This is a genomic window from Aeromonas intestinalis, from assembly GCF_054052485.1.
Window position 1 is genome coordinate 1 of record NZ_JBSTYK010000005.1, and the last position, 230,686, is coordinate 230,686.

At 62.1% G+C, this 230,686-nt stretch carries 204 protein-coding genes, 6 tRNA genes, 1 pseudogene and 1 riboswitch (1 of these 212 cut by a window edge); of the genes and pseudogenes, 98 read left to right on the plus strand and 113 right to left on the minus strand.

The genetic code is table 11. The features are described 5' to 3' along the window. Positions 1-102 precede the first annotated feature (102 nt). Positions 103-1,449, minus strand: a complete 1,347-nt coding sequence (locus tag ACW5W7_RS07530) for an MATE family efflux transporter (RefSeq protein WP_456501310.1) — start codon at positions 1,447-1,449, stop codon at positions 103-105. Positions 1,450-1,606: 157 nt separating this feature from the next. Between ACW5W7_RS07530 and mscM the strand changes: the two genes are divergently transcribed. The 9 genes from mscM to ACW5W7_RS07575 all read left to right on the plus strand — a co-directional run bounded on the left by mscM (position 1,607) and on the right by ACW5W7_RS07575 (position 12,863). Then, a complete protein-coding gene (gene mscM / locus ACW5W7_RS07535; protein WP_456501311.1) occupies positions 1,607-4,873 on the plus strand; it encodes a miniconductance mechanosensitive channel MscM in 3,267 nt (1,088 codons plus the stop codon). 34 nt (positions 4,874-4,907) lie between these two features. Continuing rightward, the gene (locus ACW5W7_RS07540; protein WP_456501312.1) at positions 4,908-5,585 is read left to right on the plus strand and encodes a glycerophosphodiester phosphodiesterase; all 678 of its coding nucleotides are present in this window, start codon (positions 4,908-4,910) and stop codon (positions 5,583-5,585) included. A 155-nt stretch (positions 5,586-5,740) separates the two neighbouring features. Further along, positions 5,741-7,618, plus strand: a complete 1,878-nt coding sequence (locus tag ACW5W7_RS07545; protein ID WP_456501313.1) for a methyl-accepting chemotaxis protein — start codon at positions 5,741-5,743, stop codon at positions 7,616-7,618. A 522-nt stretch (positions 7,619-8,140) separates the two neighbouring features. Then, positions 8,141-9,925 carry a fumarate reductase (quinol) flavoprotein subunit gene (gene frdA / locus ACW5W7_RS07550; RefSeq protein ID WP_456501314.1) on the plus strand — a complete coding sequence of 595 codons (1,785 nt, stop codon included), beginning with the start codon at positions 8,141-8,143 and terminating at the stop codon, positions 9,923-9,925. Then, positions 9,918-10,652, plus strand: a complete 735-nt coding sequence (locus tag ACW5W7_RS07555) for a succinate dehydrogenase/fumarate reductase iron-sulfur subunit (RefSeq protein ID WP_349919062.1) — start codon at positions 9,918-9,920, stop codon at positions 10,650-10,652. Before frdA ends, ACW5W7_RS07555 begins: the two co-directional genes overlap by 8 nt. An 11-nt stretch (positions 10,653-10,663) precedes the next feature. Further along, on the plus strand, positions 10,664-11,062 hold the full coding sequence (locus ACW5W7_RS07560; protein ID WP_456501315.1) for a fumarate reductase subunit C: 399 nt from the start codon (positions 10,664-10,666) through the stop codon (positions 11,060-11,062). Between the two features lie 10 nt (positions 11,063-11,072). After that, on the plus strand, positions 11,073-11,429 hold the full coding sequence (frdD, locus tag ACW5W7_RS07565; RefSeq protein WP_100861283.1) for a fumarate reductase subunit FrdD: 357 nt from the start codon (positions 11,073-11,075) through the stop codon (positions 11,427-11,429). A gap of 250 nt (positions 11,430-11,679) precedes the next feature. Next, entirely contained in the window at positions 11,680-12,399 is a 720-nt protein-coding gene (locus ACW5W7_RS07570; protein ID WP_456501316.1) for a nucleoside recognition domain-containing protein, read from the plus strand. Then, a complete protein-coding gene (locus tag ACW5W7_RS07575) occupies positions 12,396-12,863 on the plus strand; it encodes a YjiG family protein (protein WP_456501317.1) in 468 nt (155 codons plus the stop codon). The genes ACW5W7_RS07570 and ACW5W7_RS07575 overlap by 4 nt, the downstream gene beginning before the upstream one ends. Before the next feature lie 74 nt (positions 12,864-12,937). Here the strand turns inward: ACW5W7_RS07575 and ACW5W7_RS07580 are convergent, their stop codons facing one another. Both ACW5W7_RS07580 and ACW5W7_RS07585 read right to left on the minus strand, forming a co-directional pair. Further along, positions 12,938-14,149, minus strand: coding sequence for a winged helix-turn-helix domain-containing protein (locus ACW5W7_RS07580; RefSeq protein ID WP_456501318.1), 1,212 nt, complete (start codon positions 14,147-14,149; stop codon positions 12,938-12,940). A 68-nt stretch (positions 14,150-14,217) separates the two neighbouring features. Beyond that, a complete protein-coding gene (locus ACW5W7_RS07585) occupies positions 14,218-14,859 on the minus strand; it encodes a class I SAM-dependent methyltransferase (protein ID WP_456501319.1) in 642 nt (213 codons plus the stop codon). A gap of 244 nt (positions 14,860-15,103) precedes the next feature. Between ACW5W7_RS07585 and ACW5W7_RS07590 the strand changes: the two genes are divergently transcribed. The 3 genes from ACW5W7_RS07590 (at position 15,104) to ACW5W7_RS07600 (ending at position 18,147) form a co-directional block, all read left to right on the plus strand. Next, positions 15,104-15,922 carry an SDR family oxidoreductase gene (locus tag ACW5W7_RS07590; RefSeq protein ID WP_456501320.1) on the plus strand — a complete coding sequence of 273 codons (819 nt, stop codon included), beginning with the start codon at positions 15,104-15,106 and terminating at the stop codon, positions 15,920-15,922. Between the two features lie 81 nt (positions 15,923-16,003). After that, positions 16,004-16,690 carry a response regulator gene (locus ACW5W7_RS07595; protein WP_456501321.1) on the plus strand — a complete coding sequence of 229 codons (687 nt, stop codon included), beginning with the start codon at positions 16,004-16,006 and terminating at the stop codon, positions 16,688-16,690. Beyond that, the gene (locus ACW5W7_RS07600; protein WP_456501322.1) at positions 16,687-18,147 is read left to right on the plus strand and encodes an ATP-binding protein; all 1,461 of its coding nucleotides are present in this window, start codon (positions 16,687-16,689) and stop codon (positions 18,145-18,147) included. Before ACW5W7_RS07595 ends, ACW5W7_RS07600 begins: the two co-directional genes overlap by 4 nt. A gap of 45 nt (positions 18,148-18,192) precedes the next feature. Here ACW5W7_RS07600 and rloA3 read toward each other — a convergent pair whose 3' ends face one another. Continuing rightward, entirely contained in the window at positions 18,193-18,708 is a 516-nt protein-coding gene (gene rloA3, locus ACW5W7_RS07605) for a retropepsin-like aspartic peptidase RloA3 (RefSeq protein ID WP_456501323.1), read from the minus strand. A gap of 401 nt (positions 18,709-19,109) precedes the next feature. On the opposite strand from rloA3, the gene ACW5W7_RS07610 reads away from it, so the two are divergent. From ACW5W7_RS07610 to ACW5W7_RS07635, 6 genes are all read left to right on the plus strand, one after another. After that, positions 19,110-20,153, plus strand: coding sequence for a GMP reductase (locus tag ACW5W7_RS07610; protein WP_456501324.1), 1,044 nt, complete (start codon positions 19,110-19,112; stop codon positions 20,151-20,153). 90 nt (positions 20,154-20,243) lie between these two features. Further along, positions 20,244-21,419, plus strand: coding sequence for an elongation factor P maturation arginine rhamnosyltransferase EarP (gene earP / locus ACW5W7_RS07615; RefSeq protein ID WP_456501325.1), 1,176 nt, complete (start codon positions 20,244-20,246; stop codon positions 21,417-21,419). Between the two features lie 43 nt (positions 21,420-21,462). Next, entirely contained in the window at positions 21,463-22,029 is a 567-nt protein-coding gene (gene efp / locus ACW5W7_RS07620) for an elongation factor P (RefSeq protein ID WP_349919081.1), read from the plus strand. Between the two features lie 196 nt (positions 22,030-22,225). After that, the gene (locus tag ACW5W7_RS07625; RefSeq protein ID WP_349919083.1) at positions 22,226-22,834 is read left to right on the plus strand and encodes a DUF2238 domain-containing protein; all 609 of its coding nucleotides are present in this window, start codon (positions 22,226-22,228) and stop codon (positions 22,832-22,834) included. Positions 22,835-22,949: 115 nt separating this feature from the next. After that, on the plus strand, positions 22,950-23,699 hold the full coding sequence (locus ACW5W7_RS07630) for a DUF3530 family protein (protein WP_349919085.1): 750 nt from the start codon (positions 22,950-22,952) through the stop codon (positions 23,697-23,699). Between the two features lie 89 nt (positions 23,700-23,788). Then, positions 23,789-24,745 (plus strand): D-2-hydroxyacid dehydrogenase, encoded by a 957-nt coding sequence (locus ACW5W7_RS07635; protein ID WP_456501326.1) that lies wholly within the window; start codon positions 23,789-23,791, stop codon positions 24,743-24,745. Positions 24,746-24,798: 53 nt separating this feature from the next. Here ACW5W7_RS07635 and ACW5W7_RS07640 read toward each other — a convergent pair whose 3' ends face one another. Then, on the minus strand, positions 24,799-25,275 hold the full coding sequence (locus ACW5W7_RS07640) for a hypothetical protein (RefSeq protein ID WP_456501327.1): 477 nt from the start codon (positions 25,273-25,275) through the stop codon (positions 24,799-24,801). A gap of 229 nt (positions 25,276-25,504) precedes the next feature. Next, a complete protein-coding gene (locus ACW5W7_RS07645) occupies positions 25,505-27,064 on the minus strand; it encodes a diguanylate cyclase domain-containing protein (RefSeq protein WP_456501328.1) in 1,560 nt (519 codons plus the stop codon). Between the two features lie 289 nt (positions 27,065-27,353). On the opposite strand from ACW5W7_RS07645, the gene ACW5W7_RS07650 reads away from it, so the two are divergent. Together ACW5W7_RS07650 and ACW5W7_RS07655 are read left to right on the plus strand one after the other, a co-directional pair. After that, positions 27,354-27,956 (plus strand): nitroreductase family protein, encoded by a 603-nt coding sequence (locus ACW5W7_RS07650; RefSeq protein ID WP_349919091.1) that lies wholly within the window; start codon positions 27,354-27,356, stop codon positions 27,954-27,956. A 103-nt stretch (positions 27,957-28,059) separates the two neighbouring features. Beyond that, complete coding sequence (locus tag ACW5W7_RS07655; protein ID WP_456501329.1) at positions 28,060-29,523, plus strand: diguanylate cyclase; 1,464 nt, start codon at positions 28,060-28,062, stop codon at positions 29,521-29,523. A 47-nt stretch (positions 29,524-29,570) separates the two neighbouring features. Here ACW5W7_RS07655 and ACW5W7_RS07660 read toward each other — a convergent pair whose 3' ends face one another. Beyond that, positions 29,571-30,242: an HAD-IA family hydrolase gene (locus ACW5W7_RS07660; protein ID WP_456501330.1), complete on the minus strand. Its 672-nt coding sequence runs from the start codon at positions 30,240-30,242 to the stop codon at positions 29,571-29,573. Continuing rightward, the gene (locus ACW5W7_RS07665; protein ID WP_456501331.1) at positions 30,239-30,484 is read right to left on the minus strand and encodes a hypothetical protein; all 246 of its coding nucleotides are present in this window, start codon (positions 30,482-30,484) and stop codon (positions 30,239-30,241) included. Before ACW5W7_RS07665 ends, ACW5W7_RS07660 begins: the two co-directional genes overlap by 4 nt. 132 nt (positions 30,485-30,616) lie before the next feature. Here ACW5W7_RS07665 and ACW5W7_RS07670 point away from each other — a divergent pair, with 132 nt between their 5' ends. After that, positions 30,617-31,516, plus strand: coding sequence for a LysR family transcriptional regulator (locus ACW5W7_RS07670; RefSeq protein ID WP_456501332.1), 900 nt, complete (start codon positions 30,617-30,619; stop codon positions 31,514-31,516). 108 nt (positions 31,517-31,624) lie between these two features. Here the strand turns inward: ACW5W7_RS07670 and ACW5W7_RS07675 are convergent, their stop codons facing one another. The 3 genes from ACW5W7_RS07675 to ACW5W7_RS07685 all read right to left on the minus strand — a co-directional run bounded on the left by ACW5W7_RS07675 (position 31,625) and on the right by ACW5W7_RS07685 (position 34,282). Then, positions 31,625-32,293 (minus strand): cold-shock protein, encoded by a 669-nt coding sequence (locus ACW5W7_RS07675; protein WP_456501333.1) that lies wholly within the window; start codon positions 32,291-32,293, stop codon positions 31,625-31,627. Positions 32,294-32,399: 106 nt separating this feature from the next. After that, positions 32,400-32,966 carry an isochorismatase family protein gene (locus tag ACW5W7_RS07680; protein WP_434663621.1) on the minus strand — a complete coding sequence of 189 codons (567 nt, stop codon included), beginning with the start codon at positions 32,964-32,966 and terminating at the stop codon, positions 32,400-32,402. A gap of 152 nt (positions 32,967-33,118) precedes the next feature. Next, on the minus strand, positions 33,119-34,282 hold the full coding sequence (locus ACW5W7_RS07685) for an FAD-dependent monooxygenase (RefSeq protein ID WP_456501334.1): 1,164 nt from the start codon (positions 34,280-34,282) through the stop codon (positions 33,119-33,121). 253 nt (positions 34,283-34,535) lie between these two features. On the opposite strand from ACW5W7_RS07685, the gene miaB reads away from it, so the two are divergent. The 5 genes from miaB (at position 34,536) to lnt (ending at position 40,223) form a co-directional block, all read left to right on the plus strand. Beyond that, a complete protein-coding gene (gene miaB / locus ACW5W7_RS07690; RefSeq protein ID WP_349919106.1) occupies positions 34,536-35,969 on the plus strand; it encodes a tRNA (N6-isopentenyl adenosine(37)-C2)-methylthiotransferase MiaB in 1,434 nt (477 codons plus the stop codon). 43 nt (positions 35,970-36,012) lie between these two features. Beyond that, a complete protein-coding gene (locus ACW5W7_RS07695) occupies positions 36,013-37,056 on the plus strand; it encodes a PhoH family protein (protein ID WP_456501335.1) in 1,044 nt (347 codons plus the stop codon). Further along, positions 37,053-37,517 carry an rRNA maturation RNase YbeY gene (gene ybeY / locus ACW5W7_RS07700; RefSeq protein ID WP_456501336.1) on the plus strand — a complete coding sequence of 155 codons (465 nt, stop codon included), beginning with the start codon at positions 37,053-37,055 and terminating at the stop codon, positions 37,515-37,517. The genes ACW5W7_RS07695 and ybeY overlap by 4 nt, the downstream gene beginning before the upstream one ends. A 98-nt stretch (positions 37,518-37,615) precedes the next feature. After that, a complete protein-coding gene (gene corC / locus ACW5W7_RS07705) occupies positions 37,616-38,497 on the plus strand; it encodes a CNNM family magnesium/cobalt transport protein CorC (RefSeq protein ID WP_349919112.1) in 882 nt (293 codons plus the stop codon). Between the two features lie 196 nt (positions 38,498-38,693). Beyond that, positions 38,694-40,223 carry an apolipoprotein N-acyltransferase gene (gene lnt / locus ACW5W7_RS07710; RefSeq protein WP_456501337.1) on the plus strand — a complete coding sequence of 510 codons (1,530 nt, stop codon included), beginning with the start codon at positions 38,694-38,696 and terminating at the stop codon, positions 40,221-40,223. Between the two features lie 78 nt (positions 40,224-40,301). Here lnt and ACW5W7_RS07715 read toward each other — a convergent pair whose 3' ends face one another. Beyond that, on the minus strand, positions 40,302-40,784 hold the full coding sequence (locus ACW5W7_RS07715) for a zinc ribbon-containing protein (RefSeq protein WP_456501338.1): 483 nt from the start codon (positions 40,782-40,784) through the stop codon (positions 40,302-40,304). A gap of 145 nt (positions 40,785-40,929) precedes the next feature. On the opposite strand from ACW5W7_RS07715, the gene leuS reads away from it, so the two are divergent. From leuS to ACW5W7_RS07790, 15 genes are all read left to right on the plus strand, one after another. After that, positions 40,930-43,509: a leucine--tRNA ligase gene (gene leuS / locus ACW5W7_RS07720; protein WP_349919117.1), complete on the plus strand. Its 2,580-nt coding sequence runs from the start codon at positions 40,930-40,932 to the stop codon at positions 43,507-43,509. A 94-nt stretch (positions 43,510-43,603) separates the two neighbouring features. Further along, positions 43,604-44,086 (plus strand): LPS-assembly lipoprotein LptE, encoded by a 483-nt coding sequence (locus ACW5W7_RS07725; protein ID WP_456501339.1) that lies wholly within the window; start codon positions 43,604-43,606, stop codon positions 44,084-44,086. Positions 44,087-44,099: 13 nt separating this feature from the next. Next, positions 44,100-45,134 (plus strand): DNA polymerase III subunit delta, encoded by a 1,035-nt coding sequence (gene holA, locus ACW5W7_RS07730; RefSeq protein WP_434663638.1) that lies wholly within the window; start codon positions 44,100-44,102, stop codon positions 45,132-45,134. Beyond that, positions 45,128-45,775 carry a nicotinate-nucleotide adenylyltransferase gene (gene nadD / locus ACW5W7_RS07735; RefSeq protein ID WP_456501340.1) on the plus strand — a complete coding sequence of 216 codons (648 nt, stop codon included), beginning with the start codon at positions 45,128-45,130 and terminating at the stop codon, positions 45,773-45,775. Before holA ends, nadD begins: the two co-directional genes overlap by 7 nt. 185 nt (positions 45,776-45,960) lie before the next feature. Then, the gene (rsfS, locus tag ACW5W7_RS07740) at positions 45,961-46,299 is read left to right on the plus strand and encodes a ribosome silencing factor (RefSeq protein ID WP_349919125.1); all 339 of its coding nucleotides are present in this window, start codon (positions 45,961-45,963) and stop codon (positions 46,297-46,299) included. Between the two features lie 20 nt (positions 46,300-46,319). Next, a complete protein-coding gene (gene rlmH, locus ACW5W7_RS07745) occupies positions 46,320-46,787 on the plus strand; it encodes a 23S rRNA (pseudouridine(1915)-N(3))-methyltransferase RlmH (RefSeq protein ID WP_005298242.1) in 468 nt (155 codons plus the stop codon). A gap of 146 nt (positions 46,788-46,933) precedes the next feature. Beyond that, positions 46,934-48,856, plus strand: a complete 1,923-nt coding sequence (gene mrdA, locus ACW5W7_RS07750) for a penicillin-binding protein 2 (RefSeq protein ID WP_349922519.1) — start codon at positions 46,934-46,936, stop codon at positions 48,854-48,856. A 95-nt stretch (positions 48,857-48,951) separates the two neighbouring features. Next, positions 48,952-50,055 (plus strand): rod shape-determining protein RodA, encoded by a 1,104-nt coding sequence (gene rodA / locus ACW5W7_RS07755; protein ID WP_349919128.1) that lies wholly within the window; start codon positions 48,952-48,954, stop codon positions 50,053-50,055. Continuing rightward, entirely contained in the window at positions 50,055-51,053 is a 999-nt protein-coding gene (gene mltB, locus ACW5W7_RS07760) for a lytic murein transglycosylase B (RefSeq protein ID WP_456501341.1), read from the plus strand. Before rodA ends, mltB begins: the two co-directional genes overlap by 1 nt. Beyond that, complete coding sequence (locus ACW5W7_RS07765; protein ID WP_456501342.1) at positions 50,995-51,936, plus strand: septal ring lytic transglycosylase RlpA family protein; 942 nt, start codon at positions 50,995-50,997, stop codon at positions 51,934-51,936. The genes mltB and ACW5W7_RS07765 overlap by 59 nt, the downstream gene beginning before the upstream one ends. Before the next feature lie 162 nt (positions 51,937-52,098). Next, positions 52,099-53,328 (plus strand): serine hydrolase, encoded by a 1,230-nt coding sequence (locus ACW5W7_RS07770; RefSeq protein ID WP_456501343.1) that lies wholly within the window; start codon positions 52,099-52,101, stop codon positions 53,326-53,328. Between the two features lie 263 nt (positions 53,329-53,591). Then, entirely contained in the window at positions 53,592-53,855 is a 264-nt protein-coding gene (ybeD, locus tag ACW5W7_RS07775) for a DUF493 family protein YbeD (protein ID WP_349919136.1), read from the plus strand. 81 nt (positions 53,856-53,936) lie between these two features. Next, positions 53,937-54,614 (plus strand): lipoyl(octanoyl) transferase LipB, encoded by a 678-nt coding sequence (gene lipB / locus ACW5W7_RS07780; protein ID WP_349919138.1) that lies wholly within the window; start codon positions 53,937-53,939, stop codon positions 54,612-54,614. A 79-nt stretch (positions 54,615-54,693) separates the two neighbouring features. Next, positions 54,694-55,659 (plus strand): lipoyl synthase, encoded by a 966-nt coding sequence (gene lipA, locus ACW5W7_RS07785; protein ID WP_456501344.1) that lies wholly within the window; start codon positions 54,694-54,696, stop codon positions 55,657-55,659. A 155-nt stretch (positions 55,660-55,814) separates the two neighbouring features. Continuing rightward, positions 55,815-56,321: a GNAT family N-acetyltransferase gene (locus ACW5W7_RS07790; RefSeq protein ID WP_456501345.1), complete on the plus strand. Its 507-nt coding sequence runs from the start codon at positions 55,815-55,817 to the stop codon at positions 56,319-56,321. A 191-nt stretch (positions 56,322-56,512) separates the two neighbouring features. Here ACW5W7_RS07790 and recJ read toward each other — a convergent pair whose 3' ends face one another. Continuing rightward, positions 56,513-58,243: a single-stranded-DNA-specific exonuclease RecJ gene (gene recJ, locus ACW5W7_RS07795; RefSeq protein ID WP_456501346.1), complete on the minus strand. Its 1,731-nt coding sequence runs from the start codon at positions 58,241-58,243 to the stop codon at positions 56,513-56,515. A gap of 397 nt (positions 58,244-58,640) precedes the next feature. On the opposite strand from recJ, the gene mscL reads away from it, so the two are divergent. Next, positions 58,641-59,048, plus strand: coding sequence for a large-conductance mechanosensitive channel protein MscL (mscL, locus tag ACW5W7_RS07800; protein WP_349919145.1), 408 nt, complete (start codon positions 58,641-58,643; stop codon positions 59,046-59,048). 68 nt (positions 59,049-59,116) lie between these two features. Here mscL and xerD read toward each other — a convergent pair whose 3' ends face one another. Beyond that, positions 59,117-60,028 carry a site-specific tyrosine recombinase XerD gene (gene xerD, locus ACW5W7_RS07805; protein WP_456501347.1) on the minus strand — a complete coding sequence of 304 codons (912 nt, stop codon included), beginning with the start codon at positions 60,026-60,028 and terminating at the stop codon, positions 59,117-59,119. A 194-nt stretch (positions 60,029-60,222) separates the two neighbouring features. On the opposite strand from xerD, the gene fldB reads away from it, so the two are divergent. The 4 genes from fldB to ACW5W7_RS07825 all read left to right on the plus strand — a co-directional run bounded on the left by fldB (position 60,223) and on the right by ACW5W7_RS07825 (position 64,361). Then, positions 60,223-60,741: a flavodoxin FldB gene (gene fldB / locus ACW5W7_RS07810; RefSeq protein ID WP_456501348.1), complete on the plus strand. Its 519-nt coding sequence runs from the start codon at positions 60,223-60,225 to the stop codon at positions 60,739-60,741. 241 nt (positions 60,742-60,982) lie between these two features. After that, positions 60,983-62,383, plus strand: a complete 1,401-nt coding sequence (locus ACW5W7_RS07815; RefSeq protein WP_456501349.1) for a TldD/PmbA family protein — start codon at positions 60,983-60,985, stop codon at positions 62,381-62,383. Further along, positions 62,383-63,723, plus strand: a complete 1,341-nt coding sequence (locus ACW5W7_RS07820) for a TldD/PmbA family protein (protein WP_456501350.1) — start codon at positions 62,383-62,385, stop codon at positions 63,721-63,723. Before ACW5W7_RS07815 ends, ACW5W7_RS07820 begins: the two co-directional genes overlap by 1 nt. Positions 63,724-64,067: 344 nt before the next feature. Continuing rightward, on the plus strand, positions 64,068-64,361 hold the full coding sequence (locus ACW5W7_RS07825; RefSeq protein WP_456501351.1) for a hypothetical protein: 294 nt from the start codon (positions 64,068-64,070) through the stop codon (positions 64,359-64,361). 75 nt (positions 64,362-64,436) lie between these two features. Here ACW5W7_RS07825 and ACW5W7_RS07830 read toward each other — a convergent pair whose 3' ends face one another. Further along, on the minus strand, positions 64,437-65,363 hold the full coding sequence (locus ACW5W7_RS07830; protein ID WP_349919155.1) for a L,D-transpeptidase family protein: 927 nt from the start codon (positions 65,361-65,363) through the stop codon (positions 64,437-64,439). Between the two features lie 463 nt (positions 65,364-65,826). Here ACW5W7_RS07830 and trhP point away from each other — a divergent pair, with 463 nt between their 5' ends. Beyond that, positions 65,827-67,191, plus strand: a complete 1,365-nt coding sequence (gene trhP, locus ACW5W7_RS07835) for a prephenate-dependent tRNA uridine(34) hydroxylase TrhP (RefSeq protein WP_349919156.1) — start codon at positions 65,827-65,829, stop codon at positions 67,189-67,191. A gap of 1 nt (position 67,192) precedes the next feature. Continuing rightward, positions 67,193-67,441, plus strand: a complete 249-nt coding sequence (locus ACW5W7_RS07840) for a YfhL family 4Fe-4S dicluster ferredoxin (protein WP_349919157.1) — start codon at positions 67,193-67,195, stop codon at positions 67,439-67,441. A 123-nt stretch (positions 67,442-67,564) separates the two neighbouring features. Here the strand turns inward: ACW5W7_RS07840 and ACW5W7_RS07845 are convergent, their stop codons facing one another. After that, on the minus strand, positions 67,565-67,957 hold the full coding sequence (locus ACW5W7_RS07845; protein WP_349919158.1) for a DUF1090 domain-containing protein: 393 nt from the start codon (positions 67,955-67,957) through the stop codon (positions 67,565-67,567). A gap of 161 nt (positions 67,958-68,118) precedes the next feature. Between ACW5W7_RS07845 and ACW5W7_RS07850 the strand changes: the two genes are divergently transcribed. Beyond that, positions 68,119-68,472 (plus strand): DsrE/DsrF/TusD sulfur relay family protein, encoded by a 354-nt coding sequence (locus ACW5W7_RS07850; protein ID WP_349919159.1) that lies wholly within the window; start codon positions 68,119-68,121, stop codon positions 68,470-68,472. Between the two features lie 3 nt (positions 68,473-68,475). On the opposite strand, the gene ACW5W7_RS07855 is transcribed toward ACW5W7_RS07850, so the two are convergent. The 16 genes from ACW5W7_RS07855 to rlmE all read right to left on the minus strand — a co-directional run bounded on the left by ACW5W7_RS07855 (position 68,476) and on the right by rlmE (position 85,333). Next, positions 68,476-69,687, minus strand: a complete 1,212-nt coding sequence (locus ACW5W7_RS07855; protein ID WP_456501352.1) for an MDR family MFS transporter — start codon at positions 69,685-69,687, stop codon at positions 68,476-68,478. 154 nt (positions 69,688-69,841) lie between these two features. Next, positions 69,842-71,977, minus strand: a complete 2,136-nt coding sequence (gene pnp, locus ACW5W7_RS07860) for a polyribonucleotide nucleotidyltransferase (RefSeq protein ID WP_456501353.1) — start codon at positions 71,975-71,977, stop codon at positions 69,842-69,844. Between the two features lie 179 nt (positions 71,978-72,156). Then, positions 72,157-72,426 carry a 30S ribosomal protein S15 gene (rpsO, locus tag ACW5W7_RS07865; protein ID WP_100861224.1) on the minus strand — a complete coding sequence of 90 codons (270 nt, stop codon included), beginning with the start codon at positions 72,424-72,426 and terminating at the stop codon, positions 72,157-72,159. 206 nt (positions 72,427-72,632) lie between these two features. After that, positions 72,633-73,583: a tRNA pseudouridine(55) synthase TruB gene (gene truB, locus ACW5W7_RS07870; RefSeq protein WP_456501354.1), complete on the minus strand. Its 951-nt coding sequence runs from the start codon at positions 73,581-73,583 to the stop codon at positions 72,633-72,635. A 1-nt stretch (position 73,584) separates the two neighbouring features. After that, positions 73,585-74,019 (minus strand): 30S ribosome-binding factor RbfA, encoded by a 435-nt coding sequence (gene rbfA / locus ACW5W7_RS07875; RefSeq protein ID WP_100861222.1) that lies wholly within the window; start codon positions 74,017-74,019, stop codon positions 73,585-73,587. Positions 74,020-74,074: 55 nt separating this feature from the next. Continuing rightward, a complete protein-coding gene (infB, locus tag ACW5W7_RS07880) occupies positions 74,075-76,777 on the minus strand; it encodes a translation initiation factor IF-2 (protein WP_349919164.1) in 2,703 nt (900 codons plus the stop codon). Between the two features lie 20 nt (positions 76,778-76,797). Continuing rightward, positions 76,798-78,300: a transcription termination factor NusA gene (gene nusA, locus ACW5W7_RS07885; RefSeq protein ID WP_349919165.1), complete on the minus strand. Its 1,503-nt coding sequence runs from the start codon at positions 78,298-78,300 to the stop codon at positions 76,798-76,800. Between the two features lie 14 nt (positions 78,301-78,314). Further along, complete coding sequence (gene rimP / locus ACW5W7_RS07890) at positions 78,315-78,773, minus strand: ribosome maturation factor RimP (RefSeq protein ID WP_456501355.1); 459 nt, start codon at positions 78,771-78,773, stop codon at positions 78,315-78,317. A 166-nt stretch (positions 78,774-78,939) separates the two neighbouring features. Continuing rightward, positions 78,940-79,016 (minus strand) — tRNA-Met (locus tag ACW5W7_RS07895). Between the two features lie 91 nt (positions 79,017-79,107). Next, positions 79,108-79,192, minus strand: a tRNA-Leu gene (locus tag ACW5W7_RS07900). Positions 79,193-79,201: 9 nt separating this feature from the next. Further along, positions 79,202-79,528, minus strand: coding sequence for a preprotein translocase subunit SecG (gene secG, locus ACW5W7_RS07905; protein ID WP_456501356.1), 327 nt, complete (start codon positions 79,526-79,528; stop codon positions 79,202-79,204). Beyond that, positions 79,529-80,293, minus strand: coding sequence for a triose-phosphate isomerase (tpiA, locus tag ACW5W7_RS07910; RefSeq protein ID WP_456501357.1), 765 nt, complete (start codon positions 80,291-80,293; stop codon positions 79,529-79,531). It lies immediately after the preceding gene. Between the two features lie 131 nt (positions 80,294-80,424). Continuing rightward, positions 80,425-81,759: a phosphoglucosamine mutase gene (gene glmM / locus ACW5W7_RS07915; RefSeq protein ID WP_456501358.1), complete on the minus strand. Its 1,335-nt coding sequence runs from the start codon at positions 81,757-81,759 to the stop codon at positions 80,425-80,427. 17 nt (positions 81,760-81,776) lie between these two features. Further along, complete coding sequence (gene folP, locus ACW5W7_RS07920; protein WP_456501359.1) at positions 81,777-82,622, minus strand: dihydropteroate synthase; 846 nt, start codon at positions 82,620-82,622, stop codon at positions 81,777-81,779. Between the two features lie 83 nt (positions 82,623-82,705). Next, entirely contained in the window at positions 82,706-84,658 is a 1,953-nt protein-coding gene (ftsH, locus tag ACW5W7_RS07925; RefSeq protein ID WP_349919172.1) for an ATP-dependent zinc metalloprotease FtsH, read from the minus strand. Between the two features lie 45 nt (positions 84,659-84,703). Continuing rightward, positions 84,704-85,333: a 23S rRNA (uridine(2552)-2'-O)-methyltransferase RlmE gene (rlmE, locus tag ACW5W7_RS07930; protein ID WP_349919173.1), complete on the minus strand. Its 630-nt coding sequence runs from the start codon at positions 85,331-85,333 to the stop codon at positions 84,704-84,706. A 97-nt stretch (positions 85,334-85,430) separates the two neighbouring features. On the opposite strand from rlmE, the gene yhbY reads away from it, so the two are divergent. Further along, complete coding sequence (gene yhbY, locus ACW5W7_RS07935) at positions 85,431-85,727, plus strand: ribosome assembly RNA-binding protein YhbY (protein WP_456501360.1); 297 nt, start codon at positions 85,431-85,433, stop codon at positions 85,725-85,727. Between the two features lie 108 nt (positions 85,728-85,835). Beyond that, a complete protein-coding gene (locus ACW5W7_RS07940) occupies positions 85,836-86,429 on the plus strand; it encodes a PilZ domain-containing protein (protein WP_456501361.1) in 594 nt (197 codons plus the stop codon). 51 nt (positions 86,430-86,480) lie between these two features. Here the strand turns inward: ACW5W7_RS07940 and greA are convergent, their stop codons facing one another. The 3 genes from greA to pomA form a co-directional block, all read right to left on the minus strand. Next, the gene (gene greA / locus ACW5W7_RS07945) at positions 86,481-86,957 is read right to left on the minus strand and encodes a transcription elongation factor GreA (RefSeq protein WP_349919177.1); all 477 of its coding nucleotides are present in this window, start codon (positions 86,955-86,957) and stop codon (positions 86,481-86,483) included. Between the two features lie 133 nt (positions 86,958-87,090). Then, positions 87,091-87,996, minus strand: a complete 906-nt coding sequence (locus tag ACW5W7_RS07950; RefSeq protein ID WP_349919179.1) for a flagellar motor protein MotB — start codon at positions 87,994-87,996, stop codon at positions 87,091-87,093. A gap of 8 nt (positions 87,997-88,004) precedes the next feature. Then, positions 88,005-88,763: a flagellar motor protein PomA gene (gene pomA / locus ACW5W7_RS07955; protein WP_349919181.1), complete on the minus strand. Its 759-nt coding sequence runs from the start codon at positions 88,761-88,763 to the stop codon at positions 88,005-88,007. 231 nt (positions 88,764-88,994) lie between these two features. On the opposite strand from pomA, the gene xseB reads away from it, so the two are divergent. Genes xseB through dxs form a run of 3 tightly spaced genes read left to right on the plus strand, consistent with a single transcriptional unit; the run spans position 88,995 to position 92,024 of the window. Further along, positions 88,995-89,246: an exodeoxyribonuclease VII small subunit gene (xseB, locus tag ACW5W7_RS07960; protein WP_456501362.1), complete on the plus strand. Its 252-nt coding sequence runs from the start codon at positions 88,995-88,997 to the stop codon at positions 89,244-89,246. Continuing rightward, positions 89,247-90,137, plus strand: a complete 891-nt coding sequence (gene ispA / locus ACW5W7_RS07965; RefSeq protein ID WP_456501363.1) for a (2E,6E)-farnesyl diphosphate synthase — start codon at positions 89,247-89,249, stop codon at positions 90,135-90,137. 21 nt (positions 90,138-90,158) lie between these two features. Further along, positions 90,159-92,024, plus strand: coding sequence for a 1-deoxy-D-xylulose-5-phosphate synthase (gene dxs, locus ACW5W7_RS07970; RefSeq protein ID WP_456501364.1), 1,866 nt, complete (start codon positions 90,159-90,161; stop codon positions 92,022-92,024). A gap of 208 nt (positions 92,025-92,232) precedes the next feature. On the opposite strand, the gene ACW5W7_RS07975 is transcribed toward dxs, so the two are convergent. The 15 genes from ACW5W7_RS07975 to torS all read right to left on the minus strand — a co-directional run bounded on the left by ACW5W7_RS07975 (position 92,233) and on the right by torS (position 109,792). After that, positions 92,233-93,174 carry an ABC transporter permease gene (locus ACW5W7_RS07975; protein WP_349919187.1) on the minus strand — a complete coding sequence of 314 codons (942 nt, stop codon included), beginning with the start codon at positions 93,172-93,174 and terminating at the stop codon, positions 92,233-92,235. Between the two features lie 5 nt (positions 93,175-93,179). Continuing rightward, positions 93,180-94,154, minus strand: a complete 975-nt coding sequence (locus tag ACW5W7_RS07980; RefSeq protein ID WP_349919188.1) for an ABC transporter permease — start codon at positions 94,152-94,154, stop codon at positions 93,180-93,182. Between the two features lie 100 nt (positions 94,155-94,254). After that, complete coding sequence (locus ACW5W7_RS07985; RefSeq protein ID WP_349919190.1) at positions 94,255-95,811, minus strand: ABC transporter substrate-binding protein; 1,557 nt, start codon at positions 95,809-95,811, stop codon at positions 94,255-94,257. Positions 95,812-95,893: 82 nt separating this feature from the next. After that, complete coding sequence (locus tag ACW5W7_RS07990; RefSeq protein ID WP_456501365.1) at positions 95,894-97,618, minus strand: dipeptide ABC transporter ATP-binding protein; 1,725 nt, start codon at positions 97,616-97,618, stop codon at positions 95,894-95,896. A 645-nt stretch (positions 97,619-98,263) separates the two neighbouring features. Continuing rightward, entirely contained in the window at positions 98,264-98,746 is a 483-nt protein-coding gene (locus ACW5W7_RS07995; protein WP_456501459.1) for a phosphatidylglycerophosphatase A family protein, read from the minus strand. A gap of 55 nt (positions 98,747-98,801) precedes the next feature. Next, a complete protein-coding gene (thiL, locus tag ACW5W7_RS08000) occupies positions 98,802-99,761 on the minus strand; it encodes a thiamine-phosphate kinase (RefSeq protein ID WP_434663689.1) in 960 nt (319 codons plus the stop codon). A 56-nt stretch (positions 99,762-99,817) separates the two neighbouring features. Next, a complete protein-coding gene (nusB, locus tag ACW5W7_RS08005; protein ID WP_349919195.1) occupies positions 99,818-100,231 on the minus strand; it encodes a transcription antitermination factor NusB in 414 nt (137 codons plus the stop codon). Positions 100,232-100,242: 11 nt separating this feature from the next. Further along, positions 100,243-100,707, minus strand: coding sequence for a 6,7-dimethyl-8-ribityllumazine synthase (gene ribH / locus ACW5W7_RS08010; RefSeq protein ID WP_349919196.1), 465 nt, complete (start codon positions 100,705-100,707; stop codon positions 100,243-100,245). Between the two features lie 228 nt (positions 100,708-100,935). After that, positions 100,936-102,045 carry a bifunctional 3,4-dihydroxy-2-butanone-4-phosphate synthase/GTP cyclohydrolase II gene (gene ribBA / locus ACW5W7_RS08015; RefSeq protein WP_456501366.1) on the minus strand — a complete coding sequence of 370 codons (1,110 nt, stop codon included), beginning with the start codon at positions 102,043-102,045 and terminating at the stop codon, positions 100,936-100,938. 289 nt (positions 102,046-102,334) lie between these two features. Then, on the minus strand, positions 102,335-102,988 hold the full coding sequence (locus ACW5W7_RS08020) for a riboflavin synthase (protein ID WP_349919200.1): 654 nt from the start codon (positions 102,986-102,988) through the stop codon (positions 102,335-102,337). A 207-nt stretch (positions 102,989-103,195) separates the two neighbouring features. Next, positions 103,196-104,305 carry a bifunctional diaminohydroxyphosphoribosylaminopyrimidine deaminase/5-amino-6-(5-phosphoribosylamino)uracil reductase RibD gene (ribD, locus tag ACW5W7_RS08025; protein ID WP_349919202.1) on the minus strand — a complete coding sequence of 370 codons (1,110 nt, stop codon included), beginning with the start codon at positions 104,303-104,305 and terminating at the stop codon, positions 103,196-103,198. A gap of 170 nt (positions 104,306-104,475) precedes the next feature. Beyond that, positions 104,476-104,925, minus strand: coding sequence for a transcriptional regulator NrdR (gene nrdR / locus ACW5W7_RS08030; protein WP_349919204.1), 450 nt, complete (start codon positions 104,923-104,925; stop codon positions 104,476-104,478). Positions 104,926-105,075: 150 nt separating this feature from the next. Further along, on the minus strand, positions 105,076-105,504 hold the full coding sequence (locus tag ACW5W7_RS08035) for a hypothetical protein (RefSeq protein ID WP_456501367.1): 429 nt from the start codon (positions 105,502-105,504) through the stop codon (positions 105,076-105,078). Positions 105,505-105,609: 105 nt separating this feature from the next. After that, a complete protein-coding gene (gene glyA, locus ACW5W7_RS08040; protein WP_456501368.1) occupies positions 105,610-106,863 on the minus strand; it encodes a serine hydroxymethyltransferase in 1,254 nt (417 codons plus the stop codon). A 127-nt stretch (positions 106,864-106,990) separates the two neighbouring features. Further along, complete coding sequence (gene torS, locus ACW5W7_RS08045; RefSeq protein ID WP_456501369.1) at positions 106,991-109,792, minus strand: TMAO reductase system sensor histidine kinase/response regulator TorS; 2,802 nt, start codon at positions 109,790-109,792, stop codon at positions 106,991-106,993. A 70-nt stretch (positions 109,793-109,862) separates the two neighbouring features. Here torS and torT point away from each other — a divergent pair, with 70 nt between their 5' ends. The 3 genes from torT (at position 109,863) to ACW5W7_RS08060 (ending at position 111,746) form a co-directional block, all read left to right on the plus strand. Continuing rightward, on the plus strand, positions 109,863-110,906 hold the full coding sequence (gene torT, locus ACW5W7_RS08050; RefSeq protein ID WP_456501370.1) for a TMAO reductase system periplasmic protein TorT: 1,044 nt from the start codon (positions 109,863-109,865) through the stop codon (positions 110,904-110,906). 111 nt (positions 110,907-111,017) lie between these two features. Beyond that, on the plus strand, positions 111,018-111,314 hold the full coding sequence (locus tag ACW5W7_RS08055) for a hypothetical protein (protein WP_349919211.1): 297 nt from the start codon (positions 111,018-111,020) through the stop codon (positions 111,312-111,314). A 27-nt stretch (positions 111,315-111,341) separates the two neighbouring features. Beyond that, positions 111,342-111,746: a GFA family protein gene (locus ACW5W7_RS08060; RefSeq protein ID WP_456501371.1), complete on the plus strand. Its 405-nt coding sequence runs from the start codon at positions 111,342-111,344 to the stop codon at positions 111,744-111,746. 81 nt (positions 111,747-111,827) lie between these two features. Here the strand turns inward: ACW5W7_RS08060 and torR are convergent, their stop codons facing one another. Then, positions 111,828-112,541, minus strand: a complete 714-nt coding sequence (torR, locus tag ACW5W7_RS08065; protein ID WP_456501372.1) for a two-component system response regulator TorR — start codon at positions 112,539-112,541, stop codon at positions 111,828-111,830. A 146-nt stretch (positions 112,542-112,687) separates the two neighbouring features. Here torR and torC point away from each other — a divergent pair, with 146 nt between their 5' ends. The 12 genes and pseudogenes from torC to ACW5W7_RS08125 all read left to right on the plus strand — a co-directional run bounded on the left by torC (position 112,688) and on the right by ACW5W7_RS08125 (position 127,459). Next, entirely contained in the window at positions 112,688-113,851 is a 1,164-nt protein-coding gene (gene torC, locus ACW5W7_RS08070) for a pentaheme c-type cytochrome TorC (RefSeq protein WP_456501373.1), read from the plus strand. 23 nt (positions 113,852-113,874) lie between these two features. Continuing rightward, positions 113,875-116,367: a trimethylamine-N-oxide reductase TorA gene (torA, locus tag ACW5W7_RS08075; protein WP_456501374.1), complete on the plus strand. Its 2,493-nt coding sequence runs from the start codon at positions 113,875-113,877 to the stop codon at positions 116,365-116,367. A gap of 97 nt (positions 116,368-116,464) precedes the next feature. Continuing rightward, entirely contained in the window at positions 116,465-117,133 is a 669-nt protein-coding gene (gene torD, locus ACW5W7_RS08080; protein WP_456501375.1) for a molecular chaperone TorD, read from the plus strand. A 4-nt stretch (positions 117,134-117,137) separates the two neighbouring features. Then, positions 117,138-117,506: a hypothetical protein gene (locus tag ACW5W7_RS08085; RefSeq protein ID WP_456501376.1), complete on the plus strand. Its 369-nt coding sequence runs from the start codon at positions 117,138-117,140 to the stop codon at positions 117,504-117,506. Between the two features lie 96 nt (positions 117,507-117,602). After that, positions 117,603-119,360: a putative bifunctional diguanylate cyclase/phosphodiesterase gene (locus ACW5W7_RS08090; RefSeq protein WP_456501377.1), complete on the plus strand. Its 1,758-nt coding sequence runs from the start codon at positions 117,603-117,605 to the stop codon at positions 119,358-119,360. Between the two features lie 176 nt (positions 119,361-119,536). After that, the gene (acs, locus tag ACW5W7_RS08095; protein WP_349919222.1) at positions 119,537-121,483 is read left to right on the plus strand and encodes an acetate--CoA ligase; all 1,947 of its coding nucleotides are present in this window, start codon (positions 119,537-119,539) and stop codon (positions 121,481-121,483) included. A gap of 263 nt (positions 121,484-121,746) precedes the next feature. Continuing rightward, positions 121,747-122,196, plus strand: coding sequence for a type II 3-dehydroquinate dehydratase (gene aroQ / locus ACW5W7_RS08100; RefSeq protein ID WP_349919223.1), 450 nt, complete (start codon positions 121,747-121,749; stop codon positions 122,194-122,196). A gap of 36 nt (positions 122,197-122,232) precedes the next feature. Next, positions 122,233-122,691 carry an acetyl-CoA carboxylase biotin carboxyl carrier protein gene (gene accB / locus ACW5W7_RS08105; RefSeq protein WP_456501378.1) on the plus strand — a complete coding sequence of 153 codons (459 nt, stop codon included), beginning with the start codon at positions 122,233-122,235 and terminating at the stop codon, positions 122,689-122,691. 15 nt (positions 122,692-122,706) lie between these two features. Beyond that, positions 122,707-124,047, plus strand: a complete 1,341-nt coding sequence (gene accC / locus ACW5W7_RS08110) for an acetyl-CoA carboxylase biotin carboxylase subunit (protein ID WP_349919227.1) — start codon at positions 122,707-122,709, stop codon at positions 124,045-124,047. A 115-nt stretch (positions 124,048-124,162) separates the two neighbouring features. Beyond that, a pseudogene (locus tag ACW5W7_RS08115) lies at positions 124,163-124,402 on the plus strand (DUF997 family protein); the annotation flags it as partial. A gap of 88 nt (positions 124,403-124,490) precedes the next feature. Beyond that, on the plus strand, positions 124,491-125,957 hold the full coding sequence (gene panF, locus ACW5W7_RS08120) for a sodium/pantothenate symporter (RefSeq protein ID WP_456501379.1): 1,467 nt from the start codon (positions 124,491-124,493) through the stop codon (positions 125,955-125,957). Positions 125,958-126,046: 89 nt separating this feature from the next. Beyond that, entirely contained in the window at positions 126,047-127,459 is a 1,413-nt protein-coding gene (locus ACW5W7_RS08125) for a PTS transporter subunit EIIC (RefSeq protein WP_456501380.1), read from the plus strand. An 18-nt stretch (positions 127,460-127,477) separates the two neighbouring features. Here the strand turns inward: ACW5W7_RS08125 and ACW5W7_RS08130 are convergent, their stop codons facing one another. Continuing rightward, positions 127,478-128,350 carry a LysR family transcriptional regulator gene (locus ACW5W7_RS08130; protein WP_456501381.1) on the minus strand — a complete coding sequence of 291 codons (873 nt, stop codon included), beginning with the start codon at positions 128,348-128,350 and terminating at the stop codon, positions 127,478-127,480. Between the two features lie 100 nt (positions 128,351-128,450). Here ACW5W7_RS08130 and ACW5W7_RS08135 point away from each other — a divergent pair, with 100 nt between their 5' ends. The 3 genes from ACW5W7_RS08135 to ACW5W7_RS08145 all read left to right on the plus strand — a co-directional run bounded on the left by ACW5W7_RS08135 (position 128,451) and on the right by ACW5W7_RS08145 (position 131,598). Next, positions 128,451-129,467, plus strand: coding sequence for a zinc-binding alcohol dehydrogenase family protein (locus ACW5W7_RS08135; RefSeq protein WP_456501382.1), 1,017 nt, complete (start codon positions 128,451-128,453; stop codon positions 129,465-129,467). 503 nt (positions 129,468-129,970) lie between these two features. Next, the gene (gene prmA / locus ACW5W7_RS08140) at positions 129,971-130,849 is read left to right on the plus strand and encodes a 50S ribosomal protein L11 methyltransferase (protein ID WP_349919233.1); all 879 of its coding nucleotides are present in this window, start codon (positions 129,971-129,973) and stop codon (positions 130,847-130,849) included. A gap of 185 nt (positions 130,850-131,034) precedes the next feature. Further along, a complete protein-coding gene (locus tag ACW5W7_RS08145) occupies positions 131,035-131,598 on the plus strand; it encodes a sugar O-acetyltransferase (protein WP_456501383.1) in 564 nt (187 codons plus the stop codon). Between the two features lie 379 nt (positions 131,599-131,977). On the opposite strand, the gene ACW5W7_RS08150 is transcribed toward ACW5W7_RS08145, so the two are convergent. Both ACW5W7_RS08150 and ACW5W7_RS08155 read right to left on the minus strand, forming a co-directional pair. Further along, positions 131,978-132,526, minus strand: a complete 549-nt coding sequence (locus ACW5W7_RS08150) for an NAD(P)H nitroreductase (RefSeq protein ID WP_349919235.1) — start codon at positions 132,524-132,526, stop codon at positions 131,978-131,980. Positions 132,527-132,711: 185 nt separating this feature from the next. After that, entirely contained in the window at positions 132,712-134,751 is a 2,040-nt protein-coding gene (locus ACW5W7_RS08155) for an oxidoreductase (protein ID WP_456501384.1), read from the minus strand. Positions 134,752-134,961: 210 nt separating this feature from the next. On the opposite strand from ACW5W7_RS08155, the gene sppA reads away from it, so the two are divergent. Next, the gene (gene sppA / locus ACW5W7_RS08160) at positions 134,962-136,818 is read left to right on the plus strand and encodes a signal peptide peptidase SppA (protein WP_456501385.1); all 1,857 of its coding nucleotides are present in this window, start codon (positions 134,962-134,964) and stop codon (positions 136,816-136,818) included. A gap of 84 nt (positions 136,819-136,902) precedes the next feature. On the opposite strand, the gene ACW5W7_RS08165 is transcribed toward sppA, so the two are convergent. Together ACW5W7_RS08165 and ACW5W7_RS08170 are read right to left on the minus strand one after the other, a co-directional pair. Next, positions 136,903-137,460 carry an NUDIX domain-containing protein gene (locus ACW5W7_RS08165; protein WP_456501460.1) on the minus strand — a complete coding sequence of 186 codons (558 nt, stop codon included), beginning with the start codon at positions 137,458-137,460 and terminating at the stop codon, positions 136,903-136,905. Then, positions 137,460-138,260, minus strand: coding sequence for a DUF2989 domain-containing protein (locus ACW5W7_RS08170; protein WP_349919240.1), 801 nt, complete (start codon positions 138,258-138,260; stop codon positions 137,460-137,462). The genes ACW5W7_RS08165 and ACW5W7_RS08170 overlap by 1 nt, the downstream gene beginning before the upstream one ends. A 210-nt stretch (positions 138,261-138,470) precedes the next feature. Here ACW5W7_RS08170 and ACW5W7_RS08175 point away from each other — a divergent pair, with 210 nt between their 5' ends. Both ACW5W7_RS08175 and ACW5W7_RS08180 read left to right on the plus strand, forming a co-directional pair. After that, positions 138,471-139,904, plus strand: a complete 1,434-nt coding sequence (locus tag ACW5W7_RS08175) for a glyceraldehyde-3-phosphate dehydrogenase (protein WP_434663715.1) — start codon at positions 138,471-138,473, stop codon at positions 139,902-139,904. A 105-nt stretch (positions 139,905-140,009) separates the two neighbouring features. Continuing rightward, positions 140,010-140,288, plus strand: a complete 279-nt coding sequence (locus ACW5W7_RS08180; RefSeq protein ID WP_349919243.1) for a YeaC family protein — start codon at positions 140,010-140,012, stop codon at positions 140,286-140,288. Positions 140,289-140,539: 251 nt separating this feature from the next. Here ACW5W7_RS08180 and ansA read toward each other — a convergent pair whose 3' ends face one another. After that, positions 140,540-141,547: an asparaginase gene (gene ansA, locus ACW5W7_RS08185; protein WP_349919244.1), complete on the minus strand. Its 1,008-nt coding sequence runs from the start codon at positions 141,545-141,547 to the stop codon at positions 140,540-140,542. A gap of 427 nt (positions 141,548-141,974) precedes the next feature. On the opposite strand from ansA, the gene gltS reads away from it, so the two are divergent. Then, the gene (gene gltS / locus ACW5W7_RS08190) at positions 141,975-143,174 is read left to right on the plus strand and encodes a sodium/glutamate symporter (RefSeq protein ID WP_434663720.1); all 1,200 of its coding nucleotides are present in this window, start codon (positions 141,975-141,977) and stop codon (positions 143,172-143,174) included. Between the two features lie 244 nt (positions 143,175-143,418). Here gltS and ACW5W7_RS08195 read toward each other — a convergent pair whose 3' ends face one another. Then, complete coding sequence (locus ACW5W7_RS08195) at positions 143,419-145,290, minus strand: methyl-accepting chemotaxis protein (protein ID WP_456501386.1); 1,872 nt, start codon at positions 145,288-145,290, stop codon at positions 143,419-143,421. Positions 145,291-145,547: 257 nt separating this feature from the next. On the opposite strand from ACW5W7_RS08195, the gene prfB reads away from it, so the two are divergent. Continuing rightward, positions 145,548-146,646 (plus strand): peptide chain release factor 2 gene (gene prfB / locus ACW5W7_RS08200; RefSeq protein ID WP_349919248.1). Its coding sequence is split into 2 segments (ribosomal slippage): positions 145,548-145,622 and positions 145,624-146,646, totalling 1,098 coding nucleotides; the frame shifts between segments, so codons are not numbered across the junction. Positions 146,647-146,666: 20 nt separating this feature from the next. Continuing rightward, on the plus strand, positions 146,667-148,202 hold the full coding sequence (gene lysS, locus ACW5W7_RS08205) for a lysine--tRNA ligase (protein ID WP_456501387.1): 1,536 nt from the start codon (positions 146,667-146,669) through the stop codon (positions 148,200-148,202). Positions 148,203-148,339: 137 nt separating this feature from the next. On the opposite strand, the gene ACW5W7_RS08210 is transcribed toward lysS, so the two are convergent. Further along, positions 148,340-149,140: a PhzF family phenazine biosynthesis protein gene (locus tag ACW5W7_RS08210; RefSeq protein ID WP_456501388.1), complete on the minus strand. Its 801-nt coding sequence runs from the start codon at positions 149,138-149,140 to the stop codon at positions 148,340-148,342. A gap of 185 nt (positions 149,141-149,325) precedes the next feature. On the opposite strand from ACW5W7_RS08210, the gene ACW5W7_RS08215 reads away from it, so the two are divergent. Genes ACW5W7_RS08215 through ACW5W7_RS08225 form a run of 3 tightly spaced genes read left to right on the plus strand, consistent with a single transcriptional unit; the run spans position 149,326 to position 153,630 of the window. After that, on the plus strand, positions 149,326-151,122 hold the full coding sequence (locus ACW5W7_RS08215; protein ID WP_456501461.1) for an assimilatory sulfite reductase (NADPH) flavoprotein subunit: 1,797 nt from the start codon (positions 149,326-149,328) through the stop codon (positions 151,120-151,122). Further along, positions 151,122-152,834, plus strand: coding sequence for an assimilatory sulfite reductase (NADPH) hemoprotein subunit (cysI, locus tag ACW5W7_RS08220; RefSeq protein WP_456501389.1), 1,713 nt, complete (start codon positions 151,122-151,124; stop codon positions 152,832-152,834). Before ACW5W7_RS08215 ends, cysI begins: the two co-directional genes overlap by 1 nt. Then, a complete protein-coding gene (locus ACW5W7_RS08225) occupies positions 152,824-153,630 on the plus strand; it encodes a phosphoadenylyl-sulfate reductase (protein WP_456501390.1) in 807 nt (268 codons plus the stop codon). Before cysI ends, ACW5W7_RS08225 begins: the two co-directional genes overlap by 11 nt. Before the next feature lie 89 nt (positions 153,631-153,719). Here the strand turns inward: ACW5W7_RS08225 and proX are convergent, their stop codons facing one another. The 7 genes from proX to ACW5W7_RS08260 form a co-directional block, all read right to left on the minus strand. Continuing rightward, positions 153,720-154,706, minus strand: coding sequence for a glycine betaine/L-proline ABC transporter substrate-binding protein ProX (gene proX, locus ACW5W7_RS08230; protein WP_456501391.1), 987 nt, complete (start codon positions 154,704-154,706; stop codon positions 153,720-153,722). Continuing rightward, the gene (gene proW, locus ACW5W7_RS08235) at positions 154,703-155,857 is read right to left on the minus strand and encodes a glycine betaine/L-proline ABC transporter permease ProW (protein WP_456501392.1); all 1,155 of its coding nucleotides are present in this window, start codon (positions 155,855-155,857) and stop codon (positions 154,703-154,705) included. Before proW ends, proX begins: the two co-directional genes overlap by 4 nt. Then, entirely contained in the window at positions 155,854-157,050 is a 1,197-nt protein-coding gene (proV, locus tag ACW5W7_RS08240) for a glycine betaine/L-proline ABC transporter ATP-binding protein ProV (protein WP_349919255.1), read from the minus strand. The genes proW and proV overlap by 4 nt, the downstream gene beginning before the upstream one ends. Before the next feature lie 500 nt (positions 157,051-157,550). Further along, on the minus strand, positions 157,551-158,042 hold the full coding sequence (gene folA, locus ACW5W7_RS08245) for a type 3 dihydrofolate reductase (RefSeq protein ID WP_349919256.1): 492 nt from the start codon (positions 158,040-158,042) through the stop codon (positions 157,551-157,553). Positions 158,043-158,066: 24 nt separating this feature from the next. Further along, entirely contained in the window at positions 158,067-158,534 is a 468-nt protein-coding gene (locus ACW5W7_RS08250; protein WP_456501393.1) for a threonine/serine exporter family protein, read from the minus strand. A gap of 61 nt (positions 158,535-158,595) precedes the next feature. Further along, positions 158,596-159,411: a threonine/serine exporter family protein gene (locus ACW5W7_RS08255; RefSeq protein WP_434663743.1), complete on the minus strand. Its 816-nt coding sequence runs from the start codon at positions 159,409-159,411 to the stop codon at positions 158,596-158,598. Between the two features lie 211 nt (positions 159,412-159,622). After that, on the minus strand, positions 159,623-159,961 hold the full coding sequence (locus tag ACW5W7_RS08260; protein ID WP_434663746.1) for a DUF3135 domain-containing protein: 339 nt from the start codon (positions 159,959-159,961) through the stop codon (positions 159,623-159,625). Between the two features lie 399 nt (positions 159,962-160,360). Here ACW5W7_RS08260 and mog point away from each other — a divergent pair, with 399 nt between their 5' ends. Next, positions 160,361-160,891 carry a molybdopterin adenylyltransferase gene (gene mog, locus ACW5W7_RS08265; protein ID WP_456501394.1) on the plus strand — a complete coding sequence of 177 codons (531 nt, stop codon included), beginning with the start codon at positions 160,361-160,363 and terminating at the stop codon, positions 160,889-160,891. A 69-nt stretch (positions 160,892-160,960) separates the two neighbouring features. On the opposite strand, the gene ACW5W7_RS08270 is transcribed toward mog, so the two are convergent. From ACW5W7_RS08270 to ACW5W7_RS08350, 17 genes are all read right to left on the minus strand, one after another. Then, a complete protein-coding gene (locus tag ACW5W7_RS08270; RefSeq protein ID WP_456501395.1) occupies positions 160,961-162,187 on the minus strand; it encodes a beta-ketoacyl-ACP synthase in 1,227 nt (408 codons plus the stop codon). Between the two features lie 52 nt (positions 162,188-162,239). Further along, complete coding sequence (locus tag ACW5W7_RS08275; RefSeq protein WP_456501396.1) at positions 162,240-162,965, minus strand: 3-ketoacyl-ACP reductase FabG2; 726 nt, start codon at positions 162,963-162,965, stop codon at positions 162,240-162,242. Between the two features lie 75 nt (positions 162,966-163,040). Further along, positions 163,041-163,490 carry an ApeP family dehydratase gene (locus ACW5W7_RS08280; RefSeq protein WP_456501397.1) on the minus strand — a complete coding sequence of 150 codons (450 nt, stop codon included), beginning with the start codon at positions 163,488-163,490 and terminating at the stop codon, positions 163,041-163,043. Beyond that, positions 163,487-164,725, minus strand: a complete 1,239-nt coding sequence (locus ACW5W7_RS08285; protein WP_456501398.1) for a beta-ketoacyl-[acyl-carrier-protein] synthase family protein — start codon at positions 164,723-164,725, stop codon at positions 163,487-163,489. Before ACW5W7_RS08285 ends, ACW5W7_RS08280 begins: the two co-directional genes overlap by 4 nt. After that, positions 164,722-165,291 carry a DUF3261 domain-containing protein gene (locus ACW5W7_RS08290; RefSeq protein ID WP_456501399.1) on the minus strand — a complete coding sequence of 190 codons (570 nt, stop codon included), beginning with the start codon at positions 165,289-165,291 and terminating at the stop codon, positions 164,722-164,724. Before ACW5W7_RS08290 ends, ACW5W7_RS08285 begins: the two co-directional genes overlap by 4 nt. Before the next feature lie 29 nt (positions 165,292-165,320). Beyond that, positions 165,321-167,666: an MMPL family transporter gene (locus tag ACW5W7_RS08295; RefSeq protein ID WP_456501400.1), complete on the minus strand. Its 2,346-nt coding sequence runs from the start codon at positions 167,664-167,666 to the stop codon at positions 165,321-165,323. Further along, positions 167,656-168,282 carry an outer membrane lipoprotein carrier protein LolA gene (locus ACW5W7_RS08300; RefSeq protein ID WP_456501401.1) on the minus strand — a complete coding sequence of 209 codons (627 nt, stop codon included), beginning with the start codon at positions 168,280-168,282 and terminating at the stop codon, positions 167,656-167,658. Before ACW5W7_RS08300 ends, ACW5W7_RS08295 begins: the two co-directional genes overlap by 11 nt. 11 nt (positions 168,283-168,293) lie before the next feature. Continuing rightward, the gene (locus ACW5W7_RS08305) at positions 168,294-168,719 is read right to left on the minus strand and encodes an acyl-CoA thioesterase (protein WP_456501402.1); all 426 of its coding nucleotides are present in this window, start codon (positions 168,717-168,719) and stop codon (positions 168,294-168,296) included. Next, positions 168,709-170,280, minus strand: coding sequence for an HAL/PAL/TAL family ammonia-lyase (locus ACW5W7_RS08310; protein WP_456501462.1), 1,572 nt, complete (start codon positions 170,278-170,280; stop codon positions 168,709-168,711). The genes ACW5W7_RS08305 and ACW5W7_RS08310 overlap by 11 nt, the downstream gene beginning before the upstream one ends. Beyond that, positions 170,270-171,955, minus strand: coding sequence for a glycosyltransferase family 2 protein (locus ACW5W7_RS08315; RefSeq protein WP_456501463.1), 1,686 nt, complete (start codon positions 171,953-171,955; stop codon positions 170,270-170,272). The genes ACW5W7_RS08310 and ACW5W7_RS08315 overlap by 11 nt, the downstream gene beginning before the upstream one ends. Beyond that, positions 171,952-172,302, minus strand: a complete 351-nt coding sequence (locus ACW5W7_RS08320) for a 3-hydroxyacyl-ACP dehydratase FabZ family protein (RefSeq protein WP_456501403.1) — start codon at positions 172,300-172,302, stop codon at positions 171,952-171,954. The genes ACW5W7_RS08315 and ACW5W7_RS08320 overlap by 4 nt, the downstream gene beginning before the upstream one ends. Further along, positions 172,293-173,723 (minus strand): AMP-binding protein, encoded by a 1,431-nt coding sequence (locus tag ACW5W7_RS08325; RefSeq protein ID WP_456501404.1) that lies wholly within the window; start codon positions 173,721-173,723, stop codon positions 172,293-172,295. Before ACW5W7_RS08325 ends, ACW5W7_RS08320 begins: the two co-directional genes overlap by 10 nt. Next, entirely contained in the window at positions 173,720-174,286 is a 567-nt protein-coding gene (locus ACW5W7_RS08330; protein WP_349919279.1) for a COG4648 family protein, read from the minus strand. The genes ACW5W7_RS08325 and ACW5W7_RS08330 overlap by 4 nt, the downstream gene beginning before the upstream one ends. Before the next feature lie 12 nt (positions 174,287-174,298). Beyond that, entirely contained in the window at positions 174,299-174,547 is a 249-nt protein-coding gene (locus tag ACW5W7_RS08335; RefSeq protein WP_349919280.1) for an acyl carrier protein, read from the minus strand. Positions 174,548-174,571: 24 nt separating this feature from the next. Next, positions 174,572-174,826: a phosphopantetheine-binding protein gene (locus ACW5W7_RS08340; RefSeq protein ID WP_349919282.1), complete on the minus strand. Its 255-nt coding sequence runs from the start codon at positions 174,824-174,826 to the stop codon at positions 174,572-174,574. A 17-nt stretch (positions 174,827-174,843) separates the two neighbouring features. Then, complete coding sequence (locus ACW5W7_RS08345; RefSeq protein WP_434663774.1) at positions 174,844-175,602, minus strand: lysophospholipid acyltransferase family protein; 759 nt, start codon at positions 175,600-175,602, stop codon at positions 174,844-174,846. After that, on the minus strand, positions 175,587-176,309 hold the full coding sequence (locus tag ACW5W7_RS08350) for a beta-ketoacyl synthase chain length factor (protein WP_456501405.1): 723 nt from the start codon (positions 176,307-176,309) through the stop codon (positions 175,587-175,589). Before ACW5W7_RS08350 ends, ACW5W7_RS08345 begins: the two co-directional genes overlap by 16 nt. 260 nt (positions 176,310-176,569) lie before the next feature. Between ACW5W7_RS08350 and ACW5W7_RS08355 the strand changes: the two genes are divergently transcribed. Genes ACW5W7_RS08355 through ACW5W7_RS08365 form a run of 3 tightly spaced genes read left to right on the plus strand, consistent with a single transcriptional unit; the run spans position 176,570 to position 178,318 of the window. Then, positions 176,570-176,968, plus strand: a complete 399-nt coding sequence (locus ACW5W7_RS08355) for a hypothetical protein (RefSeq protein WP_349919288.1) — start codon at positions 176,570-176,572, stop codon at positions 176,966-176,968. Positions 176,969-176,986: 18 nt separating this feature from the next. Next, positions 176,987-178,069: a methyltransferase gene (locus tag ACW5W7_RS08360; protein ID WP_456501406.1), complete on the plus strand. Its 1,083-nt coding sequence runs from the start codon at positions 176,987-176,989 to the stop codon at positions 178,067-178,069. Positions 178,070-178,108: 39 nt separating this feature from the next. Next, a complete protein-coding gene (locus tag ACW5W7_RS08365) occupies positions 178,109-178,318 on the plus strand; it encodes a hypothetical protein (RefSeq protein WP_456501407.1) in 210 nt (69 codons plus the stop codon). A gap of 50 nt (positions 178,319-178,368) precedes the next feature. On the opposite strand, the gene ACW5W7_RS08370 is transcribed toward ACW5W7_RS08365, so the two are convergent. From ACW5W7_RS08370 to ACW5W7_RS08425, 12 genes are all read right to left on the minus strand, one after another. After that, entirely contained in the window at positions 178,369-179,118 is a 750-nt protein-coding gene (locus ACW5W7_RS08370; RefSeq protein WP_456501408.1) for a DNA/RNA non-specific endonuclease, read from the minus strand. A 244-nt stretch (positions 179,119-179,362) separates the two neighbouring features. Beyond that, positions 179,363-180,340 (minus strand): cytochrome c peroxidase, encoded by a 978-nt coding sequence (locus ACW5W7_RS08375; protein WP_434663783.1) that lies wholly within the window; start codon positions 180,338-180,340, stop codon positions 179,363-179,365. Between the two features lie 417 nt (positions 180,341-180,757). Beyond that, complete coding sequence (locus ACW5W7_RS08380; protein ID WP_456501409.1) at positions 180,758-181,666, minus strand: pseudouridine-5'-phosphate glycosidase; 909 nt, start codon at positions 181,664-181,666, stop codon at positions 180,758-180,760. After that, on the minus strand, positions 181,660-182,751 hold the full coding sequence (locus ACW5W7_RS08385; protein WP_456501410.1) for a PfkB family carbohydrate kinase: 1,092 nt from the start codon (positions 182,749-182,751) through the stop codon (positions 181,660-181,662). Before ACW5W7_RS08385 ends, ACW5W7_RS08380 begins: the two co-directional genes overlap by 7 nt. Positions 182,752-182,897: 146 nt before the next feature. Continuing rightward, a complete protein-coding gene (nirD, locus tag ACW5W7_RS08390) occupies positions 182,898-183,257 on the minus strand; it encodes a nitrite reductase small subunit NirD (protein WP_456501411.1) in 360 nt (119 codons plus the stop codon). Between the two features lie 46 nt (positions 183,258-183,303). Beyond that, positions 183,304-185,838, minus strand: coding sequence for a nitrite reductase large subunit NirB (gene nirB / locus ACW5W7_RS08395; RefSeq protein WP_456501464.1), 2,535 nt, complete (start codon positions 185,836-185,838; stop codon positions 183,304-183,306). A 154-nt stretch (positions 185,839-185,992) separates the two neighbouring features. Further along, entirely contained in the window at positions 185,993-186,817 is an 825-nt protein-coding gene (locus tag ACW5W7_RS08400; RefSeq protein WP_434663789.1) for a nitrate ABC transporter ATP-binding protein, read from the minus strand. A gap of 94 nt (positions 186,818-186,911) precedes the next feature. After that, entirely contained in the window at positions 186,912-187,853 is a 942-nt protein-coding gene (locus tag ACW5W7_RS08405) for an ABC transporter permease (RefSeq protein ID WP_456501412.1), read from the minus strand. Between the two features lie 14 nt (positions 187,854-187,867). Further along, positions 187,868-189,226, minus strand: a complete 1,359-nt coding sequence (locus tag ACW5W7_RS08410) for a CmpA/NrtA family ABC transporter substrate-binding protein (protein WP_456501413.1) — start codon at positions 189,224-189,226, stop codon at positions 187,868-187,870. 295 nt (positions 189,227-189,521) lie between these two features. Continuing rightward, a complete protein-coding gene (locus tag ACW5W7_RS08415) occupies positions 189,522-190,106 on the minus strand; it encodes an ANTAR domain-containing response regulator (protein ID WP_456501414.1) in 585 nt (194 codons plus the stop codon). A gap of 126 nt (positions 190,107-190,232) precedes the next feature. Next, entirely contained in the window at positions 190,233-190,991 is a 759-nt protein-coding gene (gene cobA / locus ACW5W7_RS08420; RefSeq protein WP_456501415.1) for a uroporphyrinogen-III C-methyltransferase, read from the minus strand. Between the two features lie 28 nt (positions 190,992-191,019). Then, positions 191,020-193,650 (minus strand): nitrate reductase, encoded by a 2,631-nt coding sequence (locus tag ACW5W7_RS08425; RefSeq protein WP_456501416.1) that lies wholly within the window; start codon positions 193,648-193,650, stop codon positions 191,020-191,022. Positions 193,651-193,958: 308 nt separating this feature from the next. Between ACW5W7_RS08425 and ACW5W7_RS08430 the strand changes: the two genes are divergently transcribed. Beyond that, positions 193,959-194,474 carry an RNA methyltransferase gene (locus ACW5W7_RS08430; protein ID WP_456501417.1) on the plus strand — a complete coding sequence of 172 codons (516 nt, stop codon included), beginning with the start codon at positions 193,959-193,961 and terminating at the stop codon, positions 194,472-194,474. Between the two features lie 160 nt (positions 194,475-194,634). On the opposite strand, the gene ACW5W7_RS08435 is transcribed toward ACW5W7_RS08430, so the two are convergent. Then, the gene (locus tag ACW5W7_RS08435) at positions 194,635-195,369 is read right to left on the minus strand and encodes a hypothetical protein (RefSeq protein WP_456501418.1); all 735 of its coding nucleotides are present in this window, start codon (positions 195,367-195,369) and stop codon (positions 194,635-194,637) included. 186 nt (positions 195,370-195,555) lie between these two features. On the opposite strand from ACW5W7_RS08435, the gene ACW5W7_RS08440 reads away from it, so the two are divergent. Continuing rightward, positions 195,556-195,984: a universal stress protein gene (locus ACW5W7_RS08440; RefSeq protein WP_349919311.1), complete on the plus strand. Its 429-nt coding sequence runs from the start codon at positions 195,556-195,558 to the stop codon at positions 195,982-195,984. A gap of 57 nt (positions 195,985-196,041) precedes the next feature. Here ACW5W7_RS08440 and ACW5W7_RS08445 read toward each other — a convergent pair whose 3' ends face one another. The 6 genes from ACW5W7_RS08445 to gpt all read right to left on the minus strand — a co-directional run bounded on the left by ACW5W7_RS08445 (position 196,042) and on the right by gpt (position 201,839). Further along, a complete protein-coding gene (locus tag ACW5W7_RS08445; RefSeq protein WP_456501419.1) occupies positions 196,042-196,677 on the minus strand; it encodes a murein L,D-transpeptidase catalytic domain family protein in 636 nt (211 codons plus the stop codon). 156 nt (positions 196,678-196,833) lie between these two features. Further along, complete coding sequence (locus tag ACW5W7_RS08450) at positions 196,834-198,138, minus strand: glutamate-5-semialdehyde dehydrogenase (protein ID WP_456501420.1); 1,305 nt, start codon at positions 198,136-198,138, stop codon at positions 196,834-196,836. Between the two features lie 57 nt (positions 198,139-198,195). After that, positions 198,196-199,299: a glutamate 5-kinase gene (gene proB, locus ACW5W7_RS08455; protein ID WP_349919315.1), complete on the minus strand. Its 1,104-nt coding sequence runs from the start codon at positions 199,297-199,299 to the stop codon at positions 198,196-198,198. Positions 199,300-199,477: 178 nt separating this feature from the next. Next, a complete protein-coding gene (crl, locus tag ACW5W7_RS08460) occupies positions 199,478-199,870 on the minus strand; it encodes a sigma factor-binding protein Crl (RefSeq protein WP_434663812.1) in 393 nt (130 codons plus the stop codon). Positions 199,871-199,932: 62 nt separating this feature from the next. After that, positions 199,933-201,201, minus strand: coding sequence for an esterase FrsA (frsA, locus tag ACW5W7_RS08465; protein ID WP_456501421.1), 1,269 nt, complete (start codon positions 201,199-201,201; stop codon positions 199,933-199,935). A gap of 170 nt (positions 201,202-201,371) precedes the next feature. Further along, a complete protein-coding gene (gpt, locus tag ACW5W7_RS08470) occupies positions 201,372-201,839 on the minus strand; it encodes a xanthine phosphoribosyltransferase (protein WP_349919318.1) in 468 nt (155 codons plus the stop codon). A 932-nt stretch (positions 201,840-202,771) separates the two neighbouring features. On the opposite strand from gpt, the gene ACW5W7_RS08475 reads away from it, so the two are divergent. Then, positions 202,772-204,223: an aminoacyl-histidine dipeptidase gene (locus tag ACW5W7_RS08475; protein WP_434663898.1), complete on the plus strand. Its 1,452-nt coding sequence runs from the start codon at positions 202,772-202,774 to the stop codon at positions 204,221-204,223. A gap of 619 nt (positions 204,224-204,842) precedes the next feature. On the opposite strand, the gene ACW5W7_RS08480 is transcribed toward ACW5W7_RS08475, so the two are convergent. The 5 genes from ACW5W7_RS08480 to ACW5W7_RS08500 all read right to left on the minus strand — a co-directional run bounded on the left by ACW5W7_RS08480 (position 204,843) and on the right by ACW5W7_RS08500 (position 210,975). Beyond that, positions 204,843-205,844 (minus strand): ABC transporter ATP-binding protein, encoded by a 1,002-nt coding sequence (locus tag ACW5W7_RS08480; protein ID WP_349919320.1) that lies wholly within the window; start codon positions 205,842-205,844, stop codon positions 204,843-204,845. A gap of 100 nt (positions 205,845-205,944) precedes the next feature. Further along, positions 205,945-206,940, minus strand: a complete 996-nt coding sequence (locus tag ACW5W7_RS08485) for an ABC transporter ATP-binding protein (protein ID WP_349919321.1) — start codon at positions 206,938-206,940, stop codon at positions 205,945-205,947. Positions 206,941-206,977: 37 nt separating this feature from the next. Continuing rightward, entirely contained in the window at positions 206,978-208,795 is a 1,818-nt protein-coding gene (locus ACW5W7_RS08490; protein ID WP_456501422.1) for an extracellular solute-binding protein, read from the minus strand. 96 nt (positions 208,796-208,891) lie between these two features. Then, positions 208,892-209,935, minus strand: coding sequence for an ABC transporter permease (locus tag ACW5W7_RS08495; RefSeq protein WP_456501465.1), 1,044 nt, complete (start codon positions 209,933-209,935; stop codon positions 208,892-208,894). A 14-nt stretch (positions 209,936-209,949) separates the two neighbouring features. Further along, the gene (locus ACW5W7_RS08500) at positions 209,950-210,975 is read right to left on the minus strand and encodes an ABC transporter permease subunit (RefSeq protein ID WP_456501423.1); all 1,026 of its coding nucleotides are present in this window, start codon (positions 210,973-210,975) and stop codon (positions 209,950-209,952) included. 741 nt (positions 210,976-211,716) lie between these two features. On the opposite strand from ACW5W7_RS08500, the gene ACW5W7_RS08505 reads away from it, so the two are divergent. The 7 genes from ACW5W7_RS08505 (at position 211,717) to ACW5W7_RS08535 (ending at position 219,468) form a co-directional block, all read left to right on the plus strand. Continuing rightward, a complete protein-coding gene (locus tag ACW5W7_RS08505; protein WP_349919326.1) occupies positions 211,717-214,323 on the plus strand; it encodes a TonB-dependent receptor plug domain-containing protein in 2,607 nt (868 codons plus the stop codon). Positions 214,324-214,428: 105 nt separating this feature from the next. Continuing rightward, positions 214,429-215,193, plus strand: coding sequence for a DUF3450 domain-containing protein (locus ACW5W7_RS08510; RefSeq protein WP_349919328.1), 765 nt, complete (start codon positions 214,429-214,431; stop codon positions 215,191-215,193). Beyond that, positions 215,190-216,563, plus strand: coding sequence for a MotA/TolQ/ExbB proton channel family protein (locus ACW5W7_RS08515; RefSeq protein WP_456501424.1), 1,374 nt, complete (start codon positions 215,190-215,192; stop codon positions 216,561-216,563). The genes ACW5W7_RS08510 and ACW5W7_RS08515 overlap by 4 nt, the downstream gene beginning before the upstream one ends. A gap of 9 nt (positions 216,564-216,572) precedes the next feature. Then, on the plus strand, positions 216,573-217,100 hold the full coding sequence (locus ACW5W7_RS08520) for a MotA/TolQ/ExbB proton channel family protein (protein WP_349919330.1): 528 nt from the start codon (positions 216,573-216,575) through the stop codon (positions 217,098-217,100). A gap of 61 nt (positions 217,101-217,161) precedes the next feature. Continuing rightward, positions 217,162-217,569 (plus strand): ExbD/TolR family protein, encoded by a 408-nt coding sequence (locus ACW5W7_RS08525; RefSeq protein ID WP_005327075.1) that lies wholly within the window; start codon positions 217,162-217,164, stop codon positions 217,567-217,569. A 16-nt stretch (positions 217,570-217,585) separates the two neighbouring features. Further along, positions 217,586-218,221 carry an energy transducer TonB gene (locus ACW5W7_RS08530; RefSeq protein WP_349919333.1) on the plus strand — a complete coding sequence of 212 codons (636 nt, stop codon included), beginning with the start codon at positions 217,586-217,588 and terminating at the stop codon, positions 218,219-218,221. A gap of 11 nt (positions 218,222-218,232) precedes the next feature. Next, on the plus strand, positions 218,233-219,468 hold the full coding sequence (locus ACW5W7_RS08535; RefSeq protein WP_434663914.1) for a tetratricopeptide repeat protein: 1,236 nt from the start codon (positions 218,233-218,235) through the stop codon (positions 219,466-219,468). A gap of 204 nt (positions 219,469-219,672) precedes the next feature. On the opposite strand, the gene ACW5W7_RS08540 is transcribed toward ACW5W7_RS08535, so the two are convergent. After that, the gene (locus tag ACW5W7_RS08540; protein ID WP_456501466.1) at positions 219,673-222,675 is read right to left on the minus strand and encodes a glycosyl hydrolase family 18 protein; all 3,003 of its coding nucleotides are present in this window, start codon (positions 222,673-222,675) and stop codon (positions 219,673-219,675) included. Between the two features lie 146 nt (positions 222,676-222,821). Beyond that, positions 222,822-222,903, minus strand: a riboswitch (cyclic di-GMP riboswitch). A gap of 294 nt (positions 222,904-223,197) precedes the next feature. Here ACW5W7_RS08540 and ACW5W7_RS08545 point away from each other — a divergent pair. Next, positions 223,198-225,348: an ExeM/NucH family extracellular endonuclease gene (locus tag ACW5W7_RS08545; RefSeq protein WP_456501425.1), complete on the plus strand. Its 2,151-nt coding sequence runs from the start codon at positions 223,198-223,200 to the stop codon at positions 225,346-225,348. 149 nt (positions 225,349-225,497) lie between these two features. On the opposite strand, the gene ACW5W7_RS08550 is transcribed toward ACW5W7_RS08545, so the two are convergent. From ACW5W7_RS08550 to gltX, 5 genes are all read right to left on the minus strand, one after another. Beyond that, a tRNA-Ala gene (locus ACW5W7_RS08550) sits at positions 225,498-225,573 on the minus strand. Between the two features lie 52 nt (positions 225,574-225,625). Further along, positions 225,626-225,701, minus strand: a tRNA-Ala gene (locus ACW5W7_RS08555). Positions 225,702-225,765: 64 nt separating this feature from the next. Then, positions 225,766-225,841: transfer RNA gene (locus ACW5W7_RS08560), tRNA-Ala, on the minus strand. A 28-nt stretch (positions 225,842-225,869) separates the two neighbouring features. Then, a tRNA-Ala gene (locus ACW5W7_RS08565) sits at positions 225,870-225,945 on the minus strand. A gap of 398 nt (positions 225,946-226,343) precedes the next feature. Next, on the minus strand, positions 226,344-227,759 hold the full coding sequence (gltX, locus tag ACW5W7_RS08570; RefSeq protein WP_456501426.1) for a glutamate--tRNA ligase: 1,416 nt from the start codon (positions 227,757-227,759) through the stop codon (positions 226,344-226,346). A gap of 249 nt (positions 227,760-228,008) precedes the next feature. Between gltX and ACW5W7_RS08575 the strand changes: the two genes are divergently transcribed. Both ACW5W7_RS08575 and ACW5W7_RS08580 read left to right on the plus strand, forming a co-directional pair. Further along, positions 228,009-230,111: a methyl-accepting chemotaxis protein gene (locus tag ACW5W7_RS08575; RefSeq protein ID WP_456501427.1), complete on the plus strand. Its 2,103-nt coding sequence runs from the start codon at positions 228,009-228,011 to the stop codon at positions 230,109-230,111. Positions 230,112-230,210: 99 nt separating this feature from the next. Then, positions 230,211-230,686, plus strand: partial view of a LysM-like peptidoglycan-binding domain-containing protein gene (locus ACW5W7_RS08580; protein ID WP_456501428.1) — the 5' portion only. 190 nt of this gene lie beyond the right edge of the window; only the first 476 of its 666 coding nucleotides appear in the window; the start codon lies at positions 230,211-230,213; its stop codon lies beyond the right edge, outside the window.

A 230,686-nucleotide genomic window follows, 5' to 3' on the forward strand; every position in this document is an offset into this window, starting at 1 on the left:
CCCAATCTCCTGCGGCGTACCCACCCCCTGCGCCCAAAAAAAACCACCCGCCCCCCCCCCCGGCGCCCTCTTCTCTTTTGGCGATAGACTCGCTCGCTCCAATCACTCCTCTCTGGGCAGGCCCGCATGCAGCGCCGCTTCCTTGTTCATGGCCCGCCACATCAGCAGGGCCAGCACTGTGCTGCAGGTCGGCAACGCCAGCCAGACCCCGGCCACTCCCCACAGCGAGGAAAAGCCCCACAAGAAGCCGCCGATCAACACCAGCTTGCCGCCGGTAAGCAGGGAGGCGATCCTGGCCCGGTTGATGGCCTGGAAGTAGACGGCCCCCACCAGCAACAAGCCCTCCATGGGCAATCCCCAGAAGTAGAGCCAGATGCCGAGGGTGGCCACCGGCAGCAGGGCCGCATTGTCCCCCGCAAACAGATAAACCACTGCCTCAGGCCAGATATACAGCGGGATCATGCCACAGAGTGCCACCACCACAGTCACTCCCAGTGCCAGATTGCGTACCCGCAGCACCCGCTGCCAGTGGCCGGCCCCCGCGTTGAAGCTGGCGATAGGCTGGATGCCCATGGCGATCCCCTCGAAGATGAGATAGAAGAAGGCCTCGCTGTAGCTGAGTACCCCGTAAGCCGCCACGTGCAGCGAGCTGCCCACCGCCAGCAACGCCTTGTTGTGCAGTGCCAGCACCACGGAGAGATAGAGATACATCAGGAAGCTCGACACCCCGAGTCGCAGGGTTTCCCCCATCAGCCGCCAATCCGGTATCAGCGTGTCCCAGCGGATGCACAGTTGGCTGCGAGGGGTGAAGAAGTGCCACAGACAGAGACCGCCGGTGACCGCCTGAGAGAGCATGGTGGCGATGGCCGCCCCCGCCAGCCCCCAGGGGATCACCGCCATCAGCAGGTAGTCGAGCAGCACGTTGAGCACGCCGCCCCCCACCAGGATCCAGGTGGTGAGGCCGGGGCGACCGTCGTTGCGCAGCAAGGCACTGAACGCCATGGAGAGCACGGCGAAGACCCCGAGCCAGGCGTACCACTTCAGATAAGCGAGGCCGGCCTCGAAGATGACCCCCTCAGCCCCCATCCAGGCCAGCATGGCGCCGCCATAGCGAATGCCGACAAAGGTGAGCAGGACCGAGGCGATGAGCACCATCACCAGCGCATTGCCGACGATATGGCGAGCCCTGGCTTGCTCCCCCTTGCCCAGATAGAAGGAGGCCAGGGAGGAAGAGCCCATGCCAATCAGCGCTCCCACCGCATAGAGCACGGCGCAGATGGGGTAGGCCAGCATCATGCCTGCCAGGCCATCCTGCCCCAGGATATGACCGATGAAGATGCCATCTATGGTGACATAGATGCCGGTGACCAGCATGGCCGCCACCGTCGGCGTGACGTAGCGAAGGAAAAGACGGGACAGGGGCGCCGTGCCCAGATCAAGGGTGGACATTCAGATGCTCAGCAACAGGGGGAAACGCGCAGGATAATAGCCAAACAAAACCCTTTTCACCCGTTATTTATGTTGGGAATCATTAATATGGAAAACTTTACCCACCCCCTCCCCTGCTTTAGGCTAGGGCCAACTCTCATGAACGGAAACGTGCGCCATGTTGCAACGCCTGCTCTGTCTGATGCTTTGTCTCAGCCTGCTCCCCTTTTTCGCCAAGGCCGACGATGCCATCACCCAGGTAGAGGAGCTGTTGCAAAACGTTCCCAAGACCGATAGCCCGGAAAACCAGCAACTGAGGGAGAGCTACCAGCAGGCGCTGCAATACGCCCGTGATGCCGAGCGTTACCGGGAACAGGGCAAGGTTTATCAGCAGATCCTCATCGACTACCCCAAGGAGTCCGCTCGCCTCAAGGAGAGTCTGCACAACTACCAGCCCCAGTCTCGCCCGTCCCTCTCCTCCCTCAAGGAAGATGCCCTGCGCCAGGCCATCAGTCTCAGCAGCAACCGGCAGCTCAACCTGCGCAAGGAACGCCAGGGGGTGACCGATGCCCTCAACCAGCTGGAAAGCACGGGCCAGGAGTATCACCAGCGGGTCGACGAACTGCGCAAACAGCTGCAGCAGACCCGCGCCCAGCTCGACCGGCTGAGCTTTAGCAATGGCTCGGATCGATTGCAGGAGGCCCAGCAACTGGCGACCCGGCTCAAGGAGCAGAGCCTCTCCGACCGGATCCAGATGCTGGAACTGGAGCAACTCTCCGCCCAGCAGCGCAACGATCTCGGCAAGCTGAAGTTGCAAGAGCTCAACCTCGCCATCACCGACGAGGACGAGTGGCAGGCCAGCCTGCTCGCCCAGCAGAACCTGCTGCGGCGGGAGAAGACGGAACTGGCGCTGGCCGAGAGCGAGCGCCTGCGCAGGCAGCTCACCTCGGATCTGCCCCTGTTGCAGGAGCAGCAACAACAGAACCAGGCGCTCTCCATCCAGCTTGGTGCTCTGGAGGATCAGATTGAGCGGGTGCAGGATGAGCAGCGCGGGGTCGACAAGTCCCTCTCCGGCCTGAACGACCTGGTCAATTCGGTGCGCGAACAGCTGGAATGGCTGCAGATCAGCAACGCCTATGGGGAGAACCTGCGCAGCAAGCTCGCCGATCTGCCCGCCTACTTCCCGCTGGACAAGCTGGAGTCCGCCATCGTCAAGGCCCGCATGGCCAAGTACCAATATGAGACGGAGCAGGATGCCCTCAAGGATCCCGCCCTGGTGCGCAACCAGTTGCTGGACGGCGTGAGCCTGGACCGGGCCCAGCGATCGGTGCTGGACAATCTGCTCAAGGCCAGGCGGCAGTTGCTGACCCGTCTCAACGATGCCTCCGATACCCTCATTCAGGAGCAGACGCGCCTCAAGCTCATCTACAGCCGCCAGAACAGCAAGATCGACGAGGTGCGCGAGCTCAGTGCCAGCCACCTGTTCTGGATGCCGGACGTACGTCCCCTGAGCCCCGCCGTACTGCTCGGCGTGCCCGCCGCCCTGGGACTGGCGCTGGATCCGGTCAACTGGCTGCAACTGCCCAAAGCCATCGCCGACAACAGCCCCATGAGCCTGACCCTGGCGGGTCTCGGCCTGCTCGGCCTGCTCTGGTGCTGGGTGAAGCTCGCACGCCACCTGACGGAGTATTGCCAGTACATAGCCCCGCGCATCGGCAAGGTGACCCAGGACAAGTTCAGCCTCACCAACCGGCTGCTGATCCGCTCCCTGCTGGCGGCCCTGCCCCTGCCTGCCATGGTGCTGATGCTCCACGGTCTGCTGGATGGCGCCTGGCAGTATCCGTTTGCCGTCGCGGTGGCCCGGGGCCTCGGCGAGATCTGGTTCCTGCTGCTGGCGCTGCTGGTGGCCCGCCACCTCACCCTGGACAAGGGGATACTGATCCTCCATTTCCGCTGGCAGAAAGAGCGGGTACAGCGGGTCTGGGGCCAGTTCCGCACCCTGCTGCTGGTACTGATCCCCTGCTTCTTCGTGCAGGGCATGGCCAGCAGCTATCAGGAGCACGCCTTCTACGACTCCCTCGGTCGCCTCTCCTTCATCATCGGGGCGCTCTGGCTGTTGCTGTTCTTCGCCCGCCTCAACCGGGAGCGGTTGCCGCTCACCTGGGGCCAGGCCGACATGAGCAAACCGCACCTGCTGCACCACTTCGTCTGGAACAGCCTGATGCTGGCCCCGCTGCTGGCGGTGCTGGGCTCCCTGTTCGGCTACTTCTACACCTCCCGCACCCTGCTGCGCCAACTGGAGCTGAGCCTGCTCACCGGGCTCGGCTGCCTGCTCTTCTACTATCTGGCCCATCGCTGGATGCTGATCCAGCGTCGTCGGCTCGCCTTCGACCGCGCCAAGCAGAAGCGGGCGGAGATCCTGGCCCAACGGGGGCGGGATGAGGATGACTTGAGCTCGGAGATCCCTGACGTGATCGACGAACCCGAACTGGATCTGGACACCATCAGCGCCCAGTCCCTCGGCCTGGTCCGTACCCTGCTGATGCTGGGCTTCACCATGCTGCTGGTGGTGCAGTGGGCGGATCTCAATTCGGCGTTCAGTTTCCTCAGCAGCATCGAGGTGTGGCAGGTGAGCAGCAAGGTGGCGGGTATCGAACAACTCTCCGCCATCACCTTGCAGGATCTGATGCTGACCGCCTTCGTCTTCATCCTGACCGTGGTCACCGCCCGCAATCTGCCGGGGCTGATGGAGCTCACCCTGCTCCAGCACTTGAGCCTTTCCCCGGGTACCGGCTTCGCCCTCACCACGGTCAGCAAGTATCTGGTGATCCTGATTGGTGCCCTCACCGGCTTCTCCATGCTGGGCATCGACTGGTCCAAGACCCAGTGGCTGGTGGCGGCCCTCTCGGTGGGCCTGGGCTTCGGTCTGCAGGAGATCTTCGCGAACTTCGTCTCCGGCCTCATCATCCTGTTCGAGAAACCGATCCGCCTCGGCGACACCGTCACCATCCGTGACCTGACCGGCACGGTCACCAAGATCAAGACCCGCGCCACCACTATCGTGGATTGGGATCGAAAGGAGATCATCGTTCCCAACAAGGCCTTCATCACCGAGCAGTTCATCAACTGGTCCCTGTCTGACGCCATCACCCGGGTCAAGCTGCGCATCCGCATCGGCCTGACCCAGGATCCCAAGCGGGTGCAACAGTTGCTGGAGCAGTGCGTGCAGGAGTCCACCCTGGTGCTGGATACCCCGACCCCGGAGGTGTTCCTCATCGAGTTCACCGACTCGGCCCTCATCTACGAGATCCGGCTCTACGTCAACAACATGGATCACCGCATGCCGATCACTCACGAGGTCCACTCGCTGATCCTGGACAAGCTGACCCGGCTCGGCATGCATCTGCCTCACCAGCAGATCGATATCAGGATGAGCCGGGAATAACAGTGGGCCCGGCCCAGAGAGAGGAGTGACATCCATGCAGATCATTGCCCATAGAGGTGCCAGCGGGCTGGCGCCGGAGAATACCCTCAAGGCCATGGCAGTCGCCATCGAGCTTGGCGCCGGGGCCATCGAACTGGACGTACAGTGGGCAGATGGCGAGCTCTGGGTGTTCCATGACCGGCGGTTGGAGCGCTGCACCGATGGTCACGGGGTGCTCACCGAACAGTCGACCGCCTATCTGATGAACCTGGATGCGGGTCAGGGGGAATCGATCCCGACCCTGTGGCAGGTGATGACCCTGATTGCGGGGCGCTGCGATCTGCATATCGAGCTCAAGGGAGCCCACACCGCAGAGGCAGTGGCCGCCCTGACCCACCGCGCCGAGGCTGAGCTCGGCTTCACCCCGGCCCACTGGGTCATCTCCTCCTTCCACCATCCGGAACTTGCCCGCTTCAAGGCATTGCGGCCCGAGCTCAGGATCGGCGCTCTGATCGCCAACCTGCCGCTCCAGCTGGCCGAGTTCGCCGAGCGACTCGGGGCCTGGTCCCTCAACTGCGACGTGGACTTCGTGGATGCGGAGCTGGTGGCGGACGCCCACCAACGAGGGTTAAAGGTCCTGGTCTATACGGTCGATGAGATGAGTGACAGAGACACACTCGCAGCCATGGGTGTCGATGGCATCTTTACCAACCGACCAGATCGATTCAAGTGAGTATTTACGCGCCCTGGCGGGCCATGGGGAGGTGAAAAAAACTGAAAATAAGTGCGCATCGGGATACATAAAATGCACGGCGGGCCGATACAAATTTGGCCAATAACAATATAAAGCACCGCAGATCTCAGACTGACGCTCACAAGGATGTAACCATGAATCTATCGATCAAGAACAAGCTGGTCCTGGCCATCGGGATCATCATTTTGCTCATTACCGGCCTGCAGGTCTGGTACAACACCACGCAACTGCGCAGCGAGACCCAGCGCCTGATCTGGAGCTTTATCGACGACAGCTCCGCCGCCAACGTCAAGGGGATCTCCCGCTGGCTCGACGCCCGCATCAGCATGGTGACTTCCACCAAGGAGGCGTTTGCCAAGGAGGACGAGCCCATCAGCCACCTGGCCCAGTCCATGCACGCGGGCAACTTCGATCTGGTCTATGCGGGCACCCAGGATGGCCGCATGATCCAGAGCAAGCCCACCGACCTGCCCGCCGGCTATGATCCGCGCCAGCGCCCCTGGTACAAGGACGCCACCGCGGCCGGCAAGCTCGCCATCACGGCCCCCTATGCCGACGCTGCCTCGGGCAACCTCATCATCACCATCGCCGAGCCCTTCACTCGCGGCAACACCCAAGGGGTGATCGCCGGTGACGTCTCCATCGACGGTCTGGTGAAAGACGTGCTGGCCACAAATTCGGAGGGCACCTACGCCATCCTGCTGGACAGCAACGGCACCATCATCGCCCACCCGGACACCTCGCTGACCCTGAAACAGGCCACCGCCCTCTCCCCGGACCTGACCCCCGCCAAGGTCAACGAACTGGCCCACGACAACACCATCTCCGAGATGGAGATCAGCGGCAAGGCGAGCGTGTTCGACTTGACCGAGATCCCCAACACCAACTGGTATTTCGGTATCGTCGTGGATGAGGCGGTCGCCTATCAGTCCGTCTCCCGCATGGTGACCTCGGCCTTGCTGCAGGGGCTGTTCACCATCCTCATCGTGGCGGGCTTCTCCTACGTCGCCATCAACGGCTCCCTGGCGCCGCTGAAGACCCTGGGCGAGGCCATCGCGGATCTCTCCCGTGGCAGCGGCGATCTGACCCGCCGCATCAAGATCGAGCGCCAGGACGAGGTGGGCGCCGTCGCCAGCCACGTCAACACCTTCATCGAACGCATCCACGTGATGGTGCAGGACATTTCCAACTCCTCCGGTCAGTTGAACCAGCAGGCCAGGTCCTCCCACGACATGGCGGAGAAGTCCAATCAGGGACTGGCGCGCCAGCAGAACGAGATCTCCCAGATTGCGACCGCGGTACACGAGATGTCCGCCACCGCGGTGGAGGTGGCCAGCAACGCCGAGCAGACCGCCGAGGCCGCCCGCAGCAGCTCCAGCAGCTGTGAACACGGCAAGCAGGTGATCGCCCGCAACCAGCGCTCCATCACGGATCTGGCGACCCAGGTCAAGCAGGCCTCCGGCATCATCCAGGAGCTGGAGAAAAATGCGCAGGAGATCAACACCATCCTCTCCACCATTCAGGGCATCGCCGAGCAGACCAACCTGTTGGCGCTGAACGCCGCCATCGAGGCGGCCCGGGCCGGCGAACAGGGCCGTGGCTTCGCCGTGGTGGCCGACGAGGTGCGGGTGCTGTCCCAGCGCACCCACAGCTCCACCGTCGAGATCCGCAGCATGATAGAGACCCTGCAGCGCAACACTCAGGGGGCGGTCAGCACCATGCACGAAGGCCAGTTGCTGGCTCAGAACAGCGTGGAAGATGCGAACGATGCCACCCAGGCGCTGGAGCAGATCACCACCTCCATCAACCAGATCTCCGACATGGCAACCCAGATCTCCAGCGCCGCCGAGGAACAGCGGGCGGTCACCGACGAGGTCAGCCGCAACATCCAGGCAGTCAAGGATGTCTCTGACGAGCTGGCGGTGGATGCGGACAGCTCCCGCAACCTGTCGGCCCAGCTCAAAAATATCTCAGGCGAGCTGAACAATCAGGTGGGCATGTTCCGGATTTGATCTCATTCCGACAAGATGACAGAGGGGGCCAGATGGGCCCTCTTTTTTAGTAAAACCCTTTTCATTTCAATGGTTATAATTGCCCTTCACCACCGCTATGCTGTGATCTGCCTCCCCCTTCGGCCAATGAGATGACGCATAAGAATCCCATCACGGCTATATTCGCATTACTTTTTCGAAGCCTTTTGGCCACAAACAAGATGTGAATAATTATTATTAAATTTTCTTGATAAAAAACTTAAAAACTTTATGGGAAATACCTAAAAAGAGAGGTGTTTCTCATTTTACTGAAAGAATAATACGTACAATCTTGGGGTTAAAGCAATGAAGGCAATGGCTGCGGCCGATCCGGAACAGCGATGGATGGCGATAACGACGGCATTTTTCTCCAAGGAATGGGGTGGTTTCAACGAAAACCACCATTGCCACGCACTAAAACAAAGCAGTTTGACTTGCATCAAGCCTGAATTTTTTTCATAGAGCAAAATCGTGCCTAGCAAATCTATCCCTAAGGAGGCAGATGTGGATATTATCAAGACCGATGTCGCCATCATCGGTGCCGGTGGTGGTGGCCTGCGTGCCGCTATCGCCATCGCGGAAGCTCACCCGGAACTGGATATCGCCCTGATTTCCAAGGTTTACCCGATGCGCAGCCACACAGTGGCCGCAGAAGGCGGCGCCGCCGGTGTCGTCCGTGACGATGACTCCCTCGAGAACCACTTCAACGACACCGTATCCGGTGGCGACTGGTTGTGTGAGCAGGACGTGGTCGATTACTTCGTCCACAACGCGACCAACGAGATGATCCAGCTGGAACACTGGGGCTGCCCCTGGAGCCGCAAGCCGGACGGCAAGGCGAACGTGCGCCGCTTCGGCGGGATGAAGATCCCCCGCACCTGGTTTGCCGCCGACAAATCCGGTTTCCACATCCTGCACACCCTGTTCCAGACCTCCATCAAGTATCCGAGCATCAAGCGCTTCGACGAGCACTTCTGCATGGACTTGATCGTGGAAGATGGCCGCGTGCAAGGTGTCCTGACCTTCGACATCCAGAACGGCATCACCCGCTTCATCCAGGCCAAATCCGTCATTCTGGCCACCGGCGGCGCCGGCCGTGTCTATCGCTACAACACCAACGGCGGCATCGTCACCGGTGACGGCATGGCGCTGGCCTACCGCCACGGCGTGCCCCTGCGCGACATGGAATTCGTGCAGTATCACCCGACCGGCCTGCCCGGTACCGGTATCCTGATGACCGAAGGTTGTCGTGGTGAGGGTGGCATCCTGGTGAACAAGGATGGCTACCGCTACCTGCAAGACTACGGTCTGGGCCCGGAAACCCCGGTCGGCCAGCCGAAGAACAAGCACATGGAACTGGGTCCCCGCGATCGCCTCTCCCAGGCATTCTGGCAGGAGCAGCAAAAAGGCCGCGTGATCCAGGGCCCCATGGGGGATGTGGTTCACCTGGACCTGCGTCACCTCGGCGAGAAATACCTCAAAGAGCGTCTGCCCTTCATCTGCGAGCTGGCCAAGGCCTACGTGGGCGTGGATCCGGTGAAAGAGCCGATCCCGGTGCGCCCGACCGCGCACTACACCATGGGCGGCATCGAGACCAATGGCCAGTGCGCGACCCGTATGCCGGGCCTGTATGCCCTCGGCGAGTGTGCCTCCGTCGGTCTGCACGGCGCGAACCGTCTGGGTTCCAACTCCCTGTCCGAGATCGTGGTGTTCGGCAAGGTGGCCGGTGAGCACGCCGCTGCATTCGCCAAGACCCAGGATCACGGCAACACCCAGGCCCTGGCCGCCAAGGCAGAAGCGCTCATCAAGCAGCATCTCGCCCTGCTGGACATCGACGGCACCGAGAACCCGGCCGATATCCGCAACGAGCTTGGCATGTCCATGGAAGCCGGGGTCGGTATCTACCGTACCGAAGAGCTGATGCAAGGCACCATCGACAAGATCAACGAGCTCAAGGCCCGCTACAAGAAGATCAAGATCAACGACAAGTCCTCTGTCTTCAACACCGACCTGCTGTACGCCATCGAACTGGGCTACATGCTGGACGTGGCCGAAGCCATGGCTCACTCCGCCATCAACCGTAAAGAGTCCCGTGGTTCCCACCAGCGCCTGGACGGTTATGAGGAGCGCGATGACGTGAACTTCCTCAAGCACACTCTCTCCTTCTACAACGATGAAGGGGCCCCGACCATCGATTACTCCGATGTGAAGATCACTAAATCCCAACCGGCAAAACGTGTGTACGGTTCCGAGGGTGAGAAACAAGACGAGGCTAAGAAGAATGGCTGAGATGATCGAAATTGAGATCCTGCGCTACCGACCGGAGCAGGACAACGAGCCCTGGATGCAGACCTTCCAGGTGCCCTACCTGAAAGAGATGTCCCTGCTGGACGCCCTGCAGTACATCAAGGATCAGCTGGACTCCACCTTGAGCTTCCGCTGGTCCTGCCGGATGGCGATCTGCGGCTCCTGCGGCATGATGGTCAACGGCATTCCCAAACTCGGCTGCAAGACCTTCCTGCGGGACTACCTGCCGGGCAAGATGACCATAGAGCCGCTCAACAACTTCCCCATCGAGCGCGATCTGGTGGTGGACATGTCCGACTTCATCGAGAAGCTGGAGAGCATCAAGCCCTACATCATCCCGAGCGAACCGCGCAGCCTGTGCGACGGCGAGTACACCCAGACCCCGGCAGACATGGCGAAGTATCACCAGTTCTCCATGTGCATCAACTGCGGTCTGTGCTACGCGGCCTGCCCGCAGTACGGCATCAACAAGAAGTTCACCGGTCCGGCGGCACTGGCACTGGCCTATCGCTACAACGCCGACAACCGCGACAGCGCGTCCAAGGAGCGGATGAAGATCCTGAGCCAGGACGAGGGCGTCTGGGGCTGTACCTTCGTGGGTTACTGCTCTGATGTCTGTCCGAAGGGTGTGGATCCGGCCGCCGCCATCCAGCTTGGCAAGGTCGAGAGCGCCAAGGACTACATGATCGCCATGTTCAAGCCGGATTGAGGAGTGAGACCATGAACAACACCCAGAGCAAACGTAAGCCCTACGTGCGCGAAATGAAGAAAGACTGGTGGCTGAAGAACGCCTTCTACACCGGTTACATGATCCGCGAAGGCACCAGTATCTTCGTCTCCATCTACGCCGTGGTGCTGATGTGGGGTCTGATGCGACTGGTTCAGGGTCAGGAAGCGTTCAACGGCTGGCTGGAATCCCTGCAAAGCCCGATCGCCATCCTGTTCCACGTCATCACGCTGGCAGCCTGCCTGTTCCACGCCAAGACCTGGTTCGCCCTGGCCCCCAAGGCCATGCGCATCTTCCGTGGTGAAGACCTGGTGCCGGAGAAGCCGATCGTCATCGCCCAGTACCTGGCACTGGCGGTGGTATCCCTGCTTGTTCTGATCATCGTGGCCTGAGGAGAAAATCATGAGACGTTCTGACGAACCCATCTACTGGGGTCTGTTTGGTGCCGGTGGCATGGTCGTTGCCATGCTGCTGCCGGTGCTGGTCCTCATCACAGGTCTGCTGGTGCCCATGGGCATCATGGACGTGGAGACCATGAGCTACGAGCGCGTGCTCGCCTTCGCCAGCTCCTGGTGGGGTGCCTGCATCCTGCTGGTGGTCATCGCCCTGCCCATCTGGCACGGCATGCACCGGATCTACCACGGTCTGCACGATCTGGGGATCCACACCACCAAGCTGCACCACTATGTGTTCTATGGCTTCGCTTTCCTGGTGTCCGCCATCACCGTCGGTCTGCTGATGGTGCTGGTATTCCAGTAAACCGATGCTGACCACTTGAAAAACCGGGCCCAGAGCCCGGTTTTTTTATGCCCAACGCTCCCGCCATCCGGACTCGCCCCTCCCTGACAACTTCCTGCAAATCAATATTCCAAATAACAAAAGATCCACACCACAAAACACTGATAAATACATCATTTCCAGTGACATGAATTGATAATTATCAATATTACAGTCAATAGCTCCAACATAATCAATCCCGAGTCAATATCTTTCCATATGGAGCCAAATCATGACTGACAAGAAACGCTCGGTGACCCTGGGCAGTTACCTGGCACTGGCCTTCGCCATCGTCTTCTTCTCGGGGCTATTGCAGTCCAATCAGTGGTACGGGGTGTTCGATTTCACCACCCTCAACGGATCGTTCGGCACCATGGTGCACAGCGTCAGCGACAGTGGCGACGGCATCAAGACCGCCATGACCGATATGCGGGGCAAGGGGGGCAACGGCGCCCGGGACGGCTTCCTGTTCGCCCTGACCCTGATCCCCACCGTGATGTTCGCCCTCGGCATGATCAACGTACTGGAGCACTACGGCGCCCTGGAGGCCGCCCGCAAGCTGCTGACCCCCTTGCTGCGCCCCTTGATGGGAGTACCCGGCAACACCGGCCTCGCCCTCATCGCCTCCCTGCAGAGCACAGATGCCGGTGCCGCCATGACCCGTCAGCTCAAGGATGAGAAGCTCATCACCCAGCGCGAGACCGACGTCTTCACCATGTTCCAGTTCTCCGCCGGCGCCACCATAGTGAACTTCTTCTCCTCCGGCGCCGTGCTCTTCACCCTGACCCTGGCGGACGGCACCCCGGCGGTGGCCTCCTCCATCGGCCTCGCGGTGATCGTGATGTTCGCCTTCAAGTTCGTCGGCGCCAATCTGTTCCGCCTCTACCTCAACCTGACCGAAGGCAAGTCCAGCGAGAACGCCCCCACTTCTGCCCAGGAGCAAGCCAAATGAGCCAGGCCAACGTCAAGAAACCCATCGTCACCGACATCTTCGTGGAAGGGGCCAAGAAGGGCTGGGTCATCGCCACCACCTCCACCGTGCCCAACGTGCTGATGGCCTTCGTCATCATCAAGGCGCTGCAGATCACCGGTGCCCTCGGCGCCATGGGCACGATTTTCGCCCCCATCATGGCCGTCTTCGGCCTGCCCGGCGAGGCGGCCGCCGTGCTGATCGGCGCCTGGATGTCCATGGGCGGTGCCGTCGGCGTGGTCATCACACTGTTCGACCAGGGCATACTGACCGGCACCCACATCGCCATCCTGGCCCCCGCCATCTACCTGATGGGCTCCCAGGTGCAGTACGTGGGCCGCATCCTCGGCTGCATCGGTACCGAGGGGCGCTACATCCCCATCATGATCGCCATCTCCGTGCTCAACGCCTTCGGCGCCATGCTGGTGATGAACCTGATCCTCTGACGCTCCCCACCCAACAAAAAAGCCAGCCGCGGATAACGGCTGGCTTCTGTCATTGAGGCGAGCTGAGGTGAGGACTACGCCTGCCACAGGGCCAGCAGGGACGCCGGGATGGCGCCAAGGCGCAAGCTCGGGGTCTGGTGCCAGTCCGCCAGCTTCTGGATGGCGTTGAGGAGATCCTGGGCCAGACTCTGGCTCACCTTGACCCCGCCCTCCAGATAGAGGCTCTTGACCTCGAACACCCCTTCCTTGCGATGGGCCTTGGCGTCCATCCTGCCCACCAGCTTGCCGCGACGCAGCAGGGGCAATACGAAGTAGCCGTACTGGCGCTTGGGGGCCGGGGTGTAGCACTCGATGCGATAGTCGAACCCGAACAGCTCGCTGGCCCGCTTGCGATCCCACACCAGGGGATCGAAGGGCGACAGCACGGCGCTGTGGGTCGCCTTGAGGGTCCCTGCCTGCGCCCGCGCCAGCTCGTCTGCCAATGCGGCGTGCACGAAGGCGCCGTGCTGCCAGCCTTCCACCCGCACCGGCAACAGCTCCCCCTCGTCCGCCAGTCGATGGAGCAGCTCATCGTACTTGCCCCTGCGCAGTCGATAGTAATCCGCCACCCAGCCGGTCTTGACCAGCCCCAGCGCCCGGCAACTGGCGCGCACCATGTCTCGCTGCACGCGCTCCTTGCTCGGCAAGTCCCGGCCGTCGTCCCAGTCCGGGCGCACCCGCTCGGCGAGATCGTAGATGCGCTGGAAGTTGTGGCGCTCCTTTACCATCAGCTGGCCGGCGGTGAACAGCACCTCCAGGTGGCGCTTCTCGGGTTTCCAGTCCCACCAGCCATTGCCCTTGCCCGCCTTGCGCTCGAAGTCGCTGGCCCGCACCGGCCCGCTCGCGCGCACCCGCTCGAGGATCTGCCCTATCTCGTCTTGGTGGGTCTCGAGCCACTGGGCGGAGAACTTCCAGCCCATGGCGGCGGGATCCAGCATGCGGTGGCGCAGCAGCCGGTAGTCCTCACGGGGCACGAAGCAGGCCTCATGGGCCCAGTATTCGAAGATCTCCCCTCGCGCCAGCAGGCTGTCCAGCCAGCCGGGTTCGTACTGGCCGAGGCGGCTGAACAGCACCAGATAGGGGCTGCGCGCCACCACCTGTATGGTGTCTATCTGCAGCAGCGCCATGCGGCGGATGCAGGCCAGCACATCGGCCGAGGTTGCCTTGCGTCTGGGGGGCGTCAGCAAGCCTTGAGCGGCGAGTTGCAGGTGACGGGCGTCTTGCAGCGAGAGATGGGGGATGGACATGGCAATACCGGCTCCTTGGTAGCAGGTCATCAGCATGCCCAACTCGGCGGCAAATGGAAACGGCGGCCTCAGGGTTTGGTGAAGATCACCACATCCTGATGGGGGAACGCGACCCCGGCCTGCCAACGGCTTCCCAGGGTGTGAAAAGACGCCTCGGCGAAGAAGGTGATGTGGGTGGGATCGTGGCGATAGCGCCAGGTTTTGAAGCGATCGTCCCCCAGCACCCGCTGGGTCTGCAGTACCAGCACGCCGCCGGGTTTCAGGCAGTGCCAGAGCCCGTCCAGCACGGTCCTGGGGTCGGCCAGGTGCTCGATCACCTCGGTGCTGGTGATGAAATCATACTGGCGGTTGAGCAACTCGGGTTCGTCGGCATAGAACTTGTCGTAACCCGCCATCTGGTAACCCGCTTCCCGCCCCATGGCGATGAGGGCCGGCCCTGGGCCACAGCCAAAGTCCAGACCGCTGGCAGGGGGCGATACCCGGGACAGCACCTCCCCGAAGGCCCGCATCAGAAACCCGCGATAGCCGGGATCGTCCACCCGGTTGTCGTGACCGTCATAGACCGCCTTCTCCGCCCCGGCATCCAGATGATCCGCCGCCTCCAGCCAGACCAGTTCGCAGCCCTGGCAGCGATGGTAACGCTTGCCCGCCACGGGCAAGGGGTAGCTGTGGGGATGCTCGCAAAGCGGGCAGGAGGGGGAGGCAGACATCGTGGGTTCTCGCTGTGGGTGAGCTCGGTGTTGATGGCCCGCAGGTTGCCTGCCCCGGGCGGCACTGACAAGGTTTTTTACCCTGGGTTGCCCCGGAAAGAACCAAGATCCTCTCTCATCAAGCCCTTAAGCCTCTCTTAAGCCTCGCCCGTTAACCTGGGGCATCATGGGCAAGGCAGCGATCCCCCGATGATCGCCCCTGCCTGCTCACCCCTTCGGCTGGCTTATCGATGGACACCTCACCATGAACCTGCAAGGAAAAACCGTGCTGCTCACCGGCGCCAGTGGCGGCATAGGGGAGGCGCTGGCCCAGGAGCTGGCGGAGCAAGGAGCACACCTGTTGCTGCAAGGACGCAAGGGGAGTGCGCTGGAGCGCCTGCGCCGGGAGCTTCCCCATCCTGAGCGCCATCAGATAGCGATCGCCAACCTCGCCCAGCCCGGCGAACGGTCCCAGCTGTTGCAACATCCGGCGCTGGACAAGGGGCTGGACGTGCTCATCAACAATGCCGCCACCCTTCAGTTTGCCTGGCTGGAAGATCAGAGCATGGAGCAGGTGGAGCGCCAGTTGCGTCTCAACGTGGAGGCCCCCATCCAGCTAACCCGCGCCCTGCTGCCCCGGCTGCGCAAGCCCGCCATCATCATGAACATCGGGGCCAATCTCGGCGGCGTCGGTTATCCGGGTTACAGCGTCTACTGCGCCAGCAAGTTTGCCCTGCACGGATTCAGCGAAGCCCTGGGCCGTGAGTTGGCGGGGGCCGGCATCCGAGTTATCCATTTCGCCCCGCGCACCACCCGCACCCGGCTGGACTCCGAGGCCGCCTACGCCATGCACTTGGCCATCGACACCCCCATCGACAGCCCCTATGACGTGGCCGAGCAGGCCATCATCGCCCTGTGCAACGAGACTCGTCGCCGCTGGCTGGGCTGGCCAGAGGGGCTGATGGTTCGCCTCAATGCTCTCTGCCCCTGGCTCATCGACTGGCAGATGGCCCGCAAGGCGCCACTCATCGAGCGTTATGCCCGCCATGGGCCCGCTGGCGATACGGAGCACAACGCCAGGTAAGGGTCGCCACCTGTCACCCCTTATGATGTAAACTGAGGCCGCCCACCGCTGTGGCGGCCCGACCTATGGAGAAAAACGACGATGCGGATCCTGCTGGTGGAGGATGATGTAATGCTGGGGGATGGCATGCAGGATGCTCTGCGCCACAGCGGCTACACGGTGGACTGGCTGCAACTGGGGTTGCCGGCCCTCGCGGCCCTCAAGAGCGATGCGTTTGCCGCCATGATCCTGGACCTCAACCTGCCGGACATCGACGGCCTCAGCCTGCTGCGCAAACTGCGCCGGGAAGGCCATCAGCTTCCGGTGTTGATCCTCACCGCCCGCGATGCCCTGGACGACAGGGTGGTCGGGCTGGACGCCGGTTCCGATGACTACATGGTCAAACCCTTCGCCCTGCAGGAGCTCAATGCCCGCCTGCGGGCCCTGGTGCGCCGCAGCAAGGGACAGGCCCAGGCCATGATCAGCTACGGCGAGATCCTGATCCAGCCAGACGCCCAGCAGGTCAGCTACCGGGGCGAGGTCGTCAGGCTCACCCCCCATGAGTACAAGATCCTGCTGGAACTGGTAAGCCACTCTGGCCGGGTACTGAGCAAGGAGCAGTTGCAGCAGAGCCTCTATGGCTGGGACGAGGGGGCCGAGAGCAATGCGGTGGAGGTGCACATCCATCACCTGCGCAAGAAATTCTACCCCGAGCTCATCCGCAACATTCGCGGCGTCGGTTACATAGTGCCGACCCAGGACAATCCAGTAGCGGGCGCCCAGTCATGACCCGGGTCCACTCCATCCGCCGCTTCCTGCTCTCGGGCATTCTGGCCCTGGTCAGCGTTAGTCTCGCCGTCAGCGGTTTCATCGGTTATCTGGAAGCCAACCACGAGATGGAAGAGCTGTTTGATGCCCGTCTCGCCCAGTCTGCCCGCATCACCAACCAGCTGCTTAAAGGCTACATGGCCCAGCACAGCCGCTTGCCCGAGGGCGGCGCCATCTATCAGGAGTGGGAACAGAACGCCCCCGAGCCCTACCAGAAGGACACCAGCCTCAATCTGCTGGCACGGGATCGGGAGTTCACCCCCTATGGCCATGAGTTTGAGCGCAACCTCTATTTCCAGTTGCTCAACGAGCAGGGGGAGATCCTGGTGCGCTCCCCCAGCGCGCCGACCCAGCCGCTGACCACCCTGGAGCGCGGCTTCAACAGCGAGACCAAGGATCATCACGAATGGCGTACCTTCACCCTCTACAACGAGGAGGAAGGCACCTGGCTCATCGCCGCCGAGCGGGATGACGAGCGTGGTGAACTGGCCAGTACCATGGCCACCCTGACCATGCTGCCCCTGTTCATCACCCTGCCCTTCCTGCTCGGCCTGCTCTGGTGGCTCATCTCCACCGGGCTCTCTCCGCTGCGCCAGGTGGCCCTGGCCATCAGCGAGCGCCACCCCGCCAACCTGAGCCCCCTCAACTTGACCATCAAGGCCAGGGAGCTGACGCCCATCGTCAACGAGATCAACCGCCTGATGCACACCCTGGCGGACACCATAGCGCGGGAGAAGCAGTTCACCAACGAGGCGGCCCATGAGCTGCGCACGCCGCTCGCGGTGCTGCGCATTCACAGCGAGAACCTGATGGCCGCCGAGGATCAGCAGGAACGCGACCAGGCCCTGCACAAGATGCTGCTGGCGTTGGATCGCAGCGATCGGCTGATCCGCCAGTTGCTGACCCAGGCCCGCATCGACAATAAGCAGTCCCTGGCCCTCACCCCCCTCGATCTCAGCACCCTGCTGCAAGGGGCCCTCGCCGCCCTCGCCCCCCTGGCGATCAAGAAGGGGCAGCAGCTCTCCCTTGAGGGGGAAGAGCACCTGCAGGTGATGGGCCAGACCGTGTTGATGGACCTGATGTTCAGCAACCTCATCGACAACGCCCTGCGCTATACACCGGCCGATGGCGAGATAGCGGTCGTGGTCACGGCGGAGGGGAACCGGGTCAGGGTCGACGTCAGGGACAGCGGCCCCGGCATCCCGGCCGCCGCCCTCTCCCGCCTGTGCGAACGCTTCTTCCGGGTCAACCCCCAGCAAGGGGACGGGGTGGGCCTCGGCATGGCCATCGTCTCGCGCATCGCCGAGCTCCATGGCGCGGGTCTGGACGTGCACAACCGCCCCCACGGCGGTCTGGAGGTCAGTATCTGGCTTCCCATCCCTCACGCTGCCGCCGCCCCAGCCCGTCAGCCCCAATAGAAAACGGCCCCGCGGGGCCGTTTTCATTCACAAAAAGCGAAGGGATCAGTCGCAGCTCGGCTGTACGGTGAAGGTGCGACCGGAGTCCACCGGTCCCAACTCGGCCAGCAGGCGCCGCCCCAGCAATACCGGATAGTTCATGTCGCTGCGATCCCGCAGGGTGAACCACTCCTTGTAGACCTTGTCACCGAGACAGATGGACATGGTCACCGTGGGCCGCTCCTCCATGCCCCCTGCGCCGCGCACGGTGACGGTGCGCTCAACCGGTCGCTCCAGCGTCTGGCGCACCTCCTTGTCGGTATTGGCATCGGTCAGCACCAGAGAGAAGCGTACCCAGGGCTTGCCATCGCGTTTGAAGTGTTGCAGCGAGCGCGCATCCATCGAGGAGGTGAGAGCGCCGGTGTCGAGCTTCATTTTCACCGCCACCCCCTTGTTCGCACGGGTATCCGGCATGATCAACCCCTTCTCGACCCAGCCGTAGACGGTGGGGGCGGCCTGGGCTGCCACAGGCAGGCAAAGCAGGGTCAATAACAGCCAACTGGCCTTGTGTGATCCGGGCATGATCTTTTCCTCATCGGGCTCGGCCTCTGGTGGCTCGCCCTGTCAGAGTGAGCAGACGCAAGGGGAGTGTCAACTGGCAAGATCCGCGCAGCAGTCAGGGGTGAGCAATGGGCGAGGGTTTGGCCAAGTCCCGCGACAGCGGCTGACTCCGGGGAGAAAAAATGGGCAACGAGGAGATGAGATGGAGCCCTGACGTGGCGCTGGATGACATCCGTCGCTGAGCTCAGGTTGTGACGCCAAAGGCTACCACAAGGATTTGCAAATTATCAGTCTTGTTCTGACGGGATTTTTGCCTAGACTGTTGTAAACCGGAGGCCTTGAAAACCTGCGGTTTTTTTGCGCCTGCCGATAATTTGCCACTGCAAAGTGACGCACCAACAAGGCTCAAAAAGGAATTCTCAATGCGTATCGAAGAAGACTTGAAGCTCGGTTTCAAGGATGTACTGTTCCGCCCCAAGCGCTCTACTCTCAAGAGCCGTTCCCAAGTCAGCCTGACCCGTCAATTCACCTTCAAGCACACCCAGACCCAGTGGCAGGGGGTACCCGTCATCGCCGCCAACATGGATACCGTGGGCAGTTTCGCCATGGCAAAAACTCTGGCCAGCTTCGAGATGATGACGGCGGTGCACAAGCACTACAGCCTCGCGCAGTGGCAAGCCTTCGTGAACGAGACCGACCCGGCCTTGCTCGGCCACGTGATGGTCTCCACCGGCACCTCGGAGGAGGACTTCACCAAGACCCGCCAGATCCTGGCCATGTCCGACGCCTTGCGCTTCATCTGCGTAGACGTCGCCAATGGCTACTCCCAGCACTTCGTCGAGTTCCTGCGCAAAATTCGCGAAGCCTGCCCGAACCACGTCATCCTGGCAGGCAACGTGGTCACCGGCGAGATGGTGGAGGAGCTGATCCTCTCCGGCGCCGACATCGTCAAGGTGGGCATAGGCCCGGGCTCGGTCTGCACCACCCGAGTCAAGACCGGGGTCGGCTACCCCCAGCTTTCCGCCATCATCGAGTGCGCCGATGCGGCCCACGGCCTTGGCGGCCAGATCGTCGGTGACGGCGGCTGCACCTGCCCGGGGGATGTGGCCAAGGCCTTTGGCGGCGGGGCCGACTTCGTGATGCTGGGCGGCATGCTGGCGGCCCACGAGGAGTGCGGCGGCGAACTGGTGGAGGTCGATGGCTCCCCCTTCATGAAGTTCTACGGCATGAGCTCATCCAGCGCCATGGACAAGCACGCAGGCGGCGTCGCCGACTATCGCGCCTCCGAGGGCAAGACGGTACTGCTGCCCTACCGCGGCCCGGTGGAAAATACCGTGCGCGATATCCTCGGCGGTGTGCGCTCCACCTGTACCTATGTCGGTGCCAGCCAGCTGAAAGAGCTGACCAAGCGAACTACCTTCATCCGGGTGCGGGAGCAGGAGAACAACGTCTACGGCAAGGAGTAACGCCCGCTTAGGCCCCGCCGCCGACCGTTAGAAGCCAAGCCACCGGTGTGCTACCCTGCGCACCGGTTTTTTGCATCTGGATGCCCTGACATGACCCCCTCCCTCCCCCCGTTTGACTGGGATATCTTCTGCACCGTCGTGGACAATTTCGGCGACATCGGCGTCACTTGGCGGCTCGCCCGCCAGTTGCAGCAGGAGAATCATGGCCTCGTCAGGCTCTGGGTGGACGATCTGGCGAGCTTCGCCCGCATCTGCCCCGGACTGGATCCGGCACTGGACAGCCAGTGGGTGGAGGGCATCCATGTCCAGCACTGGCACGATGTCCTGCCCGCCGATGCCATACCTGCCAGGGTGGTGATAGAGGCCTTTGCCTGCACGCTGCCCACCCCCTTCATCGAGCGCATGGCCCAGCAGAGCCCCCCGCCCTGCTGGATCAACCTGGAGTACCTCTCGGCCGAGTCCTGGGTCGAGGAGTGCCACGCCCTCGCCTCCCCCCAGCGGGTCGGCAATCAGAGTCTCGACAAATACTTCTTCTTCCCGGGCTTCACCGCCAGAACCGGAGGACTCTTGTGCGAACAGGGGCTGATTGCGGCGCGAGGGCAGTGGCAACAAGATGAGGCGGGGCTCGATGCCTACTGGGCCAGCCTGGGACTGCCCCCCAAGCAGGCGCACGAGCTGCGGGTCAGCCTCTTTACCTACGAGAGCGCGGCGCTCGGAAGCCTGGTGCAGAGCTGGTGCCAGGGCGCCACCCCGGTCACCCTGCTGCTGCCCCTCGGGCGCTCCCTCAATGACGTGCTCACCGGTGCCGGGCTGGAGGAGGCCATCACGACAGCCAGCGCGGGAGATCGGCTGCAAGCGGGTAACCTTTGTATCAAGCTGCTGCCGATGACGGATCAGGCCGGTTACGATCGACTGCTCTGGAGCTGCGATCTCAACCTGGTGCGCGGGGAAGACTCCTTCGTACGGGCCCAGTGGGCTGCCCGCCCCTTCCTGTGGCACATCTATCCCCAAGACGATGAGGCCCACATCGCCAAGCTGGACGACTTCCTCGCGCACTATCTGGCGGCGCTGCCCGCAGATGCGGCCCAGTGGCTGCGCGATGTCAGCCACGCCCTCAATCACGGGCACGATGTCGGCGAACTCTGGGCACAATGGCCACAATACGCCACAGTTTGGCAACAACATGCGCGAGCCTGGTCACAGAAGCTGCTCGTCGACGGGGATCTCGTCACTCGGCTGGTGAAATTTTTAGAAAGCCGTATATAATCTGGCAGTTTTTATCTGCCCGTATACGAACAGGAATTTTTACATGAAAACCGCACAGGAAATCCGCGCTGGTAACGTCGTCATGATCGGTACCGAGCCGATGGTGGTCCAGAAAGCCGAATTCAACAAATCCGGCCGTAACTCCGCCGTGGTCAAGATGAAGCTGAAAGGCCTGCTGAACGGCAGCGCCACCGAGACCGTATTCAAGGCTGACGACAAGCTGGAAGTCGTTCAACTGGAGCGTAAAGAGTGCACCTACTCCTACTTCTCCGACCCCCTGTATGTCTTCATGGATACCGAGTACAACCAGTACGACGTCGAGAAAGACAACCTGGGTGACGCGCTGAACTACCTGGTAGACGGCATGGAAGATCTGTGTGAAGTGACTTTCTACAACGAGAAAGCCATCTCCGTAGAACTGCCAACCACCATCGTTCGCGAAGTGGAGTACACCGAGCCGGCCGCCCGTGGCGACACCTCCGGTAAAGTGACCAAGCCGGCCCGCCTGAAGGGCACCACCTACGAGCTGGCCGTTGCCGCCTTCGTAGAGATCGGCGACAAGATCGAAATCGATACCCGTACCGGCGAGTTCAAGCGTCGCGTCAACTAAGTTGACTGCGAAGCCAGTTCGGACAAAAAGCGAGCCCAAGGCTCGCTTTTTCTTTATCTGCCCTAGGTTCGCGGCTGGTTCAGCCCCGGTCAATGACCCCAGGCCCAGGATCAGAGAAAATGCCATTGCCCCTTTTCATTGGCCACAATTGCGGCTACATCATGACATCAGGTTTCTTCTTCATCACAGGCGCCCTATGACATCTTCTCAAAAAATCCTGCTGCTGTTGCTCACCCTGATCCTGCTGGCACTCTCCGGCTGGCAACCCTATGACCGGCTGACCTGGCTGCTGGAAATCGTCCCCGTACTCATCGTCATGCCGCTGCTGATCCTCACCCACAAGCACTTCCCCCTCACCACCCTGCTCTATCTCGGGATCACCGTGCACGCCGCCGTGCTGATGCTGGGGGGGACCTATACCTATGCCAGGGTGCCGCTGGGTTTCGACCTGCAACAGTGGTTTGAACTCAGCCGCAACCCCTATGACAAGATTGGCCACTTCTTCCAGGGTTTCGTCCCCGCCCTCGCCTGCCGGGAGATACTGCTGCGAGGTCACCATGTGCAGGGCAAGCGCATGCTGGCGTTCCTCGTCATCTGCGTGGTGCTGGCCATCAGTGCCAGTTATGAGCTGATCGAGTGGGGAGCGGCCCTCGCGCTCGGTCAGGGAGCCGACGAGTTCCTCGGCACCCAGGGGGATCCCTGGGACACCCAGTCCGACATGTTCTGTGCCCTCGTTGGCGCCATCAGCGCCCTGCTGCTCCTGACTCCCCTGCACGACAGGCAGCTCGCCAGACTCACTTGCTGAGGGCTGAGGGGAAGGGATGGCCCTTCCCCTGTCAGCACGATCCTGTCGCGTCATCGCACGTTTCCCTTCAGAAAACGGGCCCGCCGCCGCTAACCCAGTGAACCGGGGAGCGCCTATGGTCAAATCATCCTTACTGCTGTTGTTGAGCCTGCTGGCAAGCACCACCGTGCCGGCCAGCGAGATCACGCCCCCAGCCCCCCTCGATCACTGGCAATCGGGGGACTGGCAGGGTCTGCCGGACAGCACCCAGGTGGACAAGCAGCGGGTCTTGTTCGCCAGACACAGCAGCGACAACTACCTGGGGCTCGCCATCCTGTTGCCGGACTGGCAACGCAGCGGCCAGCTCTGGCAGCTGACCCGGGATCTCGGCCGACTCGGCTTCGATACCCTCTTGCTGCTCCCCTCCCCCCAGCAGTTCGAACTGGATCCGGCGGCCGAGAAGAAACAGGCATCCATCGACAGCTTCCGCCAGCAATTCGCCGAGCGGATCGTCAAGCTCAGCGACGCCAAGTTGCAGGAGGGGGGCTTCAAGCTGTTGTTGGCCCAGGGCACCAGCGCGGCCTGGGCCGCCAACCTCATCACCAGCGAGCAACTGCCCGCCCCTGACGCCCTGGTGCTGCTGGATGGTTTCTTCCCCAATCCGCAGAGCAATCAGACCCTGGCCAAGCAGGTGGCCCAGGTCAGTATCCCGACCCTGGATCTCTATCAGGAGGAGGGGGCCCGCTGGCCCCTGCTGGCGGCCGAGGCCAGGCGCAGCGAGAGTCGGCGCAGCCACAAACTCAACTACCGCCCCTACGCCCTGATGGCGCTCGACGAGACCCCAGGTCGCATCCAGGGCTGGCTGACCCATCTCGGCTGGATCTGAGACATCCAGCAGCGACGGCGGCCACAGGCTGCACTGGTCAGCCTGCCCCCCTTTTTGGCATCATGGCCTCATCAATGGCAGGAGGCTTCATGCAGCAAATCGTGTTTCTCGACAGCGACACCCTGGACGCCGGCATCAAGCTGGGTCGCCCCGATTTTCCCCATCACTGGCAAAGCTACCCCACCACGGCGCCGGATCAGGTGGTGGAGCGGCTCCAGTGCGCCAGCATCGCCATCATCAACAAGGTGCGCATCGGCGCCGCCGAGCTGGCCAGGCTGCCGGATCTCAAGTTGATCGCCCTGGCGGCCACCGGCAGCGACAACCTGGATCTGGACGCCTGCCGCGCGGCTCAGGTCGCGGTGTGCAACATTCGCAACTACTCGGGCCCCTCGGTGCCCGAACACGCCATGGCGCTGATGCTGGCCCTGTCGCGCAATCTGTTCGCCTGGCGCCAGTCCCTGCTGGAAGGCCGCTGGCAGCAGAGCGGTCAGTTCTGCTTCTTCGATCACCCCATCTCGGATCTTCACGGCAAGCGTCTCGGCATCATCGGCAAGGGCACCCTGGGCCAGGCCCTGGGTCAACGGGCCGGCGCCATCGGCATGGAGGTCTTCTACGCCCAGAGCCAGGTCGGGGCGCCCGGAGACGATGACCGCCTGCCCCTTGAGACCCTGCTGCAGAGTTCGGATGTCATCAGCCTGCACTGTCCGCTGACCCCCTATACCCGTCACCTCATCGGTGAGCGGGAGCTGGCCATGATGAAACCGGGCGCCCTGCTCATCAACGTGGGGCGCGGTGGCCTGGTGGATGAACAGGCATTGCTGATGGCGCTGGCCAACGGCCGGCTCGGTGGCGCCGGCTTCGATGTGGTGAGTCAGGAGCCGCCCCCGCCGGATCATCCCCTGATGCGGGCCCTGCAATACCCGAACTTCATCCTGACCCCCCACGTGGCCTGGGCCAGCGATGAGTCGATGCAGCGCCTCGCGGATCAGCTGATCGACAACATCAACGCCTTCTCTCTGGGGCGCCGTCAGCACCGCCTGGTCTGAGGGCCGGGATCAAAAAAGGGGCCCGGGGCCCCTTTTTTGATGTGCAGATGCAATCAGTCATCGTCATGCCATCTGTGCTTGCGGTGTTTCTTGTACTTCTTGTGGTGCTTGTGATAGTGCCTGTCGTCGTAATAGCGATCGTTCTTGCTCTCGTGACCGTCACCGGTGCGCGCCCCGATGGCGGAGCCACCGGCACCGCCGATGCCGGCCCCGATCAGGCGACCGGTATCACCCCCTACGCTCTTGCCGATGGCGGCGCCACCCAGGGCACCGACCGCACCGCCAAGGGCGGCCTCGTTCTTGTTGCCTCTGTCGGCGGTCGCCGCGCCACCAGCCGCGCCACCGAGGGCGGCCCCTACCAGGGCACCGGTGTCACCACCGAGCTGCTTGCCTATCATGGTGCCAGCCACCCCGCCAGCCCCGCCGCCGAGTATGGTATTGAGGGTTTCCGAAGCCTGCGCCGCACCGCTGGCCAGCATCAGTGCCCCCAACAGCGCCATCGCGCCCATGCCGTGTTTTTTCGCGTCCATGGAGTACTCCTGTCAAACCTGATTGATTATTTTCCTGCACTATACAAAGCGCCGGACGCTCCGCTACTGGGACAAGCAGCATGCCATCGGCCAACAGACTGTCTCTGCTCTGCGACGCTGTTAAATTAAACAGGTTAACCATTTGAAAATTCATTAAAAAAAAAGGTCACAGTGGAAATTATCCCCCCTGTGACCCACTTTCCATTTACCACTGACTATTTTTGCTTCATCACGCTCGGACAGATACTGTCACGACCCCTCCCTCGAGGGGCTGATCCCGCGCGGCAGGCAGGTGCCAGCAGTCTCTTCCCTGATGCTTGCTCCGATACAGATACTCGTCGGCCCGTTCAAACAGGCAACCCTCTGTGTCCGGGTAGTGCGCCCCTCCCGCGCTCAGGGTGATGGACTCCTTGAACTCGCGCCACTTCAGCCCTCGCACCCTAGCGAGGAGGTGGGTCAGCCGGGATTCAACCTCGTGGCGATCCCAGAGCAAAATAGCGGCAAACTCATCACCGCCGATACGGTATACCTGCTCATCCCCAAGAGTCCGGGCCAATATGGTAGCGATGCGGTAAAGCACAGCATCCCCGACGCCATGTCCCCAGTTGTCATTGATCCGCTTGAAGCGATCCACGTCGATCAACACCAGCCAGTAGGGCGTGCCCGCCTGCTCGAGCTTGCACCTGTACTCATCGAAGGCGCGCCGGTTCATGATGCCGGTGAGAGGATCGTGCAACAGGGCATCCTGCCCTTGCAGCAAGCTGGTTCTGACCTCATCGAGGCCGCCCAGGCTATCGTGCACGAACCAGGTTCTGGGCCGGCCAGGAGTGTTCGCCATGGCCGTGTTTTGCATGATGCCTTGCAGCGAGCCTTCCACCAGCGCCTGCTCCTGGCGGAATATCCGCACCAGGAAGATCAGGCTGCAGAGCCAGAGAGCGAGCAGTGCCAGCAGGGGCAGCACCACCATCAGCAATGTCTCCCGCAAGCTATCGTGAAACTGGGCCGGTGGCAGGTAGATATTGAGATCCCAGCCCACATCGGCCAGCTCGGTCTTGAGGTGACGGCCATGTCGGATAACGTTCAGCCCGAGGGCCCCCGGCTCCGCGTTTTCGTCCTGCACTGCCGGAATCAAACCCAAGTTCTCCCCCACTATGACCTGGCCAGTCTTGCGCGCCGTGAGGTAGATGGCGACCTGCTCATCCCCCATGGCCCGGTGCAACGCTTTTTGCAAGCTGTCAAACGATAGGTCCACCATCAGCAGGCCCAGTAGCTTGCCATCCCCTTCGACTCGCTTGATCAGAGTCAGACTCTGATTGTCTGAGTTGAAGTCCTGATAAGGGCCAAACCAGATCAGCTCGTCGCTGTCGCTGTTCATGGCTTGGTACCAGGGTCGTTGTCGCGGATCGTAATACATGGGCAAGGCCCTGGCGGGGTAGCTGCTGATCTCGCCAAAGCGGGCGTTGTAGAAGTAGAGATAGTGAGCGTCGTGCTTGAACTGGTGGGCGATGGCCCAGATAGGATTAACGGCCGACTCGCCCCTAGCGATGGCCTGTTTGTCCAGTGACGCCTCCAGCACGGCGAGCTGACGCTGGTTGTCCAGCACCATCTCCTGGATCAGGGTGGCATCGATGGAGGCGAGCATCTGCTCATAGCCAGCCACCGTCTTGTCGATGCTGCGCAGGTAGCTGGCCATGGCCAGCAGCAAGGTGGAGATGAGCACCAGAGCACCGAGGAAGAAGGAGAGCGGGGTCAGTATGTAGTAACGTTTTTTGATGATCCCGCCAGCCATGCCGCCCTCTATAAAATATGATACTGGCTCGATTCTATGGTGAAATATGCTTCCAATTAATTGATTGAAATCATTAACGTCTCCGTTTATTGATAAAAGCGACATTGTTTATCCCGGCCGCAATTTCCGGTTTTGTCATGTGAATATTCATAAAAAGTAGAAACAGTCATTACCCAGCGTTGACGGCTTATTGTGCGGAAGGTGTTATAGTCGATCACTCGAGAAATCGGAGCCAGACGGCCTCTTTGGCCGCCACTGGTTTGATGGTTTATCAAACAAAGGAGATGTTATGAGCAGTCCATTTATCGAACAGATCAAGGTACGTCGTTCCATCTATGCCCTGGGTGACCAGGTTTCTCAAACCCCGGCCCAGCTGACCGCCCTGATCCAGGAGGCCATCAAGCAGAGCCCTTCCGCCTTCAACTCCCAAAGCTCACGCGCCGTCATCCTGTTCGGCGAGCAGCACCACAAGGTGTGGGATCTCGTCAAGGCCGAGCTGAAAAAGATTGTGCCGCCCGAAGCCTATGCCCAGAGTGAAGGCAAGGTCGACGGCTGCTTCCGCGCCGGCTTTGGTACCGTGCTCTTCTTTGAAGACACCGATGTCGTCAAGGGGCTGCAAGAGCAGTTTGCGCTCTATGCCGACAACTTCCCCGTCTGGTCCGAACACTCCACCGGTATCGCCCAGTTCACCGTCTGGACCGCCCTGGCCCAGGAAGGGATTGGTGCCACCCTGCAACACTACAACCCGCTGATCGACGATGCGGTACGCCAGCAATGGGACCTGCCAGCCAGCTGGAAACTGCGCGCCCAGATGCCCTTTGGCAGCATCAAGCAGGCGGCCGGTGACAAGACCTTTATCGGTGACGACGTTCGCTTCCGCGTATTCGGTTGATCGACTCAAGCCTCCCCCTCGGGGGAGGCTTTCCACGGATTTCCCCCATCGCCTCTGACTTGCCCCCATACTCATGACACCCGACCAAGATGAGGAGAGTCTCATGAAAGAGAGCCGCCCACAGAGTGCGCCATCCAGACTCTTCCCCCCCTACGCCCTGCTCTGGGTCACTGCCCTGGTCTGCCTGTTTTCCCTCATCGGCATCTTCACCCGACCTCCCGAACTGCTGGCCGCCTTCTGGCCCGCCAATGCGGTTCTGCTCGGCATCATGCTGCGCTACCCGCGACTGGCCTCGCCGGCAGGCTGGCTCGGCGGGATCGCGGGCTACCTCATCGCCGCGCTCTTCACCGATGACAGTGCCATCAAGACGGCCCTGTTGACCCTGGGCAACCTGGCAGGGGTCGGCGTCGGTTACCTGCTGTTTCGCCGCCTTGATCACGAGGATGTCCGGCTCAGACGCCCGACCTCCATCGTCTATCTGCTGCTGATCATCATTGCTGCCTCCCTCGCCGCCGGCCTGGTCGGTGCCTTCATCAACCCCGTGCTGTTCAGCGGTGACATCCTCTACGGACTCGGCTTCTGGTTTGCCAGCGAGCTGGTCAACTACATGGCCATCTTGCCGGTCATCCTGGCCCTGCCCTCGCTCGCCGTCATGACCCGGTGGCGCACCGACGTCTATCGGCCAGACATCTCGTTGGCCAAGCTGCTGCCGCTGCTGAGCTTCCTTGCCACCCTGCTGCTGGCCCTGTTGATCGAGGGACCCGGCTCCATCGTCTTCCCGGTGCCCGCTCTGCTCTGGTGCGCCGTCAGCTATTCGCTGTTCAGCACCACCCTGCTCTCCCTGTGCTTCAGCACCCTGACCCTGATCGCGCTCTCCAGCGGCTATCTGACCATCAATCACGACGCCCAGACCCAGTACTGGATGTTCTCGGTCCGCATCGGCCTCATGCTGATCGCCCTCACCCCCCTCACCGCCGCCAGCATCATGGCCGCCCGCAACGCCCTGCTGAGCAAGATGGAATATCTGGCCCATCACGATCACCTGACCGGCGCCCTCAACCGCACCGGCTTCTGGCCCCAGGCCCAGACCATGCTGGCGCACCAGGCGCTGCGACAGCAATCCGTCGCGGTCTGCATGCTGGATCTGGACAACTTCAAGCGCATCAACGACAACCATGGCCACGAAGCGGGTGATGCCTTGCTCAAGGCCTTCAGCGATACCGTTCGCCAGCACTTGCGCAAGGGGGATCTGTTCGCCCGCCTCGGGGGGGAGGAGTTTGTGGTGTTGCTGCCGGCGACCACCCGGCCCCAGGCGCTGGAGGTGGTCGAGCGGCTGCGTGAGCAGGTGGCCGCACTGAGCGTCAGGGATGAGGACCAGCAGGGGGTCAGCGCCACCGTCAGCATCGGCATCATCTGCCAGCAGGGCGGCCCCTATAGCCTCGACAGACTGCTCTCAGGGGCGGACAAGGCGCTTTATCAGGCCAAGCGCAACGGCCGCAACCGGGTGGAGCAACATCCGGATGACGAGCAGGATAATCCCGTATCTACCCGGCCACTCAGCCTCTGATCCATTCGGTTGATGGCCTCCTTTGCCACAGCATCATCTACCTAAATTCAACTGGGCAGCGGTTCACACTGCTCCGCCAGCACCAGCCGCAGGCCCTCGACCTCATCCGTTACCTGCACTCGCCGCCAGTCAGGGATCCAGCCACTCGCCCGGTCATGGTGCAGGCGAGTACCCCCGACCTGCACCACCCGGCAACCGGCCTGCAAAGCGCTGGCAATGCCCGCCGGTGCATCCTCGAACACCAGGCAATCGGCGGGATCCAGACCAAGGCGGGTGGCTGCCAGCAGATAAGGCTCGGGATCCGGTTTGCCCCGCACCACGTCATCCCCACCCACCATCAACCCCGGCTGCGGCAGGCCGGCATCGGTGAGCCGACCCCGTGCCACCCGCTTGCTGGCAGAGGTGACCAGGGCCCAGCGAGCGGCAGGCAGGCCATGGAGCAAGGGATGAGCCCCCTCGATGGACTCGGCCACGCCCCCGTGTCGCAACTCCAGCTCATCCAGCCGCGCCATCTCCTGCGCCATGTCCAGCCAGGGTGCCAGCGCCTCGATGATCTCCCTGGCCCGCACACCGTGACACATGGCGAGCACGGGCTCGGGCGCCAGCCCGTGGTGCTGGCACCACTGGCGCCATACGGTCTCCACGCCTGCGGTCGACTTGATCAGGGTGCCATCCATGTCCAGCAGCAGGGCCTTGGCCCGCAGCACGATGGCACTCATGTCGTCGCCCCCGCCAGCATGGGGTCGACACCGGAGAGCGAACTGACCAACGCCTGCCGCTGGGCCATCCCCTCGTAACAGGCCAGGGCCTGCTCGGTGTCGCTCGCCCACACCAGCAGGGGAGCGACCACGAAGCCTTGCGACAACAGGCTGGTCAACAGCTCCCCCGTCTCGGCCGCCGCCAGCGGCTGGGCCATGATGAGGCTGCCCTTGATTAAAAACAGATAGCGTTCGCTTTGCATGGTGTGACTCCTCGTTCCCCGTTCAGGCCGACCTCCGGCCCGCTGCGACACCATTAGAACAAGGTAAATAGATAATTTATAATCACTAAATCGCCACATTTGATAATCAAACGGAATGGATAACCAAACGGAATGAAATTCGATCTGAGGCAGTTGCAGGCATTCGTGACCCTGGCGGAGACGGCCAACTACCGGGAGGCCGCCAACCGGCTGTTCATCACCCAGCCGGCGCTCACCAAGCAGATCCAGGGGCTGGAGCTGGCCCTTGGCAGCACCTTGTTCAACCGGGGTCGCCACGGCGCCGAGCTGACCGCCATCGGCGTGCAGTTGCTCAGCCAGGCCCGCGCCCTGGTCGATCATGGCAGGGAGTTCGAACGCCATGCCCTGGCGCTGGCGAGCGGCCTCGCCGGGCGGCTCAAGATGGGATTCGGCCTGTCGAGCTTCGTGCTGGCGCCCTCCCTGGTGGCCCGCTTCAAGCAGCAGGTCCCCGAAGTGATGGTGCATTTGCAGGACATGCCCTCCGCCATCCAGCACGAGATGCTGCTCTCCGGCCAGTTGCAGGTCGGTTTCATGCGAAGGCCACAGGCGCCACAGCTGCACGAACACAGGTTGCTGACGGACAGCCTGGTGCTGGCGGTCCCCACCCAGCTGATAGGGCCGGATCCCGCCGCCTTCGAGGTGGAGAAGGCGCTGGTAGAGCAGCCCCTGCTGCAGATGGTGGGCCATCGTTGCCCCGGCCTCACCCAGCAGATCGCCAACTACCTCGGCGCCAACCGGCTGACCGGCGTCATTCAGGAGGCGGAGGACATCCAGACCCTGGTGGCCCTGGTCGCCGCCGGGATCGGCAACGCCATCCTGCCCCGCAGCGTCAGCTTTATCGCCGGGCCTGACGTCACCCTCTACCCCCTCTTCGGCCCCTATTCACAGTGGGAAATCAGCTTGGTGTGGAATTCGACCTTCGCCGATCCCATCCGGGATCAGTTTCTGGCGCTGGTCAAGGCCGCCCACCCGCAGGTCAGATCTGCCACCTGAGGCATGAGGCATGAGGCATGAGGACTCCGCCATTGCGGCCACTCTCGTCAGCCAAACAGGTCAGTCAGGCCAGGTCGGCTGACCGTTTCTCCCGCGAGCCTGGGTCGCTCAATGGCCACACCACTGGCTTTCGCAGGGAATGCCGTTGCCTCTGCCGTGGCCATCCATCTTGGTATTGGGGCAATTTTGCAAAAACCAGGTGGCTTCCTCGCACGAGGTCATCTGGGAGCAGTACTGCCTGCCGTCGCATTGTCTGACAAAGGCGGGTGCCGACGGGACGCTATCGAAAACACTGACCTCAGCACTCATGGGCGAGGAGGCCGGCAGGGGTGAGGGTGACTCGGCCGAGAAGCGGGAATAGAGGGAAAACAGGCCCGCCAGCACCAGCAGGGGGATCAGCTTGCCCCGCCAGTTGCTCTTGCGCCTGTAGGTGGGACGGGGCCGCGCCGTCGCTGGTGCCGCGACCCGGATCGACTCGTTGCGCCGCGGCGCCGATCGCGCTGGGGCGGGGGTGAAGCCATCGGCAAGGGACAGGGGCCGCTCGGGGAAGAACACCTGCAGGGCGCAGGGCTTGCCGTCCTTGCCGGTCCCGAGCAGGTAAGAGACTCGCTCCCCCACCTTGGGGGGCCCGCCATCATGGTTGAGCGCCGAGGCGTGCACGAAGAGATCCGGCGACCCTTGCGCCTCGCTGCCCACCCCCTGGGCCCCCGACTCCGGCTTGATAAAGCCAAAGCCCCGCGACGCGTTCCAACTCACTATCCTGCCCTGATAACGCATGTCCTCATCCTTGTGGTCAGCGGTGTGTCATCATGTTGCCCGAAATACGCGCGGTATCAATAGCCGCCGTGCCGTTTCAGACCAACAGGGCGGGACAGGGGCGGCCTCAGCCCAGTTGATCCACCTTGATGATCTCGGCGATGCGCCCAAGCTGGCGCAAGGAGCCGTGATGATCCATGGCATCGGCGGCGGCGCAGGCGTCCTCCAGTATGGTAATGGCGTAATCCCTGTCGTGCCCGTCCCGGGTGGCGGCCTGGATGGCCCAGCTGGTGCTGACCCCGCACAGATAGAGGTGATCGATCCGGTTGGCCCGCAGGGCAGGCTCCAGCGCCGTGCCGTAGAAGGGGCTGACTCTGGGCTTGGTCAGCACCAGATCGCCGGGCTGCACATCCAGCTCGGGGTGAAAGTCGGTGCCGCTGCCCGCCAGCGACAGGGCGCCAAACTGCTTGGCCCGGCCGAACATGGGGGAGTCCTTCGGCTGCAACTGGTAACCGGCGTCGAAGCCCACCTTGATGAGGATCACCAGCCAGCCCTGGGCCCGGGCATGGGCCAGCGCCTGATTGGCGTGAGCGATGGCGTCCTGCTCCACCACATGGGCCGCCGAGGCGGCGATGCGCCCGTCCGGGTGCGCGATGTCGTTGATAAAGTCGATGACCAGCAGTGCCTTGTTCATGATGTGCTCCCCTATGGTGAGATATCGTTCAGCCCTCGCGTCCGCCGACATCATCAGCGGCGCGGCCTGCAGCCATATAAAACACTAAATACATCAATCCTTAAGACTTATAATTCACCAAATATAAATAAAGCAGTGAAACACACTGCCACCTAGACCAGCCCCAGCGCATAGCGCAGCGCCATCTCCTTGAGGGGCCCCGCCTTGTCCGCCAGACTGAGCGCCAGGTTGCGAGCAAAGCGCAGCGGCCCAATCTCGTTGCTGAAGACCCCGTAGAAGAGATCCATCCCCGACTGCATCAGCAGATTGTCCGGACGACGGCGACGCGTGTAGCGTTCGGCCAGCGCCATCTCATGCCAGTCGCTTCCCGCCTTGGTGAGCAGTTCCACCCAGCAGGCCACATCCTTGAAACCGAGGTTGACCCCCTGCCCTGCCAGGGGATTGATGGTGTGGGCCGCATCCCCGAGCAGCACCACCCGGCCGGCGTGATAGTCGTTGGCGTGGCGGCGCACCAGGGGAAAACTGCCTTTGCCGGTGACGGCGAAGCCACCGAGCCGGGCCGGGAAGTGGCGACGCACCTCGGCGGTCAGTGCCTCGTTGCTCATGGCCGAGAGGGCACGGATCCGGGCCGGACTGTCGTACCACACCAGGGAACCATGCTGGCCCGGCAGCGGCAGGAAGGCGCGCGGGCCGCTCGGGGTGAACTGCTGCCAGGTGATGTCTTCTTGCGCAAAGTTGGTGTCGATATTGATCAGCATGCAGTGCTGGCGGTACTCGAAGCATGACACCCCGATGCCGGCAAGCCGACGGGTGTGGGATTCGGCACCGTCACAGGCCAGCACCCAGCGCGCCCGCAACTCGGTGCCATCGTCCAGCAGCAGGGTCGCGTGTTCGCTATCCTGGGTGAGCCGCTGCACCGCCGCCGGGGTATGGGTCTGGATGTTGGGGAAATCGTCCATTCTGTTGAGCAGGGCGAGCTGCACCAGTCGATTCTCGATGATGTAGCCAAGCTGGGGCAGCCCCAGGGTGGCGGCATCGAAGCGGGTGGCGAAGCCGTCCAGCTCCCAGGTCTCCAGCCGGCGATAGGGGCACAGCCGCATCTGCTGCAATGCCTGCCAGGCCCCCGCCTGGGCCAGCAGGCCCACCGAGGCCTGGCTGATGGCGGAGACCCGCAGATCCAGCGGCTGCTCGGGGGCATAGGGCTCGGGCAACCGGGTCTCGATGACCCGAACGGAGAGCCCCTCTGCCGCCAGCAGGCAGGCGGTGGCGGCCCCCACCATGCCCGCGCCGACGATGGCGATATCGCAATGTTCCATGACGTACTTCCTGAAATGGGCGCCCCGCAAACCCACGGCGGGGCTAAACCGAATGGAGGCATGATAGCGCAAGGAGGGGGGATAAACAGTGAGAGAGGCGGCGAATTGCCGTGCCCAATCAGAGACAAAGCCACTGTTGGCGCGGCCAGCCAGCCCATGGGCCTGCCGGATATTAACTAGTCAGCCCCGCCATTGCGGAGTAAAATGCCCGGTCCTTTGACCCCGTCGATAGCAAAAACAGTCAAGAGTAGCGATGAGCAAGAAACTTCATATCAAGACCTGGGGCTGCCAGATGAACGAGTACGACTCGTCCAAGATGGCGGACCTGTTGGACGCCAGCCATGGTTATCAGCTGACCGAGGAGCCCGCAGAGGCGGACGTCCTGCTGCTGAACACCTGTTCCATCCGCGAGAAGGCCCAGGAGAAGGTGTTCCACCTGCTCGGTCGCTGGAAGAAGCTCAAGGCCAAGAAGCCGGGTCTGGTGATCGGGGTGGGCGGCTGCGTCGCCTCCCAGGAAGGGGACAATCTGAGAAAACGCGCCCCCTACGTGGACATCGTGTTCGGCCCCCAGACTCTCCATCGCCTGCCCGCCATGATCAAGCAGGTGCAGGAGGGCCATGGCGCCCAGGTGGACATCGCCTTCCCCGAGATAGAGAAGTTCGACAACCTGCCGGAACCGCGCGCCGAGGGGGCCACCGCCTTCGTCTCCATCATGGAGGGCTGCTCCAAGTACTGCTCCTTCTGCGTGGTGCCTTACACCCGCGGTGAAGAGGTGAGCCGGCCGCTGGATGACGTGCTCTACGAAATCGCCCAGCTCGCCCAGCAGGGGGTGCGCGAGGTCAACCTGCTCGGCCAGAACGTCAACGCCTATCGCGGCCCGACCTTCGAGGGGGATGACTGCACCTTCGCCGAGCTGCTCAGACTGGTGGCCGCCATCGACGGCATCGACCGCATTCGCTACACCACCAGCCACCCCATCGAGTTCACCGACGACATCATCGAGGTCTATCGGGACACCCCCGAGGTGGTCAGCTTCCTGCACCTGCCGGTGCAAAGCGGCTCGGATCGCATCCTGACCATGATGAAGCGTCCCCATACCGTGCTGGAGTACAAGTCCAAGATCCGTCGCCTGCGTCGCGTGCGCCCCGACATCACCATGAGCTCGGACTTCATCGTCGGATTCCCGAACGAGACCGACGAGGACTTCGAGGCCACCATGAAGCTTATCGAGGAGATTAACTTCGACATGAGCTTCAGCTTCATCTACAGCCCGCGCCCCGGCACTCCGGCCGCGGACCTGCCGGACGATGTGGACATGGAGGTGAAGAAGGCTCGCCTCACCCGGCTGCAGAACCAGATCAACCACCAGTCCATGCTCATCGGCCGCGCCATGCTGGGTTCGGTGCAGCGCATCCTGGTGGAAGGGCCCTCCAAGATGGATCCCATGCAGCTCTCTGGCCGCACCGAGAACAACCGGGTGGTCAACTTCGAGGGCTCCCACCGCCTCATCGGCGGCTTCGCCGACGTGGAGATCACCGACGTGCGCCCCTTCTCCCTGCGCGGCCGTTTCATCCGCGGCGAGGACGAGATGAACCTGCGCATCGCCACGGCGCCGAGCGAGATCCTGGCCCGTCGCCCCGACAACGTCCCCGATCCCCTGGGCGTTGCGGCCTTCACTCCCCATTAATCGCCCTTCCCCTGCGGGGGAAGCGCCTTGAGACGAGGTCAACTTGAGCCGACATATCGCGACCCTGAACCTGCACCTTGAACCCGCCGACAACCAGCGGCTGGCCAGCCTGTGTGGACCCTTCGACGACAATCTCAAGCAGCTGGAGCGTCGCCTCGGCGTCGAGATCAGCTACCGTGACAACCACTTCCAGCTGCTCGGCAAGCAGGCGCAGATCGATGCCGCCGCCGTCATCCTCAAGCATCTCTATGTGGAAACCCAGCCCCTCAAGGGCGGCAAGGTGAGCGACATCACCCCGGAGATGGTGCACCTGGCGGTGCAGGAATCCCGGGTATTGGAGCAGGACGAGGAAGAGGCCCCCAGCCTGCCCTATGGCAAGGAGGTCACCGTCAAGACCAAGCGTGGCCTCATCAAGCCGAGGAGCCCGAACCAGGCCCAGTACATCGCCAATATCGTGCGCCACGACATCAGCTTCGGCATCGGCCCGGCCGGTACCGGCAAGACCTACCTGGCGGTGGCCGCCGCGGTGGACGCCCTGGAGCGCCAGGAGATCCGCCGCATCCTGCTGACCCGTCCGGCGGTGGAAGCGGGCGAGAAGCTCGGCTTCCTGCCGGGCGATCTCTCCCAGAAGGTGGATCCTTACCTGCGCCCCCTCTACGACGCCCTGTTCGAGATGCTGGGCTTCGAGCGGGTGGAGAAGCTGATGGAGCGCAACATCATCGAGGTGGCGCCGCTTGCCTATATGCGCGGGCGCACTTTGAATGACGCCTTCATCATCCTGGATGAGGCCCAGAACACCACCACTGAGCAGATGAAGATGTTCCTGACCCGCATCGGCTTCAACTCCAAGGCGGTGGTCACCGGCGACATCACCCAGGTGGATCTGCCCCGCAGCACCAAGTCTGGTCTGCGCCACGCCCTGGAAGTGCTGCAGGGGGTCGATGGCCTCTCCTTCAACTTCTTCGAGTCCAAAGACGTGGTGCGCCACCCCGTAGTGGCCCGCATCGTGCAGGCCTACGAGGCATTCGACGCCCAACAGGCAGCCGACAAGGCCGCCACCCACATCAAGCAAGAGAATGCCCAATGAGCCTGACCCTGGATCTGCAACTGGCCTGTGCCAACGCCGAAGGATTGCCCACCGAAGCCCAGCTGCAAGGCTGGCTCGAGAGCACCATCCTGGGTTTCCAGGACGAGGCCGAGGTGACGGTGCGGCTGGTGGACGAGGCGGAGAGCCGTGAGCTCAACCACACCTATCGCGGCAAGGACAAGCCCACCAACGTGCTCTCCTTCCCGTTCGAGGCCCCTCCCGGCATGGAACTGCCCCTGCTCGGGGATCTGGTGATCTGTCGCCAGGTGGTGGAAGCCGAGGCGATCGAGCAGAACAAGCCCCTCATGTCACACTGGGCCCATATGGTTGTGCACGGCAGTCTGCATCTGCTAGGTTATGACCATATCGAGGACGAGGAGGCCGAAGAGATGGAGCAGCTCGAGCGCGACATCCTGCAGGAGATGGGCATCCCCGATCCCTACCTCGACGACGAAGAGTAAGGCCATGGGGATGGTCACCTGATTGAAACAGGCTGTTGCCATCCTCATATAGTGCCAAGACAACGATCCTGTGTTCACACGAGTAACCAAGAGAGAAAATGACCGACGATCACCCTAGTACCGGCTCGCCGAAGAAAACCTGGCTCGACAAGCTCAGCCAACTCTTCCAGGGCGAGCCAAAAGACCGCAACGATCTGGTGGAAGTCATCGCCGATGCCGAAGAGCGAGACCTCATCGATCAAGACACCAAGGACATGATCGAGGGCGTGCTCGAAATTGCCGAGCTGCGCGTACGCGACATCATGATCCCCCGCTCCCAGATGGTGACCATCGAGAAGTCCCAACCGGTGGACGAGTTCCTGCCGGTCATCATCGAATCCGGTCACTCCCGTTTCCCGGTGATCAACGAAGACAAGGATCATGTGGAGGGCATACTGCTCGCCAAGGACCTGTTGCCGTTCGGTTTCGGCGGCCAGCATGCCAGCGAGCCCCTGCAGCTCGAGAAAATCCTGCGCCCCACCGTGATCGTGCCGGAGAGCAAGCGGGTCGATCGCCTGCTCAAGGAGTTCCGGGAAGAGCGCTACCACATGGCCATCGTGGTGGACGAGTTTGGCGGTGTCTCCGGTCTGGTGACCATCGAGGACATCCTCGAACTCATCGTCGGCGAGATTGACGACGAGTTCGATGACATCGAGGACGAGCCGGAAGAGATCCGCCGCATCAGCAAGCGGGTCTTCTCCGTCAGTGCCCTCACCGAAATCGAAGACTTCAACGACTTCTTCGGCACCCAGTTCAGCGACGAAGAGGTCGATACCGTGGGCGGTCTGGTGATGCACGCCTTCAGCCACCTGCCGAAGAAGGGCGAGGAGATCGAACTCGACGGCTACCTGTTCAAGGTGATGCACGCGGACAGACGTCGCCTGCAGCAGCTGCAGGTGAAGATCCCGGAGAATCACGCGGCTGCCCAGCCGGAGTCCTGATTCACCCTCCGCGCATCGCATGTTCAACGCCCCTGCCAAGGGGCGTTTGTCATTCTGACCTGCGCCCTTATCTCTCATCATCTCCCTGTCACTTGCCTGTGATACCCCGCTCGCCGGGAGGCTCGCCGTTGGCAGCGTTTGCGGTTAAGATGTCGGCCACTTAACTTTTTTCAGTCCAATTCGAGCCCCTAGCCCAGTGAAATCCAAATTTCTGACCAGCCTCTTCGCCCTGGCTTCCGGTGCCATCGCCGTCCTGGCCTTCTCCCCGTTCGGCTACTGGCCCCTGGTGATCCTCTCGCTGCTCGGCCTCTATGCCCTGCTGGACAAAGCCAGTCCCCGCCAGGCGGCCTGGCGCGGCTTCGGTTATGCCATGGGCCTCTTCCTGCCGGGCCAGTGGTGGATCCACGTCAGCATGACGGAATTCGGCGGTATCCCGCTGCCGGCGGCGTTTGTGCTGCTTGCCGGGCTTTGCGCCTATCTTTCTCTCTACCCGACCCTGGCCTGCTGGTTGTTTGCGCGATTTTTCAGCGGTCGCCACTGGAGTCGCTGGCTGCTCGTCTTCCCGGCACTCTGGCTCGGGGCCGACTGGCTGCGGGGCTGGGTGATGACCGGCTATCCCTGGCTCTGGTTCGGTTACACCCAGATCGACGGCCCCCTCAAGGGCTTTGCCCCCATCCTGGGGGTGCAGGGCATCACCCTGGCCCTGCTGCTGTGCACCTCCGCCCTCTGGCTGGTGTGGCAGAGCCGCAAACCGGCCTGGCTGCTGCTCCCCGTCGCCCTGGTGGGCACCGCCCACGCCCTGATGCAACTGAACTGGGTAACCCGGGGCGAGCCGGTCAAGGTGGCCCTGGTGCAAGGCAACATCGCCCAGTCTCTCAAGTGGGATCCGGAGGCGCTGATCCCCACGGTGCGCACCTATCAGGATCTGAGCCGTGAGAATCAGGATGCCGACATCATCGTCTGGCCGGAGTCCGCCATCCCTGCCATCGAGAAGGAGATGGGCACCTATCTGGAGAGCCTGGACAAGGCGATGAAGGTGAACGACACCGGCCTGCTGGCGGGGATCATCCACTACGATCTGCAGCAGCAGCGCTTCTACAACACCGTGCTCGGCATGGGGGTGCAGGATGCCGAAGGCAAGGAGTCCTACCACTACGAGCACAAGAATCGCTACTACAAGTACCACCTGCTGCCCATCGGCGAATTCGTGCCGTTTGAAGATCTGCTGCGCCCCATCGCCCCCTTCTTCAACCTGCCCATGTCCTCCTTCAGCCGGGGTGACGAGGTGCAGCCGAACCTCATCGCCAAGGGGCTCAAGTTCGCCGCCGCCATCTGTTACGAGATCATCTTCCCGGACGAGGTGCGCCGCAACGTGCAGCCGGACACCGACTTCCTGCTGACCGTCTCCAACGATGCCTGGTTCGGCACCAGCATCGGCCCCTGGCAGCACATGGAAATCGCCCGCATGCGCGCCCTGGAGCTGGCACGCCCGCTGCTGCGCGACACCAACACCGGCATCACCATCGTCACCGAAATCGACGGCAGCATCATCGCCCAGATCCCGCAGTTCGAATCCGGTGTATTGAGAACCGAAGTGCGCCCGGCTCATGGCCAGACTCCTTATCTGCGCTTTGGCAGCTGGCCCATGTATGGCATCGCCGCCCTGCTGCTGGGCCTTGGCCTGGCCCTGCGCCCCCGCGCCCACCCCTGGGCCCGCAAGGGCTGAGTGCCAACCGGCCGATAGCCAGCCATAAAAAGAGGCGCCCAATGGGCGCCTCTTTTCTATCGGCTCAGCCAATATGACTCAGGGTGAGAGCGGCTCACGGTGATACTCGTTGGCCCCGCACTCCGGACAGGTGCCGAGCCGCTCGGGGTGCAATACGGTGTGGTGCCACTCGCAGTGATCGCACACCAGCACGCCGAGCCCGACCCAGTCACCGGCCCGGTAGATGCCCTTGTGCTCCAGCTCGTCGGCGAGCTCGCGCCACTCCACCTGGGCACGATCGGTCACATCCGCGAGCCAGGACCAGGCGGTATCCTTGAGCGCCAGCATGAAGGCAGACTCCGGGGCCTCGGCCCGGCCTTCGTCATAGTTGCCGAGATCGCGCTTCACGTACTCGGCGATCAGCGCCAGCTCATCCTGGGTCAGATCGCTGGCTGCCTCCAGATAGGCCTGCACCTTGGTGATCATCCGGTTCAGGCGTTCCCCCTGAAACTCCTCCGTCTCCTCCCACTGCTTCTTGAGCTGGGCGATGAAGGCTTCGTATCCTTTTTGCTGTTTGTCCATGGCCGTTACTCCTCTGCTGCACGCTGATCATGGCCGGCCCGAGATCCGGCGGATGCTGGCGGTTGTTGCCGCCGCAGGATATGGGTATTCTATCGGGATTTCCCAGCTGATTTATCTATTCATTTCACAGATCCGGATGTCACCAATGCAAGAGCAATACGTTCCCCAATCCATAGAACCAGCAGTGCAGCAGCACTGGGATGCCAAGAAAACCTTCAAGGCCGTGGAAAAAGTAGACAAAGAGAAATTCTACTGCCTTTCCATGTTCCCCTATCCGTCTGGTCGTCTACACATGGGGCACGTGCGCAACTACACCATAGGTGATGTGATCTCCCGTTATCAACGCCTCAATGGCAAGAACGTGCTGCAACCCATCGGCTGGGATGCCTTCGGTCTGCCGGCCGAGAACGCCGCCATCAAGAACAACACCGCGCCGGCACCCTGGACCTACGAGAACATCGAATACATGAAGAACCAGCTGAAAATGCTGGGTCTGGGCTATGACTGGGATCGGGAACTGGCCACCTGCAAGCCGGATTACTACCGCTGGGAGCAGTGGTTCTTCACCAAGCTCTACGAGAAGGGTCTGGTCTACAAGAAGACCTCCTCCGTCAACTGGTGCCCGAACGACATGACGGTGCTGGCCAACGAGCAGGTGATCGACAACTGCTGCTGGCGTTGTGACACCCCGGTTGAGCAAAAGGAAATCCCCCAGTGGTTCATCAAGATCACCGACTACGCCGAAGAGTTGCTCAGCGATATCGACAACCTGGATGGCTGGCCCGAGATGGTCAAGACCATGCAGCGCAACTGGATTGGCCGCTCCGAAGGGGTCAACATCAGCTTCAAGGTCGACGGTCAGGCTGACAGCCTGGAGGTTTACACCACTCGTCCCGACACCTTCATGGGCGTGACCTATGTGGGTATCGCCGCCGGTCATCCTCTGGCAGCCCTGGCGGCCGAAGGCAACCCGGCGCTTGCCGCCTTCATCGAAGAGTGCAAGCACACCAAGGTGGCCGAAGCGGACATGGCGACCATGGAGAAGAAGGGCATGGCCACCGGCCTCTATGCCATTCACCCCCTGGATGGTCGCAAGGTACCGGTCTGGGTCGCCAACTTCGTGCTGATGAACTACGGCACCGGCGCCGTGATGGCGGTACCCGGCCACGACTTGCGTGACCACGAGTTCGCCACCAAATACAGCCTCGAGATCAAGCCCGTCATCAAGCCCGCCGAGGGGGACGTCCCGGACGTCATCGCCGCCGCCTACACCGACAAGGGTGTGCTGTTCAACTCCGGCGAGTTCGACGGCCTCGAGTTCCAGGCCGCCTTCGATGCCATCGCCACCAAGCTGGAGAGCCTGGGTTGTGGCAAGCGCACCGTCAACTACCGCCTGCGCGACTGGGGTGTCTCCCGTCAGCGCTACTGGGGTGCCCCCATCCCGATGCTGACCCTGGCTGACGGCAGCGTGGTGCCGACCCCGGAAGATCAACTGCCGGTGCTGCTGCCGGAAGATGTGGTGATGGACGGCATCCAGAGCCCCATCAAGGCCGACCTCGAGTGGGCCAAGACCACTTACAACGGCCAGGAAGCGTTCCGCGAGACCGATACTTTCGACACCTTCATGGAGTCCTCCTGGTATTACGCCCGCTACTGCTCCCCGGACTACGACAAGGGCATGCTGGATCCGGCGGCCGCCAACCACTGGCTGCCGGTGGATCAGTACATCGGCGGCATCGAGCACGCCTGTATGCACCTGCTCTACGCCCGCTTCTTCCACAAGCTGCTGCGCGACGCGGGTCTCGTGAACAGCGACGAGCCGTTCAAGCGTCTGCTCTGTCAGGGCATGGTGCTGGCGGATGCCTTCTACTACAAGGACGAGAAGGGCGGCAACGTCTGGGTCAGTCCCCTCGACGTCAAGATCGAGCGTGACGACAAGGGCCGCATCACCAAGGCCGTCGATCTGGAAGGCCGCGAGGTGATCCACTCCGGCATGACCAAGATGTCCAAGTCCAAGAACAACGGCATCGATCCCCAGCTGATGGTGGAGCGTTACGGCGCCGATACCGTGCGTCTGTTCATGATGTTCGCCTCCCCGGCCGACATGACCCTGGAGTGGTCCGACTCCGGCGTGGAGGGTGCCCAGCGCTTCCTGCGTCGCCTGTGGCGCATCACCTTCGAACACGTCAGCGCTGGCGCAGCCCCGGCCCTGAATGTGGCCGCGCTCAGCAGCGAGCAGAAGGCCGTACGCCGCGAGCTGCACAAGACCATCGCCAAGGTGAGCGATGATGTGGGTCGCCGTCAGACCTTCAACACCGCCATCGCCGCCATCATGGAGCTGATGAACAACCTGGCCAGACTCGGCAGCGACGAGCAGGACCGCGCCCTGATGCAGGAAGCGCTGGAGGCCGTGGTGGTCATGCTCTACCCCATCACCCCGCACATCGGCTTCGAGCTGTGGAAGATGCTGGGCCAGGAAGGGGACATCGACGTGACCGGTTGGCCGGTGGCCGATGAAGCGGCCATGGTCGAGACCGAGAAGCTGGTGGTGGTACAGATCAACGGCAAGAAGCGTGGTGAGCTGACCGTACCGGCCGAGATCAACCAGGCCGACATCGAGAAGCTGGCCATGGCAGATGCCTCGGTGCAGAAATTCACCGAAGGCCTGACCGTGCGCAAGGTGATCTACGTACCGGGCAAGCTGCTCAACATAGTCGCAAACTGATGATTGCGGACCGAACCTCGGTCACTGCACATCCATGAATGATGACGGCGGGCTGACGCCCGCCGTTGTTCAAAGATTTCAAAGAGGATTTTTCATGGGCATGCCCTTTACTCGCTGGATTGCCATCATCTTGGCGGGGCTGCTGCTGCAGGCCTGCGGTTTTCAGATGCGCAGCACCGCCATCCCCCCCGAGCTGATGACCATGAAGGTGGTCGGTGACAACAAGAGCGACTTCTATCGTCTGGTGACCACTCGTCTCAAGGCGGCCGGAGTCGAACTGGCTGACAAGGAGGGCATTCCGGTGCTGACCCTGGCAGGCGTGAGCAGCAGCAGTCAGGTCGCCTCCGTCGACGCCATCGGTCAGGATCGGGAATATCTGCTAGGTTACAGCACCCAGTTCACCGTGACCGTGCCGGGCAAGCCAACCCAGGTCTTCCCCATCACCTTCAACCGCAGCTTCCTGAACAAGCCGGATGCCGCACTCGCCTCTTCTCGCGAGCAGGAGCAGCTCGGCAAGGAGATGCAGGAACAGGCCGCAAATCTGGTGATCCGCCAGCTAAGCCAGGTCAAGTTCTGATGCGAGCATCCTGATGAGAGTCTATCCGGAGCAGTTTGCAGACCATCTCAAAGCAGGGCTAAAGCCCTGCTATCTCGTTTTTGGTGACGAGCCACTGCTCAAGCTGGAAGCCGTTGACGCCATTCGTCAGGTGGCCGTCAAGCAGGGCTTCGATGAACGCCACAGCTTCGTGGTCGAGGCCGGTCTGGACTGGAATCAGGTCTACGACGCCTGCCAGGCCATGAGCCTCTTCTCGGCCCGCCAGATCATCGAGCTTGAGCTGCCTGCCAAGGTCGACAAGGATCTCGCCGCCCGCATCACCGAGATCGGCAAGCAGTTGCACCCCGATCTCCTGCTGGTGCTCTCGGGCAACCGCCTCAACCAGACCCAGATGAAAGCCGCCTGGTTTGACAAGCTGAGCCAGCTCGGCACCTATGTACCGGTCAATCACCCCGAGCCCCGCTTCTTTCCGCGCTGGATGAGCGCCCGCTTCCAGCGCTTCGGCCTCAAGGCCCTGCCGGATGCGATCAACTTCATGTGCCACGCCTACGAAGGCAACCTGCTGGCCGCGAGCCAGGAGATCGAGAAGCTGACTCTGCTCTCCCCGCCCCAACCCATCAGCGTCGCCTATCTGCAGGAGACCATCATCCGTCATGCCCACTTCACTCCTTTCCAGCTCATCGACTGCCTGCTGGAGGGCAAGGTGAACCGGGCCCAGCGCATCCTGCTGGCCCTGCGGGCCGAGGGCACCGAACCCGGCATGCTGGCCTGGACCCTGTGCCGCGAGCTGGAACAGCTGACCGAGCTGGCGCTGGCCGCGCGGGCGGGTCAGCCCCTGGTGGAGCACTTCTCCCGCCTGCGCATCTGGCAGAGTCGCCAGCAGCTCATTCAACAGGCCCTGACCCGGTTGCCCTTCGCCAAGATACAGCAGCTGTGGCAACTGATGGCCCGGCTCGACGACGCTCAGCGCCGTTTCGACACCGAACAGGCCTGGCTGATGCTGCAAACCCTGGCACTGGGTTTTCGCGATGGCGCACCGCTCCCGATGCTGGAGCCGCAATCGTGCTGACCCCCCCCATCGGCCTGTTGGGAGGCACCTTCGATCCCATCCATATCGGTCATCTGCGCCCGGCCATCGAGGCCCGCGAGGCACTGGATCTGGCCGAAGTGCGCCTGCTGCCGAATCATATTCCGCCCCACAGGGCCAGCCCTCTCTGCTCGAGCGAACAGCGTCTCGCCATGGTCAGGCTGGCGGCGGCAGAGACGCCGGGATTCGTGGTGGATGAGCGGGAGCTTGGACGAGACAAGCCCTCTTACACCATCGACACCCTCATCGCGCTGCGAAAGGAACTGCCTGACACCCCGCTCTGCTTCCTGATGGGCATGGATTCCCTGCTTGGCCTGCCGAGCTGGCATCGCTGGCAGGAGCTGCTCGCTTACGCCCATCTGGTGGTCAGCGTCCGTCCGGGCTGGCAACCGGATTACCCGGCCGAAATAGAGGATCTGCTCCGCCGCCGCCAAAGCCGGGACAAACAGGATTTCCATCGCCATCGCCATGGCCGAGTCTGGCTTTGCGACAATCTGCCCATCGAGCTTTCAGCCACCCGGCTGCGGACCTTGCTGGCAGAAGGGCGGGATCCCAGGTATCTGCTGCCGGCCTCGGTTGCGAGCCATATCGCCAAGCACGGGCTCTATCAGCCGACACCCTGAGGCGCAGCGAGAGCCTGGGCGACTATTGCCCACGCAGGTTGCGCACTATAGTGATCAACAGGGCCCGCCTCCCTTGAGGCAGCCCAAGATGCCATCCCCTTTGCCGGACTGGGAAACGGGAATGACCATGATATAATCCGCCGCCCTGCAGTTACGCAGCGCGCCGGACAGAGTAGGAGAAGACATTGCAAGGCCAAGAATTACTCGCCTTTATCGTCGACAAGATCGATGACATGAAGGGTCGCGACATCATCACCCTGGATGTGCGCGGCAAGTCCAGCATCACGGACACCATGATCATCTGCTCCGGCAACTCCAATCGCCACGTCACCGCCATCGCCCACAACCTGGCAAGCGAAGCACGCCACGCCGGGCTGGATCTGCTCAGTGTGGAAGGAGAGCTCACCGGTGAGTGGGTACTGGTGGACATGGGATCCGTCATCGTGCACGTGATGCAGGATGAATTTCGCGATTTCTACCAACTGGAAAAGCTCTGGGGCGGCGCCCAAGTACAGGTGCAATAAGGGTGCAAGTGTAAAGAACGATGAAGATCCAGTTGATTGCGGTGGGCACCAAGATGCCTGCCTGGGTAGAGCATGGCTTCGAAGAGTATCGCCGCCGTTTCCCCAAAGACATGCCGTTTGAACTCGTCGAGATCGGAGCGGGCAAACGGGGCAAGAATGCCGACATTCCCCGCATCCTGCAAAAGGAAGGGGAAGCCATGCTGGCCGCCGCAGGCCGCTCCCGCATCGTGACCCTGGACATTCCCGGCAAGCCCTGGACCACGGAACAACTGGCCGTGCAACTGGAGGCCTGGAAACTGGATGGTCGCGATGTGGCCTTGCTGGTAGGAGGCCCCGAGGGGCTCTCGCCCGAATGCAAGGCCGCTGCCGAGCAGAGCTGGTCCCTGTCGCCGCTCACCCTGCCCCACCCGCTGGTGCGGGTGCTGGTGGCCGAGAGTCTCTATCGCGCCTGGAGCATCACCACCAACCATCCGTATCACAGGGAATGAAGCATGCACAGCTGGCGCATCACCCTACCATGTCATCCATATCACAGAGAGTGAAGCATGTTTCCCCTGCGCCGCCTCTCCCGTCTTATTCATGGCACCAGACTCCGGTCTGGTGCCATCGCTCATAAGGTAGCGGCATGCTGAAGATGAAGAATCGCATCGAGATGCGCGATCACAGCGCCGAAGGACGGCTGTTCTTCCGGCGCACCCTGGTCGCCTACATCGGCATGGTGGTACTCATGCTGGTGCTGCTCGGCAACCTCTATTACCTGCAAGTAGAGTCTTACGATACCTATCAGACCCGTTCCAACGACAACCGGATCCGGGTCGTGCCCGTGGCGCCACCACGAGGCCTCATCTATGACGCCAACGGCGTGCTGCTGGCGGAGAACCGTCCCGTCTACAGCCTGGAAATAGTGCCGGAAGAGACCGACGATCTGGAGAAGACCGCGGACGCCCTCATCGAGCTGCTGAAGCTGCCGGAAGGGACCAAGGAGAAGTTCCTGGCCGAGGTCAAGCGCCAGCGCCGCTTCAAGCCCGTGCCCCTGTTCGAGAAGCTGACCGAGTATCAGGTCGCTCTCTTCTCGGTCAATCAGCACAACTATCCGGGGGCCAGCATCGAGGCCTACCTCAAGCGTTACTATCCGTTCGGGGATACCCTCACCCACGCCCTCGGTTATGTGGCCAAGATCAACACCCGCGACGTGGAGCGCCTCGAGAAGGAGGACAAGCTCGCCAACTATGCCGCCACCAAGGACATCGGCAAGCAGGGGGTGGAGAAATTCTATGAGGATCAGCTGCACGGCGTGGCGGGTTATCAGGAGGTCGAGGTCAACAACCGCGGCCGGGTGGTGCGCACCCTCAAGTTCCAGCCTCCCGAGCCCGGCAAGGACATCTACCTCAACATCGATATCCGCCTGCAGTTGAAGGCCCAGGAGCTCTTGGCCGGTCGCCGTGGCGCCATCGTCATGATGGAGCCGAACACCGGCGCCATTCTGGCCATGGAGTCGAGCCCGAGCTATGACCCCAACCTGTTCGTGACCGGTATCTCCAGCACCAACTACTCGGCGCTGCTCAATGACCCCGCTCGTCCGCTGGTGAACCGTACCACCCAGGGGATCTACGCCCCCGCCTCCACCGTCAAACCCATGATGGCTGTGATGGGGCTCAACGAGGGGGCCATCACCCCGAACTACCGCTACTTCGGCGGACCCAGTTTCTCCATCCCGGGCACCACCAAGAAGTTCCGGGACTGGCGGCGCTGGGGTCACGGCTGGCTCGATGTCTATCGCGCCATCGAGGTGTCAGCGGACACTTACTTCTACGATCTCGCCTACCGGGTCGGCATCGACAAGATCAACAGCTACATGACCAAGTTCGGCTTCGGTCAATACAGCGGTGTCGATCTCTACGAAGAGACCAAGGGGGTCATGCCGTCCCGTGACTGGAAGATGGCACGCTGGCGTCAACCCTGGTATCAGGGGGACACCATCTCCATCGGCATCGGTCAGGGCTACTGGAGCTCGACCCCGATCCAGCTGGCCAAGGCGATCAGCATATTGACCCAGAACGGCCACGACGTGACACCGCACCTGCTCAAGAGCACCGCCTCGGCAGAGGGCGTGGTCAATGCCCCCATCAATCCGAACATCGCGATCAAGGCCAAGAGCGACACCTACTGGCAAGTGGCCAAGGACGGTATGTGGCGCGTCATCAACGGCCACGAGGGGACGGGTCGGCGCGCCTTTGCCAACACCCCCTATGTGGCGGCGGGCAAGTCAGGCACCGCCCAGGTCGTGGGGCTGAAAGAGAATCAGGTCTACAACGCGGCCACCACCAAGGTGGAGCACCGTGACAACGCCCTGTTCGTCGCCTTCGCCCCCTTCGATGCTCCCAAGGCCGTGGTCGCCCTGGTGCTGGAGAACGCCGGTGGCGGCAGCGCCATGGGGGCGCCGGTCGCCCGCCACATGCTGGACGCCTACCTGCTGCCGCCCGAGCCCCAGTTGCCACCGGCTCCCCAGCCGTCAGCCCCTGGCGCGGCCCCCAGCGGAGCAACCCCCAGTGAGTAAGACAATGCAGGGACAACGCCTTGACCCCCAGTGGCAGATCAGCCTGCCACTGGCTCTTCTCACCCCCTCATTGATGCAGAACGAGGTCTCCTCCCATGAGTAACTCCGCCCGCCAGCAGAGCATCTGGTACCGGCTGCATATCGACCTGCCGCTGCTGCTCGGCCTGCTGGCCCTGATGACCCTCTCCATGGTGGTGCTCTACTCCGCCTCGGGTCAGGATTTTGATTCCATCGTGCGCCAGCTGGTGCGCGGTGGCCTGGCGTTCGCCCTGATGATAGGCCTGGCCCAGTTGCCGCCGTCCCTCTATGCGCGCTGGTCCGTGCCGCTGTTCGTCGTGGTGGTGGTGCTGCTCATCGCGGTGGACGTATTCGGCCACATCGGCAAGGGGGCGCAGCGCTGGCTCGATCTCGGCTTCATGAAGTTCCAGCCCTCCGAGGTGATGAAGCTCTCCATGCCCATCATGGTGGCCGCCTGGCTCAGTCGTCACTCCCTGCCGCCCAAATTCAGCCACGTGTTGATCGCTCTGGTGATGGTGTTGCTGCCCACCCTGCTCATCGCGGCCCAGCCCGATCTCGGCACCTCCATCCTGGTGGCCGCTTCCGGCTTCTTCGTCATCTTCCTGGCGGGGATCAGCTGGTGGCTCATCGGACTGGCGGCCGTGCTCATCGCCGCCTTCATGCCGGTACTCTGGTTCTTCCTGATGCACGACTACCAGCGCCAGCGGGTGCTGATGCTGCTGGATCCGGAGAAAGACCCCCTCGGCCGCGGCTATCACATCATCCAGTCCAAGATTGCCATCGGCTCCGGTGGCGTATTCGGCAAGGGCTGGCTGCAGGGGACCCAGTCCCAGCTGGAATTTCTGCCTGAGCGTCACACCGACTTTATCTTCGCGGTATTCAGCGAGGAGTTCGGCCTGGTGGGGGTTGCCCTGCTGCTGGTGATCTATCTCTACATCATCAGCCGTTGCCTGTTCATCTCCATGCAGGCCCAGAACAGCTTCGAACGCCTGCTCGGCGGCGCCCTGACCCTCACCTTCTTCGTCTATGTGTTCGTCAACATGGGCATGGTGAGCGGCATCCTGCCGGTGGTGGGGGTACCTCTGCCTCTGGTCAGCTACGGCGGCACCTCCATGGTGACCCTGATGGCGGGCTTCGGCATCCTGATGTCCATCCAGACCCACAGACGATTGCTCGCCTGATGAGGACCGGCTGGCTGGCGCTCTGCCTCTTTTCGCTCGCGGCAGGGGCGAACGTCTCTCCCGAGCGGCTGGCCGAGCTTGCCAGCCAGCAGCAGGTCCCCCTCGCGGCACTGCAGGATGCCATCGCCAAGGCCCAGCTGCGTCAGGAGATCCTCGATACCATAGCCCGCCCCTGGGAGGCCAAGCCCTGGCATCGCTACCGGCCGCTGTTCGTCACCCCCGAACGGATCCGGGACGGACTCGCGTTCTGGCAGCGCCACGCCGCCCTGCTGACCCAGGCGGAGCAGGCTTACAGGGTACCGGCATCGGTCATCGTCGCCATCATCGGCATCGAGACCTTCTATGGCCGCCAGATGGGTCGCCACTCGGTGCTCGACAGCCTCTATACCCTGGGTTTTCACTACCCGGAGCGCAGCGATTTCTTTGCCAAGGAGTTTGCCCAGCTGGTTTTGCTGGCACGGGAAGAGAAGTGGTCGCTCACCTCATTGAAGGGCTCCTACGCCGGGGCCATGGGCATGGGGCAGTTCATGCCCTCCAGCTATCGCCACTACGCCGTCGATTTTGACGGGGATGGCAAGCGGGATCTGTTTGCCAATCCGGCTGACGCCATCGGCAGCGTGGCCAACTACTTTGCCGAACATAAATGGCGCTGGGGAGAACCCGTGGTCGAACCCGCCTTGATCGGGCTGGCGCCTGTGAGTACTCTGCTGACACCCGGCCCCGAGTTCAGCCAGCAGTGGCAGGAGCTTGCCGCCGCCGGCATCGAACTCTCCGCACCACCGGCCCCGGACACGCCAGTCAAGCTGCTGGCATTGGAGCAGGTGGACGGGCCCGAATATTGGGTCGCGCGCCACAATTTTTATGTGATCACCCGCTATAACCGCAGCCCTCTCTATGCGATGGCGGTGCATCAACTCAGCCAAGCAATCCAGGACGCTTATGCATTACAGCCACAGACTTCTTCCCCTCAGCCTGACCTTGTTGCTGGCCGCCTGTAGCAGCCAGCCAGAGCCACAGCCCCTTCCCGAAGCGCCCGTCCAGCAGGAAAAGCCGCAAGTCATCGAGATCCCCCAGGCGACCGGCGCCATTCCACGGCCCGAGCCCCTGAGTGCCAGCGGCAACCGTGACTACTGGATCGGCAAACAGAAGTTCGAGGTGTGGCGCGACATCAAGCACTATCAGGAAGAGGGGACGGCCAGCTGGCTCTCCCAGGATCTGGACGGCCAGAAGACCGCCAACGGCGACGTGCTGGACAGCAAGCTGTTCAGCGCCGCCCACCGCAACCTGCCGCTGCCAAGCTATGTGCGGGTCACCAACCTCGGCAACGGGCTGGAGACGATCGTGCGCATCAACGATCGCGGCCCCTTCGGCAGCGATCGCCTCATCGACCTCTCCCACGCCGCCGCCAAGCAGCTGGACATGGTGGAAGGGGGAGAGGCCCGGGTACGGCTTGAGCTCATCAGCGACACCCCGGATCAGATGGTGGAGATGGTGCCCATGACGCCGATGCAGCCCATGCAACCGGCCGTGCAGGCCGACAATGCACTCCTGAATGAACCCACGTCTGCCGCACCGGCGCCCGCCCCCAAGGCCGTGCCTGCCGCCACCAGCAAGCCGGTCACCACGGCGACCACCGCAGCTGCCGCAACCCAGACCACCAGCGGTCAGGGCAAGATGATCCAGGTGCTGGCGAGCGGCTCCCAGCCCAGAGCCGAGGCCATGGGCAAGGTGATGACCCAGCGCTATGGGGTGCCCTATCAGGTGGTGGCCCATGACGCCATCTTCCGGGTCCTGCTGGGGCCGGTTGCCAGCGACCAGCAAGCCGCCCTGCTTGAGCAGATCCGCCAGGGTGGGCTGGAGCAAGCCTTTATCGTTCCCTGATGAGCGCGGCATCACGTCGTATCCCGGCGTGATGCCGCCCATCAGGCCATAAAATCCCGGCCAGATCGCATGTCGGGCTATGACCGACGAGCACATCTGGTATAGTGAAGCCCGCTTTTTTTAACATTGGGTCTACCCCATCCAGGCACCAGGAATTTCAAGATGTCCAAATTTGCCCGCTCCGTCATTCTGGCCTCCCTGTTAAGCGCCACCGCCCAGGCCAATCAGCCAGTGCCGACACCGGATTCAGCTCTGCCGTCTGCCCAGCCGGTCCCGACCCTGAACGCCGCCCCCATGGTCGTGCCTGCCGCGCCGGAAATCGCCGCCAAGGCTCACATCCTGATCGACTACTACTCCGGTCAGGTACTGGCCGAGCAGAACGCCGAAGAGCGTCTGCCGCCCGCCAGTCTGACCAAGATGATGACCTCCTACATCATTGGCCAGGAGCTGGCCAAGGGGAACATCAAGCGTACCGACATGGTGACCATCAGCCAGAACGCCTGGTCCAAGAACTACTCCGACTCCTCCAAGATGTTCATCGAGGTGGGCAAGCAGGTCTCCGTCGATGATCTCAACAAGGGCATCATTATCCAGTCCGGCAACGACGCCTGCGTCGCCATGGCCGAATACCTGGCAGGCAGCACCGACTCCTTCGCCAGCCTGATGAACAGCTGGGCCGCCAAGCTCGGCATGAACGACAGCCACTTCATGAACCCCCACGGCCTGGATGCCGAAGGGCACTACAGTACCGCTCACGACATGGCGCGCCTGGGTCAGGCCCTCATCCGCGATCTGCCGGAGGAGTACAAGATCTACGCCCAGAAGTCCTTCGTCTTCAATGGCATCACCCAGCACAACCGCAACCGTCTGCTGTGGGATCAATCCCTGCAGGTAGATGGCATCAAGACCGGTCACGTCAGCCAGGTCGGCTACAACCTGGTCTCCTCCGCCACCAACAATGAAGGCATGCGCCTGATCGCCGTGGTGCTGGGCGCCGGCAGCGAAGCCACCCGCGCCGCCGAGAGCAAGAAGCTGCTCACCTACGGTTTCCGCTTCTTCCAGAGCCTGACCCCGTACAAGGCCGGCACCGAGCTGGTGACCCAGAAGATCTGGATGGGTGACAAGTCCGAGGTGAAACTCGGTGTGGATCAGGACGTCTCCGTACTGGTGACCCGTGGTCAGGGCAACAACCTCAAGGCCGACTTCCAGCTCGAGAGCGAGCTGAAGGCACCGCTGGCCAAGGGTCAACGCGTCGGTACCGTCTTCCTCAAGCAGGGTGACAAGGAGATCAAGCAGGTTCCCCTGGTCGCCCTGGAAGAGGTACAGGAAGGTGGCCTGATGAGTCGCCTGTGGGATTACCTGGTGTTGCTGGTTTCCAGCTGGTTCAAGTGATCCACGCACAATATTGACCAAACAGCGGCGCCAACAGGCGCCGCTGCTGCCTTTGGCCTGTCCAACCAGTCAATAACCCTGCAAACTGCAGGTTCCGCCGACAAGGGATTTGTGGTAAAAAGCAGCACTTCCACGACTTGTCACCTCCCCCGGGCCTTGATCCCGGCGTGGGCCGTGCCCATATTGACAGGAACTGGCGGTCCCAAGGGGCCATGCAAGATCAAAGATAACGTCGCCTCGTGGACGACGAAAAAGGTGAGCAAATGAATACCAAGTTTGATGAACTGCTGGAGTTCCCCTGCAAGTTCCCGTTCAAGGTGCTCGGCGTGGCCGACCCTGCCCTGCCAGACATGGTGGTCGAAGTGCTGCAGCAGCACGCTCCCGGCACCTACAGCCCGACCGTTCAACCCAGCTCCAAGGGCAACTATCACTCGGTCCGGGTGACCGTTACCGCCCAGAGCAAGGAACACATCGAGACCATGTACGCCGCCCTTGGCAAGATTGAGCTGGTTCGCTACGTCCTGTAAATCGCCTCTCTCGCCCCGCCCAGGGGCGAGTGATTATTGCGTGTCCGGTTTTCCGGTTAAAGCGCCCGTCAGTGAGGAAAGATGTCACTTCAAACGCCTGCTCAGCCAGCGCTGCTCGTCAGACAGCTTGGCCGCCGCCCCTACCAGCCGGTGTGGGATGCCATGAAGGCTTTCACCGACAGTCGCACCCCCGATACCCCGGACGAGTTCTGGGTGGTGGAGCACGATCCCGTCTACACCCAGGGGCAGGCCGGCAAGGCCGAGCATCTGCTCGCCCCAGGTGACATTCCCGTGGTGCAGAGCGATCGCGGGGGTCAGGTGACCTATCACGGCCCGGGCCAGCTGGTGCTCTACGTGCTGGTGGACGTGCGTCGCAGCAAGCTGACGGTACGCGAGCTGGTCACCTGCCTCGAGACCGCCATCATCAATACCCTGGCCAAGAGCGATATTTCGGCCTATGCCAAACCGGATGCGCCGGGTGTCTATGTGAAGAATGCACAGGGGATGGAAGCCAAGCTGGCCTCCCTGGGGCTGCGTATTCGCAAGGGCTGCTCCTTCCACGGGCTGGCACTGAACGTTGACATGGACATGACCCCCTTCCTGCGCATCAACCCGTGCGGCTATGCGGGCATGAGCATGACCCAGACCAGTGCCCTCGGCGGCCCGAAGAGCGTGGCCGAGGCACAATCCCTGCTGGTGGTGGAGCTGGCCAGGCTGATCGGCTACCAGACGATCACCAATACCGAAGCGGCGGCATGAACAGACCCATGCTGCGCGGTCATGAGGGCCTGGGCCCGATGACCATCAATCAGACAATAACAAACACCGAGAGTGAATCATGAGCAAACCCGTTCGTATGGAGCCGGGCGTCAAGCTGCGCGATGGCGACAAGATGGCCCTGATCCCGGTGAAATTCATGCCGGATCCCGACGAAGAAGTGCTGCGCAAGCCGGACTGGATGCGGATCAAGCTGCCGCCGTCCAGCCAGAAAATCGAGCACATCAAGAGCACCCTGCGCAAGAACAAGCTGCACTCGGTGTGTGAAGAGGCCTCCTGCCCCAACCTGGCGGAGTGCTTCAACCACGGCACCGCCACCTTCATGATCATGGGCGCCATCTGTACCCGTCGCTGTCCCTTCTGCGACGTGGCCCACGGCCGCCCGCTGGCGCTGGATCCCGATGAGCCGAAGAAGCTGGCCATGACCATCAAGGAGATGGGCCTCAAGTACGTGGTGATCACCTCGGTGGACCGCGATGACTTGCGTGACGGCGGTGCCCAGCACTTCGCCGACTGCATCAAGCAGATCCGCGAGCACAGCCCCCAGACCCGCATCGAGATCCTGACCCCGGACTTCCGTGGCCGGATGGAGCAGGCGCTGGAGGTATTCCGCGAGACCCCGCCGGACGTGTTCAACCACAACCTGGAAACCGCCCCGCGCATGTACCGGGTCGCCCGTCCGGGCGCCGACTACAAGTGGTCCCTCGAGCTGCTGCGCCGGATCAAGGAGATGCACCCCCATGTACCGACCAAGTCCGGCGTCATGATGGGTCTGGGTGAGACCAACGAGGAGATCGTGCAGGTACTGACCGACCTGCGCGAGCACGGCGTCAACATGCTGACCCTGGGCCAGTATCTGCAGCCGAGCCGTCACCACCTGCCGGTCAAGCGCTACGTGCCGCCCGCAGAGTTCGACGAGCTCAAAGAGGTCGCCATGGGGCTGGGCTTCTCCCACGCCGCCTGCGGCCCCTTCGTGCGCTCCTCCTACCACGCGGATCTGCAAGCCAAGGGCGAAGAGGTCAAATAACCTCTCACGCCAGGGGAGCATTCCCCATGATAAAAAAGAGCGCCTTATGGCGCTCTTTTTTATTGAGGACTCCGGACTTGGCACCCCCGCCCCCTTGGCGGGTGCTGGGTTCCGGGGTTAAGGTAGCGACTCCTTTTCTTTGAGCGAGGCACAGGATGCCCATCCCTATCGTTCATCTGATCCCCATGAGTGAGGCGGATTTCCCCGCCTATCGCGACTACTTCATCGACGACTACGCCAAGGATCTCGCCAGTAATCACAGGTTGTCCCTCGCAGAAGCCCATCAGCAGGCCGGGGACGCTTTGCAACAGTACCTGCCGCAAGGCGTCGCCACGCCGGGCGAGAGCCTGCTCTGCATCATTCCAGTGAGTGACAGTGTCGAGAGCGCTATCGCACCGACAGCGACCATCGCCGGCTATCTCTGGCACCGCATCGACGCCGCCGCCCATACCACCTTTATCTATGACTTCTACATACTGCCAACTCATCGCAAACTGGGGTATGGCAAGGCTGCCATAGCGGCACTGGAGGCCGAGTTGAAGAGTCTTGGCGTCAGCCAGATCAAGCTGAGGGTCGCTTATGACAACCCCAGAGCCAGGGCGCTCTACCAGGAGATTGGCTTTCACATCACGGGTTACAACATGGCCAAGACACTGGGTTGATGGCACCGCCATCCACTCTCTTTCGTCATGTCATGGTGAGCCGACGCTCACAGCGAGACCCAGTCAAAGACGTGAAGCCCAGCGACATCAGCCCCGCCACGGATAGACAGGTCAGCCCGGCCTTGCCATTTCCCATAACAAAACGGCCACCCAGGGGTGGCCGTTTTGCGAGAAGTGGGTTGAAGTGACGACTAGCTGCCGGCGGCTTCCAGATGCTCCACCAGCAGTTGCACGCTGCGATTGCCCCGCCACTCGTTCACATCGAGGCGATAGACCAGCCGCACCCGCTTCACCGACGCATCGGGCCAGCGTTTGAGATCGACCCCGAAGGCGATGGCATCCACCGCGTGGCCGGAGTCCGTGGTCAGCATCATCTTGAGGTGCTTCTCCCCCACCAGCCGCTGCTGCACCAGCACGAACTCACCGTCGAACAGCGGCTCCGGGAAGGCCTGCCCCCAGGGGCCGGAGGCACGGATGAGCTCCGCCAGCTCCAGGCTCAATTCATCGGAGAGCAGCTCGCCATCGGTGAGCAGCACCCCGGTCAGCAGCTCCGGGGTCACCAGCTCGCCGATGATGGCCTCGAAGGCGCGGCCAAAGGCCTCGACATTGGCCTTGGGCAGGGTCAGCCCCGCCGCCATGGCGTGGCCGCCGAACTTGCCCATGAGGCCGGGATGGCGAGTATCGAGCAGCTCCAGTGCGTCGCGCAGGTGCACACCCGGGATGGAGCGCCCCGAGCCCTTGAGCTCGGTGTCGCTGCTCTCGGCGAAGGCGATCACGGGTCTGTAGTACTTCTCCTTGATCTTGGACGCCACCAGCCCCACCACCCCCTGATGCCATTCGTCCCGGTGCAGCACTATGCCGTTTGGCACCTCGCCATCCCGGAAACGGATCTGCTCCAGGGTGGCGAGAGCCTCCTGCTGCATGCCCTGTTCTATCTCCTTGCGCTCCTGGTTGAGGCTGTCCATCTCGGCGGCAAGCTGGCGCGCCAGATTGATGTCATCGCACAGCAAACAGGCGACCCCGAGGGACATGTCATCAAGGCGGCCCACCGCGTTGAGGCGCGGCCCGAGCGCAAATCCGAGATCGGCGGCGCACAGGCGCCGGCCATCCCGGCCCGACACGTCCACCAGCGCCTGGATGCCGGGGCGACAGCGACCGGCCCGGATCCGCTGCAGACCCTGATGCACCAGGATGCGGTTGTTGCCATCGAGCGCCACCACGTCGGCGACCGTGCCAAGGGCCACCAGATCCAGGTAGTCCGCCACATTGGGAGGGCGAATGCCCAGACGCTCGTACCAGCCGCTCTGCCGCAGGTGGGTGTTGAGGGCCGCCATCAGGTAGAAGGCAACGCCGACCCCGGCCAGGGATTTCGAGGGGAAGTCGCAGCCACGCTGGTTGGGGTTCACGATGGCGTCGGCATCCGGCAGATCCTGACCCGGCAGGTGATGATCGGTGACCAGAACCTGCATACCGGCAGCCTTGGCCGCCGCGACCCCGGCGATGCTGGAGATACCGTTGTCCACCGTAACAAGAAACTCTGCCCGGCGGGCTATTGCCAGTTCAACTATCTCTGGAGTGAGGCCATAGCCGAATTCAAAGCGGTTGGGGACCAGAAAGTCGACATGTTCCGCGCCCATGGCCCGCAGCGCCAATACGCAGAGAGCCGAGCTGGTGGCGCCGTCACAGTCGAAATCGCCGACGATCAGGATCCGCTTTTGGGCCGTCAGCGCCGCCGCCAGCAGGGGCACCGCCTGCGCCATGCCAAACAGGCGCTGGGGAGGCAGCAGGTGGCTGGCACTACGCTCCAGCAGAGCGGGATCCACGACCCCGCGACTCGCGAAGATCTGGCGCAACAACGGATGCAGGTTGGCGGGAAGGTGGGAGTCATCCACCCGGGGACGACGACGAATTTGCAGGGGCATCGATAACATCCAGTAGCGTGAGCAGTGGTTCAGGGCAGCATGAGGGGAAGACCTCCCCGAGCCTACCTTGAGGCCGAGCCCTGGCTCGGGCCGACACATAGGAGAGAGAGGATCGCATCATCGGCCGCCACAGTGCAACCCGACAGGGGCCAACAATCTCCTCTGCGGTGACCCATTCCCCCGACAGGCGAACTGTGTGCAAAGGGTTAATCAGCAATGGGTTAATAATGCCGGATGTTAAAAATTCCTATTCAGGAAGGTTGCCAATTGGACCGAGGCCCCGCAAGCTTATCGGGACGACAGGAAACACGATGGTCATCCCTCTGTTTTCCTGATGCTTTATTATTCAAATCGAGGGGCGGTAGCGGCCGCCCACATCCCATTTTTGGAGGGGAACATGAGTCTGATTCAAGAGTTCAAGGCCTTTGCGGCCAGAGGCAACGTCATCGATATGGCGGTCGGTATCATCATTGGTGCCGCCTTCGGCAAGATAGTTTCCTCCTTCGTGGGAGACGTCATCATGCCCCCCATCGGCCTCATCCTGGGCGGGGTGGATTTCAGTGATCTCGCCGTGACCCTGAAAGCCGCCGAAGGGGATGTGCCCGCCGTGGTGATCGCCTACGGCAAGTTCATCCAGACCATCATCGACTTCCTGATCATCTCCTTCGCCATCTTCATGGGGCTCAAGGCCATCAATACCCTGAAGAAGAAGCAGGAAGAGGCCGCGGCCCCCGCTGGTCCCACCAAGGATCAGGAGCTGCTGACCGAGATCCGGGATCTGCTCAAATCCCAGCAGGGCAAATAAGCCCGCCTCCTGTCGTGCATTGAAAAAACCGCCTGATGGCGGTTTTTTTGTGGGCATAATCCTGGCGCTCAGGCCCTGGGATGGTGCTCACCGTGCAGCGCCTTGAGCCGCTCATTGGCCACATGGGTGTAGATCTGGGTGGTGGAGAGATCCGCGTGCCCCAGCAGCATCTGCACCACCCGCAGGTCGGCGCCGTGATTGAGCAGGTGAGTGGCGAAGGCGTGACGCAGGGTATGGGGGGAGAGCTCACCCCGGATCCCGGCGCGCTGGGCATAGATCTTGATGCGGTGCCAGAAGGTCTGGCGGGTCATCATCCTCGCCTGCTTGGAGGGGAAAACCACATCCGAGCTGGTGCCGCCGAGCAGCAGGGTGCGCCCCTCCCTGAAGTAGCGCTCTAACCAGTGAATGGCCTCCTCCCCCATGGGCACCAGGCGCTCCTTGTTGCCCTTGCCGACGACCCGCACCAGCCCCTGACGCAGGCTGACATGCTCGGCGGTGAGCCCCACCAGCTCGGAGACCCGCAGGCCAGTGGCGTAGAGCAGCTCCAACATGGCCCTGTCCCGCAGCTCCAGCGGGTCATCCACCAGAGGCGCGGTGAGCAGCGCCTCCACCTCCGCCTCGCTCAAGTCAGCGGGCAGCTTCTTGGGGAGTTTTGGCCCCTCCAGCAACACGGTGGGATCGTCGGTTCTCAGTTTCTCCCGATTGAGGTACTGATAAAAACGGCGCAGGGCCGACAAGAAACGGGCCGTAGAGCTCGGGGCAAACTGCTGGTCCACCCGCCAGGCGAGGTAGTGCTGAATATCGTCGATGTTCGCCAGCATCAGGGAGCTGCCCGCCTTGTCGAGCCAGAGCGCAAACTTCTCCAGATCGGTGCGATAGGAGCTGACCGTGTTGTCCGACAGTCCGCGCTCCAGCCAGAGGGCGTCGAGGAAGGGCTCTATCAGGGGATGATCGTGCTGGGCGGGGGCTGGCTTGGTCATGGGGCTACCGTCTTTGGCAAACGAGGGGCCATTGTAGCGCGACCCGCCGCCCTAGGCACAGGTCGTGACAGACGCCTCTTGCCCGATGAAGGGCGGCCTGCAATCTGCTAGACTGGCGCTCTTCCCCCGGGCCACCCTCAGGGTCCCGGCACCGGCAGCCCCACCGGCGGCCTACAGCGTTCAAGAGAAGTACGATGAAGATAGGTTTGTTTTACGGCTCCACCACCTGCTACACCGAGATGGCTGCCGAGAAGATCCGAGCCCTCATCGGCCCGGAGCTGGTCGATCTCCATAACATCAAGGATGTGCCGCTGGCCCGCATGCAGGAGTACGACATCCTGATCCTCGGTATCTCCACCTGGGATTTCGGCGAGCTGCAGGAAGACTGGGAATCCCGCTGGGAAGACATCCAGGACCTCGAACTGGAGGGGCGCATCATCGCCCTGTTCGGCATGGGGGATCAGCTCGGCTATGGGGAGTGGTATCAGGATGCCCTCGGCATGCTGCACGACCAACTGTTGCCCAAAGGGGTCAAGCTGGTGGGCTACTGGCCCAATGAAGGCTACGAGTTCGATGCCTCCAAGGCGCTGATCGACGATGGCCGCCACTTCGTCGGCCTGGCCCTCGACGATGCCAACCAGTACGACCAGACGGATTCCCGCATCGAGCTGTGGGTCGACCAGATCCTGGGCGAGATCCACGAGCTGCTGTAATCCAGGGCAGCGCCCGGCAGTGAGCGTCACCTCGTCCCCTGCCTGACCCCAGAATTCCCCCGTTCCGAGCGGCCAGCTGGCGGCTCGGACGTATATGGCACACCTGTTTTTTCAATCGGGCTCATCGCCTGCCGAGTAGCGACAATTTCATGCTGGTCTGCAACAATGCAGGCGACGCTCCATAACAATCCCAACCAGAGCGTCGGAAGCAAACAGGAAACAGACCAGAAAAGGATATTCTATGACGCCATTCTCCCTGTTGGCCCCCGCCATCGCCCGCGACGTGCTCGATCACGCCCTGGCGCTGGGTGCCGACTTCGCCGAGCTGTTCGTGGAGCGCAAGCGCCGCAGCCAGCTCAGCCTGCTCTCCAGCCAGATCGAGGCCATCAGCGGTGGTCTCGATTTCGGTATCGGGGTGCGCCTGTGTTACGGCCACAAGGTGCTCTATGGTTACACCAACCTGGCCGATCGCAACGAGCTGCTGCGCATCGTCAGCCTCCTGGCGGCCAAGGACAGGCGGGATCCCGTGGTGACTGCCACCGCCTTTGATTTCATCCGTCTGAATGATCGCAATCCAGTTTCCCTGCCGTTGTCGGCCGACAAGCAGCTGGAGCAGAAGATCGCCTACCTCCATGCCATGGATGCCGCCGCCCGCGCCGAGAGCGCCAAGGTGAGCCAGTTTTCCGGCAGCGCCCTTGGCTGGGAGCAGGAGGTGGAGATCTTCAACAGCGAAGGCTTGCAGGTGAGCGATCGTCGCCACTACAACCGCATCACCGCCCAGACCATCGCCCTGGATGGCGGCGAGCAGAGCGTTGGCTATGAAGCCCCTGGCGCCATGATGGGCTGGGAGCATGCCGCCCTCATCGATCCCCGGGAGCTGGCCCTCTCCTCCACCCGCCAGGCGCTGGTGAAACTTGGCGCGGCGCCCTGTCCGAGCGGCAACCTGCCGGTCATTCTGGAGAGCGGCTTTGGCGGCGTCATCTTCCATGAAGCATGCGGTCACCTGCTGGAGACCACCTCGGTGGCCAAGAAGGCCTCTGTGTTCCACGACAAGATGGGCCAGCTCATCGCCAACCCCGTGGTCAACGCGGTGGATGAAGGGCTGCAGGGCAACGCCTGGGGCTCTATCAACGTCGATGACGAGGGGATGGCGGTTCAGCATACCCAGCTCATCAAGGACGGCGTGCTCACCGGTTTTCTGGTGGACAGAATGGGGGCGCTCAAGACCGGCTATGCCCGTACCGGCTCAGGTCGGCGCGAGTCCTACCGCTTCGCGCCGGCGTCGCGCATGCGCAACACCTACATCGAGGCGGGCCACCACAGCCTGGATGAGATGCTGGCGAGCGTGGAGCACGGCATCTATGCCAGACGCATGGGAGGCGGTTCGGTGCAACCGGGCACCGGCGAGTTCAACTTCAACGTGCAGGAGGCCTACCTCATCGAGAAGGGCAAGGTCACCCGTCCCCTCAAGTCGGCGACCCTGATCGGCACGGGCCCGCAAGTTCTGCAGGAGATCTCCATGGTGGGCCGGGATCTGGCTATCTCGGCCGGCATGTGCGGTTCCGTCTCGGGCTCCATCCCCGCCTCCGTCGGCCAGCCGCCGCTCAAGGTCGACAACATTCTGGTGGGAGGTAACGCCTGATGAGCACCATCGACATGACACCATTGCTCCACCGCCTGCTGGACAAGGTCGCAGACCTTGGCGCCGAGGCGGACATCATCGCCAATCAGGACAAGGCCTTCTCCCTCAAGGCGGACAAGGCTGAGCTCAGCGAATACAAGGTCACCAGCAGCCAGCAACTCGGCATTCGTCTCATCAAGGATGGTCGGGTCGGCCTCGCCTACTCCGAATCTCTGGATGAGTCGGCACTGGACGCCATGGTGCAGGATGCCCTCGATGCCTGCCGTTTCGCCAAGGTGGATCCGGATCAGCGCATCTCGGTGCAGGGAAGCCGTCTTAGCACGGATTGTCCCGAGATTTATCAACCAGACAACACCCCGGTGGAAGAGAAGATTGCCCTGGCCCTGCGCCTCGAGTCAGACATCCTGGCCCTGCCGGATGTGACCGGAGCCCCCTACAACAGCGTCTATGAAGGGGAGAGCCAGCTCTGGCTCGCCAACAGCCTGGGCACCCTCTGCCAGCACAAGGAGTTCAGCATCGGCTGCTACAGCTCGGCCCTGATCGAGCGCGATGGCCGCCACTCGATGCACTATCAGGGGCAGCAGGCCCGCCGCTTCGATGAGCTGAACCCGGGTGCCCTCGTCACCCAGATCCATGCCATGGCCGCTGACCTTCTGCCCGGTGAAGCCGTGCCAAGCGGTCGCTACAGCGCGATCTTCACGCTCGACTGCCTGGCCAGCCTGTTTGGCTGCTTCCAGGCGGCGCTCTCGGGCAAGTGGGCCCAGCAGGGGATCAACCCCTGGCGTGGCAAGCTCGGCCAGAGCGTGGCCTCCCGCTGGCTCACCCTGGAGAGCCGGGTCCATATGCCGGAAGGCATGCGGATCAAGGGCTTCGACGGAGAAGGCACGCCGACCCAGGACGTGCTGCTCATCGGTGAGGGGGAACTCAAGACCCTGCTGCACAACAGCGCCAGCGCCCACCACTTCGGCGTGGCCAGCAATGGCGCGGCGGCCCGCAGTGCTCGCGGCGCACTGGATGTGGCCCCTCGCCATCTGGTATTCGGTCTCGGCCCCCACACGCAGGCCGAGGTCAAGGCAGGTGAATACCTGGAACTGGTCAAGCTGGATGGTCTGCACTCCGGCGCCGATGCGGTGAGCGGCGACTTCTCGTTCGGAGCTTCAGGCTTCCTGTGCCGGGATGGTGAGCGGGTACAGCCAGTGCGGGGCATCACGGTGGCGGGCAACTTCTACCGCCTGCTGGGCGAGCTGGAGGCGGTCGGCGATGTGCTCCATCACGATGATGGCAAGGGCTTCTATGCTCCCCTGATCCGCTTCGGCGGCCTCAGCATCGCAGGCAAATGACCCGGGAAGAGGGGCTGCTGCGCGTCGCTATCGGCCCGCCTGGGCGACCTTCTCATCCCCTCCTCGATATGAATACGGCGCCATCAGGCGCCGCTTTTCATGAACGGTTTTCTGCCCACGCCACGCCGCCCGGCCCCCTTGCGTATTGCACTTTCGGCATCATGAGCCCTCTCCCTTTATTTCCTTTTCTCAGGCGACTGACGCCAGGTGCCCCTCGGCATCGACAACCCGAAAGCCATCAAGAAAAATTGTGCTCTTGTCATCCCCCATGGTGGTCGATAACGACCTTGATGACACTGCAATGTGCAGCGTCCTGCAAACAGGCAAGAGATCGGGAGATCACCATGAAAGCCACCACCATGACCCTCACCCTTGTCGCATTAGGGGGCTTGCCAACACTGTCGGCCTCGGCGGCCAACGGTGGTCAGCTGACGATCAGAGGCGCCATCGTGGCAGCAAGCTGCGACGCCAGTCAGCAAAGAGAGAGCATGCAAGTCACCTGCGACTCGGGCACACAGTCGGTCAACCTGGCACAGCTGGCGCAGGAGCCCTCCCGCGACCTGACCCGGGTGCAACTCGTCCACCAATGGATTGACCCACAACACACCAGAGCCATCATCACCCTCGACCACAACTAAGCGATCGCCAGCCATGGCTGAAAACAACAACGGCGACCCTGGGGTCGCCGTTGTTGTTCTAACTGCCTTGCCGGATCAGGCCTCGGGATTGAGGCGGGTCGGCAAGCCGCTGCGCTGTTCCAGTACCTGTTTGACCAGGTTGGAGTCGCTGTCGGCGTGAGCAATGAAGCGGGTGATGGCCGGGGTCATGGGAAGCGGCACGGAGGCGGTGGAGTTGAACTCCGCCTCGGTACGGGACAGGGGCTCATGCACTTCCATGTAACGACCGCCATCCGGCTCGACGGTGGATTTGACCGGCTGGTTCACGAACTGGACACGGGTACCGACCGGTACCTTGTCGAACAGGTACTTGATGTCATCGGCGCGCAGACGCACACAGCCGCTGCTCACCCGCAGACCGATGCCGAAGGTGGCATTGGTGCCGTGGATGGCGTACAGGTTGCCGATGTAGAGGGCGTGCAGACCCATGGGGTTGTCCGGGCCGGCCGGCCAGACCGCGGGCAGGGTCTTGCCCTGGGCGGCGTAACGGCGACGGATATTCTCGGTCGGGGTCCAGGTCGGGTTGGCGCGCTTGCGCTCCACCTTGGTGATCCAGTTCTCCGGGGTATTCACCCCCAGCTGGCCGATACCGATGGGCAGCACCTGCACCACGTTCTGACCTTTCGGGTAGTAGTAGAGACGCATCTCGGCCACGTTGATGACGATCCCTTCGCGGGGCGCATTCGGCAGGATCAGCTGATGGGGGATGATCAGCTTGCTGCCCGGGGTCGGCAGATAGGGATCCACGCCCGGGTTGGCTTCCATGATGTTGGTCAGGCCCAGCTGGAAGTCGGAGGCGATCTGCTCCAGCGGACGGTTGTCCGCAGGCACCACGTACTCCTGGTTTTCTCCGATCAGGCGGCTGTTGGCGGCGGGCAGCACGTATTCAACGGCGGCGGCCTGCTGGCTGACCAGGGTCAGAGTACAAAAAAGGGCCGAAGCGGCAATGCGAAGGGGATTCATAAAATTCCTGTGTAGTTCCTGTACCTGTGGGCCTGAGACCATATTGTCCTCGGTGGGCCTGGCTGCGCGTTGCCTGCGCTCGAGACCAATCACCGAGCGCGCATTCTTTCCCGAGTCGGCCAAAATTTCAACTTGAAGCGGTGGCTTTTTCACGGAAAAGATCCATTCTCCAGTCAACTCTCGGTTACGCAGCGCCTTCGATACCCTAACATCGCCAGTCTGAGCGTAAAATGAACAGCAATGTGACCTTGAAATACCCGCTCAAATTGCATGATGGGCCGGTGACGAGTACAATCTCGCACCCTTTATATCGGGAGTATCGAACCATTTCGTGCTCCGGGTGAACCGTCATCGGAGGCTGTGCGTCGAGTCTGGTCGCGCAGTGCCGATGAACCTAGATGAACCTATACGACGCCATCAGGTGGCGCCGTCCTGATTTGCAATCAGATACGAAGAGTCCAACATGTTCAAACCAGAATTGCTCTCCCCCGCCGGGACCCTCAAGAATATGCGTTACGCCTACGCCTATGGTGCCGACGCCGTCTATGCGGGCCAGCCGCGCTACAGCCTGCGGGTGCGCAACAACGAATTCGATCACGAAAACCTGCAACTTGGCATCAACGAGGCCCACGCCCTCGGCAAGCAGTTCTACGTGGTGGCCAACATCCAGCCCCACAACTCCAAGTTGAAGACCTTCATCCGCGACATGCGCCCCGTGGTGGACATGAAGCCGGATGCGCTGATCATGTCCGACCCCGGTCTCATCATGATGATGCGCGAAGCTTTCCCGGACATGCCCATCCACCTGTCGGTACAGGCCAACGCGGTCAACTGGGCCACGGTGAAATTCTGGCATCAGATGGGGCTGACCCGCGCCATCCTCTCCCGCGAGCTCTCCCTGGACGAGATCGAAGAGATCCGCATGCAGGTGCCGGAGATGGAGCTGGAAGTCTTCGTCCACGGCGCCCTGTGCATGGCCTACTCCGGTCGCTGCCTGCTCTCCGGCTACATCAACAAGCGCGATCCCAACCAGGGCACCTGCACCAACTCCTGCCGCTGGGAGTACAAGGTGCACGAGGGCAAAGAGGACGAAGTGGGCCAGATCGTTCACCGTCAGGAGCCTATTGCCGTGCAGAAGGTCGACCCGACCCTGGGCGCCGGCAAGCCCACCGACGCCCTGGTGCTGCTGGAGGAGTCCAACCGCCCCGGTGAGTTCATGACCGCGTTCGAGGACGAGCACGGCACCTACATCATGAACTCCAAGGACCTGCGCGCCGTCGAGCACGTGGAGCGTCTGACCAAGATGGGCGTGCATTCGCTCAAAATCGAAGGCCGTACAAAATCCTTCTACTACTGCGCCCGCACCGCCCAGGTCTATCGCAAAGCCATCGATGATGCCGTCGCCGGTCGTCCGTTCGATCCGACCCTGATGGGCACCCTCGAGAACCTGGCCCACCGCGGCTACACCGAGGGCTTCCTGCGTCGCCACAACCACAGCGAGTACCAGAACTACGACTACGGCTACTCCGTCTCCGACACCCAGCAGTTTGTCGGCGAGATCACCGGTCGCAACGGCGACATGGTGGAAGTGGAAGTGAAAAACAAGTTCCTGGTGGGCAACAGCCTGGAGCTGATGACCCCGCAGGGCAACCTCAGCTTCAACCTGGAGCAGATGCAGAACCGCAAGGGCGAGCTCATCGACACCGCGCCGGGCAACGGTCACGTGGTCTATGTGCCGGTCCCGAAAGAGGTCGACATCAACTACGGCATCCTGCTGCGCAACCTCGGCGAGCGCCAGGACACCCGTCAGCCCCACTCGGCTGCCTGAGATGGCCCTGCTCATCACCAGCAAATGCATCAACTGTGACATGTGCGATCCCGAGTGCCCGAACCAGGCCATCACCCTGGGGGCCAAGATCTACGAGATAGATCCGGATCGCTGTACCGAATGCGTCGGTCACTATGAGAAGCCGACCTGCATCAGCGTCTGTCCCATCGACTGCATCATCTGGGATCCCGCCCATGTGGAGACGGAAGATCAGTTGCTGGACAAGTTCGTCCGGATGCACAGGCAGTAACGAGGCGGCAGATCCGCTGCCGGGCATCCGAAACAGGATGTTCAGGCACTCCTCACCAGGATCTGCAGTGTCACCATAGAAAAAGCCGGGCATGCCCGGCTTTTTCTATTGCGCTGCTCGCCCTCAGGGCTTGATCAATTTCTGCAACGCCTCGAGTTCACGCTGGCCTTCCAGCAGCTCAGCCTGGGATTCTTCCAGCTTGACCTGCTTCTTGGCGATCTTGTCCGGCTTGCCAGATACCCGCGCACTCTGCAGATCCGCCAACCGCTCTTCCACTTCTTCTTTCTGGTCCGCGACCTTCCGCTGCTGCTCCTCGACAAGCTTGGCATCGGTGCAGTGGGCCTCAATATTGCGCAGGGCCTGCTCAAGCCCGGCCACCTGATCGGCATTGTTGTGTGCCTTGGCGATCACGAGTTGCTCCGACACCGCCTGATGCTTGGCCTTGCAACCGATGTTTTCACTGCCATAGGCCTGTCCGGCCAACAGTAATATGCCAATCCCGGCAACTTTCAACATAACAACCTCATAGTGCTTTCATACTGGATGGCCGCCCATGAGACCTCACTCATGCCACCAGGTCAAGTCAACACCCTCTGGGCTACGACAGAGTTTTGCACCAGGTCATGCTGAGCGAATCCGTCTGGCGCTACAATGAGGTTTTCCCTGTGGAGAGACCCATGAAGCAGCAAGTCGTCATCATCGCCAACGGTGCCCCCTACGGCAGCGAGTCCCTGTTCAACGCCCTGCGCCTGGGGATCGCCCTCAACGAGCAGGGCGGTGTCGTGCTGAAGCTGTTCCTGATGTCCGATGCCGTCAGCGCGGCGCTGGCAGGCCAGGCACCGGCCGAAGGTTACAACCTGCGCCAGATGCTGGAGATCCTGTTGGCACAGGGCACCCTCATCCGGCTGTGCAAGACCTGCACCGATGCCCGTGGCATCAGCCCCCTCCCCCTCATTGAGGGTATCGAGATAGGCACTCTGCCCCTGCTGGCCCAGTGGACCCTGGCAGCCGACAAGGTGCTGACCTTCTAACCTCTAGGTCTCGGCCCGGATCCGGGCCGTTCGCGGCGCCCGGGTGCCCCATCCATAGAGCTGCAGGATGGCCAGACAAAGCAGGGCCATCACGCCGTAAAGCAAGCTGCCTCCCCAATTGGCCAGGATCCAGCCCCCCAGCAGGGCTCCGATGGCGATCCCGAGTCCAGACATGGAGGCCGCCCCGAAGTAGCTGCCCTTGAGGTGCTCCGGTGCCATCTGATCGACCAGCACGTTGAGCAGCGGGAAGAGAATGCACTCGCCGATGCTGAGCAGGATCACCGCGACAATCCAGTGCCACCAGATGGCGGTATCCCCGAGGGCGAATTGCAACTGGGCACCGAGGAAGAAGGCCACCCCGAGCTGCAATCGCCGCTTGGTGGACCAGCTGGCCGTCAGGTGCAACAGGGGGAATTGCAGCATCACTATGGTCAGCGCATTGGTCGCGACCAGCCAGCCGATGAGGTGTTCCACCTCCGGCGTCCCGGCCCGGGTCAGGTACTGGATGAGGGGGGATTCGAACTGGGCATAGACCAGCATCAGCAGCAGGTTGGCCAGGGTCAGCAACAGAAAGCCTCGATCCAACCAGAGCACCCGCAGCACGGCACGCATGTCGGGGCCGGCTGCACGGCTCGCCTGACAACCCGCCAACCGGAAACCGGCGATGAAGATGAAACCGAGCAACAGATAGCTGGCGCTGAGCAGCAGGAAGGTCTCCTGGCGCGCACTCAGGCCATAGCTGACCCCGAGCAAGGGGCCGATGGCCGCCCCCAGGTTCAGCAAGAAATAGCGCAGATGCAGCGCCAGTTCGCGCGCCTTGGGCTCGGCCAGGCTATCGGCCATCAAGGCCTTGCCCGGCGAGTCGATGAGACCGTAGGAGAGACCGCTGCCGATCACCCCGAACGCCAACCAGAACACCTGATGGGAGAGCCCGAGCAGCGCGACGCTCAGGGCGGAGACCAGACAGCCGAACAGCAGGATATTGCGCCGCCCCCATTTGTCCGACAGCCAGCCGCCATAGAAGCTGACCAGGGTGGAGAGCGCCGCCGTCGCCCCCAGGATGAGGCCGATCAGGGTCGCCGACAGGCCGTAGTCACGGTAGAGCAGGATGGAGAGGAAGGGCCAGACCATGAAGAAGGTAGTGCGCACCATGAAGGTGCCCAGGATGACGATCCAGACCAGAGGAGTAAATTGCCTGAGATAGGCCCATGACATACTGCAATTCCTTTTGACAGCGAGGCGGGGAATCGTCCCTTATAACAATTGGCGCCGAAAGGAACAATGCCCTTTATCGGCGGAACACCACTGCGATGCCATGGCGCATAAAAAAAGCCGACCCTGGGGTCGGCTTTTTCACTCTGCTGCGGCCTTATTCGGCGGCAGGTGCCTCGACGGCTTCGGCAGCCGGAGCGGCGGCTTCGGTCGGTGCATTCGCTTCCTTGATGGAGAGACGCACACGGCCTTGGCGATCCACTTCCAGTACCTTCACCTTCACCACGTCACCGATCTTCAGGAAGTCGGCTACGTTCTGCACGCGGGCATCGGTGATCTGGGAGATGTGTACCAGACCGTCTTTACCCGGCAGGATGTTGACGAAGGCACCGAAGTCGGCCAGACGCACAACCTTGCCTTCGTAGATGCGGTTCACTTCGATCTCAGCGGTGATGGCTTCGATGCGGCGAATGGCTTCCATGGCGGCTTCGTTGGCAACGGCGGAGATGCGGACGGTACCGTCATCATCCAGCTCGATGTTGGTGCCGGTCTCTTCGGTCAGGGCACGGATCACGGAACCACCCTTGCCGATCACGTCCTTGATCTTCTCAGGATTGATCTTGATGGTGTGGATGCGCGGAGCGAAGTCGGAGATCTCGGCACGCGGCGCCTGGATGGCTTCGTCCATGACCTTCAGGATGTGCAGGCGAGCGCCACGGGCTTGCTTGAGGGCAATCTCCATGATCTCTTTGGTGATGCCTTCGATCTTGATGTCCATCTGCAGGGCGGTGATACCTTGAGTGGTACCGGCCACCTTGAAGTCCATGTCGCCCAGGTGATCTTCGTCACCCAGGATGTCGGACAGCACGACGAAGCCCTCTTCTTCCTTCACCAGACCCATGGCGATACCGGCAACGGAGGCCTTGATCGGCACACCCGCGTCCATCAGCGCCAGGGAGGAACCACAGACGGAAGCCATGGAGGAGGAACCGTTGGATTCGGTGATTTCAGACACCACGCGCACCACGTACGGGAACTCGGCGGCGCTCGGCATCACGGCAGCAACGCCGCGCTTGGCCAGACGACCGTGACCGATTTCGCGACGCTTGGGGCTGCCCATCATACCGGTCTCACCGACGCAGTACGGCGGGAAGTTGTAGTGCAGCATGAAGCGGTCGGCACGGTGGCCGGACAGCTCGTCGATGTTCTGGGCGTCACGCTCGGTACCCAGGGTCGCAACCACGATGGCCTGAGTCTCACCACGGGTGAACAGGGCGGAACCGTGGGCGCGCGGCAGGATGCCGGTGCCAACGGACAGGGCGCGGATCATCTCGGGATCACGGCCATCGATGCGCGGCTCGCCACGGACCACACGGCCACGGACGATGCGGCTTTCCAGGCTGTGGAACTCTTCGCCGATCTTCTTGGCATCTTCTTCCACGCCGGAGGCGATGACTTGCTCGATCACACGGGCCTTGATGGCACCGATGGCTTCGTAACGCACAGCCTTCTCGGTGATGCGGTAGGCTTCGCCCAGCTCGGCAGAGGCCAGTTCGGCCACCTTGGCTTTCAGGGCTTCGTTGACGGCAGGTGCAGTCCAGGCCCAGGGCTTGGTGCCGACTTCGGCGGCGAATTCGTTGATGGCGTTGATGACGGTCTGCATCTGATCGTGACCGTAGACAACGGCGCCCAGCATGGTCTCTTCAGACAGGATGGCCGCTTCGGATTCAACCATCAGCACCGCATTGGCGGTACCGGCAACCACCAGATCCAGATCGCTTTCCGGCAGTTCCTTGGTGGTCGGGTTCAGCACGTACTGACCGTTCATGTAACCCACGCGGGCTGCACCGATGGGGCCGCCGAACGGAATGCCGGAGATGGCCAGGGCCGCGGAGGCACCGATCATGGCGACGATGTCCGGGGAAACCAGCGGGTTCACGGACATGACGGTGGCAACCACCTGAACCTCATTGAGGAAGCCTTCCGGGAACAGCGGGCGAATAGGACGGTCGATCAGACGGGAGATCAGGGTCTCGCCTTCACTCGGACGACCTTCACGACGGAAGAAACCACCCGGGATACGACCAGCAGCATAGGTACGCTCCTGATAGTTGACGGTCAGCGGGAAGAAATCACGGCCGTGGTCGGCCTCTTTCTTGCCGACAACGGTCACAAATACGCAGGTATCGTCCATGCTGACCATGACGGCCGCAGTGGCTTGACGGGCCATCACACCGGTTTCCAGGGTAACGGTGTGTTGACCGTACTGGAATGACTTTACAATAGGATTCACGTGAATTTCCTTTTTACAATTTGGCGCTTTAAATTCGCGTGCAAGTATACTTGATTCGAATCAAAAGGTAAGCGGAGAGACAAATTCTGTGAGGCAGGCAACGGCTTGCGGCAGCGAAAGTCAGGCAAGAAAAAAGGGGAACCCTGAGGTTCCCCTTTTTCGCGAAATCTGATGGTCGATTAACGACGCAGACCCAGCTTGGCGATCAGAGCAGCGTAACGCTGAACGTCTTTACGCTTCAGGTAGTCCAGCAGCTTACGACGCTGGGAAACCATGCGCAGCAGACCGCGACGACCGTGGTGATCCTTCGCGTGCTCCTTGAAGTGACCTTGCAGATGGTTGATCTGGGCAGTCAGCAGGGCAACCTGCACTTCGGGGGAGCCAGTGTCGTTGGCAGCGCGAGCGTTGTCAGCAACGATGGAAGCTTTGATCTCAGCATTTAGAGACATGGTATTACTCCAGTAGAGAGTTTAAAGGTTCACAGCCGATCTCTAATTCAGCCATGAAATGAGGGCGGTATCATAATCGCACCCGCTCGCTTTCGCAACGAGAAAGCGCGGCAAGCAGCAAGATGAATGCCTGCAAGCCGCCAATACCGCCCAAACCCGGTTCACGGCCTGTCGTCAGACCTCGAACCGGTGTTGAGGATCAAGGATCACTCTTCGTCGTGGTAGCGCACCAGACGCTTGGGCGCCACGCGACCGTCGTCGTCGATTTCACCCACTCCGATGAACTCGCGCTCCGGACCCACCGTCATGCGGACCTGACCGCTCTGCGGCGCGCCTGCGACCTGCACGGCCTGGCCCTGGTTCACATAGGCGGCAACCGCGGCCAGCATGTTCACCTCGGGCAGGGACGCCACGGCGGTATCCATCGGCAGCAGCAGGGGATCGAGCTGTTCACGCGGAGGAATGCTCTCGGTCTTGGCCTGCTCGAAGATGCACTCGAGCTGATCCAGGGTCAGCATCCGATCATAGGGATAGGTTGCAACCTGGGTACGGCGCAACTGGGTGACGTGCGCGCCACAACCCAGCACCTCGCCAAGGTCATCCACCAGGGAGCGGATGTAGGTCCCCTTGCTGCAATGCACCTCGAGGCGCACCTCATCCCCTTCGAAGCTCAGCAACTTGAGATCGAAGACGGTGATGGGGCGGGCTTCGCGCTCGATCTCGATGCCTTCACGGGCGTACTCGTAGAGCGGACGACCGTTGTGCTTGAGCGCGGAGTACATGGACGGCACCTGCATGATGGGGCCGCGGAACTGGTCCAGCGCCTCGATCAGGGTACCCACGGCCACGTTCACCGGACGAGTGGAGACCACTTCGCCGTCGGAGTCGCTGGTGTTGGTGCGCTCGCCGAGCTTGGCGGTCACCTCATAGCGCTTGTCCGCCTCCAGCAGATACTGGGAGAACTTGGTCGCCTCACCCAGGCAGATCGGCAGCATGCCGGTCGCCAGGGGGTCCAGGGCACCGGTGTGGCCGGCCTTGGCGGCATTGTAGATGCGCTTGACCTTCTGCAACACATCGTTGGAGGTCAGGCCGGTGGGTTTGTCCAGCAGCAGGATACCGTGTACGTCACGGCCCTTGAAACGACGTCTTCGAGACATCTCAGGCTTTGTCCTCAGTAGTATCATCCGGTGCGGCTTCGTCTTCGTCACGGCCGGCTTCGGTCATGCGACGCTTGTCTTCACGCACAGTGTTGGTCACCAGGTTGGAGAGGCGCATCCCCTCGACCAGGGTCTGGTCGTAGTAGAAACGCAGCTCCGGCACCACCCGCAGACGCATGGCGCTGCCCAGCAGGCTGCGGATGTAGCCAGCGGCCTCGGTCAGGCCCTTGAGTCCTTCCGCGATGCGCTCGGCGTCATTCTCCAGCTGCAGGAAGGTGACGTAAATCTTGGCATAGTTCAGGTCCTTGGACACTTCCACATCGGAAACGGTCACCATGCCGATACGCGGGTCTTTCACCTCGCGCTGCAGGATCAGCGCGATTTCACGCTGGATCTGCTGCCCGACCCGACGGGTCCGGCTGAATTCTCTGGCCATATTCTATCCTGCGATAAAAGGGGGCCGTGGCCCCCTATTTTGATTCACGCTCGGCTTACAGAGTCCGCTGGATTTCAACGGTCTCGTAAACTTCGATCTGGTCGCCTTCGCGTACGTCGTTGTAGTTCTTGACCGCGATACCACACTCGTAACCGTTGCGGACCTCGTTGACGTCATCCTTGAAGCGACGCAGGGATTCCAGCTCGCCTTCATAGATAACCACGTTGTCACGCAGAACGCGAATACGGTTGGAACGCTTGACCACACCCTCGGTGACCATACATCCGGCAACGGCGCCGAACTTCGGTGACTTGAAGACGCTACGCACTTCAGCCAGACCGATGATCTCCTGACGATACTCAGGGGCCAGCATGCCGCTCATGGCCTGCTTCACTTCGTCGATCAGGTCATAGATGACGGAGTAGTAACGCAGATCCAGGCTCTCGGCATCGATGACCTTGCGCGCGGAGGCGTCGGCACGGACGTTGAAGCCCACCAGAATGGCGCTGGAGGCGGCAGCCAGGGTCGCGTCGGTTTCGGTGATACCACCCACGCCGGAACCCACGATCTTGACCTTGACCTCGTCGGTGGAGAGCTTGACCAGCGCATCGCAGATCGCTTCCACGGAACCCTGTACGTCGGCCTTGATCACCACGTTCACTTCGGACACTTCGCCTTCGGTCATGTTGGCGAACATGTTCTCCAGCTTGGCCTTCTGCTGGCGAGCCAGCTTGACTTCGCGGAACTTGCCCTGACGATAGAGGGCCACTTCACGGGCTTTCTTCTCGTCACGCACGACGGTGGCTTCGTCACCGGCAGAGGGAACGCCGGACAGGCCGAGGATTTCCACCGGCAGGGACGGGCCCGCTTCCTTGATCTCGCGACCCAGTTCGTCACGCATGGCGCGGACACGACCGTATTCCAGACCGCACAAGACGATGTCGCCCTGACGCAGAGTACCTTCTTGTACCAGTACGGTGGCAACCGGACCACGACCCTTGTCCAGGAAGGACTCGATCACGACGCCGTTGGCCATGCCATCGAACACCGCTTTCAGCTCCAGAACTTCGGCCTGGATCAGGATGGCTTCCAGCAGCTCATCGATGCCCTCGCCAGACTTGGCGGAGACATGGACGAACTGGCAATCGCCACCCCAGTCTTCGGACATGACGTTGTAACGGGCCAACTCGGTTTTGACGCGATCCGGATCTGCTTCCGGCTTGTCGATCTTGTTGACCGCGACCACCAGGGGCACACCGGCCGCCTTGGCGTGCTGGATGGCTTCGATGGTCTGCGGCATGACGCCGTCATCGGCTGCCACGACCAGCACCACGATATCGGTCGCCTGGGCACCACGAGCACGCATGGAGGTAAAGGCTGCGTGACCCGGAGTATCCAGGAAGGTGATCATGCCGCTTTCGGTTTCGACGTGATAAGCACCGATATGCTGGGTAATGCCACCGGCTTCCCCTGCGGCGACCTTGGCTTTGCGGATGTAATCCAGCAGCGAGGTCTTGCCGTGGTCAACGTGACCCATGATGGTCACGACCGGCGCGCGCGGCTTGGCTTCGGAGGTCTCGTCACGATCGGACAGTACCGCCTCTTCCAGCTCGTTCTCACGGCGCAGCACCACCTTGTGGCCCATCTCCTCGGCAACCAGCTGAGCGGTTTCCTGGTCGATGACCTGGTTGATGGTGGCCATGGCACCCATCTTCATCATCACCTTGATGACTTCGACGCCCTTGACGGCCATCTTGTTGGCCAGCTCGGCCACAGTGATGGTTTCACCGATCACCACGTCGCGGTTCACCACGGCAGCCGGCTTGTTGAAGCCGTGCTTCATGGCGTTGGGCATGGCAACCTTGCCACGCTTGCCCTTGCGAGCGCGCGGGTCACGGGAGTTGCGATCGTTGCGATCGTCGTCACGGCGACCGACTTTCTTCGGTCCCTTGGCGGCGGCGGCGGTACGACGGCTGGTCTCTTCTTTGCGATCCAACTCATCCTCAGCCGCTTGCGCGTGCTTGTTGGTGGTCAGATGGTAGTCGCTGCTCTCCTTGGCACGAGCGGCTTCTTCCTCGGCCCAACGGCCGGCATTCTGTTCCGCCATGATGCGAGCCTCTTCGGCTTTCTTGGCGGCGAGTTCTTCAGCCTTGGTCAAGGCTGCCTGTTCTTGCTGGCGCTTCAGTTCTTCTGCTTCGCGCTTGGCCATCTTTTCTGCCTCTTGCTGAGCTGTGCTAACGGCTGCTTTGACGGGCTGTTGAGCCCGTCCGGCCTTCTGTTGTGCCTCGATCCGCGCCTTTTCCTCAGCTTCACGACGAGCCTGCTCAGCCTCACGGCGAGCCTTCTCCTCAGCCTCGCGACGAGCCTTCTCTTCGGCCTCGTGGCGAGCTTTTTCTTCTGCTTCCAAACGCGCTTTTTCCTCGGCTTCCGCCTGACGCTGTTCATCTTCCAGCGCCGAGCGTTTTACATAGGTGCGAGTCTTGCGTACTTCTACCTGCACTTCTTTGTTCTTGCCGCCAGTCCCCTGAACACTCAGGGTGCTCTTGGTCTTGCGCTGCAAGGTCATGCGGGCAGGCGCGGTGATCTCGTCACCTCCATGCTGTTTCTTCAGATGAGCCAGCAGAGTCTGTTTCTCAGACTCGCTGATCATGTCGTCGGCCTTGCTCTTAACGATACCGGCATCGGCGAACTGCTGGAGAAGACGATCAACCGGCGTGTCGATGTCACTGGCAAGTTGTTTGACTGATACTTCTGCCATTCATTTTCCTCCGTTTGATCTTAACTAGACTGCTCTTCTCCGAACCAACAGATATTGCGAGCAGCCATAATCAACTCACCTGCCTTCTCGGCGGTCAGCTCTTCAATGTCGGCAAGGTCATCAATACCTTGCTCTGCCAAATCTTCCAGGGTACCCACACCGCGAGCCGCCAGGGCATAGGCCAGATCACGGCTCAGGCCGGCCAGATTGAGCAGGTCTTCGGACGGCTCGACGCCTTCGAAGGACTCTTCTTTGGCCAGGGCCTTGGTGGTCAACACATCCTTGGCACGCTTGCGCAGCTCTTCGACCATGTCTTCATCCAGACCGTCGATGGCCAGCAGCTCGTTGACCGGGACGAAGGCGATCTCTTCCAGAGTGGAGAAACCTTCTTCCATCAGCAGGCTGGCGAAATCGTCGTCGATGTCGAGAGCGCTGGTGAACAGGGTCAGGATGCGATCGTTCTCGGCCTGGTGCTTGGCACGCATGTCCTCGACGGTCATGACGTTCAGCTCCCAACCGGTCAGCTGGGAGGCCAGACGCACGTTCTGACCGTTGCGACCGATGGCCTGGGCCAGGTTCGCGGCTTCCACGGCGATGTCCATGGTGTGGTTGTCTTCATCGACGATGATGGAGGCCACATCGGCAGGCGCCATGGCATTGATCACGTATTGAGCGGGGTTGTCATCGTACAGCACGATGTCGGCACGCTCACCGCTCAGCTCGGCAGAGACGGCTTGCACGCGGGCACCGCGCATGCCGATGCAGGCGCCGATCGGGTCGATGCGACGATCGTTGGTCTTGACCGCGATCTTGGCGCGGGAACCCGGGTCACGGGCGGCGCCCATGATTTCGATCATCTCTTCACCGATCTCCGGCACTTCGATGCGGAACAGCTCTTTGAGGAAGTCCGGGCTGGAACGGCTGACGAACAGCTGGGAGCCACGGGCCTCCGGGCGGACGGCATAGAGCAGACCACGGATGCGGTCGCCCGGACGGAAAGTCTCGCGCGGCAGCATGTCGTCACGGAAGATCACCGCCTCGGCATTGCTGCCCAAGTCCAGGATCACGTTGTCACGGTTGCTCTTCTTGACCACACCGCTGATGATGGTACCTTCCTTGTCCTTGAACTGGTCAACGACTTGGGAGCGCTCGGCTTCGCGCACTTTCTGCACGATGACCTGCTTGGCGGTCTGGGTGGTGATACGGTCGAAGGTGACAGAGTCAATCTGATCTTCTACGTACTCGCCGATCTGGATTTCCGGCTGCTCAATCTGAGCGGCTTCCAGGGTGATCTCGGCGTAAGGGTTCTCCATCGCGGCCTGATCGGCGATGACGACCCAACGGCGATAGGTGTCGTAGTCACCGGTCTTGCGATCGATCTCGACGCGAACTTCAATCTCGCCTTCGTATTTTTTCTTGGTCGCAGTCGCCAGCGCCGTCTCCAGAGCCTGGAAAATCTTCTCACGGGGAACCGCTTTCTCGTTGGACACAGCGTCAACGACCAGCAAAATCTCTTTATTCATATCCGATAGCCTCGTTAACCAAAGTTCGGCACTATGTTCGCTTTTTGGATATTGGTGAAAGCCAACACCTCGTCCTTACCATCTACCGTCAGGGTGATCATGTCCCCCTGCACAGCTTTGATTACGCCTTTGAACTTGCGGCGGTTGTTTGTTGCCATCCGAAGCGAAACCGCCGCCTCTTGGCCAACGTATTTTTCGAACTGGGCGACCTTGAACAGGGGGCGATCCAGACCGGGAGAAGAAACCTCAAGGTAATACTCCTCGGTGATGGGATCTTCAACGTCCATGATGGCACCTACCTGGTGGCTCACCTCGGCACAGTTTTCAACCGTCACGCCTTGTTCGCTGTCGATGAAAACGCGCAGGGTCGAGTGTTTACCCGCACGGATAAACTCGACACCCCACAATTCGAAACCCAAGGCAACGACAGGAGCCTCGAGCAGATCGGTCAAACGTTGTTCCAACGTAGCCAAAGTCACCCTCCGAAAAACAAAAAAAGGGCATATAGCCCAGATAGAGATCGATTCAGAGTAAATTGCACATAACAAAAAGCCCCGATGTCAAATCGGGGCTTGGCGCGTTACCCTGATTGTCGCCTCGCAGCGACCGCCTTCCTGAGCGTAGGAAATGCGTGAAATTTGGTTGCGGGGGCCGGATTTGAACCGACGACCTTCGGGTTATGAGCCCGACGAGCTACCATGCTGCTCCACCCCGCGTCCGAAATCGTGCGAGATTATAGCCACTTCATTCTCGTCACACAAGACTGACTGGCTATAACACCCCGGTTACCCGGGTTCACTGCTTAATTGGTGCCGTGGGCGGGACTCGAACCCGCACACCCTAGAGCACTACCCCCTCAAGATAGCGTGTCTACCAATTCCACCACCACGGCAAAAACTCTTTATTCGGGAACGTCAGTATCTTTCTTCACTGGCGCTTTGGTCTGCTCAACTTGTTGAGTATGTTGCAGATTTTCCCACTCGCTACCCTGTTTTACCTTGTTGCTGGACATGGATCCGAGCACCAGGCTAATCAAAAAGAACAGAGTCGCCAAAATTGCAGTTGTGCGGGTCAGGAAACTGCCTGAACCACCGGAGCCGAATACAGTATTCGATGCCCCTGCGCCGAAGGAGGCGCCCATATCAGCCCCTTTACCTTGCTGAATCATCACCAGGCCAATCAGGGCCAGCGATACCAGCAGATAAACGACTAAAAGAATCTCGTACATTTAACTTGCACCCTTTGCCGCTTCAACAATTCCTAAAAACGCCTTGTCATCGAGACTCGCTCCGCCGATCAGACCACCGTCTATATCAGGCTGGGCAAACAAATCCCGTGCATTGGCCGGTGTCATGCTCCCACCATAGATGATTCTGACTTTCTCACCTATTACCGGAGTATCCTCCGCCAAGCGACCGCGTATAAAGGAATGAACCTCTTGTGCCTGCTCGGGTGTGGCGCATTTACCTGTACCTACAGCCCAAATCGGCTCGTAGGCGATGATAGCATTATCGAAAGCCATCGCGCCATTTTTCTCTATGACGATATCCAGCTCTTCGGCGATCACCTCAAAGGTTCTTCTCGCCTGCCTCGCCGCACCTGACTCCCCCAAACAGAGGATGGGGATCAAGCCTGCCGCTCTGGCTGCCGCAAACTTCTCCGCGACGATAAAACTGGTCTCACCAAAGAGACGCCTGCGCTCGGAATGCCCCACCAATACGTAGCGACATCCTGCCTCAATCAGCATCTCACACGAGACTTCACCCGTATAAGCGCCCGACTGGTGCTGACTCACATTCTGAGCCCCCAACTTCATTACCTTCTGCTCATTGAGCAGTGCGGCTGTGAAGTCGAGATGCACATGGGATGGACACAAGACCACGTCTACTTCTTCATCCATGCCTTGAAGGCACTGACTCGTAAACTGCTCTAACTGCGATCTACTACCGTGCAACTTCCAATTGGCTGCTACAAACGGCTTGCGATGTCCCATCGGCAACTCCCTTGCGAAAGCGGGGCTGATAATATCCAGAGGATGCTCAGCTGACAAGTGCTATTTTCAAATTTTCGAATCGTTTGAACAAGATACGAACAGAGCGGCTAAAAAGCCGCCCTTAATGCTCATTAAAAAGCCGATTCGACCTGTTTGGCGATGCGATTCGCCATATCCAGAACCTGCTGCTCGTGCTCACCTTCCACCATCACCCGGATCAGGGGCTCGGTGCCGGATTTACGCAGCAAGACACGACCACGACCAGCCAGTTCCTGTTCCACCTTGGCCACTTCCTGCTGCACGGCGTCGGCCGTCAGCGGATCCTTGCCCTCGGCAAAACGTACATTGACCAGCACCTGCGGGAACTTGCTCATGCCGGAGCGCAACTTGGCCAGCGGCATTTCGGCGGTGCAGATGGCAGTGAGTACCTGCAGTGCCGCGACGATGCCGTCGCCGGTGGTGGTCTGATCCAGGCAGATGATGTGACCGGAGTTCTCGCCGCCAATCCGCCAGCCCTTCTCGCTCATCATCTCCAGCACGTAGCGGTCGCCCACCTTGGCACGGGCGAAGGGGATGCCGAGAGTCTGCAACGCCAGCTCCAACCCCATGTTGGCCATCAGGGTACCAACCACGCCCCCCTTGAGACGACCGTTGCGCAGGGCGTCGCGAGCGATGATGTAGAGGATCTCGTCCCCGTCGATGATATAGCCGGTGTTGTCCACCATCACCAGGCGGTCGCCGTCACCGTCGAAGGCGACACCGAGATCGGCCTTGCACTCCAGCACCTTGGCAGCCAGCGCCTCAGGAGCGGTGGAGCCGACACCGTCATTGATATTGAGACCATCCGGGCTGCAACCGATGGCGATCACTTCGGCCCCCAGCTCACGAAACACGGAGGGAGCGATGTGATAAGTGGCACCATGGCCGCAATCCACCACCATCTTCAACCCTTCCAGGCTCAGATGGCTGGGGAAGGTGCTCTTGCAGAACTCGATGTAGCGACCGGCGGCATCGTCGATGCGCTGGGCCTTGCCGAGCTCGGCCGACTCCACGCACTTGAGCTCGTGATCCAGCTCGGCCTCGATGGCAAGCTCGACGTCATCGGGCAGCTTGGTGCCGTCGGCGGAGAAAAACTTGATGCCGTTGTCGTAATAGGGATTATGGGAGGCACTGATGACGATACCGGCCTCGGCACGGAAGGTACGGGTCAGATAGGCCACCGCCGGGGTCGGCATGGGGCCCATCAATATGGCCTTAAGACCGGCGGCGGAGAGTCCCGCTTCCAGCGCCGATTCCAGCATGTAACCGGAGATCCGGGTGTCCTTGCCGATCAGCACCTTCTTGGTGCCCTTCTTGGAGAGCACCTTGCCGGCAGCCCAGCCCAGCTTCATCACGAAATCCGGGGTAATGGGGTATTCACCCACCTTGCCGCGCACGCCATCGGTGCCGAAGTACTTTCTGGTCATTGTCTGTTCTCTTTTTCTTATTTGGATACGAAATCTTGTCCCGTCATGGTCATCCAGCCCACGCGCAGCGCGTCCATGGTGGCGCGTACATCGTGTACCCGGATGATCCTGGCACCCTGTTGCAACCCGATAAGGGCACAGGCCAAACTGCCCGCCAGCCGTTCATCGACCGGGCAGCCGAGCAGATTGCCTATCATAGACTTTCGCGACATCCCCACCAAGAGCGGCAGATTGTAATCGAGCAACTTGTGCTGATCCGCCAGCAGTTGATAGTTGTGGGCCAGCGTCTTGCCAAAGCCGTAACCGGGGTCCAGCAGCAGATGCTCACGCTTGATCCCCGCCGCAAGGCAAGTCGCGATGCGCTCGTCAAAAAAAGCCCTCACCTCCCCCAGCAGATCATCGTAGTGAGGTTCGGCCTGCATGGTGCGCGGCTGCCCCTGCATATGCATGAGGCAGACGGGTACATCAGCCTCCGCTGCTGCAACCAGGGCTCCCGGCTCCAGCAAGGCTCGCACGTCGTTGATGAGGTGTGCCCCTGCGGCGCAGCCCTCTCTCATCACCACGGCCTTGGAGGTATCGAGGGAGATCATCACCTCCAGCTCTTGCACTATCCGCTCGACCACGGGGATCACCCGGTCCAGCTCCTCCTGGTCACTCACATCGGGTGCGCCTGGGCGAGTCGATTCACCGCCGATATCGATGATGGTCGCCCCCTCCGCCATCATCTGGCGCACACGGCTCAAGGCCAGATCCACCTGATTGAAACGACCGCCATCGGAGAAGGAATCCGGTGTCACGTTGAGGATCCCCATCACATGGGGGCGTTCGAGGGAAAGACTGCACCCTTTGCTGCTCAATTGCATCTTCACTTCCATCTGCTGAGAAAATCACGCATGTCCGTATAAAGAAAAACCCCGGGCAAGCCCGGGGTTTGGATGATCACGACTTATTTGGCTGGCACGTCGTTCGCCTTGTCGATGTCAGTCAGCGGAGCGCTGCTGTCATCGGCCTGAGCTTTCGCTTCCGGCTCGCTGCTCACGCTGGCGCCACCTTGCGGGGTATCACCGTGTTCATCGTGCCAGTTGCTGGGAGCACGGACCTCGCGACGGGCCATCAGATCGTCGATCTGCTTGGCATCGATGGTCTCGTACTTCATCAGCGCATCTTTCATGGTGTGCAGCACGTCCATGTTGTCCAGCAGGATCTGCTTGGCACGGTCGTAGTTGCGATCGATGACCTGCTTGACCTCCGCATCGATGATGCGAGCGGTGTCGTCGGACATGTGCTTGGCCTTGGCCATGCTGCGACCGAGGAAGACTTCACCGTCCTCTTCCGCATAGAGCATGGGCCCCAGACGCTCGGACATGCCCCACTGGGTCACCATCTTGCGAGCGATGTCGGTGGCACGTTCGATGTCGTTGGACGCGCCGGTCGATACCTTTTCGGCACCGTAGATCAGCTCTTCCGCCAGACGGCCGCCGTACAGGCTGGAGATCATGGACTCAAGGTGCTGCTTGGAGTGGCTCCAGCGATCCTGCTCGGGCAGGTACATGGTCACACCCAGGGCGCGACCACGCGGGATGATGGAGACCTTGTAAACGGGATCGTGATCCGGGACGACGCGACCAATGATGGCGTGACCCGCCTCGTGGTAAGCCGTCATCTCCTTCTCGGACTCCTTCATCACCATGGAGCGACGTTCCGCCCCCATCATGATCTTGTCCTTGGCCTTCTCGAACTCGCTCATGGAGACGACGCGGCGGCTCTCACGGGCAGAGAACAGGGCGGCTTCGTTGACCAGGTTGGCCAGATCAGCACCAGAGAAGCCCGGGGTACCGCGAGCGATCAGGGCTGCATTGACGTCATCCGCCAAGGGAACCTTGCGCATATGCACCTTCAGGATCTGCTCACGACCACGGACATCCGGCAGACCGACCACGACCTGACGGTCGAAACGGCCCGGACGCAGCAGTGCAGGGTCCAGTACATCGGGACGGTTGGTCGCGGCGATGACGATGACGCCTTCGTTGCCTTCAAAACCATCCATCTCGACCAGCATCTGGTTCAGGGTCTGCTCACGTTCATCGTGACCACCGCCGAGACCGGCGCCACGCTGGCGACCGACCGCATCGATCTCATCGATGAAGATGATGCAGGGAGAGGACTTCTTGGCCTGCTCGAACATGTCACGCACCCGGGAAGCACCCACACCCACGAACATCTCGACGAAATCGGAGCCGGAGATGGTGAAGAAGGGCACCTTGGCCTCACCCGCGATGGCCTTGGCCAGCAGGGTCTTACCGGTACCGGGTGGGCCGACCAGCAACACGCCGGTAGGGATCTTGCCGCCCAGCTTCTGGAATTTGGTCGGATCACGCAGATAGTCGACCAGCTCCTTCACCTCTTCCTTGGCTTCGTCACAACCGGCGACGTCGACGAAGGTGGTCTTGATCTGATCTTCACTCATCAGGCGAGCCTTGCTCTTGCCGAACGACATGGCACCCTTGCCACCGCCGCCCTGCATCTGACGCATGAAGAAGACCCAGACACCGATCAGCAACAGCATCGGGAACCAGGAGATGAGAATGGACGTGATCAGAGACGGCTCTTCCGGCTTCTCACCCACGACTTTGACGTTGTGGTTGAGCATGTCGTTGAGCAATTGGGGATCCGGCGCCGGGATAATGGTCGTGAAACGTTCACCGGTGCGCTTGACGCCATTAATGACCTTGCCATCCATCCGCACTTCACGGATCTGCTCTTGGGTCACTTCTTTAACGAAGCTGGAATAGTCCAGCTGGCGACTGTTGGTATCGCTGGGGCTGAAGCTATTGAACACCGACATCAACACGACGGCGATGACCAGCCACAGGATTAGGTTTTTCGCCATGTCACTCAAATCAATGACCTCGCAGACTGACAGTTAACGATGAGGGTTAGGGTACTACAGTTTAAAACCGGTAGCCACAATGTAGACTTCTCGTGAACGGGCACGGGACGAGTCGGGTTTTCGAATCTTGACGGCAGTAAAAAGTTTACGGATTTCATTGAGATAGGCATCAAATCCCTCTCCCTGGAACACCTTGACCACGAAACTGCCGTTGGTGCGCAGCACCTGGTTGCACATGTCCAGCGCCAGTTCGACCAGATACATGGAACGGGCCTGGTCGACCTGCTGGGTGCCACTCATGTTGGGAGCCATATCGGACATCACCACATCCACCTTGTTCGGGCCTACACGTTCCAGCAAGGCGCCGAGTACAGTTTCCTCCCGAAAGTCCCCTTGCAGGAAATCGACACCGGCGATGGAATCCATCGGCAGAATGTCACAAGCGATCACTCGTCCGTTGTCACCCACCTGATCGATGGCGAACTGGGACCAGCCACCGGGGGCCGCCCCGAGATCCACCACCGTCATACCCGACTTGAGCAGCCTGTCCTTGCCCTGGATCTCGTCAATCTTGAACACGGCGCGGGAACGCAATCCCAATTTCTGGGCTTTTTTGACGTATTGATCGTCAAAATGCTCTTTTAACCAGCGGGTTGAACTCGGGGAATGCTTTTTCTGGGTCATGATTGTCGACTTTAAAAAACCACAAGGGCTATTAGTATTAAGGGCTAAGTGGGGGTAGAATACGCCCCTTTCAACCCTGACTTATGAAGAAATTGCCATGATTCTCAACAATAAACAGAAACAGTACCTCAAGGGCCTCGCCCACAGCCTGAAGCCGGTCGTCCTGCTGGGACAACACGGTCTGACCGAAGGGGTGCTGGCCGAGATCGATCTGGCCCTGGCCCACCACGAACTGATCAAGGTTAAGGTTGCGTCTGAAGATCGTGAGATGAAACAGCTGGTGATGGACGCCATCGTCCGTGAGACCGGCGCCACCAAGGTACAGAGCATGGGCCACGTGCTGACCATCTACCGTCAGGCCACCGAACCCAAGATCCAATTACCGCGCAAGTAACAGGAAAGAGCATTCGCTCTTTCCTTCATTTCTTTCCCTTCTTCCCAAGTCGCTTGCCAAAATAGTCATCAGGCCCTTAACCTGCGATGAATACTTGCGGATACCTCTATGGACAAGCAACCAATCCTCACCGATGAGGAGCTGGCCATGCTGCGGGAGCTGGGAAACGCCGAGGAGATGGCCACCGGCCAGTTCCTGCGAGGTTACCTGAACCCTCCCCTGCAAAGCCTGCTGCAACGTGCCGACGCCCTGGTGCTCGAAGCCCGCATCGCCGGCCATCAGTTGCGCTTCCCTCTCTACAACACCGAGCAGGAGGAGGGCCACGGCGAACTGCGCATCGCAGCCCCGGCCATCTCCGAGCTGGGCCATGCCCATCTGCGCCCCTGGCGCCTCGATGTCAGCGCCAGCTTGCAGACGGCGGATGGAACCTATGAAGTACCCAGCCTCTCGGTGGGTGGCCTCATCGCAACGGGATTGCCCCCAATCCTTGGCAGGGGCGATACCTTCGACGGGATCCTGCTGATCGAAAGCCTCCCTCCTCTGCCGATCACCGCCACCCTGATAAGGCCCATAAGGTCCCATCGACCGGGACAGGATTGGGCGCTGCAGTACCAGCTAGGCCAGGAAGACAGGGAGCGACTGCGGGACTGGATCTTCCTGCGTCACCAGGATGCCTTCACCCGGGAATATCAGGCGGAGTGAATGCAAACAGGGGAGCCGGGCTCCCCTGTTTCGTCAGTCACATCCCTTAGTTTAGAGATATTCGACTGCCAGGATCTCGTACTCCACGTCACCCGCAGGGGTCTTGACGATGGCCACGTCGTCCACTTCCTTGCCGATCAGGGCGCGGGCGATGGGAGAGTTCACGGAGATCATGTTCTGTTTGATGTCCGCCTCGTCATCACCCACGATGCGGTACACCACTTCCTCTTCCGTCTCGCTTTTCAGCAAGGTCACGGTCGCACCGAAAATGACGCGGCCATTGTTGGCGATCTTGGTGATGTCGATCACCTGGGCATTGGAGAGCTTGCCTTCAATCTCCTGAATGCGGCCTTCACAGAAACCCTGTTGTTCACGAGCGGCATGGTATTCGGCGTTTTCTTTCAGATCACCATGCTCACGGGCCTCAGCGATCGCTTCGATAATCTGGGGACGCAGCTCGCTCTTCAGATAGTCGAGCTCTTGGCGCAGCTTCTCGGCGCCGCGAACAGTCATCGGAGTATGATTCATAGTCGAAACCTGGGTTGCTTTATAAAGAGAAGCTGCGGCAATCAAAGAGAGCCGCAGCTATCGGTTCGGATGGGGCATCTTAATATGAAGCCGCCACAAAATCCATGGAAGCCCCTGAGAGCGGGATCGCGCTTTAGGGGGAAACCGGCCCGCCTTCCGACACGCCGATGGGAGCCGAGACGGTCGGCTTGCCCTGCATGATGGAGATCTCCACCCGCCGGTTCATGCGCCTGTTCTCCGGACTGTTGTTGGGCACCAGCGGCTGGGAATCCGCCATGCCCTGCACCACCAGTCGGTTGGAATCAAACCCCGGCACCTTGATCATCTGGTGGGCCACCGCCACCGCGCGCTGGGAAGACAACTCCCAGTTGGACTGGAACAGTTCGTCCTGGGTGGCCACATCATCGGTATGACCGGAGACGGTGATCTCCCCCGGCACATCCTTGAGCAGCGCGGCCACCTTGCGGATCACCGGCCAGAACTGGGGCTGGAGGAAGGCGGAACCAGCAGGAAATGCTGCCTTTTCACGTATGCGAATGATGATCTGCTGCCCCAGCGCCTCTATCTCGATGGCGCCGTCCTGGATCTGGGCCTGCATCTGCTCGGCCAGGGATTTCGCCAGGGCGTTGGACTGCTCCTGCGCCTTCTGGGCCTGATGGGCGCTGTCGCCCCCCGTCAGGTTGCCGTCCGTCTTGTCCTTGCCGCCGGCCTGATCCGAGTCACCGGGCTGGAACTCCAGCTCGGTCTGGGTCAGATCGATGGTCTGCTGCATGATGGTATCGATGGGGGTCGGCTCGGGCCGCCCCGGCCTGAACTCCTGCGCGATGACGGAGGTACCCTTGGGGATGTCCTTCACCTCCAGGATGTTCTGCACCCCGAACGCCTTCTCCATGGATCCCGCTATCTGCTTGAACTTCTGCACATCCATCTCGGCAAAGGAGAGCAAGAGCACGAAGAAGCACATCAGCAGCGACATCAGATCGGCGAAGGTGCCCATATAGCCGGGCAGACCGGGAGGCGGACACTTGCACTTTGACATGACGGCTCCTACTCGATCCCGTTATTGCGCTTGGACTGGTGCAGGTAGTTCTGCAGCATGGCCTGGATCACCCGCGGATTCTGGCCGTCCTGGATCCCCATGATGGCGTCCAGGATCAGGGTGCGACTCAGCCGCTCCTCGCCGCTGCGCAGTTCCAGCTTGTCAGCGATGGGAATGGCGATCATGTTGGCCTCGATGGCGCCATAGAGGGTGGTCAGCAAGGCCACGGCCATGGCCGGACCGATGGACTTGGGATCGCTCATGTTGGCCAGCATGGCCACCAGCCCCACCAGGGTACCTATCATGCCCATGGCCGGCCCCAGATCCCCGAGGGAGCGAAACACCTTGATGGCGGTGACATGACGTTCAGAGGTCAGGTCGATGTCCTTTTCCATCACGGCCCGCACCACATCGGCGTCGTGACCATCCACCAGCATGTCGATACCCTTCTTCATGAAGGCATTGGGGATCTCCGCCGCCTCCAGGGCCAGGAAACCGCCCTTGCGCGCGGCATCGGCCAGTTCGACAGCCTTGGCGATGAGATCATCAAGCTTGTCCCCCTTATACATGAAGGCCTTGCCCGCCACCTTGAAGGCCATGAAGAACTGGTTGAGGTTGAACTTCATCATGCAGATGAACAGGGAGCCCAATATGGTGATATAGACCGACGGCATATCCACATACATGGTCACCGGACCGCCCAACAACATGCCATAGATGACGACGCCAAAGCCCAGCACTATGCCTATCAGACTGCCTAAATCCACGTCCCTACTCCTGTCACCTAAGTTGCCATTTTTATACTGCGTTGAATTTTCTGCTATTGCGCCGCGAGCAGCAAGCCCGATACAAGGCAATAACCATCAGGCAATCACTGGATGCCAGTCCCAGCTTATCGGCCAACCGCGCGATAGTTTGAGCACTCTGCGCTTTTCTGCCTCCCCCCGCTGCCCGGTCGATGTTAAGATGAGCCGTTTTTTCAATCCCCGAGGATGGACATGGCCAGTAAAAAAATCGACCGCCTGAGTTTTGACGCCACCCTGGAAGAGCTGGAAACCATAGTGCATCAGCTCGAACAAGGCTCACTCCCCCTCGAGGAGGCACTCAAGCAGTTTGAGCAAGGCATTCACCTGGTACGGGCTGGCCAGCAGAAGCTGGAGCAGGCCGAACAGAAGATCCAGATCCTGCTGACCCAGGCCGACTGCAGCGAGCAGGCGGTCCCCTTCGCCCCTGAACAAGGAGAGGAGTGAGTGACCCTGAACGACTTCACCCGCCTGCACCGCCAGCGCATCGACGACTGCCTCTCGGCGCAGCTTGACGCCCTTCCCCCCATGGCCCCCCGTCTGCGGGATGCCATGAAATACGGGCTGCTGCTCGGTGGCAAACGGGTGCGTCCCTTCCTGGTCTATGCCGTGGGCGAGATGCTGGGCGTACCGAGTGAGCGACTCGACGGCCCCGCCGCCGCGGTGGAGTGCATCCACGCCTACTCCCTGCTGCACGATGACCTGCCCGCCATGGACGACGACGATCTGCGTCGCGGCCAGCCGACTGTACACAAGGCTTTTGATGAAGGCACCGCCATCCTGGCGGGAGATGCCCTGCAGACCCTGGCGTTTTCCATCCTGGCCGACCATCCCCTTCCCGAGACGCTGCTGGCCAACCGGGTACGGATGCTGAGCACCCTGGCCCGCGCCTCCGGCTACCTCGGCATGTGCGGTGGTCAGGCTCTGGATCTGGAGGCCGAGAGCCGCCGGGTCAGCCTCGCCGAACTCGAGCAGGTGCATCGTCACAAGACCGGCGCCCTCATCGAATGCGCCGTCACCCTGGGTGCCCTGTGCAAGGAAGATGTCGCGCCACAGACCCTGGCCGCCCTGCAATCCTATGCGGCCGCCATCGGTCTCGCCTTCCAGGTGCAGGATGACATCCTCGACATCACCGGCGATACCGCGACCCTGGGCAAGCCGCAAGGCTCGGATCTGGCGCTGGAAAAGAGTACCTATCCGGCCCTGCTCGGACTCGACAATGCCCGTGAGCTGGCTCGCGAACTGCATGACAAGGCCTTAACAGCCCTGCAATCCTTGCCCTACAATACCGACATTCTGGAAGCGTTTGCCGATTACATCATCGAGCGAACCCACTAAACGCTGGATAACAGTAACAAGATGAGCGTTGATATAAGCGAATACCCCAACCTGGCCCTCGCGGACACGCCGGTCGAATTGCGATCCCTGCCCTTCGAGCGCCTGCCCGTGCTGTGCAACGAGCTGCGCGAATACCTGCTGCGCTCGGTGAGCCGCTCCAGCGGTCACTTTGCCTCCGGTCTTGGCACCGTCGAGCTGACGGTCGCCCTGCACTATGTCTACAACACCCCCTTCGATCGGCTGGTCTGGGACGTGGGCCATCAGGCCTATCCCCACAAGATCCTGACCGGTCGGCGCGATCGCATTCACACCATCCGCCAGAAGGATGGTCTCCACCCCTTCCCCTGGCGCGACGAGAGCGAGTATGACGTCCTCAGTGTTGGCCACTCCAGCACCTCCATCGGTGCCGCACTCGGCATGGCCGTTGCCGCCGAGCACGAAGGGCTGGGACGCAAGGTGGTCGCCGTCATCGGCGACGGGGCCATCACCGCCGGCATGGCGTTCGAGGCCCTCAACCACGCGGGCGACGTCCACAAGGACATGCTGGTGGTGCTCAATGACAACGAGATGTCCATCTCCGAGAATGTCGGGGCGCTGAACAACCACCTGGCCCGACTGATGTCCGGCAAGCTCTACACCACCATCCGCGAGGGTGGCAAGAAGGTGCTGGCGGGGGTCCCCCCGGTCAAGGAGCTGGCCAAGCGGGCAGAAGAGCATCTGAAAGGCATGGTGGTGCCCGGCACCCTGTTCGAGGAGTTCGGCTTCAACTATATCGGTCCTATCGATGGCCATGACATCGGCGCCCTGGTCGAGACCCTGCGCAACATGCGCAACCTCAAGGGTCCCCAGCTGCTGCACGTCAAGACCAAGAAGGGCAAGGGTTACGAGCCCGCCGAGAAGGATCCCATCGGTTATCACGCCGTGCCCAAGTTCAATCCGGACGACTGCACCCTGCCCAAGAGCAGCGGCGGCAAGCCGACCTTCTCCGCCATCTTCGGCCAGTGGCTGTGCGACATGGCGGCGAAGGACGAAAAGCTGGTCGGCATCACCCCCGCCATGCGCGAGGGCTCGGGCCTGGTCAAATTCAGCCAGCAGTATCCGGATCGCTACTTCGACGTGGCCATCGCCGAGCAGCATGCGGTCACCTTCGCCGCTGGACTCGCCATCGCGGATCAGAAGCCCGTGGTGGCTATTTACTCGAGCTTCCTGCAGCGGGCCTATGACCAGTTGATCCACGACGTGGCACTGCAGCAGCTGCCGGTACTGTTTGCCATCGACCGGGCCGGTCTGGTGGGCGCCGACGGCCCCACCCATCAGGGGGCCTTCGACATCAGCTTCCTGCGCACCGTGCCGAACATGGTGGTGATGACCCCGTCCGATGAGAACGAGTGCCGCCAGATGCTCTACACCGGCTATCGCTGCAACCAGCCTGCGGCGGTGCGCTACCCCCGTGGCAGCGGCTGCGGCATCGAGGTCCAGAATGAGATGACGGCGCTGGAGATAGGTAAAGGTCGCATTGTCCGTGACGGCAAGGGCATCGCCATCCTGGCATTCGGTACCCTGCTGCACCAGGCCAAGGCCGCCGCCGAGGCGCTGGATGCCACTCTGGTGGACATGCGCTTCGTCAAACCCATGGACGAGGCGCTGGTGCTCTCCCTTGCCGCGACCCACGACCAATTCGTCACCCTGGAAGACAACGCCATCATGGGCGGCGCCGGCTCCGCGGTGAACGAGCTGCTGATGCGCAGCAAACAGTGCAAACCTGTACTGAATCTCGGGCTGCCAGACCGCTTTATCGAGCAAGGCACCCAGGAGGAGATCTACACCCTGCTGGGGCTCGATGGCGCTGGCATCCTCGCCAGCATCGAGGCCTGGCAACAGGCCTGATGACCATCCAGTCACGAAAAAGGGCGCCATCATGGCGCCCTTTTTGTTATTCACTGTACCAGACCAAACCTGTTCACGAACTGTCGCGAGAAGGCCGTCAACAAGGTGAAGAGCAGCGCAGGAACCGGAGCGTATAGACATACGTGAGGATTCCGAACAGCACATGAGCCTTGATCACGGCCTCGCAGCAAGTGCGTGGATAGGTTTATCAGCCCTTGTAGATCTTGGGATTGAACACATCCCGCAGCCAGTCGCCGAGCAGGTTGATCACCAGTACCAGCACCACCAGGCAGATCCCCGGGAAGGCGGTGATCCACCAGGAGCCGGAGAAGATGTAGTTGAAGCCCACACTGATGAGGGACCCCAGAGACGGCTGATCCACCGGCATGCCGAGCCCCAGGAAGGAGAGCGCGGCCTCACTCATGATGGCGTTCGCCACCTGCACGGTGGAGATGACCAGGATGGGCGACAGGCAGTTCGGCAGAATGTGGCGGAACATGATGCGCGGGGCACGGAACCCCATCACCTGGGCCGCTTCCACATACTCCTTCTTCTTCTCGGCCAGCACAGAGGCACGTACCGTCCGGGCATACTGCGGCCATTCGGCGATACCGATGATCACCACCAGCATCAGGATGGCGAACTTGGAGTAGAACTCCGAGCCAAAGGTCGCCTGGAAGATGGCGGAGATGATGATGGCCACCATCATGGTGGAGAAAGAGAGCTGCACATCGGCAAAACGCATCAGCAGGTTGTCGATGCGGCCACCGAAATAACCCGCCAGCAGGCCGATGACGATGCCGAGCAGCAACTGCAGCGCCACCGCGAACAGGCCGATGGTCAGGGAGATGCGGGCACCGTACAGAATGGTGCTCCAGATATCGCGGCCCTGGTTGTCGGTGCCGAGCCAGAAGCGCTCCTCGCCCCCTTCCAGCCAGGAGGGTGGCAGTTCCGCATCCATCAGATCGAAGCTGGTCAGATCGTAGACGTTATGGGGCGCCAGCCAGGGCGCCAGCAGGGCCCCCAGCACGAACACCACAAACACCGCGAAGCTGAACATGGCTACCTTGTCCCGCAGGAAGTAGTAGACGATGTCAGAGTTCTTGAAACGTGCCCAACGGCTTGGGCTTGCAGTCATAGCCTTACTCATGATGCTTACCCCTTGGCGGTCAAGTTAACGGTCGGGTTGATGAACCCGTAAAGCAGGTCGACCAGGGTATTGGTCACCACGAAGATGAGACCCACGAAGATGACGTAGGCGGTGATGAGCGGCGTATCGACCCGGTGGATAGCCTCGAGGAACAGGAAGCCGGTCCCCGGCCACTGGAATACGCTCTCGGTCAGAATGGTGTAGGCCACCATGGTACCGATCTGCACGCCGCCGACGGTGATGACCGGCAGCATGGTGTTCTTCAGGGCGTGCTGATAGTAGACCTTGTTGTTGTCCAGCCCCTTGGCGCGGGCAAACTTGACGTACTCGGAGGAGAGTTGCTCCAGCATCTCGGAGCGCACCAGCCGGATGAACAGCGGCAGCATGATGGAGGAGAGCGACACCGCGGGCAGGATCAGGTGCAAGATCCCGTCCCAGGTGAAGAAGCCCGACTCCCAGCCCAGCAGGTTGTAGGTCTCACCGCGGCCATAGGCCGGCAGCCAGCCCAGCTGGATGGAGAAGAGATACATCAACATGATGGCCGTCAGGAAGACCGGGATCGAGATACCGATGCTGCTGACCGCCATGATGAGCTTGGTGAGCACGCTGCGTGGCCTGATCGCCGAATATACCCCCAGCGGAATGGAGACAACGACGATGATGATGGCGGCGGCAAACACCAACTCAAGAGTAGCCACCAGCTTGTCGAGGATCACCTCGAGAGCCGGTCGCTTGAAGAAGTAGGAAGTGCCCAGATCCCCCTGCACCGCGTTCTGCAAGAAGCGGCTGTATTTCACCAAAAAGGGATCATTGAGGCCCATCTTGTCGCGCAGCTCCTGGCGCACGGACTCGGAGACGGATTGTCCCACCAGCTCGCGCAGCGGATCCCCCAGGTTGTCCTGGATGGAGAAGGCGACCAGGCTGATGACGAACATCACTATCACGGCCTGATAGAACCGTTTCAGCAGGAATGTAAACATGCTTGTCCTTCTACGTGGCCTGTGTCGTGGCACAGGCTTCTGTTAATGGCGGGGGCGCCAGCAATGACCACCCCCGCCAGGTCCTTCCTTAGCGCTTCGCTTACTTGTTGACCACCAGGTCACCCAGGTAAGGGAAGTTCATCACGTTGACCACCGGCTTGATGTCGACGTTCTTCTTGGCACCATAGGCCAGATCTTCCCAGTGCAGCGGCACATAGGCGGCGTCGTCGATCAGCATGGCTTCCACCTTCTGCAGGATGGCGGCGCGCTTGGCCGGATCGGTCTCGGTGTTCGCGTCCATCACCATCTTGTCAGCTTCTGCATTGGCATAACCGCCGCAGTTGTACTGACCCATGCCGGTCTTGGCATCCTTGGTGAAGGTCAGGAACTCGAAGAAGTTCGCAGTATCTTCGGTATCCGCGTGCCAGCCGATCAGCTGCATGTCGGAGGCGCACTTGTCAAACTCCGGCCAGTACTGGGCCACCGGCATGGTCTTCAGATCCACCTTGATGTTGATCTTGGACAGCATGGCGGAGACAGCCTGGGCGATCTTCACGTCGTTGACGTAGCGGGCAGCCGGGGAGATGAAGCTCACTTTGAAGCCTTTCTCGTAACCGGCTTCCTTCATCAGCTCCTTGGCCTTGGCCAGATCATACTGGGGCTTGAGCGCCTCGTTGTAGCCGGCATAGCCTTTCGGACTCAGCTGGCCGGCCGGAGTGCCGAAGCCTTTGTTGATCTTGTCGACGATACCCACCTGGTTGATGGCGTAGTTGATCGCCTGGCGCACGCGCTTGTCTTTCAGCGCCGGGTTGGTGTTCTGGTTCAGCTCGATGATGATGGCGCGGGTACCGGACAGGGTCACCAGCTGGGAATCCTTGCCGTTCTTCACACGCTCCAGATCGTTCGGGGCAACCGGGTAGATCATGTCTACGTCACCACCCAGCAGGGCGGCTACGCGGGTCGCGTCTTCCTTGATCGGTACCACGGTCAGGTTCTGGACGTTGCCCTTGGAGGCCTTGTCCCAGTAGTTGGCGTTGCGCACGTATTCCAGCTTCACGCCCTGCTCACGGAACTTGACGCTGAACGGGCCGGTACCGGAGACGTGGGTGGAGGCGTAGGAGTCGCCGTTCTTGACGATCTCGGCCTTGTCTTTGCCAGCTTCATCCTTGCCGGTGTAGAACTTGGAGTCCATCGGGAAGATGTAGGTGACGGTCTGCAGCACCAGCGGGAACGGCTTGGCGGTGATGAGATCCACGGTGAAATCATCCACCTTCTTCACTTCGGCGATGGGGTCGAAGATGGCCTTGAAGTCCGGGGAGGCCTTCAGACGGTTGACGGTCCACACCACGTCATCGGCGGTGAAGTCGTTGCCGGAGTGGAACTTGACGCCCTTGCGCAGGTGGAAACGCACGGTCTTGTCGTCGATACGCTCATACTTCTCGGCCAGACGCGGCTCGAATTGCAGATCCTGGGTGTAACGCATCAGGGGATCGAACACCAGGTGAGACATCTCCAGGGTCTGACCGGAGAGCTGCTCCTGCGGATCCAGCGAGGTGGCGTCGGAGGCGACGGCTACCTTGATGTCAGCGGCAGAGACGTTGAACGCGAGGCCAGCGGCGAACAGCGCCATGGCGATCTTGGATAATCCTTTCTTCATGTCTTTCTCCATGCTTTTGGCTTTTTATTGACACTTTTTTTGACAAACAGATCGGCGAAGCCTTTTTCCTGACTCGGCTTTCCTAGCTTGCGATCTCCAGCCCCTCGCGGGACATTCCCTTAAATTCCGGCATGAGGGAAATCAGCTTGCGGCTGTACTCATGTTCGGCATTGGTAAAGAGTTTCTCGGTCTCGGCCACTTCCACCAGATGACCGTGGCGCATCACCCCGATGCGATCGCACATCTGGCGGATGACCGGCAAATCGTGGCTGATGAACAGCATGGTGAGCCCGAGCTCCTGCTGCAAGTCTTTGAGCAGGTTGAGGATCTGGGCCTGCACCGAGACGTCCAGCGCCGAAGTGGGCTCGTCACAGATGAGGAAGCGCGGGCGGGTCGCCAGGGCACGGGCGATGGAGATGCGCTGACGCTGACCACCGGAGAACTCGTGGGGATACTTGACCCCGGCCCCGCGCCCCAGCCCCACGTGATCCAGCAGATCGCTGACGATGCTCTCGATCTGGCTCTCGCTGCTAGTCAGCTTATGGAAGCGGATGGGCTCGGCGATGATGTCACGCACCTTCATGCGCGGGTTCATGGACGAGTAAGGGTTCTGGAACACCATCTGCATCTGGCGGCGCAGCGGCCGACGGGCATGCTCGCTTTTCAGGGCGGTGAGATCGATGCCCTCGAACACGATGTTGCCGCTATCAGGCGGATAGAGACCGGTGATGGCGCGGGCGATGGTGGACTTGCCGGAACCGGACTCCCCCACCAGACCGAAGGTCTCGCCCTCGAAGATCTCGAAATTGATGTTGTTGCAGGCGTGCACGAACTGGCGACGGCTCGGGAAGATGGAGTTCTTGGTGACGAACTTGAGATCCACGTTCTCCACCCGCAGCAGCGCCCCTTCATAGGCGCGCTCATCCTGACTCTGGCCGAGCCAGTGGGTCTTGAGATCGATGCTGGTATCCGCCGCTCCCGCCTCTTCGATGTAGGAGACCAGGGGGAAGCGTACCAGCTTCACATCGGAGCGGGGCACCGCCGAGATGAGGCTACGGGTATAGGGATGGTTCGGGGCCCCCAGTACCTGCTCGGTGGTGCCGAACTCCACCAGATCCCCGCGATACATGACTGCCACCTTGTCGGTGACGTTGGAGACCACGCCCATGTCGTGGGTCACCAGCATGCAACCCACCTGACGCTCCTTGCACAGGGTGCGGATGAGCTGGAGGATCTGATCCTGGATGGAGACGTCCAGTGCCGTGGTCGGCTCATCGGCGATGATGAGCTCGGGATCGCCGGAGAGAGCGATGGCGATGACCACCCGCTGACGCATGCCGCCGGAGAACTGGTGGGGGTACTGCTTGATGCGTACTTCCGGTTGCGGGATCCCGACCGCGGCCATCAACTCGAGGGCCTTGGCAAGGGCGGCCTCGCGAGAGAGTTCGGTATTGGCCAGGATGGTTTCAACCAGCTGATGTTCGACGGTGAACAGCGGGTTGAGGGACGTCATGGGATCCTGGAAGATGAAGCCGATGCGAGAGCCGCGGATGGCTCGCATCTCATTCTGGCTCTTGCCGGAGATGAGTTCGCCGTTGAGATAGATATCGCCACGGGCGATGCGACCGGGCGGGCTCAACAGATCGATGACGGCATTGCCGATGGTGGATTTGCCGGCACCTGACTCACCGACCACTCCGACGACCTCCCCCTTTTCGACAGAAAAAGAGAGATCCTTCACCGCGGCCAGCACCCCGTAGCGGGAGGGGTACTCGATCCGCAAGTTTTTCACTTCGAGCAAGGACATGTTTACCTCTGCGGGGGACATCCGTCCCAAATAATTCGTCCGTAAATCAGCGCAGATGCTGGTGGTGCCTTGGCAGTTATCTTGAGTGTTCGTGTTGCATGAAAAACGCTCAATCCATGAGGCAGTCAAACCAGCGATCCGGGCGGGTTTTTTGCATTTTTTTGGAATAACCCGCGAGTAAGTTAGTCGGTTTGCCCGCGGGTGTAAATGATCCCGTTATACAATTTCGCAATACTTTGCGCAGATAACGCTTTCATCATAGGTATAAAATAGCGACAAACATCACACTACCAGATGTTGTGATGGTAATGCCATAAAATGCATCATTTTAATGTCAACAAAATCATAACAACCAATCATATCCACTACGCCACCCAAGTATTCAAGTCTCGAATGAGTAGTGAATATTTATGTGAAATGATTTTTTGACGGCAGCATATATGGATGAAGGAAAAATAAGCAGAGATAAATAGGGTCAAGGCAGCATCTTCCACCGCCCCCGGAAAGGCTCGGCGAAGGGTCAACGAGGGGATTGCATACAAAACGACGCAGGCCCGGCAATGCCGGACCTGCGTCGCTAGCGAGGGGCTCGCCGGTCTGCCCTCTCGAGGCGACCTTGAGCTGGGGCATTCACCCCCTTGGCCGTCAGTGCACCCAGTACGCCAGCAGCTGCATGCAGCACAGGGCGAACAGGCCGGCGATGAGATCGTCCAGCATGATGCCAAGACCGCCGTGGATGCGGCGATCGAACCAGGAGATGGGCCAGGGCTTGATCACGTCGAACAGCCGAAACAGCACGAAACCGGCCAGTATCCAGGCCCAGCCGGCCGGGGCCGCTATCATGGTGACGCCAAAGCCAATCACCTCGTCCCAGACGATGGCGCCGTGATCCGGCATGCCGATGGCGTCGGTGGCCCCCTGACAGAGCCAGATCCCCACCAGGAAGCCCACCGCCAGCAGGGCGATGAACCAGGGGGTGGAGAGCCCGCTCACCAGCCAATAGAGCGGGACTGCCACCAGCGTCCCCATGGTGCCCGGTGCCCAGGGAGAGAGCCCGGACCCAAAGCCCACCGCCAGCAGGTGGCGCGGGTTTCTCAGGTTCAGCCGTTTCAGTTCGGGTTTTATCATCATCCTTGTCGATTCCAGTCAGTCGGCGCCAGCTGGCGGCCCCAGTTCCACGCCATCATGCGAAGTGATCCCATCCCTTGAGCTCCAGCGCCACCGGTTGATCATCCAGCAGATAGTCGATGCCGGGCTCCCCGGCCAGGATGCGACCGATGCGGGTGAACTTGACCCCGCAGTTGGCCAGCGCCGTGTCCAGGGCGCCGTGATGCTCCTGGGGCACGGTGAAGCAGAGCTCGTAGTCATCGCCACCCGCCAGCGCCAGTTGCCAGGCCGCCTCGGCGGAGACCGCATCCTGCAACACCGGTGAGAGGGGCAACAGGTTGAGATCGATCTGGGCCCGCACGCCGGAGGCCTTGAGGATGTGGCCGAGATCCGAGGCCAGGCCGTCGGAGAGATCCAGCGCGCTGTTTGCCAGCCCGCGCAGGGCCTGACCCGCCAGGATGCGGGGATGGGGATGATCGAGCCTGGGCAGCACGGCCGCCAGCTGGTTCTCGTTCAATACCCGCTTGCCGAGCAGATGGGAAAGGGCGAGAGCCGCATCCCCCAGGGTGCCGGTCACATAGATGCCGTCCCCCGCCTTGGCACCACTGCGCAGCAGGGCGCGGCCGGTAGGCACGGATCCCTTCACCGAGACGGTGATGGAGAGGGGCCCGCGGGTCATGTCTCCCCCTACCAGGGCCACGTTGTAGTACTCGGCGAGTTCGAGGAACCCCTCTGCGAAGCCGGCGACCCAGGCCTCGTTGATGGCGGGCAGGGTCAGGGCCATGGAGACCCAGCGCGGCTCGGCGCCCATGGCAGCAAGATCGGACAGGTTGACCGCCAGCGCCTTGTAGCCGAGATCCACCGGATCCATGTCGGGGAAAAAGTGGACGCCGCTCACCAGGGTATCCGTGCTCACCGCCAGCTGGGTATCCGCAGGCAGGGTCAGCAGGGCGCAATCATCTCCCGGGCCCAGCACCACATCCTTGCGGGCGTGGGGGACCTTGAAGTACTTCTCAATCAGCTCAAATTCACCCATACAGTAAAAAGCCAGCGGTTAGGCTGGCTCCTCTCTTAAGGCTGATGGACAGCGGATCAACGCTTTGGCAGCGTCTTGATCACCTTGTCCAGAACACCGTTGACAAACTTGTGGCTGTCATCGGCGGCGAAGGCTTTGGCCAGCTCGATCGCTTCGTTGATCACCACGCGCGGCGGCACATCATCGCGACGGGTCAGCTCGTAGGTCGCCAGACGCAGGATCGCCTTGTCCACCATGTCCACTTCTTCCAGCGGACGGGAGAGGAAAGGTGCAAACACCTTGTCCAGCTCGTTGCAGTGGAGGGCTACCCCGAACAGCAGATCGCGGAAATAGTTCAGGTCCACACCCTTGGTGTCCTGATCGATCTTGAACTGCTCTTCAATGTCGCCCACGTTGGCCTGGGTCATCTGCCACTGGTAGATGGCCTGGGTGGCGCAATGACGGGCCTTACGGCGCTCGGACGGTTTCAATGTTTTATTCCTTAAAGCTGTTTCAGGACGTTGATCATTTCGAGCGCGCTCAGCGCAGCCTCTGCACCCTTGTTACCCGCCTTGGTACCGGCACGCTCGATGGCTTGTTCGATGTTTTCTGTGGTCAGCACGCCGAAGGCGACGGGAATGTCATACTCCATCATCACCTGGGCCAGGCCCTTGCCGTTCTCGCTCGCCACCAGTTCGAAGTGGTAGGTGCCGCCACGGATGACGGTGCCGAGGGCGACGATGGCGTCGTATTGACCACTCTTGGCCAGCTTCTTGGCCGCCAGGGGGATCTCAACGGCACCCGGTACGCGCACCAGGGTCAGATTGCTCTCCTGGACCTGGCCTTGACGCTTGAGCACGTCCAGCGCGCCATTCACCAAGCTGTCATTGATGAAGCTGTTGAAACGGGCAACGACAATAGCAACACGCGCCTCGGGAGCGGCGATATTTCCTTCGATAATCTTCATTGGAAATCCTGTCTCTGTGCAATCAATGGGGCCGTCAATGGGGCCGCGGCCAAAAGTGCGCACATTCTAGCACAACAGACCCGCGACAAAAAACCATGCCCGCACAAGGCGGGCAGGCATTGAAGGTTTTATCCGTTCGCGGCGCTCATCCCGTGATTCACCGCCCCATCCCGCCCCTTCCGGCTGATGCTCGGCACAGGGCTGGGCATCGGCGAATCGCCAACGCGCTTATTCGCCGACGTATTCCACCACTTCCAGGCCGAAGCCACCGAGGGCGTGATACTTCTTCGGTGAGCTCAGCAGGCGCATCTTGCCGACGCCGAGGGTCTTCAAGATCTGGGAACCCACGCCGACCCGACGCGAGGTGCCCTGCCACCTGGCCCCTTCCGGTGCCAGTCCCTTGTCGGCGGCTTCGAACGCCTTGACCCGGGCCAGCAGCTCGTTGCCATCGGCCTCCGCCCCCAGGATCACCAGCACCCCGCCCTCGTCGGCGATGCGGGCCATGGATTTCGCCAACGGCCAGCTGCGGGCGCTGTGGCGATCGGTCAGCAGCAGATCGCTCAGCACGTCGTGCAGGTGCACCCGCACCAGGGTCGGCTCATCGGCCTGGATCTCCCCCTTCTTCAGGGCGAAATGGACCTGGTTGTCGATGGTGTCGCGGAAGGTGATGAGGTCAAACTCGCCGTGTTCGGTGGGCAGCTTGCACTCGGCCACCTTCTCCACCGTGGTCTCGTGCTGATTGCGATACTCGATGAGATCCGCGATGGTGCCGAGCTTGATGCCGTGCTGCTCGGCAAACACTTCCAGATCCGGGCGACGGGCCATGGTGCCGTCTTCGTTGAGGATCTCGACGATGACGGAGGCCGCCTCGTAACCGGCCAGACGCGCCAGATCGCAGCCCGCCTCGGTGTGGCCGGCCCGGGTCAGCACGCCGCCATCCTGCGCCATCAGCGGGAAGATGTGGCCAGGCTGCACCAGATCGGCGGCCTTGGCATCGGGCGCCACTGCCGCCTGCACGGTCACCGCGCGATCGGCAGCGGAGATGCCGGTGGTCACCCCTTCGGCCGCTTCGATGGTCACGGTGAAGGCGGTGGAGAACTGGGCATTGTTGCGGTCCACCATCAGCGGCAGCGCCAGCTGCTTGCAGCGATCCCGGGTCAGGGTCAGGCAGATGAGGCCACGGCCGTAGCGGGCCATGAAGTTGATATCCTCGGGGCGGACACAGGAGGCGGCCATGATGAGGTCCCCTTCATTCTCCCTGTCTTCGTCATCCATCAGGATCACCATCTTGCCAGCCTTGATATCGGCAATGATTTCCTGGGTTGTGCTCAGCGCCATGGGCTACTCCATCAACATGCTTCGGGATTGAGCCTGCGGGCTCGATTTGATTCGGGTAATGCTGCTCTAGATGGGGGCACCGGCCCCCGTTTCAACCTGAGCGGGATCACAGAAAACCGTTTTGACCCATCAATCAGCAAGGTGTGCCGGTGCATGAGCGGCCGGGCTCCCTGCCAAGGCCCTCCAGCCCCACTGAATCGCCGCCATCAAGCAGCAACTTCAACTGCAAAACAGAGAATCCATAGCAAAGTACAACTGTCATTTTCAACCAGACAGAGACTTGCACTGCCTACAAGAAGCCGGATTGGGCCAGTTTTTCTAGGGTCAGGGTCGAGCCGCTCTGTTCCTGGGCCCTGCCCTGCATCAGCCGCTCCAGATAGCGGGCTATCTGATCCACCTCGAGGTTCACCTTATGGCCCGGCTTCCAGTTCGCGATCGTGGTCTCCTGGGCGGTGTGGGGCACTATGGTAAGGCGAAACAGATTGCCCTCTACCGCGTTGACCGTGAGGCTGATGCCATCCACCGCGATGGAGCCCTTCTCGGCGATGTAGCGGGCAAGATCGGTCGGTGCCGCAATCCAGTATTCGATGGCGCGGCCGCTGCCGGACTTGCTCTTCACCTCGCCGATGCCATCCACGTGGCCCGAGACCAGATGGCCACCGAGGCGGGAGGTCGGCATCAGGGCTTTTTCCAGGTTGACCGCATCCCCCACCTTGGCCTCGGCAAAACCGGTGCGGGACAGGGTTTCCAGCGACACGTCGGCGGTATAGCTCTTGTCGCCGAGGGCCACCACGGTCAGGCAGACGCCGTTGGTGGCGATGGAGTCGCCCAGCTTGACGTCACTGAAGTCCAGGGTCGGGGCATGCACGGTGAGGGCCATGTCCTCCCCCTGACGGCGCAGGGCAGCCAGGGTCCCCATGGCTTCGATAATTCCGGTAAACATGCAGATCACCTTGATGACGGGGCCTGCCCCCGTCTCTGAAAATGTGGAAAGTGCGCCTCGCAGGCCCTGGTGGTCGTGGGGCGGATGTTGCCCTCACACGGCCACCCAGCCTTGAAGCGCGTGGCTAGGCAATCTTGCCCGTGATGCGGATTGCCTGGTTCAATCGGCCACCCGCCGCACCTTTTTGAGCCGGCACCAGGCGGCTGGTTAAGCAATTTTGGCCGTGATGCGGATATCCTGCCCCACCAGCCGCACATCCTTGAGGTTGAGCTTGGGCGCCTGGAACAGCCGGGTCAACTCGGGCAGGTGGAACAGACCACGTCCCTCGTCACCCAGGAGCTTGGGCGCCTGATAGAGTACCAATTCATCCACCAGCCCCTTGCCGAGCAGGGCGCCGCACAGGCGCGGCCCCGCCTCCACCAGCACGGAGTTGATGTTGCGCTTGGCCAGCAGCATGAACAGGCTCACCAGATCCAGCTTGCCGTCGAGCAGCGGCAGCTCCAGCTGCTGCACCCACTCGGGCCAGTCCCCGTCCACCTTGTGACGGGCCAGCAGCACGGGACCCGTGGTCTTGAACAGAGGCAAGTCCGGGGTCAGCCGGTTCTGGGAATCGATAACCACCCGCAGGGGCTGGCGCAGGGTTTCCTTCGGGTAGACCGCCTTCACCGAGGGGGGCAGCTCGTCCCAGCGCACGTTGAGCGAGGCGCCATCGGTCAGCACCGTCTCGGCACTCGACAAGACGGCGTCGTGGCGGGCACGCAGGCGCTGCACGTCGGCGCGGGCCAGGGGGCCGGTTATCCACTGGCTCTCGCCGCTCGCCATGGCGGTGCGACCATCGAGACTCGCACCCAGCTTCACCGTCACCTGGGGGAAAGCGGTGCGCATCCGCTTGAAGAAGCCGGGATTGAGGGCCTCGGCCTCGGCGCTCAGCAGGCCGAAGTCCGCCTTGATGCCCGCCTCGGAGAGCATGCGCAGGCCGCGCCCGCCCACCTGGGGATTGGGATCCACCATGGCGGCGACCACCCGGGTCACCCCGGCCTTGATCAGCGCCTCGGCACAAGGCGGGGTGCGACCGTGATGGGAGCAGGGTTCCAGGGTCACGTAGGCGGTGGCGCCACGGGCCTCTTCCCCGGCGGCATGCAGGGCATATACCTCGGCGTGGGGTTCACCGGCACGCTGGTGCCAGCCCTCTCCCACCACCACGCCCGCCTTGACCAGCACGGCGCCGACGCAGGGGTTGGGGGCCGTGGTATAGCGACCACGGCGGGCCAGCTCGAGGGCCCGGTTCATCCATTGATAATCGTCTTGACTAAACATCTGGGCTCCCGTTCAACGCGAGAAAATAGGGGTTCTAACACAATCTGTGGGTGGCTGGCTTATTTCTCCAGCTTGGCAAGCTCTTCGCCGCTTCTTGTCACAAACAAGGCGGATATCCTCGCGTCTTGAGGTAGAGAGTGGCGAAGCGGATATTGCCTTGCTCACCCTCGTTACTTCTCCAGCTTGGCAATCTCTTCGCCAAATTCGCGGATATCTTCGAAGCTGCGATAGACGGAGGCGAAACGGATATAGGCCACCTTGTCGAGGCTCTTGAGCTCGTCCATCACCAGGTTGCCCAGCAACTGGGAGGCCACTTCCCGCTCGCCGGTGGCGCGCAGGCGGGACTTGATGTGATTCACCCCCTTCTCGATCGCCTCCATGCTCACGGGTCGCTTCTCCAGCGCCCGCAGAATGCCGCCCCTGAGCTTCTCCTCGTTGAAGGGCTCGCGGGAGCCGTTTGATTTGATGATGCGGGGCATCACCAGCTCGGCCATCTCGAAGGTGGTGAAGCGCTCGTGACAGAGCAGACACTCGCGGCGGCGGCGCACCTGATGGCCTTCCGCCACCAGACGGGAATCGATCACCTTGGTATCAACGGCACTACAGAACGGGCAATGCATCAGACCTCCGGCGCACACTCCAGGAAACTAAGGGACACCTGCCACTCGGGTCAGGATCTTGGCCTGCCAGTGTAACACGGCCACCTAAAACCGGTAAAAGCCCAGAAAAAACAATGCCACCCGAGGGTGGCATTGGCATGTTCGAGGCACTCAGTCGTCATAGGGCAGGCTGTCGGGATCACAATCCACATAATCGGGCGCCGGATCCTGCGCAAACTGCACCGCGTGGATGTGCGTGTTCCCCAGCATCAACGCCTTGCCGACCCGATGCATGCCATCCATGACCCGGCCTTCGCTGTCGAGGATGATGGGATAGGCGAGATCGGCGGCCAGCATCAGCTGGCAATGCTCCACTATGCTGCGCACCGTGGGCGCCTCGCTGCCGTGACCGTACCAGTGCTCCTTGTCCAGCTCCGCTATCAGAGCCAGCGGCAGGGCTCGCACCGGCAACCCGCGGCCGACCCTGATCAGCCGGCGCACATCCCAGGCCATCAACCCCTCGGGGCTTGGGCGAAAGTGATATTGGGCGCGGACGGACGAGACAAGGTCGTCATCGCTGAGCGAGGTCTGATTGGGCATACGCTGATTCTCTTGGCTGGCTGAGGCGGCGCCCAGGTGACGCCCCCCTATCAACAACAATGCCACCCGAGGGTGGCATTGTTTTATACCAGAAGCTCTGACTTATCAGGCATAGACCGGCAGACGACGGCAGATATCCAGCACCTGCTCGCGCACGTTGGCCAGCACTTCGTCGTTGTCGTGGTTGTCCAGTACATCGCAGATCCAATGGGTCAGCTGGATGGACTCGGCTTCCTTGAAACCGCGACGGGTGATGGCCGGGGTACCGATACGCACACCCGAGGTCACGAAGGGAGAGCGCGGATCGTTCGGCACCGCGTTCTTGTTGACGGTGATGTTGGCTTTGCCGAGGGCCGCATCGGCCTCTTTGCCGGTCAGCTCGCGACCGATCAGATCCACCAGCATCAGATGGTTGTCGGTGCCGCCGGAGACGATCTTGTAGCCGCGCTCGATGAAGGTCGCGGCCATCGCCTTGGCGTTCTTCACCACCTGGGCCTGGTAGGTCTTGAACTCGGGCTCGAGGGCTTCCTTGAAGGCCACGGCCTTGCCGGCGATGACGTGCATCAGCGGGCCGCCCTGACCACCTGGGAAGACGGCGGAGTTCAGCTTCTTGTACAGATCTTCGTCGTCGGTGGCGGAGAGGATCAGGCCACCACGGGGACCGGCCAGGGTCTTGTGGGTGGTGGAGGTGACCACGTGGGCATGGGGCACCGGGTTCGGGTAGACACCAGCGGCGATGAGGCCGGCCACGTGAGCCATGTCGACGAACAGATAAGCACCGACCTTGTCGGCGATCTCGCGCATCTTGGCCCAGTCAACCACGCCGGAGTAGGCGGAGAAGCCGCCGATCATCATCTTCGGCTTGTGTTCAACCGCCAGACGCTCCATCTCGACGTAGTCGATCTTGCCGGACTCATCGATGCCGTAGGGAATGATGTTGTACAGCTTGCCGGAGAAGTTCACCGGGGCGCCGTGGGTCAGGTGACCGCCGTGGGCCAGGTTCATGCCGAGCACGGTATCACCCGGTTGCAGCAGGGCCATGTAGACGGCGCTGTTGGCCTGGGAGCCGGAGTGCGGCTGCACGTTGGCATAGGTGGCGCCGAACAGTTCCTTGGCGCGCTCGATGGCCAGGGTCTCGACCACGTCCACATACTCGCAACCACCGTAGTAACGCTTGGCCGGGTAGCCTTCGGCGTACTTGTTGGTCAGCTGGGAGCCCTGGGCTTCCATGACGCGGGGGCTGGTGTAGTTCTCAGACGCGATCAGCTCGATATGCTCTTCCTGACGACGGGTCTCGTCTGTGATGGCCTGCCACAGCTCTGGATCATAGCCGGCGATGGTCATGTCACGTTTCAACATCCGTATATCTCCTGAAAATCGTTTGCGCGATAGGTGAAGTGGGCCGCGGCATTGTAACGTGAGCGGGATCAAAGAGACAGTCCAACCACCTAAAAAAATGTTGAATCCATGTTACTAAAGGCGAATTTCATCCCTCGGTGGCCCCCGCTTTCGCCATCAGCCAGCGCCGCAATCCCTGGATCGCCGCCTCGAATGCCGGGGTCAGTGAGCGCGGATCCCCCTCCCCCGCTTCCAGCTCGGCGCAGCGCTTCGCAAACTCGGTCAATCCCAGCGCCAGGGCGCTGCCCTTGAGCTTGTGGGCCAACTGGCGACGTACCTCACCGGGTTCACTCGTGGTCAGTTCGGCCACCAGTTCGGCGCCTTGCGACTCGAACAGGGCGACCAGTTGGCGAATGCGCGGCAGACCCAGCACCGGCAGATCCGCCTCCAGCACCCCATTGTCCGAAGCGAGGTCTGTCTCCCTTGCTGGCTCGCCGGAGCCTGCCTTGCATTGACGGGCGATGGCGCTGGCCAGGGTTGCCAACCGCATGGGCTTGCCCACGAAGTCGGCGAAACCGGCAGCCAGGCAGTGGCGAATATCTTCGGGATACATCTGGGCCGAGACCGCGATGGCAGGCAGGGGGCGTCCATGGACCTCCTCGCTGATGGCATCGAGATCCTCCCGCAGACTGATGCCGTCCATGTCCGGCAGGTTGATGTCGAGCAGGGCCAGATCGAAGGGGCGCTCACTGATCCAGGCCAGCGCCGTGCGCCCATCCTCCGCCAGGGTGACTCTGTGGCCGAGGCGTGCCAGCATGCCCTGGGCCACCAGGCGATTGATCTCGTTGTCCTCCACCAGCAGGATCTGCCGGGGCTGACTCAGCATGACGGGTTGGGGCTCGGCGGGCAGCAGGGCCGCCGAGCGTTGCAGCGGCAGACTGAAGCTGAACCGGCAACCTTCCCCCGGCTGGCTGCTCAGTTGCAATTCCCCTCCCATGGCGCTCACCAGCCGTCGGCTGATGGCAAGACCCAGCCCCGTGCCCCCCTGATGGCCGAGATCCCGCTTGCGCTGGCGGAACGCCTCGAACACCGCCTGCTGCTCCTCTGCCGGGATACCGGGGCCGGTATCCTCGACCACGAACTCGATGCAGGGCTCGGCACAGGGGCCGGCGCACCCCAGCGGCATCACGGACAGGGTGATGCGCCCCGTGCGGGTGAATTTGACCCCGTTGCCAAGCAGGTTCCCGATCACCTGGCGCAGCTTGCCCATGTCCCCCTCCACCACGGCAGGCAGGGTGTCACCGTAATTCAGTTCGAGGCACAGCCCCTTGGCCTCGGCCTTCGGCCGAAACAGGGTGCAGAGATCCTCCGCCAGTTGCCGCAGCGGGAAGGGCTCCCGGCGTGCCTCCACGTGCCCCGCCTCAATCTTGGAGTAATCGAGGATGTCGTTGAGGATCTCCAGCAAGGATTCACCGCTGTGGCCGATGGCGGCCAGATAGCGCTGCTGCTCCAGGTTTAAGTGGGTATCTTCCAGCAGGCTGAGCCCCCCCAGAATGCCGTTCATGGGAGTGCGGATCTCGTGGCTCATGGTGGCGAGGAAGACCGACTTGGCCCGGTTGGCCTGCTCCGCCTCATCCCTGGCCTGGCGCTGCTTCTCCACCTCCTCGTTGAGGCGCTGGTTGGCATGGCTGAGCTGGCCGGTGCGCTCCTCGACCCGGGACTCCAGCTCCCGCTGATAGCGGCCTAGCTCGATGGCGTTGTCGCGAAACACCTGCAAGGCTCGGCCGAGTTCGGCCAGCTCGTCCTGGCCCTGGTGCATGCCGGTTGCCTGGGGGGTCAGATCCCCGTGCGCCAGCCGGCTCATCCCCTCCACCGCGTGTTGCAGTGGCCAGACGATGCGGCCGTAGACCATGCGCCACATCAGCAGGATCAGCAGGCCCAGGGTGAGCAGGCCGATCAGTACCAGGGCGCTGGCCAGCAGTTGCAACTGCTCGCGCAGCACTTGCTGACTCTGGCTGAGGGCCTCCCGGGTTCCCGCCACCAGGCTGTCGACCTGGCGGTTGAGGCTACTCATCATCACCTCGTTGGCCGAGGCCAGCACTCGCAGCGCCTCCCCTTTGCCAATCCAGTCGCTGCGCAGTTGCACCAGCTTGTCACTCTGTGCCAGCAAGGCCAGCGCCTGCTCCACCGAGGCCCGGCGGCCGGGATCCGTCACCGCGCCCGCTCGCAGTTGCAAGATGGCCAGGGCCTTGCGGCTCTCCTGTTGCAGCTCCTGCAAGGCGGGTTGCTGTTCGCTGCGCCAGATCTCCTCGATGCGCTGCTGCTGCATCAGGGTGCGGTGACGCAGCTCCGTCATCTGCTCCAGCCAGTCGAGATCCTGCTCCAGCAGCCGATCCAGCGCGGCATCCGCCTGCTTGCCCCGCAACCGATAGAGGGAGCCCATGCCCGCCACCATCACGGTTTCGGCGTTCTCCATCTGGCTGCGGGCGAGCTCCGCCGCCTCCCCTGCGGCCTCCACCAACCGGGTACGCAGTGCCCCGCCTTCGGCCATGAGCGTGAGCCGCTCCCCCACCAGCCAGCCCTGCTGGCCGAGATTGCCGATGATGGTCTGGCTGAGGCGATGCAACTGCGCCAGCTCCCCCTCGGTGCCAAGTTGCTCCAGTCCCTGCTGCATCTGTTGGCCCAGCAGGGTCAGCAGGCGTCCCTGATGTTCCCGTTCCGCTTCGCTGCCCGCCATGGCCAGCAGGTGGGAGGCGTTCTGGATCTCGCCGCCAAGGCGCGCCAGAGTGCGGGCGCTCTCCTGGCCCGCCAGGGTCTGCTGCACCCCCTGCTCCAGCTGGCGCAGACGATTGAGGCCGACCCAGCCGAGCAGGGAGGCACTCAGGGTCAACATGGCCATCAGGGAGAAGGCCAGCAGCAGTTTGCCACCCAGGCCGGAAAACATTCTCACGGGGGATCCCTTGGTTATGGTCGATTTTGTCCGGATAATACGGCCTCACACTTTAACAAAACCCTCTGCCATGCGAAGCCTCTCTCTGTGCATTCTGCTCGTCCTGCTGGTCCGCCCCGCCGTCGCCTTCGAGGTGGATCACTGGCCGGATGGCGCCTTCACCGGCCAGCCGACCAGACTGAGCTGGTCGGCACCGGCCCCGCTGGCCAGGCCCTTGACCTTGTGCGCCCTCTACCCCCATCTGCGGGATGCCTACTGGCTGTCGGTCAACCAGGGCATGGTGGAGGAAGCCAAGCGGCTCGGCGCCCGGCTGCGGATCCACGAGGCGGGCGGTTACGGCGCCCTGGCCGAGCAGCGCAAACAGTTGCAACAGTGCGTGGATGAGGGGAGCGATGCCATCTTGCTCGGCGCGGTCAGTTACGACGGCCTTGCCAATGCCATCAAGCAGACCCCGCTGCCGGTGTTCGGGCTGGTCAACGATCTCGCCCCCGGCCTCGCCATCGCCCAGGTCGGCGTGCCCTGGTACCAGATGGGCTGGCGCATCGGCCACTGGCTGGCAGAGCGCCACCCGGCAGATAGCGCTCCCGTCACCGTCGCCCTCTTCCCGGGCCCGGACGCGAGGGGCGGCACCTCCTTCATCGAATCCGGCTTCATCGACGCCATCCGCGGCAGCGCCATCCGGCTGGTGACCACGGCGCGCGGCGACAACAGCCGCGAGATCCAGCGTACCCTGGTGCAGCAGACGCTGGCCCACCATCCCGACCTCGACTACCTGGTCGGGGGCGCCATCGCCGCCGAGGTGGCGGTCAACGAGCTGGCCCAGCACCATGCCGACCATCCCAAAGTGCTCTCCATCTACTTCAGCCATGGGGTGCAGCGCGCCCTGCTGCGGGGCAAGATCCTCGCCGCCAACAGCGATCAGATGCGCGAACAGGGTCGCCTCGCGGTGGCCCAGGCTCTCTGCCTGCTCCGCCAGCCGGATGCCAGTGAAACCCGATGTCCACGCGTCATGGGTCCGCCCATTCTGACCCTGAGCGCCCCCCTGAGCGCGCCGGAGCACTCCCTGTCGGATGGGGATTTTCGCCCCGTCTACCGGGTCGGGCTGACCCCCTGACCCCGGTCCAAAACCCGAAGCGGATCACAATTCCCCCCTGCCGGTTCTTATAAGATATTCATTCGAATCATTTTTTATCCGAAGACCACGACGGCAAACGGGGGAATTGTGATGGATCATCTGCTGACTTTTATCATCCTGACCGTGTTCTTTCTGTTCTACTGGGTCTACTACAGCCACCAGCGCAAGCGTGTCCCCACCACCCAGTGGGAAGAGGTCCCGACCCGGGCCCAGTACCTGAGCGCCCACCCGGAGGCGGTGGACGGAGAGATCCTGTTTTGCCACCATTGCGGCCATCACAAGCAACTGGAAGTCGGGCTGGTGCACCTTGCCGACTTCAGGCGCGAGTGGGCCTGTGCCAGATGCAAGCAGGTGCTGTTTCGCGCCGAAGATGACCAGCTGGCCTGAGAGACTGCCGAGAGACGAGGGAAAGGGATGAGAATGCTGCATGCGAGCTGCCTGTGCGGCGCCGTCAAGCTGCGCCTGCCGGACAGCTTCGATTACATGGGCAACTGCCACTGCGGCGAGTGCCGCAAATTCTCCGGCTCGGATTACGCCTCCGTGGGCGGGCTGGATGGGGACAAGGTGGAAATAGTGAAGGGCGGCGATGCCATCGCCCGCTTCCAGAAATCAGAAGAGACCAGCCTCGCCTTCTGCCGCCACTGCGGCGCCAGCCTGTTCAGCCAGAAGCGCAGCAGCGGCAAGATCAACCTGCGGCTCGGGGTATTGGACGAGGCGCCGAGCCAGCGGCCGGGCTTTCACATCTTCGTCGGCTCCAAGGCCCCCTGGCACCAGATAGGGGACGACTGCCCGCAATTTGAGACCCGACCACCAGTCTGATGGCAGAATAACTCGCTATTTATAAATAATTTTATTATTAAATAATTCACAAATTTAATTTAAAACAGCTCAATTCACTGCCTAGGGGGCTATCTGACCGGCAAACAGATACCCCTCGCCATGGACGGTGACAAACAGCCGGGGATCCCGCGGATCCTCTTCCAGCTTGCCCCGCAGCCGGCGGATCAGCACATCTATGGTGCGATCGCTCGGCCCATCCCCGCGATGGCTGGTGAGCGCCAGGATCCGCTCCCGACTCAGCACCCGACCCGCGTGGGCGACGAACACCACCAGCACCTCGTATTCGGCCTTGGTGAGGCGCACCGGCACCCCGTCCTTGGTGAGCTGACGGCGGGGAATGTCGAAGCGCCAGGGGCCGAAGCAGACCGCATCGTCATCGGGCTCGCGCGCCTGCGCAGCCGGGGCCGCCAGCGAGATGCGCCACAGCAGGTTCTTGACCCGCACCAGCAGTTCCCGAAGCTCGAACGGCTTGGTGACATAGTCATCGGCCCCCATCTCGAGCCCCACGATCCGGTCCACCGCATCGCTGCGCCCGGTCACCAGGATAATGCCCACCGTGCTGCGGGCTCTGAGCTCCCGGGTCAGCAGCAGGCCATCTTCCCCCGGCAGGTTGATGTCCAGCATCACCAGGTCGATATCCTGCTCCGCCAGGGCGGTGCGCATCCCCTGCCCGTCTTCCACCGCGGTCACGGCATAGCCCTCCCGTTCGAAATAGCCAGTCAGCTTCTCGCGGGTCACGACATCATCTTCGACGACCAGAATGTGGTGGCGCATGGCAGGGCTCGCAGCAGGGACAGGGGGGAACATTCTATTCATATTTTTTCATAAATACCCCTATTTCATTAATTTTTACCGGCAACCCTGTTCACAGCCGCTCCCTATCATGGCTCCCATCAAAAAAGCGATGTGAGAGACCTTCCATGAAAAAACTGTGGCACTTCCTGCGCACACCCAGCCGCCGCTGGTCGGTGCTGGCGCTGATCCTGGTCGGGGTCGGCGTGACCCTGGCCGGTACCGTCGGCCTGCACTATGGCTTCGAGAAGACCAGCTCCCTGGAGTTCTGCATCTCCTGTCACTCCATGGAGAGCACCGTCTACCCGGAGTACAAGGAGTCCGTTCACTTCAAGAACGCCTCCGGAGTGCAGGCGGTCTGTACCGATTGTCACCAGCCCAAGGACTTCGTCGGCAAGGTGGCCCGCAAGATGGAGGCCGCCAACGACCTCTATCAGGAGTACATAGGCCACAGCATCGACACCCAGGAGAAGTTTGAGGACAGGCGATTGCACCTGGCCGAGAAGGTCTGGGCCCGCATGAGCAGCCAGAACTCCAAGACCTGCAAGTCCTGCCACAGCTACGACAACATGGATCACGCCAAGCAGTCCCCCGCCGCCGCCCTGGCCATGAAGGATGCCGCCGCCAAGAACATGAACTGCATCGAGTGTCACAAGGGCATCGCCCACGAGCTGCCGAACATGGCCGGCGGTTTCCGCGCCACCTTCGCCAACCTCAAGGCGGCAGCCCAGGAAGCCCCGGCCGCCGAGACCCTCTACACCCTGGCCGAGAAAGATCTCTATGCCAGCGAGCAAGGTACCGCAGCCGTCGGCAAGCTGCTGCCCGCCTCGCGCATCGAGGTGCTGGCCCGCAGCGGCGATCGTCTCCAGGTGTCGGTCGAAGGCTGGCGCGAGCGTGACGGCAAGGGTCGGGTACTGAGCGAATACATGGGCAAGCGGGTCTTCGTCGCCACTTTGCGCGACGAACTCAAGGCGGGCGAGCAAGTGCTCAAACAGGAGATGGACGAAGCCACCCAGATCCCCTGGGAGCAGGTCCGGGTTCAGGCCTGGGTCGATGGCAAGGGGCTCGAGCCCTCGCTGCAGCCCATCTGGGACTACGCCGGCGAGATGTACAAGTCCACCTGCAACTCCTGCCACGCGGCACCGGATCCTGCTCACTTCACCGCCAACGGCTGGATCTCGGGGCTCAAGGCGATGTCCGCCTACTACCGCCTGAGCAAGGAAGAGGAGCGCACCCTGCTCAAATACCTGCAGAACCACGCCGCCGATACCGGCGGTCAGGGTAGCCACTAAGGATTCGAAAGAGGAATAACATCATGATCAACATTTCCCGCCGTGGTTTCCTGGGTGGCCTGCTGGCCAGCGGTGCCAGCGCCCTCATCGGTCCCTCCCTGCTCGGCCGCGCCGTCATGGCCGCCGAGTCCGGCGACAAGCTGGTGCAATCGGGCTCCCACTGGGGCGCCTTCCGCGCCCGGGTGGTGGACGGCCGCTGGGTCGAGACCCTGCCGTTCGAGCACGACAAGCACCCGACCGACATGCTCAAGGGGCTCAGCGAGGTGGTCTACAACCCCTCCCGCATCCGCTATCCCATGGTGCGCCTGGACTGGCTGCGCAAGGGCCATCAGTCCGACACCCGCGAGCGCGGCCAGAACCGCTTCGTACGGGTGACCTGGTCCCAGGCGCTGGACTTCTTCTATCACGAGCTGGAACGGGTGCAGAAAACCCACGGTCCGAGCGCCCTCTACGCCGGTCACTCCGGCTGGCAGTCGGTGGGCAAGCTGCACTCCGCCGGTGCCATGCTGGGCCGCGCCATGAACCTGCACGGCACCTATCTGGCCAAGGCCGGTGACTACTCCACCGGCGCCGCCCAGGTGATCCTGCCCCACGTGGCGGGCGCCATGGAGGTGTACGAGCAGCAGACCTCCTGGCCCCTGCTGCTGGAGCACAGCAAGACCATCGTCATCTGGGGATCCGATCCCATCAAGAACCTGCAGGTGGGCTGGCTGGTGCCGGATCACAGCGTCTACGACTACTGGGCGCAGCTCAAGGAGAAGGTGGCCAGGGGGGAGATCCGGGTCATCAGCGTCGATCCGGTCAAGTCCAAGACCCAGAAATACCTGGGCTGCGAGCAGGTAGCGCTGAATCCCCAGACCGATCTGCCCCTGATGCTGGGGATTGCCCATACCCTCTACAGCGAGAAGCTGCACGACGAGAAGTTCCTCAAGGACTACACCACCGGCTTTGACAAGTTCCTGCCTTATCTGCTCGGCACGAGCGATGGTCAGGTGAAGGATGCCGAGTGGGCGGCCAAACTGTGCGGCGTGCCCGCCGACCGTATCCGCGAGCTGGCCCGCACCATGGCCGGCGGCCGTACCCAGCTCATCGGCGGCTGGTGCGTGCAGCGCATGCACCACGGCGAGCAATACGCCTGGATGCTGGTGGTACTGGCCTCCATGCTGGGCCAGATCGGCCTGCCGGGGGGCGGCTATGGCTTTGGCTGGCACTACAACGGCGCCGGTACTCTCACCAGCACGGGCCCCATCATGTCCGGTTTCAGCTCCGTCATCCCCGGGGTCAAGCCCATTCACAACGGTGACTGGAAGGGCTACTCCAAGTTCATCCCGGTGGCGCGCTTCGTGGATTGCATCCTGAACCCGGGCAAGAAGATCGCCTTCAACGGCCAGACCATCACCTATCCAGAGATGAAGATGGCGGTGTTCTGCGGCAACAACCCCTTCCACCACCAGCAGGATCGCAACAAGATGGTGGCGGCCTGGCGCAAGCTGGAAACCGTGGTGAGCGTGGATCACCAGTGGACCGCGAGCTGCCGCTTCGCCGACATCGTGCTGCCGGCCACCACCACCTACGAGCGGGATGACATCGAGCAGTGGGGCTCCCACTCCAACGCCGGCATCCTGGCCATGCGCAAGGTGGTGGAACCGCTGTTCGAGGCCCGTGACGACTACGACATCTTCGCCGATCTCTGCCGCCGCTTCGGTCGCGAGGCCGAGTTCACCGGTGGCAAGAGCAAGCTGGAATGGATCCAGAGCATCTATGACGATGCCCGCCTGCAGGGCCGGGGGATCGGCATCCGTCTGCCTCGCTTCAGCCAGTTCTGGCAAGGTGAAGGCTTCGTCACCTTCCCCGCCGGCCAGCCCTGGGTACGCCACGAATCGTTCCGTCAGGAGCCGGATCTGGAACCGCTGGGTACCCCATCCGGTCTCATCGAGATCTTCTCCCAGACCATCGCCAACTACGACTATGCGGATTGCCCCGGCCATCCGGTCTGGATTGAACCCTTCGAGCGCTCCCACGGCGGCCCGGGCAGCCAGCAGTATCCGCTGCACCTGCAATCCTGCCACCCGGACAAGCGTCTGCACAGCCAGCTCTGCTCCTCGGACGCCTACCGCGCCACCTACACGGTGCAGGGCCGCGAGCCCGTCTACATGAGTCCGCAGGACGCCAAGGCGCGGGGCCTCAAGGACGGGGATCTGGTGCGGGTGTTCAACGGCCGCGGTCAGGTACTGGCGGGGCTGGTGGTCTCCGATGACTACGCCCCCGGCGTGGTGCGCATCCAGGAGGGGGCCTGGTACGGTCCGCTGGAAGGGGGCAAGGTGGGCACCCTCTGTACCTATGGGGACCCCAACGTGCTGACCGCCGACATCGGCTCCTCCAGCCTGGCCCAGGCCACCACGGCCCACACCACCCTGGTAGAGATCGAGAAATTCCAGGGCCAGGCCCCTGCGGTCACCGCCTTTGGCGCACCGGAATCCGCGGCCGGCATCGACCCCATGTTCCCGGCACTGTGAGCGGGGCGGCCAAAACCGCCCCTTGAGTTTCCTTTATTTTTAAAGTCGTTAGAATCGGGGGCCATCAAGGCTCCCGATTGTCATCCACGGAGGAAAAATGCAGGAATTTATGGCTACCAGCGAACGCCGGGCCGAACTTTACTGGTGGTTTTCCACCCTGTTTGCCGCCGAACTCAGCGACGCCCAGATTGCCGAGTACGACAGCTATGACGTGCGCAGCTTCCTGAAGAGTCTCTCCACGCTGGATCCCATGCGTGACGCGGTGGGCGAACTCAATAACGCCATCGCTCGCCTGCTGGTGCGCCCGGATCGCCAGCTGGAACTGGCCGCCGACTTCGCCGGTCTGTTCCTGGTGGATCCCAAGCAGGGCGCCCTGCCCTACGAATCCCTCTATCGCGGGGAGGCCAAACTGCTGATGCAGGCCCCCATGGCCGAGATGCAGGCGCGCCTCGCACGCCTTGGCATCGATGTCAGCGACAAATACAAGGAGCCCGCCGATCACCTGGCCATCGAGCTGGATCTGATGGGCAATCTCATCATTCGCGCCGCCGAGGCAAGTACCGCCAGCGAGCGGGAACAGTGGCTCAAGGAGCAGGAAGAGCTGTTGCATCATCACCTGCTCGGCTGGTTCACCGATTTCGAGCAGGCTTGCCGCAAGGCCGACAAGTTCGGCTTCTACGGCGCCAGCGCCCGCCTGCTGGGGGTCTTCCTCCACATGGACGCCAACTACCTGAATCTGGTCAAACCGGCACAAGCCGCCGACTGATCCCATGAAGACGGCCCTGCTGCTGATCACTTGCTGGCTGCTCACCTTCATTCCGACCGAGCAGGGCCTGCTCCCGCTGGCGGCCCTGTTGTTCAATCCGGACAGGGCTCTGTACGGGGGCGCCCAGCTCACCGGCTTCGCCGGCATACTGCTCACCCTCTACCTCGCGAACCTGGGGGTAGAGGTGGTGCTGCGCCGCCGCTTCCAGATAGCCGGCATGCTGGCCCTGCTGGTAGCCTGGATAGACTTCATCCACAGCAGCAACAGCCAGGCACACTGGCTGCCGCTGATGGCCTTCGCCCTCCCCTTCCTCGCCTTGGCCATGCTGGTACTGGTGCGCGGCCTGCAAGCCTTCGGCCGCCAGAAGGGCTGAGCCGCCCCTCCATTCCCGACACCTTTCCCTCCGACGACTTCCTGCCATACTGACAAACACGCCAAATTGATAAACAAATCAATTCAGGATCTACCCATGACAAAAGCGCTACCCGGATCGGTCAAGGCCCCCCTGTTGTCCAGCCCCCTGCCTCCCCAGCAACTGCTACGCCTGTTCGACATGACGCCCTTCGGCATAGGAGTATTCGATCGGGAGTTCCGGTGTCGCAGCGTCAATGGCCCCTTCGCCGAGATCTGTGGCGTTCCCCTCGCCCTTGGTCAAAGCCTGCTTGAACTGGATGAAACCGAGCTTCCCCTGCTGACCCCGCTGCTCGGTACACTGATCCATCGCGGGATCCCCCAGACAAAATGGGACCTTGGCCATTTCATCACCGGCCATCCTGCGCAACCCAGACACTGGCAGGCAATCTGCAGCCCCATTCTGGACGCCAGCGGCGCGCCGGATGGTCTCTTGCTTATCGTGCGAGACATCGCTGAAGAACGCCTATCCCATCATCAGGCCGATCGACTGCAACTGGCGGAGGCACGACTCCACCACCTCGCCTACCACGACCCCCTCACGGATCTCGGCAATCGCGCCTTGCTGCAGGAGCGACTCCTGCAGGAAATCGCGCACTCCTGCCACCATGATGATGGCTTTGCCCTGCTGTTCATCGATCTCGACGGCTTCAAATTGATCAACGACACCCTGGGCCACGAGAGCGGCGATCTCCTGCTCAAGCTGCTGGCCGGGCGCATTCGCCACCATCTTCGTCCCCGGGATCTCGCCGCCCGGCTCGGCGCCGACGAATTCTTGGTGCTGATCCCGGGCCTTCTTCAACCACAATCGCTGGCCGAGCGGATCGCGCAACTGCTGCAGGCATTGCACGAGCCCGCCGAGCTTGGTCAGGAGCGGGTCACCCTCTCCGCCAGCATAGGTGTCGCCCTCTATCCGGAGCACGGTCAGACCCCGGACAGCCTCATCAGTGCGGCCAACAGCGCCATGCTGGCGGCCAAGCGACTCGGTCGCAATGGCCATCTGATCTATGCCCCCGACATGGCCGAGCCGACACGGGAACGCATGCTGCTGGAGCAGGGATTGATCGAGGCGGTGGCGCAGCAGCAGTTTCGCGTCCTCTACCAACCCATGACCGATCTCACCAGCAACCGGCTGAGCGGGCTGGAGGCCCTGCTGCGCTGGCAGCACCCGCGCGAGGGGGTGATCTCCCCCGCCCGCTTCATCCCGGTGGCCGAGCGATGCGGCCTCATCGAGCAGATAGGGGAGTGGGTCATGCGTACCGCCTGCCAGCAGGGACAGCGCTGGCTGGCGCAGGGGCTGGACGTGCCCAGGCTCTCTGTCAACGTGTCGGTCAGGGAGATGTGCGCCCCCGATTACGTGGAGCGGGTGGCGGCCATCTTGTCGGAAACGGGGTTCCCGGCAGAGCGGCTGGAAATCGAGGTCACCGAGAGCATCATCCAGAGCGTGGATCAGAGCCTGCGCCTGTTCACCCGCCTCAAGGCGCTGGGAGTCCAGATCGCCATCGATGACTTTGGTACCGGCTTCTCCTCCCTCGGCCTGCTCAAGACCCTGCCCATCGATCGCATCAAGATAGACAGATCCTTCGTGCAGGCCCTGCCCGACGACAAGCACAGCCGGGAGCTGTGCCGCACCATAGTCCATCTGGCGGAGAGTCTCGGCATGGCAGTCACCGCCGAGGGGATAGAGACCCAGCCCCAGCGCCGGTTTTTGCAGTCCCTGCGCTGCGAGGAGGGGCAGGGCTATCTGTTCAGCCACCCCCTCTCCAAATCCCATCTGGCCAGCAAACTCGTCCCCCGGCACGGCGCCTGGTGCTGAGCCCGCCTGTCCCATAGAGAAAGGGAGCCATCGGCTCCCTTTCTCGTTCCAGATACCTTCCTTTCCTGCCGGCAGAGGCCGCGGCTCATCGCTATCCAAAAGTCTAATTGCCCTCGGGCACCAAAGGTATAAGTTGTTACTCAAACATTACAAGAATGTATTCAAAGGAGTGACAGATGAGCGAGAGCAAGGTCTACCCGGTCAAGGCCCACATCGGTAAGAACGCCCTGCTGGACAAGGCAGGCTATGAGGCCATGTATCAGGCATCGGTGCAGGATCCCGAGGCCTTCTGGGGTGAGCAGGGTAAAATCATCGACTGGATGAAACCCTACACCCGGGTCAAGAATACCTCCTACGATCCGGGCCATGTCTCCATCAAGTGGTATGAAGATGGCCTGCTCAACGTCTCTGCCAACTGCCTGGATCGCCATCTGGCCGAGCGCGGCGACAAGGTCGCCATCATCTGGGAAGGGGACAACCCGGCCGAGGATCGCAAGCTGACCTACCGCGAGCTGCACACCGAGGTGTGCAAGTTCGCCAACGTGCTCAAGGCCCAGGGGGTCAGACGCGGTGACATGGTCTGTCTCTACATGCCCATGGTGCCGGAAGCCGCCATCGCCATGCTGGCCTGTACCCGCATCGGCGCCGTTCACAGCATCGTCTTCGGTGGCTTCTCGCCGGAAGCCCTGGCCGGTCGCATCATCGACTCCGGTTCCTCCATCGTCATCACCGCCGATGAGGGCTTGCGTGGCGGTCGCCCCATCCCCCTCAAGAAGAACGTGGATGAGGCCCTCACCAACCCCGAGACCCGGGTCAACAAGGTCATCGTCCTCAAGCGCACCGGCGGCCAGGTTGCCTGGCACAGCCATCGCGATCTCTGGTGGCACGACGCCGTCGCGAGCGTCAGTACGGATTGCCCTCCCGAAGCCATGGGCGCCGAGGATCCGCTGTTCGTGCTCTACACCTCAGGCTCCACCGGCAAGCCCAAGGGGGTGCTGCACACCACGGGCGGTTACCTGGTCTATGCCAGCCTCACCTTCAAGTACGTGTTCGACTATCACGAGGAGGACATCTACTGGTGTACCGCCGACGTGGGTTGGGTCACCGGCCACTCCTATCTGGTTTACGGGCCGCTCGCCAACGGCGCCACCACCCTCATGTTCGAAGGGGTGCCGAACTACCCGGCCACCAACCGCATGAGCCAGGTGGTGGACAAACATAACGTCAGCATCCTCTACACGGCGCCGACCGCCATCCGCGCCCTGATGGCCAAGGGTAAAGAAGCAGTGGAAGGCACCTCCCGTTCCAGCCTGCGCATCATGGGATCCGTGGGCGAGCCCATCAACCCGGAAGCCTGGGAGTGGTACTACCGCACCATAGGGGACGAGCGTTGCCCCATCGTCGATACCTGGTGGCAGACCGAGACCGGCGGCATCCTCATCAGCCCCCTGCCCGGCGTCACCGACTTGAAACCCGGCTCCGCCACTCGCCCCTTCTTCGGGGTGCAGCCGGCCCTGGTGGACAACCTGGGCGAACCGCTGGACGGCGCCACCGAGGGCAACCTGGTGATCACCGACTCCTGGCCCGGCCAGATGCGCACCGTGTTCGGCGATCACGAGCGCTTCGAGCAGACCTACTTCTCCACCTTCCCCGGTCGCTACTTCACCGGCGACGGTGCCCGTCGCGACAACGATGGCTACTACTGGATCACCGGTCGGGTGGATGATGTACTGAACGTCTCCGGTCACCGCATGGGCACCGCCGAGATCGAATCGGCCTTGGTGGCCCATCCGAAGATCGCCGAAGCGGCGGTGGTGGGTGTGCCCCACGAGATCAAGGGCCAGGGCATCTATGCCTATGTCACCCTGATCGCCGGGGAAGAACCGAGCCGCGAGCTGCATAAAGAGGTGAAGGAGTGGGTGCGCAAGGAGATCGGCGCCATCGCCACGCCGGACGTGATCCACTGGGCCGAGGGGCTGCCCAAGACCCGCTCCGGCAAGATCATGCGCCGCATCTTGCGCAAGATAGCCACCGGCGAGACCGACAGCCTGGGGGATATCTCCACCCTGGCGGATCCGGGGGTCGTGGACAAGCTTATCCGCGAGAAGTCAGAGGCGGCTTGAGTCCGCTCCTGACGTCCCACAAAGCCGGCCTCGCGCCGGCTTTGTCGTCTCTGTCACCCGGCTTTCGCAACAGGGTCTAGATAGGACAAAAAACAAACAGATGTAGAGATTAGACCAGTAAAATGCTGCGATTTTTCACGAAATCAATATAATTGCGAAATCTGTGTGCCAGGGCACATCGAATTGCGCAGAAAATGGCTAGATTTCTGATAGTCCACAGATAGCCGACAGATGGCAGCATTATCATCGAGGATGTACACAATATGTCGCAACATCACCGAATTCTCCTGCTCAATGGCCCCAACCTGAATCTGTTGGGCAAGCGGGAGCCGGGTATCTACGGCAGCAAGACGCTCGATGAGATCGTCGCCGATCTGCAGCAGAGCGCTGGCGAACTCGGTGTCACGCTGGAACATCTGCAATCCAACGCCGAACATGAGTTGATAGGCCGTATCCATCAGGCCATGGGCCAGGTGGACTACATCATCATCAACCCGGCCGCCTTCACCCACACCAGCGTCGCCTTGCGCGATGCCCTGCTGGGTGTTGCCATCCCCTTCATCGAGGTTCACCTGTCAAATGTTCATGCCAGGGAGCCTTTCCGTCATCACTCCTATCTGTCCGATGTGGCCAAGGGCGTGATCTGTGGGCTGGGTGCCGATGGCTACCAATTCGCTTTAACCGCGGCCGTGCACCAGTTGCGCGCGGCTTGATAATCACTGATCAGATAAAGAAGAAAGAGAATGCTAATGGATATCCGCAAAATCAAGAAGCTGATTGAACTGGTTGAAGAGTCCGGCATCGCCGAGCTGGAAATCTCCGAAGGGGAAGAGTCCGTTCGCATCAGCCGCAATTTCTCCGGCCAGGTTAGCGTTGCCCCGCAGATGATGATGCCGGCTCCGGCTCAGCAAGTGGCCGCCCCGGTTGCCGCCGTTGCACCGACCGCAACCCCTGCCGCCGATGCCGCCCCGAGCGGTCATCTGATGCGCTCCCCCATGGTGGGCTCCTTCTACCGCTCCTCCAGCCCGGAAGCCAAGCCGTTCGTGGAAGTGGGTCAGCACGTCAATGTCGGCGATACCCTGTGCATCGTCGAAGCCATGAAAATGATGAACCAAATCGAGTCTGACAAGGCCGGTGTGATCAAAGCGATCCTGGTTGAAAATGGTCAGGCCGTCGAATTCGACGAGCCGCTGTTCATCATCGAATAAGGGAAAACGCCACCCATGTTGGACAAAGTAGTCATCGCCAACCGAGGTGAAATTGCCCTGCGGATCCTGCGCGCCTGCAAAGAGCTCGGGATCAAGACAGTGGCCGTTCACTCCACCGCCGACCGGGAACTCAAGCATGTGCTCCTGGCCGATGAAACCATCTGCATCGGCAAGCCTGCCAGCGGCGAATCCTACCTCAACGTGCCGGCCATCATCGCCGCCGCCGAGGTGACCGGTGCCGTCGCCATCCACCCGGGCTACGGCTTCCTCTCCGAGAATGCCGATTTTGCCGAAGTGGTCGAGAAATCCGGCTTCATCTTCATCGGTCCCCGCGCCGAGACCATTCGCCTGATGGGTGACAAGGTCTCCGCCATCGAGGCGATGAAGAAGGCAGGCGTCCCCTGCGTACCCGGCTCCGACGGCCCGGTGGACAACGATGCCAAGCGCAACGCCACCATCGCCAAGCGGATCGGTTACCCCGTGATCATCAAGGCCGCCGGTGGCGGTGGTGGTCGTGGCATGCGTGTGGTGCGCAACGAGGCCGAACTGGCCGGTGCCATCGCCCTGACCAAGTCCGAAGCAGGCCAGTTCTTCAAGAACGACATGGTCTACATGGAGAAGTACCTGGAGAACCCGCGCCACATCGAGATCCAGGTGTTGGCAGACGGCCAGGGTACCGCCCTCTATCTGGGTGAGCGGGACTGCTCCATGCAGCGTCGCCACCAGAAAGTCGTGGAAGAAGCGCCGGCCCCCGGCATCACCGAAGAGATGCGCAAGTTCATCGGCGAGCGCTGCGTACGCGCCTGTCTGGAGATCGGCTACCGCGGTGCGGGCACCTTCGAGTTCCTGTACGAAAACGGCGAGTTCTACTTCATCGAGATGAACACCCGGATCCAGGTCGAGCACCCGGTCACCGAGATGGTCACCGGTGTGGATCTCATCAAGGAGCAGCTACGCATCGCCGCCGGCCAGCCCCTGTCCATCACCCAGCAGGACATCCGCCTGCGTGGCCACGCCATCGAGTGCCGGATCAATGCCGAGGATCCGGCCACCTTCATGCCGTCTCCGGGCCTCATCCAGCGCTTCCATGCGCCGGGTGGTCTGGGTGTGCGCTGGGAGTCCCACATCTATGCGGGCTACAAGGTGCCACCCTACTACGACTCCATGATCGGCAAGCTGATCTGTTACGGTGAGAACCGCGACGTCGCCATCGCCCGCATGCGTCACGCCCTCGACGAGCTGGTGGTGGAAGGGATCAAGACCAACATCGCCCTGCAAAAAGAGATCATGAAGGACGAGAACTTCCAGCACGGTGGCACCAACATCCACTACCTGCACAAGAAGTTGGGTCTGTAACCGACACGTTATACAGGGATTGCCTGATCCCCCGGGATCGGCAATGCAAAAAGGGCCATGGCGACATGGCCCTTTTTTGTTATTCTTGCGCCCCGCTCACTCGTCGGAGGCCAAGGTGAACCGTTTCGCACTCGCCCGTCGGGAAGCAGCCCTCTGTCTGCTGCTCACCCTGCTCTATTTTGCCGCCTGGTACGGCTCTGCCTATTTCATCCCCGAGGAGATGGAACTCTGGGATATGCCACTCTGGTTTGTACTCAGCTGCATCCTGATGCCGTTGCTGTTCATCGGCCTGTGCGCCCTCATGGTGGATCGCCTCTTCGTCGACATCCCCCTGGATACCGAAGAGCCGGTCGACGCCCCTCAGCAGGGTACCGGCACTCAGGGCCCAGCCATGGGCCAAGCACCCCACGAGTCCTCATCCGACAGCAAGGAGCCCCGCCGCCATGAATCTTGAGTTGATGCTGCCGCTCATCGTCTACCTGGTCCTGGTACTGGGGGTCGGCTACTGGGCCAGCCGCCATCGCGTCGGCGGCGACTTCGTGCAGGAGTACTTCATCGGCAATCGCAGCATGGGCGGCCTGGTGCTGGCCATGACGCTGGTGGCGACCTATACGTCCGCATCGTCCTTTATCGGCGGGCCGGGCGCCGCCTACAAGATTGGCCTCGGCTGGGTGTTGCTGGCGATGATCCAGCTGCCCACCGTCTGGCTCACCCTGGGGGTGCTTGGCAAGAAGTTCGCCATCATCGCCCGCCGGGTCAATGCGGTGACCATCAACGACATGTTGTGGGCCCGTTATCGCAGCAAGTGGGTGGTGGTGCTGGGCTCGGTCACCATCATCCTCGCCTTTATCGCCACCATGGTGGTGCAGTTCATCGGCGGGGCACGCCTGCTGGAGACCGCGACAGGCCTCAGTTATCAGCAGGGTCTGCTACTTTTTGCCAGCTGCGTACTACTTTATACCGTCATAGGCGGGTTCAGGGCCGTGGTCATGACGGATGCCCTGCAGGGGATCATCATGCTGATCGGCACCGGCGCCCTGCTGGCAGGGATCCTGGTGGCCGGTGACGGCCTGCCAAACCTCATCCATCAGCTCAAGGAGATCGATCCCAAGCTGGTGAGCCCGCAAGGGGCTGGCGACATGCTGACCCAGCCCTTCATGCTGAGCTTCTGGGTACTGGTCTGCATCGGGGTGGTGGGGTTGCCCCACTCCGCCCTGCGCTGCTTCGGCTACCGGGACAGCAAGGCGCTGCACCGTGGCATCTTCATCGGCACCGTCGTCAGCGCCCTGCTGATGTTCGGCATGCACCTGGCTGGGGCGCTCGGTCGTGCCATCCTGCCCGGCATGGACAGCCCGGACAAGATCATGCCCTCCCTGATGATGGAGGTGCTGCCTCCCTGGCTCGCCGGGGTCTTCCTGGCTGCCCCCATGGCGGCCATCATGTCTACCATCGACTCCCAGCTCATCCAGGCCTCGGCAACCCTGGTCAAGGATCTCTACCTCAACTATCTCAGTCCTAAAAATGAACGGCAGGAGAAACTGGAAGTACGGGTGCCGCGCCTCTCCCTGCTCTGCACCCTGATCCTCGGCACCCTGGTGCTGGTGGCGGCCCTGCAGCCCCCCGAGATGATCATCTGGCTCAATCTGCTCGCCTTTGGCGGCCTGCAGGCGGTGTTCCTCTGGCCCCTGGTGCTCGGCCTCTACTGGTCCAGGGCCAATGGCCCCGGCGCCCTGGCCAGCATGGTGAGCGGCATTCTCTGCTACGGAGTCCTGAGCCAATGGGGGATCAAGCTGGCCGGTCTGCACGCCATCGTCCCGAGCCTGACCCTCGGGCTCATCGCCTTCATTCTGGTCAGCCTGTTGACGCCCCCCCCGGATCAAAGCGTGCGGCGCTTATTTGATCAGAAATAACAAAGCGCGCAATAAAGAGCACATTTTCTATCCCCAAATGGGTGCAAGGCGGGTAAACTGTGCGCCATGTCACAAAACAGCCAGTTCACATGCCTGCACCGACAGCCAGACAAACCCTGACCCAGGCCCTGCAACGGCTCGGCTATGCCCTGCTGTTGCCGGTCTCCATCCTGCCCCTGGCCGCCTTGCTGCACCGGCTCGGCCAGCCGGATGTGCTGGATCTCGCCGTGCTCTCCCTCGCCGGTCAGGCCCTGTTCGGCCAGATGCCCCTCATCTATGCTGTGGCCATCGCCTTTGGCCTGAGCAGGCAGGGGCAGGGGATCCAGGCGCTGGCGGGGGCGATCAACTTCCTGCTGCTGAGTTCGGCATTCAACACACTCTCTCCCGGCCTGCATGCGGACATGATCTGCGGCATCCTCGCCGGGCTCACCACGGCACTCATCTTCTCCTGGTCCCGCACCCTGCGCCTGCCTGGCTGGCTGCGCCCGCTGCAGGAAGATCTCCCCGGCCTGCTGATCTCGGCCCTCGCCTGCCTGCTGCTGGTGATCCCGCTGTTTCTGTTCTGGCCCATGCTGGAAGCGGGCATAAGCCAGGTTGACACCCACCTGCTCACCACCCCCTTTGGCGCCTTCTGTTACGGCGTGCTGAACCGGCTGCTGATCCCCCTCGGTCTGCACCAGGTGCTGGGCAGCCTGGTGGGACTGGGTGAGAGCAACCTGCAGGCACTGGCCAGCGCCCAGCCCCTGCACGAGGGCTACTTCGCCGGTCTCTACCCCGTCATCATGTTCGGCCTGCCGGGGGCCTGTTTCGCCATCTGGGTCCATCGCAAACGCCTGCAACGTCTGCCGCAGGGGGGCATGCTGCTCACCCTGGCCCTCACCTCGGCGCTGGTGGGGATCACCGAGCCCATCGAATTTCTGTTTGCCTTCACCGCCCCCTGGCTGTTCCTGGCCCACACCCTGCTGACCGGGATCTCCTTCGCGGTCTGCAGCGGCCTTGGCATCAAGGTGGGCAGTTACTTCTCCGCCGGGCTGCTGGATCTGGTGTTGAGCTACGCAGCCGGGGAGCACAGCTTCTGGCTCATTCCCCTCGGCATCCTCTTCTTCGTCGCCTATGCCCTGCTCTTCTCCCTGCTGCTGGAGCGCTCCCCACTCAGCCTGCCAAGCCGCACCCTGGCCGAGGATCTGCCCCAACTCGCCAATGTCACCCCCACGGATCCCCAGATGCTGGCCATCCAGTTTCTCAAGGTGCTGGGAGGCATGGACAACCTGCAGGCCATGAGTGTCTGTCTGACTCGCCTGAGCCTGAGAGTCGGCGACATGGCCCTGGTGGATCAGAGCCGCCTCACCGCCCTTGGCAGCCTGTCGTGGATAGTGCTCAACGACCACCAGCTGGTGCTGGTGCTAGGTCCCAACGCGGGGCTCATCGAGGGGCAGATCCGCATGCTGGCAGAGCGCCAGTCCGTCCCCCTCGGCCTCGAACCGGGCAAGGCCCAGCCCTAACCCTGCTGGCGCCAGCTTTCAGGCGAAGGGCAGGCGATCGGCCACGAAGTCCATCAGGGTGCGCAGGGCCGGTGCCAGGTGCTCCCGGCTCGGGTAGATGAGATAGAAGGGATTGGGGGGAATGGCCAAGTCCGGCAGAACTTTCTGCAGTCGCCCGGCCGCCAGATCCCCCCGGCAGACATGGTCAGGCAAGAGAGCAATGCCCCCGCCATGGAGGGCCAGCTCCCGCAGTGCCAGCAGGCTGTTGCTGATGCAGGCCCCCCGTACGCGCCATCCCCCTTCCTGCAGTGGCCATATCGGCAGCGCCGTGTGCACCAGGCAGGCGTGTAACCCCAGTTCAGAGAGCTGCTGCGGCGCCCCCCGTTCACCCAGATAGGCCGGCGCCGCCACCAGATGGCGTGCCACCTGACCGATACGCCGGCAGATGAGGCTGGAATCCTTGAGAGGCGCGGCCCGCAGTGCCAGATCGTACCCCTCTCCCACCAGATCCAGTTGCTCGTCACTCAGGGTCAGCTCCAGCACCACATCCGGATAGAGGGCACGAAACTCCGCCAGGATCTTGCCGAGCAGCAGGGTGCCGGTCGCCTCCGGGGCTGTGATGCGCACCCGACCAGCGGGGGCACTGCGCAGCCTCGCCATCGCCAGATTGGCGCTGCGGGCCAGCACCAGCAACCCCTTGCAGTGCTCCACATAGAGCTCCCCTTGCGGCGTCAGGCTGAGTCTGCGGGTGGTGCGCTGCAGCAGCCGGACCCCGAGCTGGGACTCGAGGCGCGAGATCTTCTGGCTCACCGATGACTTGGGCATGCCGAGCAGCTCCGCCGCCCGGGTGAAACTCCCCTGCTCGACCACAGTCGCAAACAAGCCCATCAATTCCAGTTCGACATTGTTCATATATACAAACAGTCTTTCCAAATTACTCATCTTAATCTGGATAATCCACCGAGCTAGACTGCTTGGCAATCCCACTCATGCCGAATTGAAAGGAATAGCCATGAAAGCCATCGCCCTGACCCACTACCTGCCAAGCGATCACCCCCACTGCTTCATCGAGGCCGAACTCCCCACCCCGACGCCGGGCTCGCGGGATCTGCTGGTCAAGGTGAACGCCACCTCCATCAACCCGGTCGACACCAAGGTGCGCGCCCCCAAGGCCAAGGTGGAGTCCAGCCCCCGCGTGCTCGGCTGGGACGCGGTCGGGGAAGTGGTGGCCGTCGGCAGTGAAGTGACCCTGTTCAAGGCCGGCGACAGAGTCTGGTACGCCGGTGACATCAGCCGCCCGGGCAGCAACAGCGCTCTGCAACTGGTGGATGAGCGCATCGTCGCCCTGGCCCCGGCCTCGTTGACCGATCTGGAGGCTGCCGCCCTCCCCCTCACCGCCATCACCGTCTGGGAAGCCTTGTTCGAGCGTATTGGCCTGCATCGTGAAAGCGAAGGGCGCCTGCTCATCATCGGCGGCGCCGGCGGGGTGGGCTCCATCGCCATCCAGCTCGCCCGCCAGCTCACCAATATGGAGGTGATCGCCACCGCCTCCCGGCCAGAGACCCGGGCGTGGTGCCTCGAACTGGGTGCCCATCAGGTGGTCAGCCACCACAACCTGCAAGGGGATCTTGCGGCGCTCGGCATCAGCCAGCTCGACGCCATCTTCTGCACCAACGCCACCGAACAACACTGGAATGCCATGGCAAGCCTCATTCGCCCCTTTGGCCACATCTGCACCATCGCCGAGTCGAGCGAACCCTGGGACCTCGGTCTGCTCAAGTCCAAGAGCGTCACCTTCAGCCAGGAGTTCATGTTCACCCGCTCTCTGTTCCATACCCCGGACATGATCGAGCAACACAAGTTGCTGGGTCGGGTTGCGGCGCTGGTAGATGAAGGAGTGATCAAGACCACCCTCAGCAAGACCCTGCCCGCGCTGACGCCGACCAGCCTGGCAAACGCCCACGCCGAGGTGGAGGCGGGCCGCATGGTGGGCAAGCTGGTGATCGACATGAGCCAGTTCGGCAACTAATCCCTTATAGGTAAAAAACTGCACCATGATGGGGTGACTTCACCAGTGACAAGCCCCATCAGTGCACAGCGCTCCCCGCACCGCCAACGATCATCACGCAGCTTCACCCCCAAAAAACATAAAAAAGGGGCCATCCCGTCGGGATGGCCCTAAATACCTGAACGTTGGGGGTAACAATCACACACACGTCCTTCTGCAGGACAGAGTAACCTTTGCAGCTAGCATGCCAAGTCGCCATTTCCCTGCAAAATTCACTGTTTTCCCCGCCATTTTCGTCCATTCAAAAAAAAGCCACCCGAAGGTGGCTGAAAAAGATGACGGAACTTTCATAGAGCAAAGCATTCAGCGGGAACAAGTTGCTTCCCGTCACCCAAGGAGGAATACATTAACCGTGCCAACTTGGCAGAGTGGTGTTCCTCCGGCCTGCACCATGGGCAAACCACGACAGCACAGGCCCATGATGATAGAATCCCGCGGTTTCACATTTATGAAGAGTCGACCCCATGCCCTGGATACAAATTCGAATCAACGCCACCGCCAAGACGGCGGACAAGGTGAGCAACATGCTGCTGGGGCGTGGAGCCCAGGCGGTGACCTTTATGGATGCCAAGGATGTGCCCGTCTACGAACCCATGCCAGGCGAGACTCCGCTCTGGGGTGAGACCGAGGTGATGGGGCTGTTCGACGCCGAAACCGATCCTGCCCCCACCATCGCCTTCTTCCAGCAGATCTTCGGTGAAGATGTCGGCTACAAGGTCGAGCAGCTGGAAGACAAGGACTGGGTGCGGGAATGGATGGATCACTTCCACCCCATGCAGTTCGGCAAACGGCTCTGGATCTGCCCGAGCTGGCGCGACGTGCCCCATCCCGAGGCAGTCAACGTCATGCTGGATCCCGGCCTGGCGTTCGGCACCGGCACCCACCCCACCACGGCCCTCTGCCTGCAGTGGCTGGACGGGCTGGATCTGGCCGGTAAAACCGTGGTCGACTTCGGTTGCGGCTCCGGCATCCTCGGCATCGCCGCCCTGAAACTGGGCGCCGCCCGGGTCATCGGCATCGACATCGATCCCCAGGCCATCCAGGCCAGCCATGACAACGCCGAGCGCAATGGCGTTGCCGGTCAGATTGAGCTCTACCTGCCGGCAGATCAGCCGCAAGGGGTGGAGGCGGACGTGGTGGTGGCCAACATCCTGGCCGGCCCCCTGCGCGAGCTGGCGCCGCTCATCGCAGGCCATGGCAAGCCCGGCAGCCTGATGGCCCTGTCCGGCGTGCTCGAAAGCCAGGCGCCGGAACTGGAGACCATCTACGGCCAGTGGTTCGACATGGACCCGACCGCCGTGAAAGAGGAGTGGTGCCGCCTCTCCGGTCGCAAGCACGGCTAAGTCCCCCATGGCCGCACACACAAGGGCACCTTCGGGTGCCCTTGTGGTTTCTACGTGCCTTGCGGCCCTGCCATTTCCAGCTGAAATGCCGGCCCTGGGCCCGGGCTCACGCTTCCTGGATGACGAAGGCAGTAAGATGGCACGCTTTACACAAGCCGCCGCGACACGACAACAAGAGATGACCCATGAGTGACTACCAGAAGATGATCGCCAGCCAGCCCTATGACTGCATGGCGGCGGAGCTCGATGCCCTGCGCCGGGAGACGGCCCGGCTCTATCGCCGCTTCAACCGGGCCGATGAGGAGGACGAACAGCAGATCCTGCTGAAAGCACTGGTGGGCGAGCTGGCGGAGGGGGCCTTCATCTGCCCGCCGTTCTACTGCACCTATGGTCGCCATATCAGCCTGGGAGCTGGCTCCTTCATCAACATGGGAGCCACGATACTGGACAATGCCCCGGTGCGTATCGGGGCCGGGGTCATGGTAGGGCCGAACGTGCAGATCTATACCGCCGCCCATGCCCTGGAGGCCGATGAGCGCCTCAAGGGAGTGGAGACGGCGCTGCCGGTCTCGGTCGAGGACAGGGTCTGGATAGGGGGCGGCGCCATCCTCCTGCCCGGCGTCACCATTGGGCGGGAAGCCATCGTCGGGGCGGGTTCGGTCGTGACCAAAGACGTGCCGGCCGGTGCCCGGGTGGTGGGCAATCCGGCCAGAATATTACCCGGGAAGAAGACGCAGCCCACCCCTTGAGTACGGGTTCCGCAACGAGGCGATGACGGGGGGTCAGGGATGAAAGCAGGGCCACCGCGACGCCGCAGCCCCAAATAAAAAATGAAGCCCAATGTCATCAAGACGTTGGGCTGTAAAAAGGTGCTACGGAATTGCGACTCTCATCGCAGAATATTAGAAGGGGTTACCTTCTAAACTGGCAGGAGGGATAATAACGGGGCGCAAACGTTTTACGTAGCGTAATCGACCAGGATTGAGAACAACCTCTCACTATTTGAAAAATTTCTGGCCAACCCCTTTCACCCTCTTGGCAAACCCGCATTTATCAGTACAGCCTGACAAAACTGTCACCAAAGAAAAAAGCCCTGATGTATCAGGGCTTTTTATCAAAAACAGGTCGTTAGAAGTGGCGTACGAAGTCGTCAATGGGCAGCTCGCGCAGCTTGCGAGCCTCCAGCATGGGGGTGCCCAGGTAGAGGAAGCCCACCAGCTGATCCCCCTCCGCCAGCCCGAGCCCTGCGTTGATCTGCTCGTCAAAGATAAACCAGCCCGAGCGCCAGATGCCGTTGAAGCCCTGGGCCTGCGCCGCCATCTGCATCGCCATCAAGGCGCAACCGGCAGAGAGCTCCTGCTCCAGCCTGGGCACCTTTGGATGAGCCTGATAACGGGTCGCCACCGCCACCAGCAGGGGCGCACGCAGCGGCGCGGCGCGGCTCTTCTCGATGCTCTCCTCATCCTCGCCACGGGCACGGGCCGCCTGTGCCAGCAAGCTGCCCAACCGCTCCCGCCCTTCCCCTTCGAACAGAATGAACTGCCAGGGCGTCAGGGTACCGTGATCCGGAGCCCGCAATCCCGCCTTGAGAATGTTGTCGAGTACCTCGCCGCTCGGGGCGGGTTCGGTCAAACGACCGCAGGAGTGACGGTTCAGTAACAGGTTGAGGGCATCCATGGGCAACTCCATTGTTCTGCGAAAAGTTCTGCGAAAGGGTCACAAAAACACAAGGTCATGATGGCGCTACCCTAGCACAGCGGGCTGGCAGCGCAAAGAGAGCCGACATGCCGTCTTTGGCCCGGATTCAATAGCATAAACCCCTGACAAGCAGGGGTTTATCACTATATCCATTGTATTTTGGATTAAATGACAGCAGCGAGCTCTGCCCCCTGACGGATGGCGCGCTTGGCGTCCAACTCGGCGGCCACATCGGCCCCGCCGATGATGTGCACCGGCTTGCCCGCCGCCTGCAGACCCGCCTGCAGCTCCCGCAAAGGCTCCTGCCCGGCGCAGATGATCACCTGATCCACCGGCAGGCACTGCTGCTGCCCGCCTACCTCGATGTGGAGCCCCTCGTCGTCGATGCGTTGGTACTGCACCCCGGAGAGCATCTGCACCTTGCGGTTCTTGAGCACGGTTCTGTGGATCCAGCCGGTGGTCTTGCCGAGGCCATCCCCCACCTTGCTCTCCTTGCGCTGGAGCAGCCAGATCTGGCGCTCGGGGGCGTCTATCTCGGGTTTCATCAGGCCGCCGCGCTCGCCGAGCCCCTTGTCGATGCCCCACTCCTTGAGCCAGTGGTCGCGGTGACGATCCGCATCCGCGGTCGACTGTTGAGCCGCCCGTTTTTCCACCAGGAATTCCGCCACGTCAAAACCGATGCCACCGGCGCCGATCACCGCCACCTTCTGGCCCACCGGCTTGCCGTCACGCAGCACGTCGAGATAGCTCAGCACCTTGGGATGTTCGATCCCCGGGATATTGGGCGTACGCGGACGGATGCCGGTGGCGAGGATCACCTCGTCAAACCCACCGCCAAGCAGGCTCTCGGCGCTCTGGCGCTGACCGAGATAGAGCTCGACACCGCACTTCTCCAGCCGCCTGGCGAAGTAGCGCAGGGTCTCGTGGAACTCCTCCTTGCCCGGTATCTGCTTGGCAAAGTTGAACTGGCCGCCGATGGTTTGCGCCTGATCGAACAGGCTCACCTGATGGCCGCGCTCGGCGGCGTAGCAGGCAAACGCGAGCCCGGCAGGGCCCGCCCCCACCACGGCGAGCTTCTTGGGCTGAGGCACTCGGCCGAAGGTGAGTTCGGTCTCGAAACAGGCCCTGGGGTTCACCAGGCAGGAGGCGCGCTTTTGCTTGAACACATGGTCGAGGCAAGCCTGGTTGCAGGCGATGCAGGTGTTGATCTCGTCCGCCCTGTCCTCCGCCGCCTTGATGACGAACTCGGGATCCGCCAGGAAGGGGCGCGCCATGGAGACCATGTCGGCCTCCCCTGCTGCCAGGATGCGCTCCGCCACCTCCGGGGTGTTGATGCGGTTGGTGGTGATGAGGGGTACCTTGAGATGCTTTTTCAGCTCGGCGGTGACCCAGCTGAAGGCACCACGCGGCACGCTGGTGGCGATGGTGGGGATGCGCGCCTCATGCCAGCCGATGCCGGTGTTGATGAGGGTCACCCCAGCCTGCTCCAGCGCCTGACCCAAGGCGATCACCTCCTCCAGGGAGGAACCCTTCTCCACCAGATCCAGCATGGAAAGGCGGAAGATGATGATGAAATCGGTGCCCACTCGCTCGCGAATGGCCCGCACGATGGCCAGCGGGAAGCGCATGCGCTTCTCGGCACTGCCGCCCCACTCGTCGGTGCGCTGGTTGGTGCGCTCGCAGATGAACTGGTTGATGAGATATCCCTCCGAACCCATCACTTCCACCCCGTCGTAACCGGCTGCCCTGGCCAGGGCGGCGGTGGCGGCGAAGTCGCGGATGGTGCCCCGGATCTGGCGCTCGCTCATGGGGCGAGGCTTGAACGGAGAGATGGGGGCCTTGAGGGCGCTCGGCGCCAGGCTGAAAGGGTGGTAGGCATAACGGCCAGCATGGAGGATCTGCAGCGCTATCTTGCCCCCCTCCTGATGGACGGCGGCGGTCACCTTCTTGTGCTTGGCCACCTGCCAGGGGAAGCTGAGCTGGGAGCCGTGAGGCACCAGCCTGCCCCGCAAATTGGGGGCGATGCCACCGGTGACGATGAGGCCGACGCCCCCCCGTGCCCGTTCGGCATAGAAGGCGGCCAACTTGTCAAAGCCCCCCTTCTCCTCCTCGAGGCCGGTGTGCATGGAGCCCATCAGCACTCTGTTGCGAAGCTGGGTAAACCCGAGGTCAAGGGGGGTCAGCAGGGTCGGATAGCGGCTCACAAAGCCTCCAGTTAATTTTTTGTTATCAAATTGAGGCTAGAGTAAAGAATCGAATATCCTTTTTCAAACAAATGTTTGGACATTTTTTCGGCGAACAGGCGTGTTGCGAAGGGCCAGGGCAGGAGTGCCCCCCAAGCGGAAATGGCAATTGGCGGGACAAGTGGTTAATAATGGCCTCTCTCTTCCGATCAACAGGGCGATAACGGGACTATGTCTATTTTCAAGGGTCTGGGATGGCTGTTTCGCAGCCTCTGGCGTCTGCTCAATTTCACCCGGCTGATGCTGGTCAACCTCGTCTTCATCATCGTCGTGCTGGCCATCGTCTTCGCCTTTAGCCAGAAAGAGGCGCCCACTCCCCCCATCGAAGGGGCGCTCACCCTCAATCTCTCCGGCGTGCTGGTGGAACAGCGCACCCAGACCGACCCCACGGTACAGTTGCTGCGCCAGGTGGACAGCAGCGACGATCAGCCGAGCGAGATAGTGCTGTCGGATCTGCTGTGGGCCATCAGGAGCGCCAAGGATGACGATCGCATCAAGGCGCTGGTGATCAAGCCCCAGGGGCTGCAGGGGGCCAACTTCTCCAAGCTGCAGGAGGTGACCGACGCCATCGACGAATTCAAGGAGAGCGGCAAGCCGGTCATCGCCATGGCGGATTACTACAATCAGGGCCCCTACCTGCTGGCCGCCCACGCCGATCATGTGCTGCTCAACCAGAGCGGCGCCGTGCTGATCGAGGGGCTCGGGGTCTATCAGACCTACTTCAAGTCAGCCCTGGAAAAACTCAACGTCACGCCGCACGTGTTCAAGGTTGGCACCTACAAGTCCTTCGTCGAGCCCTACACCCGGGACGAGATGTCCCCCGAGAGCAAGATGGCGAACCAGCGCTGGCTGGATCAGCTGTGGCTCTCCTACGTGAATGACGTGGCTGCCGAACGGGAGATCGAACCCGATGCCGTCGCCCCGGGCAAGGATCAGTTCCTCAGCCTGCTGCGCGCATCCGGCGGCAATGCCGCCAACTATGCCCTCGAGAACGGCCTGGTGGATCAGCTTGCCACCCGTGACGAGATGACCCAGGCGGTCATCAAGGAAGTAGGGGAAGCCGAGGATCATGGCTGGAAGGGTGTGGGCTTGAAAGAGTATCTGGCCGCCATTCCCGAGCAATATCCCCAGAGCGGCAAGGATGAGGTGGGCCTCATCACCGCCAGCGGCGCCATCATGGACGGCGTTCAGCCCGCCGGTACCATAGGGGGCGACAGCCTCTCCGATCTGCTGGCCGATGCCCGCCGCGACGACAAGGTGAAGGCCGTGGTCTTGCGAGTCGACAGCCCGGGGGGCAGCGCCTTCGCCGCCGAGCAGATCCGCGCCGAGCTGCTGGCCCTGAAACAGGCCGGCAAGCCGGTGGTCATCTCCATGGGCAGCTACGCCGCCTCCGGTGGTTACTGGATCTCCGCCGATGCGGACAAGATCTTCGCCTCCCCCACCACCCTCACCGGCTCCATCGGGGTGTTCGGCATGTTTGCCACCATCGACAAGGCGCTCTCCCAGTACGGAGTCCATACCGATGGCGTCGGCACCACCGACTTCGTCGGTGTCGGCCTGACCCGGGCCCTGCCGGAGCACGTCGGTCAGGCCATCCAGCTCGGGGTGGAAGACACCTACCAGCGCTTCGTCGGCTTGGTCAGCAAGGGCCGTGGCCTGAGCCCGGAAGAGGCCGAGAAGGCGGCCGAAGGTCGGGTCTGGACCGGTCAGGATGCCAAGGATCTGGGGCTGGTGGACGAATTTGGCAACCTGGATGACGCCCTCAAGGCGGCCGCCAGTCTCGCCAATCTCAAGAGCTGGCAGGTGACCCCCATCGAGCAGGAAGAGTCCGCTCGGGACAAATTCCTGCGAGAGCTGTTCGACAGCAGCGCCCAGGTGTTGGCCCCCTATGCACAGAGCAAGATGCAGAGCTGGCTGCCCGCCAATGTTGGCAAGGCGCTGGTCGAGGTGAACAAGAGCCTCGACCCCCTGGTTCGCTTCAACGACCCCCAGGGCACCTATGCCTTCTGTCCGGTCTGCACGCTCTAGGTTCATTAAACCCATCCGGCGTAAATGCAGCCCCAAAACAAAAAACCGCCCGAGGGCGGTTTTTTCATGGCAAGGGCGTCAGCTTCAATCCAGCAGGCCGGCGTCGAACCACTGTTGCAGCTGAGCCAGCACCCGGGTCTCGCGCACCGTCCACTGGGGACAGGGACCTGCCAGCTGGGTCTTGTTGGTCTGCAGCGCCTCATCCAGGGCGAACCAGCCGGGGGTGAAACCGAGGCGCACCTCGTAGGGCTGGGGACGGGGTTCGCTCCAGGCATCCCCCAGCTGGCAGAGGTAGTAAAAGGAGTGAATGCAGTAGGCGTCATACTCCGCCTCGCGGGCCGGACGGTACTCCCGGGTCTGTCCAAGCAGGGCCCCCACCGTCCCGAGCTCGGCGCCGCACTCCTCCCTCAGCTCCCGGGCCAGCGCCTTCTGATGGCACTCCCCCGCCTCTATGCCCCCACCCGGGAACATGAGATCGCCATTGACCCGGGAGTGCACCATCAATAACTCGTCGCCCCGCAGCACCACGGCCCGCACCGTGGTGCGCTCCAGTACCCGGCCGTCACATCGGGCCTGGCCATGCAGCAGACGGATGTCGAAGGGCTCGCCCCAGTGAGGCGGCGGGGGGATCAGGGGATCCATCATGGCCGATACTCCCCGAGCCTGAGTTGCTGGACGATGGCGGCTGCCGCCTTGTCCCAGGACTCCTGCTCCCCCTTGCTGATGTTGTGGTAGAGGGCGAGGCGGCTGGCGGAGACTTCGTTTTCCTGCTGGAACGCCTCGCTCACCTTGCCCCACTGATAAGCCAGACCGAACTCCTTCTGGCCCATGTAGAGGGTACTGAGAGAGGTGAGGATGCGGCTGTTGATCTCGTCCCCCTCACCGTAGAGAGAGAGGGCGTGGTGCATCAGGGCGATGGCTTTGTGCGGTTCACGCCTGGCATAGACCCCTCCGAGGGCCAGTTGCAGCTCGGGCTCCTCCAGCTCAGGCGTCCCTTCCAGCGCGAGGAAGCTGGCACGGGCGGCCGGATTGGTATTGTTAGTCCAGTGCCAGAGCAGCAGGTAGGGATCCCGGGAAGCCAGGGTCTGCCTGTCCAGCTGTTCCAACTGGCTGCCGGCGGCCAGCATGCCCTCCACCCGGGGGCTCTTCTGCTCTTTGGCCCGCTTGTATTCAAGGTTGGTGGAGTGCTCGGCGCACTGCAGATACCCCTCGAGGCTTCGCATCAGGGCGTACTTGCGCCTGTCGGTCTGCTCCCCCTGCAGGTAGTAACGTGCCCGGATCACGTCGCTGCGCTCATAGCGGCACCAACCATCGTCCACCAGATCCGCACACAGCTGGGGATGATTGGCGCAGATGTTGTGGATCTTGTCGTCGTCACAGGCCGCCAGCGTCAGGACACAGGAGAGGGCAAGCAGGGAGGGGCGCAGTGGAGAAATGGTCATGGTTCCCATCAAGTCGGTAACAATCAGCACTCGCGTCGGACACCGCCAACTAGCAAACGAGCTACATATCCATTACAATGCGCGCGCCTTACAAGGCCGCGACTGCAGAATAATATAACGAAACCATCAGCCCTACACTGATCTGCATTCGACGGATTTCATTTTGCCCCGGCAATTTGCTTCAACAACGTGAAATAAAGGATCTGGTTAATGACCCACGAGCACTACTTGCAGGCGTGGCAGGAGAGCCAGGAGCTCGCCGAAGCCATGCAACCCTTGATCGGTCGCCTCTACCGCCAACAGGGGATAGAGATCACCATCTTTGGACGCCCCCTGCAAAACGCCTCCACCATCGACATCCTCAAGGCCCATCGGGTCGTTCGCCGCCATCAGGGCGCACCGCTCCCCATCCAGCAAAGCTTCCCCCTGTTGTGCGCCATCGTCGCACTCAATCCCGTCGCGGCCGAAGTGGATCTCGGCAAGCTGGCGGTGGGTTACTGGCAGGATCATGAGGATGAGTCCGGCATCGAGGATTACCTGCGTGCCAAGCTGGCACCGGCTCTGAGCCAGGGCGCCGTGCCCGCTCCCACCGATGTGGTGCTCTACGGCTTTGGCCGCATCGGCCGCCTGCTGGCCCGATTGCTCATCGAGCGCACCGGCGCCGCCAACTCCCTGCGTCTGCGCGCCATCGTGGTGCGCGGCGGGCGGGAGGGGGATCTGGAAAAGCGCGCCAGCCTGCTGCGCCGCGACTCGGTGCACGGCCCCTTCAACGGCTCCATCGAGGTGGATCTGGAGCGCAGCGCCATCATCGCCAACGGCACCTTCATCCAGGTGATCTACGCAAACAGCCCGGCGGACATCGACTACACCGCTCATGGCATCCAGAACGCCCTCATCGTCGACAACACCGGCGTCTGGCGTGACGAGGCGGGTCTGAGCGAACACCTCAAGGCCCGTGGCGCCGCCCGGGTACTGCTGACCGCTCCCGGCAAGGGGGAGATGAAGAACGTGGTGTTCGGGGTCAACCACGAGGTCATCGGCCCGGATGACAAGATAGTCTCCGCCGCCTCCTGCACCACCAACGCCATCACCCCGGTGCTCAAGGTGATGCAGGACAAGTACGGCATTCGCCACGGCCACGTGGAGACGGTGCACTCCTACACCAACGATCAGAACCTGATCGACAACTATCACAAGGGGGAGCGGCGCGGTCGCAGCGCCGCCCTCAACATGGTGATGACCAGCACCGGTGCCGCCAAGGCGGTGGCCAAGGCGCTGCCCGAACTCAAGGGCAAGCTGACCGGCAACGCCATCCGGGTACCGACCCCCAATGTGTCCCTGGCCATCATCAACCTGTCGCTGGAACAAACCACTGACCGGGAGAGCCTCAACGCCTATCTGCAACAGATGGCCCTGAGCTCGGCCCTGCATCGCCAGATAGACTTCAGCGCCAGCACCGAGCTGGTCTCCTCCGACATGGTCGGCTCCCGCTTTGCGGGCATAGTGGACTCCCAGGCCACCATCGCCGAGGAAGATCACTGCGTGCTGTACGTGTGGTATGACAACGAGTTCGGGTACAGTTGTCAGGTAGTGCGGGTGATGGAACAGATGGCCGGCGTAGTCCGTCAGGACTTACCGGCGTAGTCCGTCAGGACTTACCGGCGTAGTCCGTCAGGACTTATCCGTACAGTCCGCCAGGATCTGCCCGCCAGATCCCCTCATGGCTCAACGTTTTCAAGGAGAAGCCGGATGTCGTTTCAACAGGTGATAGGGCAGATGCCCAGGGAAGTGTACGAGCGGCTCAAGACCGCGGTCGAGCTCGGCAAATGGCCCGATGGCCAGCCCCTCACCGAGGAGCAGAAGGCCACCTCGCTGCAGGCGGTGATGGCCTGGCAGGCGATGCACCTTGCAAACCCCGAGCACATGAACATAGGGGCGGACGGCGAGATCGTGATGAAGAGCAAGAGCGAGCTCAAGCGTCAGTATCGTGATGAGGAAGAGATAGTCCGTATCAATCCTCATCACTGAGCCTTGCCGCCAGACAAGCCATAGCAAAGAGGGGAACCATCGCGGCTCCCCTCTTTTTTCTCTCTGTCTGCCAGATCAGGATATACCCCTCATCCCCACCCCTTCTCCCGCAAGGGGAGAAGGGAGCAGAGCGGCTGCCTGCGCTGAGTGCATTGACACCCTGCCAGCGCTCGCCATGACGAGCCTGGCTGCCAACAGCCACTCGCTCTATCCCCTCTCCCCCTGGGAGAGGGCCAGGGGGAGGGCACTCCTCAGGGAGTCAGCTCACCACGCAGAGACTGCTGCATCAGCTCGCGGATGCGCGGCGCCGGCAAGTCCTGGCTCAGCAGGAAGTGCAGCTTGGTGAGGGCTGCCTCGGCGGTCATGTCAAAGCCCGAGATGACCCCGGCGCGGGAGAGTGCATTGCCGGTGGCATAGCCCCCCATGTTGACCTTGCCGTGCAGACACTGGCTCAGGTTGACTATGATGACGCCGCGGGCCGACGCCTCGGAGAGCAGCGCCAGCATGGCCGGGTTCTGCGGCGCATTGCCCACCCCGAAGGAGAGCAGGATCAGCGCCCGCACCGGCTGTTGCAATATGTTCGCGATCACCTCAGCCGAGATACCGGGGTAGAGGGTCACCACGCCGATGGGCTGGGGAGTGATGTCATGCAGCACCAAGGCCCGCTCGGACGGCACACCCAGCTCCCCCGCCTCTAGGGAGATGGCGATACCGGCGTTGAGCAACGGCGGGTAGTTCGGCGAGTCGAAGGCGTGGAAGCCGTCCGCGTGTACCTTCTTGCTGCGGTTGCCGCGATAGAGCTGGTTGTTGAAGAACAGCGTCACCTCGTGGATCGGGTAGTTGGCCGCGATATAGAGGGCGTTGAGCAGGTTCTGCTGGCCATCCGAGCGCAGCTCGGCCAGCGGGATCTGGGAGCCCGTGATGATCACCGGCTTGTGCAGGTCTTCCAGCATGAAGGAGAGCGCCGAGGCGGTGAACGACATGGTGTCGGTACCGTGTAGGATCACGAAACCATCGTACTTGTCGTAGTTGTCGCGGATATCCTCGGCGATGCGCTGCCAGTCCGCCGGCGTCATGTCGGAGGAGTCGATGAGGGGATCGTATTCGTGAATGTGGTAGGACGGCATCTCGGGTCGATGAAACTCGGGCATCCGTGCCAGACAGTCTTCCATAAAGCCCGCCATCGGCACATAGCCGTGATCGGAACGCTGCATCCCTATGGTGCCGCCTGTGTAGGCGATGTAGATAGACTTCTTCACACCCTCTCCTCTCGTTGACCGAAAACCGGCAAATCCTGAATCACAGTCTCCCGCACTCCGCCATGTCCTGCGGATGGGAAGCCGGCGAATTATAAAGACTGGGCGACCAAATGACAGCCGCGACATCACGATTCCTGGTCGAAATGAGACATTCGGCGATAGTTTTAAATGTCGAAAAAACATACATAAACCACCATTAATCTGATGAACATGGATATAAGCGGTGCTTTTTGCTACTATCCGCCGGATTTTTCCTAAATCTCACCTGGATACCTGAACTAAACAGGTGACCACAGACCCCATTTTTACGTGGGATGGGAGCCCTGGCCCCCTCTTGAACTGGCCCCTGAGCCACACTGTCTTTATCCCGGCTGAATCTGTGCGTCTTTCTCGCCAAAGACACGGCCAATCAACATGGGAGAACCGAATGATACAATTTGATTCCTACACCACTCTGGTCGCCGCCACCCTGGTGTTGCTGCTCGGTCGCCTGCTGGTGAACCGGGTAAGCTTCCTGCGAACCTTCAACATTCCCAAACCGGTCGCAGGCGGTCTGGTGGTCGCGCTGGTCCTGCTGCTGCTGCGCGCCGGCATGGGGATGGAGCTGCAATTTGACACCACCCTGCAGACGCCGCTGATGCTGACCTTCTTCGCCTCCATCGGTCTCTCCGCCGATCTGGGCAGCCTCAAACGCGGCGGCAAGGCGGTGATCACCTTCCTGTTGGTGGTCACCGGCCTGCTGCTGGTGCAGAACACCCTGGGGGTCGGCCTCGCCACCCTGCTCGGTCTGGATCCCCACATGGGGCTGCTGGCCGGCTCCATCACCCTCTCCGGCGGCCACGGTACCGGCGCGGCCTGGGGTTCCATCTTCACCGAGAAATACGGCGTACAGTCCGCCGCCGAGCTCGCCATCGCCTGTGCCACCTTCGGCCTGGTGCTGGGTGGCCTCATCGGCGGCCCGGTCGCCCGCTACCTGGTGAAAAAGGTGCAGGTGCCCGGTGAAGAGCACAACCGCGACGACGCCCCCCAGGGCTTCGAGATGCCGGACATGGAGCGCCCCCTCACCCCCTTCAGCGTGATCGAGACCCTGGCCCTCATCGCCATCAGCCTCAAGGGGGGGGAGATGTTTTCCCTCTATCTCAAGGGCAGCGCCCTCGAGCTGCCGGTGTTCGTCTGCGTGCTGTTCGTCGGCGTGCTGCTGCGCAACCTGCTGACCCTGTTCAACTGGCACGAGGTGAGCGATCGGGAGGTCTCCCTGCTCGGCAACGTCAGCCTCTCCCTGTTCCTTGCCATGGCGCTGATGAGCCTGAAGCTCTGGGATCTGGCGAGCCTGGCCCTGCCCATCTTCCTGCTGCTGGCCGCCCAGACGGTGGCGATGGCGCTCTACGCCATCTTCGTCACCTTCCGGGTCATGGGCAGCAACTATGACGCGGCCGTGCTGGCGGCGGGACACTGCGGCTTCGGCCTCGGTGCCACCCCGACCGCCATCGCCAACATGCAGGCCATCACCCAGCGTTTCGGCCCCTCCCACCTGGCCTTCCTGGTGGTGCCCATGGTCGGTGCCTTCTTCATCGACATCATCAACGCCATGGTGATCAAGCTGTTCCTGGCCCTGCCCTTCCTGTAAGACGAAGACGCCAGACGACAAGACGAAGAGCCCACCTGATGGTGGGCTCTTTGCTTTCTGGCTGTTGCCAAGGGCGGGACCCGGTGGATGTGCAATCTGCTTACCCCGCGCTGCAAAACGCCTTATGCCCTTTTCCCTGATGAAACAAGCACAATGGACTCCCGCAACCGACCAATAAAAAGCCCCGCACAAGAGTGCAGGGCTTTGGTGTTGTGTGGCTGTCGATATGACCGTCACTTGGTCCTTAGAGGATAAAGGTCGCCACCTGCTGGTTCAGGTTGGTAGCACGACCCTTGAGGCCCTGAGCCTGATCCAGGTCGCGCATGGCGGCGGCGGTGATTTCGTCGCTCACATCCTTGATGGCGGTGGTGTTCTGGGTGATCTCCCCGGTCACCTGGGTCTGCTCCTCGGCGGCGGTGGCGATCTGGCCCGCCATGTCGGAAATCAGCGATACCGCCTGGGTGATCTCCTCGAGCGCGGCAGCGGCGGCATCGGCGTCCTTCACGCTGTTGTCCGCCAGCCCCTGGCTGGTCTGCATCAGGCTCACCGCCCGGGCCGTGGTCTGTTGCAGGGTCTCGATGGTGGCCTGGATCTCCTGGGTGGAATCCTGGGTGCGGCGCGACAGCACCCGCACCTCGTCCGCCACCACGGCGAAGCCGCGACCCTGTTCACCGGCCCGGGCCGCTTCGATGGCCGCGTTCAGCGCCAGCAGGTTGGTCTGCTCGGCAATGCCCTGGATGGTGGAGAGAATGCCGGAGATGGCCTGGGCATGGCGGCTCAGCTCGCCGATGACACCGGTGGCCTGACCCACCTCTTCCGCCAGGTTGTTGATGGAGGCACGGGTCTGGTTCACCAGCATCTTGCCCTGCTCACTGCTCTGGGCGGATTGCTGTGCGGCGGCGGCGGTGTTCTCGGCGTTGCCGGCGATCTCCATGGTGGCGCTCGCCATCTCGGTGACGGCGGTGGCGACCATGGTCACCTCCTGCTGCTGGCGCTGCAGCTCTTCCACCGCGGCCTGGTTGGTCACCAGGCTGCGCTCGGCATCGGCGTTCAGCTCGTTGGCCAGCTGGCGGATGTTGCCGATCAGCTGATGCTGGCTGCCGACGAAGCGGTTGAAACTGCCCGCCAGCTGCCCCACCTCGTCGTTGGCGTCGATCTTGATGCGCTGGGTCAGATCGCCGTTACCGTCGGCGATACGGGCCAGGGCCTGGGAGACCTTGCCGAGCGGCCCGAGCAGCAGGCTGACCAGCCAGGAGATGGCGAGGATGCTGCCCACCAGCACCAGCAGGGCCAGGCCGAGCTGGGTCAGCAGCAAGGAGGAGAGCGGCGCCTCCAGAGTGGCCTTGTCCAGCACCAGCACCAGTTCCCAGTCGGTGTTCGGAATGTCCACCGCCCACAGCAGCTTGTCACGGCCCTCGGTATCGAAGTAGGCAGGCTCCAGCTGGTTGCTGCTCTTGCTCTGCTCGATCAGGGCGTTGGTCAGGTCGTTGTCTATCTCGCTCGCCGGCTTCATCGCCTTGGCAGCGTCTTTATAGGCGATGACGGTACCGTCCTTGTGCATCAGGATGGCGAAGCCATCCGCCGGCAAAGCCATCTTGGTGACATCCTCCACCAGGGATGCGATGGAAAGGTCACCGCCGACCACGCCGCCCTGAGCCGGCTGGGCCAGGGTCACCACCATGACGTTGTAGGCCACGTCGAGGTAAGGCTTGGTCACCACCATGCCAGCCTTGGCCATGGCTTCCTGATACCAGCCACGGGAGCGGGGATCATAGCCATCGCGATTGATGGAAGGGTCGGAGTCGTGCATCTTGCCGCTGCCTTCACCGAAATAGGTGAGCTGGAAGCGGCCGGAAACTTGCGCCTGCTGCAGGGCGTTGAGGGGCTCAGGACCGGCCTTGTTGCCGAGCGCCTGAATGACGTCACGACGGGCGGTGAGCCAGTCGCTGATCCGCTCGGCCTGCTGGCTGCCGAGGCGTTGCACCTGCTCCTGGCTGCCTTCCAGCAGCAGTGATTTCTGGCTGGTATAGCTCTGCCAGGAGAGCAACAGGATCACCAGTGACAGGGCGATGACCACAGACAACAGTATCTTCTGTTTGAGTGAGAGGTTCTTCATCGTGCTTCTTCTTGTTGGTCGGGAACAGGATTGCTCGGCGTGGGCATGGCCCTCTTGCATGCCGATCAATAGCGGCCAGTGGGCTCAAAACTGAAGCGACAAATGCCGTCGCCGGCGATATTTTCCCCTGAAACCTTGCCGATAGCATCAGAAATCGCGACGGGATGGCGCGCCGGGGCAGCCAACCCTGTCTATTCCTTCCACAATTGGCTAGAATGTCCCGTTTTTAAATCACATCGACCTCGAGAGTTTTCACGATGTTTGAAGTCAATCCTGTATTAAACAAGCTTAAGGAGCTGTCTGAGAGGACCGAGCTGCTTAGGGGGTACCTTTGACTATGACGCCAAGAAAGAGCGTCTAGAAGAGGTCAACGCCGAGCTGGAACAGCCGGACGTCTGGAACGAGCCGGAGCGCGCACAGGCGCTCGGCAAAGAGCGCGTGGCGCTGGAAAACGTGGTCGGCACCATCGACACCCTGACCCAGGGCGTTGATGACGTTGAGATGCTGGTGAGCCTGGCGGTCGAGGGGGAGGACGAAGAGACCTTCAACGAAGCCATCGTCGAGGCCGACGAGCTGGAAGCCAAGCTGGTCGAGCTGGAATTCCGCCGCATGTTCTCCGGTCAGCACGACGGTTCCGACTGCTACATCGACATCCAGTCCGGTTCCGGCGGCACCGAGGCCCAGGACTGGGCCAACATGGTGCTGCGCATGTACCTGCGCTGGGGCGATGCCCACGGCTACAAGCCCGAGCTCATCGAATGTTCCGAAGGGGACGTGGCCGGCATCAAGTCCGCCACCGTCAAATTCACCGGCGAATACGCATTCGGCTGGCTGCGCACCGAGACCGGCGTGCACCGTCTGGTTCGCAAGTCGCCCTTCGACTCCGGTGGCCGCCGCCATACCTCGTTCTGCTCCGTGTTCGTCTATCCCGAGATCGATGATGACATCGAGATCGACATCAACCCGGCGGATCTTCGCATCGACGTTTACCGCGCCTCCGGTGCCGGTGGTCAGCACGTCAACCGGACCGAGTCCGCGGTGCGTATCACCCACGTCCCGACCGGCGTCGTGGTGCAGTGCCAGAACGACCGTTCCCAGCACAAGAACAAAGATCAGTGTATGAAGCAGCTGAAGGCCAAGCTCTATGAGCTGGAAATTCAGAAGCAGAATGCCGAGAAGCAAGCGCTCGAAGAGACCAAGTCCGATATCGGCTGGGGTAGCCAGATCCGCTCCTATGTACTGGATGATTCCCGTATCAAGGATCTGCGTACCGGCGTCGAGACCCGCAACACCCAATCGGTGCTTGACGGCGACTTGGACAAGTTTATTGAAGCCAGCCTGAAATCAGGCCTGTAAATAAAGCAGCAGGAATCACCATGTCTGAACAAACCACCACTCCGGAAATCGACCAGACTCTCGACCTCAACAACGAGATGCTTGAGCGTCGTTCCAAGCTGGCCGCCCTGCGCGCCCAGGGCAATCCCTTCCCCAACGACTTCCGTCGTGACAGCCTGTCCGGCGATCTGCATGCCGAGTTTGGCGACAAGAGCGCCGACGAGCTGGCTGCCCTGGGTAAACGGGTGAAGATTGCCGGTCGCATCATGACCCGCCGGATCATGGGCAAGGCATCCTTCGCGACCCTGCAGGACATGGCTGGCAAGATCCAGGTCTACGTCACCCGTGACGACCTGCCGGAAGGCTTCTACAACGAGCAGTTCAAGAAGTGGGATCTGGGTGACATCGTCGGCGTGGAAGGAACCCTGTTCCGCACCAACACCGGTGAGCTCTCCGTTCATGTTTCCGACATCCGTCTGCTGACCAAGGCACTGCGTCCGCTGCCCGAGAAGCACAAGGGTCTGACCGATCAGGAAGCCCGCTGCCGTCAGCGCTACCTGGATCTCATCGCCAACGAAGAGTCCCGCAAGACCTTCATGATCCGCACCCAGGTGGTCGCCGGCATCCGCAAGTTCTTCAACGAGAAGCGCTTCATGGAAGTGGAAACCCCCATGATGCAGGTCATCCCGGGCGGTGCCTCCGCACGTCCGTTCGTCACTCACCACAATGCGCTGGACATCGACATGTACCTGCGTATCGCCCCCGAGCTCTATCTGAAGCGTCTGGTGGTCGGTGGTTTCGAGCGCGTGTACGAGATCAACCGCAACTTCCGTAACGAAGGCATCTCGGTGCGTCACAACCCCGAGTTCACCATGATCGAGTTCTATATGGCCTATGCCGATTACATCGATCTGATGGATCTCACCGAGGAGCTGCTGCGCACCCTGGCCCAGGACATCCTGGGTGACACCAAGATCCGTTACGCCAAAGAGGGCGAAGAGGGCCTGACCATCGATTTCGGTCAGCCGTTCCAGCGCCTCACCATGGTCGAGTCCATCCTGAAGTTCAACCCGGATGTGACCCTGGATGATCTGGCCACCCTGGAGAGCGCCAAGGCCGTCGCCAAGCGCATGCACATCGAGCTGATGAAGGGCTGGGAGCTGGGTCACGTGATCACCGCCATCTTCGAAGAGACCGTGGAGCACATGCTGCTGCAACCGACCTTCATCACCGAGTACCCGGCTGCCGTCTCCCCGCTGGCCCGCCGCAACGACGTGAACCCGGACGTGACCGACCGCTTCGAATTCTTCATCGGCGGCCGCGAGCTGGCCAACGGCTTCTCCGAGCTGAACGATGCGGAAGATCAGGCCAAGCGCTTCCAGGATCAGGTGGATCAGAAAGCCGCTGGTGACGACGAAGCCATGTTCTACGACGCTGACTTCGTCACCGCGCTGGAACACGGTCTGCCGCCCACAGCCGGTCAGGGCATCGGTATCGACCGTCTGGTCATGCTGTTCACCAACAGCCACACCATTCGCGACGTCATCCTGTTCCCGGCCCTGCGCCCGCAGAAGTAAACGCTGCCAAAAGGCAGATGCAACAGCAGCCTGACTGCCTTGCATCGACATCAAAACGCCCCGCTACTGCGGGGCGTTTTTTTATGGTGTTTTGTATTGGCAAAATGTCTCGGGAAAAGGCTGGTGCAAGCGAGCGCCTATGCGTGCGAAGGCAGCAACCACTCCCCTAGCCACAGAGTCAGTCCCTGACCCGCCATCCGCACCCTGTCCCCCTGCAGGGAGAGGCGAAGCTCGCCGCCCCGCGCCGAGATCTGGCGGGCCTTGAGCTCCGTCTTGCCGAGCCGCTCGGCCCAGAACGGCACCAGGGCACAGTGGTTGGAGCCGGTGACTGGATCCTCGTCTACCCCGACCCAGGGGGCGAAGTAGCGGGAGACGAAGTCATCCTCCCCACTGCTGGAAGGCGCCGTCACCATCAGGCCGCGCCCCGGCAAGGCGCGCAGGGCGTGGAAGTCCGGTTTGAGCGCCCGCACCTCCTCCTCGCTGCCCAGCTCCAGCAGGAACTTGGCGCCAGCGGCCAGGGTCTGCAACGGCTGACAGCCGAGGGCGGCGGCATAGGCGGGATCAAGCGCAAGAGGGGAGAGCGGGATGCGCGGGAAGTCGAGCCAGATCCAGTTCCCTTCCCGCGCCGCGGTCAGGACGCCGCTGTGGGTCTCGAAACGCAGCGCCTCGTCAGGCTGCGCCAATCCGGCCTCCCAGAGCACGTGGGCTGCCGCCAGGGTGCCGTGACCGCAGAGATCCACCTCCACTTCTGGAGTAAACCAGCGCAGCCGGTAGTGAGCGTTTCCTAACGGGGTGAGGAAGGCGGTCTCCGAGAGATTGAACTCGGCGGCCATGGTTTGCAGCTCGGCATCGGGCCGTGCGTCCCCCAGCACCACCACGGCCGGGTTGCCACCGAAGGGGCGAGCACTGAAGGCGTTGACGTGAAACAATCTGGTCATGAATATCCCCGTGAGGCAGCAAGAAGGCATGGTCGAGGGCCTTTATACCACGGGTCAAGGGGCCCCAGCGCCGAATCCCGACTTTATAAATTCACAAATCGCATAAAGAAGATATTTTTATTCTTTGTTGTTATTCACCACAGCCCTTACCCTGACCAAAAATCAGACCATGGAAGACGTGTGTGATGCAATTGACAGCCCCCATACCCAACATCAGCCCCCTCTCTGACGAGCAACAGCGACAGCTGAACCAGGTTCTCACCACCCTCAACACCCAGCAACTGGCCTGGGTGAGCGGCTATCTCTACGGACTCTCCCAATCCGGCCAGCAACCGGTGGCCACCGTTGCCGCCGGCGCAGCCCCGGGTGGCAGCCTGACCATTCTCTATGGTTCCCAGACCGGCAACGCCAAGGGCGCGGCGGCGGCCATCCAGAAACAGGCGCAGGCGCTGGGCCTGCCGGTGACTCTCATCTCCATGGCGGACTACAAACCCAAGCAGCTCAAGAAAGAGAGCCACCTGCTGGTGGTAGTGAGCACTTACGGGGAGGGTGAACCGCCGGAAGCGGCGGTCGATCTGTTCGAGCAGCTCAAGAAGGGCAAGATTGGCAAACTGGAGGGGCTCAAGTTCGCGGTGCTGGGTCTGGGTGACAGCTCCTACGAGTTCTTCTGCCAGACCGGCAAGGACTTCGACGGCTTCCTGTCAAAAGCGGGGGCCGAGCGCATTCATGAACTCGCGAGCCTTGACGTGGATTACCAGGAGGCCGCCAAGGCCTGGGGCGAGCAGGCGGTGAAAGCCATCGCCGCCACGCTCTCTGCTGGCGGATCGGCCGGAGCCACCACAGTGGCGGGGGCCGTGCAGTCGGCCGTCGGCCACAGCCAGTACCACAAGGAGAACCCCTTCCCGGCCCGGCTCTCGGTCAACCAGAAGGTCACTGGTCGCGACTCCACCAAGGATATCCGCCACATCGAGATCAACTTGGAAGAGTCCGGCCTCACCTATCAACCGGGGGATGCCCTCGGCATCTGGTTCGACAACGATGTCGCCCTGGTCGCCGAAGTGCTGGCCCTGACCGGCCTCTCCGGCGACGAACCCAGCCCCCATGGCAACCTGCGCGAGGCGTTGACCCGCCACTTCGAGCTGACCCGGCTGCACGGCGGCTTTATCACGGGTCTTGCCGAGCTGACCGACAACGCGGCGCTCAAAGATCTGGCCGGCGACAAGGCCCAGGTCAACGCCCTCGTCGCCTCCGCCCAGGTGGTGGATGTCCTGAAACGCTTCCCGGCCAAGCTCGGCGCCGATCAGCTCACCGGCCTGCTGCGACCCCTCACCCCCCGCCTCTACTCCATCGCCTCCGCCCAGAGCGAGGTGGAAGAGGAGGTGCACCTCACCGTCGGCGTAGTGCGCTACCCGCAAGAAGATGGCACTGTGCGATCCGGCGGCGCCTCCTCCTATCTGGCAGACAGATTGGCGGAAGAGGCCGAGGTACGGGTGTTCGTGGAGCACAACGACAACTTCCGCCTGCCGCACAACCCGGAAACCCCCGTCATCATGGTGGGCCCGGGCACCGGCATCGCCCCCTTCCGCGCCTTCATGCAGGAGCGGGAAGCCCAGGGTGCAGAGGGCAAGAACTGGCTCTTCTTCGGCAACCCGCACTTCACCCAGGACTTCCTCTATCAGGTGGAGTGGCAGCGCTATGTGAAATCCGGCCTGCTGTCGAAGATTTCCCTGGCATTCAGCCGGGATCAGGCTCACAAGATCTATGTGCAGGACAGACTGCGCGAAGCGGGCCTTGAGCTTTACCAGTGGCTTGAGGCCGGCGCCCACTTCTATGTGTGTGGCGACGCCAACCACATGGCCAAGGATGTGCAGCAAGCGCTGCTGGATGTGATTGCCGAACACGGCCACAAGAGTCGTGAGGAAGCAGAAGAGTATTTGAGCGAATTGCGTCGTGCCAAACGTTATCAAAGGGATGTCTATTGATGAGCAAACAAGCTATTCCGGGACCGGTAGAAGGACCGCTTTCCGACAACGAACGCCTCAAGCGCGAGAGCAACTTCCTGCGCGGCACCATAGAGCAGGATCTGCAGGATCCCCTCACCGGCGGCTTCAACGGCGACAACTTCCAGCTGATCCGTTTCCACGGCATGTATCAACAGGATGACCGCGACATCCGCCCGGAGCGCGCCGCCCAGAAGCTCGAACCCCTGCACAACGTCATGCTGCGGGCCCGCCTGCCTGGCGGCATCATCACTCCGGCCCAGTGGCAGGTGATCGACAAGTTTGCCGAAGAGCACAGCCTCTACGGCAGCATCCGCCTCACCACTCGCCAGACCTTCCAGTTCCACGGGGTATTGAAGCGCGACATCAAGCTGATGCACCAGACCCTCAACAGCACCGGCATCGACTCCATCGCCACCGCCGGGGACGTGAACCGCAACGTGCTCTGCACCAGCAACCCGGTGGAGTCCGAGCTGCATCAGGAGGCCTACGAGTGGGCCAAGCAGATCTCCGAGCACCTGCTGCCCAAGACCCGCGCCTACGTGGAGATCTGGCTGGACGGCGAGAAGCTGGGTGGCGATGAGGAGCCGATTCTCGGCTCCAACTACCTGCCGCGCAAATTCAAGACGACCGTGGTGATCCCGCCCCACAACGACATCGACGTGCACGCCAACGATCTCAACTTCGTGGCCATCGCCGACGGCGGCAAGCTGGTGGGCTTCAACGTGCTGGTCGGCGGCGGGCTCGCCATGACCCACGGCGACACCAGCACCTACCCGCGCAAGGCGAGCGACTTTGGCTTCATCCCCCTCTCTCACGTGCTGGAGGTGGCGGCCGCCGTGGTCAGCACCCAGCGTGACTGGGGCAACCGGGTCAACCGCAAGAATGCCAAGACCAAGTACACCCTCGAACGGGTCGGGGTCGAGGCCTTCAAGGCCGAGGTGGAGAGCCGCGCTGGCATCGCCTTCGCCCCGAGCCGCCCCTATGAGTTCACCAGCCGTGGCGATCGCTTCGGCTGGGTGGAAGGGATCGACGGCAAGCACCACCTGACCCTGTTCATCGAGAATGGCCGCCTGCTGGACTTCCCGGGCAAACCGCTCAAGACCGGCATGCTGGAAATCGCCAAAATCCATCAGGGGGACTTCCGCCTGACCGCCAACCAGAACCTCATCATCGCCGGCGTCCCCGCCAAGGAGAAGGCCCGCATCGAGAAGCTGGCCCGCCAGTACGGCCTGCTGGATGACGGCGTGAGCGAGCAGCGCAAGCAGTCCATGGCCTGCGTGGCTCTGCCCACCTGCCCGCTGGCCATGGCCGAGGCCGAGCGCATGCTGCCGGCCTTCGTCACCGACATCGAAGGGCTGCTGACCAAACATGGACTGGCGGATGACGCCATCATCTTCCGGGTCACCGGCTGCCCCAACGGCTGTGGCCGCGCCATGCTGGCGGAGGTGGGTCTGGTGGGCAAGGCGCCGGGTCGCTACAACCTGCACCTGGGCGGCAACCTGGAAGGGACGCGGATCCCGCGCCTGCACCTTGAGAACATCACCGAGCCGCAGATCCTGGCGGAGCTCGACAGCCTGATCGGCCGCTGGGCCGCCGAGCGCAACCAGAACGAGTGCTTCGGCGACTTCGTGATCCGGGTGGGAGTCATCGCCCCCGTCATCGATTCCGCGAGGGATTTCTATGCAGCCTGAAATCACCGATAACGTGCTGCCGGCGCGCACCGCCGACGGGCGGCTCGATCTGCAAGCCCTGCTGGCCCTCGGCCGCGAAGAACAGGCTGAGGCGCTGGCCCCCCTGAACCGGGCGCTGGACGCCATGAGCGCCCCCGAGCGGGTGCGCTGGGCCCTGGCCAACCTGCCGGGAGAGCACGTGCTGTCATCGAGTTTCGGCATCCAGGCGGCACTGATGCTGCACCTGGTGAGCCAGGCGCGAGGCGATGTGCCCGTGGTGCTCACTGACACCGGTTATCTCTTCCCGGAGACTTATCGCTTCATCGACGAGCTGACCGAGCGCCTCGCCCTCAACCTCAAGATCTACCGGGCCGCCCTCTCGCCAGCCTGGCAGGAGGCGCGCTTCGGCCTCTTGTGGGAGCAGGGGGTGGAGGGGATCACCCGCTACAACCAGCTCAACAAGGTCGAACCCATGGACCGTGCCCTGCAGGAGCTCGGCGCCCAGACCTGGTTCTCCGGCCTTCGCCGTGAGCAGTCCGGCAGCCGTGGCAAGCTGCCGGTGCTCGGTATCCAGCGCGGCCGCTTCAAGTTCCTGCCGGTCATCGACTGGAGCAACAAGGACGTCTTCTACTACTTCAAGGAGTTCGACCTGCCCTATCACCCTCTCTGGGATCAGGGCTACCTCTCCGTCGGGGATGTGCACACCACCACCAAGTGGGAGCCGGGCATGAGCGAGGAGCAGACCCGCTTCTTCGGCCTCAAGCGCGAGTGCGGCCTGCACGAGGAGAACGGCGAGAACGATGGCTCCGGGATCTGATCCCACCAATCTGTCCCCATAAAAAAACGCCCGGCATCGCCGGGCGTTTTGCTTGTCATGAATGGGCAGGTGTCAGCCTATCCACCCGCTTATTTTGCGGCGGCGCGCGCCTCGGCCAGCCAGCCGTTGACCTCGGCCTCATACCCCTTGAGCCAGGCGTCCGCATGACGCTCCACATCCGCCGGCTTGTTCTGTCCCTTGTTCATCAGGCCATTCTGGATGTTGATGTCATTGAGCGGCAACTTGACGATGGAGAACAGCTTGGCCGCCGCCGGGTTCGCCTCGGCAAAGGCCTTGTTCGCCACTATGTGCATGCTGTTGACGGCAAAGCCGTAGTTCTTGCCGTTTGGCAGCCGGGTCTTGGCCGCATCCTTGGCATCGGCGGGCGTCTCCAGCCAGACCACATCCCGCCCCGGCACCAGCTCGCTGCTGAGCCAGTACGGCGTCCAGGTGTAGTAGAGCACCGGCTTGCCGCTCTGGTAGCGGGCCAGGGTATCGGCGATCAGGGCCGCATAATTGCCCTGCTTGTGGGTGATGGTCGGGGTCAATCCGAACTCGTCGAGATGATGGTTGATCGCCTCTTCACAGCCCCAGCCCGGGTTGCAGCCGATGAGGTCGGCCTTGCCGCCCCCGTCGCTGTCAAACAGCGCCGCCAGCTTGGGATCCTTGAGCTGACCCAGGTTGGTGATGCCGTACTGGGTCGCCGTCTTCTTGTCGATGAGATAACCCTGGGCCGCACCGCTCACATAGGTGCCCTGGCGGAAGAACACCTTGTCTCCCCCGACCTGCTCATACTTGCCATCCTGCAACGGCACCCAGTTGAAGGCGAGGAAGGTGCCATCCCCCTGGGCGACCGAGGCATAGGCCACGTTGTAATCCACCTCTTGCGCCGGCTGGACATCATAGCCGAGCCGTTCCATCAGTTTGCTGACAAGCACGCTTTGGAACGCCTCTTCCGGCAGGGAGCTTTGCAAGGGTTGCACCTTGACCCCCTCCCCCGGCATCTCGGGACTGGCCACGGCGACCGAACTCAGTAGCAGGGCACCCAGGGTCAGACTGGTGGTGATGGGTCTCATGAGGTAACTCCTTTACGATGAATGGATGGGCTGCGACCGCACAGTCGCAGCAGCAGGGCCACCGGGCCCCGTTGATACCAGCGGCCACTCCGGCCGCGATCCGGCTGCCCCATGGCCTGGGTCAGACGATCCAGCACGATGGCCAGCAACACGATGCCGAGGCCGCCGATGGAGGCGAGCCCCATGTCGAGGCGGCCTATGCCCCGCAACACCATCTGACCGAGACCGCCGACCGCGATCATGGAGGCGATGACCACCATGGAGAGGGCCAGCATCAGGGTCTGGTTGACCCCGGCCATGATGGTAGGCATGGCCAGCGGCAGTTGTACCTTGAACAGCAGCTGGGAGGGGCTGGCCCCGAAGGAGTGGGCTGCCTCCACCAGATCCGCAGGCACCTGGCGAATGCCCAGCATGGTCAACCGGATCATCGGCGGCAGGGCGAAGATGACGGTCACCACCACCCCGGGCACGTTGCCGATGCCAAACAGCATGACGATGGGGATGAGATAGACAAACGCCGGGGTGGTCTGCATGGCATCCAGCAGGGGCCGGGTCCAGCTCGACAGCCGTTCGCTGCGCGCCAGCAGAATGCCGACCGGCAAGCCTATCAGAATGCAGAAGAAGAGCGAGGTCAGCACCAGGGAGAGGGTCACCATGGCGTCAGACCAGGCACCGATGAGGCCTATCCCGATCAGCGAGACCAGCGTGCCCAGCGCCATGCGCCCGTTGACCAGTTGCCAGGCCACCAGGGTCAGCAAACCGATCATCAGGGCCGAGGGCACGGATTGCAGCAGGTGCGTCATGCCATTGAGCGTCAGCTCCACCGGGGCACGAATGAGCTGGAACAGGGGACGCAGGTTAGCCACCAGCCAGCCGATGGCACCCTCGACCCAGGTATCCAGTGGTACCAGGGCCTGCTGGAAAGGATCCAGCCAGTCGATGGACGCCTCGACCTGCGGGCTGGCGATCTGGGTTTGCCAATCGGCAGCGTCGGTGGCGGTATCGCCCCAGGGATCGCTCGCGGCCTCCGTGGTCACCTCGGTGGTCCCCCAGGGATCGGTTGCGGCTTCATCAGCCAGGGCCGGGGTACTTGCCAGGCACAGCAGGGCCAGCAAGGCGGCCAGCAGATGACGGAAAGGGATGAGATTCATGCCGGGGTACTCCTGTCCAGGGTGTTGAGCAGATTGGCCTTGGAGATGAGCCCCAGATAGCGGCCATCCGATTCGACCACGGGCACCTGGCAGGGAGCGGCGGCCACCTGGCTGATGAGTTCATTGAGGGGGGTATCAGCCAGGATGGGCTGGATGTCCGCCAGCAGGGCCTGCTCCAGGCTGCCCTTGCTGCTGACCGCCTGACTTAAGGACTCCACCGAAACGACGCCGAGGAAGTGGCGGCTGCGATCCACCACATAGCCGAACTCCCGCTCCAGCTCCTTGAGCTGTCGCAGGGCATTGCCCGGCCCGTCCGTGGTGTGCTTCTTGATGAGGGGCACCTGCTTGCGGCTCGCCACATCCCGGGCGCTGAACACATTGGCCAGATCCACCCCGCGAAAGAAGGCGCGGACATAGTCGTTGGCGGGCTGGTTCAGGATCTCGTCCGGGGTGCCGACCTGCACCACCTGACCGTCCTGCATTATGGCGATGCGATCGCCGATGCGCATCGCTTCGTCCAGATCGTGGGAGATGAAGACGATGGTTCTCTGCTGACTTCCCTGCAGTTTCAGCAGTTCATCCTGCATTTCTGTGCGGATCAATGGATCCAGCGCAGAGAAAGCCTCATCCATCAGCAATATATCCGGATCGTTCGCCAGGGCTCTGGCCAGCCCGACCCGCTGTTTCATGCCGCCGGAGAGGGCATCGGGATAGGCATCAATCCACTGCCCCAGCCCGACCTGGTGAAGCGCCTGGCGGGCGCTCTGCTGGCGCTCGGCCAGCGGCACCCCGGCCAACTCCAGCCCGAAGGCGGTATTTTCCAGCACGCTCAGGTGGGGCATCAGGGCGAAGGACTGGAATACCATGCTGATCTTCTTGCGCCGCACCTGGCGCAGATCCGCATCCGAGATGGCGGCGATGTCTTCACCGTCGATGAGTACCTGGCCGCGGGTCGGTTCGATCAACCGGTTGAAGAGCCGCACCAGGGTGGACTTGCCCGAGCCGGACAGACCCATCACCACGAAGATCTCCCCCTCCTGGATGGCAAGATTGACATCCTGCACCCCCAGGGTCTGGCCGGTCTTTCGTAAAATGCTGGCGCGGTCATGCCCTTTCGCCAGCAACTTGAATACCTTTTCCGGGTGTTCACCAAAGATTTTATAGAGTGATTTGACCTCAAGCTTGACTGTCATACTGTCCTTTTTTTATGGCCGGCCGTTTGCTGTTCCTGTAGCCGGGCGGGAATTAATTACTTTCAACACTAAACAAAAACAGAGAAACAAAAAAGAACCATAAGAGTCTCAACTAAAAATCATATGTTCAAGCCATTGATTTAAAACAGTTATTTTATGAAACAAAAATTCAACAGACAGGAACTAATCTGGGTGTAAAAACGATTAATTAACAATAAAATCAATTATCACACTGATAAAACTGGGGAAAACTCCACTGTTTTCTTGAAAATCGAGCAAGCACAGGAGAATGCCGTCAGGCTGGTCGCCGCCGACAAATTTAGTTACATGACGAATCATTTTTTGACGACAATGAGCATGTATTTGTGGTGACACATGTGCCTTGGCTGCAAGGCTTGCACCAGGTTCAGGACCGGGCCCGATGAGAGGCGCTCTGGAGCGGGGTGACAGGCGAAAAAAAGCCCCTCGCACGGGGAGGGGCTGATCAGGTTCGACGCGGGCTAGCGGCGCTGCCAGGTCTCGAAGCAGTAGGGGTGGGGATTCTTCTCATCGGGATCATGAGGCTCGCTCTCCAGTCTTACCCAGTCGGCATCCGAGAAGGTCGGGAAACAGGTGTCCCCCTCCACGACCAGATCGATGCGGGTCAGGTAGAGGCGATCCGCCCTGGGCAGCAGCTGGCCATAGAGATAGCCTCCCCCGATCACCATCAGCTCCTCGATTCCCTCTTCCTGAAGACGACTCAGGGCCGCCTCCACCGAATCCACCATCTCCACCCCGTCGGCGCGATAGTCGGGATTGCGGCTGATCACCAGGTTGCGGCGCCCTGGCAGGGGGCGACCGATGGACTCGAAGGTCTTGCGCCCCATCAGCACCGGCTTGCCGAGGGTCACCCGCTTGAAGTGAGCCAGATCGGCGGGCATGTGCCAGGGCATCTGGTTGTCCTTGCCGATCACCTGGTCCCGGGCCATGGCGGCAATCATGGAAATCTTCATGGAGTTGGTTCCTCGCAACCTGTCTCAGACGATGGGCCGGTTACGGTACACGACCAGAGAAGGGATCGCCAAACCGAAACTGAGGGCTCCCACGATAAACAGCACCTTGAGGCCGTTCGTCACCGCATGGTGGATAAGCTCGGTGGTCACCCCGGAGATATTGAGCTCCACCACGGCGATCATGGTCTTGAACGCATAGGTCCCCGGGATCATGGGGATGATGGAGGCGACGCTGAACACCGGCCGGGGGGCCAGCAGGCGCTTCGACCAGTAGACGCAGACAAAGCCCACCGTGGTGGAAGCCGCCAGGGTGGCCCACTCGATGGGCATGCCGTGGTGGATGAGCAGGGTGCGCAGGCTGTGGGCAAGCGCTCCCCCCATGGCGCAGTATTTCAGCATCCGCGTCGGCACGTTGAACATCATGGCAAAGCCCACCGCCGGGATGGCCGACCAGAATGCATCCCGCAACAGCAGCAACAACAGATCCATCATGATGTCTCCCCCCTCTGAGCCTGCTGAAGGGCGACACGGGCAGGTCTGTTCTGGTGAGATCTCATATGGAATCCCACCACAGCTTCCAGCCCCAGATACCGGTCACCGACATGGCCAGCACTATGCCAATCACGGCGCTGACGGTGAGCAGGGTCGCCATGCCCCAACGGGCCAGCCCCATGTTGAAGTAGCCCTTCACCATGTCGGAGACGGCGTTGATCAAGGGGAAACCCGGCACCAGCAGCAGCACGCTGGCCGCCATGGCAAGGTAGGGTTGATCCCCCCAGCCGAAGTAGGTGGCGCTGGAGGCGAGCAGGGTGGCGACGAAGCCGGTCACGGCAAAGTTGATGAGGGGGCTGTGATGGTGATGGGCCATCAGCTGACGCACCCGCATCGCCACCGCGGAGGCAAGGAAGGTCACCAGGAAGATGGGCCAGTCTCCCCCGAACAGCAGGCTGAAGGCCCCGCAGGAGAGCCCCACCATGGGGACCACCAGCCAGGGGTGATAGTGGAACGGCTTGATGGCATCGAGCCGCTGGCGCACTTCCCGTGCACCGATCAGCTCCTTCTCCGCCAGGATGCACAGGCGCTGCACCTCGCACACCACCTGCATGTTGATGCCCCGATCCAGCACCCGGCGGGTGGTGGTGACACAGTGCCCCTGATAGAGGCTGGTCAGGACGATGGCACCGGCGGAGAGCGCCATCTCCACGCTCTCGAGCCCCAGTGCCAGGCCGAGTCGCACCGTGGTCTGCTCGATGAGCCGCGCCTCGGCACCATGCTGGCCCATCAACTGGCCCACCTTGACGATAATGCGGGTGATCTCTGTCTGCTGTTCCGGCGACAACACCCGTCTTGGTGTAATACTTCTCATCATTCCCTTGAGTCGTAGAAAATTAACCGAACCCTCATCTTACTCCAGCGACTTGTTTCATCCATATATATCCACCCGCGAAACCGTTATCGGCTTATTTATTTCAACGGCGCAGCCTGTTTGCAGCAAATAACAAACAAGCCATCACCTTGATTAACATGTGATGGCTTGCGGGATTAAATAAAATGAGATGAATAATGAAAATATCGATGTGTTATTTATCCCGGCGATATTCGGCGAGCCGGATGACATTATTCGCCGGTTTTTCATATTCACCGGTCAATAATGACTCTTCCTGCAGATGATTGATCTGGCTGCGCATGGCATAGAAGGATTCATGCATCATGTTGGCAATCCGGATGCAGCTGTCCAGATTGTTCTTCGCCAGCTTGCGCTGGCAATCGATGCGAAATTGCAGACCCCGCAACCGCCGCTGCCGATCGGGCCCTACCTGTTCGATCAGGGTGTCTATCTGCTGGTGCAGCAGGGCATCGAGCCGCTCCGGCTCCACGAGGGCCCAGTGTTTCAGGGTATCGAAATCTGGCAGCTCCATATGCTCTCCTGGCCAGAGGCCTCATGTGTGACACATCCAAACTACGCTCAGCACATAAATTCACTGTCCGTAAGAAAGGTTATATAAGAGCGGCGGGTTCCTGGTTCAGTTTGCACCGAGTCACAGGAGTCCGATTGCGGATAAAAATGCGGAGAAGAAGGGGAAGTAATTCATTTATTCGTTAGGATTCAGGCAATTACCCATACCTGACTAAATTGCTTTTTTTTAGAAATTTTGCACCCGTTTGTCTGCCGGCTTATTACTGAATGGCCGGTACGAGAGACACTGTTTTCATTCGAATCGGCCAATGCCCTCGCGTGGTCACATCCGGGAGGATTTAACATATCCCACTGATTATGTTATTTTATTTACCACTTTACACAGCACGAAGGGCAGACCATGAGCAAGGCACGCATAGGCATAGTCACCGTCAGCGATCGCGCCAGCGCAGGCATATATGAAGATCTCTCCGGCAAGGCCATCATCGAGACCCTGGGTGCCTATCTGACCTCGGAGTGGGAGCCTGTCTATCGCCTCATCCCGGACGAACAGCCAGAGATAGAGGCGACCCTGAGCCAGCTGGCCGACGAGGAGTCCTGCTGCCTCATCGTCACCACGGGGGGCACTGGCCCGGCCAAGCGGGATGTGACCCCGGAAGCCACGGAGGCGGTGTGCGATCGCATGATGCCGGGCTTTGGCGAGCTGATGCGGGCGGAATCCCTCAAATTCGTGCCGACCACCATTCTCTCCCGCCAGACCGCCGGCCTGCGCGGCAGCACCCTCATCGTCAATCTGCCGGGCAAACCCAAGTCCATCCGCGAGTGTCTGGATGCGGTCTTCCCCGCCATCCCCTACTGCATCGATCTGATGGACGGCCCCTATCTCGAATGCGACGAGAGCATCATCAAGCCATTTAGACCCAAGAAATAAAGACCCTCACTCCATATGAACAAGGCGCCTCGAGGCGCCTTTTTCATGGACTCATCACCGCTGTCTCGGTCAGGCCCAGCGCTTGAAGATGAGGGAGGTATTGATGCCGCCAAAGGCGAAGTTGTTGGACATCAGATACTCCACATCCAGCACCCGGCCGCCGCTGCGAACGTGATCCAGCGGGGCGCAGGCGGGGTCCGGCTCGTTCAGGTTGAGGGTCGGGGCGAACCAGCCCTCCGCCATCATCTCCAGCGACAACCAGGCCTCGATGGCGCCGCAGGCCCCGAGCGTATGGCCGAAGTAGCTCTTGAGAGAAGAGATGGGGGTGCTATCGCCAAACAGGGCCGATGTGGCATGGCTCTCGGCGATGTCGCCCCGCTCGGTGGCGGTGCCGTGAGCGCTGATGTAGCCGATGTCCTGGGGGGCGAGACCCGCATCCGCCAGCGCCAGCGCCATGCAGAGCTGCATGGTCTCCTGCTGGGGCTGGGTCACGTGGGCCGCATCACAGTTGGTGGCAAAGCCCACCAGCTCGGCGATGATGTGGGCCCCGCGCGCCCTGGCATGCTCCAGCTCCTCCAGGACAAGGGTCCCCGCCCCTTCCCCGATCACCAGTCCATCCCTGTCCTTGTCAAAGGGCTTGGGACTCAGGGAGGGGCTGTCGTTCATCAGGCTGGTGGCGAACAGGGTATCGAACACCACGGCCTCGGACGGGCAGAGCTCCTCGGCTCCCCCTGCCACCATCACGTCCTGATAGCCGTGCTTGATCGCCTCATAGGCGTAGCCGATGCCCTGGCTGCCCGAGGTGCAGGCGCTGGAGGTGGGGATGACCCGGCCCCGCAGGCCAAAGAAGAGGCCGGTGTTCACCGCCGCCGTGTGGGGCATCATCTGCACATAGGTGGTGGCCGTGATGTTGGCGGTGGTCTTGTCGTTGAGCATGGCGCCAAAGGCGCTGATGGGGGCCGTGCTGCCGATGGAGGAGCCATAGGCGATGCCGGTACGCCCGCCGGCCAGCACCGGATGATCGATGAGACCGGCCCGTGTCAGGGCCAGCTCGGTGGCCACGGTCGCGAGCTCGGAGACCCGCCCCATGGCCCGGGTCTTCTTGCGCGGGTAGTGGGTCGGCAGGGAGAAGTCCGGGATCGGGGCTGCCAGCCGGGTATTGAGCCCCTCATAGACGCCCCACTCGGGCATCTCCCGCACGGCGTTGCGCTCATCCTTGAGGCGAGGCCCTACGCTTTGCCAATCGTTGCCAAAGGCGGTCACCCCGGCCATGCCGGTGACGACGACACGCTTCATACTGCTCTCCCTTCCTGCTGTTTCCGATGATCCACGGTGTTGATGTTTCCACTCATATCAGGCCACCGTTGATCGAGATGACCTGGCGGGTGACATAGCCTGCGATGTCCGACATCAGGTAGGAGACCAGGCCCGCGACTTCGTCGGCCTGCCCCATCCGTTTGAGCGGGATCATCTTCAAAGCCTCGGCCTCCACCTCGGCGTTGACCATGCCGGTATCGATGAGGCCGGGGGCCACGCAGTTGACGGTGATCTTGCGTTTGGCCAGCTCCAGGGCCAGGGCCTTGCTGGCCCCGATGATACCCGCCTTGGCGGCGCTGTAATTGACCTGTCCCCGGTTGCCCATGATGCCGGAGACCGACGACAGGGTGACGATGCGACCACCCCGGCGCAGCCCTATCATCGGCATGATGCAGGGTTTGAGCAGGTTGTAGAAGCCATCGAGATTGGTGTGCAGCACGCCGTCCCAATCGTCGTCGGTCAGGGCCGGGAAGGCCCCATCCCGGATCACCCCGGCGTTGGAGACCACCCCGTAGTAGGCGCCATGCACCTCGATGTCGGACTCGAGGCGGCTGCGGCACTGCTCCCTGTCCGAGATATCGAACTGGATGAGCCGCCCCTGCCCCCCCGCCGCCAGGATCTCGGCCAGGGTCTGCTCGGCGCCGCCCCGATCCCCGTGATAGTGCACCACGATGTGAAAACCATCGGCGGCCAGCTTCAGGGCGATGGCGCGACCTATGCCCTTGCTGGCCCCGGTCACCAATACGGTGGAATTCATGTTCAATCCTTCTTTAAAAAACAGAGATTCCGACTGCCTTTGCCTATCTCTACAGCGAAAGCGATCAGAGAAACATCAACCAAGCAGCGCCTTCAGCTCCGCCTCACTCGGCAGATAGGTGCTGAGCCTCGCCTCGGCGTAGCGTTGCTCCCCATTTCCGATCCGGCACTCGAAACTGGCCATGCCGTTATCTTCCAGCAGGCACTCCGCCTCGATGACGAGGCATTCACCGGCGGCAAACCGGGCCAGCGGGCACTGATACTGACGACTGCCGAGCAACATGCCGATGCGCACCGGCTCCCCGCGCTCCCGCCCCCGCATCCCCGCCCAGGCGGCGATGGTCTGGGCCATCAGCTCCAGGCCGACCCAGGCGGGCAGATTGCCCTGCTCGTCGAGCAGCAGCGCCTGACGCTCACCGACCCGGGTCTCGCAGCGTACCCGGTTGCCCTGATACTCGAGCAGTCGATCCAGCAGCAACATGGGGGCCTGATGGGGCAGCAGTGCTGCCAGGGTGATGTCACTCATGATGGACTCCCTTCGTGTGGTTCGATAAGGCCCAGCAGCAGGCTGACGTTGTTGCCGCCGAAGGCAAAGGAGTTGGACAGCACCCGGGTGAGCGGCCTGGACGCAGGATCTCCCTGCGCCAGCCGGATCGGCGTCAGGGCCGGATCCTGCGCCTCCCCCTGCCGGGGCGCCGGCAGCCCCTGCTCCATCAACAGGCAACAGAGCGCCGCCTCGATGGCCCCCGCCGCCCCCAGGGTGTGGCCGGTCAGCATCTTGGTGGAGCTGCAGAGGACTGTTTCCTCCTCCCCGAACAAGCGGGCCAGCGCCTTGCTCTCCATCTCGTCATTGAGACGGGTCGCAGTGCCGTGCAGGTTGACGTAATCGAGCGTCCGGGGCGCCATCCCCCCCTGCTGCAAGGCCATCCGCATCGCGGCCTCGGCCCCCGTTCCCTCCGGGTGGGGCGCCGAGATATGCCAGGCATCGGAAGATTCGCCGGCCCCGAGCAGGGCGAGCCCGGCCCGCTCCCGGGTCAGCAGGAAGAGGGCGGCCCCCTCCCCGATGTTGATGCCCCGCCGCTCTGCCCCAAAGGGGCGGCAACGCTCGAGGCTCAGGGATTCCAGACTGTCGAAACCGTTCAGGGTCAGGCCGCACAGGCTGTCCGCCCCGCCGACGATGACCATGTCCGCGAGCCCCGCGGCCAGCAGGCGCTGCCCGCTGATGAAGGCGCGCGCGCTCGATGAGCAGGCGGTGGAGAGGGTGTAGGCAGGCCCCGTGATGGCCAGATGGCGAGCCAGGAATTCGCTCGGCGAGCCCAGCTCCTGCTGACGGTAATCGAACGCCCCCGGCAGGGGCTCGGCGGCCTGATGGGCGGCTACCGCCTCCTGCGCCTCGGCGATCCCCGAGGTGCTGGTGCCGAGCACGATGGCGATGCGCTCCGGCGCCAGTCCGGCCCTCAGTGCATCGAGGGCAGGCCGGATCTGTGCAAGGGCCGCCAGCAGCAGACGGTTGTTGCGAGAATCATAGGCCGATAGCGCCTGGGAGATGGCGGGCAGCGTGGCCCCGACCCGACCGACGGGCGTGAGCCGGCCATCGCCGAGGGCACACCGCTCGTCATCCAGCGGAGTGAGGCCGGCGTGCTGCCAGGCGGCCAGCGCCGCACCGACCTCGGCCTTCCCCTCCCCCAGGGCGCAGACAAGGCCATAGGCCTGGATATGACAGGGGGCGGCCGACGGTGCGGGGTTCGCGTTCGGACTCATGGTGTCAGCCTCTGCATCTGCAATTGATAATCGAAGGCGTGCTGGATGAGCTGCACCGGTTCGCGCTCCCCCGCCACCAGGCGATAGTGGATCTCGCTCACCAGCCGGCCATCGGGGTCGGTCAGACGCCGCACCATGCCCTCATCCGCCAGTTGCCACCCCTTGGGCAGTTGTGCGTGCCAGGCGGCGACGGGCCAATAACTCATCATCACGTCGGCGAGCACCTGGGCCACCGGCGGCAGGGCGGCGCCACCGAGCAGGCTGGAGAGCTGCTCGGTGTGGATGGTCTTGCCATCATAACTCAGTCGAAACAGCCGGATCCCGCTCGGGGCCAGCCCCACCAAGGTGAGCCTGTGGCCATCCGCCTCCAGCACGGTCAGCAGCTGGTGCTCCCCGCCCTTGCCGTGGGTGCTCAGCAGTTGCTGGCGATAGAGGGGCTGGTCACGCTGCGGCGTCGGCAGCACCAGGCTGGTGTCCGGAGTCAGGTAGGCGCGATTCTCGGGCACAGGGGGGCTGGCGCAGGCGCCGAGCAGGAGAGCAAACAGCAGGGGCAGAAACGTCTTCATCGTGGCTCCCATGGGTTGTAAAAGGGGACTCATCGGCGCTCCAGCACCAGGGGTGAGAGCAGGAAGGCGGTGAAGATGCCGCCGCTCAGCACCAGACCGAAACCGGCGATGGCCGGGGTGTGGCTCAGGGCCAGCAGACCGAACGAGAGCTGGGTGGTCAGATTGGCGAGCAGGATGGCAAACAGGGTCGAGCGCTGACGCCCTGGCTCTTCGCCGCTGTGGGCAAAAAACAGCCCGTAGTCGATGCCGATCCCGAAGATGAGGCTGAGCGCCAGCACCCCGAACAGGGTCAGGGGCTGGCCGCAGGCGGCGAGCAGCGCCAGTCCGGCCCCCAGGGCCAGTGCGTTGACCAGCAGGATCCGGGCGCTCTTGCGCCAGCCGAGCCGCCACCAGAGCAGCAACCCCACCAGGGCGATGGCCGCAAACAGCAGCTCGGCCAGCTTGATGCGATAGTGGGCGAACAGCTGGCTCCACTGGCTGCGCTGATCCTGCCAGAAGACACCGTTCTCAGTGCTGGCCAGCCCCGCCACGGCGGCGCTCTCCGTCACCCCGTGCACCGGCAGCCAGAGCGCTACCCGGCCATCCGGCAGGGTGTGCCACAGCAACCGGCTGCCCTCGCTGACCGGGCTGGTCAGCCAGAACTCCGGGGTCAGGGGATGCCAGGGGCGAGGCTCGGCCTTGACCGGTACCCCGGCCTGGTTGAGCCGCGCCACCACCTGGGGCTGCAAGGCGGTGAGGGCGGCATGATCCGCCCGCTGCTGCGCCAGAGAGGGCAACCACTGCGCCAGGGAGACGAACCCCGTCAGCTTCCCCTCGGCCTTGGCCTGTGTCAGTTGCCCGGTCAGGGCCTCCAGCCGCTGCAGCGCTGTCTCCCCGTCAGCCGCCGTCACCAGAAAACCCGACATGCCGCCCTGCTGACCGGTGAGACGCTGGATCGCCCGCTCCTGCCCCTGCAACTCGACGGGCAGGGGTTGCAAGCGGGCGATATCGTCATCGATCTGCAACCGACCGAGCCCCGCCACGACCAGCGCCAGCACGAGCAGCGGCAGACCCCAGCGCAGGCCGGGGCGCTCACGCCACCCGTCGAGCCAGCGTCCCATCAGCGCCAGGCTGCGGGGCTCACGAGCAGGCAGCTCCCCCAGCCAGAGCGGGAACAGACAGAGCACTGTGATGAGGGCAGCCAGGAGGCCCGCGAGGGCGCACAGCGCCATCTGCTGCAACCCTGGGAAGGGGGCCAGCCAGAGCAGCCCGTATCCGACCAGCGTGGTCAGCAGGGCCATCCAGAGGCTAGGCAGCAGCTTGGCACGGGTCTGGTGGGGACGCTCGCTGCCTCCGTGCAGGCGGCGCTCGGTCAGGAAGTGGATGCCGTAGTCGATGGCGATGCCGATGAGGCTGGTGCTGATGACCAGGGTGAAGAGGTGCACCTCCCCAAACCAGAGCAGCACGGCCAGCACACCCCAGCCGAGGCCGATGACGATGGGCAGCAAGGAGAGGGCGATCGCCCGCAGGGAACGAAACGCCAGCCACATCAGCAGCACGACCCCGACCATGGAGCCTACCCCTATGGTGGAGATATCCGCCTGGGCCAGCTGGCTGGCGTGCTGGCTATAGAAGAGGGTGCCGCGACGCAGCAACTCCAGCCCGGGATAGCGGGCCTTGAGGCTCTGCTCCGCCGCCCCGAGGCGGGCGAGCAGGTCGGCGTTGCGGGAGAGATCGAAGGCCGACAGATCCAGCTCGGCCCGCACCATGAACCACTGCCGCCCGTCCTCACCCTGGCTCATCAGCCAGTCGTGATCGAGGCGCATGGCGCTCCCCCCCAGCCCCTGCACACCGGCGCGGGTCAACAACAGGGGGTCGGCCTGCCACTCGGTACGGGAGACTCCCCCGAAGGGGCTGTAGATCTGGCCGAGCACCCACTGGCTCCAGCCGTCGGACCCCGCCGCCAGGCGGGCCCGGCTCTGCTCATCGAGGCGCTGCCAGGCATAGTCGTAGGTGAAATGTTGCCAGGCCGGGGCCAGCTCGGGTTGAGCGCCACGCACCGCGCCGAGTTCGGGCAGGGCGGCCAGGGCCTGGACCCACTCCTGCGCCGCGGCGCGCCCCTCCTGCCCCGCCGGCAGGCTCAGCATCCAGACCAGTTGCTTGTCGAGCTGGCGCAGCAAGCCCCCGCGCAGGGCCGGATCCAGCGTGGATCGCTCCTCGTGGGGCAGCAGATCCATCAGGCTGGTGTTGATGCGATTGTGGGAGAGTTGCCAGCCGAGCAGCCCCAGCGCCAGCAGGCTGAGCAGCAGCCAGCCATGGGAGAGCCTGCGCCAGGTCGATTCACGCCAGCCCGTCACAGGCCCCGTGCGGGCATCGGCTTGCGGCTCAGGGGACAAAATGGGCTTGCTCCTCGGCAGACAGGGGCAGCGTCACCCGCTGCCAGTCTGAGAAGTGGATGCGGGTCTCGTCCCCCTGCCGATCGGCGATCACCAGGCGGTCCAGCTGCTGGCCACCGCTCAGGGTGAGACTGGCAAAGACCTTGTCGAGAGGGGCGGACAAGGGGGTCAGGACCAGAGTCCAGCCCTGTTCATCAGACTGGAAATCGAGGGAGAAATAGCGGGCGAGCTCCTGCTCATCCGAGCCGAACAAGGCCAGCATCATGCCGCTGAATTCGAGCAACTGGGGATTGTCGATCACCTGGACCGGTCCCTGACCGACCTGCTGGCTCATGCGTTGGTCAGTCAGGCTCAGTGCCAGTTCGAAGGGCTGCTGCTGATGCCACCAGAGCCCCTGCCCCCGTACCAGCAGCAGCTTACCGCTGGATTTCAGGGGCTGGGCCAGCCCGGCCACCTGCTTCTCCTGCGCGAAATGTGCGCGCTGGGCGGGCTCCGCACTCAGCAGCTCACGCACCTCTGCCTGGGTCATGACATAGGTCTGGGTCATGGAAGCGGCCTGCGCCATCCCCGTCAACAGCAGCAGACAGGCCCAGAGCCCGCCTCGCACGCCCTGCATCCAGCGAGCCCTCACTCCGTCACCCCCAGCTTGTCCAGCAGGACCCGCGGGGAGGCGAGGCACATCTCGCCGCTCTCCTTGTTCACCGCCACCTGGATGCTGTAGCCCTTGCTGGTGCGCACGCCGCTTGCCACATCGAACAGCTGGTACTCGATCTTGAGGCGGTTCTGGTATTCGCACAGCCGCGCCTCGACCCGTACCTTCTGGCCAAAACGCAGGGGGGCCATGTACTTGAGGCGCAGATCGATGATGGGCCAGTGATAACCGGACGCCTCCATCTGCGGGTAGTTGTAGTCGATCTGCTCGAGCAGGGCGCAGCGGGCCAGCTCGATGTAGCGTACATAGTGGCCATGCCAGGCCACCCTCATCATGTCCACGTCGTGGAACGGGATCTCCACCTCTATGCTGTGGCTGATCATCCAGGGTTCACTCTGCATCTGAGGTCTCCTTGTAGAGATCGTAATGACGGGCCTGCAGCCGGACGATCAGGGCCCTGAGCTCCTGCTCCAGCGGCCTGTCTTCCACCAGGGCCGGGTGATCTTCCCGCACCGCCAGCACCATCTCTCTCAGGGACGGGCTCAGGGTATCCAGGGCGCACCGCTGCAAGCCGAGGCGCAGCTCCGCCCCCTGCACCGCCGCCAGCAGGCAGGCGGCGCCCACCTGCTCGGTCAGGGTCAGCACCCGCAACGCATCCCGCGCCGCTATGGTGCCCATGCTCACCTTGTCCTGGTTGTGACACTCGGTGGAGCGGGAGAAAACGCTGGCGGGCATGGTTAATTTGAGGGCCTCTGCGGTCCAGGCGGAGACGCCGATCTGCACCGCCTTGAAGCCGTGGTTGATCATGCGCCGCTCGCCGCTGGCGCCGGAGAGGTTGCTCGGCAGACCGCCGTTGAACTTGGTATCCACCAGCTGGGCCAGCTGGCGGTCGAGCAGATCGGCGAGGTTCGCCACCGCCGTCTTCATGCTGTCCATGGCCATGGCGATGTGGCCGCCGTAGAAGTGACCGCCGTGCATCACGTGCTCGAAGTCGCCATCGATGAGGGGATTGTCGTTGGCGCTGTTGAGTTCGTTTTCGATGAGCTGACGCCACCAGGGCAGGCTGTCGGCCACCACGCCGATGACGTGGGGGGCGCAGCGCAGGGAGTAGCGGTCTTGCAAGCGGTCGCTGTGGCGCGGCAGCTCACCGCTTTGCAGATCGGCGCGCAGCCAGGCGGCAACCTCCTGCATCCCGGGGTGGGGCTTGACCGCGAATAGCCGCTCGTCGAAGTGGAAGGCATTGCCCTCCATGGCGACGCTCACCAGGGCGGTGATCCGGGTCGCCAGCTTCATCAGGTATTCGGTGCGGGCGTAGGCGAGGCAGGCCAGCGCCGTCATGACCGAGGTGCCGTTCATCAGGGCCAGCCCCTCTTTCGGGCGCAGTCGCAGGGGGGTCACGCCGAGCGCGTCATAGACGTCGGCGGTACTGGCGAGCTGGCCGTCCCGATAGAGTTCCCGCTCCCCCACCAGCACGGCGGCCACGTAGGAGAGCGGGGTGAGATCGCCGCTGGCGCCGACCGACCCCTCCTCCGGAATGCGCGGGATGAGATCCTGCTCCAGCAGCCAGCAGAGCCGCTCCAGGAGGGCCGGACTGACCCCGGAGACCCCCTGCGCCAGGGAGCAGAGGCGCGTGGCCAGCACGGCGCGGCCCGCCTCAAGACTCAGGTCGTTGCCGAGGCCACAGCCGTGGAAACGGGTCAGATGCAGGGGCAGCTCGGCCACCAGGGCGGGCGGCACGGCCCGGGTCACGGAGTCGCCATACCCCGTGGTCACCCCGTAGATGACCCCCTCTTCCGCCAACAGGCGATCGAGGAAGTCGGCACCGCGCTGCACCCGGGCCATGAAGGCGGGATCCGGGTTGAGAACGGGACGGGCACGCCCCTCGGCCAGGGCCACCACCTGTTCTATGGTGAGCCTGTCTGCGCCGAAGGTGACCTGGGGGGAAGGAGTATCACTGTTCATCATGGGTTAGCTGCCAAAAATCGAAGAAATTGAACCAGTCCAGCGGCGCATGCAGGCAGTGGTGCTGCAGGCGGTCGGCATAGGCCTGCACCCAGTGGCGCAGTGCCGCCTCCCGCGTGGCGCGGGGTAGCGACAGCCGCTCGGCGAAGGGCTCGAAATGGACGCGAAAGCGCCCCTGCTCCTTGAGGCCGAACATCAGGTAGACGGGACAGGCCAGGACGCTTGCCAGGGCGAAGGGCCCCAGCGGGAAGGGGGCGGGAGCCCCGAGAAAATCGGCCCAGACCACCCGCTTCTCCCGGGTCACCGAGGTGCGATCCCCGACGATCACCACCCACTCCCCCGCCTCTATCTTCTCCTTGAGCAGGATGGCGGTGTCGGCCCCCATCTCCTGCACCTGAATGAGGTTGATGCCGGAGTCCGGATTGACCTGCTTGAGCAGGGCGTTGAAGCGGGCCGCATGGCGGGTGAACACCAGAGCATTGATGGGCACCTGCCCCCCCTGGGTGCCGAGCGCCCGGCACAGCTCCAGGTCCCCGAGGTGGGAGCCGAGCAGCAGCAGGCCGCGTCCGCTGGCGAGCGCCGCCTCGTGGTGCTCGCGCCCCACCAGTTCGATCTCCTCACGGGGAATGTCGCCGCGCCAGCCCGCCAGCTTGTCCAGCGCCGCCTCCCCAAAACGCAGGAAGTGGCGAAAGCTGGACCTAGGCTCGGAGGGCAGGCTCACGCCCTGCGTGGCGGCGAAGGCTTCGAGCCGCGCCAGATATTGCTCGGAGGCCGCCCGCTGGCGGCGGCCGGTCAGCCAGAAATAGCCGATGACCGGGTAGAGCAGCGCTTTGAAACCCCGTCGACCCAGCAGCCGATAGCTGGCCAGCATGATCTGAAGACCCAGCAGCGAGCCCCGCTCCGGGGTGCGCGACCAGTGCCGCCTGCCCTGTTGCCAGAGCCGGGCCGGGAGGCCTGGCAGCTTGCACAATCCATCCCAGAGCAGGCGGCACACCAGTCGGGTGTGCATCCAGGAGATGTCGAGATTGTCCCGCCAGAGCCGAAAGTGGGAACTGCCGTCCGCCGGATAGATGACCCGGGTCGGCACGAAGCGCATGGGCACCCCGCGCCAGTAGAGACGCACCATCACCTCGGTGTCGAAATCCATGCGCCGGCCAAGGCGCACCTCATCGAGCAGGGCGCAACTGGCCGCCAGAGGGTAGACCCGAAAGCCGCACATGCTGTCCGCGATGGTGAACGAGAGGGTCTCTATCCAGACCCAGACATGGGTGATGTAACGGCCATAGAGGCGCCCCTTGGGGACGGAGTCGTCATAGATGGGGCGTCCCGAGACGAGGGCATCGGGCTGGCGGGCGGCTTCGGCCAGCAGGCGCGGCACATCGGACAGGTCGTGCTGGCCGTCGGCATCTATCTGCACGCCATGACTGAAGCCCCGCGCCTTCGCGGCCATGAGCCCTGTGGTCACGGCGACCCCCTTGCCCTGATTCCGGTCATGGCGCAGCAGACTGACCCAGTCGCCGTGAGTGGCGGCCAGGGCATCCAGCGCGACGGCGGCGGCGGGCTCGCTGCCATCGTCGACAAGCAGGCAGGGCAACCCCAGGGATTTGAGCCCCGCCAGCACGCCGGCCAGGGGGGCCGAATGGTTGTAGCAGGGGATGATGAGGCAGGGATTCAAGGACATAGCTTCACCCGGCCGCTGCTGGCGACCTCATCCCCGAGCCGGTAGCTGAACACCAGCTGGCCCTTGTCCGCCAGCCAGCAGAGATGCAGCTCGCACTTCTGACCGGGGCGCAGCGGGCGCTGGAACTTCAGCTGGCTCATGCCACCGAACTCGCCGACCAGGCCGGGCAGCTGGCGACCATAGTGCATGACCCAGTGCACCTGTACCACGCCGGGCAGCAGGGGCGCTCCCGGGAAGTGGCCGCGAAACCAGGGCAGATCGGGGTCGAGGGACAGGCGCAGCACCAGGACATCGTCCTGCCATCGCTGCTCGATAAGGCTGGGCAGCCCCGTCATTGGCATGGTTCGGATCCCATGAGTGAGTGATTCATCTGCTCAGGACCAGATTTTTTGGCATGAACATCAACAAAATCTTTATCAAATAGCGCTTTCAACTGCCCCCAGGGGCGTTTCCCCTGACTGTTGAGGGGCAAGTCCGGCAGCAGACGCAGCCGGCGCGGCAGGGCGACCGGTTCGAGCCAGGGTCTGAGCCGCTCCCGCAGGGCAATGAGGAAACGGCCGGGCCCCAGCGTCTGCCACTGCTCCAGCCCTTGCTCCGTCAATACCAGCACGGCGCCGAGCTGCTGCCGGCCCGCCTGCGTCAACGGCAACACCGCCGCCTGCTGCACCCAGGGCTGGGCCTGCAGGCGCGCCTCCACCTCGTCGAGGGAGACCCGTTTTTCTTCAATTTTGACCACCCGATCCCCACGCCCCAGCAGGTGAAAGCCGGACTCGCACAATCGGATGCGATCGGCACAAAGCAGCGGCTCATCGTCCGGCAGATAGGGGGAGTGAAGCAGCAGGCAATCCCCGGCTCCGGGCGCCACGCGAATGCCTGGCATGGGTTGCCAGGGAGTCTCTGGCTGCACGCTCTGACGCCAGGCGATGCCGCCGGTCTCGCTGCTGCCAAAGACCTCCACGGGCAGTTGTCCCAGCAGCGCCTGCGTGCGGGTCGCATCCGCCAGCGCCAGCGGCCCGCCGGAGGAGACCACCAGAGCGCAGCCAACGGCCGGCAGGGCGGGATCGAGGCGACTCAGAAAGGCCGGGGAAGCGATCAGCGCCCAGCGGCCTCGCTGGCTGTTCAGCTGCTCCGGGTAGAGGGTCAGGGTGCGAGCGAAGGGAATGCGCAGGACCAGGGGCAGCAGAATGCGAAACAGCAGGCCATAGATGTGCTGGTGGGAGACGCTCGCCAGCAGGCGCGCCCCGCGCAGTGGTTCGCTCCAGAGTGCGATCAGCACCCGCAGTTCGGCGTCCAGCTGGTGCCACGCCTTGGGGATCGCCTTGGGTTCGCCGGTGGAGCCCGAAGTGAACAGGGTCAGTTGCAAGGCCAGGGGGGCGGGCCAGGGGACAGCGGGTTGCTCATCCTCCCGTGAGAGGGGCAGTTGCAACCAGGGAATCGTGCTGCCCTCCCCCAGCGTCTGGCTGTCGGTCAACACTGCATCGAAGCCGTGACCCAGCTCCGCCAGGGCCGCCGGGCGCTGATGGCCGGGCAGTATGGCCTCTCGCCCGGTCAGGGCACAGGCGAGCAGCGCCTGGGCAAACAGCAGGCTGTCTTCGAAGCAGAGCGCCCAGCGCCGGGCTGGCAGAGCGGCGAGCCGCCGGGCCAGCGCTTCGGTTCCCTGGCGCAGCTCGCCAAAGCGCACCTCGCCTTGTGGCCCGAAGGCCACCGGTTCGTCATCCCCTCGTCCCCAGATGGCGGCGAGCAGGCTCCCCTGACCGGTCATGAGGCGAAGCTCCGCTTGACCCGCAGGCGCACCAGATACTCCCCCCCCATCAGCAGTCCCATCAGCAGATAGCTGACGAGGCCGTTATAGAGGCTCCAGATGGCGAGATCCCCGTACCAGACGGTGGCGGCAGCCAGAGAGCCGTTGAGCACGAAGAAGCCGCACCACACCTTGGTCACGGTACGGGTGTAGCGCACCCCGGCTGGCGGCAGATCGGGATCCTGCAATCGGGCGAGCCGCTCCACCAGACTCATGGGCTGGGTCAGGCTCCAGCCAAACAGGCCGAGCAGGGCCAGCGAGACCGCAATGGGGTAGTAGAGCAGCCAGTGCTGGGCCGAGAAGAGGGCACTCAAGGCCGTCAGTACCAGACCGACACAGGCCAGCAGGCGACCAAGCAGCAGCCACTCCCGCACGGGGGAGAGCCCGGGCAGCAGTCGCAGGGCGAAGGTCACCAGCAGGATGCCGAGCAGGGCGGAACTGCCCCAATGGGTCAGCCCCCGATAGACGGCAAGGGGATAAGCCAGCAGCAGGGTCCCTGCCAGCAAGGAGAGCAGGCGCATCATGGCAACAAGCTATCAGGCAGGGTTCATCAGGCGTTCGACCGCCTCGACCACATCGGCGACGCTGCGCACCGACTTGAACTCTTCGGGCTTGATCTTCTTGCCGGTCAGTTTTTGCAGGTGAACCACCAGATCGATGGCGTCGATGCTGTCGAGTTCCAGATCCTGATAGAGCTGAGCCTCTGGCGTGACGGCCGCTTCATCCACTTCAAACAACTCCACCAGGGTTGCCTTCACCTTGGCAAAAATCTCGTCTCTGTTCATCGGGATATCTCCAAAGAAGGTGGCTCAAGCCTGGGACTGGATCAGGGCCACCAGGGCCTCGACGCTGGCGAAGTGACGACGGGTATTCTCGTCATCGGCGGAGAGGACGATGCCATAGCGTCCCTTGATGGCCAGCCCCAGCTCCAGCGCATCGATGGAGTCCAGCCCCAGACCGTCACCAAACAGCGGCGCCTGGGCATCGATATCGTCCGGGGTCAGCCCTTCCAGGTTGAGGCTGTCGATGATGAGTTGTTTTATCTCTTGTTGCAGATCTTGCATTGCTCTTCCATAGGCTGTCATGGGGTCCCGGGTTGCAGGACCCGGGTAAGTAACCGGGTTAACTGGCGGGCGGCCAGGCCGCTGTGCTGCGCGTCAGCGACCCCTTCACGGGTCTCTATCTGCGGCAAGAACTCCAGCGTGAAAACAGGCTTGCGTTTCGGGGTCTGGAACCATTTGTCCTGCTTGGTGAGAAAGCGCTCGCTGCAATGAATGCGTACGGGCTGCAGAGTCACCTGACCACGCAAGGCAAGCTGGGCGGCACCTCGCTGCAGGCGGATAGGCTCCCCCGGCGTGGTGCGGGTGCCTTCCGGAAAGATCAGCAATAGACCACCCCGACGCACCCGTTCGATGCAACGCGGTAGCAGCTGTTCCGCCTCCCCGTTGGGAATGTAGTCGGCGGCACGCACCACGCCACCGAGAAAAATATTATGCCACAAAGCTCGCTTGACGATGCAGTCGCACACCGGCAGTTCGGCCGCCAGGATCACATAGTCGAGCAGGCTGGGGTGATTGGCGACGATGAGGGCACTGCGCAGATCCCTCGGCATGCCGATGACGCGATAATCCAGCACCCCCAGCCCCTTGAGCAGGGCCATGAACAACCGAAAACTCTGCTTGATGCTGGCCTGTGCCAGGATCCGACGCCGCTCTCCCCGCAGGCAGAGCGCCAGCAGCGGAAACCAGCAGAGGCTGAGCAGCAGCCCCCCCAGCCCAAACAGGGTGAAGCCAAGCGCGGTGCCAAGCAGCCGCCAGAGCCGGTTCAGCCCCGCCGCCATGACCACTCCCTGCGTCCGTCACCGAGCACGCATGTCTGCTGTCCCAGCAGATGCGCGCGCCAGAATGCCAGGGGTTGGGCCAGCGCGGAGGGCTGACTGGCGTCGCACTGTCCTTCGCAGTCCCAGCGCTCGCCGGCAGCCTCCTGCGCCGGGCCCAGCAGCAGCGCCACCCCGTAGGGCGGGGTCTGGGGGAGCCAGGATTGATGAAACTGCGGGATCTCCCCTTCGAACAGCACCAGCAGCACCCGCCGATACCCCGCATGGAGGTTGGCTGCGGCCTCGGCCAGCCCCGCCATCAGGCTCCCTTCTCCGGCAGAGATGGAGCTGATGGGCAGCGCCGCCTTGCCCTGAATGGAGCAGAGCCCGGCCGCCGTGTTGTGCACCGACATGGAAAAATCCGTGGGAGAGAGCGGCTTGGCGGCGGCCAACCCCTGCAGCAGCGTCATGGAGCGTGCCAGCTCGCCGTGGCGGCTGACGAAGATGGCGCTGTCGACGGGGTGGCGGGCCAGCATGTCCAGACCCAGTTGCACCGCGAGCCGGGCGCCGATGCTGAGGCGGCGCGCCATCATCATGGGGATCAGGGGGGTCGCTGGCACGGATTGCACCGCCGCGGGCCACTCTGCCCCCGTGGCCCACTGTTGCCAGCCAGTGGCGTGCTCCAGTCCAGAGGATAGCGCCTGCGCATCAAGGAGTGAGAATGAGAGCATGATGGCGGCGTTCAATCCTTTGCGGTGCGAGGGGTGACAAGAATAATAATTGTTTTTCTCAATACAGGAATGAGCAAAACGCGATCAATTAATAACCAACCCATCGGGGTTATTATTTATTGCGACATCATATCATTATTTATCAGAAATAATAGACAGCCAAACATCGCTCTGGCGGGAACAACTCATATTCTATTGAAAATAACCAAGCAATGGTGTCTCATTACTCTGTTTCATAAAAATATATCGGGGAAATAATAATGAATTTGATCACAAAATCGGGCCTGGTTCTCGGTGCACTCCTGCTTGCCGCCTGCTCCACCAGCAAGCCAATACAGAATCTTCCTGCCAATCAGGTAACGTTCAATCTCAGCGAGGAGCAGGTTGCCAATGCCATCGTCAACGGCGGTATCAGCAAGGGCTGGGTCATGAAGAAAGAGCAACCAGGGCTTATTCGTGGTCAACTGAATGTGCGCCAGCATCAGGCCGTGATCAATATTCCATATAGCACCCATGATTATTCCATCAATTATGTCAGCAGTGTGAATCTGGATGACGACGGCAAAGGCGCCATCCATCGCAGCTATAATCGCTGGATCCTCGGGTTGAATCAGGCCATCCAGATCGAACTGGCTCGTACCAATACCAGCACCCATTGATCAGGGACGGAGCCGTCATTGAAACACTATCAGAGCGAGCCATATAACGCCCTGGAGGCCATCAGTCAGGCCCAGCGCATCGCCTTCGCCCCCATGTTGTTCCAGGCAAGCTGGTGTCTGCGTGAGACCGGCGTGCTCGCCTACCTGGAGAGCCGGGGCAAGAGCGGCGCCACCACGGCCGAGATAGCCCAACATTGCGAGCTCAGCGAGTACGCGGTGTCGGTGCTGCTGGACATGGGACTCGGTGGCGGCGTCTGCCATCTGGCCGGGGAGTGCTATGTACTCGGCAAGGTTGGCGCCTATCTGCAAAACGACCCCATGACCCGGGTCAACATGGATTTTACCCAGCACGTCTGTTACCAGCCGCTGGCTCACCTGCTCGATGCCATTCGCGAGGGCAAGCCGGAGGGGCTCAAGGTCTTCAACCCGGACTGGGAGACCATCTACCCTCACCTGGATAAGCTGCCGGAGCCCGCCCGCGCCAGCTGGTTTGCCTTCGATCACTTCTACTCCGACTGGGCTTTCCAGCAGGCGCAGGATCATGTGCTGAGTTATGAGCCTCGCAGCCTATATGATGTGGGTGGCAACACCGGCAAGTGGGCCATCTCCTGTGCGACCCGGGATCCCGCGCTGCAAGTCACCATCCTGGATCTGCCCGAGCAAATCGCCCTGGCACAGCCCAGAATTGACGCAGCCAAACTGACGGAGCGGGTGCGTGGTCACGGTGTCAACATGCTGGAAGCCGACGGCCATCTGCCGGGGGAGGCGGACATCTGGTGGATGAGCCAGTTCCTCGACTGTTTCAGTCACGAGCAGATCGTCGCCATCCTCAAGCGCATTCGTCGGCACATGAAACCGGGGGCCAGAGTCTGCATCCTGGAGCTGTTCTGGGACCGGCAGAGCTTCGAGGCGGCGAGCTTCAGTCTCAACGCTACCTCCCTCTACTTCACCGCCATCGCCAATGGCAACAGCCGCTTCTATCACTCCAAGCAGATGTATCAGTGCCTGCGTGAGGCCGGTTTCCATGTGGAGGCCGAGCACGAGATCCCGGGTCCTGGCCATACCCTGCTGGTTGCCCAACCTTTGCCCGAACGGTCATAATGGCCCATCCATATGGATGGCATGCAAAAGGAGCGGCCCATGATGCGTAACGGCAGGGTTCTGCTGACACTGGCTCTGGTGCTGGGTAGCTCGGCTTGCACCCACATCAAGGAAGCGGGCCGGACGGTGGGACACACCACCCGGGACGTGACCCGCGAGATTGGCCACACCACCCGGGATGTGACCCGGGAGATTGGCCATGGCACCCGGGATACCGTCAATAAAGTGGGTGACGAGATAAGCAAATGACAACAGGGGCCTCGGCCCCTGTTGTGCTATCTGTGGTCTCCTTCCCCTGTTCACCACATCGCCATCAGCTGGGATTCCATGGCTTCTTCCTGTTCATCCGGCAGACTGGCGAAAAAATCGAGTCCCGTCTGCTCTTCCACCGCATCCACAGTAACTATGTAGTCTGCCAGCTTGCTGGACGGAATATTCTGCTGCGGCAGTATGAAGGCGATGGCCTCCTGATTGGCCACGTCCATCACCACCCGATAATAGGCATGGGGCACGGTCACACCGTTGCCGATGGAGGCGTCCGAGTTGGTGAAGATGGGGCCGGTGATCACCTGGACATTCTCATAGGCGATGGCCCACTGGCGGGTCTTCTCCTCCAGGATGCGCCAGGCACCCTGGTTGAGCGCCGGCAACTGGGGCGTCATGTTGGTCAGCAGGAAACTCTGCTTCATGGTGGTCGCACTGGTGCGCATGTCGGCTGCCGGTGCCTGATGTCCCCTGTCGTAACCGGAGCCCTTGTAGTCCGCCAGGGTGGCACGGAACTGCACCGGCACCTCCTTGTCCTCGGCGAAGGCATCCTTGCGCGGCACCTGTCCCTGGGCGCTCGCCGCCGTCATCCGGTAAGAGACCCAGTCAGACACCTTGGTGTCGTAGTTGTAGCCCGCCGCATAACCTTCCCGGCAGAGCAGCTGACTGGATTGACCCGGGACCCCCAGGGTCACGTGATCCTTGCATTGGAACCCCGCCGCCAGGGTCGGGAAAGCGCTGAGAGAAAATCCGATAGCCAGAACTAACTTATTAATATTATTCATTATTATGCCACTCCTTGTGTTAGGCGGAGTGATTTGACACCAGGTCTGATGAGTCAGGCAATCGGCTATTTTACGAGCATCTCGTAAATGTGAAGGGGGCGGCAATTTGACCAAAAAGCGGCGGACAGCTGGGGGATTGTCATCGGCCCGTCATTGTGGTGGATAGGGTACTTTATCTCTGCAATCAAGCAGATAGGCAGGATAAGAAGCGGAGACTTGCTCCGCTTCCCTGTACGCCGAATGGTCAGCTCTTGACTTGCGGTCTCGGGGTATCGGGTTGGGACGGCGGCAACATGGGCAGCACTATCTGGGGCTGCTCACCGGTCAGGCTCTTGAGGAAGGCCGTCATGTCCTCGGCCTCCTGCTCGCTCAGCCGCTGGCCGAGCTGGATATCCGCCATGATCTGCACCGCTTCCTTCAGATCCCAGACTGCGCCGTCGTGGAAGTAGGGGTAGGTCAGTTCTATGTTGCGCAGGGTGGGCACCTTGAACCAGCCGATGAACTGCTTCTCACCGGTCACCGCGCCGCGTCCCTGGGCCGGATTGCTGGTCTGGTAATGTTTGACCAGCCCCATCTTCTGATAGGAGTTGCCGCCGATGGCAACGCCGTTGTGACAGGCGGTACAGCCCTTGTCCTTGAACAACTGGTAGCCCGTCAGCTGCTGCGCCGTCAACGCCTTGCCATCCCCCTTGAGCCAGCGATCGAAGGGAGCATTGGGGGTGACCAGGGTCTCCTCGAAGGCGGCGATGGCGTCGGTCACCTCATCGATGCCGAACTGCGCCTTGCCGTAGACGGCATCGAAACGGTCACGATACTCGGGCAGGGTGTGGAGGGTCTCCACCGCCAGCTTGTGGGTGAAGGCCATCTCCAGCGGGTTGGCGATGGGGCCCGCCGCCTGCTCCTTCAGATCCTTGGCACGGCCGTCCCAGAACTGCACGAAATTGAGGCTGGAGTTGAGCACGGTCGGCGAGTTGATCGGCCCCTCCTTCCACTTGTGACCGAGGGAGCTGACCTGATTGTCCACTCCCCCCGTCGCCAGGTTGTGGCAGGAGTTGCACGAGATGGCGTTGGATCTGGAGAGCCTCGGCTCGAAGAACAACATCTTGCCCAATTCGACCTTGGCCGGATCACCCACCTTGACCGCTTCCACCGGTTGCACCGGTTCGCTCGCCCACCCCGTCACGGGCAGTGCCAACACCAGCAGCAAATTATATTTATTCATTATTCTCTCTCCCTTGAGTTTGCGAGTCATCGCATTCCCAGCCTGCAGGAGTAGGACTGAGTGTTATTTGTTCAAGATCAAGGGAAAAACACTAAAACCACATTAAAAACAATGACTTTGTGTTTTTTGGACGGAATGAGGGCGGGGTCTTTCGAAGAAAATTTGACTGAATTCTGATGCATCGATTATCAACAGCCGCTGCCGAAATAACAGCCAATTGATTAGATTGAGGTCATTGAATAAAGCGATTATTAAATATGCAGATCATCTCTCGTCATTATTTCATGCATTTAACATACACCGTTAAATAACGATCGATGATATTGACGATCTATTTCCCCCCTGCCGGACGCCTCTTCCCTGTATTCATGAAAAAGGGGCCTGTGGCCCCCTCTCGTTATCTGACGTTGGCACCTATCACAGGCTGGCGGCGATGCGCGCCCCCAGAGCGGCGTTGTTCAGCACCAGCTGGATGTTGGAAGCCAGGGAGTTGCCGCCGGTCAGCTCACACACCCTGGCCAGCAGGAAGGGAGTGGACTCCTTGCCCTTGACCCCCTGTTCATCCGCCTCACGCAGGGCTTGTGCGATGGCGGCATCGATGTCGGCCTTGGGCATGGCGAACTGGGCCGGGATGGGATTGGTCACCACGGCGCCACCAGCCAGTCCCAGCTCCCACTTGAGGCGCAGTGCCTCGGCAATGGCCGCCGGGGTATCGAGACGGTAATCCACCTTGAAGCCGCTCTCGCGGGTGTAGAAGGCGGGCAGCTCCTCGGTCTGGTAACCGATGACCGGCACCCCCTGGGTCTCCAGGTACTCCAGGGTCAGACCGATGTCGAGTATGGACTTTGCACCGGCACACACCACGGCCACCGGGGTCTGGGCAAATTCTTGCAAATCCGCGGAGATGTCGAAGGTCTCCTGGGCGCCGCGGTGGACGCCGCCGATGCCGCCGGTGGCGAAGACACGGATGCCGGCCATGGCGGCGATGATCATGGTAGACGCGACCGTGGTCGCCCCCATCCCCTTGCTCGCCAGCACGAAAGGAATGTCGCGGCGGCTGCACTTGGTCACGGCATGACCTGCCTTGCCCAGCGCCTCCAGCGCCCCCTCATCCAGACCCACCTTGAGGCAGCCATCCAGGATGGCGATGGTGGCCGGCACGGCGCCGTTGTCGCGCACCACCTGTTCAACCTGGCGCGCCGTCTCCACGTTCTGTGGATAGGGCATGCCATGGGAGATGATGGTGGACTCCAGAGCCACTACGGGTTTGCCCGCGGCCAGGGCGGCGGCGACTTCAGGTTGGATATCGAGGTAAGCGTTCAACATGGGTACTCCTCCAGCAAGCGTTCAACGGCGGCCTTGGAGAGGCCGGAAAAGACGGTATCGGGACAATTGACGGTAAGGGCGGCGCAACCGAGGGCGAAGCGAGTCGTTTCAGCCATGGTCTGCTCCTGCAACCAGGCGTGGGCCAGCCCTGCCATGAAGGCATCGCCGCCGCCAGTCACGTTGACGACGGGGCTGCCGAGCACGGACAGATGGCCCTGACTCTCCCCGTCGCTATAGAAGATCCCCTGATCACCCAGGCTCAGGAACAGTCGCTGCACCCCGGCGCGGTGGAACCAGGCCGCCGCCATGGGCCAGGTGTCGGGCCCGGCGATGGTGAAACCGCACAGCTGTTCGGCCTCGCTGCGGTTGGGTTTGAGGGTGTGGATGCGATGCAGCCAGGGGCGGATCTTCTCCACCTTGGCCACGGAGACGGTGTCGACGAAGATGATGTGCTCCCCCTGACGCTCGAACAGCCAGTCCAGGGTGTGAGTCGCGAGGTTGGTGTCGAGCACCCAGAGCCGGGCTGCTCCCAGGAAGCCGCCGAGGGGGGCCAGTCTTGCGGGTGTCAGCTCGTCGATGATCCCCATGTCGTTGACGGCGCAGCTCATCTCGCCGCTGCCATCGTGCAGGCTGAGGTAGCAGGAGGTCGACTGACCCTCCAGCATGAGCACCTGGCGTACGTCGACACCGGCGCGCTGGCTCACCTCCAGCAGGTGGTGGCCGTACTGATCGTTGCCCACCGCAGTCAGCAGCCGGGTATCGGTGCCGAGGCGCGCCAGGTTCTCGGCGATGTTGCGTCCCACCCCGCCGGCGGAGGTACTCACCCGACCCGGGTTGGAATCCCCGATGCGCAAGTTGTCGCGGCTGCTGCCGCAGATATCCATGTTGGCTCCGCCGATCACCACGGCGTAGGGTCCTTCGCGCAACACATAGCCGCGTCCCTGCACATAGCCCTGGCGCATCAGGCTGGAGATATGGCTCGCCAGCGCCGAGCGGCTGATGCCGAGCCTGTCCGCCAGATCCTGCTGGGCAATCATGGGATCCTGGCGCAGCAGGGCGAGGATCTCTTGTTCACGCTCCGTCATAGACAAACATCCAATTGCAAACGTTTGTCCATTATTCTCCGCAAAGGTTTTCCTGCCAGGGTTTTGTGCAAAAAATGTCGCCTGCACCACAGAAAATCGCCGGACATGGGCCCGGCGATCGAAAAAAGATTTTCATTTGGTTCTGGTTAATCGAGCAATACCCATACCGCCTCATCGGCCAGCATCACGGGCCAGGTCGTCACGCTCAGGGCGGGATCATCCAGACAGCGGCCATCGACCAGGGCGTAGCGCTGTTTGTAGAGGGGGGAGGCAACCACGGGCTCACCGCCGCAATCTCCCACCAACCCGCGGCCCAGCACCGCCACCCCGGCCAGGGGATCCACGGCATCCAGCGCATAGACTCGCTCCCCGAGCCGGAACAGGGCCAACGCCCGCCCCTTCAACCAGGCGCTGCGTCCCGCCTGCACCGGCAGGGCCGAGAGGGCGCACACCCGCAACCATTCACCGTGCTCGCAAGACAGCATGTTTTCCTTGAATGCATTCATCGCTTCTCCTCCCTGTGGATGACGGGTTCGAACCCGGGCTCCTGGCTCATATCACCTCCTTGATGCCGATGTCCGGCACCCACTGCCCCCGCTCCTGCCTGCGAGGAGGGGTCTCGTCCTCGGGCCGGTTGACGAAAGCCTCGAACAGCTTCAGCTTGTCCGGATCCGCCAGGGTGCTCTTCCACTCGCATTGCCAGCTGCCGACTATCTCCGCCATCATCACCTCCAATTCGGCCCCGATGCCGAGTTTGTCCTCGATGATGACCGACTTCAGGTAGTCGAGCCCCCCTTCCATTCCCTCCATCCAGACCGAGGTGCGTTGCAGACGATCGCCGGTACGCACGTAGAACATCAGCAGCCGGTCGATGTAGCGGATCAGGGTCACCTCGTCGAGATCGGTGGCGAAGAGGTCGGCGTGGCGCGGCCGCATGCCGCCATTGCCGCACACATAGAGGTTCCAGCCCCGTTCGGTGGCGATGACGCCGATGTCCTTGCTCTGAGCCTCGGCACACTCCCGGGTGCAGCCGGAGACGGCGAACTTCAGCTTGTGGGGAGCCCGCAGCCCCTTGTAACGATTCTCCAGGGTCTGGGTCAGGGTCATGGAGTCCTGCACCCCATAGCGGCACCAGGTCGACCCCACACAGGACTTCACGGTACGCACCGACTTGCCGTAGGCCTGACCGGTCTCGAACCCCGCCGCCACCAGCTCGCCCCAGATGGCGGGCAACTGATCGACCCGGGCACCGAACAGATCGATGCGCTGGCCGCCGGTGATCTTGGTATAGAGGCCGTACTTGCGTGCCACCTCGCCGATGGTGATGAGCCCCTGGGGGGTGATCTCCCCCCCCGGGATGCGCGGCACCACCGAGTAGGTACCGTCTTTTTGCAGGTTGGCGAGGAAGGCGTCGTTGGTATCTTGCAAGGCGCGGTGGGGCTTCTCCAGCACGTGCTCGTTCCACAGCGACGCCAGAATGGAGGCCACTGTCGGCCGGCAGATGTCGCACCCCAGCCCCTGGCCGTGTTTGTCGCGCAGCGCCTCGAAGCTCTTCAGCTCGCCGACCCGGGCCAGGTGGTAGAGCTCCTGGCGGCTGTGGGCAAAGTGTTCGCACAATCCCTTGTCCGCCTCGACCCCGATTTCGGCCAGAGTCTGCTCCACCACCTGCTTGAGCAGGTTGCTGCAACCGCCGCAGCCCGTGCCCGCCTTGGTGCAGCTCTTCACTGCGCTCAACTCGTGATTGCCCGCCTTGACCGCCGCCACCACAGCCCCCTTGCTGACGTTGTGGCAGGAGCAGAGGATGGCGCTGTCCGGCAGCACCATGGGGGCCGGCGTACCGCCACTCTCCCCCACCAGCAGGGAGAGGGGTGGCAGGGGCAGCGCCATGCCATTCTGGTAGTACTGCAGCAGCCGCTCATAGTCCGCCCCCTCCCCCACCAGGATGGCACCGAGCAGTTTCTCCCCTTCCCCATCGGTCACCAGCTTCTTGTAGATGCCGTTGACCCTGTCCAGCAGCAGCAGCTCCTGGGCGCCTGGGGTGCTGGCGTGGGCATCGCCGATGGAGCCTACGTCCACCCCCATCAACTTGAGCTTGGTGGACATGTCGGCCCCCGCGAAGCGGGTCTCGCCACCGCACAGGCTGGCCACGGCGGCGCGCGCCATCTGGTAGCCCGGGGCCACCAGCCCGAAGATGCGCCCCTGCCAGAGCGCGCACTCGCCGATGGCCAGGATGGCAGGATCCGAGCTGTGGCAGCCGTCATCGATGCAGATACCGCCACGCTCGCCAATGCTCAGCCCGGCCTGGCGAGCCAGGCTGTCGGCGGGACGAATGCCGGCGGAGAAGAGCAGCACGTCGGTCTCCAGATGAGATCCATCCTTGAAGCAGAGGCGATGGCGAGCCTGCTCCCCGTCTTCAATGCACTCGGTGGCCTTCTCCACCAGCACCTCGACCCCGAGGGCCCGGATCTTGTCCCGCAGCACGGCGCCGCCGCTCTCGTCGAGCTGTACCGGCATCAGGCGCGGGGCGAACTCCACCACCTGGGTATCGAGGCCGAGCAGGCGCAAGGCATTGGCCGCCTCCAGCCCGAGCAGGCCGCCCCCGATGACCACGCCGCTCCTGGCCCCGGCGCAGGCATCCCGGATGGCGGCAAGATCGCCCAGGGTGCGGTAGACGAAACACCCCTCCCGCCCATGGCCGGGGATGGGCGGTACGAAGGGGACGGAGCCGGTCGCCAGCACCAGACGGTCGTAGCCCAATCGCTCGCCGCTGGCGAGAGTGAGAATGCGGGCATCCCTGTCCAGCACCTCCACCTCGGCCCCCAGCCGCAGCGCGATGCCCTGCTCTTCATACCAGACGGGATCGGCCATGCGCAGCGCCTCGGGCGCCTTGCCACCGAATACCTCCGACAGGTGCACCCTGTCATAGGCGGGATCCGGCTCGGCGCCGAGCACAATCACGTCAAACTGCTTCAGTCCACCGGCCGCCACCAGCTGCTCGACGAAATGATGGCCAACCATGCCATTGCCAATCACCAGCAACCGCTGTTTTTCAACCTTCTCGGGCGATGTTACGAAGTGATGATCCATCTCATCATCCATGCCATTACCAGTCACCAGCGACTTTTGCTTGCCAATCGTCTCGGGGGATCCGGAAACGTCGCCGCCCCTCAGATCCGGATCATTGCCCACCGACATGCTCTGTTTGTTATCCATCTCTCTCTTCCTTGAATCCGATAGGGGCTCAGGCACGCTGCTTGCCGCGCACTGGCTGATCGACGGCCTTGAGGGGCGTCACCTTGCGCTGCTTCTCGTAGAGGAAGCGCAGCACCTGCTGGCGCAGTCTGTGGTAATGCGCGTCATCCGCCAGGGCGACCCTGTCCCTGGGCCTTGGCAGATCCACCGCCAGGATCTCTCCGACGGTGGCGGCCGGGCCATTGGTCATCATGACGATGCGATCCGACAGCAACACCGCCTCGTCCACGTCATGGGTGATCATGATGACGGTGTTGTTGAGCTCCGCCTGGATGACCATGAGCGCGTCCTGCAGATGGGCCCGGGTCAGGGCATCGAGGGCACCGAACGGCTCGTCCATCAGCAATACCTTGGGGGAGAGCGACAGGGCGCGGGCGATGCCGACCCGCTGCTTCATCCCCCCGGACAACTCGTGGGGCATCTTGTGGCTGGCGTGATCCATCTGCACCAGGGAGAGGTAGTAGTCGACCCTGTCCGCCACGGCCCGTTTGTCCGGCTCCACCTGACTGGCGGCCAGCGCCACGTTCTGCTGCACGCTGAGCCAGGGCAGCAGGGCGTGATTCTGGAATACCATGGCCCGCTCCGGCCCCGGTCCCACCACTTCGCGCCCGTCCAGAATGATGCCTCCCGTGGTCGGCTCCAGGAGCCCGGCCACCAGGTTGAGCACAGTGCTCTTGCCGCAGCCCGAGTGGCCGATGAGGGAGACAAACTCCCCCCGCTCGATACGCAGGTTGACCCGGCTGAGGGCATCGAAGCGCCCCTTGTCGGTGTCGAACCACATGCCCACATCGCTAATTTGCAGATAACTCTTCATTGGCACTTCTCCTGCCTGAATGTGTGTCCCGTCCCAACGCCACCTCCCCCTCTACCGGCATCGCGTTGCGATGCAGCAGGGGTGACGGGCTCGCTTAGCGCAATACCTGGCGCTTGTCCCAGGAGAGCCACTGCTGCAGGGCCAGCATGCCCCTGTCCAGTGCGCAACCGATGAGCCCTATGGTGATCACCGCCACCATGATGCGGGCCAAGGAGGAGGCGCCACCGCTCTGGAACTCGTCCCAGACGAACTTGCCAAGCCCCGGGTTCTGGGCCAGCATCTCCGCCGCGATCAGCACCATCCAGGCCACCCCGAGGGAGAGCCGCAGGCCGGTGAAGATCATGGGCAGGGCGCCGGGCAGCACGATGCGGCGCACATGGGTCACAAACGACAGTTGCAACACCCGGCTGACGTTGTGCAGATCCCTGTCCAGCCCCGCCACCCCGACGGCGGTGTTGATCAGGGTCGGCCAGAGGGAACAGAGGGTGACCGTCAGCGCCGAGGTGAGAAATGACTTCGCAAGCCAGGGCGTCGGGCTGGCGTAGAGCGCGCTCACCACCAGGGTGATGAGGGGCAGCCAGGCCAGGGGCGATACCGGTTTGAGCAGCTGGATGACCGGGTTGGCGGCGCGATAGAGCCCCTGATTCATGCCGAGCAGCACCCCGCACGGAATGGCTACCAGGGTCGCGAGCCCGAAACCGCACAGCACGGTGAGCAGGCTGGTGGCGATCTGGTCGAAGAAGGTGGGACGCCCGGTATAGGGACGCAGCTTCACCTTCGCCGCCGGATCCTCGGCCAGCCGCTCGGCATTGCGCACCTTCTGGCGCTCGAGGAAGGCATCCGCCTTCTCCCGCTCCGCCAGGTGATCCTGTCCCAGAGCCCAGAATTGGCTGGCGGTCGCAAGCGGCCCCGGCAGGGCTCCCAGACTGGTTTGCACCTGGCTTGCCCCCCACTGCCAGAGGCCGAGAAACAGCAGCACACCGAGCAGGGGTTGCACCAGGGGAGTCAATATCTGTTGCCATCTGTATCCTTGCATCATGGGCTCCTTGCTCATTGCACCCGCTCATCGCCCTTGAGGCCGATGGCGAACTGTTGCAGATAGGCATTCGGGTGACGGCCGTCGTAGATGAGGCCATCGATGAAGCCATCCTGAGGGCCCCGATAACCCTGCTCGCTGGCAAAATCGGGGAAATCCTGTGCCTTGAACTTGCCCTCGGCGATCAGCTCTTCGGCCGCCTGACGGTAGATCTCCGGGCGATAGACGGCCTTCGCCACCTGCTCGAACCAGGTATCAGGCTGCGCCTCGGGGATCTGGCCCCAGCGCCGCATCTGGGTCAGATACCAGATGGCGTCCGAGTAGTAGGGATAGGTGGCGTGATGACGAAAGAAGACGTTGAAATCCGGCAGCTGGCGCACATCCCCCTTGCCATATTCGAAGGTGCCGGTCATGGAGTTGGCGATCACCCCCTCATCCGCCCCCACGTATTCCGGTTTTGCCAGCAGTTTGGCCGCCTCGCGTCGGTTGGCATTTTGCTCGGCATCCAGCCACCAGGCCGCCCTCAGCAGCGCCTTCACCAAGCGGATATGGCTGTTGGGATGACGTTCGGCCCACTGGCGGGTGACCCCAAACACCTTCTCCGGGTTGTTGCGCCAGATCTCGAGATCGGTGATGACGGGTACCCCTATCCCCTTGGCCACCGCCTGCTGGTTCCAGGGCTCTCCCACGCTGTAACCGGCGATGGTGCCCGCCTCCAGGGTCGCGGGCATCTGGGGCGGCGGGGTGACCGACAGCAGCACATCGGCCTGACGCTGGCCCGAGTTGTCCCCCTGCAGGGGGGCATAGAAGCCGGGGTTCAGCCCACCGGCTGCCAGCCAGTACCTGAGTTCGTAGTTGTGGGGGGAGACGGGAAACACCATCCCCATGTTGAACGGCTTGCCCGCCTGCCGGTATTGCTCCACCACGGGCTTGAGGGTGGCGGCACTGACCGGCGCCGGCACCTGGCCCGCCACCGCTTTGGGCAGCTGGGTGGCCATGGCGGCCCACACCGGATTGGCGACCGTGATGGCATTGCCGTTGAGATCCATGGCAAAGGCCGTCACCAGCTCGGCCTTGGTGCCGATGCCGATGTGAGCCGCCAGGGGTTGGCCCGCCAGCATCTGGGCGCCATCCAGCTCGCCATCGATCACCCGATCCAGCAGGATCTTCCAGTTCGCCTGAGCCTCCAGGGTGACGTAGAGCCCCTCGTCTTCGAAGTAGCCGCGCTCATAGGCCACCGCGAGCGGCGCCATGTCGGTCAGCTTGATGAAACCGAGCCGGATCTCCTCCTGCTCGGGAGCCCCCACCTTCGCCAGCCCCGGCAGCGACAGCATCGCCAACAACAGGCCCGCGCATCCTTGTCTCTTGTTCATTCGATTCCCTCGCTCGGTTCACTGTTCCGGGCGATCGCAATGGGCCTCGTTGCCGCACGGCGACCAAAAAAAAGCCCCACCGATCCGGGATCGGTGAGGCCTCTTTGCCCTGTTGCGGAGGAGAGGAACTGGCCCCTCCCTCCGCTTGCTTGTTCACAGTCTCAGTGATTCATTTTTCATGCCAATCTGCTTGATGCCCGGCGGGCACGGGGTTCCTCGTTATGATGGCGCCTCTCCTCCCCTATTTGCGCCTTGTTGAGGCACGCTTGCACCAAAGTGGCGTTTGCTGCCCCATTCAACCGGGCAACGCCAGCAGCAGTTGCCGGGCCAGCTCCCCCAGGCTCAGATGGCGGCTCATGGCGGTGCTGCGCATCAGTCGATAAGCCTGCTCCTCGTCCAGCCCCTGATGACGCATCAGCCGCCCCTTGGCCTGCTCGACCAGGCGCCGCTCCACCAGCTTCTGGCGCAGTTCACTCTCGGTCCGGGCCAGCGCCTGTACCACGGCCAGCTGGCTGCGGGCGAGGCGCAGCCACTGCTCCACCGGCTCGCGCTCGCCGCAGCCGTGGGGTATCAGCAGCACCCCTTGCTGCAGCAGCGACATCTGTTGCTCGCTCCCGATCCGCTCGCAAAACAGCAGCCGGGGCAGCCCGATCCGAAGGGAGAGGCCGAGCCTCACTTCGGCCTCGAAACGACGACTGCTGATGAGCAGAGCATCCCCCTCCACATCCGGGCTCAGCAACTGGCGAGTGTCGAGGATCCTGGGCTGATGGCCATAGTGACTGACCAGCAGGGCCAGGCGATTGGCCTGGCCCGGATCATCGGCGTGGATCAGCAGGCAGGAAGGGGGGCCGGTGCGGCTCCCCGTGGACATTGTTGTCATGGCGCTCCTTGCCAATGGCGATTGCATTCCGTTTCGCCAAAAAGACGCAACATGAGAGCCAACTGTTTGAATCTACCCCTTTTTTATTCCTCCAGAGGTAGTGGAGGTAGAGGGCCTGCCGGCCGCTCAGGCGACCCGTTCCATGGCCTGTCCCAGCAGGCTGTCCAGCTCGGACCGCAGGCGTACCACCTCCCCCATCATGATGAGCACCGGGCTCTGGCCGAGCAGAGACTCAGCCGCCTGCGCCAAGGCGTCCAGCCGGGTCTCCACCACTTGCTGCCGGGGGCTGCACCCGGCCACCACCAGGGCCACCGGCAGATCAGGGGGAGCGCCGGCCGCCAGCAATCCACGGCGGATCCTGCCTGCCCGCTCCAGTCCCATGTAGAACACCAGGGTATGGCCGCTGCGTGCCAGCGCCTGCCAGCCCTGATAGTCTTCCTCCTCCATCAGGTGGCCGGTGATCAGGGTCAGCGAACGGGCTACCCCCCTGTGGGTCAAGGGAATGGCGGCACTGGCGGCGCAGCCCAGGGCGGCCGTGATGCCGGGCACCAGCTCGGCCTGGATGCCGTGACGGGCCAGGTGCAGCGCTTCTTCTCCACCACGACCAAACACCAGGGGATCCCCCCCCTTGAGTCGCACCACCCGCTTGCCGGTGCGGGCCAGCGCCAGCAACAGGGCGTTGATCTGACTCTGGCTCGGGCTCGGCTCACCACAGCGTTTGCCCACGTCGAAACGGGCGGCCCCCTTGGGAATGCAGGCCAGGATCTCTTCGCCCACCAGGCGATCGTAGACCACCACCTCGGCGGCCTCGATGCGCCGCAAGGCGCGCAAGGTCAGCAGCTCCACAGGGCCGGGTCCGGCCCCCACCAGGCTGATATGGCTCATCTCATTCTCCTCGTGTTGATAGCCGCCCTCAGGCGGAGGCGATGTAAACGTGTTTGATCAGCAGCTTGTCGATTTCGGGCAGGCAGGTGCCGCAGTTGCTGCCACAGCCAAGCAGGGCTTGCAGCCCCGCCAGCTCGCTCACCCCCTGCCGGGTGATGGCATCGACGATGCGTTGCTCCGACACCCGCAGGCAGGAGCAGACCAGCCGGCTCTCCCCCAGCAGGGCAGTGCTCAGGGTCTGACTCAGCGCCCCCCCTTGCAGGGGGGTCCCCAGCAGACTGGCCAGCAGTTCGGTTTTCAGATCCGGGTACTTCTCCCCCACCACCAGCAAGCCAGCGATGCGCCCCTGCTGGAGCGCCACCGCGCACCAGCCCTGGGCCAGGGGCAACCTCAGCCAGTGGCCAGCCTGGGCCAGCCGTTGCCAGAGTGCCTCCTGGGACTCAGACCAGGAGGCCAGCAGGGTGCAATGCCCCTCTGGCAGGGGGCGACTCGCCCACCAGTCCATCGGTTCACGCCATGACTGCGAACCAATCCAGAGCCCCTGCCAACGGGTCGGCTGGGGCTCCACCCATACCCGCCCCTGTTTGAACATGGGTTGGCCAGAGAGCGGGTCGACCACGGCGGGGAGGAGGCGATTGACCGCCCCCTGGCTGCACTGGCTGTCGGTCCAGTGCATGGGCAGGAAAGCTTCCCCCTCCCGCAGCCCCTCATCCAGCCCGACTCGCAGCCGCGCCTCTCCCGATGCGTTGTGCAGCCGCACCAGATCCCCCTCCTTGAGTCCCAGCGCCAGCAGGCTGGCCGCCCCCATCCTCACCCTGGGCCAGGGCTCGGCCTCCTGCAGGCGGGGCACGTGGCCGGTACGGGTCATGGTGTGCCACTGATCCCGCAGCCGCCCCGAGTTGAGCAGCAAAGAGAGTGCCCCCCCTTGCGGCAAGGCCGTCAGGGCCACGGATGAGGGGAACTGCTGGTGCAGTGGCAACAATCTGGCCCGCCCATCCGCCGTGGCAAAGCGGCCATCCTCGAACAGGCGGGCACGCCCCTGCGGCCAGCGATCGTTGATGGGCCAGCGAAGGGGGGTCAGCGCCTCAAACTCGGCCCGTGACAACTGCGCCAGGCCGGAGATGTCGAACTGACGCTCCCCCTCGTTCTCGAAGCCGGAGAGCGCCGCATGCTCACAGAAGATCGCGTGTTCATGGTCGTAGGCAAACGCCGCACCGAAGCCGAGGCGGCGGGCGAGCTGGGTCAGCGCCCACCAGTCCGGCCTCGCCTCACCCGGCATGGGCAGGAAGGCGCGCTGGCGGCTGATGGTACGTTCGGAATTGGTGACGGTGCCGCCCTTCTCCCCCCAGGCGGCGGCAGGGAGCAGCAGATGGGCCAGCCGCGCCGTGTCGGTGTTGGCCGTCACCTCGGAGACCACCAGCAGCTCGCAGCTGGCCAGGGCCTCCCGCACCCGGTTGCCGTCGGGCAGAGAGACGGCCGGGTTGGTGCCGAGCACCCAGAGCGCGCGGATCTCCCCTCTGTGTACGGCCTCGAGCAACTCGACCGCCTTGTAACCCGGCCCCCGCACTATGGTCGGACTCTGCCAGAAGCGTTGCACCCGATCGCACTCGACTTCTGTGAATCCCATGTGGGCCGCCAGCTGGGTCGCCAATCCCCCCACCTCGCGCCCGCCCATGGCATTGGGTTGGCCCGTCATGGAGAAGGGCGCCGCCCCCGGTTTGCCGATGCGCCCGCACAGCAGGTGTGCATTGATGATGGCATTGGCCTTGTCCACTCCCTGATTGGACTGATTGATCCCCTGGCAAAACAGGGTGACGGTGCGCGGGGTGCGTGCGAACAGGCGATAGAAGCCGAGCAGATCGCTCTGGGATAGGTCGCAACTCCTGGCTACCGCCTCCAGCTGCCACTCGGGGGAGTCCAGCTCGGCCGCCAACTCTGCAAAGCCGCTGACGTGGTGCGCCACGTACTCCTTGTCCCAGCCATCGTGGTCGAGCAGGTAACGACAGAGCCCGTTCCAGAGCGCCACATCACTGCCGGGTTTGAGCGCCAGGTGCAGATCTCCCTGCTCCGCCGTCATGGTGCGGCGCGGATCCAGCACCACCAGCTTGAGCTCCGGCCGCCGCACCCTGGCCTGTTGCAGGCGGCGAAACAGCACGGGGTGGGTCCAGGCGGTATTGGCCCCGGTGAGGATCACCAGATCCGCCAACTCCATATCCTCATAACAGGCGGGCACCAGATCCTCGCCGAAAGCCCGCTGATGGGCCACCACCGCAGATGACATGCAGAGCCGGGAGTTGGTGTCCACATGGGCGCTGCCGATAAACCCCTTCATCAACTTGTTGGCGACGTAGTAATCCTCCGTGGTGAGCTGACCCGACAGATAGATGCCGATGGCGCCTGGCCCGGATTCCGCGAGGATCCGGGTCAGACGCTCGGCGAGGGTATCGAGCGCCTCGTCCCAACTGACCCGCTTGCCCTGCCAGCGCGGGTAGAGCAGTCGATCAGGAAAGTCCAGACTCTCCAAGAGGCTGGCCCCCTTGACGCACAGGGCACCGCCATTGGCGGGGTGCTGCTCGTCCCCCGTCAATTGCCATCCTTCTCCCTCCCGGTTCAACCGGATGCCGCATCCCACTCCACAGTAGGCACAGGTGGTCTTCATTCCCTTGCTCCTTGTCACCGGACTGCCCGGCTGCCGCCTCACCGTGCCAAATGAAAAAGGCGCCCGCCCCCCAAGGGGGACGGACGCCTTTGTCCGGCATGGTCTCATTCATCTTGTCAGTGCATTGCAAGGCTCGCGCCAGGATCCATGACGCGGCCCCCCCGCTGCCGGGGGATGATGGCGCCCGCTCCTGATCCGGCAAGGTGCAGTTGCCCCCGAATGGGGCCCCGGAGCACGGACATGGCCACCGATGGGCAAATGCCGGAGCAGGGGTATAATGCGCCCCTGCAATCACAGAGGTGTATCAGATGAACAACGTCGATCAGGACAACAAGGCGCAGGCGGCGCCTCTTTCGCAGGCGCCCGCGGCAGCCATCCGCTGCGCCATTGGTCTGGTCAATCCCAAGTCACCGGAGAACGTGGGGGCCGTGATGCGGGCGGCGGGTTGCTACGGGGCGCAGGAGGTCTACTACACCGGCAGTCGTTTCGAGCTGGCACGCCGTTTTGCCACCGACACCAAACAGATGGTGGAGAAGATCCCCCTGCTCGGGGTCGACAATCTGCTGGAGTTCGTTCCCGCTGGCTGCACCCCGGTGCTGGTGGATCTCATCGAGGGGGCGACCTCGCTACCGGATTATGTGCATCCCGAGCGGGCCTTCTACATCTTCGGCCCGGAGGATGGCACGCTGGAGCCCGAGCGCTTCGCGGCGGTGAAGGAGGTCATCTATGTGCCGACCCATGGCTGCATGAACCTGGCCGCCTCGGTCAACGTCATCCTCTATGATCGGCTGGCCAAGGAGCTGAGAGCGAAACGGGAAGCCTGACACAGCCCTGACGTGACAGCACAATAAACCAGAATTCAATGCATTATCAAATAGATTATCTGTAAAAACCTAACAGACAGAGAAAAAATCTGAAGAATTACCCAATGACAGACAGGTCATCGGTAATGAAAACGGCGGCCGGGCAACCAGGCACGGGCCGTCATTTGTCCAGGCTCTGCGTCTGCGCCTTCAAAAAATCCCGGTAGTATTCATAGAGCTGGTTGCGCCTGTAGAGATCCATAAGTGCGCCGGTTTTGATCAAGGATTGCATGCCGGGATCCCATAGCTGTGCCAGTTGCCGCCCTTTCTCGTTGTCGGCAAAGATGGGGTAAGTCGGCACCCAGCGCAGAAACACCCGGGTCATGTCGGGGGGAATGTCTGCCTTTGGATAGAGCACCCCGGCGGTCAGGTAGTAGCGATAGCGCCCCTTGGCCAGCAGTTGCAGCGCCATGGCATGGCTGTCTATCTCATACCAGCGCATGGGCTCGGAGATGAACTTGTCAAACGCCCAGCCTCGCAGCCAGAGCACATCCTGATCCCGAAGACTCTGCTCCCCTTCCCAGCCAGGCAGCCATTTCGTTTTCATCAGCACGGTCACGTCATCTGCCGAAGCCGGGAAGCGGGGTTGATGCACTCCGTCCACCTCCTCCTGGTAGACCCCCATCGCCATGTCCCCCCCCTTCTGCGCCACCACCGCCAGCGCCCGCTTGTAGGGCACGATGTGCGGATGAATGCCGTAGCCGGCAGGTTTATAGATGGCGCGCACTATGTCCAGATAGACGCCGTGACCATCCGCCTGACAGAAACCGGGCCAGTCATCGCAATAGACATGTATGGTGTCGGCCCGGGCGGGCCAGATAAGCAGTAGGCTGCACAACAAGATAGCACGGAGCATGTACCTGTTTTTCCTTGGAGATGACGCTGTTGGCCGTCTGTTCACGCCTTAACACAGCATAGGAAGTTCTCGCGTCGGCTCCCATCTTTTCCCGGTTTTGCGAGCGAGTCGTGAGTTATTACCACCTAAAGAGGTAGTATGGATCACAAGATTCATTAGTGACCCAACCAGAAGAGGAGCCACATCATGCCATCCATCAAATCGCTACTCTGCCCCGTCGACTTCTCCGAGATGTCCAAGGCCGTGCTCGACTATGCGGTCTTCATGGCCCAGACCCATCAGGCCGAGCTCAAGCTGATCCACGTGGTGGACCAACTGCACGGTTTCGACAGCTACAAGATCCTGCACATGACCGCCATCGAGATCACCCACGAGATGGAGCGCCAGGCCAAGAGCCAACTCAAGGAGCTGGTTGCCACCCTGCCCATTCCCGCCACCTTCGAAGTGCGCTTCGGCCGTGCCGCCGACGAGATAGTGCAGCAGGCGAAGGAGGACAAGGTGAATATGGTGATCATGGGCAGCCACGGACGCTCCGGCATCAGCCACCTGCTGGTAGGCAGTGTCGCCGAATCCGTGGTACGCCACGCCCCCTGTCCGGTGCTGGTGGTGCGTTAACCCGTACGCCCTGCTTGGATGACAAGGCCAGCCCAGTGCTGGCCTTGTGTTTTCTGCTCAGCCGTGAGCGTAGATGACGCTCCCCCCCTTGATGATGTCGATGATGGCCCTGGACTGCTCCCTCGGCAGGGCGGGGCAACCCCAGCTGCGGCCCAGCTTGTCATATTTTTGCAGGTGCCGCGGACTCGCGTAATCCGCCCCGTGCACCACGATGGCACGCTTGCGGGCATTGCTGTTCTTGCCGGGGCTCAAGCCATCGAGACGCAGGGAGTAACCGTGCTTGCCCTGGTAAGTCTCCGCCGTGCGATAGACCCCGAGGGAGCTCTGCCTTGAGTTGAGCTGATTGGAGAACTGGCGCGCCGCCAGCTCGCCGGAGTTGCGGCCATGACTGACCCAGGTGTGGTAGAGCAGCTTGTGGCGCTTGACGTCAATGACGAACAGCCGGCGCTGATTCGAGGGTTTGCTGTAATCGATGATGGTGAGAATGGGCTTTCGCTTGTGGCGCACGCTTTGATAGCCGCTGAGCGCCTTGCGAAACACCTGTTTGTCGAGCTTGCCAGCCAGACCCAGTTGACGATAGAGATCCTGATCCCAGCTCGCCTGACTGGTACCACTGAAGCAGAGTGCCCCCAGCAGCAACGGCAGGCTCATCCAGAGCCAACCCAGCCGTGTCATCCAGCTTGTCTGTTTCATCCTTGAAATTGCTCCCGTTTTTGCTGGTAGCCTAGTGAGCAAAATCTCGCCACGGCTTGCTGGATAGTTATATGCAAGCCCCTGATGGGGCGCAATAAAAAAGCATAAAAATGCCGACAGACGTCGGCATTTCCGATGAGGGCAACAAGAACCGACTCAGGCGCGGCTCAGGTAATCCGCCACCCCTACCCATTTGTAGCTGGTGAGTTCGGTCAGCCCCATGGGGCCACGGGCGTGCAGCATCTGGGTCGAGACCGCCACCTCGGCACCGAGACCAAACTGGCCGCCATCGGTGAAACGGGTGGATGCATTGACATAGACCGCCGCCGACCCCGCCCCGTTGACGAAACGCTCGGCGTTCGCCAGATCGTTGGTCAGGATGGCATCGGAGTGGCCGGCATTGTGCTCGCGCATGTGGGCAAGCGCCTCGTTCACATCCGCCACCAGCTTGACCCCCAGGGTCAGCCCCAGCCACTCGGTGTCAAAATCCTCTGCGGCCGCGGCGCTCAGGTTGTCGGCATCCACCAGCAGCGGCAAGGATTCCGGGGTCGCGACCAGGGTCACCTTGCGTTCATTCATCAGCCCGGCCAGTCGTGGCAGCAGCTCAGCTGCCACCTTCTCATGGACCAGCAGGGTATCGAGGGCGTTGCAGGCGGAGGGGCGCTGCACCTTGGCGTTGTCGATGACCGCGAGGGCCCGGGTCAGATCCGCGCTCTCGTCCACGAAGATATGGCTGATGCCGAAGCCACCGATGATGACGGGGATGGAGCTGTTCTCCTTGCACATCTTGTGCAGGCCGGCGCCGCCGCGGGGGATGATCATGTCCACGTAGCGATCGAGGCGCAGCAGCTCACCCACTAGGGCACGATCCGGATTGTCGATGTACTGCACCGCGTCACCGGGCAGGCCGGAGGCCGTCAGCGCGGACTGGATCACCCGCACCAGCTCCAGGTTGGAGTGGAACGTTTCCCGACCGCCGCGCAGGATGCTGGCGTTGCCGGTCTTGAGGCAGAGGCTGGCGATGTCGATGGTGACATTGGGGCGCGCCTCGTAGATGACGCCGATGACACCGATCGGCACCCGGCGACGAGAGAGGCGCAGGCCGTTCTCCAGCACCCGGTTGTCGATCTCGGCACCGACCGGATCATCCAGCGTGATCACCTTGCGCACATCCGCGACTATGCCGGCGAGGCGTGTCGGGTTGAGCAGCAGCCGATCCAGCATGGCCTCGGAGAGACCCGCCTCCCGGCCCGCCGCGATGTCTTTCTCGTTGGCGGCCAGGATCTGGGGGCTGCGCGCTTCCAGTTCGTCGGCGATGGCGGCCAGCGCCCGGTTCTTCTGCGCCGTGCTGATGGTGGCCAGCTGGTAGGCGGCTTCGCGGGCGGCCTGCCCCATTTTCTCCAGACTCATAACATGTCCTCTTTCAACCTGAGGCACCGCGTTGGCGCGGTGCCATATCATCTGTGCGAACGGCCCATGTTAATGAACCTATTCCTGGCTGGGCCCAAGCGTACCGCCTTACAGCAGTACCATATCGTCGCGGTGAATGGCCACGGCGCCATAGCCGTAACCCAATACCTGTTCTATCTGATCCGAATGCACGCCGCGCAACTTGTCCAGCTCGATGTGATCATAACGGCAGATACCCCGTGCCAGCTCGCTCCCTTTGGGGTCGAGAATGCGTACCACCTCGCCCCGGGCGAAGTCCCCTTTCACCGCAATGATGCCCTTGGGCAACAGGCTGGATCCTTTCTCCTGCATGGCGGCGACGGCCCCCTGATCCACCTGTACCTCGCCATGGGGGGGCGGGCCTGCCAAGATCCAGCTCTTGCGCCCCTCCAGCGGGGATGCCAGGGCCGGGAACAGGGTGCCGACCCGCTCCCCCTTGGCCAGACGGCCAACCACTTCCGGGATCTGGCCGGTGGCGATCACCACGTTGACCCCGGCCCGGCGCGCCACGTCGGCCGCCTGCAGCTTGGTGGCCATGCCACCCGTTCCCAGGCCGCTGACGCTGTCACCGGCCAGCTTGCGCAGGGTGTCGTCTATGGTCTGCACCTCTTCGATGAGCTGGGCATCCGGATTGCTGCGGGGATCGGCAGTGAAGAGCCCTTTCTGATCCGTGAGCAGGATCAGCAAGTCCGCATCCGCTAAAATGGCGGCACGGGCGGAGAGGTTGTCGTTGTCCCCCACCTTGATCTCGGCGGTGGCCACAGCGTCGTTCTCGTTGATGACGGGGATGATGCGGTGATCGAGCAGGGTGCGCAGGGTATCGCGGGCATTGAGATAGCGCTCCCTGTCTTCCAGATCGGCGCGAGTCAGCAACATCTGGCCGATATGCAGCCCATAGAGATTGAACAAGTCTTGCCACACCCGGATGAGCTGGGTCTGGCCCACGGCCGCCAGCATCTGCTTGTTGGGCAGGGTCGGCGCCAAGGGAGGGTGGCCAAGGTGTTCACGACCGGCGGCGATGGCCCCGGAGGTGACCATGACGACGCGATGGCCATCACGGTGCAACGCGGCACACTGTCTGACCAACTCGACCATGTGGGCACGGTTGAGGCGGGCAGATCCCCCGGTGAGCACGCTGGTGCCCAGTTTGACGACTATGGTTCTGTTTTCCATGGGAACTAAGAGGCTAAAAAGTAAGGAATCCCTTTATACCCACGGCCCCCCTGCCCTGCAAGGCAATTACGCCGAGTCGCGGTCATGATGGCGAAACTGTACGCCAAGCGCGCATTTGACGTCACGGGAAGGCAGAGAGCATGGGAAAACGGCCCCGTGGTGACGGGGCCGGCATGAGTCAGGCGGCGGTGACACTCAGCTCGTTGGTCACCTGCTCGGCAGGCGAGAGCTTGCACTCCAGGGTGGCAAGTTTGCCACTGATGAGCTTGTAGAAGTGGTTGAGGGTACGCTCCACCTCCGCCTGATGCTTCTTGGGCAGCGGCTTGTCTATCCACTCCCCGTCCGCGTTGTAGAAACCGACCTGGTAGTGATAGCTGAAGTGGTGATCGTCCTGCTCCAACACCAGCCACCAACCCCAGAACTCCCGTTTGTCCGGCGCCGGTTTGGCGCTGACGCAGACCGACAGACAGTCGAAGCGGTAGCGCCCCTCTTCGCACAGATCTTCGCGCAGATAGGGGCCAATGGCGGCGAATTGCCGCAGCAAGCGCTTGTAGGTCACTCTCTCTGACATGCTAACCTCCCTGTTGAACAAGCCATACCATCACATGGTGATGTGACACTTTTAGTTTTGCATCATGTACATAGGTGCTTCTTGAGCCAATCAACCGTCTCTTTCAGCGCCTCGTCATAGACCTCTAGCAGAGGCTGTTTGTCAAACACCACCGCCTTGCCATTGCGGCTGGCGGAGGCCAATGCTCGGACATCCTGCTCGGGACAAATAAAATCTCGCTTGTGCCCGATACTCAATATCGGCACAGAGGTGCGACTCCCCAGCAGACCCTGCGTCTTGAGGGAGAAGACCTGACACTTGGTGCGCAGCAGATCCCACTGGGCCGCATCGGCCCCCAGCCGGTTCGCCAGACCGTCGCGCATCATGCGCGGGCAGCGGGCAAACATCTCCTGGTTGGTGAACACCTGATTGATGCCTGCGCCGATGCAGACCACGGTCCGCAGCTTGAACGGCTCTATATAGGCAAGGCGCGCCGCCACATTGCCCGCCAGCCGGAATCCCACCATGGCGATCCGCTGATGATCCACCCAGGCCACCTCGGCCAGATGGTGCAGCACCGCCTGATGCAACCGGCTGGTGTCCTGCACCAGGGGCCAGTGTTCGGCATAACCGGTGCCCGGCATGTCCAGGGAGAGCATGCCGATGCCGTGGGGTTCGAGGCATTTGAAGTAGAAGCTGAGAAAATCCACCTGCAACGAGTCGATGCCGCCGCTGACGATGACCAGGGGCACGGGTTTCTCTGTGGTCGGCAGGTGCAGATACCCCTGGATGGTCTTACCCCGAAACGGTACCTGCAACTCCTTGAGAGGGACCTTGAACAGGCGTCCCGCCTCGCGGTACGCCATGTTGCCGAGCAACTGCGCCTGATCCGCCAGTTCGTCGTGCTTGAGATGGGGATAACTGGCGATGGAGTAGTAACGCACCGCCTTGAGCAGATTCTTCAGGGCGGCTTCCCGCTCCCCCTGACTCGCCTGCTCACGCCCCTGATTGAAGTAACGACCCCCCAGCTGGCTCCACTCGTACACCCAGTTGCCGGGCACATAGCCCTTGATGGTATCGAGGAACCGCTCATGGCTGCGCTCCCCCTGCCCCATGGCGATGTGGGCGAGCGTCTGCTCCACCTCCACCGGATCCGCGCCCTGCCAGGCCCAGGTCGGTCGGCGCAGCAGCCGGTACCAGTGGGGCGAGAGGGCACCGTCGATGAAGCTCTCGGCCAGGGCGCTGTCGTGCTCCTCGACCGGGCTGGAGTTGGATATCTCGGAGGTTTCCAATACCTTTTTGACCCGGGTGAACAGCTTTTCCGTCAGGTTGGTATCGTTGTTTGGTTCCAAAATCGTCGCTCTTCTGTCTCAGGCTATGGGCCATCTTAACCACTTTTCACGCCCGGCAGCCATAGCATAAAAAAACAGGGCCCCTAAGTGGGGCCCTTTGAAACCTTTCTGACGCCGTCATGCTGACGGTGCCATCGACTTGTCGTCGCCGCGTGGCGCCAGCGATGGACTTACTCTTCGTCGCAGATGGGGTTGGCGAATTCCAGCGCCATGTCCCAGGGTTGCTCAATCCAGGTATCCTGCGGGATGGCGACTTCGAAGTCGTCCACCAGCGGCTCGCCCATGGGCTTGGCAAAGATGGTGATGAACTTGGCCTTGGGGTAGAGCTCGCGGATTGCCTTGGCGGTACCGCCGGTGTCCACCAGATCGTCCACCACCAGCCAGCCTTCGCCATCGCCGGCCGTGGTCGCGGCCTTCACCACCACCAGCTCACGCTGGCTGTTGTGGTCATAGCTGGAGATGCAGAGGGTTTCGACATTGCGAATGCCAAGTTCACGGGCCATCAGCGCGGCCGGTACCAGGCCGCCGCGGCTGACCGCGATGATCCCTTTCCATTGGCTGACAGGCAACTGGCGACGGGCCAGACGGCGGGCTTCACGTTGCAGGTTGTCCCAGGACACGTAAAATTTCTTTGGCATAATATCGATCTCGAAGAGTTATATAAAACAATCACTTAAAAACCAGCTCCGAACCCCAAACGGCTCGACCACTGTCAATTCTGGCCCCCTGCCGCCAAATTCGGCTTGCACTTGGGCCGCCTCGGGAGAAGACCCTCGGCAGCAAACGCTGATGCAATGGAAGCAGGATGGGCATAGCTGGCGGCCTGCTCACACGAGAGGGCGGGAATCCAGACCGGCTGTTGGGCCAGCATGATAGCACTCTTTGCCAGCAGATTGCCTGACAAACGTATGCGAAAAGCGGGAAAAATCGTTCATGGCTTCATGATGAGAACCGTCTGACACGGCATTGCGCCGGCCTTGCCCCGCGTCTTGCCAGATTTCAGGTAAAAAAATAGCAGGGGGAGGTTCGAGGCCTCGCACACCTGCTGTCTGTCGATTCGGTCGTCAGTCTGGCTGACAACCCGCCTTAACGACGGTTGGCGTAGGGGTTCGGATAGTTGAAACCCTGGGTATAGAGAGACTGGGCAAACCAATAGGTTGAATTGCTGCCTGACATATTAATACTCCTGATTGCTTAACAAGTTACGTACCTTAATGCGGGCTCAGATCCTTGAACGAACACTCGGTTCCGTGGAGGCGCACTTGCTTTGCTTCGGTTCCCTGGAGGCATTGATTGTCATCCTGACAAGTGGGATGACCCACGGCGGCTAATTTACCATCGCCGGCGAAAAAGACAATATTTTTGTGAGGTGCATCACATTATTGATGTTGTGCTGCATGAACCCCGCCTGGTAGCCAGCTTCACCATTCACGCCCTCTTTATCAGCACAAGCGGACTGCAATTTGCGCTGACTGCTCACATTTTTGTGTGATTGACTGTATTATCGTTACCCACTTCCCCAGCCACCGCTGGGGCCCGCTATCATCCCGTGCAGGTAAGGAGTCCCGACGTGGCACAGCTGAGTTCCCTCTCTCCCAAACTGATTTGGCAATTCTTCGAGCAGATCTGCTCCATCCCCCATCCTTCCAAGCACGAAGCCCAGCTGAGCGCCTGGATTGTCCAGTGGGCACAAGGGGAAGGGCTGGCAGTCAAGCAGGATGCCGTCGGCAACATCATCATCAAGAAACCGGCCACACCGGGGATGGAAAATCGCAAGGCCGTCGTGCTGCAGGCCCACATCGACATGGTGCCCCAAGCCAATGCCGACACCCAGCACGACTTCACCAAGGATCCCATCGATGCCTACATCGACGGTGAATGGGTCACCGCCCGCGGCACCACCCTGGGCGCCGACAACGGCATGGGCATGGCCGGCTGCCTGGCCGTGCTGGCGGACAAGACCATTAAGCACGGCCCGCTGGAAGTGCTGCTGACCACGGACGAAGAGACCGGCATGACCGGCGCCTTCGGTCTGGAAGCGGGCTGGCTGGAAGGCGAGATCCTGCTCAACACCGACTCCGAAGAGGATGGCGAGGTCTACATGGGCTGCGCCGGCGGGGTGGATGCCAATATCCGCTTCCCGCTGGAGCTGGTTGCCGCCACCGAGGGCGAAGGCTTCGAGCTGCAGGTCAAGGGGCTGCGTGGCGGTCACTCCGGGGTCGATATCCACCGCGGCCGTGGCAATGCCAACAAGCTGCTGGTACGCCTGCTCAAGGCCGCCGAGCCGCTGGGTGTGCGACTGGCCGAGATCAGCGGCGGCACCCTGCGCAATGCCATCCCCCGCGAGGCCCGTGCCACCCTGCTGGTGCCTGCCGCCAGCGTGAATGAACTCAAGGCCCTGGTGGATCGCTATGCCGGCATCTACCAGAGCGAACTGGCCGCCACCGAGGCAAACCTGACCGTGCTGCTCAGCAGCAAGGAGAAACCGGCCAAGCTGTTGAGCGAATCCTTGCAGGCCCGCCTGCTGGACTCCCTGATGGCCTGCCCGAACGGTGTCATCCGCATGAGCGATGCCATCCCGGGTGTCACCGAGACCTCTACCAACCTCGGCGTCATCAAGACCCTTGAAGGCGAGATCTATGTACAGTGCCTCATCCGCTCCCTCATCGACTCCGGTCGCGAGAGTGTCGAGCAGATGACCCGTTCCCTGTTCAACCTGGCCGGCGCCAGCTGCGAGTTCACCGGCGCCTACCCGGGCTGGGCCCCGAACGTCGACTCACCAGTGATGGCGCTGGTGCGCAACAGCTACCAGACCCTGTTCGGCGAGATGCCTAACGTCATGGTGATCCACGCAGGCCTGGAGTGCGGCCTGTTCAAGAGCGCCTACCCGGACTGGGACATGGTCTCCTTCGGTCCGACCATCCGTGGTGCTCACTCCCCTGACGAGAAGGTGCACATCCCCGCGGTCGAGCGTTTCTGGCAGCTGCTGGTCCACGTGCTGGAACAGATCCCCGCCAAGTAAGGCCGGTTTTATTGCCAGGTGTCATGATGCCCCGCTTCGTGCGGGGCATTTTTATGGCCATCCTCTTCCGCCAACCCGCACCCTCTTCGTGGCTCCCCTGCCTCAAAACATCCTCATTCTCTTGAAAACGTATCCATAAGAAAACTTTTATACGAAAACCTTTTCCATGATTTATGTAAATTTACAACACAATAAGTTGATCGGGATCACAAAATTCCCTAGCATCAAATTGTGACCAAGGTCACATACAACAACGATTAACAGAGCGATGAGGTAAAACTATGTTCGAGAATCTGGCAGTGCTGTTCCACCTCAAGGGTGCATCCAGCAAGAAAGGCGTCGACGAGAAAGTGACCTATGCACCGGCGACCCGCAACTACTACTTCCGCTATGGCGCCTGAGTGGGCCAGCCGAAAGGCAATAAGTAGTAAAATTACAAAATATACAACAATCCACACTGCAGCTATCCCCACGGGAAGCTGTCCTGCCCGGGCCAGATATTCCACGGCCAAACCTGAACTCCAACCATGAAGATGGGGCCCACAGGCCCCATTTTTTTATTGCTCGTCTTGCTGACCGTCCGGTGCGGATGCCGGAGGCCGTGGCTCGGCCGCCGGCATCACATCGCCTTTCCCAGCGGCACCGCCTCCACCGCAGCCAGGGGGAAGTGGCAGGCCACCTGATGAGCCAGCCCGTCGCACACCGTCAGTGCGGGCGAGGCGCTGCGGCACAGATCCGTGGCATAGGGGCAGCGCTGGTGGAAGTGGCAGCCGCTCGGCGGTGAAATGGGGGATGGCACGTCGCCGGTCAGCAGGATCCGCTGATTGCGGCGACGGGGATCCGGCACCGGAATGGCCGAGATGAGCGCCTGGGTATAGGGGTGACGCGGGCTCAGGTAAAGCTGCTGAGCATCCGCCAATTCGACAATCCGCCCCAGATACATGACGGCGATCCGGTCCGAGATGTGTTTGACCACCGACAAGTCGTGGGCGATGAAGATGATGGCGAGGTTCATCTCCTGCTGCAGGGTGAGCAGCAGATTGACTATCTGGGACTGCACCGACACATCGAGCGCCGACACCGCCTCGTCACACACCAGCAGCTTGGGCTTGAGGGCGATGGCCCGGGCGATGCCGATACGCTGGCGCTGGCCGCCGGAAAACTCGTGGGGATAGCGATCCGCCGCACTGCGCGGCAAGCCGACCTTGTCCAGCAGCTCCAAGACCCACTCCCGCCGCTGTGTCGTCGTGCCCTTGCCGTGGATAATGAAGGGCTCCTCCAGGATCTGCCCCACCGTATGGCGGCCATTGAGGGATTCTGCAGGATCCTGAAACACGATCTGCATCTCCTGACGCAGGGAACGCATCTCTTTTGGCGACAGCTGGGTGATGTCCCGCCCCTCGAAGGTGATCTGCCCCGCGGTGGGCTCGAACAGCTTGAGCAGGGAGCGCCCCAGGGTGGACTTGCCACAGCCGGACTCCCCCACCAGTCCCAGGGTCTCCCCCTGTTTCAACTCGAAGCTGATGCCATCTACCGCATAGACGGTGTAGTGTTTGCGCAAAAAACCGCCACCCATCTTGAAGTGCTGCTTCAAGTCCCTGACCGACAACAAGATGCTCATGGCTGTTGCTCCTTGTTATCGAGGGGAAGAGGCGGCATCAGATCCCCCCTCTCCCTCGTGCTGAAGTGCTGCTTCAAGTCCCGCATCGACCACAAGATGCTCATACGCTCAACTCCTTCCAGTGATGGCAGGACACTGTGTGCCGCTCTCCCAGGGATTCCGCCACCGGATTGGTGCCCACGCAGATCTCGGTGGCGTGGGGGCAGCGGTTGGAGAAACGGCACCCCGCCGGCATCTCGTGCAGGGCAGGCACCTGGCCCTTGATGGTCTTGAGCAGGCTCTTTGGCACATCTTCGAGGCGCGGGATCGAGGCCATCAGACCATGAGTATAGGGATGACGCGGCCGGTCAAACAGCTCGTAGATATCGGCCCGCTCCACCGCCCGACCCGCATACATCACCACCACTTCGTCGCACAGCTCCGCCACCACCCCGAGGTCGTGGGTGATGAAGATGATGGCCATGCCGGTCTGGGCTTGCAGCTCCTTCATCAGATCCAGGATCTGGGCCTGAATGGTCACATCCAGCGCCGTGGTCGGCTCGTCGCAGATGAGCAGGGCCGGCTCGCACGCCAGCGCCATGGCGATCATCACCCGCTGGCGCATGCCGCCGGAGAGGTTGTGGGGATAGACCCCGAAGCGCCGCTCCGGCTCCGGGATCCCCACCTTGTGCAGCATGGCGATGGCGGCCGCCTTGCGGTCGTGCTTGCTGTACTCCGGCCGGTGCAGGCTGAACACCTCCATCAACTGATCCCCCACGGTCTGCACCGGGTTCAGGGCCGTCATCGGCTCCTGGAAGATCATGGAGATGCGGTTGCCCCGCACCCGGTACATCTGATCCGGCGGCAGTGACAGCAGTTCCTCCCCCTGGAATCGGATGGAACCCGCGACGACCTGACCATGGGGCTTGGGCAACAGCCCCATGATGGCGAGGGACGTGACGCTCTTGCCGCAACCGGACTCGCCGACGATGCCGAGGGTCTGCCCCGGCGCCACGGCGAAGCTCACCCCGTCCAGCACCTTGATCTTGCCGTCATCGACGGCGAACTCCACCTCGAGATCCCGGACCTCGAGGATGGGGGCCTCCCGCTTGGCCATGGCCGCCCCTCCCTTGTCTATGGGCTCAATCCTGGACTCAATGGTGCGCATAGGTCTTGTCGAGCAGATTGATGGGGGCCAGCGTCTCGCCCGCGTCCTTGGCTTTTAGGGTCTCGGCCTTCACCTTGGGATCGATCCAGAGCAGACCGCCGCTGCTGTGGGGGTAGCCATCCATGGGCCAGTAGAGCTGATCCGGGGTGTTCTTGGTGGCAGGCACCTCGGGCAGCATCACATAGCGCCAGCTGCTGGCCCGCACATAGTTGAGCTGTACACCGGGCACGAAGATGGCGAGATCATAGATGCGCTGCTGGATCTGGCGGGAGAGATCGGCCCGCTTGGCGGTGTCGAACTCCACGTCGTAAGCATCGATCAGGGTGTCGAGCTGCTTGTCTGCCACGTTGAACAGGTTGTTGGTCTGTGGCTTGTTGGCGTTATCCGAGTGGAACGACTCCCAATATTGCGGATAGAGACCGCCACCGCCCCAGCCAAGCCAGGCCGCCTCGTGTTTCTTCTCCAGCATCACCTTGAAACCGGTGGCGCCATCCACCAGGTTGAGCTCCAGATCCAGGCCCGCCTTCTTGGCCTCTTCCCTGAGCACGGTCAGCCGCTTGGTATGCTCCTGGGTGGTGTAGGTGACCGCCAGAGTGAGGCGCTCGCCCTTGTCGTTTTGCAAGATGCCGTCCGGCCCCGGCTTGGTGTAGCCACCCTTGGCGAAGAATTCCCGCGCCTTGGCCACGTCATAGGCCCGCTCGGCCAGCTGCATGTCGGTAAAGTCGCCGAAGCCCGAGCCGAAGGTGGTGGCGCGGTCATAGTCGCCGCGCAGCACGGTGGCGATCATCTTGTCGAGGTTCATGGCGTGCTGGATGCCGAGGCGCACATTGATATCCGCCAACCTGGGATTGGCGATGTTGAGGTGAACCCCTTGCCCGCCCTGCTTGGTGTCGGTCACGGCCATCACCTTCTGCACGTAACCCTGCTTGTACTCCGGCGTCACCGCCTTCTCGTGCCACCAGTTCGGCAGCAGCATCTCGAAGGTGTCTATCTCCCCTTTCAGGAAGTGGCGAAACGCGATGTTGTGGTCGCGGATCACCTGTACCTTGATGGTGTCGATGTTGAACCTGTGCTGGTTGTAGCGATCCTGCTGGGCCCACCAGTCTGGCTGCTTGCTGAAGGTGATGGACTTGCCCTTCTTCACCTCGGTCATGACATAGGGACCCGTCGTGGGCACCACGGACCAGTTGTACTGCTTCACCCAGTTGGGGGTCAGCTTGTAGTAATGCTTGGGCTGGGGCCAGAGCTCCGTGGTGTTGAGCAAGTCCAGCTTGGCCTTGCGATTGCCCGACTTGACCAGGATGGTGTGGTCGTCAATCTTCTCCACCGCCACGATCTCGGTGGTGTAGTAGTTGTTGTACCAGGGTGCCCGGATCTCCTTGGAACGCATCATCTCGTAGCCGAAGGTGTAGTCATCCGCGGTGACCGGCTTGCCGTCAGACCACTTGGCGCGTGGATCCAGTTTGAAATAGACGGTCTGGTTGTCCGGCGCGATGGCCCACTGGGTCGCCAGCGACGGGATGGGATTGCCGGTATTGGGGTGGAAGCTGATGAGCCTCAGCTGGTTGTCCTGAATGAAGGAGCGAAACGCACCGTTGGAGTCGGGCCCCACGGTGCGAAACGTCAACGGGAAGCTGTCGATGAACATGGTCAGAGAGCCGCCTGGCAGCGCCTTGGGGGAGGCAAACACCGGGTCCGTGTCATTGGTTTCCCACTTGAGATCCGCGGGCAGGCTGGCGGCCCAGACCCAGGATCCATTCACCAGCAGGAAAAGTGCACCTATCCATTTTATTTTATTCTGCATATCTGACTTCCTGGTCATGACCCCTGCTGCGGGGGCTTCTTGATTAAGGGTTAAATCATGTAATTTCACACACAACCGATATCTTGCACCACACCATCACTGGTAGCGGGTGAACTTGCGCGGATCGAACGCCTCCCGGATGGCCTCGCCGATGAAGGAGACCATGATGAGCACCAGGCTCACCGCCGCCACCACCGAGCTCACGATCCAGATGGCATCCAGGTTGTTGATACCCTGGGAGAGCAGTTCCCCCCAGCTCGGGGTGGGTGGCGCCAGGCCGAAACCCAGGTAATCCAGCGCCGTCAGGGTGGAGATATTGCCCACCACGGCGAAGGGGGCCAGGGTGACGATCATCATCAGGGTATTGGGCAGTATGTGGTTGAAGATGATGCGCCCCGTGCTGGCCCCCTGGGCCCGCGCCGCCATCACATAGTCCCGCGCCCGCTCCTTGTAGGTGAGGGTGCGCATGTACCAGGTGATCCCCATCCAGCCAAACAGCACGTTGATGCCGACGAACAAGCCGAAGTTCGGCTTGGCCAGCGACACCAGGATCATGATGACGTAGAGGAAGGGCACCTGGGACCAGATCTCGATGAAGCGCTGCAGCACCAGATCAAAACGCCCGCCGAGAAAGCCCATCATGCAGCCGATGCTGACCCCGATGACGTAACTCGCCACCAGGGTGATGAAGGCAAAACCGATGGCGATGCGAAAGCCGTATACCAGACGCGCCAGCACGTCGCGGCCGCTGGTGTCGGTGCCGAGGAAGTGGCGCTCGGCCAGGCTCGGCGCATAGGGTGGATAGGCGTCCTGCTTGAAGTCCTGCTCATAGGGGTTCCAGGGCACCAGCGGCAGCAGCACCCAATCCCCTTTTCCCGCCTCTGCGAAGCGGGCCTGCAACTGGCGGTAATTGGTCTCGTATTCGTAATCCAGCCCGAACTGCTGGCCGGAGATAACGTTTCCATAAGTCGGGAAGTAGAGCTCCCCCTGATAGCTCACCACCAGGGCCCGGCTGTTGACCAGGAGTTCCGCCAGAAGGGAGATGACAACCAGCACGGAGAAGATGATAAAGGAGTAGTAACCCCGCTTTATCGACTTGAAACGCTTGAGTTTTTTCAGTGTGACCGGATTGAGGTTCAGGTTCAGGTTCATGGTCAGTCTCCAAACCGCACGCGAGGATCGACCAGCGCCACGCAGATGTCGGAGACGATATTCCCCACCAGCATCAGCATGGAGGTGATCGCCAGGATCCCCATGACGGTGGGGTAATCCCGCTCGACGATGGCCTCATAGCCAAGCAGGCCGATGCCGTCGATGTTGAAGATGGTCTCGATGAGGAAGGAGCCCCCGAAGAAGACGGTGAGCACGGCCCCCAGGTGGCTGGCGATGGGGATCAGGCTGTTGCGCATGGCATGGCCGGTGACCGCCTTGCGAAACGGCAGCCCCTTGGCCACGGCGGTGCGCACGTAATCCGCCGACAGGTTTTCCATCAGGCTGTTCTTCATGGTCATGGTGAGGATGGCAAAATCGCCGATGGCATAGGCGATGAGAGGCAGCAGAGCGTGGGCGAAGACGGTACGGATCTGGTCCCAGCTGCTCTCCATGTACTCGAAATCGTCCCCCGGGAAGCCCCCCATGGGCAGCCACTCCAGGTGGAAGGCGAAGACGGTGATGAGGAAGATCCCCACCACGTAGGCGGGCAGCGCATAGGCCATGTAGATGAGCATGGAGCTCAAGGAGTCGAAGCGGCTGTTATGCCTGAGCGCCTTGGCCACCCCGAGCGGGATGGAGACCGCATAGCTCAGCAGGAAGGTCGCCAGTCCGAAGAAGGCGGTGACCGGCAAGCGATCCTTGATGAGATCCCACACCGGCTCGTAGTAACGGGTCGACTCCCCCAGATCCAGTACCGCGAGTTTTTGCAGCCACTCCCAGTAAGCGATCAGCATGGGTTTGTCCAGGCCGTAGAACGCCTTGAGTTCCTCGATCTGCTCGTCAGAGAGGGCCTGGGCTCCCTTGCTGCCACTGGAGCGCCCGCTTTCATTCTGCGATACCTGCGCCTGCATCAGCATGCGTTCGACCGGACCGCCCGGCACGAAGCGGGTGATGGTGAAGACGAGCAGGGTGATCCCGAGAAACGTCGGGATGATCAAAAGCATCCGACGTAAGAAATACGACAGCATGGTGGGTTAAACCTCATCCTTGTTGTTCTTGTATGGCCATTCAAATCCGATGAACAGCCTGTCCTTCCTGGCATTACTCACTGAATTGCCTGTCATTGGCAGACAATACCGCTCGGTCACTGTAAAAGCTCTGCAACAAAAATCAAGTAAAACGAGGCACATGAAACAGGAGGGGGCGGTGCAGTAGAAAAAACCGGAATTTTTTTTTCGAAAACCCAACTTCAAGATAAAAAACTGCTACGCCATCATATTTAAATTGTTTTTAATTAATAAAATTTAATTAAACAAAACCCAAGAGCAGCACCAAAACCAATATTTAACAACAACTTGTGATAAATCAGCGGCGATATTGATTTTACCTATAGAAGAAGAGGGATTTTTCGATGGGCAGGACGAGGCTCCGAGCGAGAACATGAACAAAGACAGATTTAAATGCTACCAAAGTAGATGTTGACGATATATCACTCATCGGGACATGTGCATTATCGATAAGTTCAAAAATAATCAATAAAATCGAAACGGGTACATTTAACATCGTTTTCACATCGCTGAACGCAAGATGAACAGTATAAAATCCCGAAAAAAACACCAATATAAAAAATAGTTATCTAATTCCCACCTGCCTCCCCATTCACCCCGCCTCATTTGACGTTAAACCTCAAACCTTGATAAGCCTTACGCACTGCTCCAACGAGGGCGGTACAGGAAGCAAACAAAAAACAATCAGGAAGGATACTAGCGATGCTTAGGAAAAGCAGACTCTCTGCTGCCGTAGCGTTTGCCTTGGCGAGCGCGGCAGTTGTGGCCACCCCTGTCCTGGCCGAAGAGGGCCAGAACGTAGAAAAACTGCAAAAAATCAAGGTCACAGGCTCCCGGATCTCCCGGGTCGACGTGGAAGGTTCCACCCCTGTCGTCTCCGTCAGCAAGGCCAAGATTGAAGAATCCGGCCAACAGACCGTCGCCGACTACCTCAAGCAAGCCTCTTACAACTCCTTCGGGGGGGTCTCCCCCGCCTCCGGCAGCTCCTTCCAGTCCCAGGCCACCGTCGGCCTGCGCGGCCTGGGGTCTGAGCGCACCCTGGTTCTGCTGAATGGCAAGCGGGTCGCGGGTTCCCCCACCATGGGCGGCACCTCCATCAACCTGAACACCATCCCCATGGCCGCCGTCGAGCGGGTTGAAGTCAACCTGGACGGCGGCTCCGCCATCTACGGTTCCGATGCCATCGGCGGTGTCATCAACGTGGTACTCAAGGAAGGCTATGAAGGCCTGACCTTCCAGGGTCGCTTGGGCTCCCCGAGCGAAGACGGGGGTGACGAAGCGAGCGGCTCCATCGTCGCCGGCGTCAATGGTGAGAAGGGCTCCCTGATGGCGGTCTACGAGCATGACAAGAAAGACGTCATCTACGCCCGTGATCGCGATTATCTCTCCAAGCAGGGCAACGAAGCCCCCAGCGCCTATGGCCGCAACGTGGAAGGGGTGACCGGCCTGGATGCCAATGGCGATCCGGTCTGGAAATATGGCCCCCTGGCGGGCGCCACCAACGCGGATGGCAGCTGTAAAGAGCCCTTCATCGGCTTCGAAGACGGCTGTAACTACAACTACGGCAAGATTGCCGCCACCACGGCCTCCCGCAGCCGCGACACCCTGTACGTGAACGGCCGTTATCACATCAATGACAACGTGGACTTCGTGCCCCAGATCATCGGCTCCCGGGTCGAGAGTTTCGGTCGCTTCGCCCCCGCTGCCGGGGCCTTCACCATCGATCCGGCCAACCCGAACAATGCCAGCTTCTTCACCGACAACGGCCTGGATGCTGCCGCCACCCAGGGCCTGGGTGAAGCCGCCTACGCCTACTACCGCTTCAGCAACGTCGGTCCCCGTGACAACCTGGTCACCGACCTGACCGGCAGTCTGAACCTCGGTTTCGAAGGCACCATCGCCACCGAATCCGTGGGTGACATGCAGTGGAACGCCGGTTACATGTACTCCAAGACCGACAACAAGGAGAACGGTACCGGTTACGTGCTGGCCTCCGCCGCCCAGCAGGCAATCGCCGATGGCAAGTTCGTGGGTGGCGAGTTCAGCGCCGACAGCACCAAGGCCATGGCCGCCGACACCAGCCGCCGCTCCACCATGGACTTCTACCAGTGGTACGCAGGGGTGCAGTGGGACATGGGTGAACTGCCCGCCGGTCCGGTCAGCTGGTACGCCGGCGCCGAGTACAACGACTGGGTCTACACCGACAAGTACGATGCCCAGTCCGAAGCCGGCAACATCATCGGCTCCTCCGGCAACTCCTCCGGCGGTGTGCGCGACGTGACCGCCGCCTACATCGAGACCTTGGTGCCCATCACCGAGCAGATCGAGCTGAACGTGGCCGGTCGTTTCGATGACTACAGCGACTTTGGCAGCGCCTTCTCACCCAAGGCGAGCCTGCGCTACCAGCCGCTGGACAATCTGATGCTGCGCACCTCCTGGTCCCGCTCCTTCCGTGCCCCCAGCCTGAGCGATCTCTACGCGGCGGACTCCTACTCGGCCGACTGGGCCAAGGACTATGTCTACTGCGAGGCCAATGGCATCTCGGCAGCCAACTGCCCGAACCGTCAGTACGACACCACCCGCACCTCCAACGAGCAGCTGAAGGAAGAGACCGCGGATACCTGGAACTTCGGGGTGGCTTACAGCCCGCTCGATGACCTGAACCTCTCCCTGGACTACTACACCATCAGCATCGATGACGTGATCCAGCTGAACTCCCTGCAGTCCGTCATCTATGACGAACTGAACACCGGCAGCTCCAGCAACGTCACCCGTAACAGCCAGGGCCGGATCAACGGCGCCATCGCCTCCATGGTCAACCTGGGTACCCTGGATACCTCGGGCCTCGATCTGAAGGTCGACTACAAGTACGACCTGAACTACGCCACCGTCCGTTATGACCTCGGCGGTACCTACATCCTGGAGTACAAGGAAGGTCTGTACGCCGGCGGCCCGGTCATCGACAAGATTGGCCAGAACGGTCTGCCCCAGTTCCGCTTCAGCACCGGTGTCGGCGTCAACGTTCCCCAATGGTGGAACATGGATACCTACCTGAGCGCGAACTACATCGACTCCCAGAGCCAGGACTACATCGCCGATACCGGTCAGGAAGTCGGTCACATCGCGTCCCAGACCACCTGGAACCTGAACGTCGGCGTGGAAGCACCGTGGGATGGCAAGATCCAGGTCGGGGTGAAGAACATGTTCAACGCGGGCCCGTCCCTCGAGAGCGATGGCTTCACCTATGACGAAGAGCTCTACAGCATCGACGGTCGCATCTACTACATCGACTACGCCCAGAAGTTCTAATCCACCAAGCAAGAGACAAGCCGGCCCCCCCTGGGGTCGGCTTTGCCCAACATTCCAAGGAAGTAATGGAGATAGGGTAATCCTATGAAAACAAGGACTATTACAATGAAGAAAGCGCTCCTCGGCAGCCTGGTTTCCGCTGCCTTGCTGACCAGCTTCAATCTGAGTGCCGCCTCTGCCAACCAGGCCGTGGACACTCAAGCCGCCACCGACAATGCATCCAAAGTTTCCCAACAGAAGATCGACAACTACGCCGAGTCTGCCGAAACGGCTCTGGCGCAGTACAAGGCCGCCCTGCGTCAGGTCGACAGCCTGCGTACCTACAACGAGCAGGTCGGCAAGATGGTCGAGTCCCAGAGCAGCGAGCTGGCCTCCATGCAGCGCCAGATAGACCAGATCGATCAGACCAGCACCGAAGTGGTGCCCCTGATGCTCAAGATGATCGACTCCCTCGATCAGTTCGTCTCCCTGGATCTGCCGTTCCAGAAGGTGGAGCGCGAGGACCGCGTGGCCGCCCTGACCGATCTCATGAACCGGGCCGACGTCACCATCTCCGAGAAGTACCGCAAGATCCTCGAGGCCTACCAGATCGAGGAGGGCTTCAGCCGCACCATCGAATCCTACAAGGCGAGCCTGGACAAGGATGGCAGCGAGAAGACCTATGAGTTCCTGCGGGTCGGGCGCATCGCCCTGCTCTACCAGTCCCCGGATGGTAACGAGACCGGCATGTGGAACAAGAAGACCCGCCAATGGGAAGAGTTGCCCCAGGAGTATCGCAGTGCAGTAGAACAGGGCTTGCGTATTGCCAAGAAACAGGCGCCACCCGCCCTCATCAAGCTGCCGGTTCAAACTGCGGAGAAAGCATCATGAAAGGAATCAAACTGGCCATTGCCTCCCTGATTGCGGGAGCCACCCTGATCACCCTGCCGGTGACCGCCGCCGAGAAACCGGTGGATCTGAACGCCCTGCTGAACCAGGTCAAAGCCGCCAGCACCAGCGAATCCCAGCTCAACAAGGAGCGGGAAGCCCGCTTCCTGGCTGACAAGAACGAGCAAGGGGCCCTGCTGGCCAAAGCCAAGGCCGAGCTCGCCGCCGAGACCGCCAAGGGCGAGCAGCTCAAAGCGACCTTCGACGCCAACGACAAGCAGTTGACCGAGCTGACCGAAACCCTGCGCCAGCGTTCCGGCAACATGGGAGAGATGTTCGGCGTACTGCGTCAGTTCGCCGGCGAGTTCAAGGGGATCTTCAACGCCTCCGCCCGCCGGGTCGAGCATCCGGAGCAGGCGGCGCTGCTGACTCGCCTTGCCGAGAGTAAAGAGCTGCCCTCCAGCGACGATCTGACCGCCTTCTGGACCGTCACCCTTGGCCGCATGGTCGATGGTGGCAAGGTAAGCCAGATCCCGGCCACCGTGGTCTACGGCGAGGGCAACCAGGCCGAGAAGACGGTCACCCAGATCGGCGAGTTCAACACCGTCTCCGATGGCAAGTACCTGACCTTCGTGCCGGAAACCGGCAAGTTCGAACAGCTGCCCCGTCAGCCGGACAGCAGCGTGCTGGAGCCGGTCGCCAAGTTTGAGCAGGGCGGCGGCGCCGTCGAGCCCATCTTCGTCGATCCGTCCCGCGGCGTGATCCTCTCCCTGCTGGTGCAGTCTCCGACCCTGAAGGAGCGCATCGATCAAGGGGGTGAAGTGGGCTACGTCATCATGGTGCTCGGCGTGCTCGGTACCCTGCTGGCCCTGTTCTGCGGTGCCCGTCTGTCGCTGATCGGCGGCTCCATGCGCAAGCAGCTCAAATCCGAGCAGATCATCAAGGGCAACCCCATCGGCGAGATGCTGGAGGCTTACCAGGGCCATCGCGGTGACAACATCGAGGATCTGGAATCCAAGCTCGACGAGATCATCCTGCGCAACGTGCCCAAGTTCGAGAAGGGCATCAGCATCATCAAGCTGATCGCCTCCGTAGCCCCGCTGCTGGGTCTGCTGGGTACCGTGGTCGGCATGATCGCCACCTTCCAGGCCATCACCCTGTTCGGTACCGGCGATCCCAAGCTGATGGCAGGCGGCATCTCCGAGGCCCTGGTCACCACCATGCAAGGTCTGGTGGTCGCGGTGCCCATGCTGTTCCTCTACACCATTGTGCAGACCCAGAGCCGCCGTCTCATCCAGGTGCTGGAAGAGCAGAGCGCAGGCTTTGTGGCCCGCTACCAGGAGAGTCTGTACGCCGCCAAGGCTGCAGCCTAAGGAGTCACCATGTGGTTCTGGTTGATTGAAGAAGTCGAGTCGGTCCGCCGGTTTCTGGGATTGGGGGGCGACGTACTGGTCGCCCTGTTCATCCTGACCCTGATGATGTGGGCACTGCTGCTGGAGCGCTGGTTCTACTTCATGACCGTCTATCCCAAGCAGGTGAAGCAGACCAAGGCAACCTGGCTGGCCCGCAGCGACCACCTCTCCTGGTCGGCCAAGCAGATCCGGCGCGAGCTGGTCTCCCGGGTCGCCATGGCGGTGGACAAGGGGATGCCGATCATCAAGGTGCTGATCGCCCTCTGTCCGCTGATGGGGCTGCTGGGAACCGTGGTGGGCATGGTGCAGGTGTTCGACACCCTGGCCATCACCGGCACCGGTTCCCCCAGGGCGATGGCCTCGGGCATCTCCAAGGCGACGGTTCCGACCATGGCAGGCATGATTGCCGCCCTTTCCGGCCTGTTTTTTGTCAATCAGCTCGATCATAAAGCCAGGCTGGCGGTCGAGAAGCTGGAAGACAACCTGAAACACGGTTAATGCAGGATGCACTGGCCAGGCGTACGCCGCCCGGCCATCAGTTAAGCAAGGAGTTTTTGCTATGAGAAAACGTCACAGCGACAGCGGTGCTGATGAGGCGGCCATCGATTTGACCCCCATGCTGGACATCGTGTTCATCATGCTGATCTTCTTCATCGTCACCACCTCGTTCGTCAAGGAGTCCGGGGTGGAGATCAACCGTCCGAGCGCCAGCACGGCGGAGACGGTGAAGAAGGGGAACATCATGGTTGCGGTTCGCGAGAATGGTCAGGTCTGGGTCGACAAGCGGGTCGTCGAAGTGGGTGCCGTGCGTGCCAACATCGAGCGTCTGCGAGCCGAGAACCCGGAGAGTGCCGTGGTGATCCAGGCCGATACCGAATCCCGTTCCGGTCTGGTGGTCCAGGTCATGGATCAGATCCGCATGGCCGGTGTCCAGAACATCTCCATCGCGGCAAGCAAGAGCAGCTGACGCCGGAGCGAGCACCATGAGATACCTGATATCGATAGCGGTCTCCTGCGTGGTGGTGTTCTTCCTGTTTCTGGGAATGAACAAGCTCATCACGCCGGATCACCGGGAGCTGACGGAGCGTGAAGACGTCACCATGACGGACTTCATCCGCCTCAAGCCCCAGGAGACTCTGCAAGAGAAACAACGGGAACTGCCCAAGCCCCCGCCCCCGAACCGGCCCCCTCCCCCTCCTGAGATGGAAGTGGCCAGCACGGACCGGCCGCAGATGGAGAGTTCCCCCATGGACATGCCCAAACTCGACATCCCGGTCAACATCGGCGGCGGCAACGCCCTCGGTGCCTACAGCACGGGTGGCGGCGGCGGTGGCATCGGTGGCAACAACGGCGCCATTCCCATGGCGACCTTCGAGCCCATGATGCCCCGCAAGGCGGCCCTGGCGGGGTTGGCGAGCGGCAAGGTGCTGGTGGAATTCACCGTCACCGAGCGCGGCACCGTCAGCAACGTGCGGATCGTCAAGGAAGAGCCACGCAGCTATGACCTCGGCAAGGAGGCCCGCAAGACCATCGCCAAATGGACGTTCAAACCGGCCATGGTCGATGGCAAGCCGCAGGCTTCCCGTATGCAGCAAGAGATCGAGTTCGCGGTCAACTAAGGAAGGTGGCGATGAAAAAGTTACATACCCTGATCCTCGCCCCGGTCGCCATGGCGGTGCTGCTCAGCACCGCCAGTTGGGCCGCCGAGCAACCCGCCCTCTCCGATCGCGCCTATCGCGCGGTCAACAAGGCGCAGGAATTGATCACCGAGAAGAAATACGGCGAGGCCAATGCCAAGCTGCAGGATGCGCTGTCCGGCGCAGGCGAGCGGGTCTACGACAAGGGCGTGATCCTGCAGACCCTGGGCTTCGTGGCCGCGCAGCAGGAAAAATACGGCCAGGCGACCAAGTACTTCGCCGATGCCATCGCCACCGGCGGCCTGCCGCAGCCGGTGGCCCAGCAGGTGCGTTACAACCTGGCCCAGCTCTACATGGCGGAGGGAAACTTCAAGGCCTCCATCAGCACCATGAACCAGTGGTTCGCGAGCCTTGGCAAGGACGAGAAGCCCACCCCCCACGCCTACATCACCCTGGCCAACGCCCATGTGCAGCTCAAGCAGTACCGGGAAGCCATACCGGCGGTGGATCAGGCCATCAAGCTGTCGGGGGGCAAGGCGCCCGAGTCCTGGTATCTGCTCAAGATGGCGGCGCACTATGAGCTGAAACAGTACAAACCGGCCACCGAGGTGCTGACCGCCCTCATCGACCGATATCCGGAGAAGAAGAAGTACTGGACCCAGCTCTCCGCCATGCACATGCAGGCGGGCAACGACGCCAAGGCACTGGCGGCGCTGGAGGGGGCTTATAACCTCGGCATGCTGACCGAAGCCAACGAGTTGCAGCGCCTCGCCAACTACCTGGCCTTTACCGGCATTCCCCATCGCGCCGCCAGGGTGATGGAGAAGGCCATGAAGGACGGGATCATCGAGGGCAGTGCGGCCAACTACAAGACGCTGGCCAACTACTGGCATCAGGCCAAGGAGCTGGATCCGGCCATCGATACCCTGGCCAAGTCCTACAAACTGGCCCCCAATGCCGAACTGCAGTTGAAGATGGCGCGCATGATGATCCAGAGCAAACGCTACCAGGATCTGGTGGCCTTCGCCGCCAAGCCGGCGGCCAATGCCAACGGGGAACAGCGGGCGGATCTGAAGTTCCTGACCGGGGTGGCTTATTTTGAGCAGCAGAAACCAAAGGAGGCGCTCTCCGCCTTCAGTCAGGCGGCTCAAAACGGCAGTGTCAGCGGCCGCGCCTCTCCCTGGATCAACTTCCTGAAGGAACAACAAGGGGGCGCCGTCACCCAGTGACATGCCAGGCGAAGCATTGGCTTCGCCATGCCTCCACGACACAAGGGGCTCAGCCCCACCAGTTGCCTTGGTGGCACATTGGCCGCTCTTCGGAGCGGTCTTTTTTATGGCCGTTTATCACGCTGACTCCCCATAAAAAAATCCGGAGCCAGGCTCCGGATTTTTCGTATCGATGAGGCATCGGAAAGATGCCGCTTCATCACATCAGTAGTTGCACACCAGCTTCCAGCTGCCGTCACCGGCCTTGGGTTCGCTGCTGGTCCACCAGTTGGCCTGCCAGACCGCCTTGCCATTGGTCACGCGATCGTTGGCATTGGCGTGATCCCCCTGCGGCCAGCTCGGATAGGCCGGATAGCTCGCCGGGTTGACGTTCTGGCTGCTGCAGGTCGTGCCGCCGCTGCCGCCATCACCGCCGCCCGTGCCCACCACGGCCTCGGCCAGCGCCGGGAAGTCAGCCTTGAGACCTATGGTCTGGCTGCCGACAATCAGGCGCACGCCGCTGGGCACACCCGCCGCCGGCAGGTAGTAGGTCATGGCCACTTCGACGTCGGAACCCGGTGCCCAGGCCTTCCAGGTCGGCAGCGTCATGGCCACCTTGTGGAAGTCCTTCTCGCCCGCGATGCCATCGGAGTTCTGGTTGCCACCGCTCTCCACCACCTTCAGCCCCATGCCACTCTGATCCGTGATGGTGTCAGAGGTGGAGGTGGGTACCAGGAACTCGATACGCGTGCCACCCGGTATGGTCTGGGTCGACTTGTTCGTCAGTTTGAGGGTGGGGTTGATCGGGTAGTTGGAATCTCCTTCCTTGAAACCGGAGAGGCTGACGCCGATGTCGAGCTGGGCTGCCGGGGCAGGCAGATCGTTCTGCTTCAGGTTGGGCGGTGTGGCCGCCTTGAACTTGTCATAGGCGAGGCTGGTCAGGGTGCTGCCCATCACATACTCGTTCTTGGCCGGATCGAAGTCATAGTCCCCCGCCATCTCCCAGAACATGACGCCCCCCAGACCCCGCTTGACGATGTAGTCCAGCTTCTTGCCCATGGACTCTTCATCTTCGGTGGAGAGGAACACCTTCTTCTGCTCGTTCCACAGCCAGGGTACCTGCGCCTTGTCGTCGAAGTAGCGCACATACTGGCCCTGGATCACGTCGGCAGGATCATTGGGATCCAGACCCCAGGCGGTACCATAGCTCGGCAGCGTGGTGATGCCGAGACTGGCCGCATGCTCCAGGTTCTTGGCGTGCCACATGGGCACGGCACCGGCGCCGATCTCTTTGCCGTTCTTGTCCAGATCATGCCAGATGTTGTCGATCCCGACTGCACCGTTGCCGCAGGGAATGGTGCTGCCACCGGTGCCCGGCTGACAGTTGCTCTGACTCGGCAGGGCCGCCTTGCCATTGAGACCATGAGTCCCGCCGGTCACCCCTTGCCAACCACGGGTGTAATAAGGCACCCCGATGTTGATCTTGCCGGCCGCCAGGGCGCCACGGAAGTAGTGGGCCGCCCAGGCGGAGTTCAGGTAGCCGATGGCGCCGTACTGGGCCTGGCTGTAGACACCCCATTGAGCCAGCTCGGGATCCGCCTTGTTGTCGAACAGGGCGGCGTTGTGAGCCACGAAGTTGTTCCAGGCACCGTGGAAGTCATAGGTCATCAGGTTGACGTAATCGAGGTACTGGGTGACCTGGAAGTTCTCCATGCCGCGCAACAGGTAGGCCGAGGCCGGCGAGGCGATGGTCAACATGTACTTGCGGCCATCTTCGGTACCGGCGTTGTCCAGCCGGGTACGCAGCGTCTTCATCAACACTTCGTAGTTGGCAAACAGCTTGGCCCGGCACTGGTTGGAGAGGGGGAAGTCGTTGGGGTTGCCCGCATCCTTCATGGAGGTGGGGTATTCATAGTCCACATCCACCCCGTCGAAACCGTACTGACGGATGAAACTCACCGCAGAATCGGCGAAGGCGTTGATGCCGGCGGTGTTGACCGTGCAATCACCCTTGGTGGTGGCGGTGTAGAAGCCGCGGGTATCGGCCCAGCCCCCGACCGAGATCAGGGTCTTCACGTCCGGATACTGCTTCTTGTACTTGGAGAGCAGGTTGAAGTGGCCCTGATAGGCGAACTCGGGATCCATCTCGGCACCCGGCACCCCGTTCCAGGTCATCTTGGTGGCGGCGTCATCCACCTTGATGGTGTGATTTTGCTCGTCCACCGCCGCGAAGGCGTAGTTGATGTGGGTGATCTTGTCCCAGGGAATGTCGTTCACCAGGTAGGCGGGCAGGCCGTTCTTGCCGGTACGCCAGGAGGTGAAATAACCGATGACCCGGCGAGCATGGTCATCCCCCATGCACTCGCTGCCATCGGCGCGGTAGATCTGGCGCACATCGCAGGAGAGATTGCCGCCGGTGGGCGGCAGTGCCGCCTCTTCCACCTGCACATCCACCTGGGCGGACTCGCCCACCAGATTACCCTTGTCGGTGGCGACCAGCTTGAGGCCGGTCAGCCCCTTGGCCTGGGGTGTCCAGTTCACCTGCCAGGGCGCGCTGGTATCCTCGCCCACCTTCTGGCCGTTCACGAACAGTTCGACCTTGGCCACGTCGTTGTTGGCATCGGTGACGTTGCCACTCACCGCCGTGCTGCGGCCCAGCGTCACCTTGGCACCGGCAGCCGGGCTCGCGATGCTCACCTTCGGCGCCTCGGGCGCCACCACGGCGGCGACGTTGAAGCTGACATCCGCCTCGCCGAGCACCTTGCCATCCTTGTCCAGCGCCCGGGATTTCAGTTGATGGGCACCGACACCGCTGGCGGTCCAGCTCGCCGACCAGGGAGCCGCGCTGCTCACCGCCACCTGGGTGCCATCGATCAGATATTCGACCTTGACCAGGGCGCTGCTGTTGCCGCCAAGGGTCACCGCCAGGGAGACCGGGGCACCTTCGTTGAACGCGCTACCCGCGGCGGGCGAGCCAATGGCCAGCGTCAGACCCGGCGTCGTGCTGCCGTCGGTGAACGGCTTCCAGGCATCCGCCCAGACGGTGCCCACACCGGGGGCATAGTGGTAGGACGAAGCGCCGCACCAGCCGGAGTAGGGGAATTCCTTGCATTCATAGAGATTGCCGACATTGCTGACGATATCGCCAGCCTTGTAGGCGGTACCGGCCTGATAGGCGGGATAGGCGGCCTGCGCCCAGCCGGGCATGGTCGCAAGGGCAACCAGCATGGCGAGCCTGCTGGGCCTGAGGGTCTGTTGCATCTTGTTATCTTCCTTGTTGGTCTTGGCTTTTAATGACCGGGCAAAGGGCAACAGCAACAGGCGAAAAGGGGTCGACAACAGGCCATGGACGGGCCACATACCCTCATGTCACCCGGGGGAGCCCCGCTATCTGTCATCGCTGGCAGACCGGAGGCTTTGCGTCCCGACATCACTGTCGGTTTGCTCTTTACCTGGGTTCCGTGAGGAACAGCCCGAGTATAGGAAGCAAGTGACAAACACTCAATCTTCATTCTCGATGAGAAATATGTAAACGCTGGCGAGCTCACACTATTTCATCCGTGATGAGATGACATCTTTATCATTATTTTCATAACGTTAGCTGTGTCAAAAAAATTGAAACAGCCTCTTTTGCTTCCCCATTCTGTGCGCTGGTTCACTGGTATGAGCAGCCAGAAGTGTGACAATGCGCGCCCTTGGTTCAGGCACCAAGGCTATGGAATCACTGGCAAAAATAAAAAAGGAAACACAATGAAAGGTACCCCTACCCTGCTGTCACTGGCCGTGGGGCTCGCGCTCGCGTCCCCGACACTCCAGGCCGCCGGCTTCAGTTGCCCGGCCGACAGTGCCCTCACCCCCATCCCCGCCATCCAGGGCAGTGGCGACAAGAGCCCCCTCATCCCGGACGGCCAGTTTGAAAGCAACCAGAGCGTCTCGGTGAAAGCCGTGGTCAGCGCCCTCGGCGAAAGTCTGAACAAGGGCTTCTACCTGCAAGACGTGCAAGGGGATGGAGATCCCCAGACTTCGGACGGCATCTTCGTCTACCTCAACGACAAGAACTTCGCGACCAAGTACCCGGGCATCAAGCCGGGGGCCGAAGTCTGTCTGGAGGCCAAGGTCGAAGAGTATTACAACCATACCCAGCTCAAGCCCGTCTTCGACGGTAGCACTCCCCGCCTGCAGGTGCTGGCTCAGGGCGCAGTCCCCGCCGCCACGGCGCTGCGGGTGCTGGAGGGGGAAACCCTGGCCAGGGCGCTGGAGCGCCACGAAGGGATGCGGGTGCGCCTCGATGCGGGCAGCGAGCTCAAAATCAGCCGCAACTTCAGCTACGACTATGCCGCCCGTCGCAACAACCTGGTGCTCTCCCACCTGGCGCCGCTGATGAAACCGACCCAGCTGCATGTGGCGGGTAGCGACCAGGCCAAGGCATTGGCCGAGGCCAATGGGGGCAACCGGGTGTTCCTCGAATCGGACTTCAAGGCCGCCGATGGCAAGCTGCCCTGGCTGCCCGCCTGGGAGCCGGAACAGGGCTACCTGCGGGTCGGCGATGCCCCGGTCAACCTGGAGGCCCTGGTCGGCTACAGCTACAACGAATACCGGCTGATCGTGCCCAAGGATCAGGTCATCACGGTCGGGGATCTGCTGCGCACCGACGAGAACGATCGCCAGCGCGCCCCTGCCCGCACCGCCGGTACGGATCTGCGGGTCGGCAGCTTCAACGTGCTCAACTACTTCACCAGCCACTCCAGCGTGGGCGGTGCCCTCAACGTGCTGTGCAAGGATCAGGCGGATGCGGACAGCGCCAAGGGTTGCAACCGCGGCGCCAAGAACCTGGAAGACTTCCAGCAGCAGCGCACCAAGATAGTCAACGCCATCACCGAAATGGACGCAGATCTGCTCGGCCTGATGGAGATGGAGAACAACGGCTTCGACGAGCACTCCGCCATCAGCGACCTGGTCAAGAGCCTCAACGCCCAGCAGAAAGACGCGAGCAATCACTACGCCTTCGTCAGCCTGCCCAAGGTCCAGCTCGGTCAGGATCGCTACTTCGGCGGTGACGCCATCATGGTGGCCATGCTCTATCGCCCGGCCAAGCTGACCCCGAGCGGGGATGCCGGCGTGATCCCGCTGCCGGAGCAGCGTTACACCGTCGGTGGCTTGACCAAAACCGCCGGTCAGCGCGACTCCCTGGTACAGAGCTTCACCGTGGCGGGCAGCAAGGATCCCCTGACCCTGGTGGTCAACCATCTGAAATCCAAGGGATCGGGCTGCTACGAGAACGGGGATGGCAAGACCGAGCCTGCCGACCTGCAAGGCAAATGCACCGAGTTCCGGGTCAGTGCTGCCAAGGTGCTGGGCGAGGCGGTGAGCAAGCTGCCGGGCCAGGTGCTGCTGGTGGGAGACTTCAACTCCTACGCCAAGGAAGACCCGATCCGGGTGCTGACCGACTATGCGCCGGCCAGCAGCGATCGCAAGATCCGCTCCGCCTCCCACACCTTCCTCGGTGAGCAGGCGTACGAGCAGATAGGCCAGGAGGTGGCCAAGAGCTACGGCCTGGTGGACTTGAACGTCAAGTTCAACCAGGAGAAAGCGATCTCCTACAGCTATGAGGCGGAGCTCGGCACCCTGGACTACGCCCTCGCCAACCCGGCCCTGGCCAAGAAGGTGGTGGCCGTCGCCGACTGGCACATCAACTCCTACGAGAGCAACCTGTTCGAATACGGCCGTGGCTTCACCGGCGACATGGTCAAGTCCGACAACCCGTTCAGCGCCTCGGATCACGATCCCATCATCGTCGATCTCAAGCTGCAGGAGCCGAGCAAGGACGGCGGTGGTGGTGCCATGGGCGCCCTGCTACTGGCCCTGTTGCCCCTGGCCTGGCGCCGCCGACACAGCTCATGATGTACGCTGCGTAACGAAAAAAGCCCGCGACAGTCGCGGGCTTTCTCATGTGGGTCATTTGATTTGTAAATGAAGAGACGGCAATCATGAAAATAATAAATGACTGAGAAAACAAAAAGGCCACCGCGATAACGGTGGCCTTGAGTGTTTGGTGGAGCTACGCGGGATCGAACCGCGGACCTCTTGCATGCCATGCAAGCGCTCTCCCAGCTGAGCTATAACCCCGAAACTTCGTCACTCGACAAACGGTTCTGGACGCCGTCTGCCTCTTCAATAATGGTGGAGCTACGCGGGATCGAACCGCGGACCTCTTGCATGCCATGCAAGCGCTCTCCCAGCTGAGCTATAACCCCACAAAGGTCGGCCTGGGTGATACACACCGCACTGCCCTGGGTACTGCATTGTCAATTTGGAACCTGGTGGAGCTACGCGGGATCGAACCGCGGACCTCTTGCATGCCATGCAAGCGCTCTCCCAGCTGAGCTATAACCCCTTGGATTCCAGATTGTTCGAGGAGAATTTGGTGGAGCTACGCGGGATCGAACCGCGGACCTCTTGCATGCCATGCAAGCGCTCTCCCAGCTGAGCTATAACCCCAACTCACCTCGGCGCTACCAAAGTTATCTCTGGCAACGGAGGCGCATGATAGGCATCACCCGCTTTGCTGTCAACCCTAAAATACCACCGGCCGGAGCGTTTAGTCAAAATTCAGTCAGTTCGCTGTTTTTACCGCCAACCTCATCGCTATCTCTCTGTTTTACGTCATAAATCCACGATAGACCCAAACAAGAAGGGCCCCCGTTCGGGAGCCCTTTTACGTCATTCATTGCGGCCTGTTCATCCGCCTTGAAAGCCAGACTGGCTACGAGATCACTCGGCAGCCATGCGCGCTTCGATATACGCCAAGGCGCGATCGATACGGGCCAGGACACGCTCCTTGCCCACCAGCGCCATCACGGCGTCGGCAATGACAGGGGGATTGGCCCAGACCGGTATTACTCGGCAGCCATGCGCGCTTCGATATACGCAAGCGCCCGATCGATACGGGCCAGGACACGCTCCTTGCCCACCAGCGCCATCACGGCGTCGATAGCCGGGGATTGACCCAGACCGGTGACGGCAACGCGCAGCGGCATGCCGACCTTGCCCATACCCTGCCCCAGTTCGGCGGCGGTGGCTTCGATCAGTTCGTGCAGCGCTTCGGTGGTCCAGGTTGCCAGGGCGGCCAGCTTGCTCTTGGCCAGGGTCAGCGGCTCGGCCGCCACACCGCGCAGGTGCTTCTTGGCGGCGGCTTCATCGAGTGCTTCGTACTCCTCGAACAGGTAGCGGCTCTGGGCGGCCACTTCCACCAGGGTGTTGCAGCGCTCCGCCAGCAGGGTCACTACTTGTGGCAAGGAAGGGCCATTGCGGGTGTCGATGTTCTGGGCGGCCATGTGCCACTCCAGATACTTGGCGACATGGACCGGATCCTGGGTACGCATGTAGTGGTTGTTCAGCCACAGCAGCTTGTCGGTGTTGAAGGCAGAAGCCGACTTGGAGATGGCGTCCAGGCTGAACAGCTTGATCATCTCGTCCAGGCTGAAGATCTCCTGATCGCCGTGGGACCAGCCCAGACGTACCAGATAGTTCAGCAGGGCTTCCGGCAGGTAGCCGTCGTCACGGTACTGCATGACGGAGACGGCGCCGTGGCGCTTGGAGAGCTTGGCACCGTCGTCACCCAGGATCATGGAGACGTGGGCGAATTCCGGCACGGGCGCGTTCAGGGCCTTGTAGATGTTGATCTGGCGCGGGGTGTTGTTGATGTGGTCTTCGCCACGCACCACGTGGGTGATCTCCATGTCCCAGTCGTCCACCACCACGCAGAAGTTGTAGGTGGGAGCGCCGTCGGTACGGCGGATGATGAGATCGTCGAGCTCGGTGTTGGCAAACTCGATGCGGCCACGGACGTGGTCGTCAAACACCACTGAGCCTTCGGTCGGGTTGCGGAAGCGAATGACGTGGGGCGCATCGGCCGGATGATCGTGGGCGTGGTCACGGCACTTGCCGTCGTAGCGAGGTTTCTCGCCATTGGCCATCTGGCCTTCACGCAGGGCTTCCAGCCGCTCCTTGGAGCAGAAGCACTTGTAGGCACGACCGTCCGTCAGCATCTCGTCGATGAGACCGTTGTAGCGATCGAAACGCTTGGTTTGATAGTAGGGGCCCTCATCCCAGTTCAGCTCCAGCCATTCCATGCCTTCCATGATGGCGTCGATCGCCTCCTGGGTGGAACGTTCCAGATCGGTATCCTCGATACGCAGCACGAACTCACCGCCCTGGCTCTTTGCAAACAACCAGGAATAGAGTGCGGTACGGGCACCGCCGACATGCAAGAAGCCGGTCGGGCTGGGAGCAAAACGGGTTTTGACTTTCATCTTTAAGCCTTGTGTGGAGGGCCTTGGGCCAATTCATTAAAAAACCGCCGCATTTTAGCACCGAGAAACCCGGATGGGAAAACCATGGCACAACCAGGGGGAAAATAGGGCCCTGCAGCACAAAGACCACTATTTATGAGTGGGATCTCAGAAGCCGACCTCTTTTTCCGCTTAGCTAGCGAGGAACGCTGGAGAAATCCTCTGTCCTGCCGATAATTCCAACAACTCAGACCCTACAAGGAACGCAAGATGCAGTTTCGTTCTATTCAGAATCGCATCCTGGTGATGGCGGGGATCGCCATGACCACGGCTTTGGTCATCCTGATCCTGCTCAACCAATACTCGGGCAAGCAGACCCAGCAACTGACCATCGCCTCCAGCCGCGCCGCCCTGCAACAGGAAGCCTGGCAAAAGGTTAGCGCCAACGCCCGCGCCGAGGCTGCCACCATCACCCAGCTGCTGCAGAAGGGACTCTCCTATACCCAGCAGATGGCCAGCGTCTTCGCCCAGCAGCAAGGAGGCAAGCTGCCGCTCGATCGCCAGCAGGCCACGGATCTGCTCAAGGCCCAGCTTGCCCTGGAACCCCAGCTGTACGGCGCCTTCGCCGGTTTCGAACCGGGCGGCTTCGACGGCCAGGATGCACTCTTCGCCGGCCAGACCGCCCTTGGCAGTGACAGCACCGGCCGCTTCGTCCCCTACTTCTACCGGGACAAGGACGGCATAGGCACCGATCTGCTGCTCTCCATCGAGAAGAGCGACACGGACGAGTTCGGCAACCCGGCCAACGACTACTACGCCTGCCCGAAACGGGAGGGGCGCTCCTGCCTCATCGATCCCTTCAAGGTGGACATCAACGGCCAGCAGGTGCTGGTGAGCACCATCACCACCCCCATCCTGCTGGACGGCCAGTTCAAGGGGATAGCGGCGCTGGATCTGGCGGTGGACTCCATCAGCCGTCAGGCCCAGTCCCTCAACAGCAACATCTATGACGGCAAGGGGGAGACCCTGATCGTCAGTGCCGCCGGCGTCATCACCGGCACCAGCGGCGACGCCAGCCTGCTCGGCAGCCGTGCCGACAAGCTGCTCGGGGATGGCTGGCAGCAGTACCTCAAGCCCGAGGTGCAGCGTCAGGAGCTCACCGATGCGTTTCGCATCTCGGTGCCCATCATGGTGTCGGGCATGAGCCGCAACTGGGCCATCATCGTCACCCTGCCCTACAAGGTGGTGCTGGCGGGGGCCGATGAGCTGGCGGCCAAGCTCGCCGACATGAACCGCGCCGCCATGACCCAGCAGCTTATCGGCGCCCTGCTGGTGCTGGTGCTCGGCCTCGCCACCATGGTGGTGATCGCCCGCAGCATCACGGGCCCCATCCGTCAGATGGTCAGCCTGGTGGATGACATCGCCGACGGCGAGGGGGATCTCACCAAGCGCCTCAATACCCAGTCCCGGGACGAGCTGGGGGCCCTGGCCCGCGGCATCAACCGTTTTATCGACAAGTTGCAGCACCTGCTCGGGGATGTGCAGAAGACCGCGACCGAGGTACACCGCTACGCCGGTGACACAGATCGTATCGCCGGCCAGACCGACACCAACCTGCAGCATCACCAGGCGGAGATGGAGCAGATGCTGACCGCGGTGCAGGAGATGTCTTACGTGAGCCAGGAGGTGGCCACCCACGCCAACAACACCGCCGACTCGGCCAAGCAGGCCCAGGGGGCGGCGGATCAGGGCAAGGTACGCTTCCAGCAGGTGATCCAGTCCATGCACAGGGTCGCCGCCGAATCGGGCAAGGGCGCCGAGGTGGTCGAGGGGCTGGCCCATGACAGCGAGCAGATCACCAGCATCCTCACCGTCATTCAGGGCATCGCCGATCAGACCAACCTGCTGGCGCTCAACGCGGCCATCGAGGCGGCCAGGGCGGGCGAGCAGGGCCGCGGCTTCGCCGTGGTGGCCGACGAGGTGCGCAAGCTGGCGGGCAATACCCAGCAGGCGGTGCAGAACACCCAGGAGCTGATCGAGAAGATCCGCCACAGCTCCACCAATGCGGTGAGTGCCATCCAGCAGAGCCAACAGTTGACCCATCAGGCGGTGAACGAGGCGGATCTGGCGGAAGCGGCACTCGACAGCATCTTCCAGGCCATCGCCACCATCAACGACATGACCTACCAGATCGCCTCCGCCGCCGAGGAGCAGAGCTCGGTTTCCGAGACCGTCTCCGGCAATCTGTCAAAAACCAACGCACTGGCCAACGACATCGCCCAGGATGCGACCAGCACCGCCCAGGCAAGCCAGGCCTTGCGCCAGGCGGCCGAACGTTTACAGCAATTGCTCGGACAATTCCGTCTCAGTTGATAATTTTCCTACTCTGGACTCTCCCCCTCGGGGGCGAGTCCGTTTACCATAGGCGGCATATTTGCCTGATGGCAGGCAATGTAGTGAGAGGTAAATGCCGTGCCCACCCCGGACCGTCGCCCACGTGGCCATAACAGACGAGCCCAGCAGCGTCGCCAAGACGAATCACAAGGAAACCTGCTCCATCGTATCAATGCCGCTACCCTGCCCCTGCGCCAGCGCCTCGGTCAGGGCCTGAGCGGCCTAAAATCCAGCAAGGAACCCAGCACCAAGTCCTTCAATCTGGCGAGCCCGCTGCCTCGCAAGCACACCATAGGCCTGTTGGTGCTGATCCCGCTCTGGCTGCTGGTGCTCGCCTGGGAGCCTGCCCCTGCGGCACCGACTGCCGCCCCGTCAGGCTCCCTCGCGGTGCCGCTGGCGGTGCCGACCCAGGCCCTGACCGTCGGCAATGGCAGCGCGGGCAGCGCACCGGTTGCCGCCAAACCGGTGGAAGAGAAGGTTGACGGCACCTGGCTGCAGCACGACGTGCAGGCCGGTGAGACGCTCTACTCCATCTTCCGCAAGTTCGAACTGCC

Coding starts and splice junctions, on each gene's coding strand:
- ACW5W7_RS07530 (WP_456501310.1), bottom strand. CDS start 1,449: ATGTCCACCCTTGATCTGGGCACGGCGCCCCTGTCCCGTCTTTTCCTT.
- mscM (WP_456501311.1), top strand. CDS start 1,607: ATGTTGCAACGCCTGCTCTGTCTGATGCTTTGTCTCAGCCTGCTCCCC.
- ACW5W7_RS07540 (WP_456501312.1), top strand. CDS start 4,908: ATGCAGATCATTGCCCATAGAGGTGCCAGCGGGCTGGCGCCGGAGAAT.
- ACW5W7_RS07545 (WP_456501313.1), top strand. CDS start 5,741: ATGAATCTATCGATCAAGAACAAGCTGGTCCTGGCCATCGGGATCATC.
- ACW5W7_RS07555 (WP_349919062.1), top strand. CDS start 9,918: ATGGCTGAGATGATCGAAATTGAGATCCTGCGCTACCGACCGGAGCAG.
- ACW5W7_RS07560 (WP_456501315.1), top strand. CDS start 10,664: ATGAACAACACCCAGAGCAAACGTAAGCCCTACGTGCGCGAAATGAAG.
- frdD (WP_100861283.1), top strand. CDS start 11,073: ATGAGACGTTCTGACGAACCCATCTACTGGGGTCTGTTTGGTGCCGGT.
- ACW5W7_RS07570 (WP_456501316.1), top strand. CDS start 11,680: ATGACTGACAAGAAACGCTCGGTGACCCTGGGCAGTTACCTGGCACTG.
- ACW5W7_RS07575 (WP_456501317.1), top strand. CDS start 12,396: ATGAGCCAGGCCAACGTCAAGAAACCCATCGTCACCGACATCTTCGTG.
- ACW5W7_RS07580 (WP_456501318.1), bottom strand. CDS start 14,149: ATGTCCATCCCCCATCTCTCGCTGCAAGACGCCCGTCACCTGCAACTC.
- ACW5W7_RS07585 (WP_456501319.1), bottom strand. CDS start 14,859: ATGTCTGCCTCCCCCTCCTGCCCGCTTTGCGAGCATCCCCACAGCTAC.
- ACW5W7_RS07590 (WP_456501320.1), top strand. CDS start 15,104: ATGAACCTGCAAGGAAAAACCGTGCTGCTCACCGGCGCCAGTGGCGGC.
- ACW5W7_RS07595 (WP_456501321.1), top strand. CDS start 16,004: ATGCGGATCCTGCTGGTGGAGGATGATGTAATGCTGGGGGATGGCATG.
- ACW5W7_RS07600 (WP_456501322.1), top strand. CDS start 16,687: ATGACCCGGGTCCACTCCATCCGCCGCTTCCTGCTCTCGGGCATTCTG.
- rloA3 (WP_456501323.1), bottom strand. CDS start 18,708: ATGCCCGGATCACACAAGGCCAGTTGGCTGTTATTGACCCTGCTTTGC.
- ACW5W7_RS07610 (WP_456501324.1), top strand. CDS start 19,110: ATGCGTATCGAAGAAGACTTGAAGCTCGGTTTCAAGGATGTACTGTTC.
- earP (WP_456501325.1), top strand. CDS start 20,244: ATGACCCCCTCCCTCCCCCCGTTTGACTGGGATATCTTCTGCACCGTC.
- efp (WP_349919081.1), top strand. CDS start 21,463: ATGAAAACCGCACAGGAAATCCGCGCTGGTAACGTCGTCATGATCGGT.
- ACW5W7_RS07625 (WP_349919083.1), top strand. CDS start 22,226: ATGACATCTTCTCAAAAAATCCTGCTGCTGTTGCTCACCCTGATCCTG.
- ACW5W7_RS07630 (WP_349919085.1), top strand. CDS start 22,950: ATGGTCAAATCATCCTTACTGCTGTTGTTGAGCCTGCTGGCAAGCACC.
- ACW5W7_RS07635 (WP_456501326.1), top strand. CDS start 23,789: ATGCAGCAAATCGTGTTTCTCGACAGCGACACCCTGGACGCCGGCATC.
- ACW5W7_RS07640 (WP_456501327.1), bottom strand. CDS start 25,275: ATGGACGCGAAAAAACACGGCATGGGCGCGATGGCGCTGTTGGGGGCA.
- ACW5W7_RS07645 (WP_456501328.1), bottom strand. CDS start 27,064: ATGGCTGGCGGGATCATCAAAAAACGTTACTACATACTGACCCCGCTC.
- ACW5W7_RS07650 (WP_349919091.1), top strand. CDS start 27,354: ATGAGCAGTCCATTTATCGAACAGATCAAGGTACGTCGTTCCATCTAT.
- ACW5W7_RS07655 (WP_456501329.1), top strand. CDS start 28,060: ATGAAAGAGAGCCGCCCACAGAGTGCGCCATCCAGACTCTTCCCCCCC.
- ACW5W7_RS07660 (WP_456501330.1), bottom strand. CDS start 30,242: ATGAGTGCCATCGTGCTGCGGGCCAAGGCCCTGCTGCTGGACATGGAT.
- ACW5W7_RS07665 (WP_456501331.1), bottom strand. CDS start 30,484: ATGCAAAGCGAACGCTATCTGTTTTTAATCAAGGGCAGCCTCATCATG.
- ACW5W7_RS07670 (WP_456501332.1), top strand. CDS start 30,617: ATGAAATTCGATCTGAGGCAGTTGCAGGCATTCGTGACCCTGGCGGAG.
- ACW5W7_RS07675 (WP_456501333.1), bottom strand. CDS start 32,293: ATGCGTTATCAGGGCAGGATAGTGAGTTGGAACGCGTCGCGGGGCTTT.
- ACW5W7_RS07680 (WP_434663621.1), bottom strand. CDS start 32,966: ATGAACAAGGCACTGCTGGTCATCGACTTTATCAACGACATCGCGCAC.
- ACW5W7_RS07685 (WP_456501334.1), bottom strand. CDS start 34,282: ATGGAACATTGCGATATCGCCATCGTCGGCGCGGGCATGGTGGGGGCC.
- miaB (WP_349919106.1), top strand. CDS start 34,536: ATGAGCAAGAAACTTCATATCAAGACCTGGGGCTGCCAGATGAACGAG.
- ybeY (WP_456501336.1), top strand. CDS start 37,053: ATGAGCCTGACCCTGGATCTGCAACTGGCCTGTGCCAACGCCGAAGGA.
- corC (WP_349919112.1), top strand. CDS start 37,616: ATGACCGACGATCACCCTAGTACCGGCTCGCCGAAGAAAACCTGGCTC.
- ACW5W7_RS07715 (WP_456501338.1), bottom strand. CDS start 40,784: ATGGACAAACAGCAAAAAGGATACGAAGCCTTCATCGCCCAGCTCAAG.
- leuS (WP_349919117.1), top strand. CDS start 40,930: ATGCAAGAGCAATACGTTCCCCAATCCATAGAACCAGCAGTGCAGCAG.
- ACW5W7_RS07725 (WP_456501339.1), top strand. CDS start 43,604: ATGGGCATGCCCTTTACTCGCTGGATTGCCATCATCTTGGCGGGGCTG.
- holA (WP_434663638.1), top strand. CDS start 44,100: ATGAGAGTCTATCCGGAGCAGTTTGCAGACCATCTCAAAGCAGGGCTA.
- rlmH (WP_005298242.1), top strand. CDS start 46,320: ATGAAGATCCAGTTGATTGCGGTGGGCACCAAGATGCCTGCCTGGGTA.
- mrdA (WP_349922519.1), top strand. CDS start 46,934: ATGAAGAATCGCATCGAGATGCGCGATCACAGCGCCGAAGGACGGCTG.
- rodA (WP_349919128.1), top strand. CDS start 48,952: ATGAGTAACTCCGCCCGCCAGCAGAGCATCTGGTACCGGCTGCATATC.
- mltB (WP_456501341.1), top strand. CDS start 50,055: ATGAGGACCGGCTGGCTGGCGCTCTGCCTCTTTTCGCTCGCGGCAGGG.
- ACW5W7_RS07765 (WP_456501342.1), top strand. CDS start 50,995: ATGCATTACAGCCACAGACTTCTTCCCCTCAGCCTGACCTTGTTGCTG.
- ACW5W7_RS07770 (WP_456501343.1), top strand. CDS start 52,099: ATGTCCAAATTTGCCCGCTCCGTCATTCTGGCCTCCCTGTTAAGCGCC.
- ybeD (WP_349919136.1), top strand. CDS start 53,592: ATGAATACCAAGTTTGATGAACTGCTGGAGTTCCCCTGCAAGTTCCCG.
- lipB (WP_349919138.1), top strand. CDS start 53,937: ATGTCACTTCAAACGCCTGCTCAGCCAGCGCTGCTCGTCAGACAGCTT.
- lipA (WP_456501344.1), top strand. CDS start 54,694: ATGAGCAAACCCGTTCGTATGGAGCCGGGCGTCAAGCTGCGCGATGGC.
- ACW5W7_RS07790 (WP_456501345.1), top strand. CDS start 55,815: ATGCCCATCCCTATCGTTCATCTGATCCCCATGAGTGAGGCGGATTTC.
- recJ (WP_456501346.1), bottom strand. CDS start 58,243: ATGCCCCTGCAAATTCGTCGTCGTCCCCGGGTGGATGACTCCCACCTT.
- mscL (WP_349919145.1), top strand. CDS start 58,641: ATGAGTCTGATTCAAGAGTTCAAGGCCTTTGCGGCCAGAGGCAACGTC.
- xerD (WP_456501347.1), bottom strand. CDS start 60,028: ATGACCAAGCCAGCCCCCGCCCAGCACGATCATCCCCTGATAGAGCCC.
- fldB (WP_456501348.1), top strand. CDS start 60,223: ATGAAGATAGGTTTGTTTTACGGCTCCACCACCTGCTACACCGAGATG.
- ACW5W7_RS07815 (WP_456501349.1), top strand. CDS start 60,983: ATGACGCCATTCTCCCTGTTGGCCCCCGCCATCGCCCGCGACGTGCTC.
- ACW5W7_RS07820 (WP_456501350.1), top strand. CDS start 62,383: ATGAGCACCATCGACATGACACCATTGCTCCACCGCCTGCTGGACAAG.
- ACW5W7_RS07825 (WP_456501351.1), top strand. CDS start 64,068: ATGAAAGCCACCACCATGACCCTCACCCTTGTCGCATTAGGGGGCTTG.
- ACW5W7_RS07830 (WP_349919155.1), bottom strand. CDS start 65,363: ATGAATCCCCTTCGCATTGCCGCTTCGGCCCTTTTTTGTACTCTGACC.
- trhP (WP_349919156.1), top strand. CDS start 65,827: ATGTTCAAACCAGAATTGCTCTCCCCCGCCGGGACCCTCAAGAATATG.
- ACW5W7_RS07840 (WP_349919157.1), top strand. CDS start 67,193: ATGGCCCTGCTCATCACCAGCAAATGCATCAACTGTGACATGTGCGAT.
- ACW5W7_RS07845 (WP_349919158.1), bottom strand. CDS start 67,957: ATGTTGAAAGTTGCCGGGATTGGCATATTACTGTTGGCCGGACAGGCC.
- ACW5W7_RS07850 (WP_349919159.1), top strand. CDS start 68,119: ATGAAGCAGCAAGTCGTCATCATCGCCAACGGTGCCCCCTACGGCAGC.
- ACW5W7_RS07855 (WP_456501352.1), bottom strand. CDS start 69,687: ATGTCATGGGCCTATCTCAGGCAATTTACTCCTCTGGTCTGGATCGTC.
- rpsO (WP_100861224.1), bottom strand. CDS start 72,426: ATGTCTCTAAATGCTGAGATCAAAGCTTCCATCGTTGCTGACAACGCT.
- truB (WP_456501354.1), bottom strand. CDS start 73,583: ATGTCTCGAAGACGTCGTTTCAAGGGCCGTGACGTACACGGTATCCTG.
- rbfA (WP_100861222.1), bottom strand. CDS start 74,019: ATGGCCAGAGAATTCAGCCGGACCCGTCGGGTCGGGCAGCAGATCCAG.
- infB (WP_349919164.1), bottom strand. CDS start 76,777: ATGGCAGAAGTATCAGTCAAACAACTTGCCAGTGACATCGACACGCCG.
- nusA (WP_349919165.1), bottom strand. CDS start 78,300: ATGAATAAAGAGATTTTGCTGGTCGTTGACGCTGTGTCCAACGAGAAA.
- secG (WP_456501356.1), bottom strand. CDS start 79,528: ATGTACGAGATTCTTTTAGTCGTTTATCTGCTGGTATCGCTGGCCCTG.
- tpiA (WP_456501357.1), bottom strand. CDS start 80,293: ATGGGACATCGCAAGCCGTTTGTAGCAGCCAATTGGAAGTTGCACGGT.
- glmM (WP_456501358.1), bottom strand. CDS start 81,759: ATGACCAGAAAGTACTTCGGCACCGATGGCGTGCGCGGCAAGGTGGGT.
- folP (WP_456501359.1), bottom strand. CDS start 82,622: ATGCAATTGAGCAGCAAAGGGTGCAGTCTTTCCCTCGAACGCCCCCAT.
- rlmE (WP_349919173.1), bottom strand. CDS start 85,333: ATGACCCAGAAAAAGCATTCCCCGAGTTCAACCCGCTGGTTAAAAGAG.
- yhbY (WP_456501360.1), top strand. CDS start 85,431: ATGATTCTCAACAATAAACAGAAACAGTACCTCAAGGGCCTCGCCCAC.
- ACW5W7_RS07940 (WP_456501361.1), top strand. CDS start 85,836: ATGGACAAGCAACCAATCCTCACCGATGAGGAGCTGGCCATGCTGCGG.
- greA (WP_349919177.1), bottom strand. CDS start 86,957: ATGAATCATACTCCGATGACTGTTCGCGGCGCCGAGAAGCTGCGCCAA.
- ACW5W7_RS07950 (WP_349919179.1), bottom strand. CDS start 87,996: ATGTCAAAGTGCAAGTGTCCGCCTCCCGGTCTGCCCGGCTATATGGGC.
- xseB (WP_456501362.1), top strand. CDS start 88,995: ATGGCCAGTAAAAAAATCGACCGCCTGAGTTTTGACGCCACCCTGGAA.
- dxs (WP_456501364.1), top strand. CDS start 90,159: ATGAGCGTTGATATAAGCGAATACCCCAACCTGGCCCTCGCGGACACG.
- ACW5W7_RS07975 (WP_349919187.1), bottom strand. CDS start 93,174: ATGAGTAAGGCTATGACTGCAAGCCCAAGCCGTTGGGCACGTTTCAAG.
- ACW5W7_RS07980 (WP_349919188.1), bottom strand. CDS start 94,154: ATGTTTACATTCCTGCTGAAACGGTTCTATCAGGCCGTGATAGTGATG.
- ACW5W7_RS07985 (WP_349919190.1), bottom strand. CDS start 95,811: ATGAAGAAAGGATTATCCAAGATCGCCATGGCGCTGTTCGCCGCTGGC.
- ACW5W7_RS07990 (WP_456501365.1), bottom strand. CDS start 97,618: ATGTCCTTGCTCGAAGTGAAAAACTTGCGGATCGAGTACCCCTCCCGC.
- ACW5W7_RS07995 (WP_456501459.1), bottom strand. CDS start 98,746: ATGATAAAACCCGAACTGAAACGGCTGAACCTGAGAAACCCGCGCCAC.
- thiL (WP_434663689.1), bottom strand. CDS start 99,761: ATGGGTGAATTTGAGCTGATTGAGAAGTACTTCAAGGTCCCCCACGCC.
- ribH (WP_349919196.1), bottom strand. CDS start 100,707: ATGAAGATTATCGAAGGAAATATCGCCGCTCCCGAGGCGCGTGTTGCT.
- ribBA (WP_456501366.1), bottom strand. CDS start 102,045: ATGGCGCTGAGCACAACCCAGGAAATCATTGCCGATATCAAGGCTGGC.
- ACW5W7_RS08020 (WP_349919200.1), bottom strand. CDS start 102,988: ATGTTTACCGGAATTATCGAAGCCATGGGGACCCTGGCTGCCCTGCGC.
- ribD (WP_349919202.1), bottom strand. CDS start 104,305: ATGTTTAGTCAAGACGATTATCAATGGATGAACCGGGCCCTCGAGCTG.
- nrdR (WP_349919204.1), bottom strand. CDS start 104,925: ATGCATTGCCCGTTCTGTAGTGCCGTTGATACCAAGGTGATCGATTCC.
- ACW5W7_RS08035 (WP_456501367.1), bottom strand. CDS start 105,504: ATGCCCAATCAGACCTCGCTCAGCGATGACGACCTTGTCTCGTCCGTC.
- glyA (WP_456501368.1), bottom strand. CDS start 106,863: ATGTTGAAACGTGACATGACCATCGCCGGCTATGATCCAGAGCTGTGG.
- torT (WP_456501370.1), top strand. CDS start 109,863: ATGCGAAGCCTCTCTCTGTGCATTCTGCTCGTCCTGCTGGTCCGCCCC.
- ACW5W7_RS08055 (WP_349919211.1), top strand. CDS start 111,018: ATGGATCATCTGCTGACTTTTATCATCCTGACCGTGTTCTTTCTGTTC.
- ACW5W7_RS08060 (WP_456501371.1), top strand. CDS start 111,342: ATGAGAATGCTGCATGCGAGCTGCCTGTGCGGCGCCGTCAAGCTGCGC.
- torR (WP_456501372.1), bottom strand. CDS start 112,541: ATGCGCCACCACATTCTGGTCGTCGAAGATGATGTCGTGACCCGCGAG.
- torC (WP_456501373.1), top strand. CDS start 112,688: ATGAAAAAACTGTGGCACTTCCTGCGCACACCCAGCCGCCGCTGGTCG.
- torA (WP_456501374.1), top strand. CDS start 113,875: ATGATCAACATTTCCCGCCGTGGTTTCCTGGGTGGCCTGCTGGCCAGC.
- torD (WP_456501375.1), top strand. CDS start 116,465: ATGCAGGAATTTATGGCTACCAGCGAACGCCGGGCCGAACTTTACTGG.
- ACW5W7_RS08085 (WP_456501376.1), top strand. CDS start 117,138: ATGAAGACGGCCCTGCTGCTGATCACTTGCTGGCTGCTCACCTTCATT.
- ACW5W7_RS08090 (WP_456501377.1), top strand. CDS start 117,603: ATGACAAAAGCGCTACCCGGATCGGTCAAGGCCCCCCTGTTGTCCAGC.
- acs (WP_349919222.1), top strand. CDS start 119,537: ATGAGCGAGAGCAAGGTCTACCCGGTCAAGGCCCACATCGGTAAGAAC.
- aroQ (WP_349919223.1), top strand. CDS start 121,747: ATGTCGCAACATCACCGAATTCTCCTGCTCAATGGCCCCAACCTGAAT.
- accB (WP_456501378.1), top strand. CDS start 122,233: ATGGATATCCGCAAAATCAAGAAGCTGATTGAACTGGTTGAAGAGTCC.
- accC (WP_349919227.1), top strand. CDS start 122,707: ATGTTGGACAAAGTAGTCATCGCCAACCGAGGTGAAATTGCCCTGCGG.
- panF (WP_456501379.1), top strand. CDS start 124,491: ATGAATCTTGAGTTGATGCTGCCGCTCATCGTCTACCTGGTCCTGGTA.
- ACW5W7_RS08125 (WP_456501380.1), top strand. CDS start 126,047: ATGCCTGCACCGACAGCCAGACAAACCCTGACCCAGGCCCTGCAACGG.
- ACW5W7_RS08130 (WP_456501381.1), bottom strand. CDS start 128,350: ATGAACAATGTCGAACTGGAATTGATGGGCTTGTTTGCGACTGTGGTC.
- ACW5W7_RS08135 (WP_456501382.1), top strand. CDS start 128,451: ATGAAAGCCATCGCCCTGACCCACTACCTGCCAAGCGATCACCCCCAC.
- prmA (WP_349919233.1), top strand. CDS start 129,971: ATGCCCTGGATACAAATTCGAATCAACGCCACCGCCAAGACGGCGGAC.
- ACW5W7_RS08145 (WP_456501383.1), top strand. CDS start 131,035: ATGAGTGACTACCAGAAGATGATCGCCAGCCAGCCCTATGACTGCATG.
- ACW5W7_RS08150 (WP_349919235.1), bottom strand. CDS start 132,526: ATGGATGCCCTCAACCTGTTACTGAACCGTCACTCCTGCGGTCGTTTG.
- sppA (WP_456501385.1), top strand. CDS start 134,962: ATGTCTATTTTCAAGGGTCTGGGATGGCTGTTTCGCAGCCTCTGGCGT.
- ACW5W7_RS08165 (WP_456501460.1), bottom strand. CDS start 137,460: ATGGATCCCCTGATCCCCCCGCCGCCTCACTGGGGCGAGCCCTTCGAC.
- ACW5W7_RS08170 (WP_349919240.1), bottom strand. CDS start 138,260: ATGACCATTTCTCCACTGCGCCCCTCCCTGCTTGCCCTCTCCTGTGTC.
- ACW5W7_RS08175 (WP_434663715.1), top strand. CDS start 138,471: ATGACCCACGAGCACTACTTGCAGGCGTGGCAGGAGAGCCAGGAGCTC.
- ACW5W7_RS08180 (WP_349919243.1), top strand. CDS start 140,010: ATGTCGTTTCAACAGGTGATAGGGCAGATGCCCAGGGAAGTGTACGAG.
- gltS (WP_434663720.1), top strand. CDS start 141,975: ATGATACAATTTGATTCCTACACCACTCTGGTCGCCGCCACCCTGGTG.
- ACW5W7_RS08195 (WP_456501386.1), bottom strand. CDS start 145,290: ATGAAGAACCTCTCACTCAAACAGAAGATACTGTTGTCTGTGGTCATC.
- lysS (WP_456501387.1), top strand. CDS start 146,667: ATGTCTGAACAAACCACCACTCCGGAAATCGACCAGACTCTCGACCTC.
- ACW5W7_RS08210 (WP_456501388.1), bottom strand. CDS start 149,140: ATGACCAGATTGTTTCACGTCAACGCCTTCAGTGCTCGCCCCTTCGGT.
- ACW5W7_RS08215 (WP_456501461.1), top strand. CDS start 149,326: ATGCAATTGACAGCCCCCATACCCAACATCAGCCCCCTCTCTGACGAG.
- cysI (WP_456501389.1), top strand. CDS start 151,122: ATGAGCAAACAAGCTATTCCGGGACCGGTAGAAGGACCGCTTTCCGAC.
- ACW5W7_RS08225 (WP_456501390.1), top strand. CDS start 152,824: ATGCAGCCTGAAATCACCGATAACGTGCTGCCGGCGCGCACCGCCGAC.
- proX (WP_456501391.1), bottom strand. CDS start 154,706: ATGAGACCCATCACCACCAGTCTGACCCTGGGTGCCCTGCTACTGAGT.
- proW (WP_456501392.1), bottom strand. CDS start 155,857: ATGAATCTCATCCCTTTCCGTCATCTGCTGGCCGCCTTGCTGGCCCTG.
- proV (WP_349919255.1), bottom strand. CDS start 157,050: ATGACAGTCAAGCTTGAGGTCAAATCACTCTATAAAATCTTTGGTGAA.
- folA (WP_349919256.1), bottom strand. CDS start 158,042: ATGAAGATTTCCATGATTGCCGCCATGGCCCGGGACCAGGTGATCGGC.
- ACW5W7_RS08250 (WP_456501393.1), bottom strand. CDS start 158,534: ATGATGGATCTGTTGTTGCTGCTGTTGCGGGATGCATTCTGGTCGGCC.
- ACW5W7_RS08255 (WP_434663743.1), bottom strand. CDS start 159,411: ATGATGAGAAGTATTACACCAAGACGGGTGTTGTCGCCGGAACAGCAG.
- ACW5W7_RS08260 (WP_434663746.1), bottom strand. CDS start 159,961: ATGGAGCTGCCAGATTTCGATACCCTGAAACACTGGGCCCTCGTGGAG.
- mog (WP_456501394.1), top strand. CDS start 160,361: ATGAGCAAGGCACGCATAGGCATAGTCACCGTCAGCGATCGCGCCAGC.
- ACW5W7_RS08270 (WP_456501395.1), bottom strand. CDS start 162,187: ATGAAGCGTGTCGTCGTCACCGGCATGGCCGGGGTGACCGCCTTTGGC.
- ACW5W7_RS08275 (WP_456501396.1), bottom strand. CDS start 162,965: ATGAATTCCACCGTATTGGTGACCGGGGCCAGCAAGGGCATAGGTCGC.
- ACW5W7_RS08280 (WP_456501397.1), bottom strand. CDS start 163,490: ATGAGTGACATCACCCTGGCAGCACTGCTGCCCCATCAGGCCCCCATG.
- ACW5W7_RS08285 (WP_456501398.1), bottom strand. CDS start 164,725: ATGAGTCCGAACGCGAACCCCGCACCGTCGGCCGCCCCCTGTCATATC.
- ACW5W7_RS08290 (WP_456501399.1), bottom strand. CDS start 165,291: ATGAAGACGTTTCTGCCCCTGCTGTTTGCTCTCCTGCTCGGCGCCTGC.
- ACW5W7_RS08300 (WP_456501401.1), bottom strand. CDS start 168,282: ATGCAGGGCGTGCGAGGCGGGCTCTGGGCCTGTCTGCTGCTGTTGACG.
- ACW5W7_RS08305 (WP_456501402.1), bottom strand. CDS start 168,719: ATGCAGAGTGAACCCTGGATGATCAGCCACAGCATAGAGGTGGAGATC.
- ACW5W7_RS08310 (WP_456501462.1), bottom strand. CDS start 170,280: ATGAACAGTGATACTCCTTCCCCCCAGGTCACCTTCGGCGCAGACAGG.
- ACW5W7_RS08320 (WP_456501403.1), bottom strand. CDS start 172,302: ATGCCAATGACGGGGCTGCCCAGCCTTATCGAGCAGCGATGGCAGGAC.
- ACW5W7_RS08325 (WP_456501404.1), bottom strand. CDS start 173,723: ATGACCGGTCAGGGGAGCCTGCTCGCCGCCATCTGGGGACGAGGGGAT.
- ACW5W7_RS08330 (WP_349919279.1), bottom strand. CDS start 174,286: ATGATGCGCCTGCTCTCCTTGCTGGCAGGGACCCTGCTGCTGGCTTAT.
- ACW5W7_RS08335 (WP_349919280.1), bottom strand. CDS start 174,547: ATGAACAGAGACGAGATTTTTGCCAAGGTGAAGGCAACCCTGGTGGAG.
- ACW5W7_RS08340 (WP_349919282.1), bottom strand. CDS start 174,826: ATGCAAGATCTGCAACAAGAGATAAAACAACTCATCATCGACAGCCTC.
- ACW5W7_RS08345 (WP_434663774.1), bottom strand. CDS start 175,602: ATGGCGGCGGGGCTGAACCGGCTCTGGCGGCTGCTTGGCACCGCGCTT.
- ACW5W7_RS08350 (WP_456501405.1), bottom strand. CDS start 176,309: ATGCTCTCATTCTCACTCCTTGATGCGCAGGCGCTATCCTCTGGACTG.
- ACW5W7_RS08355 (WP_349919288.1), top strand. CDS start 176,570: ATGAATTTGATCACAAAATCGGGCCTGGTTCTCGGTGCACTCCTGCTT.
- ACW5W7_RS08365 (WP_456501407.1), top strand. CDS start 178,109: ATGATGCGTAACGGCAGGGTTCTGCTGACACTGGCTCTGGTGCTGGGT.
- ACW5W7_RS08370 (WP_456501408.1), bottom strand. CDS start 179,118: ATGAATAATATTAATAAGTTAGTTCTGGCTATCGGATTTTCTCTCAGC.
- ACW5W7_RS08375 (WP_434663783.1), bottom strand. CDS start 180,340: ATGAATAAATATAATTTGCTGCTGGTGTTGGCACTGCCCGTGACGGGG.
- ACW5W7_RS08380 (WP_456501409.1), bottom strand. CDS start 181,666: ATGTTGAACGCTTACCTCGATATCCAACCTGAAGTCGCCGCCGCCCTG.
- ACW5W7_RS08385 (WP_456501410.1), bottom strand. CDS start 182,751: ATGACGGAGCGTGAACAAGAGATCCTCGCCCTGCTGCGCCAGGATCCC.
- nirD (WP_456501411.1), bottom strand. CDS start 183,257: ATGAATGCATTCAAGGAAAACATGCTGTCTTGCGAGCACGGTGAATGG.
- nirB (WP_456501464.1), bottom strand. CDS start 185,838: ATGGATCATCACTTCGTAACATCGCCCGAGAAGGTTGAAAAACAGCGG.
- ACW5W7_RS08400 (WP_434663789.1), bottom strand. CDS start 186,817: ATGAAGAGTTATCTGCAAATTAGCGATGTGGGCATGTGGTTCGACACC.
- ACW5W7_RS08405 (WP_456501412.1), bottom strand. CDS start 187,853: ATGCAAGGATACAGATGGCAACAGATATTGACTCCCCTGGTGCAACCC.
- ACW5W7_RS08410 (WP_456501413.1), bottom strand. CDS start 189,226: ATGAACAAGAGACAAGGATGCGCGGGCCTGTTGTTGGCGATGCTGTCG.
- ACW5W7_RS08415 (WP_456501414.1), bottom strand. CDS start 190,106: ATGACAACAATGTCCACGGGGAGCCGCACCGGCCCCCCTTCCTGCCTG.
- cobA (WP_456501415.1), bottom strand. CDS start 190,991: ATGAGCCATATCAGCCTGGTGGGGGCCGGACCCGGCCCTGTGGAGCTG.
- ACW5W7_RS08425 (WP_456501416.1), bottom strand. CDS start 193,650: ATGAAGACCACCTGTGCCTACTGTGGAGTGGGATGCGGCATCCGGTTG.
- ACW5W7_RS08430 (WP_456501417.1), top strand. CDS start 193,959: ATGAACAACGTCGATCAGGACAACAAGGCGCAGGCGGCGCCTCTTTCG.
- ACW5W7_RS08435 (WP_456501418.1), bottom strand. CDS start 195,369: ATGCTCCGTGCTATCTTGTTGTGCAGCCTACTGCTTATCTGGCCCGCC.
- ACW5W7_RS08440 (WP_349919311.1), top strand. CDS start 195,556: ATGCCATCCATCAAATCGCTACTCTGCCCCGTCGACTTCTCCGAGATG.
- ACW5W7_RS08445 (WP_456501419.1), bottom strand. CDS start 196,677: ATGAAACAGACAAGCTGGATGACACGGCTGGGTTGGCTCTGGATGAGC.
- ACW5W7_RS08450 (WP_456501420.1), bottom strand. CDS start 198,138: ATGATATGGCACCGCGCCAACGCGGTGCCTCAGGTTGAAAGAGGACAT.
- proB (WP_349919315.1), bottom strand. CDS start 199,299: ATGGAAAACAGAACCATAGTCGTCAAACTGGGCACCAGCGTGCTCACC.
- crl (WP_434663812.1), bottom strand. CDS start 199,870: ATGTCAGAGAGAGTGACCTACAAGCGCTTGCTGCGGCAATTCGCCGCC.
- gpt (WP_349919318.1), bottom strand. CDS start 201,839: ATGCCAAAGAAATTTTACGTGTCCTGGGACAACCTGCAACGTGAAGCC.
- ACW5W7_RS08480 (WP_349919320.1), bottom strand. CDS start 205,844: ATGAGCATCTTGTTGTCGGTCAGGGACTTGAAGCAGCACTTCAAGATG.
- ACW5W7_RS08485 (WP_349919321.1), bottom strand. CDS start 206,940: ATGGCCAAGCGGGAGGCCCCCATCCTCGAGGTCCGGGATCTCGAGGTG.
- ACW5W7_RS08490 (WP_456501422.1), bottom strand. CDS start 208,795: ATGCAGAATAAAATAAAATGGATAGGTGCACTTTTCCTGCTGGTGAAT.
- ACW5W7_RS08500 (WP_456501423.1), bottom strand. CDS start 210,975: ATGCTGTCGTATTTCTTACGTCGGATGCTTTTGATCATCCCGACGTTT.
- ACW5W7_RS08505 (WP_349919326.1), top strand. CDS start 211,717: ATGCTTAGGAAAAGCAGACTCTCTGCTGCCGTAGCGTTTGCCTTGGCG.
- ACW5W7_RS08510 (WP_349919328.1), top strand. CDS start 214,429: ATGAAGAAAGCGCTCCTCGGCAGCCTGGTTTCCGCTGCCTTGCTGACC.
- ACW5W7_RS08515 (WP_456501424.1), top strand. CDS start 215,190: ATGAAAGGAATCAAACTGGCCATTGCCTCCCTGATTGCGGGAGCCACC.
- ACW5W7_RS08520 (WP_349919330.1), top strand. CDS start 216,573: ATGTGGTTCTGGTTGATTGAAGAAGTCGAGTCGGTCCGCCGGTTTCTG.
- ACW5W7_RS08525 (WP_005327075.1), top strand. CDS start 217,162: ATGAGAAAACGTCACAGCGACAGCGGTGCTGATGAGGCGGCCATCGAT.
- ACW5W7_RS08530 (WP_349919333.1), top strand. CDS start 217,586: ATGAGATACCTGATATCGATAGCGGTCTCCTGCGTGGTGGTGTTCTTC.
- ACW5W7_RS08535 (WP_434663914.1), top strand. CDS start 218,233: ATGAAAAAGTTACATACCCTGATCCTCGCCCCGGTCGCCATGGCGGTG.
- ACW5W7_RS08540 (WP_456501466.1), bottom strand. CDS start 222,675: ATGCTGGTTGCCCTTGCGACCATGCCCGGCTGGGCGCAGGCCGCCTAT.
- ACW5W7_RS08545 (WP_456501425.1), top strand. CDS start 223,198: ATGAAAGGTACCCCTACCCTGCTGTCACTGGCCGTGGGGCTCGCGCTC.
- gltX (WP_456501426.1), bottom strand. CDS start 227,759: ATGAAAGTCAAAACCCGTTTTGCTCCCAGCCCGACCGGCTTCTTGCAT.
- ACW5W7_RS08575 (WP_456501427.1), top strand. CDS start 228,009: ATGCAGTTTCGTTCTATTCAGAATCGCATCCTGGTGATGGCGGGGATC.